The 230686-nt window shown below is 36.1% G+C and carries 236 protein-coding genes, 8 tRNA genes and 1 other RNA gene (2 of these 245 cut by a window edge); 65 read left to right on the top strand and 180 right to left on the bottom strand.

The features are described 5' to 3' along the window. The 12 genes from ACMAYX_RS12580 to ACMAYX_RS12635 all read right to left on the bottom strand — a co-directional run. On the bottom strand, positions 1 to 58 hold the start of the coding sequence (locus ACMAYX_RS12580; protein WP_392990557.1) for a radical SAM protein. It extends 872 nt beyond the left edge of the window; only the first 58 of its 930 coding nucleotides appear in the window; it begins with the start codon at positions 56 to 58; its stop codon lies beyond the left edge, outside the window. After that, positions 48 to 986: a radical SAM protein gene (locus tag ACMAYX_RS12585; protein WP_412463064.1), complete on the bottom strand. Its 939-nt coding sequence runs from the start codon at positions 984 to 986 to the stop codon at positions 48 to 50. The genes ACMAYX_RS12580 and ACMAYX_RS12585 overlap by 11 nt, the downstream gene beginning before the upstream one ends. After that, positions 986 to 1927, bottom strand: coding sequence for a radical SAM protein (locus ACMAYX_RS12590; protein ID WP_412470010.1), 942 nt, complete (start codon positions 1925 to 1927; stop codon positions 986 to 988). Before ACMAYX_RS12590 ends, ACMAYX_RS12585 begins: the two co-directional genes overlap by 1 nt. 7 nt (positions 1928 to 1934) lie before the next feature. Further along, on the bottom strand, positions 1935 to 2966 hold the full coding sequence (locus tag ACMAYX_RS12595) for a radical SAM protein (RefSeq protein WP_392990551.1): 1032 nt from the start codon (positions 2964 to 2966) through the stop codon (positions 1935 to 1937). Continuing rightward, the gene (locus tag ACMAYX_RS12600; RefSeq protein ID WP_412472023.1) at positions 2956 to 3876 is read right to left on the bottom strand and encodes a hypothetical protein; all 921 of its coding nucleotides are present in this window, start codon (positions 3874 to 3876) and stop codon (positions 2956 to 2958) included. The genes ACMAYX_RS12595 and ACMAYX_RS12600 overlap by 11 nt, the downstream gene beginning before the upstream one ends. A gap of 1 nt (position 3877) precedes the next feature. After that, on the bottom strand, positions 3878 to 4567 hold the full coding sequence (locus ACMAYX_RS12605) for a hypothetical protein (protein ID WP_103218765.1): 690 nt from the start codon (positions 4565 to 4567) through the stop codon (positions 3878 to 3880). Positions 4568 to 4664: 97 nt separating this feature from the next. Continuing rightward, a complete protein-coding gene (locus ACMAYX_RS12610; protein ID WP_103218764.1) occupies positions 4665 to 5273 on the bottom strand; it encodes a hypothetical protein in 609 nt (202 codons plus the stop codon). 18 nt (positions 5274 to 5291) lie between these two features. Continuing rightward, a complete protein-coding gene (locus ACMAYX_RS12615) occupies positions 5292 to 5855 on the bottom strand; it encodes a hypothetical protein (protein ID WP_103218763.1) in 564 nt (187 codons plus the stop codon). Further along, positions 5845 to 7065, bottom strand: coding sequence for a radical SAM protein (locus ACMAYX_RS12620; protein ID WP_103218762.1), 1221 nt, complete (start codon positions 7063 to 7065; stop codon positions 5845 to 5847). Before ACMAYX_RS12620 ends, ACMAYX_RS12615 begins: the two co-directional genes overlap by 11 nt. After that, positions 7065 to 7280, bottom strand: a complete 216-nt coding sequence (locus ACMAYX_RS12625) for a hypothetical protein (RefSeq protein ID WP_103218761.1) — start codon at positions 7278 to 7280, stop codon at positions 7065 to 7067. Before ACMAYX_RS12625 ends, ACMAYX_RS12620 begins: the two co-directional genes overlap by 1 nt. Continuing rightward, entirely contained in the window at positions 7270 to 8274 is a 1005-nt protein-coding gene (locus ACMAYX_RS12630) for a radical SAM protein (protein ID WP_103218760.1), read from the bottom strand. Before ACMAYX_RS12630 ends, ACMAYX_RS12625 begins: the two co-directional genes overlap by 11 nt. A gap of 13 nt (positions 8275 to 8287) precedes the next feature. Continuing rightward, a complete protein-coding gene (locus ACMAYX_RS12635; RefSeq protein WP_103218759.1) occupies positions 8288 to 8947 on the bottom strand; it encodes a hypothetical protein in 660 nt (219 codons plus the stop codon). A gap of 60 nt (positions 8948 to 9007) precedes the next feature. Between ACMAYX_RS12635 and ACMAYX_RS12640 the strand changes: the two genes are divergently transcribed. Next, complete coding sequence (locus ACMAYX_RS12640; RefSeq protein WP_146037897.1) at positions 9008 to 9382, top strand: hypothetical protein; 375 nt, start codon at positions 9008 to 9010, stop codon at positions 9380 to 9382. Here ACMAYX_RS12640 and ACMAYX_RS12645 read toward each other — a convergent pair. The 3 genes from ACMAYX_RS12645 to aroC form a co-directional block, all read right to left on the bottom strand. Next, positions 9348 to 10067 (bottom strand): hypothetical protein, encoded by a 720-nt coding sequence (locus ACMAYX_RS12645; RefSeq protein WP_412472024.1) that lies wholly within the window; start codon positions 10065 to 10067, stop codon positions 9348 to 9350. The two genes, ACMAYX_RS12640 and ACMAYX_RS12645, sit on opposite strands and share 35 nt — an antisense overlap. A 164-nt stretch (positions 10068 to 10231) precedes the next feature. After that, a complete protein-coding gene (locus tag ACMAYX_RS12650; protein WP_412472025.1) occupies positions 10232 to 12418 on the bottom strand; it encodes a hypothetical protein in 2187 nt (728 codons plus the stop codon). 1 nt (position 12419) lies between these two features. Then, complete coding sequence (gene aroC, locus ACMAYX_RS12655) at positions 12420 to 13412, bottom strand: chorismate synthase (RefSeq protein WP_103218755.1); 993 nt, start codon at positions 13410 to 13412, stop codon at positions 12420 to 12422. 83 nt (positions 13413 to 13495) lie between these two features. On the opposite strand from aroC, the gene ACMAYX_RS12660 reads away from it, so the two are divergent. Beyond that, positions 13496 to 14209: a zinc ribbon domain-containing protein gene (locus ACMAYX_RS12660; protein ID WP_412472026.1), complete on the top strand. Its 714-nt coding sequence runs from the start codon at positions 13496 to 13498 to the stop codon at positions 14207 to 14209. A gap of 4 nt (positions 14210 to 14213) precedes the next feature. Here the strand turns inward: ACMAYX_RS12660 and ACMAYX_RS12665 are convergent, their stop codons facing one another. Continuing rightward, complete coding sequence (locus tag ACMAYX_RS12665) at positions 14214 to 15602, bottom strand: TolC family protein (protein ID WP_158246923.1); 1389 nt, start codon at positions 15600 to 15602, stop codon at positions 14214 to 14216. 134 nt (positions 15603 to 15736) lie between these two features. Here ACMAYX_RS12665 and rnpB point away from each other — a divergent pair. Both rnpB and ACMAYX_RS12675 read left to right on the top strand, forming a co-directional pair. Beyond that, positions 15737 to 16099: RNase P RNA component class A (gene rnpB / locus ACMAYX_RS12670), an RNA gene on the top strand. A 58-nt stretch (positions 16100 to 16157) separates the two neighbouring features. Further along, complete coding sequence (locus ACMAYX_RS12675) at positions 16158 to 18176, top strand: S9 family peptidase (RefSeq protein WP_412470973.1); 2019 nt, start codon at positions 16158 to 16160, stop codon at positions 18174 to 18176. Here the strand turns inward: ACMAYX_RS12675 and ACMAYX_RS12680 are convergent. From ACMAYX_RS12680 to ACMAYX_RS12695, 4 genes are read right to left on the bottom strand one after another with little or no spacing between them, the layout of a single operon-like run. Then, on the bottom strand, positions 18168 to 18596 hold the full coding sequence (locus tag ACMAYX_RS12680; RefSeq protein WP_412472027.1) for a hypothetical protein: 429 nt from the start codon (positions 18594 to 18596) through the stop codon (positions 18168 to 18170). The genes ACMAYX_RS12675 and ACMAYX_RS12680 overlap by 9 nt on opposite strands. Next, the gene (locus ACMAYX_RS12685; protein WP_412470975.1) at positions 18596 to 19621 is read right to left on the bottom strand and encodes a hypothetical protein; all 1026 of its coding nucleotides are present in this window, start codon (positions 19619 to 19621) and stop codon (positions 18596 to 18598) included. The genes ACMAYX_RS12680 and ACMAYX_RS12685 overlap by 1 nt, the downstream gene beginning before the upstream one ends. A 21-nt stretch (positions 19622 to 19642) precedes the next feature. After that, entirely contained in the window at positions 19643 to 20413 is a 771-nt protein-coding gene (locus ACMAYX_RS12690) for a hypothetical protein (protein ID WP_412472028.1), read from the bottom strand. Then, on the bottom strand, positions 20413 to 21039 hold the full coding sequence (locus ACMAYX_RS12695; RefSeq protein ID WP_103218748.1) for a helix-turn-helix domain-containing protein: 627 nt from the start codon (positions 21037 to 21039) through the stop codon (positions 20413 to 20415). Before ACMAYX_RS12695 ends, ACMAYX_RS12690 begins: the two co-directional genes overlap by 1 nt. Before the next feature lie 221 nt (positions 21040 to 21260). On the opposite strand from ACMAYX_RS12695, the gene ACMAYX_RS12700 reads away from it, so the two are divergent. Continuing rightward, positions 21261 to 21788, top strand: a complete 528-nt coding sequence (locus ACMAYX_RS12700; RefSeq protein ID WP_158246922.1) for a pentapeptide repeat-containing protein — start codon at positions 21261 to 21263, stop codon at positions 21786 to 21788. Positions 21789 to 21971: 183 nt separating this feature from the next. On the opposite strand, the gene nadB is transcribed toward ACMAYX_RS12700, so the two are convergent. Further along, complete coding sequence (gene nadB, locus ACMAYX_RS12705; protein ID WP_103218746.1) at positions 21972 to 23537, bottom strand: L-aspartate oxidase; 1566 nt, start codon at positions 23535 to 23537, stop codon at positions 21972 to 21974. 4 nt (positions 23538 to 23541) lie between these two features. Next, the gene (nadC, locus tag ACMAYX_RS12710) at positions 23542 to 24390 is read right to left on the bottom strand and encodes a carboxylating nicotinate-nucleotide diphosphorylase (RefSeq protein WP_158246921.1); all 849 of its coding nucleotides are present in this window, start codon (positions 24388 to 24390) and stop codon (positions 23542 to 23544) included. Positions 24391 to 24501: 111 nt separating this feature from the next. Between nadC and ACMAYX_RS12715 the strand changes: the two genes are divergently transcribed. Then, on the top strand, positions 24502 to 25461 hold the full coding sequence (locus ACMAYX_RS12715; protein ID WP_412472029.1) for a ComEC/Rec2 family competence protein: 960 nt from the start codon (positions 24502 to 24504) through the stop codon (positions 25459 to 25461). Here the strand turns inward: ACMAYX_RS12715 and ung are convergent. The 4 genes from ung to ACMAYX_RS12735 form a co-directional block, all read right to left on the bottom strand. Further along, positions 25396 to 26067: a uracil-DNA glycosylase gene (gene ung / locus ACMAYX_RS12720; protein ID WP_412463071.1), complete on the bottom strand. Its 672-nt coding sequence runs from the start codon at positions 26065 to 26067 to the stop codon at positions 25396 to 25398. The two genes, ACMAYX_RS12715 and ung, sit on opposite strands and share 66 nt — an antisense overlap. A gap of 17 nt (positions 26068 to 26084) precedes the next feature. Next, on the bottom strand, positions 26085 to 28262 hold the full coding sequence (locus tag ACMAYX_RS12725) for a thiamine pyrophosphate-dependent enzyme (protein ID WP_103218742.1): 2178 nt from the start codon (positions 28260 to 28262) through the stop codon (positions 26085 to 26087). Positions 28263 to 28378: 116 nt separating this feature from the next. Continuing rightward, positions 28379 to 29470 carry a hypothetical protein gene (locus ACMAYX_RS12730; protein WP_103218741.1) on the bottom strand — a complete coding sequence of 364 codons (1092 nt, stop codon included), beginning with the start codon at positions 29468 to 29470 and terminating at the stop codon, positions 28379 to 28381. Positions 29471 to 29582: 112 nt separating this feature from the next. Next, positions 29583 to 30689, bottom strand: coding sequence for a Glu/Leu/Phe/Val dehydrogenase dimerization domain-containing protein (locus ACMAYX_RS12735; RefSeq protein WP_021265862.1), 1107 nt, complete (start codon positions 30687 to 30689; stop codon positions 29583 to 29585). A 117-nt stretch (positions 30690 to 30806) separates the two neighbouring features. On the opposite strand from ACMAYX_RS12735, the gene ACMAYX_RS12740 reads away from it, so the two are divergent. Continuing rightward, positions 30807 to 31115: a 2Fe-2S iron-sulfur cluster-binding protein gene (locus ACMAYX_RS12740; protein ID WP_103218740.1), complete on the top strand. Its 309-nt coding sequence runs from the start codon at positions 30807 to 30809 to the stop codon at positions 31113 to 31115. On the opposite strand, the gene ACMAYX_RS12745 is transcribed toward ACMAYX_RS12740, so the two are convergent. From ACMAYX_RS12745 to ACMAYX_RS12770, 6 genes are all read right to left on the bottom strand, one after another. Next, positions 31093 to 31833, bottom strand: a complete 741-nt coding sequence (locus tag ACMAYX_RS12745) for a hypothetical protein (RefSeq protein WP_412472030.1) — start codon at positions 31831 to 31833, stop codon at positions 31093 to 31095. The genes ACMAYX_RS12740 and ACMAYX_RS12745 overlap by 23 nt on opposite strands. A gap of 182 nt (positions 31834 to 32015) precedes the next feature. Then, entirely contained in the window at positions 32016 to 33017 is a 1002-nt protein-coding gene (locus tag ACMAYX_RS12750; RefSeq protein WP_412470021.1) for an NAD(P)/FAD-dependent oxidoreductase, read from the bottom strand. Between the two features lie 102 nt (positions 33018 to 33119). Further along, positions 33120 to 34466 (bottom strand): hemolysin family protein, encoded by a 1347-nt coding sequence (locus ACMAYX_RS12755; RefSeq protein ID WP_103218737.1) that lies wholly within the window; start codon positions 34464 to 34466, stop codon positions 33120 to 33122. A gap of 207 nt (positions 34467 to 34673) precedes the next feature. Continuing rightward, positions 34674 to 35153, bottom strand: a complete 480-nt coding sequence (locus ACMAYX_RS12760; RefSeq protein ID WP_103218736.1) for a hypothetical protein — start codon at positions 35151 to 35153, stop codon at positions 34674 to 34676. Further along, on the bottom strand, positions 35150 to 35926 hold the full coding sequence (locus ACMAYX_RS12765; protein ID WP_103218735.1) for a hypothetical protein: 777 nt from the start codon (positions 35924 to 35926) through the stop codon (positions 35150 to 35152). The genes ACMAYX_RS12760 and ACMAYX_RS12765 overlap by 4 nt, the downstream gene beginning before the upstream one ends. Next, positions 35919 to 36332, bottom strand: coding sequence for an NUDIX domain-containing protein (locus ACMAYX_RS12770; RefSeq protein WP_103218734.1), 414 nt, complete (start codon positions 36330 to 36332; stop codon positions 35919 to 35921). The genes ACMAYX_RS12765 and ACMAYX_RS12770 overlap by 8 nt, the downstream gene beginning before the upstream one ends. An 81-nt stretch (positions 36333 to 36413) precedes the next feature. Between ACMAYX_RS12770 and ACMAYX_RS12775 the strand changes: the two genes are divergently transcribed. Then, on the top strand, positions 36414 to 37415 hold the full coding sequence (locus ACMAYX_RS12775; RefSeq protein ID WP_412463074.1) for a tRNA dihydrouridine synthase: 1002 nt from the start codon (positions 36414 to 36416) through the stop codon (positions 37413 to 37415). Here the strand turns inward: ACMAYX_RS12775 and ACMAYX_RS12780 are convergent. From ACMAYX_RS12780 to ftsY, 5 genes are all read right to left on the bottom strand, one after another. Beyond that, the gene (locus tag ACMAYX_RS12780; RefSeq protein WP_146037893.1) at positions 37333 to 37797 is read right to left on the bottom strand and encodes a hypothetical protein; all 465 of its coding nucleotides are present in this window, start codon (positions 37795 to 37797) and stop codon (positions 37333 to 37335) included. The two genes, ACMAYX_RS12775 and ACMAYX_RS12780, sit on opposite strands and share 83 nt — an antisense overlap. 72 nt (positions 37798 to 37869) lie before the next feature. Continuing rightward, the gene (gene rny, locus ACMAYX_RS12785) at positions 37870 to 39423 is read right to left on the bottom strand and encodes a ribonuclease Y (protein WP_368667189.1); all 1554 of its coding nucleotides are present in this window, start codon (positions 39421 to 39423) and stop codon (positions 37870 to 37872) included. Positions 39424 to 39438: 15 nt separating this feature from the next. Then, entirely contained in the window at positions 39439 to 40044 is a 606-nt protein-coding gene (locus ACMAYX_RS12790) for a 5-formyltetrahydrofolate cyclo-ligase (RefSeq protein WP_146037892.1), read from the bottom strand. Beyond that, positions 40016 to 40321 (bottom strand): cell division protein ZapA, encoded by a 306-nt coding sequence (gene zapA, locus ACMAYX_RS12795; protein WP_103218729.1) that lies wholly within the window; start codon positions 40319 to 40321, stop codon positions 40016 to 40018. The genes ACMAYX_RS12790 and zapA overlap by 29 nt, the downstream gene beginning before the upstream one ends. 42 nt (positions 40322 to 40363) lie before the next feature. Beyond that, complete coding sequence (gene ftsY / locus ACMAYX_RS12800) at positions 40364 to 41584, bottom strand: signal recognition particle-docking protein FtsY (protein ID WP_412472031.1); 1221 nt, start codon at positions 41582 to 41584, stop codon at positions 40364 to 40366. A gap of 76 nt (positions 41585 to 41660) precedes the next feature. Between ftsY and epmA the strand changes: the two genes are divergently transcribed. Then, positions 41661 to 42629: an EF-P lysine aminoacylase EpmA gene (epmA, locus tag ACMAYX_RS12805; RefSeq protein ID WP_392990509.1), complete on the top strand. Its 969-nt coding sequence runs from the start codon at positions 41661 to 41663 to the stop codon at positions 42627 to 42629. Here the strand turns inward: epmA and ACMAYX_RS12810 are convergent, their stop codons facing one another. Continuing rightward, on the bottom strand, positions 42630 to 43406 hold the full coding sequence (locus ACMAYX_RS12810) for a hypothetical protein (RefSeq protein ID WP_412472032.1): 777 nt from the start codon (positions 43404 to 43406) through the stop codon (positions 42630 to 42632). Between the two features lie 206 nt (positions 43407 to 43612). Here ACMAYX_RS12810 and ACMAYX_RS12815 point away from each other — a divergent pair, with 206 nt between their 5' ends. Continuing rightward, entirely contained in the window at positions 43613 to 47404 is a 3792-nt protein-coding gene (locus tag ACMAYX_RS12815; RefSeq protein ID WP_412470028.1) for a hypothetical protein, read from the top strand. A 4-nt stretch (positions 47405 to 47408) separates the two neighbouring features. Here ACMAYX_RS12815 and rimO read toward each other — a convergent pair whose 3' ends face one another. Further along, positions 47409 to 48794 (bottom strand): 30S ribosomal protein S12 methylthiotransferase RimO, encoded by a 1386-nt coding sequence (rimO, locus tag ACMAYX_RS12820; RefSeq protein WP_158246919.1) that lies wholly within the window; start codon positions 48792 to 48794, stop codon positions 47409 to 47411. A 143-nt stretch (positions 48795 to 48937) separates the two neighbouring features. On the opposite strand from rimO, the gene ACMAYX_RS12825 reads away from it, so the two are divergent. Next, the gene (locus ACMAYX_RS12825) at positions 48938 to 50893 is read left to right on the top strand and encodes a lytic transglycosylase domain-containing protein (RefSeq protein ID WP_103218723.1); all 1956 of its coding nucleotides are present in this window, start codon (positions 48938 to 48940) and stop codon (positions 50891 to 50893) included. On the opposite strand, the gene ACMAYX_RS12830 is transcribed toward ACMAYX_RS12825, so the two are convergent. Together ACMAYX_RS12830 and smc are read right to left on the bottom strand one after the other, a co-directional pair. After that, positions 50874 to 51467, bottom strand: coding sequence for a LolA family protein (locus ACMAYX_RS12830; protein ID WP_412470030.1), 594 nt, complete (start codon positions 51465 to 51467; stop codon positions 50874 to 50876). The genes ACMAYX_RS12825 and ACMAYX_RS12830 overlap by 20 nt on opposite strands. Beyond that, a complete protein-coding gene (smc, locus tag ACMAYX_RS12835; protein WP_412472033.1) occupies positions 51467 to 55150 on the bottom strand; it encodes a chromosome segregation protein SMC in 3684 nt (1227 codons plus the stop codon). Before smc ends, ACMAYX_RS12830 begins: the two co-directional genes overlap by 1 nt. A gap of 229 nt (positions 55151 to 55379) precedes the next feature. Here smc and ACMAYX_RS12840 point away from each other — a divergent pair, with 229 nt between their 5' ends. Beyond that, positions 55380 to 56513 (top strand): HD-GYP domain-containing protein, encoded by a 1134-nt coding sequence (locus ACMAYX_RS12840; RefSeq protein WP_392990502.1) that lies wholly within the window; start codon positions 55380 to 55382, stop codon positions 56511 to 56513. A 34-nt stretch (positions 56514 to 56547) separates the two neighbouring features. Here the strand turns inward: ACMAYX_RS12840 and ACMAYX_RS12845 are convergent, their stop codons facing one another. Further along, a complete protein-coding gene (locus ACMAYX_RS12845; protein ID WP_103218719.1) occupies positions 56548 to 57141 on the bottom strand; it encodes a LysE family translocator in 594 nt (197 codons plus the stop codon). Between the two features lie 74 nt (positions 57142 to 57215). Here ACMAYX_RS12845 and ACMAYX_RS12850 point away from each other — a divergent pair, with 74 nt between their 5' ends. Continuing rightward, a complete protein-coding gene (locus ACMAYX_RS12850) occupies positions 57216 to 57668 on the top strand; it encodes an Lrp/AsnC family transcriptional regulator (RefSeq protein WP_392990498.1) in 453 nt (150 codons plus the stop codon). 16 nt (positions 57669 to 57684) lie between these two features. On the opposite strand, the gene ACMAYX_RS12855 is transcribed toward ACMAYX_RS12850, so the two are convergent. The 3 genes from ACMAYX_RS12855 to rph form a co-directional block, all read right to left on the bottom strand. Further along, positions 57685 to 57761: transfer RNA gene (locus ACMAYX_RS12855), tRNA-Pro, on the bottom strand. A 70-nt stretch (positions 57762 to 57831) separates the two neighbouring features. Beyond that, complete coding sequence (rdgB, locus tag ACMAYX_RS12860; protein ID WP_412472034.1) at positions 57832 to 58407, bottom strand: RdgB/HAM1 family non-canonical purine NTP pyrophosphatase; 576 nt, start codon at positions 58405 to 58407, stop codon at positions 57832 to 57834. After that, on the bottom strand, positions 58407 to 59114 hold the full coding sequence (gene rph, locus ACMAYX_RS12865) for a ribonuclease PH (RefSeq protein WP_103219299.1): 708 nt from the start codon (positions 59112 to 59114) through the stop codon (positions 58407 to 58409). Before rph ends, rdgB begins: the two co-directional genes overlap by 1 nt. Positions 59115 to 59158: 44 nt before the next feature. Between rph and ACMAYX_RS12870 the strand changes: the two genes are divergently transcribed. Next, on the top strand, positions 59159 to 59827 hold the full coding sequence (locus ACMAYX_RS12870; RefSeq protein WP_412463080.1) for a biotin--[acetyl-CoA-carboxylase] ligase: 669 nt from the start codon (positions 59159 to 59161) through the stop codon (positions 59825 to 59827). On the opposite strand, the gene ACMAYX_RS12875 is transcribed toward ACMAYX_RS12870, so the two are convergent. The 19 genes from ACMAYX_RS12875 to ACMAYX_RS12965 form a co-directional block, all read right to left on the bottom strand. Further along, positions 59828 to 61060, bottom strand: a complete 1233-nt coding sequence (locus ACMAYX_RS12875) for a response regulator (RefSeq protein ID WP_412470032.1) — start codon at positions 61058 to 61060, stop codon at positions 59828 to 59830. Positions 61061 to 61133: 73 nt separating this feature from the next. Then, entirely contained in the window at positions 61134 to 61877 is a 744-nt protein-coding gene (locus tag ACMAYX_RS12880; RefSeq protein ID WP_103219296.1) for a PP2C family protein-serine/threonine phosphatase, read from the bottom strand. Continuing rightward, positions 61874 to 64117, bottom strand: coding sequence for an FHA domain-containing protein (locus ACMAYX_RS12885; protein WP_412472035.1), 2244 nt, complete (start codon positions 64115 to 64117; stop codon positions 61874 to 61876). Before ACMAYX_RS12885 ends, ACMAYX_RS12880 begins: the two co-directional genes overlap by 4 nt. After that, entirely contained in the window at positions 64098 to 65102 is a 1005-nt protein-coding gene (locus ACMAYX_RS12890; protein WP_103219294.1) for an FHA domain-containing protein, read from the bottom strand. Before ACMAYX_RS12890 ends, ACMAYX_RS12885 begins: the two co-directional genes overlap by 20 nt. A 6-nt stretch (positions 65103 to 65108) precedes the next feature. Then, positions 65109 to 66680, bottom strand: coding sequence for an FHA domain-containing protein (locus ACMAYX_RS12895; RefSeq protein ID WP_103219293.1), 1572 nt, complete (start codon positions 66678 to 66680; stop codon positions 65109 to 65111). Continuing rightward, a complete protein-coding gene (locus ACMAYX_RS12900; protein ID WP_103219292.1) occupies positions 66668 to 67006 on the bottom strand; it encodes a DUF192 domain-containing protein in 339 nt (112 codons plus the stop codon). Before ACMAYX_RS12900 ends, ACMAYX_RS12895 begins: the two co-directional genes overlap by 13 nt. After that, positions 67006 to 68190, bottom strand: a complete 1185-nt coding sequence (locus tag ACMAYX_RS12905) for a type II secretion system F family protein (RefSeq protein ID WP_158246955.1) — start codon at positions 68188 to 68190, stop codon at positions 67006 to 67008. The genes ACMAYX_RS12900 and ACMAYX_RS12905 overlap by 1 nt, the downstream gene beginning before the upstream one ends. 97 nt (positions 68191 to 68287) lie before the next feature. Further along, a complete protein-coding gene (gene nagZ, locus ACMAYX_RS12910) occupies positions 68288 to 69349 on the bottom strand; it encodes a beta-N-acetylhexosaminidase (protein ID WP_103219290.1) in 1062 nt (353 codons plus the stop codon). Continuing rightward, a complete protein-coding gene (locus ACMAYX_RS12915; RefSeq protein WP_103219289.1) occupies positions 69350 to 70177 on the bottom strand; it encodes an ABC transporter permease in 828 nt (275 codons plus the stop codon). Then, complete coding sequence (locus ACMAYX_RS12920) at positions 70177 to 71073, bottom strand: ABC transporter permease (RefSeq protein ID WP_103219288.1); 897 nt, start codon at positions 71071 to 71073, stop codon at positions 70177 to 70179. Before ACMAYX_RS12920 ends, ACMAYX_RS12915 begins: the two co-directional genes overlap by 1 nt. Beyond that, complete coding sequence (locus ACMAYX_RS12925) at positions 71070 to 71825, bottom strand: hypothetical protein (RefSeq protein WP_103219287.1); 756 nt, start codon at positions 71823 to 71825, stop codon at positions 71070 to 71072. Before ACMAYX_RS12925 ends, ACMAYX_RS12920 begins: the two co-directional genes overlap by 4 nt. Before the next feature lie 3 nt (positions 71826 to 71828). Continuing rightward, entirely contained in the window at positions 71829 to 72620 is a 792-nt protein-coding gene (locus ACMAYX_RS12930; RefSeq protein ID WP_103219286.1) for a hypothetical protein, read from the bottom strand. 19 nt (positions 72621 to 72639) lie between these two features. Then, the gene (locus tag ACMAYX_RS12935) at positions 72640 to 73680 is read right to left on the bottom strand and encodes a rod shape-determining protein (RefSeq protein ID WP_021266421.1); all 1041 of its coding nucleotides are present in this window, start codon (positions 73678 to 73680) and stop codon (positions 72640 to 72642) included. 21 nt (positions 73681 to 73701) lie between these two features. Further along, positions 73702 to 74781, bottom strand: a complete 1080-nt coding sequence (locus ACMAYX_RS12940; RefSeq protein WP_412472036.1) for an AMP nucleosidase — start codon at positions 74779 to 74781, stop codon at positions 73702 to 73704. A 318-nt stretch (positions 74782 to 75099) separates the two neighbouring features. Next, positions 75100 to 77103, bottom strand: coding sequence for a penicillin-binding protein activator (locus ACMAYX_RS12945; protein WP_103219284.1), 2004 nt, complete (start codon positions 77101 to 77103; stop codon positions 75100 to 75102). A 127-nt stretch (positions 77104 to 77230) separates the two neighbouring features. Continuing rightward, positions 77231 to 78376, bottom strand: a complete 1146-nt coding sequence (gene dnaJ / locus ACMAYX_RS12950) for a molecular chaperone DnaJ (protein WP_412472037.1) — start codon at positions 78374 to 78376, stop codon at positions 77231 to 77233. A 63-nt stretch (positions 78377 to 78439) separates the two neighbouring features. Next, a complete protein-coding gene (gene dnaK, locus ACMAYX_RS12955) occupies positions 78440 to 80356 on the bottom strand; it encodes a molecular chaperone DnaK (RefSeq protein WP_103219282.1) in 1917 nt (638 codons plus the stop codon). Between the two features lie 19 nt (positions 80357 to 80375). Then, the gene (grpE, locus tag ACMAYX_RS12960) at positions 80376 to 80933 is read right to left on the bottom strand and encodes a nucleotide exchange factor GrpE (protein ID WP_103219281.1); all 558 of its coding nucleotides are present in this window, start codon (positions 80931 to 80933) and stop codon (positions 80376 to 80378) included. 107 nt (positions 80934 to 81040) lie between these two features. Next, positions 81041 to 82141, bottom strand: coding sequence for a coproporphyrinogen-III oxidase family protein (locus tag ACMAYX_RS12965; protein ID WP_412472038.1), 1101 nt, complete (start codon positions 82139 to 82141; stop codon positions 81041 to 81043). A 60-nt stretch (positions 82142 to 82201) separates the two neighbouring features. Here ACMAYX_RS12965 and ACMAYX_RS12970 point away from each other — a divergent pair, with 60 nt between their 5' ends. Next, the gene (locus ACMAYX_RS12970; RefSeq protein WP_103219279.1) at positions 82202 to 84787 is read left to right on the top strand and encodes a M16 family metallopeptidase; all 2586 of its coding nucleotides are present in this window, start codon (positions 82202 to 82204) and stop codon (positions 84785 to 84787) included. On the opposite strand, the gene ACMAYX_RS12975 is transcribed toward ACMAYX_RS12970, so the two are convergent. Continuing rightward, positions 84771 to 85169: a hypothetical protein gene (locus tag ACMAYX_RS12975; protein WP_158246954.1), complete on the bottom strand. Its 399-nt coding sequence runs from the start codon at positions 85167 to 85169 to the stop codon at positions 84771 to 84773. The two genes, ACMAYX_RS12970 and ACMAYX_RS12975, sit on opposite strands and share 17 nt — an antisense overlap. Before the next feature lie 223 nt (positions 85170 to 85392). Here ACMAYX_RS12975 and ACMAYX_RS12980 point away from each other — a divergent pair, with 223 nt between their 5' ends. Genes ACMAYX_RS12980 through meaB form a run of 3 tightly spaced genes read left to right on the top strand, consistent with a single transcriptional unit; the run spans position 85393 to position 89138 of the window. After that, a complete protein-coding gene (locus ACMAYX_RS12980) occupies positions 85393 to 86040 on the top strand; it encodes an HAD family hydrolase (protein WP_103219277.1) in 648 nt (215 codons plus the stop codon). Beyond that, positions 86041 to 88179, top strand: coding sequence for a methylmalonyl-CoA mutase (gene scpA, locus ACMAYX_RS12985; RefSeq protein ID WP_103219276.1), 2139 nt, complete (start codon positions 86041 to 86043; stop codon positions 88177 to 88179). Continuing rightward, complete coding sequence (meaB, locus tag ACMAYX_RS12990) at positions 88179 to 89138, top strand: methylmalonyl Co-A mutase-associated GTPase MeaB (RefSeq protein WP_412472039.1); 960 nt, start codon at positions 88179 to 88181, stop codon at positions 89136 to 89138. Before scpA ends, meaB begins: the two co-directional genes overlap by 1 nt. On the opposite strand, the gene ACMAYX_RS12995 is transcribed toward meaB, so the two are convergent. The 52 genes from ACMAYX_RS12995 to ACMAYX_RS13250 form a co-directional block, all read right to left on the bottom strand. Further along, positions 89124 to 89426 (bottom strand): hypothetical protein, encoded by a 303-nt coding sequence (locus tag ACMAYX_RS12995; protein ID WP_412470986.1) that lies wholly within the window; start codon positions 89424 to 89426, stop codon positions 89124 to 89126. The two genes, meaB and ACMAYX_RS12995, sit on opposite strands and share 15 nt — an antisense overlap. Positions 89427 to 89434: 8 nt before the next feature. Continuing rightward, complete coding sequence (locus ACMAYX_RS13000) at positions 89435 to 90874, bottom strand: hypothetical protein (RefSeq protein WP_412470037.1); 1440 nt, start codon at positions 90872 to 90874, stop codon at positions 89435 to 89437. A gap of 108 nt (positions 90875 to 90982) precedes the next feature. Further along, positions 90983 to 91606 carry an L-threonylcarbamoyladenylate synthase gene (locus tag ACMAYX_RS13005; protein ID WP_103219272.1) on the bottom strand — a complete coding sequence of 208 codons (624 nt, stop codon included), beginning with the start codon at positions 91604 to 91606 and terminating at the stop codon, positions 90983 to 90985. A gap of 3 nt (positions 91607 to 91609) precedes the next feature. Beyond that, entirely contained in the window at positions 91610 to 92551 is a 942-nt protein-coding gene (gene hflC / locus ACMAYX_RS13010) for a protease modulator HflC (RefSeq protein ID WP_392990469.1), read from the bottom strand. Beyond that, on the bottom strand, positions 92548 to 93540 hold the full coding sequence (gene hflK / locus ACMAYX_RS13015) for an FtsH protease activity modulator HflK (RefSeq protein ID WP_103219270.1): 993 nt from the start codon (positions 93538 to 93540) through the stop codon (positions 92548 to 92550). Before hflK ends, hflC begins: the two co-directional genes overlap by 4 nt. 21 nt (positions 93541 to 93561) lie before the next feature. After that, positions 93562 to 94068: an acetyl-CoA carboxylase biotin carboxyl carrier protein subunit gene (locus ACMAYX_RS13020; protein WP_412472040.1), complete on the bottom strand. Its 507-nt coding sequence runs from the start codon at positions 94066 to 94068 to the stop codon at positions 93562 to 93564. A gap of 1 nt (position 94069) precedes the next feature. Continuing rightward, on the bottom strand, positions 94070 to 95521 hold the full coding sequence (locus ACMAYX_RS13025) for an acetyl/propionyl/methylcrotonyl-CoA carboxylase subunit alpha (protein WP_103219269.1): 1452 nt from the start codon (positions 95519 to 95521) through the stop codon (positions 94070 to 94072). Then, positions 95518 to 97092, bottom strand: a complete 1575-nt coding sequence (locus ACMAYX_RS13030) for an acyl-CoA carboxylase subunit beta (RefSeq protein WP_392990464.1) — start codon at positions 97090 to 97092, stop codon at positions 95518 to 95520. The genes ACMAYX_RS13025 and ACMAYX_RS13030 overlap by 4 nt, the downstream gene beginning before the upstream one ends. A gap of 198 nt (positions 97093 to 97290) precedes the next feature. Next, a complete protein-coding gene (locus ACMAYX_RS13035; protein ID WP_103219267.1) occupies positions 97291 to 98862 on the bottom strand; it encodes a sigma-54 interaction domain-containing protein in 1572 nt (523 codons plus the stop codon). A gap of 138 nt (positions 98863 to 99000) precedes the next feature. Further along, entirely contained in the window at positions 99001 to 99558 is a 558-nt protein-coding gene (locus tag ACMAYX_RS13040; protein WP_103219266.1) for a TlpA family protein disulfide reductase, read from the bottom strand. Between the two features lie 81 nt (positions 99559 to 99639). After that, positions 99640 to 99996, bottom strand: coding sequence for a 50S ribosomal protein L17 (rplQ, locus tag ACMAYX_RS13045; RefSeq protein ID WP_021266273.1), 357 nt, complete (start codon positions 99994 to 99996; stop codon positions 99640 to 99642). Between the two features lie 26 nt (positions 99997 to 100022). Then, entirely contained in the window at positions 100023 to 101033 is a 1011-nt protein-coding gene (locus ACMAYX_RS13050) for a DNA-directed RNA polymerase subunit alpha (protein ID WP_103219265.1), read from the bottom strand. Between the two features lie 29 nt (positions 101034 to 101062). After that, positions 101063 to 101449, bottom strand: a complete 387-nt coding sequence (rpsK, locus tag ACMAYX_RS13055; protein ID WP_021266246.1) for a 30S ribosomal protein S11 — start codon at positions 101447 to 101449, stop codon at positions 101063 to 101065. Between the two features lie 16 nt (positions 101450 to 101465). Then, the gene (gene rpsM / locus ACMAYX_RS13060) at positions 101466 to 101849 is read right to left on the bottom strand and encodes a 30S ribosomal protein S13 (protein ID WP_103219264.1); all 384 of its coding nucleotides are present in this window, start codon (positions 101847 to 101849) and stop codon (positions 101466 to 101468) included. A gap of 21 nt (positions 101850 to 101870) precedes the next feature. Further along, positions 101871 to 101984, bottom strand: a complete 114-nt coding sequence (gene rpmJ / locus ACMAYX_RS13065) for a 50S ribosomal protein L36 (protein WP_021266475.1) — start codon at positions 101982 to 101984, stop codon at positions 101871 to 101873. Positions 101985 to 102005: 21 nt separating this feature from the next. Next, positions 102006 to 102230 carry a translation initiation factor IF-1 gene (infA, locus tag ACMAYX_RS13070; RefSeq protein ID WP_021266177.1) on the bottom strand — a complete coding sequence of 75 codons (225 nt, stop codon included), beginning with the start codon at positions 102228 to 102230 and terminating at the stop codon, positions 102006 to 102008. Between the two features lie 75 nt (positions 102231 to 102305). Then, complete coding sequence (locus tag ACMAYX_RS13075) at positions 102306 to 102941, bottom strand: adenylate kinase (RefSeq protein ID WP_103219263.1); 636 nt, start codon at positions 102939 to 102941, stop codon at positions 102306 to 102308. A gap of 3 nt (positions 102942 to 102944) precedes the next feature. Continuing rightward, positions 102945 to 104258: a preprotein translocase subunit SecY gene (gene secY, locus ACMAYX_RS13080; RefSeq protein WP_412472280.1), complete on the bottom strand. Its 1314-nt coding sequence runs from the start codon at positions 104256 to 104258 to the stop codon at positions 102945 to 102947. A 16-nt stretch (positions 104259 to 104274) separates the two neighbouring features. Then, a complete protein-coding gene (gene rplO / locus ACMAYX_RS13085; RefSeq protein WP_103219261.1) occupies positions 104275 to 104730 on the bottom strand; it encodes a 50S ribosomal protein L15 in 456 nt (151 codons plus the stop codon). A 27-nt stretch (positions 104731 to 104757) separates the two neighbouring features. Then, on the bottom strand, positions 104758 to 104940 hold the full coding sequence (rpmD, locus tag ACMAYX_RS13090) for a 50S ribosomal protein L30 (RefSeq protein WP_103219260.1): 183 nt from the start codon (positions 104938 to 104940) through the stop codon (positions 104758 to 104760). An 11-nt stretch (positions 104941 to 104951) separates the two neighbouring features. Further along, positions 104952 to 105440 carry a 30S ribosomal protein S5 gene (rpsE, locus tag ACMAYX_RS13095; protein ID WP_233189739.1) on the bottom strand — a complete coding sequence of 163 codons (489 nt, stop codon included), beginning with the start codon at positions 105438 to 105440 and terminating at the stop codon, positions 104952 to 104954. 111 nt (positions 105441 to 105551) lie between these two features. Next, on the bottom strand, positions 105552 to 105929 hold the full coding sequence (gene rplR, locus ACMAYX_RS13100; RefSeq protein ID WP_146037929.1) for a 50S ribosomal protein L18: 378 nt from the start codon (positions 105927 to 105929) through the stop codon (positions 105552 to 105554). Positions 105930 to 105983: 54 nt separating this feature from the next. Beyond that, entirely contained in the window at positions 105984 to 106520 is a 537-nt protein-coding gene (gene rplF, locus ACMAYX_RS13105; RefSeq protein ID WP_103219258.1) for a 50S ribosomal protein L6, read from the bottom strand. A gap of 13 nt (positions 106521 to 106533) precedes the next feature. After that, positions 106534 to 106914 (bottom strand): 30S ribosomal protein S8, encoded by a 381-nt coding sequence (gene rpsH, locus ACMAYX_RS13110; RefSeq protein ID WP_040313878.1) that lies wholly within the window; start codon positions 106912 to 106914, stop codon positions 106534 to 106536. 22 nt (positions 106915 to 106936) lie between these two features. After that, entirely contained in the window at positions 106937 to 107242 is a 306-nt protein-coding gene (gene rpsN / locus ACMAYX_RS13115) for a 30S ribosomal protein S14 (RefSeq protein WP_103219257.1), read from the bottom strand. A 14-nt stretch (positions 107243 to 107256) separates the two neighbouring features. After that, positions 107257 to 107796 (bottom strand): 50S ribosomal protein L5, encoded by a 540-nt coding sequence (rplE, locus tag ACMAYX_RS13120; RefSeq protein WP_103219256.1) that lies wholly within the window; start codon positions 107794 to 107796, stop codon positions 107257 to 107259. A gap of 14 nt (positions 107797 to 107810) precedes the next feature. Further along, positions 107811 to 108122: a 50S ribosomal protein L24 gene (gene rplX, locus ACMAYX_RS13125; protein ID WP_103219255.1), complete on the bottom strand. Its 312-nt coding sequence runs from the start codon at positions 108120 to 108122 to the stop codon at positions 107811 to 107813. A 21-nt stretch (positions 108123 to 108143) separates the two neighbouring features. Next, positions 108144 to 108512 carry a 50S ribosomal protein L14 gene (rplN, locus tag ACMAYX_RS13130; RefSeq protein WP_103219254.1) on the bottom strand — a complete coding sequence of 123 codons (369 nt, stop codon included), beginning with the start codon at positions 108510 to 108512 and terminating at the stop codon, positions 108144 to 108146. 30 nt (positions 108513 to 108542) lie between these two features. Then, positions 108543 to 108791 carry a 30S ribosomal protein S17 gene (gene rpsQ, locus ACMAYX_RS13135; protein WP_021266428.1) on the bottom strand — a complete coding sequence of 83 codons (249 nt, stop codon included), beginning with the start codon at positions 108789 to 108791 and terminating at the stop codon, positions 108543 to 108545. A 2-nt stretch (positions 108792 to 108793) separates the two neighbouring features. After that, positions 108794 to 108991 carry a 50S ribosomal protein L29 gene (gene rpmC, locus ACMAYX_RS13140; protein WP_103219253.1) on the bottom strand — a complete coding sequence of 66 codons (198 nt, stop codon included), beginning with the start codon at positions 108989 to 108991 and terminating at the stop codon, positions 108794 to 108796. 17 nt (positions 108992 to 109008) lie between these two features. Beyond that, complete coding sequence (gene rplP, locus ACMAYX_RS13145) at positions 109009 to 109428, bottom strand: 50S ribosomal protein L16 (RefSeq protein WP_021266311.1); 420 nt, start codon at positions 109426 to 109428, stop codon at positions 109009 to 109011. Between the two features lie 39 nt (positions 109429 to 109467). Next, positions 109468 to 110097, bottom strand: coding sequence for a 30S ribosomal protein S3 (gene rpsC / locus ACMAYX_RS13150; RefSeq protein ID WP_021265986.1), 630 nt, complete (start codon positions 110095 to 110097; stop codon positions 109468 to 109470). 8 nt (positions 110098 to 110105) lie between these two features. Beyond that, positions 110106 to 110441 carry a 50S ribosomal protein L22 gene (gene rplV / locus ACMAYX_RS13155; protein ID WP_103219252.1) on the bottom strand — a complete coding sequence of 112 codons (336 nt, stop codon included), beginning with the start codon at positions 110439 to 110441 and terminating at the stop codon, positions 110106 to 110108. Positions 110442 to 110471: 30 nt separating this feature from the next. Beyond that, positions 110472 to 110756: a 30S ribosomal protein S19 gene (gene rpsS / locus ACMAYX_RS13160; RefSeq protein ID WP_021266332.1), complete on the bottom strand. Its 285-nt coding sequence runs from the start codon at positions 110754 to 110756 to the stop codon at positions 110472 to 110474. A gap of 12 nt (positions 110757 to 110768) precedes the next feature. Then, positions 110769 to 111593 carry a 50S ribosomal protein L2 gene (gene rplB, locus ACMAYX_RS13165; protein ID WP_103219251.1) on the bottom strand — a complete coding sequence of 275 codons (825 nt, stop codon included), beginning with the start codon at positions 111591 to 111593 and terminating at the stop codon, positions 110769 to 110771. Between the two features lie 19 nt (positions 111594 to 111612). Then, positions 111613 to 111903, bottom strand: a complete 291-nt coding sequence (gene rplW, locus ACMAYX_RS13170) for a 50S ribosomal protein L23 (RefSeq protein WP_103219250.1) — start codon at positions 111901 to 111903, stop codon at positions 111613 to 111615. A gap of 3 nt (positions 111904 to 111906) precedes the next feature. Further along, the gene (gene rplD / locus ACMAYX_RS13175; protein ID WP_103219249.1) at positions 111907 to 112524 is read right to left on the bottom strand and encodes a 50S ribosomal protein L4; all 618 of its coding nucleotides are present in this window, start codon (positions 112522 to 112524) and stop codon (positions 111907 to 111909) included. A gap of 22 nt (positions 112525 to 112546) precedes the next feature. Continuing rightward, the gene (rplC, locus tag ACMAYX_RS13180) at positions 112547 to 113221 is read right to left on the bottom strand and encodes a 50S ribosomal protein L3 (RefSeq protein WP_021265983.1); all 675 of its coding nucleotides are present in this window, start codon (positions 113219 to 113221) and stop codon (positions 112547 to 112549) included. Positions 113222 to 113293: 72 nt separating this feature from the next. Continuing rightward, positions 113294 to 113602 carry a 30S ribosomal protein S10 gene (rpsJ, locus tag ACMAYX_RS13185; protein ID WP_021265868.1) on the bottom strand — a complete coding sequence of 103 codons (309 nt, stop codon included), beginning with the start codon at positions 113600 to 113602 and terminating at the stop codon, positions 113294 to 113296. A 166-nt stretch (positions 113603 to 113768) separates the two neighbouring features. Further along, the gene (gene tuf / locus ACMAYX_RS13190) at positions 113769 to 114959 is read right to left on the bottom strand and encodes an elongation factor Tu (protein ID WP_393022178.1); all 1191 of its coding nucleotides are present in this window, start codon (positions 114957 to 114959) and stop codon (positions 113769 to 113771) included. 52 nt (positions 114960 to 115011) lie between these two features. Then, positions 115012 to 117087 carry an elongation factor G gene (gene fusA, locus ACMAYX_RS13195; protein WP_412472042.1) on the bottom strand — a complete coding sequence of 692 codons (2076 nt, stop codon included), beginning with the start codon at positions 117085 to 117087 and terminating at the stop codon, positions 115012 to 115014. Between the two features lie 163 nt (positions 117088 to 117250). After that, the gene (gene rpsG, locus ACMAYX_RS13200) at positions 117251 to 117721 is read right to left on the bottom strand and encodes a 30S ribosomal protein S7 (RefSeq protein ID WP_103219304.1); all 471 of its coding nucleotides are present in this window, start codon (positions 117719 to 117721) and stop codon (positions 117251 to 117253) included. 91 nt (positions 117722 to 117812) lie between these two features. Further along, positions 117813 to 118187, bottom strand: coding sequence for a 30S ribosomal protein S12 (gene rpsL / locus ACMAYX_RS13205; protein ID WP_021266546.1), 375 nt, complete (start codon positions 118185 to 118187; stop codon positions 117813 to 117815). Between the two features lie 108 nt (positions 118188 to 118295). Further along, on the bottom strand, positions 118296 to 122414 hold the full coding sequence (gene rpoC, locus ACMAYX_RS13210) for a DNA-directed RNA polymerase subunit beta' (protein WP_412472043.1): 4119 nt from the start codon (positions 122412 to 122414) through the stop codon (positions 118296 to 118298). A gap of 46 nt (positions 122415 to 122460) precedes the next feature. Then, positions 122461 to 126588: a DNA-directed RNA polymerase subunit beta gene (gene rpoB, locus ACMAYX_RS13215; protein ID WP_103219306.1), complete on the bottom strand. Its 4128-nt coding sequence runs from the start codon at positions 126586 to 126588 to the stop codon at positions 122461 to 122463. 162 nt (positions 126589 to 126750) lie between these two features. Then, on the bottom strand, positions 126751 to 127119 hold the full coding sequence (gene rplL, locus ACMAYX_RS13220) for a 50S ribosomal protein L7/L12 (protein WP_103219307.1): 369 nt from the start codon (positions 127117 to 127119) through the stop codon (positions 126751 to 126753). A 50-nt stretch (positions 127120 to 127169) separates the two neighbouring features. After that, positions 127170 to 127700 carry a 50S ribosomal protein L10 gene (gene rplJ, locus ACMAYX_RS13225; RefSeq protein WP_103219308.1) on the bottom strand — a complete coding sequence of 177 codons (531 nt, stop codon included), beginning with the start codon at positions 127698 to 127700 and terminating at the stop codon, positions 127170 to 127172. A 95-nt stretch (positions 127701 to 127795) separates the two neighbouring features. Beyond that, the gene (gene rplA / locus ACMAYX_RS13230) at positions 127796 to 128503 is read right to left on the bottom strand and encodes a 50S ribosomal protein L1 (protein ID WP_103219309.1); all 708 of its coding nucleotides are present in this window, start codon (positions 128501 to 128503) and stop codon (positions 127796 to 127798) included. A gap of 11 nt (positions 128504 to 128514) precedes the next feature. Continuing rightward, the gene (rplK, locus tag ACMAYX_RS13235) at positions 128515 to 128940 is read right to left on the bottom strand and encodes a 50S ribosomal protein L11 (protein WP_103219310.1); all 426 of its coding nucleotides are present in this window, start codon (positions 128938 to 128940) and stop codon (positions 128515 to 128517) included. Between the two features lie 37 nt (positions 128941 to 128977). Continuing rightward, on the bottom strand, positions 128978 to 129547 hold the full coding sequence (gene nusG / locus ACMAYX_RS13240) for a transcription termination/antitermination protein NusG (protein WP_368667192.1): 570 nt from the start codon (positions 129545 to 129547) through the stop codon (positions 128978 to 128980). A gap of 77 nt (positions 129548 to 129624) precedes the next feature. Continuing rightward, positions 129625 to 130011, bottom strand: coding sequence for a preprotein translocase subunit SecE (gene secE / locus ACMAYX_RS13245; RefSeq protein WP_103219312.1), 387 nt, complete (start codon positions 130009 to 130011; stop codon positions 129625 to 129627). A gap of 129 nt (positions 130012 to 130140) precedes the next feature. After that, positions 130141 to 130216: transfer RNA gene (locus ACMAYX_RS13250), tRNA-Trp, on the bottom strand. Positions 130217 to 130367: 151 nt separating this feature from the next. On the opposite strand from ACMAYX_RS13250, the gene ACMAYX_RS13255 reads away from it, so the two are divergent. After that, positions 130368 to 130898: a M35 family metallo-endopeptidase gene (locus ACMAYX_RS13255; RefSeq protein ID WP_412472044.1), complete on the top strand. Its 531-nt coding sequence runs from the start codon at positions 130368 to 130370 to the stop codon at positions 130896 to 130898. Positions 130899 to 130973: 75 nt separating this feature from the next. Here ACMAYX_RS13255 and tuf (ACMAYX_RS13260) read toward each other — a convergent pair whose 3' ends face one another. The 8 genes from tuf (ACMAYX_RS13260) to lpxC all read right to left on the bottom strand — a co-directional run bounded on the left by tuf (ACMAYX_RS13260) (position 130974) and on the right by lpxC (position 136433). Further along, positions 130974 to 132164 carry an elongation factor Tu gene (gene tuf, locus ACMAYX_RS13260; RefSeq protein ID WP_412477733.1) on the bottom strand — a complete coding sequence of 397 codons (1191 nt, stop codon included), beginning with the start codon at positions 132162 to 132164 and terminating at the stop codon, positions 130974 to 130976. A gap of 245 nt (positions 132165 to 132409) precedes the next feature. Then, a tRNA-Thr gene (locus tag ACMAYX_RS13265) sits at positions 132410 to 132484 on the bottom strand. Positions 132485 to 132564: 80 nt separating this feature from the next. Next, positions 132565 to 132640 (bottom strand) — tRNA-Gly (locus ACMAYX_RS13270). Between the two features lie 57 nt (positions 132641 to 132697). After that, positions 132698 to 132783: transfer RNA gene (locus ACMAYX_RS13275), tRNA-Tyr, on the bottom strand. Positions 132784 to 132801: 18 nt separating this feature from the next. Next, a tRNA-Thr gene (locus ACMAYX_RS13280) sits at positions 132802 to 132878 on the bottom strand. 64 nt (positions 132879 to 132942) lie between these two features. Continuing rightward, positions 132943 to 133704, bottom strand: coding sequence for a TrmH family RNA methyltransferase (locus ACMAYX_RS13285; RefSeq protein WP_392994142.1), 762 nt, complete (start codon positions 133702 to 133704; stop codon positions 132943 to 132945). After that, positions 133704 to 135422 carry a proline--tRNA ligase gene (locus ACMAYX_RS13290; protein WP_412472045.1) on the bottom strand — a complete coding sequence of 573 codons (1719 nt, stop codon included), beginning with the start codon at positions 135420 to 135422 and terminating at the stop codon, positions 133704 to 133706. Before ACMAYX_RS13290 ends, ACMAYX_RS13285 begins: the two co-directional genes overlap by 1 nt. A gap of 93 nt (positions 135423 to 135515) precedes the next feature. Beyond that, positions 135516 to 136433 (bottom strand): UDP-3-O-acyl-N-acetylglucosamine deacetylase, encoded by a 918-nt coding sequence (lpxC, locus tag ACMAYX_RS13295; RefSeq protein ID WP_103218704.1) that lies wholly within the window; start codon positions 136431 to 136433, stop codon positions 135516 to 135518. Positions 136434 to 136658: 225 nt separating this feature from the next. Between lpxC and ACMAYX_RS13300 the strand changes: the two genes are divergently transcribed. Beyond that, a complete protein-coding gene (locus ACMAYX_RS13300; protein ID WP_412472046.1) occupies positions 136659 to 137081 on the top strand; it encodes a hotdog fold thioesterase in 423 nt (140 codons plus the stop codon). A gap of 4 nt (positions 137082 to 137085) precedes the next feature. On the opposite strand, the gene ACMAYX_RS13305 is transcribed toward ACMAYX_RS13300, so the two are convergent. The 6 genes from ACMAYX_RS13305 to ACMAYX_RS13330 are packed head-to-tail and all read right to left on the bottom strand — an operon-like array spanning position 137086 to position 141447. Next, positions 137086 to 138309 carry an amidohydrolase family protein gene (locus ACMAYX_RS13305; protein WP_412463476.1) on the bottom strand — a complete coding sequence of 408 codons (1224 nt, stop codon included), beginning with the start codon at positions 138307 to 138309 and terminating at the stop codon, positions 137086 to 137088. After that, positions 138309 to 139058, bottom strand: a complete 750-nt coding sequence (locus ACMAYX_RS13310; RefSeq protein WP_412463477.1) for a hypothetical protein — start codon at positions 139056 to 139058, stop codon at positions 138309 to 138311. Before ACMAYX_RS13310 ends, ACMAYX_RS13305 begins: the two co-directional genes overlap by 1 nt. Then, entirely contained in the window at positions 139048 to 140040 is a 993-nt protein-coding gene (ruvB, locus tag ACMAYX_RS13315; protein ID WP_103218700.1) for a Holliday junction branch migration DNA helicase RuvB, read from the bottom strand. Before ruvB ends, ACMAYX_RS13310 begins: the two co-directional genes overlap by 11 nt. After that, the gene (gene ruvA / locus ACMAYX_RS13320) at positions 140041 to 140694 is read right to left on the bottom strand and encodes a Holliday junction branch migration protein RuvA (protein WP_412472047.1); all 654 of its coding nucleotides are present in this window, start codon (positions 140692 to 140694) and stop codon (positions 140041 to 140043) included. Positions 140695 to 140699: 5 nt separating this feature from the next. Continuing rightward, positions 140700 to 141245 carry a crossover junction endodeoxyribonuclease RuvC gene (gene ruvC / locus ACMAYX_RS13325; RefSeq protein WP_392994133.1) on the bottom strand — a complete coding sequence of 182 codons (546 nt, stop codon included), beginning with the start codon at positions 141243 to 141245 and terminating at the stop codon, positions 140700 to 140702. 28 nt (positions 141246 to 141273) lie between these two features. After that, positions 141274 to 141447, bottom strand: coding sequence for a hypothetical protein (locus ACMAYX_RS13330; RefSeq protein WP_021267658.1), 174 nt, complete (start codon positions 141445 to 141447; stop codon positions 141274 to 141276). Positions 141448 to 141510: 63 nt separating this feature from the next. Between ACMAYX_RS13330 and ACMAYX_RS13335 the strand changes: the two genes are divergently transcribed. The 4 genes from ACMAYX_RS13335 (at position 141511) to ACMAYX_RS13350 (ending at position 144322) form a co-directional block, all read left to right on the top strand. Beyond that, positions 141511 to 142374 (top strand): bifunctional 5,10-methylenetetrahydrofolate dehydrogenase/5,10-methenyltetrahydrofolate cyclohydrolase, encoded by an 864-nt coding sequence (locus ACMAYX_RS13335; protein WP_412470989.1) that lies wholly within the window; start codon positions 141511 to 141513, stop codon positions 142372 to 142374. A gap of 16 nt (positions 142375 to 142390) precedes the next feature. Beyond that, on the top strand, positions 142391 to 143461 hold the full coding sequence (gene gcvT / locus ACMAYX_RS13340; RefSeq protein WP_412472048.1) for a glycine cleavage system aminomethyltransferase GcvT: 1071 nt from the start codon (positions 142391 to 142393) through the stop codon (positions 143459 to 143461). Beyond that, positions 143461 to 143841 (top strand): glycine cleavage system protein GcvH, encoded by a 381-nt coding sequence (gcvH, locus tag ACMAYX_RS13345; RefSeq protein WP_103218695.1) that lies wholly within the window; start codon positions 143461 to 143463, stop codon positions 143839 to 143841. Before gcvT ends, gcvH begins: the two co-directional genes overlap by 1 nt. Before the next feature lie 187 nt (positions 143842 to 144028). Beyond that, a complete protein-coding gene (locus tag ACMAYX_RS13350) occupies positions 144029 to 144322 on the top strand; it encodes a hypothetical protein (protein ID WP_021267699.1) in 294 nt (97 codons plus the stop codon). Between the two features lie 3 nt (positions 144323 to 144325). Here the strand turns inward: ACMAYX_RS13350 and ACMAYX_RS13355 are convergent, their stop codons facing one another. From ACMAYX_RS13355 to xseB, 4 genes are all read right to left on the bottom strand, one after another. After that, a complete protein-coding gene (locus ACMAYX_RS13355; RefSeq protein ID WP_103218694.1) occupies positions 144326 to 145216 on the bottom strand; it encodes an energy transducer TonB in 891 nt (296 codons plus the stop codon). Positions 145217 to 145288: 72 nt separating this feature from the next. Then, the gene (locus ACMAYX_RS13360) at positions 145289 to 148030 is read right to left on the bottom strand and encodes a penicillin-binding protein 1A (RefSeq protein ID WP_103218693.1); all 2742 of its coding nucleotides are present in this window, start codon (positions 148028 to 148030) and stop codon (positions 145289 to 145291) included. Beyond that, the gene (locus ACMAYX_RS13365) at positions 148027 to 148806 is read right to left on the bottom strand and encodes a hypothetical protein (protein ID WP_103218692.1); all 780 of its coding nucleotides are present in this window, start codon (positions 148804 to 148806) and stop codon (positions 148027 to 148029) included. Before ACMAYX_RS13365 ends, ACMAYX_RS13360 begins: the two co-directional genes overlap by 4 nt. Beyond that, the gene (xseB, locus tag ACMAYX_RS13370; RefSeq protein ID WP_199177562.1) at positions 148799 to 149008 is read right to left on the bottom strand and encodes an exodeoxyribonuclease VII small subunit; all 210 of its coding nucleotides are present in this window, start codon (positions 149006 to 149008) and stop codon (positions 148799 to 148801) included. The genes ACMAYX_RS13365 and xseB overlap by 8 nt, the downstream gene beginning before the upstream one ends. A 182-nt stretch (positions 149009 to 149190) precedes the next feature. Between xseB and flgF the strand changes: the two genes are divergently transcribed. The 12 genes from flgF to fliW all read left to right on the top strand — a co-directional run bounded on the left by flgF (position 149191) and on the right by fliW (position 158357). Next, positions 149191 to 149976 (top strand): flagellar basal-body rod protein FlgF, encoded by a 786-nt coding sequence (gene flgF, locus ACMAYX_RS13375; RefSeq protein ID WP_103218691.1) that lies wholly within the window; start codon positions 149191 to 149193, stop codon positions 149974 to 149976. 6 nt (positions 149977 to 149982) lie between these two features. Beyond that, a complete protein-coding gene (flgG, locus tag ACMAYX_RS13380) occupies positions 149983 to 150828 on the top strand; it encodes a flagellar basal-body rod protein FlgG (protein WP_233189729.1) in 846 nt (281 codons plus the stop codon). A gap of 17 nt (positions 150829 to 150845) precedes the next feature. Next, positions 150846 to 151688, top strand: coding sequence for a flagellar basal body P-ring formation chaperone FlgA (gene flgA, locus ACMAYX_RS13385; protein WP_103218690.1), 843 nt, complete (start codon positions 150846 to 150848; stop codon positions 151686 to 151688). After that, entirely contained in the window at positions 151685 to 152434 is a 750-nt protein-coding gene (locus ACMAYX_RS13390; RefSeq protein ID WP_412470519.1) for a flagellar basal body L-ring protein FlgH, read from the top strand. Before flgA ends, ACMAYX_RS13390 begins: the two co-directional genes overlap by 4 nt. 3 nt (positions 152435 to 152437) lie before the next feature. Further along, positions 152438 to 153442: a flagellar basal body P-ring protein FlgI gene (locus ACMAYX_RS13395; protein WP_103218688.1), complete on the top strand. Its 1005-nt coding sequence runs from the start codon at positions 152438 to 152440 to the stop codon at positions 153440 to 153442. Positions 153443 to 153571: 129 nt separating this feature from the next. Next, positions 153572 to 154015 carry a hypothetical protein gene (locus tag ACMAYX_RS13400; RefSeq protein WP_103218687.1) on the top strand — a complete coding sequence of 148 codons (444 nt, stop codon included), beginning with the start codon at positions 153572 to 153574 and terminating at the stop codon, positions 154013 to 154015. Then, the gene (gene flgM / locus ACMAYX_RS13405; protein ID WP_103218686.1) at positions 154008 to 154340 is read left to right on the top strand and encodes a flagellar biosynthesis anti-sigma factor FlgM; all 333 of its coding nucleotides are present in this window, start codon (positions 154008 to 154010) and stop codon (positions 154338 to 154340) included. Before ACMAYX_RS13400 ends, flgM begins: the two co-directional genes overlap by 8 nt. Beyond that, on the top strand, positions 154340 to 154843 hold the full coding sequence (locus ACMAYX_RS13410; RefSeq protein WP_103218685.1) for a flagellar protein FlgN: 504 nt from the start codon (positions 154340 to 154342) through the stop codon (positions 154841 to 154843). Before flgM ends, ACMAYX_RS13410 begins: the two co-directional genes overlap by 1 nt. 11 nt (positions 154844 to 154854) lie before the next feature. After that, a complete protein-coding gene (flgK, locus tag ACMAYX_RS13415; RefSeq protein ID WP_158246917.1) occupies positions 154855 to 156321 on the top strand; it encodes a flagellar hook-associated protein FlgK in 1467 nt (488 codons plus the stop codon). A 16-nt stretch (positions 156322 to 156337) separates the two neighbouring features. Then, positions 156338 to 157375: a flagellar hook-associated protein FlgL gene (gene flgL / locus ACMAYX_RS13420; protein ID WP_103218683.1), complete on the top strand. Its 1038-nt coding sequence runs from the start codon at positions 156338 to 156340 to the stop codon at positions 157373 to 157375. Between the two features lie 116 nt (positions 157376 to 157491). Further along, positions 157492 to 157725, top strand: a complete 234-nt coding sequence (gene csrA, locus ACMAYX_RS13425) for a carbon storage regulator CsrA (protein WP_021267493.1) — start codon at positions 157492 to 157494, stop codon at positions 157723 to 157725. A 77-nt stretch (positions 157726 to 157802) separates the two neighbouring features. Further along, a complete protein-coding gene (gene fliW / locus ACMAYX_RS13430) occupies positions 157803 to 158357 on the top strand; it encodes a flagellar assembly protein FliW (protein WP_103218682.1) in 555 nt (184 codons plus the stop codon). 79 nt (positions 158358 to 158436) lie between these two features. Here fliW and ACMAYX_RS13435 read toward each other — a convergent pair whose 3' ends face one another. The 5 genes from ACMAYX_RS13435 to ACMAYX_RS13455 are packed head-to-tail and all read right to left on the bottom strand — an operon-like array spanning position 158437 to position 162250. Continuing rightward, positions 158437 to 159168: a tetratricopeptide repeat protein gene (locus tag ACMAYX_RS13435; RefSeq protein ID WP_103218681.1), complete on the bottom strand. Its 732-nt coding sequence runs from the start codon at positions 159166 to 159168 to the stop codon at positions 158437 to 158439. Positions 159169 to 159180: 12 nt separating this feature from the next. Further along, complete coding sequence (gene bamD, locus ACMAYX_RS13440) at positions 159181 to 159918, bottom strand: outer membrane protein assembly factor BamD (protein ID WP_103218680.1); 738 nt, start codon at positions 159916 to 159918, stop codon at positions 159181 to 159183. Positions 159919 to 159969: 51 nt separating this feature from the next. After that, entirely contained in the window at positions 159970 to 161001 is a 1032-nt protein-coding gene (locus tag ACMAYX_RS13445; RefSeq protein WP_103218679.1) for an AI-2E family transporter, read from the bottom strand. Further along, on the bottom strand, positions 160994 to 161593 hold the full coding sequence (locus ACMAYX_RS13450) for a cyclic nucleotide-binding domain-containing protein (RefSeq protein WP_103218678.1): 600 nt from the start codon (positions 161591 to 161593) through the stop codon (positions 160994 to 160996). Before ACMAYX_RS13450 ends, ACMAYX_RS13445 begins: the two co-directional genes overlap by 8 nt. Positions 161594 to 161602: 9 nt before the next feature. Beyond that, positions 161603 to 162250 carry a tetratricopeptide repeat protein gene (locus ACMAYX_RS13455; protein WP_103218677.1) on the bottom strand — a complete coding sequence of 216 codons (648 nt, stop codon included), beginning with the start codon at positions 162248 to 162250 and terminating at the stop codon, positions 161603 to 161605. Between the two features lie 72 nt (positions 162251 to 162322). On the opposite strand from ACMAYX_RS13455, the gene ACMAYX_RS13460 reads away from it, so the two are divergent. From ACMAYX_RS13460 to ACMAYX_RS13470, 3 genes are read left to right on the top strand one after another with little or no spacing between them, the layout of a single operon-like run. Continuing rightward, entirely contained in the window at positions 162323 to 163690 is a 1368-nt protein-coding gene (locus tag ACMAYX_RS13460; RefSeq protein ID WP_103218676.1) for an aminotransferase class III-fold pyridoxal phosphate-dependent enzyme, read from the top strand. Positions 163691 to 163709: 19 nt separating this feature from the next. After that, positions 163710 to 164711: an arginine N-succinyltransferase gene (locus ACMAYX_RS13465; protein WP_412472049.1), complete on the top strand. Its 1002-nt coding sequence runs from the start codon at positions 163710 to 163712 to the stop codon at positions 164709 to 164711. An 8-nt stretch (positions 164712 to 164719) separates the two neighbouring features. Beyond that, a complete protein-coding gene (locus ACMAYX_RS13470) occupies positions 164720 to 166231 on the top strand; it encodes an aldehyde dehydrogenase family protein (RefSeq protein WP_412470518.1) in 1512 nt (503 codons plus the stop codon). On the opposite strand, the gene ACMAYX_RS13475 is transcribed toward ACMAYX_RS13470, so the two are convergent. Further along, positions 166228 to 166746 carry a hypothetical protein gene (locus ACMAYX_RS13475; protein WP_412470517.1) on the bottom strand — a complete coding sequence of 173 codons (519 nt, stop codon included), beginning with the start codon at positions 166744 to 166746 and terminating at the stop codon, positions 166228 to 166230. The two genes, ACMAYX_RS13470 and ACMAYX_RS13475, sit on opposite strands and share 4 nt — an antisense overlap. Before the next feature lie 179 nt (positions 166747 to 166925). Between ACMAYX_RS13475 and ACMAYX_RS13480 the strand changes: the two genes are divergently transcribed. Beyond that, positions 166926 to 167000 (top strand) — tRNA-Asn (locus ACMAYX_RS13480). 120 nt (positions 167001 to 167120) lie between these two features. Then, the gene (locus tag ACMAYX_RS13485; RefSeq protein WP_412472050.1) at positions 167121 to 168425 is read left to right on the top strand and encodes an aKG-HExxH-type peptide beta-hydroxylase; all 1305 of its coding nucleotides are present in this window, start codon (positions 167121 to 167123) and stop codon (positions 168423 to 168425) included. Here the strand turns inward: ACMAYX_RS13485 and ACMAYX_RS13490 are convergent, their stop codons facing one another. Both ACMAYX_RS13490 and ACMAYX_RS13495 read right to left on the bottom strand, forming a co-directional pair. Beyond that, entirely contained in the window at positions 168426 to 169934 is a 1509-nt protein-coding gene (locus ACMAYX_RS13490) for a CDC27 family protein (RefSeq protein WP_412472051.1), read from the bottom strand. 3 nt (positions 169935 to 169937) lie between these two features. Then, positions 169938 to 170273: a HesB/IscA family protein gene (locus ACMAYX_RS13495; RefSeq protein ID WP_412472052.1), complete on the bottom strand. Its 336-nt coding sequence runs from the start codon at positions 170271 to 170273 to the stop codon at positions 169938 to 169940. Between the two features lie 87 nt (positions 170274 to 170360). On the opposite strand from ACMAYX_RS13495, the gene ACMAYX_RS13500 reads away from it, so the two are divergent. Next, on the top strand, positions 170361 to 170915 hold the full coding sequence (locus ACMAYX_RS13500; RefSeq protein ID WP_392994097.1) for an FHA domain-containing protein: 555 nt from the start codon (positions 170361 to 170363) through the stop codon (positions 170913 to 170915). Positions 170916 to 170921: 6 nt separating this feature from the next. On the opposite strand, the gene ACMAYX_RS13505 is transcribed toward ACMAYX_RS13500, so the two are convergent. Further along, positions 170922 to 171476 (bottom strand): cob(I)yrinic acid a,c-diamide adenosyltransferase, encoded by a 555-nt coding sequence (locus ACMAYX_RS13505; RefSeq protein ID WP_103218668.1) that lies wholly within the window; start codon positions 171474 to 171476, stop codon positions 170922 to 170924. Further along, positions 171476 to 174625 carry a fused isobutyryl-CoA mutase/GTPase IcmF gene (gene icmF / locus ACMAYX_RS13510; RefSeq protein ID WP_412470996.1) on the bottom strand — a complete coding sequence of 1050 codons (3150 nt, stop codon included), beginning with the start codon at positions 174623 to 174625 and terminating at the stop codon, positions 171476 to 171478. The genes ACMAYX_RS13505 and icmF overlap by 1 nt, the downstream gene beginning before the upstream one ends. 171 nt (positions 174626 to 174796) lie before the next feature. On the opposite strand from icmF, the gene ACMAYX_RS13515 reads away from it, so the two are divergent. Continuing rightward, on the top strand, positions 174797 to 175237 hold the full coding sequence (locus tag ACMAYX_RS13515; protein WP_103218667.1) for an indolepyruvate ferredoxin oxidoreductase subunit alpha: 441 nt from the start codon (positions 174797 to 174799) through the stop codon (positions 175235 to 175237). Positions 175238 to 175239: 2 nt separating this feature from the next. Here the strand turns inward: ACMAYX_RS13515 and lspA are convergent, their stop codons facing one another. From lspA to ACMAYX_RS13535, 4 genes are read right to left on the bottom strand one after another with little or no spacing between them, the layout of a single operon-like run. Further along, on the bottom strand, positions 175240 to 175740 hold the full coding sequence (lspA, locus tag ACMAYX_RS13520) for a signal peptidase II (RefSeq protein ID WP_103218666.1): 501 nt from the start codon (positions 175738 to 175740) through the stop codon (positions 175240 to 175242). After that, on the bottom strand, positions 175737 to 177239 hold the full coding sequence (locus ACMAYX_RS13525; RefSeq protein ID WP_103218665.1) for a sigma-54-dependent transcriptional regulator: 1503 nt from the start codon (positions 177237 to 177239) through the stop codon (positions 175737 to 175739). Before ACMAYX_RS13525 ends, lspA begins: the two co-directional genes overlap by 4 nt. An 11-nt stretch (positions 177240 to 177250) precedes the next feature. Beyond that, on the bottom strand, positions 177251 to 179128 hold the full coding sequence (locus ACMAYX_RS13530) for an ATP-binding protein (RefSeq protein WP_103218664.1): 1878 nt from the start codon (positions 179126 to 179128) through the stop codon (positions 177251 to 177253). Then, the gene (locus ACMAYX_RS13535) at positions 179125 to 179883 is read right to left on the bottom strand and encodes a hypothetical protein (protein ID WP_412472053.1); all 759 of its coding nucleotides are present in this window, start codon (positions 179881 to 179883) and stop codon (positions 179125 to 179127) included. The genes ACMAYX_RS13530 and ACMAYX_RS13535 overlap by 4 nt, the downstream gene beginning before the upstream one ends. Positions 179884 to 180091: 208 nt before the next feature. Between ACMAYX_RS13535 and ACMAYX_RS13540 the strand changes: the two genes are divergently transcribed. Next, a complete protein-coding gene (locus ACMAYX_RS13540) occupies positions 180092 to 180925 on the top strand; it encodes a TIM barrel protein (RefSeq protein ID WP_103218662.1) in 834 nt (277 codons plus the stop codon). 14 nt (positions 180926 to 180939) lie between these two features. Here ACMAYX_RS13540 and ACMAYX_RS13545 read toward each other — a convergent pair whose 3' ends face one another. The 3 genes from ACMAYX_RS13545 to ACMAYX_RS13555 are packed head-to-tail and all read right to left on the bottom strand — an operon-like array spanning position 180940 to position 182427. Then, the gene (locus tag ACMAYX_RS13545) at positions 180940 to 181284 is read right to left on the bottom strand and encodes a hypothetical protein (RefSeq protein WP_103218661.1); all 345 of its coding nucleotides are present in this window, start codon (positions 181282 to 181284) and stop codon (positions 180940 to 180942) included. Between the two features lie 30 nt (positions 181285 to 181314). Next, entirely contained in the window at positions 181315 to 181752 is a 438-nt protein-coding gene (locus ACMAYX_RS13550) for a hypothetical protein (RefSeq protein WP_103218660.1), read from the bottom strand. Positions 181753 to 181770: 18 nt separating this feature from the next. Next, on the bottom strand, positions 181771 to 182427 hold the full coding sequence (locus tag ACMAYX_RS13555; RefSeq protein ID WP_146037888.1) for a hypothetical protein: 657 nt from the start codon (positions 182425 to 182427) through the stop codon (positions 181771 to 181773). An 86-nt stretch (positions 182428 to 182513) separates the two neighbouring features. Here ACMAYX_RS13555 and ACMAYX_RS13560 point away from each other — a divergent pair, with 86 nt between their 5' ends. Beyond that, complete coding sequence (locus ACMAYX_RS13560; RefSeq protein WP_103218658.1) at positions 182514 to 182702, top strand: DUF362 domain-containing protein; 189 nt, start codon at positions 182514 to 182516, stop codon at positions 182700 to 182702. Here ACMAYX_RS13560 and ACMAYX_RS13565 read toward each other — a convergent pair. The 4 genes from ACMAYX_RS13565 to ACMAYX_RS13580 all read right to left on the bottom strand — a co-directional run bounded on the left by ACMAYX_RS13565 (position 182690) and on the right by ACMAYX_RS13580 (position 185946). Further along, complete coding sequence (locus ACMAYX_RS13565; RefSeq protein WP_412470511.1) at positions 182690 to 183517, bottom strand: sugar phosphate nucleotidyltransferase; 828 nt, start codon at positions 183515 to 183517, stop codon at positions 182690 to 182692. The genes ACMAYX_RS13560 and ACMAYX_RS13565 overlap by 13 nt on opposite strands. Continuing rightward, positions 183510 to 184451 (bottom strand): phosphotransferase, encoded by a 942-nt coding sequence (locus ACMAYX_RS13570; protein WP_103218656.1) that lies wholly within the window; start codon positions 184449 to 184451, stop codon positions 183510 to 183512. Before ACMAYX_RS13570 ends, ACMAYX_RS13565 begins: the two co-directional genes overlap by 8 nt. A 12-nt stretch (positions 184452 to 184463) precedes the next feature. Then, complete coding sequence (locus ACMAYX_RS13575; RefSeq protein WP_103218655.1) at positions 184464 to 185216, bottom strand: hypothetical protein; 753 nt, start codon at positions 185214 to 185216, stop codon at positions 184464 to 184466. A gap of 70 nt (positions 185217 to 185286) precedes the next feature. Next, positions 185287 to 185946 (bottom strand): LysM peptidoglycan-binding domain-containing protein, encoded by a 660-nt coding sequence (locus ACMAYX_RS13580; protein WP_103218654.1) that lies wholly within the window; start codon positions 185944 to 185946, stop codon positions 185287 to 185289. Positions 185947 to 186066: 120 nt separating this feature from the next. Here ACMAYX_RS13580 and ACMAYX_RS13585 point away from each other — a divergent pair, with 120 nt between their 5' ends. The 6 genes from ACMAYX_RS13585 to ACMAYX_RS13610 all read left to right on the top strand — a co-directional run bounded on the left by ACMAYX_RS13585 (position 186067) and on the right by ACMAYX_RS13610 (position 190680). After that, complete coding sequence (locus tag ACMAYX_RS13585) at positions 186067 to 187014, top strand: hypothetical protein (protein WP_146037887.1); 948 nt, start codon at positions 186067 to 186069, stop codon at positions 187012 to 187014. Then, positions 187004 to 187201 carry a hypothetical protein gene (locus tag ACMAYX_RS13590; RefSeq protein WP_158246916.1) on the top strand — a complete coding sequence of 66 codons (198 nt, stop codon included), beginning with the start codon at positions 187004 to 187006 and terminating at the stop codon, positions 187199 to 187201. Before ACMAYX_RS13585 ends, ACMAYX_RS13590 begins: the two co-directional genes overlap by 11 nt. Next, positions 187201 to 187668 carry a 2-amino-4-hydroxy-6-hydroxymethyldihydropteridine diphosphokinase gene (folK, locus tag ACMAYX_RS13595; RefSeq protein WP_103218651.1) on the top strand — a complete coding sequence of 156 codons (468 nt, stop codon included), beginning with the start codon at positions 187201 to 187203 and terminating at the stop codon, positions 187666 to 187668. The genes ACMAYX_RS13590 and folK overlap by 1 nt, the downstream gene beginning before the upstream one ends. Positions 187669 to 187779: 111 nt before the next feature. Then, positions 187780 to 188922: an acyl-CoA dehydrogenase family protein gene (locus ACMAYX_RS13600; protein ID WP_368667188.1), complete on the top strand. Its 1143-nt coding sequence runs from the start codon at positions 187780 to 187782 to the stop codon at positions 188920 to 188922. Between the two features lie 2 nt (positions 188923 to 188924). Continuing rightward, positions 188925 to 189713: an electron transfer flavoprotein subunit beta/FixA family protein gene (locus ACMAYX_RS13605; RefSeq protein WP_103218649.1), complete on the top strand. Its 789-nt coding sequence runs from the start codon at positions 188925 to 188927 to the stop codon at positions 189711 to 189713. Positions 189714 to 189726: 13 nt separating this feature from the next. Next, positions 189727 to 190680, top strand: a complete 954-nt coding sequence (locus ACMAYX_RS13610; protein WP_103218648.1) for an electron transfer flavoprotein subunit alpha/FixB family protein — start codon at positions 189727 to 189729, stop codon at positions 190678 to 190680. A gap of 374 nt (positions 190681 to 191054) precedes the next feature. Here ACMAYX_RS13610 and ACMAYX_RS13615 read toward each other — a convergent pair whose 3' ends face one another. From ACMAYX_RS13615 to ACMAYX_RS13630, 4 genes are all read right to left on the bottom strand, one after another. Continuing rightward, on the bottom strand, positions 191055 to 192209 hold the full coding sequence (locus ACMAYX_RS13615) for a hypothetical protein (protein WP_103218647.1): 1155 nt from the start codon (positions 192207 to 192209) through the stop codon (positions 191055 to 191057). A 204-nt stretch (positions 192210 to 192413) separates the two neighbouring features. Continuing rightward, positions 192414 to 192605, bottom strand: coding sequence for a hypothetical protein (locus ACMAYX_RS13620; RefSeq protein WP_021267727.1), 192 nt, complete (start codon positions 192603 to 192605; stop codon positions 192414 to 192416). 9 nt (positions 192606 to 192614) lie between these two features. Next, positions 192615 to 193148: a hypothetical protein gene (locus tag ACMAYX_RS13625; protein WP_103218646.1), complete on the bottom strand. Its 534-nt coding sequence runs from the start codon at positions 193146 to 193148 to the stop codon at positions 192615 to 192617. A 3-nt stretch (positions 193149 to 193151) separates the two neighbouring features. Then, positions 193152 to 194297 (bottom strand): Mrp/NBP35 family ATP-binding protein, encoded by a 1146-nt coding sequence (locus ACMAYX_RS13630; RefSeq protein WP_412472054.1) that lies wholly within the window; start codon positions 194295 to 194297, stop codon positions 193152 to 193154. A gap of 149 nt (positions 194298 to 194446) precedes the next feature. Here ACMAYX_RS13630 and ACMAYX_RS13635 point away from each other — a divergent pair, with 149 nt between their 5' ends. Both ACMAYX_RS13635 and ACMAYX_RS13640 read left to right on the top strand, forming a co-directional pair. Further along, positions 194447 to 195010 (top strand): hypothetical protein, encoded by a 564-nt coding sequence (locus tag ACMAYX_RS13635; protein ID WP_103218644.1) that lies wholly within the window; start codon positions 194447 to 194449, stop codon positions 195008 to 195010. After that, positions 194994 to 197051, top strand: a complete 2058-nt coding sequence (locus tag ACMAYX_RS13640; protein WP_412472055.1) for a transglycosylase SLT domain-containing protein — start codon at positions 194994 to 194996, stop codon at positions 197049 to 197051. Before ACMAYX_RS13635 ends, ACMAYX_RS13640 begins: the two co-directional genes overlap by 17 nt. 175 nt (positions 197052 to 197226) lie before the next feature. On the opposite strand, the gene ychF is transcribed toward ACMAYX_RS13640, so the two are convergent. From ychF to ACMAYX_RS13665, 5 genes are all read right to left on the bottom strand, one after another. Next, positions 197227 to 198336, bottom strand: a complete 1110-nt coding sequence (ychF, locus tag ACMAYX_RS13645; RefSeq protein WP_103218642.1) for a redox-regulated ATPase YchF — start codon at positions 198334 to 198336, stop codon at positions 197227 to 197229. A gap of 16 nt (positions 198337 to 198352) precedes the next feature. After that, positions 198353 to 198934 carry an aminoacyl-tRNA hydrolase gene (pth, locus tag ACMAYX_RS13650; protein WP_392994059.1) on the bottom strand — a complete coding sequence of 194 codons (582 nt, stop codon included), beginning with the start codon at positions 198932 to 198934 and terminating at the stop codon, positions 198353 to 198355. A gap of 11 nt (positions 198935 to 198945) precedes the next feature. Continuing rightward, a complete protein-coding gene (locus tag ACMAYX_RS13655; protein ID WP_368667187.1) occupies positions 198946 to 199893 on the bottom strand; it encodes a ribose-phosphate diphosphokinase in 948 nt (315 codons plus the stop codon). 29 nt (positions 199894 to 199922) lie between these two features. Continuing rightward, positions 199923 to 199998 (bottom strand) — tRNA-Gln (locus ACMAYX_RS13660). A gap of 71 nt (positions 199999 to 200069) precedes the next feature. Continuing rightward, on the bottom strand, positions 200070 to 201872 hold the full coding sequence (locus ACMAYX_RS13665; RefSeq protein WP_103218639.1) for a transglycosylase domain-containing protein: 1803 nt from the start codon (positions 201870 to 201872) through the stop codon (positions 200070 to 200072). A gap of 127 nt (positions 201873 to 201999) precedes the next feature. On the opposite strand from ACMAYX_RS13665, the gene ACMAYX_RS13670 reads away from it, so the two are divergent. Further along, positions 202000 to 203460 (top strand): hypothetical protein, encoded by a 1461-nt coding sequence (locus ACMAYX_RS13670; protein WP_412472056.1) that lies wholly within the window; start codon positions 202000 to 202002, stop codon positions 203458 to 203460. Between the two features lie 35 nt (positions 203461 to 203495). Here ACMAYX_RS13670 and ACMAYX_RS13675 read toward each other — a convergent pair whose 3' ends face one another. Then, positions 203496 to 205481 (bottom strand): hypothetical protein, encoded by a 1986-nt coding sequence (locus ACMAYX_RS13675; protein WP_103218637.1) that lies wholly within the window; start codon positions 205479 to 205481, stop codon positions 203496 to 203498. A gap of 96 nt (positions 205482 to 205577) precedes the next feature. Continuing rightward, on the bottom strand, positions 205578 to 206603 hold the full coding sequence (locus tag ACMAYX_RS13680) for a hypothetical protein (protein WP_103218636.1): 1026 nt from the start codon (positions 206601 to 206603) through the stop codon (positions 205578 to 205580). A 140-nt stretch (positions 206604 to 206743) separates the two neighbouring features. Between ACMAYX_RS13680 and ACMAYX_RS13685 the strand changes: the two genes are divergently transcribed. The 8 genes from ACMAYX_RS13685 to hutI are packed head-to-tail and all read left to right on the top strand — an operon-like array spanning position 206744 to position 214492. Next, the gene (locus tag ACMAYX_RS13685; protein WP_103218635.1) at positions 206744 to 207622 is read left to right on the top strand and encodes a hypothetical protein; all 879 of its coding nucleotides are present in this window, start codon (positions 206744 to 206746) and stop codon (positions 207620 to 207622) included. 10 nt (positions 207623 to 207632) lie between these two features. Beyond that, the gene (locus ACMAYX_RS13690; RefSeq protein WP_412472057.1) at positions 207633 to 208340 is read left to right on the top strand and encodes a hypothetical protein; all 708 of its coding nucleotides are present in this window, start codon (positions 207633 to 207635) and stop codon (positions 208338 to 208340) included. Further along, positions 208337 to 209443 carry an LptF/LptG family permease gene (locus ACMAYX_RS13695; protein ID WP_103218633.1) on the top strand — a complete coding sequence of 369 codons (1107 nt, stop codon included), beginning with the start codon at positions 208337 to 208339 and terminating at the stop codon, positions 209441 to 209443. The genes ACMAYX_RS13690 and ACMAYX_RS13695 overlap by 4 nt, the downstream gene beginning before the upstream one ends. A 55-nt stretch (positions 209444 to 209498) precedes the next feature. Next, a complete protein-coding gene (def, locus tag ACMAYX_RS13700; RefSeq protein WP_103218632.1) occupies positions 209499 to 210089 on the top strand; it encodes a peptide deformylase in 591 nt (196 codons plus the stop codon). Then, positions 210089 to 211033 carry a methionyl-tRNA formyltransferase gene (gene fmt / locus ACMAYX_RS13705; RefSeq protein ID WP_158246915.1) on the top strand — a complete coding sequence of 315 codons (945 nt, stop codon included), beginning with the start codon at positions 210089 to 210091 and terminating at the stop codon, positions 211031 to 211033. Before def ends, fmt begins: the two co-directional genes overlap by 1 nt. Before the next feature lie 23 nt (positions 211034 to 211056). Then, on the top strand, positions 211057 to 211710 hold the full coding sequence (gene rpe, locus ACMAYX_RS13710) for a ribulose-phosphate 3-epimerase (protein ID WP_103218630.1): 654 nt from the start codon (positions 211057 to 211059) through the stop codon (positions 211708 to 211710). Positions 211711 to 211727: 17 nt separating this feature from the next. Further along, positions 211728 to 213266 carry a histidine ammonia-lyase gene (gene hutH / locus ACMAYX_RS13715; RefSeq protein ID WP_103218629.1) on the top strand — a complete coding sequence of 513 codons (1539 nt, stop codon included), beginning with the start codon at positions 211728 to 211730 and terminating at the stop codon, positions 213264 to 213266. Further along, positions 213266 to 214492, top strand: coding sequence for an imidazolonepropionase (gene hutI, locus ACMAYX_RS13720; RefSeq protein ID WP_412472058.1), 1227 nt, complete (start codon positions 213266 to 213268; stop codon positions 214490 to 214492). Before hutH ends, hutI begins: the two co-directional genes overlap by 1 nt. Here hutI and ACMAYX_RS13725 read toward each other — a convergent pair. Further along, a complete protein-coding gene (locus tag ACMAYX_RS13725) occupies positions 214485 to 215048 on the bottom strand; it encodes a TlpA family protein disulfide reductase (protein WP_103218627.1) in 564 nt (187 codons plus the stop codon). The genes hutI and ACMAYX_RS13725 overlap by 8 nt on opposite strands. Before the next feature lie 53 nt (positions 215049 to 215101). Here ACMAYX_RS13725 and ACMAYX_RS13730 point away from each other — a divergent pair, with 53 nt between their 5' ends. Continuing rightward, positions 215102 to 215320, top strand: a complete 219-nt coding sequence (locus ACMAYX_RS13730; protein ID WP_103218626.1) for a hypothetical protein — start codon at positions 215102 to 215104, stop codon at positions 215318 to 215320. Between the two features lie 38 nt (positions 215321 to 215358). After that, on the top strand, positions 215359 to 216837 hold the full coding sequence (glpK, locus tag ACMAYX_RS13735) for a glycerol kinase GlpK (RefSeq protein ID WP_412472059.1): 1479 nt from the start codon (positions 215359 to 215361) through the stop codon (positions 216835 to 216837). A gap of 11 nt (positions 216838 to 216848) precedes the next feature. Here the strand turns inward: glpK and radA are convergent, their stop codons facing one another. Genes radA through ACMAYX_RS13755 form a run of 4 tightly spaced genes read right to left on the bottom strand, consistent with a single transcriptional unit; the run spans position 216849 to position 221900 of the window. After that, positions 216849 to 218219, bottom strand: coding sequence for a DNA repair protein RadA (gene radA, locus ACMAYX_RS13740; protein WP_103218624.1), 1371 nt, complete (start codon positions 218217 to 218219; stop codon positions 216849 to 216851). Next, the gene (ligA, locus tag ACMAYX_RS13745; protein WP_412470999.1) at positions 218219 to 220096 is read right to left on the bottom strand and encodes an NAD-dependent DNA ligase LigA; all 1878 of its coding nucleotides are present in this window, start codon (positions 220094 to 220096) and stop codon (positions 218219 to 218221) included. The genes radA and ligA overlap by 1 nt, the downstream gene beginning before the upstream one ends. Before the next feature lie 30 nt (positions 220097 to 220126). Continuing rightward, positions 220127 to 221614: a hypothetical protein gene (locus ACMAYX_RS13750; protein WP_103218622.1), complete on the bottom strand. Its 1488-nt coding sequence runs from the start codon at positions 221612 to 221614 to the stop codon at positions 220127 to 220129. After that, a complete protein-coding gene (locus ACMAYX_RS13755; RefSeq protein ID WP_146037886.1) occupies positions 221586 to 221900 on the bottom strand; it encodes a hypothetical protein in 315 nt (104 codons plus the stop codon). Before ACMAYX_RS13755 ends, ACMAYX_RS13750 begins: the two co-directional genes overlap by 29 nt. A gap of 78 nt (positions 221901 to 221978) precedes the next feature. Between ACMAYX_RS13755 and ACMAYX_RS13760 the strand changes: the two genes are divergently transcribed. After that, positions 221979 to 223157, top strand: a complete 1179-nt coding sequence (locus tag ACMAYX_RS13760; RefSeq protein WP_103218621.1) for a patatin-like phospholipase family protein — start codon at positions 221979 to 221981, stop codon at positions 223155 to 223157. Positions 223158 to 223220: 63 nt separating this feature from the next. Here the strand turns inward: ACMAYX_RS13760 and ACMAYX_RS13765 are convergent, their stop codons facing one another. The 8 genes from ACMAYX_RS13765 to ACMAYX_RS13800 all read right to left on the bottom strand — a co-directional run. Continuing rightward, positions 223221 to 223724, bottom strand: coding sequence for an outer membrane beta-barrel protein (locus ACMAYX_RS13765; RefSeq protein ID WP_412470503.1), 504 nt, complete (start codon positions 223722 to 223724; stop codon positions 223221 to 223223). A gap of 41 nt (positions 223725 to 223765) precedes the next feature. Beyond that, on the bottom strand, positions 223766 to 225322 hold the full coding sequence (locus ACMAYX_RS13770) for a hypothetical protein (protein WP_103218619.1): 1557 nt from the start codon (positions 225320 to 225322) through the stop codon (positions 223766 to 223768). A gap of 99 nt (positions 225323 to 225421) precedes the next feature. Then, positions 225422 to 225832, bottom strand: coding sequence for an ATP synthase F1 subunit epsilon (atpC, locus tag ACMAYX_RS13775; protein WP_158246914.1), 411 nt, complete (start codon positions 225830 to 225832; stop codon positions 225422 to 225424). A gap of 52 nt (positions 225833 to 225884) precedes the next feature. Further along, complete coding sequence (gene atpD, locus ACMAYX_RS13780) at positions 225885 to 227303, bottom strand: F0F1 ATP synthase subunit beta (RefSeq protein WP_103218617.1); 1419 nt, start codon at positions 227301 to 227303, stop codon at positions 225885 to 225887. Between the two features lie 10 nt (positions 227304 to 227313). Next, positions 227314 to 228186 (bottom strand): ATP synthase F1 subunit gamma, encoded by an 873-nt coding sequence (gene atpG / locus ACMAYX_RS13785; protein ID WP_103218616.1) that lies wholly within the window; start codon positions 228184 to 228186, stop codon positions 227314 to 227316. Between the two features lie 17 nt (positions 228187 to 228203). Then, complete coding sequence (gene atpA / locus ACMAYX_RS13790) at positions 228204 to 229712, bottom strand: F0F1 ATP synthase subunit alpha (RefSeq protein WP_103218615.1); 1509 nt, start codon at positions 229710 to 229712, stop codon at positions 228204 to 228206. Positions 229713 to 229737: 25 nt separating this feature from the next. Further along, positions 229738 to 230277 carry an ATP synthase F1 subunit delta gene (atpH, locus tag ACMAYX_RS13795; RefSeq protein ID WP_103218614.1) on the bottom strand — a complete coding sequence of 180 codons (540 nt, stop codon included), beginning with the start codon at positions 230275 to 230277 and terminating at the stop codon, positions 229738 to 229740. A gap of 16 nt (positions 230278 to 230293) precedes the next feature. Further along, on the bottom strand, positions 230294 to 230686 hold the 3' portion of the coding sequence (locus tag ACMAYX_RS13800) for an ATP synthase F0 subunit B (RefSeq protein WP_103218613.1). The gene runs 135 nt beyond the window's last position; the window shows 393 of its 528 coding nt (coding positions 136–528); the start codon falls outside the window, past its right edge; its stop codon occupies positions 230294 to 230296.

Raw genomic sequence — 230686 nt, forward strand, 5'->3', positions numbered from 1 at the left:
CTGTGAGATCAATTTCAATTCTCTCACTACGAATAAGGGCATCATTACTAGCAGACAAAGTCTAACTCCATTACATCAATTAATTTTTGAATTCTTCTTTCACATTTAAAACAGTCTTTAAATTTAAAGCTTAATACTTCACCATAATCAAATACTTCTCCAGAAAAATGTCCTGGTCCCTCATATTCAGCATGGCCATAACAAGGTGATATTTGTCCAAATTGATCAATATAAATTTTACGATCTCTAAGACTCATGCATTTTATTTCAATATCCTCACTCTCACCTGGTGATGGTTTTATATTAAATAAAGCATCAATCGCTCTTTTTCTTTCATCTTCAGGACGTATTAAATCCTTATCAAAGGATTTTACATACTCATTAAATGTTCGCTGTCCTTCAGTGTCGACATTAAAAGTTTTACTAAAGCGGGCAATTATGTTCTTCATCGCCTCGCTTTCATAATCTTCACGATTATATTTGAACATAATATGCTGTATATGATCGATCCCTTCTTTATTTGTCGAAATAAATCCTTGATGATTATCCAAGATATCTTGAAGTTTACTACCTACACGATATTTTTCGTGTAGCTCTTGTGTTGAGCCACAAATAGTAAAATAAATGCGATCATTTGATGATAGTATCTCTCCTAGTTCGGCCCACCATTTAGGATTATGAGTACTACCATTTGTAAATAGTTCGATAGCAACACCACGTTCGACTAAGTATCGACAAATATCTTTAACTTCAGGATGAAGTGTTGGCTCAGATATATTTCCGGCCATGTAAAAAACTTCAAGATTAGTGAAGGTATCTAATTGTTCTTTTATTTGCTCATAGCTTCGTACATTACGTTTTAATAAATGACCCGCATGTGCGTAGTTTCTTGTACACAGAGGACAGCGTAGATTACAAGTACCCGTTAGATCCATTTCAAGCTCTAAGATTTCACTACGATGTAATGTCGTCTGTTTACAGCTCATTACCCCATCCTCTCTAAACCTATATCTTCTAGCATTTTTGTCGTCATGGCTTCACACTCATAGCAGAAGTCATATTTAAATTGATTAATTTTTGAATAATCTAAATTAAATTTCTCACCAACATTATAGATACGATAGAGAAAGCATGGAAAGATTTCACCCCATTGATCAATGGCCACAAATTTCTCTTCAAGACTTTTACAACGCATCTGACATTTAATTTCACCAGATTTATTTCGTTCGTAACGTCTCTTAGCATGACGAGAAATTAGGTTATAACTTTTTGCCAAATCTGCAGTTAATGCAATGTCATTTTTTTCATCTTTAATGAAACCAAATCTTTCATTGTATGGAAGAGTATTAATATTATACTCACGACTAAAGCGAGAGCGAATCTCTTTCATCGCATCACTTTCAAAATCTTTAGCATTATATTCAAACATGATATGCTGTAGATAATCGATATCGTACTTACATCCTTCTTTAAAAGCTGCATGATTGTCTAACACTTGTTGAAGATTAGAACGAACACGATATTTTTCATGTAGTTCTTGAGTTGATCCACAAATTGTAAAGAATACGTGATCTCTAGGACTCATCATCGAACCAAGCTTTCGCCACCAATCTGTCGTATGTAGAGAAGCATTCGAATAAAGCTCGACTTCAATTTCACGACCAATTAAATATTCCATTATCGTGAAGAATTCTTTATGGAGTGTTGGCTCAGAAATCATTCCGGCCATACAGCACATCTTAATATTTGGGTATTCATCAAGTTGAGCAATAATCTCACTTGCTGGTCTTTCATTATATTTAACTAAATGCTTAGCATTTGAATAACTTCGTGAACAAAGTGGACAGTCGAGATTACATGTTCCTGTCAACTCGAGTTCTATTTCAAGAATATCTTCTTTTGCTAATGAATTTGGTAATTTTTCCATAACTTACCTACTTATAGTCACACTCTGGATAATGGCCACGACGATAATGTTGTACATCATCAATTTTATCACCATCAACAGGATAGACCTTTTGTACATTTGAAATTTTCTTTTCTACGCCATCACATACAAAGAAGTACATACAATTAAAACACTCCTTACCTTTTGTGTACGTGTGCTTTCTCTTTTGAGCGGCAACTTCGAAATATTCTTTTGTATCGAGAACCTTCTCTTCAATTTTCTCCACATCGTAAGCATAAATATTCCAGTCATTACGATCATAAATATGCTGATAAACACCAACGACATATTTCTCATACCCCTGCATAAAACAAAATGGGATATAGCGGACATTAATTTGAATACTATTGTTGAGACTATCAATGGCCTTTTTAATATATTTACTTAGATGTTCATAACTTTGTGACTCAAGTCGATCAGCATCTTCCCAATAATTAAGAGGAAGGAAGTTTAATTGATAAGGCATGATCTTATTGATTAATTCGACATATTCATTGAGTAGTTCTGCATTCTTATCAGTTACAGTACAGTTTATACGAACCCTAATGCCTATTTCTTGGCAATTTGAAATGGCCTTTAGCATTTTTCGAAAGGCACCCTTTCTTCCAACAATTGAATCATGATTTTCTTCATTAACTCCGTGAAGACTAAAAAGTAATTCCGTTAACCCATGTTCTTGCGATTTTTTACAGAATTCTAAGTTTGCAAACTTCGCACCATTAGTAAGTGCTGAAATATTTGTAAAACCTACTTCCTTGCAATAGTCGAGAATAGCAAACCAATCACGGTGGACTGAACTTTCTCCACCACTAAGATCAATTTCTCGCATTCCACAGTTATAGATCTTTTGTGCTCTTTTTTTAATAGTTTCTAATGGAGTCACTTTATCGAGATCATCAAGATAATAGCAAAAGTAACATTCATAATTACAGAATGTTCCCGTATCGAGCTTCGCTCTTTTATTGAATTTATCATTTATTAGCTTCAATCCTGAGTGGCTAAAAATATTATAATCCAATATGTGCTCCCAAGATTTCTAGTATGGGATCTCCCTCTTTTAAGAATATCGATTCAAAGTCATTGTCGATATCCCACTTTCTCCAGTAGAGGCCTTTATCTTCATCCCAGTAGTCTATATTATAATACACAACCTCTTTTTCAAAAAATTTACATTCTGCAATCATGCGAGGACTGCAATCAAACTTACGTGGGACGGGCGTATAGATATATCTATCAAACTTTTCAAATAAGTCTGGAATTGGCATTTCCGGGAAGTCAAAACGCTCAGAAAGGCCTTCTAAACGTCCTTCAGGTCGATTTTCCCTATTAGTTAAGCATATGAAATCACCATCAAATTGCTCAAGGAGCTCCAAGTACATCTGATCCGGAATATTTCGACAATTTTTTGTGCCATACAACAAGTTACAACGATTTGATTTTGTAGGCTTTTTAAGACGATCAAAATTGATACGTTTTTTGTAATCAATAGCATTCTTACAATCACGATAAATACGGGCATCTTGTAAGATATAAACATTATCTTTATCGTTATCTTGAAGTTCTTTATCACCACAGGCGAAGTGAAATATCTTCTGTGCAAGAATATGTTTTCCCATAAGTGATTTAGCACCACCATCAGTAAAGAGAATATTATTAGCGTGTACTAAATTAGGACGATTAACAAATATTGTATCTTTTTCAAGTTGCAACAGCTCTTCATTTGAAATGATGTATTTACCAACAACAGAATCTCTAAATGTAGGCCAATCAATATCTTCACAAAGAAGAATTCCAACTCGCATATAATCTTTCAAAAAAAGATAGTAATCAATAACCTCGTATGTATGTCCACATAGGCCATGATTATTTGCACTCCAGCTATATGTTAACCAGAGATCATAATTTTCTTTATCTAATCTAAGAATCATATTAATCCAAAAAGTCTTGAATTAACTTATCTTCATCCGTTAAGTGATAAGCTTCAAATCCATTTAATAAGATATCATTATATCGCATATTTACGGAGTCTTGAATAACACTCTTAAAGATTTCGACCTTCTTCTTATAATAAAGGCTTTCGGGAACAAGACGATTATTTGTATCAACTTTACCAGATTGGTAATACAACATTGTATCAAATTTCTCGTGTAAATTTTCGTGATGCTTATTAGCGATTTTATAAATTAGTTTTCGATCCCTGTAGAGCTCAGGTATCACAACATTCGTATAGTCTAGAGATGGCGTATTAACAAAGACATAGTTATCAACTGTATTAAGATCTTTATAATTTCCAAACGAGAATTTTAAAAGTTCTTGCTCATCAAAATTTTGATATTCATAGAATCCGTAATACTTGACCTTTTTCATCCCATAACGTCGCATTTCATGGCCTTCATTTGAAAAAACCACCAGGTCACATGGAATTGTTTCTCCAAGAAGTTTAAGCGTATGAATATCAAGAATCATACAACGCTTAGGCTTTAATTTAAAAATATCATAAACACTATTAGTAACGAGAAAGTCAGAAATATATTCATCCGGAAAATGGTATCTTTCTTTGAAAACACTAATCCAGTTGATTCTTTCTTCTTGGGTGCAGTTATAGAGGACAAATTTCACATCACTGCTTCGAGCTCTTGAGAATAAGAAATACTCGAAGCAGTAAAATAATGTTCCATTTACTTTACGGTGATCTTTTTGCGAATAGAGAATAATTCTAGAAGAATGTTGAATAATAATCCTCTAAGAACTTATTTGTAAGCTCGTCGATTTTATCAGTACACTCTTCTTCGTTAACGATTTTTCTAAAGTGATCAAATTTCTTATTAAGAGCACTGATTCTTTCAATCTGATCGCGCATATTCAGGTAATCTTCTAATTTTTGAATAAGTTCTTCATTACCTGTTTCTAAGATTTCTAAATATTTTGACTCGCGGTTTTCAGCAGTAATAAAGTAGCCCTTATCGCAAAGCTCATTATTTAAACACATATAGCTATAAAAAGTATAACCACTTACAGAAGCAAGATCCTGCGTTACGACCATACGGGCCTTTTTAATTGCGGACTCTCTTGCAAAATTATAATCGTTAGCATCACCTTCGATAATTTTGATTTCATGAGGCATTACTTCATTAAATTCAATTGGCTTTGCAATTCTTACTTCATAGCCTTCTTCTAAGGCCCTTTTGATAAGAGAAGCAGATACTGCTGAAAGATTTAATAACTTCTCATGTCTTTCAATAGGATCAAGGGTATGAGGATAAACATTCGTTACATACCAGTGTGATCCACGATCCTCTACAGAAGCTACATCATATAACATCATAATTAATTCCTTTTAAATCTAATAGTGACATCCACAATTATTGTGACATGAACATACAGCATTACAATTACAATCAGAGTTACAAATACAATCTGCTCTAATTGTATTATAGTAATTCAATAATTCTTGTACATGTGATCTAACAACTTTTTGTCCATACTTATTCCATGTTCTCGCTCCCGATGAACCACCAGCAGTAGGATCATCCGCGGTACGAGGTCTATTATCGGCCGGAGAAACACCTGTTGGTGCTGGCGTATAACTTACAGTTGAATCATTATTAGGAGAAAGGTCATTAATCTCGTTATTCATTGATGCTGATGCGGCATTTGTAATTCTAACACCAACACCAAGTGACGCCGAAGGAGTTCCTGGATTATAAAAAGGGTGTACACGATATCGTGCTAACTCCGCAGCTATATTATTTCTTAAGTTAGTTATATGACTACTTAAAACTTTATTACCCGTCGCAACTCCAGTACTTAGGGTTACACCTCTATTTGACGTACAAACACCTCGGTGCCCTGAACAAGTAGCTGTTCCTGTATTGTGAAAGGTACAGTGTCCACCACTACATGCCATTTGTGACCTCCTTTTCAATATACTCTTCTGTAGTCATTACACCAACAGAGTATATATGCTTCTGTACAGCTCGATCAATCTCACCAAAAGTTTTAAAGAAACCACATAATTCGTTAACCCAATTATCAGTCCATTTTTCAAAGAAGTCTGTTTTTTCACTCTTCTCGTGACTTGCCACAGGACAAATCATACAAGTAGTTGCAACACAATCCTGACAATCTTTGTGAATCTTCTTAAGTGGTTCTTCAAATTTTTGCGTATATGCACTTATTTTTTCAACAAATGCATCATCATTGATATCGCTATAAGCTAACTCTTCTTTATGTTTTGAATAAATCGCTCCGTGACAAGCATAGAGATTTCCACGTTGATCAATAGCGGCCATATTATAACCTGCAGAACAATGCTTGCGGTTATCTTCACCACCAAACCAAGAACATAGGTAGCGACCATTTTCTTTATAGAACTCGATTTCTCTTTTTGCAATTTTTAAAAACTCTGCCCTAAAAACCTTGATGGCATCTTTTTTCTCATCAAGAGAAAATTTTGTAATATAGTCAATCGTTGGAGAATAACTAATATTAATATCTTTTGATACCTTCCAAAGAAGCTTTTGAATGTCATGATAATCTTCCCAACATGAATAAAGATTCTCCATACTATCAATAGGAAGAGTTGCCTTCATACTTACATTAATCCCAAGATTAGCAAGCTCATAAAGGTTATTAATAACATGATTACTCGAAGGCTTTTTATTCTTCATTAAACGATAGCTGTCATTAACGGCACGGCCATCATAGGAAACCTGTACATGAAGTTTGCTTGTATCTACATTTTCAATAATCTTTCTCATATTGTGAATATTGAAAGCATTAGTATAAAGGTGAAAGTCAACATTATCGTGGTCACGATAATTGTTCATCAACTCAATAATGAAATTAGGGTTAAGAGTTGGCTCTCCACCCCAAAGAGATATGTTTAAACCATCATATTTTTCTTGGAACCAATTTTTATCCGCAAGGATACTATCAATTCTTTTAAAGATAACAGGAAGCTCATTATCAAGACGAGCCTTATCGACTTTTTCACCTTCGAAACAATAAGTACAATTTAAGTCACAAAGTGCCGACGTTGTAATTTCTAAAGTAAAGAAATTCTTTGCATATCTTTTTTTAGCTTTTGCTGGATTTTCAAAATTATAAGCGACCATTATTCTATCTCCACGTTAAGGATTTCATCTAGAATTCCGTCCAACTTTTCATCTGATACTTTCTCAACTTCTGGCTTTATCATTGAAAGAATTTCATCTGCTTCGAGCATTAGCCTTTCACCATATTCTGGTGAAATTGGCATCAAATGTTTACCCGCTTCAAATAAATGTTCAGCCGCCAAAAACATACTGCGATTTAGAGCTTTAAGATTCATACACTTCTCTTTTCAAGATTCTAGTAAAATATTCATTAGACCTAATTTCAGAAATCATGCGTTGTATTTCCTTATAAAAATGGCGATACATTATGCAAATATTTTCAATAGGTCCTTCGTTCTTAATGTTCTCATATAAACAACCTTTTCTACAGAATTTTTTTACACTACAGCTCTCACAAGCGGCCATATTCTTATATTCTGGGATTTTTAAATAAAGGTCGTCATCTTTGAAGCGATTACAGGCAATTAGCTTATCTTCTGAAAAAGATAAATGAGTGTCTCCTGCTCCGCAATAATCAATCGTTATATCTTTGGCCGTATAGCGAAGAATGTGTCTTAAGTAAGTGAGAATTATTTGTGGCATCTCGACATCATCAACATTTTCAATATACCAATCAACAAGCTCACTAAATCCTTTGTTTACATCATTTGCACTCTCATAGGTCCAAACATCAACATCTCTAATGAGAGTAAGATCAGGATTTAGATTTAAAACTTTTTTGATAAAGAGATGATTCTCAAGAAGATTACTATTTCCTGCATAAATCATGGTGTGACAGCTTAAATCATTAAGTTGTTTAATAAGCGGAAGCTTCTTTTCATATAAGTAACTTGTTGCGCGATTATCATGCTGTTTACGATTGATATCTTGCCATAGTCCATCATATGAAAGAGAAACTCGAATGTTATTTTCATTTAAAAAATCGACTTTCTCTTGATCTAATAGCAGACCGTTCGTTGGCATATAGAATTGAATATTATCTTCATTTTTTAATTCTTCAGTTACTCGAACAATCTTATCCCAATGAAGAAGAGGTTCGCCACCGTAGAAATCAACCTGAATTAACTCATCAGGATTTTCAGCGCGAACCTTCTTATATGATTCAAAAAATAAATCTGTATTGATTGATTTCTTGGAAAGCTTATCAACATTGCAGTAACTACAACTTAAGTTACAAGCTTCCGAAAAAGCAATTGATAAGACTATCATAGTAGACCTTTTATTACTTAACTTTTACCCAATGACGGCCATCAACTTGAATCTCAATATTACCATCACCGAATGTATCTTTGTGTTCTTTTTTCTTATAAATAGCAACTAATCTTTCAGGATAATCACGTTTCTCTTCAAGAGACATTTCCGTTAAGTTTCCATTTTCATCATTTGTTAATGGTGTTCCACACGGGTACTCATCGTCAACATAAGCAAGAACCCAACCTCCAATGGCTATAGGGACTTCAAGACCTGCATTACCTTTTCCAACACCAAAACCAAAAGTATCTGACGCAATACCAATAACACTTAATTGGCATCTTTCAGAGCATATACGTGCACCTTCAATAGTATCGTAATAACACTTTCCAGGGATTAATTCATCATTAAGAAGCTGATAATCTGCAACATCATTCCAAACAGCATTCCATACTCTGGCACCTCTTACATCACCTGTTGCTGTAATAGAGCCACCATTTGTGATATTTCCACCTGCATTAATATTTGAACCTACACTTAAGTTACGAGCAGCACGAATATCCAATCTTGCAACTAGGTGATTATAAGCAACAAAACTTCCACCTGAATAGTAAAGGTCAGGTCCTGTTACACTAGCTGTCGAAAATGTCGCCGTATTAAAATTTGTTAACGTACCATTTCTTAAAGTCATAACCGTATCCTCTAATAAATAATTTTCTATATTTTTATAAATCTATTATATAATAGTATCATGAAACGAAGAAATTTTATTTTATCTACAATTTTCTCGCTATTTACCTACAAATCAATTGTACACGCATTTTCGCGTTCCAAAGTAATTGACTCAGGTAACATCCTAATTTCCAATGATTTTGGAACATGTGTAACTTTAAAATCGGGAATGAATTATAAACTTCCTGAGAATCCAACGAGCGTAAAATCTTGTATTCACTTTAAGGTCGTTAAAAGTAAATTATCACAAACGCCAACAGTAAGTAGTAATAAACATATGATTGCCAATAATACGGGCCAATTTGTTATTGATAAGAATGTAGATCTTGATAAGTCACGTTTTTTTACACTTCAGTATATTAACGAGAAGATTGGCTGGATTCTTTTTTCTTAGGAAAGCAAAAAATTAAGCCTAGAAGAATTATATTTGATACAAACTCAATCTTCATAACTGCAACAGTCAGTAAATGAAAGGTAATTATTAACAGCGCCCAAATGTATAAAGCCGACTTTTTCTTAAAGTATAAGATTAGACCACTCAGTTCTAAGAAAACGATAAGTAATCCAAAAATAAAGAATATAAACGTTGGTACTTGATCTAAAACTGGCCAGCTATAACCAATACTAGAATTATAATTATATATAATTTTATGTAAGCCATTTAAATGAAGATAGCCTTGTCCTTCGGAAAAGAAACTTGTGAGAGAATAAAAAACCTTCCAAAACCCAGACATAAAATATACTAGAACAGTTAGAAGTTTAGATAAATTTAGAACATCATAACTTGGATCTTTATTATTATTTTCAAAAATCAGAATTATCGAAATATAAAGCCATAAGAATAAATCGTGGTCGATATCAGCACCATTTGTCATTCCTATTATTAAAAAGAGTAATATTGAATAGAGAATACGAAAATATTTTCGACAACAATCACTTATGGCCCCAAATGTAGAGATAGTCCATAAGCATAAAATTGGAAAAAGAAAACTTACTGGAAGAAATGAAGATATCCAATTTGTTTGTTTTTGAGATGGAAAACTCTCATATAAAAACATGCTGATAATTGAAAATGTCATTAAGTAGAATATCTGAGAGAAACTACTAATCATTTAATTAGTCCTCGACACACTAAAGAGATTCCAACTAAAAAATGGATAAATATTTCCACGATAACCAAATATTTCGCAAATGATTGAAATCGAAATAAAGGCCGAAACAATTATGACTTCAATCTTTTTCACTAGGCGATTACCTCAAAGAAATCAGGAAACGACTTCTCGACACAATCCTTATTTTCAAGATTTCCACCGCCGTTAACCAATTGGTAGAGGTAAGAAACCATAACCATACGATGATCACGAGGTGGTACAATATCAACAATTCGTCCATCTGGCTTGGTACCTATAATCTCTAGAAAATCTTCTGCTTCATTATAGTGATGTTCGATATCGTAAAGTTCCATTAAGTCCATTACAGCACTTAAGCGATCTGATTCTTTATGAATTAAGACTTCAACACTTCTAATAATTGTTGCTCCATTAGCATATGAAGCAAGGAAACATAATGTCGGTATAAGATCCGGACAATCACGACAATCGATCTCAAATCCATTTAGATTATCCATTCCATTAAAGAGTAAACCATTTGATGTGAAGTCAAATTGACCTCCAAGCTCCTCAAGTAAACCAATAAACTTACTATCTGCTTGAAAACGGTCGATACCTTTACAATTTTCAACGAGCACAGGGCCTGTTAAACACCCATAAGCTAATGGATAACCAAGAGAACTAAAGTCCACAGGAACTTCAAAGACTTGCTCACCATTTTTAAATCGTTCAATTAAATTTAGAGTCATGTCCCAATATGGGCGACTCGTTGTTAAGTTAACTGGCTCAACATCAATATCACGTGGAGATAAGGCCATAGCAAGACCTGTAGCAAACTGCGTTGATCGACTACAGTCAACTTCATAGACTCCTCTAGAAATACTTATTGGACCTTGGATTTGAAACCATGTTTTTTCATCACGTGTTACAACTGCATCAAGATCATCTAAGACACTTACTAATTCATCCATGGGTCTTTCAAACATTTTTTCACTTGGAATAAGGCTATACTTATTTTTTCCAAGTGCAAGAAGTGGAATAATAAAACGATTTGTCGTTCCACCATCACCGGAGTAAAGTTCGACCACATCTTCCGTCTCGATCTCACACTCTGGAAATGATCCACGAATAATAATTCCATCTTCTGCTTTTTCAATTGTAAGGCCAATACTTTCTAGGCAGCTTAGCATATTAACAACGTCTGTTGATTCAGGCATGTTAATGAGTTGAATGTCTTGTGGATATATTGCTGCAAGCACAAGAGCTCTATTGGCAAAAGATTTTGATGAAGGTACTTTTATTTTCTTTATATAACTCTTAGATGAGCCTGCACCATTTGCATAGGCCAATAGGTGTTGTCTAATATCATCTAAAGATACCGTTTGAATTGACGGAGAGCCAATACCATTTGGTAGAATCACTTCAATTGTATTACGACTTATTATCTTTTTATCTTTTGCGATGAATTCCATCATTTCATCAACTGGAAGTGAATCCTCCCAAGGACACATCAAGGCATCCAGCCCAAAAATACTTGAGAATTGATTTAAGAATTGGCTTTCTTCATCTCTGTGAAAAATATTAAAAATTAACTTAAGGCCCCAATAAACGGCTACACCATGCGGAAGTTCATAAACCTTTTCAATTGCATGACCTAGAGTGTGACCTAAGTTTAATACTTTTCTTATTCCACCTTCTTTGAAATCTTGCTCAACAATTTCTTGCTTATACTTTGCACAACGAAGTGTGATTTCATCAAAGCTTGCTTCATTATTAATCAAATTAAAAACTTGCTCATCAAGAAAGTAGTATTTTGCCAATTCTCCCAGACCCGAAATAAAGTCGTCTTCCGCAAGTGTTTCCAAAAATTTTGCACAGATATAAACTTTCTCTGGAAGATGGAAAGCACCAATTAGGTTTTTTCCGTATTTTGAATTAACTGCAACTTTTCCACCGATACTTGCATCAATCATTGATAGAAGTGTCGTTGGAATAACACTCCACTTAATTCCACGAAGCAATAATGAAGCAACTAGGCCCGCAAAATCAGAACATGCGCCACCGCCAATAGCAACTAGATGAGCTCCACGATGTACACCCTTTTCAATAAAGAACTCACATGCCCTTTCTACTTCAGAGATATTCTTGCAATCTTCACCAGCAGGTGCAATATAGATTTCAATCCCCTCTCGAACATCGATGAGATCAAGATAAAGACTATTAATATTAGAATCGAGCACAACGAGAATTCGATCAGAGTCAATCTCATTTAGGATTTTATTAACATCATTAATTTCATCAAATAACTTTATTTCTGACAAATTATACCTCGTACGCCTTCTGTCTTAAAAAATGATCGGCCAATACTACCCTAACCATTGACTCTACGACAACAACAGCTCTTGGTAGAATACAAGGATCATGACGTCCCTCTTTAGCATTTGCTCCAACAGTCGATGTTGGCTTGAAAGTTAAATCAAGATTGATCATTTCACCATTACTGATTCCGCCCTCGATTCCACCAAAGTTAGCACTATTAGAGCTTACTTCTTGTCCACTCATATCTGCCATCTTAGAACCTGCACCAAAAGAGAATGCGACACAAGCTCCAATTGAAAGAACAGCTTTTGCAAGATCAGCTTTTAATTTATCAAAAGCTGGCTCACCTAGACCTACTGGACAATTTTCAATATTTACTGAAATTCGACCACCAATTGAGTCTCCTTTCGCCTTTAAATCTATTAAGTACTTTTCAATTTCAGCATCTTTTGATGGATCACCAAAGTTATATGTTCCAAGATTCTGTGGAAAACTCTTAATTATATTTTCACATTCAAAAGGGCCTAATTTTGAAATAAAAGTATTAACCTTAACTTGAGGTAAAACTAGGCTCGCAAAATACCCTGCAACAACACGGGCAACAGTTTCGCGTCCACTACTACGTCCTCCACCGCGGTGATCGCGAATACCATACTTTAAATCGTAAGTGCGATCAGCATGACCTGGGCGGTAGTTATCCTTTAATTTTTCGTAATCTTTACTTCTTTGATTTGTATTGCGAATAATAACGGCGATTGGAGTCCCTAAAGTTTTTCCCTCAAACACTCCAGAAAGAACTTCCGCTTGATCAGGCTCTTTTCTTGCAGTCACACCCTTTGAGCGTCCTGGTGCCCTCTTATCTAACATTTTTTGTAGATCTTCTAAATTAAAATCAAGTCCACTTGGAACACCATCTAAAACGACTCCAAGGGCCGGGCCATGTGACTCACCAAACGTGGTCATAGAAAACATTTTTCCGAATATACTTCCGCGCATTACAACTCCTGTTTCCCTATTATCGCCTCAAATAAACAAATATTCCAATCGCGACTGCTAGGTAAATATGTTATTAATTACAAATGGAAAACTTAAAATATCTAAAAGATGTCATGGATTTAGAAAAAGTCATTGAGGGCCTAGAGTCCGCGACAGACGAAGAGTTGAAAAGAATTGATTTTTTAAATAAACAACTAGACAACAAAACAGAGTTAAATGATCAACTTAGTGTGCAACTTACTGAAACAAAAGCAAGTTTAAGTTCTCTTGAGAAAGAACTCTTTGATACAGACAAGAAGCTAGATCAGGCAAAACAGAATTTAAGTTCTGTTACTAGCTCTCAACAAGAAGAGGCCATCCAAAAAACTATATCTTCCCTAGAAGTAGATTCAAATCAAAAGCAAGATACTATTTTAGAGCTACTTGAGAAAATTGAGGAAATTGAAACTGAAATTTCTAATACACAAGAGTTTATTAAAGGTGTTAACGAGACCATTTCAGAAATTAACGAAGAAGTTACACAAATAAAATTAAGTAATGACTCTAAAGTAAATGATCTCAATAAACAAATCGATGGCCTCCTAGACGAGGTAGGTATTCGTGCAAAAGACCTATACCTAAAAGCAAAAGTTAAAAATCATCACAGTGCTGCGACATTTCTTCAGGGAAATAGCTGTGGAAGTTGTCGCTTAACTTATTCTGCAGCTGAATGTAGTGAGTTTAATAGTGGAAAAGATTTAATTCTATGCCGAGGGTGTGGAAGATTGATTCTCCCTAGCACCCTGCGAACATTATAATTTTTTATTGAAAGTAATTACCAAGCTTTCCATAGATATCAAGTAAGCTAAAATATAACTTTTGGCGACGGCTGATATACTCAACAAATTTATTCTCTGTACTAATAAGTCTTTCTTCAGCTGAGATGACATTATCAAAGTCAGCACGCCCTCTTGAATAGAGCTTATTATACTCCTTAACTGATAGAGTCGCTAACTTGTGTCTCTTTAGAACTAAATCAATTGTCTTATCAATAAGACGAATCGTATTTTTAAGAGCTTCTAGCTGATTCTTTGTTCGAATTTTAGCTAGTCTATGTTGATACTCTGTATTTAGCTTATTAATTTTCGCTTCTTTTAAATTATTCTTTTCAACAGTCATACCAAGTGGGATCACAATCTGTAGACCAACTTCGGTAGCGTCATTATCAGAACCAAATGTACCATCACTAAATACATTCCCACTACCTGCTACAGTATAACTATTTGTCTTATATGCACCACTAAGCTCGATTGTTGGAAATACTGAGTTATCGTACTTTTCAATTGCACTTTCCAAAGCCTCTAGCTTCTTATTCAATGCTTGAATTGTCAGGTTAGAATCAATCTCTCCATCAGTAATTGGCTCCATTTTGATTTTTTCGATTTTATATAAATCTATATCTCTAAATGAATGGGCCCTCTCTAGTTTACTTTCTAATGACTTCTTGTAAGTTTCAAGTTGTGACTCAAGCTCTGCATGTTCCTCTCCAACAGAGTTCACAGAAGCTTGTGCAGAATAAAGATCTACTCTTTCCTTAAGTCCATCTCTAACTTGCTTTTGAACAAACTTAAGTCTCTTTTCAGCACGTTTCATCGCTTCATCTTTAAGCTGAATTAAAGTCTTTGTTTTCTTATAGTCATAATATGTTTCAATTAAGCCAAGAACATTTTGAGAAACTTCGGCATCGAATGCATACTTAGAAGAATAAACATTTTTTTCGGCAATTTTGATATCAGCATCGTCATTACGTCCAAAGAAGTTCTTTCCTAGATCCTGAGTATATGAAACTTCTTGGTTATAACCTTCATATTCAGTCCCACCACTAAAATCAATATAAGATCCAGTAATAGAAAACTTTCCCCCCCAAACATTTTCTTTCGATAGTTCAACTCCAGAGTTGAATGCTTTGTATGTGTTAACAAGATTTGGATTATTCGGGTTTGATATCAGTCCAACATCATCATGTTGAGCAAGAACACCTAAAGTCCATGGCCTCTTATCACCAGACTCAAGTTCTAGAGTAAGTTTTGAGAGTTCAAAGTTATAGCTAGCTTCTTTTACTTCTGTTGAATCTTTTAAATATTCACGTACATAATTTTTTAGATTTGCACTTGCTGAAAATGACACAAGAGCCAATAAAATATATTTCATCCATTCTCCAAGGCGATTGGCTATATAACTTATACGAATATAATTAAAAAAAGTTTTACCATACTCCCTTAGTCCATGACCAGAGGTGTAACAAGACTTTGACATTTGATGTGACATAGGGCATAAATTCGCAAAGAGTTAAGGAGACTATCGCTGGTTTATTATGCTTCGGTGTAATAGACGGGAGGAAAGTCCGGGCACCATATGGCAGCTTAGCGGGTAACGCCCGTCGGTCGTGAGACTAGGACAAGTGCAACAGAAAGGAAGTACAGGGGTTTGAACTCGATTGGGGTAGCTTCGGCCGGCCAATCAGTGAGAGATTCGTCTCACCTGCTGTAGTGAAAACAGGTAAACTCTAGGCGGTGCAAGCTTGAATAGGTCGACTCATGGGGTAGCCAGCCCTTGTTGACGGGTTAAGCGCTCGAGCCAGTGGGTAACTACTGGCCTAGACGAATGATAGTCCAATACAGGACCCGGCTTATACCTTAACTCTTTATGGGAGTGTATTGCTAACGCAATTCACTCCCTTCCTTACATTTCAAACACGGAGGCAGAATGAATTATCCTCAACCCAAAAAAATCCCACACGAAACAAAAATTCACGATCAGGTTTTAACTGACGACTACTTCTGGATGAGAAATCGCGAAGAAGATAGTGACGTTATGAAATTTCTCAATGAAGAAAATGAACTCTTCAAAAACTATCTTAGTGACTCTGAAGAACTTAAGAATACAATTTTTGAAGAATTAAAATCTCGTGAACTTCAAACATATGAAACATGCCCATACCCACATGATGAGTATGAGTATTTTGAAAGATATGAAGAAGGGAAAGATTACCCAATTCACTTTCGTCGCCACATTGGCACAGATGAAAGACAAGTCTGTCTCGATGAAAATGAATTAGCTAAGGGACGTGACTTCCTTGATGTTGGTGCATTTGAAATTTCTCCATGCCATCGCTACTTAATCTACACGATTGATGACAATGGTGATGAGCTATACGATCTATATATTAAAGACTTATCAACAAATGAAATCATTAAAGAAGGTCCTAAGAAAATTAATAGCGGCCCTGTGTGGTTTAACGATTCAAAGCACTACGCCTATATTGAAATGGATGAAAATATGCGTCCATTTAAAGTTCACGTTACTGATATAAATAATTCATTTGATAAAGTTATTTATACTGAAGAGTCTGGTGAATACTTCCTTACTGTTGAAGAAACAATGGATCACAGGTTCTTACTAATCAATGCGGGTGGATCTTCAAATAATTCAATCTCATATTTGAAAGCTGATGCGAGTGATCTAAACCCTATTGAAATCTTCCCTAAAGAAGACAAGATTGAATATACAGTTGAAGCAGATGGGAACGATTTCTTAGTTCTAACAAATAAGTTTAGCGAAAACTTCTCAGTTCTAAGAACTCCAATTACAAACCCTGATTACGCGACTGCTTCCGTTGAAGTTGAAGGAAGTCCTGAGAGATATCTTACAAATATTAATGTATTTAAAGATTTCAAAGTTGTAAGCTTTCGCGAAAAAGGACTAAATCACTTTCTTGTTATCAATGGAGATGAAAGAAGAGAAATTACTTTTCCAGAAGATGCTTATCATGCAGGCGGTGGTAATAACGCAAATTTTGATACAAATGTATATCGTTACAACTACAGCTCACCAACGACTCCGAGTACCACTTTTGACTACAATGTAGAAACAGGTGAATCAACGCATATTCATCAAGTTGAAGTTCCTGGCTTTGATCATGAAAATTATGTTGTCGAGAGAAAATTTATCCCTTCTCACGATGGAGTCCTCGTTCCAATGACAATCATTAGAGCAAAGACAACTAAGATTGGTGATCCTAACAAGTGTCTTCTTTACGGATATGGATCATATTCAATTTCAATTCATCCATGGTTTAACCGCAATAATATCTCACTCCTTGATCGTGGCTTCGTTTACGCTATTGGGCATATTCGTGGGAGTTCTACAATGGGACGTGCATGGTATGAGAATGGAAAATTTCTAAAGAAGCAAAACACATTTAAAGATTTTTACTCTTGTGTAAAGTATCTGATTAACGAGGGATATACTGCAAAAGGTAAAATCGGAATTATGGGGGGAAGTGCTGGCGGAATGCTTGTTGGTGCAACAATTAACCTCGACACAGAAAACCTCATTGGTGCAGCTTGCGCAGATGTTCCATTTGTCGACGTTCTAAACACAATGCTTGATGATAGTCTTCCCCTAACTCAGCTTGAGTATGAAGAGTGGGGAAATCCAAATGATAAGGAATACTTTGATTATATCAAGTCATATTGTCCGTATTCAAATGTACAAAATAGAGACTACCCAGCAGTACTTGCAATTGCTGGCCTAAATGACCCTCGCGTTACTTATTGGGAACCAATGAAGTGGACTTATAAACTACGTGATAACGCAACAGATTCGCGAGTTAAGCTTCTTTGGACAAATATGGATGCGGGACATGCCGGTGCTTCAGGTAGGTTTGAATCTTTCAAAGAATTTGCCGATATTTACACTTTCTTCATTAAAGAATTAGAATAATTTTTTAAGGTCTTGGGGAGAAATCCCCAGGACTTTTGTCATCTTGGTCTTCTTAATTTCTTTTGACCAAATAAATCCAAGAATTTCATCTCCATCTAAAATTAACTTCAACTCCCCTTCTCCAAGTCCAGGTCGAGTACACACTTCATTTGAATGAGGCTGTTTTGAATAATCATAAACTCTGATCCAACCATCAGTTAGAATTTCTCTAATAATTGCAATGTGACCAGTATCACCACTAAATGGAATGGTATTCTTTCGCCAAAGAATCAAGTCACCAACAGCTAGTTCACTTAGGCGATGTTTTACAAAAGACTTGTCTTCAACAGAATCAAAGAACTCATAAACTCGTTCATATGGAATCTTTATTCCATCCGCAAGAAGAATTTCTTTAATGGCCGTGAAACAATTTACTTTCATTACAGCTTAGCAAGGGCCTTCGTTGTTGCCGTCGAAATATTTAACTTCTCATTTAGCTTATACTTTCTAAATGATCCGGAATAACTCTTCTTAAATTCGGCATGAGAAATTTCAAGAATATAATTAGTAATCTTATACTTTGTAATGGCCGTTTTATACTTCTTTAACTTCTTATAGGATAACTTTGAATCAAGCTCTGGATATTGCTTAAGTTTCTTATCTTCACTATTTAGAATAAAAGTCGGACATTCAATTTGACCAGAAAGCCACTCATCATCGGCCTTACGATATCCAAGAATAGAGTCATTTTCTTTGACAATTATTCTTAGTAAATCAAGCTCATAAGTTTTAGCAATCTTCTTCACAGGAATCTCAGGATATTCAAGTGCATCTTTTGAATTACCAGCAACACAATCTTTATGAACAGGACAACCAACACAATTTGCACTTCTTGCCTGACAATAGATTCGACCAAGATCCATTAGGGCCTCGTTGATTTCACGTCCCTTGCACTTTGCAATTTCAGGAAATTCTCCATCTTCAAATTTTTTCTTAATTAACTTTTGAAGCTTTGGCCCTTTGGCACCTTTTAATCCATAGATACGGCTAACAACTCTTTCAATATTTGCATCAATTGAAAGTGCGCTCTTATTTTGTCCAATACTTAAAATAGCATTGGCCGTGTACTCTCCAATTCCAGTAATAGAGATCAGGTCTTCGTACTTTGTTGGAATTTTACCATTGAAGTTTTCAACGATATCAATTGCGGCCTTTCTAAGGTTTCGAGCACGTCGATAGTAGCCAAGACCTTTCCAAGCAACGCAAATTTCTTCCTCAGTTGAAGAAGCAAGTGTTTCAATATCTGGATAAATTGAAAGGAATCTATCAAAGTGATTTTGAACTGTACCTACAGTTGTTTGTTGCAACATTATTTCAGAGACAAGTGTCTTGTACACAGTTCTATTTCTTCGCCAAGGAAGCTCTGTATAAGTATCTTTCGACCATTTAAGAAGTTTTTTAAACATGATTATTTGTAGCGATTTCTACTATTTTTGACAAGATGCTTTTAAAGTATCGGCCAATTTCAATAGATCTTCTGGATAAAAACCCTTACTTCCGACACCATGGATCGTCGCACCAATATTACTAAGGAAGTCCATTAACTCTCCTTTGGCTTCATCAATATCAGTCAGAACAAAAAGATACTTTGCATCTGAGTTCTTTACCCAACGAATAATTTTTTGTGTGTTATTGCCACCTTTCGTTTGGCAAAGATAGAGGTCATTTTTAATTTCTCTAATTGATGAGTCAAAAGCCTTGATTGTGACAGGACAGCCATAAGTTAAACGGCTTACAAAACTTCTGCGGTAACAAGTGTCTCCAGATTTAGACCAATCTGAATTACGAAGTGACGCACTTGTATCGATCCAAACCTCATACTTAGGTACTTTCTTCTTTTCAACTTTCTTGGCCTTTCCACAGAAAATATCGAAATATGCACCTGTACATCTAATCATATCGGAATCTATCGTATTCTCGACAGCAACATCTTTATCAGGTGTGCCATACTCTTGATCAACATAGTCTTTGCCTGACTTACCAACCATGTAACCTGTTTGCGGATCAAAGCATCCGTCACCCATCTCTATACAGTGATCGTCATTTTGGGCAATTTTACGTGAGATATTTTTGAATAGAATTTGTTCTAAAAGTGTTTGTTTAGGAGCCGCTGATAAAAAGACAAATTCCACCGTTTGCGGAAGTGCTACTACCGCAGATGAAAATATGAATGCAAGGAGTGTCTTTTTAAAATGCATTAAGCAATCATTCCCCTTTGTCTAAAATATCTAAATAAGTCATTTCCAAGATCGACAATTAAATCTCTAGCGTCGATATCAAGACTTAAAAAATCAGCAACGTAAGCTTTTTGCCTTGGTGTTAATTGGGCCATACGCTCTTTTAACAATTCTTCATTACTCGTATCTGTAACAAATGGCATCGTTCTCGTTTTACCACCAATCTTCATTGTTGGATTAGCATTGATTTGAGCATTGCCAGTTGTTCCACTTTTAATTGTGTCAACGAGGGCCTCTTCAAATCCACCACCGGCTGGTTTCTGTTGAGGTTGCGCTTGTTGTTGTGTAGGCTGCTCTTTCTTTTCATCACCTTTATAGAATTTAACTAATCTTATAAAGTGATCCGTAAAGTGCTCTTCGACAAAATCGATCATTTCATGAAGAGGAATATCCAATTCGGCCGTAATTTTAGCGACTACCTGAGGATTAATCTCAGTTGTCTTCATCGAAAGAAAGCGAGAAACAGTAGAAACACCAAGACCAGTTGATTCAGCGAGATCTTTTTGTGTCATCGGCCCTCTAACCTGCATGTACTTCCTAATAATTCCTAAATAATCGTCTAATTTCTCTTTGTTAAATTCAGACATATACTTCTCCTTGCATATTGAAACACCTGCAACTAGCTGATATTTCGTTCAGGTGCAATTGCGGCCTGAAATTTTATGCCTCAAAAGTCCCTAATATCATTATCGGTTTTAATTTTTATTTCTTGATGCAATTTTATTGCTTGACGCAACTAGTCAAGAATGGTTATTATTGCAGTGTGGATGAACTAATCCACAAATTAAGCAAGGCTTGGGGGGATCACATGGCCACTTTAACAAACTTCATTATGACTGAGACATTATCTGACTTCACAAATGGACAGTATGAAGTAATTGAAAAAGAGCTAGTTAGATCAAGTGATTTAAGTAACTTAACCATATCTGGTTCTCTCTTCTCTCAAACCACTTTCATCGCTGTAAACTTCAAGTCTTGCATTTTCTTTGGCTCGAAGATGAAAGAGTGTAAATTTATCAACTGTTCGTTTGAAAATTGCAGCTTCGAATTTTCACATATTGAAGCTTGCAATTTTGATGGATGCAAGATCGTTGGGAATACATGGAAGTATTCCACTTTAAAGAATTCAATCATTGAAGATTGTGAACTGGATCTTGAAGTATATAAGGTTATCAAAGATGGTGACCAGAATAAAATTGATATTTACGAGGAAACTCAAGATATCGAAGAAATTAAGGAAGAAGTTGAAGAAGTTCTAAGTTTTGAAGCAGCATTGATTGCTTCACCTAACCAATGGGGAACTAGCTTACTAAACTTTATTAAATCTGCAGCTTAAATTTGAAACACCTGGCAATCGTGTTTACGTCACCAGTCTCAAGGATAATACGGCCAGATACAAATCTTTATTAGAGACGATATATCATACCTAGTCTTCTTCTACTGGATGTAGATAAGCAGGAAATCTCGCAACTGATACTTGCTCTCGGGCCAGCTCTCTCAAGGGTGTTGGCCTTCTTTTTTACATTTTACGATAGAAACAACCAATCGATTCTTTATTTCTCATGGACGACTTAACTATCATCGTTGAAACTTCAATAGCATTTCTTAAACCAATTAAGCTGTCATCAAGTTTACAGCTTCGATAGAAGCGAGAAACTTCATCATTGATTTCATTAAACATTGCTAGTGCTCGTTTAAGACGATTTGTTGTTCTTGAAAGACCAACATAGTTCCACATTGTAAGCTTTAGAGTCATCCAGTCTTGCTGAACAAGGGCCTTATCAATTGAAGCGTACTCTTCTTGCCAATTCTTAATTTGCAGATGCGAATAAAGAGTTTCCTCTCCAATATTTTCTGAAATATCAATAGCCGCAAGATAACCCCAAGTTAAACCTTCAAGAAGTGAAGTTGAAGCAAGTCGGTTTGCGCCATGAAGTCCTGAACAAGACACTTCACCTACAGCGTAGAGATTCTTAATTGAGGTTTGTCCCTTCATATCAATCTTAACACCACCACAAGTATAGTGAGCAGCAGGAACAACAGGAATAGGCTCCTTTGTCATGTCCACACCGTGTTCTAGACAGTGCTTGTAGATCGTTGGAAAGCGCTCTTTAATCCACTCTCCATCTTTATGTGAAATATCGAGATAAACACACTCGTGTCTCGTCTCAATAGTTTCTTCCATTATTGAACGAGCAACAACATCACGTGGAGCAAGTTCCATCTCTGGATGGTATTTGCCCATAAATCTTTCACCATTACAGTTAACAAGAACTCCACCTTCTCCGCGCACAGCTTCTGAAACTAAGAAGCGTCCATGTGAAGATGAATCATAGAATGTTGTTGGATGAAATTGAATAAATTCCATATCAATAATATCTGCACCAGCTCTCTTTGCCATTGCAATCCCATCACCACGACTTGCTCCAGAGTTTGAATGATGAAGATAAAGTGCACCGACTCCACCTGTGGCCAGAACTGTCTTCTTTGCCATGGCCTTAACAACATTACCCTTTTCTTGATTTAATAGATAAGCACCAAGAATTTTTCTTTCCTCATAACGCTGAGAAATTGAAATACCATGATGGGAAGCTGTAATTAAATCAATTGCAGTATGTGCTTCTAAGAAGTGTACTGTTGGATAGCGTTTTTGATCTTTTAGTAAATTTAAAAGACTAATTTGAATTTCCTTACCAGTGTAATCACCACGATAAAGAATTCTCTCAATTGAGTGGGCGGCTTCTTTTGTATATTTTAATGAGTTATTCTCATCTCTTTCAAAATTAGCATTTGCTTTCTCTAATAAGAGTTCATCAATCGCTAACTTTCCAAAATTTCTTAATGTTTCAATCGCTTGCGGATTAGAAGTATTAGAAGATGCTACTTGAATATCTTTTCCTAGAGCATCATCACTTGCATTTGGATAAATGATTCCGCCTTGTGCCCAGTATGTATTCGATACCTGAGGATCCTTTGCACGAGTCACAATTCCTACTTTTAAATTACTCTCTGCAAGCTTTGCAGCAGTAGCAAGACCTGCAATTCCACAACCTAAAATAAGAACATCGAAGTCGTAACTATTCACTTCTCTAACCTCTCGCGTACTTTAGCGATAAATCCACAGCAGGAGCATCGTAAGTAAGAGCGCCTATACTGATAGCGTCGACACCTTTTATCAGATAGCTTTCTAATGTATTTAAACGAACACCACCAGAAACTTCAAAAGTAACACCTTCTGGCTTCTCTTTTACAGCTTCTTTAATCTCTTCAGGAGAGAAGTTATCAAGCATGATATGTCTTACACCTTCACCTAGTGCAATCTGTAGTTCATTAAGATCATGAATCTCAACTTCGATTGGCGTATAAAATGAGTTCTTAGATTTGAAGAAATCAATCGCCTCTTTTACACCACCAAAGAATGACTTGTGATTATCTTTAACCATCCACATATCACTTTGACCGAAGCGGTGGTTATATCCTCCACCAGTTACTACTGCGTACTTCTCAAGTGCACGGTATCCAGGAAGAGTCTTTCTTGTATCGAGAATTCTTACGCCACTATCATGTGCAAGAGTTGTAAATTTATTTGTGTATGTTGCAATTGAAGATGCTCTTTGAATTAAGTTAAGAGCAATTCGCTCTCCTGTTAGAGCAATTGAGAAAGGAAGTTTAAATTCAATTTCGGCCATTTCATCCTTTGTGAATTTTTGACCTTCAAACTTTTTAAAGTTTTCATAATTTAAATTAGCACCTAGGTAGTTAAAGGCTTCAATAAAATAAGGCAGGCCACAAAGAACCATATCATCCTTAATCTTTAACTTACATTGAACTTCATCATTTGGAAGTGATTGAATATAGTTCAGGTTACGACTTAGATCATCCTCTTTGAAATAGATCTCTATCGAATCTTGTAGTGCTTTATTTACTAATAAATTCATTTCTTTCTTACTCCGTTTAGATGTTTTTTCTACCATTTTCAAATGAGAAAAAAAACTCCCGAAACCCCCAAAAATCCTGATAATTGCTCAATTTTGACTTATATAGCTGCAATGCGTTTCAATATTATCTTTCTCTTTGCATTTCTACTCATTAATCCACTTTTCTCAAAAGATGACAACAAGCAATATAATCGTCCCCCAAAAATAAAGCTTCCAATTAAAACGAAGGCAGCTTTTCACAAAAAGTCTGAGTTTTACTTCTACCGTTCAGTTTTAACAGGACAAAAATGGGGACTAGATAAAGAATTCAGAAGAAAGCTATCTCACCTAAATTTGCTTCATCTCATGACTCCCTCAGGACTCCACTTAAGCTCCCTCTTTCTCATTTTCTATCTACTAAGAAGAAAGTATCCAAAGGTATCCAATTTTATTGAACTTGTCCTATGCTTAGGATTCTACTTCTTTCTTCCAGGTTATTATTCATTCAGACGAGTGGCACTAATTCGAAGCTTCTTTATTTTAAATAAGATGAGAGAAACAAACTATTCTAAGTTACAAATTTTTATCTTCTTTCTTGTAACGGATTTCTTTTTTGGAACTTATCGATTCTCTCCACTATCATTTTACTTAAGTACACTATTTCTTGCTCTCATCTTTTCAATTAAAGAGTTTCGTCTTTATAAAATGTATCTACTCTTCTTTTTGGCCCAACTTTTTATAGCTCATAAATTTACGGGTATAATCTATCCAGCAACAATCGTTCTCTCACCGTTACTAACAAGTATTTTCACACTCATTTATCCTATTCTCTTTCTTAATTTATTCTTTATTGATTATTTTAATTACGCACAATGGTTCATTTCAGCATATACGGGATTAATAGAGATAAGTTACGATTTAGCGCAAGCACTAGGCTTTATTCATGTAAATTTTCTCATTTTAATTGGAGTAATTATTTACTCTCAAAGAACAAAGAAGCATGCCTTAGCACTAGTAACAATTGGCCTAATTGCGAACTTCCCAAGAGATAGTCTCGCGATTCTTTTGAGCGAGATAGGCATTGGCCTGTGAAAAAGGCTTAGAGCCAAAGAAACCACGATATGAAGATAATGGTGATGGATGAACTGTCTTAATTACTAAGTGTTTTGATTCATCAATATTCTTTCCCTTCTTTTGAGCAGGAGAGCCCCACAGAATAAAGACAACATTTTCACAGTGATCATTTACGACTTCAATAATCTTTGCTGTAAACTTCTCCCAACCTTTCTTTTGGTGAGAGCCTGCTTGTGCCTTACGGACACTAAGACAATTGTTAAGAAGTAGAACTCCTTCTTTTGCCCAGTCTTCTAGAAAGCCATGCTGGGGAATTTCAATTCCTAGATCTTCATTTAATTCTTTATAGATATTTCTAAGAGAAGGTGGAATTTTAACTCCCTTCTTTACAGAAAAGCTTAGCCCGTGGGCCTGTCCTTCACCGTGATATGGGTCTTGCCCAAGAATCACAACTTTTACCTTATCGAGTGGAGTAAGATTGAGAGCTGCAAAGAATTCATCCTGGGAAGGATAAACGTCACCCTCTTCTGAATCTAAGAATTCAGCGAGCTCTACCATATAATCTTTTTGGAATTCGTTTTCTAAGTGAGAAAGCCAGCTCTTATCATTTAAATAATTAATCATAAGAGCTGGCCTCGGTATTAGTAATTTAAAAGTTTGTTAAGTTGTTCGTATACGTCTGCAACTTGTGGAAGAATGAAATCCTCTGAAGTTGGGCAGTATGCAACGTGAGAGTCTTTTGCAGCAACACGAAGGATTGGAGCATCAAGGGCCTCAAAACATTCTTCGTTAACACATGCAGCGATCTCACCAGCAAAACCAGAAGTCTTAGTTTCTTCGTGACAAATAAGAAGACGATTTGTTTTCTCAAGTGACTTCTTAATTGCATCCATATCAAATGGAGCAAGAGTTCTAAGGTCGATAACTTCAACAGTCTTACCTGTTTCTGCTTCGATTTTCTTAGCAGCATCAATTGATTTTTGAACAAGAGCTCCCCAAGCGACTACAGTTGCATCAGCACCTTGTTTTGCGATACGAGCTTTTCCAAATGGAATCATATACTCTTCACCTGGATCTGCAGTACGGTTATAACCTTGGTAGTAAAGGTGCTTGTGCTCTAGGAACATAACAGGATCATCTGATCTAATTGCAGTTCTTAAAAGCCCAGCTGCGTCCGCCGCATTTGAAGGGAAGACAACTCTAATACCTGGAACGTGAGTGAATAAAGACTCTCCACACTGAGAGTGATAAATCGATCCACCCCTTAGGTATCCACCGATTGGAACACGTACAACCATTGGACACTTGAAGTCTCCACCTGAACGGTAGCGAGTCGTCGCCATCTCGTTCTTAAGTTGCATATATGCAGTCCAGATATAGTCAAAGAATTGAATCTCAACAACTGGCTTAAGTCCTCTCATCGCCATACCGATTGCACGACCGATGATATTTGCCTCAGCTAGTGGTGAGTTAAACACTTGTCCTTCTAAAGATGCTCTTTGAACACCTGAAGAAACTTTAAAAACACCACCCTTACCTTTTAGGTCTGGGTTATTTAGTCTTTCAAGATCAGAGAAGTCTGCAACGTCTTCACCAAACATTCTTAGTAATGGGTTCTTAGAGAACTCAGAACGTAGAACAGCATTGATAGCTGACGCCATTGGAACATCATCTTTTCCTTCAAAAGTACCTTGAGTTTCAAAGTCTGAAGAAGTTGGATCAATATCGTGTGAGTATAAGTGATCAAGTGAAGTTTCTGGCGCTGGCCATTCAGTATCAACTGCTTCTTTCATTGCACGTCTAACTTCTAGAGAAACTTCTTCAAGAAGATCATTAACTTCTTTCTCAGTCATCACACCAAGTGCGATAAGAGTTTTTGGATATGAGTTAAATACATCAACTTGTTTTTCCTGCGCTAACTCGTCTTTCGTACGATACATTGATTGATCATCAGAAAGAGAGTGAGAGTATGGACGAGTTACATGAGAATGAAGAAGAACTGGCCCCTTCCCTTCTCTAATATGTTTAGCTGCTTTTTCAGCTGCTTTGTATGATTCAATTGGACAATTACCATCACATTCAATGATTTTTAAACCTGGGAATTCATCAAGTGCTTTTGAAATTGATCCACCTGGTGTTTGCATTGAAGTAATTGTTGAAATGGCATAACCATTATCTTCAACGTGGAAAAGAACTGGAAGCTTATTAGCACAAGCAGTTGTAAGTCCTTCCCAGAACTCACCTTGAGCAATTGTTCCATCACCACATGAAGTATAAACAACTTCAGCATCTTCAACTAAGAATTTTGAAGTATCAAATTTGTGTTTTTCTTTTAGGTCCTTAAGTGCAAGTCCTGCTTCAGCAACACCACATGCTTGAAGGAACTGAGTTCCAGTACATGAAGACTTTTGAACGATATTTAGTTTTACGTTACCCCAGTGAGCAGGCATCTGACGCCCGTGAGTTGCCGTGTCTCCGATATTTCCGTTAGCTTGGCAAAGCATTTCATATGGAGTTACACCAAGACCAGTACAAAGTGCTCTATCACGGTAGTATGGGATAAACCAGTCATGCGCAGGCTTTAGAACTTTTGCAAGAGCAGATAAAACACCTTCGTGTCCTGCACCAGAAATTTGAAAGAACGCAGTAGACTGCTTCTTCATTGTGATCTCTGCATCGTCTAGTTTTCTTGAAACGAAAACGTTACGAAGCATCCAAATAAGATCTTCTTTCGAAAGATTGTATTTTTTAATAATCTCTTTTTTCTTATCTAAGTTGGTAGAACCCACATTTGATCCTTTTGCAGTTTTATCAAGCATTTAACGCCCCTTTTTAAGTGGAGCTAGATTACCAATTTTAGTGCAAAAGGTGCACATGCTGTGCATTAAATTTTAAAATAATATTTGACGGATTTCAGCTATTTAGAGGTATTTGGCTAGAAGCCACTAGAAATTCCTAGAACATATCGACGATCGACCTTACCTCTGAAGTCAGAATCTGTTGTATCAACAGCATAAGTTGAGAGATCGAACTCCATTTTCTTAGTGCGAATACCAATTCCACCAGAACCGAAGCCATCGCCGTAGCCCATTCTCAAGAAGAAGATACGACGTAGATCAAACTCAAGACCAAGCCCAAGCTTTCTTTTGAAGTCCACTGTATCATGAGCATTTAAAAAATCTTTATAATCTACTTCTAAGTGAACGCGTACAGTTCTACCAAGTTGTGGCGTAATAGAAAGCCCAAGGTCATAACTTTGTTTAACTTTATCAGGGGCTCCAGCACCATTCATTTTTTTAAAACTATCACCTGTTGTATTGTGGCTAACAACAGCAAGCGTAGGGATAAAGGCCGTTGGAAGAGTTATTCTCATTCCAGTTGTTAGATATAGCATTCTTCCGCGATTATAATCATCATCCGCCAATGCTAGTGGAGTATTTGGATCCGATTGTCCAACAGCTTCTTTACGAAATAAATAAGTAGCAGAAGCACCAAATTTAAAAATTCCTCCAAAGAGAGAAAAGTTAAAAGCTGCATACGGACCAGTATCTGTTCTTTGGGCGTATTCAAATTGGTCACCAACCTGATCACCGATAAATGTTCTTTGCTGAACTGAATACATATAACCAATCGTGAAATATCTAGTCGCAAAATTTGGCATCATTTGAAAACGGCTGTGAGCAACTGTTCCCTTGTTTTGATTAAGTAATTTTCTAGCACCTTCAAGTGATAGGGCCTCAAATAAATCACCAGCATTACCAGTTACATCTCCACCAAAAAGCGTTTCCATCCAACCTTTATTCGTCTCAAATTGGAAGTTAGAAAGATGGAAATGACGGCCTCGATAAGTACCTAGTCCGGCAGGGTTATAGAATGCCGCTGAAGCATCATCGACTTTACCAATAAAGGCATTTCCCATGGCAAGTGCACGGGAAGACGTAATGAGTTCTGGAAAAACTGCATCCTCAAACTGTATTGCAAAAATACTTGAGTGAATTAATAGGCAAAATAAAATCAACTTCTTCACAGGCTAATTTTACCTTAAGAAGCGACTGATTTTAACTCGTGGCACAAAGTGCCTCTAGACATAAAAAAGGCCCGTAAAAACGGGCCCTTATATCGTAAAATCTTGATTGAGATTAACGCTTTTTTCTACCTGGGAATCTATGTCCAACGTGACCTAGGAATTTCCCTTGGATATTCTTGATTGATTCAATTCTAGACTCAGCAAGGATATCTGTCGCTTGGTAAACTGGAATATCTTGTTCTTCAGAAATATTGAAAACTTCTAGAGTTGTATCATAGATTGAATCAACCATTCTGATTGCTTTATCTTCTGACCAACCTTCAAATTCGATTGAAACGTTCATAACACCACCAGCATTGATTAGATAATCTGGAGCGTATAGAACACCTCTTTCCTTAAGAATTTTACCGTGACGGTTTTCTGCAAGTTGGTTATTTGCAGCACCAGCTACGATTTTACACTGTAGACGATCGATTGTGTCATCGTTGATTGTTGCACCAAGTGCACATGGAGCATAGATATCCATTTTAACGTCATAGATTTCATCGATCCCAACAACTTTTGCATTTGGAACTTTTTCCTTGAAAAGCTCAAGGTTCTTTTCATTGATATCACATACGTAAACTTCTGCACCTTCATTGTATAGGTACTCACCAAGGTAGCGTCCAACAGAACCTGCACCTTGAAGTGCTACTACTTTACCTTTTGGTGAACGGTTTCCATAAACTTTCATACATGCTGCTTCAATACCTCTGAAAACACCACGTGCTGTCCATGGAGATGGGTTACCTGAACCACCGTGGATTTCAGCAACACCAGCTACGTTATTAGTTTCAGTAAATACGTGCTCAATATCATCAACACTAATATTTACGTCTTCTGCAGTAATATAACGACCGTTTAATGACTCCATAAAACGTCCGTAAGAACGGAATAGAGCTTCTGACTTATCTTTTTCTGGATCACCGATGATAACAGCTTTACCACCACCAAGGTTTAATCCAGCAACAGCATTCTTATATGTCATACCTCTCGAAAGTCTTAGAACATCGTTAAGTGCTTCTTCTTCTGATTCATATGGCCACATTCTTGTTCCACCTAAAGCTGGTCCAAGTACAGTGTTGTGAATCGCTACGATTGCCTTAAGGTTACAACTTGGATCACTAAAAAAGATAACTTCTTCGTGTCCGTCTTTGTATAATCTCTCAAAACTAGGCATTGTTTTTTCTCCTTAGAAAGTTTGCAATAATTACCTGAATTTACGCAGGAATTAATGATGCTAAAATAGTGCTATTAGAGCTGAAAAGAACAATAAACTTTCAAGGATGAAAACTGTATGCACAGAGTGTCACTAATTGGAAATGATGAGCAAGTAACTGAATTTACAATCGAAGAAGGTCAGACAATTTTTGACGCAATACAGGATCAAGGTCTCACTCTACCCCATGGATGTCTAAGTGGGTCATGCGGCTCATGTCGTATTCAAATTATCGAAGGTAGTTGCAATCTACAAAAGCCAGGAATTATCGAAGAAAATACAATTGAGGCCATCGCTCCCGAGCACACTGAAGTTGCAGAAGGTAATATCCGTCTAGCTTGTCGTGCAAAAGTCACAGGTGATATTAAAATTTCGATTCTAAAATAAGTTGAAGAATTGCACGAAAGTGTTGCTTGCGATCAAATCTCCAAGATTCATTTTCACCTTTTAGAAAGTCCATATTTTTTTGATCTAGCACTGTTGTTAAGTGATCCACGTCGTTAATGATTACATGGCGATAAGGTTTTAGTAATGAAGATCTTAAATCAACCATTCCATCGTTGCGCCCAACTCTTTCAAAAATAAAGTTACGACTAATCTCTAGTGATGTCTCTCTTCCTTCTTGCTCGTTGATGAATGTAATAAATTGAAGAAGGTTAATATTTTCAAGTGCCGCTTCAATTTTAGCAGCATTGGCCTGCATATAATCAGAACGAATTTTTGTTCCAACTGATTCCATTCCGCTAACATCACCACCAAGCAGCGCAAATAGCCACCCCATAACAGTTTTCTTAAACGAGCTCTGAATAAAATAATCCGCTAAGACCGAACCATGATAAGGCGATTGCATTGAAACCCAACCAATAACTCTTTTAGAAACCTGCGGATTATTAATAAGTACATCCAAGAACTCGAGTCCACCTTTAGAATGACTGACGACGAGTATTGGTCCATTTATCTTATCAATCTCACTTTTTATAAATTTTGAATTCTTACTAACTGGATCTTCTGATTCAACGACTATTCTTTTGAATTTTACTTTATGTTCTTTTAATAGATCCATATAGTCGCGAAAGTAATCACCTGTGAAATACGAAAGATTCACGATCTGACCTGAACCCTCTATTGCTGATTGCGAGAGAATTCCAGGAAGGAAAACAACAGTTAGATTTGAAAGATTCTTTAGTTCGGCTTCTGTTAAGCCTTGTTTTGATTGATAAAGACTTCGGTATTGAGTTGTCTTATTTTGTGCCCTGACTACTACTGTAGTCAGGACAATTAATATAATTAAGCTAAACCTTGTGAAGTTAATAACGCTGCCCTTTTCTTTCTTCTGATTTTGGCGTTGATATCATCAAGTGAGTCAACGGCCATATCCCAAGCTGTGTAGATTTGCTTCTTACGGTTGGCCCTTAAATCACCTGCAACATAAAAGTTTTCAATATTTGTTTCACCTTTATCATTAGCTAGAACATAGCCTCTACCGTCAATTTCAGCACCAATAGCTTTGGCAAGTTCATTATAAACGATTGTTCCAAGCGAAACAAAAGAAAAGGCAGACTCTAGCGTTCTTCCGCTAGCAAACTTATAACCCTCGATTATTCCGCTCTTGCGATCACCAAGAATATCAACAATGGCTTCAGTGAACACTTCAATCTTATAGGCTTTGATTAATTTTTGAGTCTCTTCATCAAATTGTGGAGTCTCACCATTTGTTAAGATCGACATTGAAGGCGTGTTGTAGCGTTCTTTAAGCATCACTGCAACCCAGGCTGCACCAGAAGTGTGACCAATAATTGAAGTATGCTTGTCATAAACATGGTGGCCATCACAACGCAGGCAATAGTCAACAGTTTGAGCGTTTGCAAAAGGTAGAATTGGTTTGATGCTATCATTAAAATGAGGCTGCACATCCATAATTCCAGTACAAAGCACAACATACTCTGCTTGATACTTTTCACCTGCACTATCGATTAACTCAAAACTTCCGTCACTTAACTTTGTTACTTCAGTAACACCCTTTCCCTTAACGAAAGTCAGATTATCTTTAAATTCAGATTGTTCAATCCACTCAAGAGTTTCTTTGTTAGGCTCTTCAATACCTTTTTTATATTTATGAGTACCAGGCATATTTTCAACTTTATATACCCATTTCTCACGAGAACGTTTCTTATCCTTAGGTGTTCCAGGAAAAAGAACAACTGAATCATTATTTAAAACACCGCGTAGAGTGGCCATCATTCCGGCCGCGCCACCACCGATTACTGCAATTTGATATTTATTAGACATAACTACTCCATGACTAGTTCATATTTAGTATAGTCTATCAGAAAGAGGGAATCTAATAGATTCCCTCTATGTAAGCTTTAGCTAAATTTATTTTAATTTGGATTATTTAACAGGAATTTCTAACAGATCGTCAGTATTCTCAGTGGCCTCTTTGGCCTCTTTCTTAGAGAAGAAGTGCTTCTCCCCATCAACATCTTTAATCTTAACTTGCTTGATTTCATAGTCAAAGACTTCAGTTAATTCAAAGCTATAGCCTTCCCAGATAATAATCTGACCTGCTTCAGGAAAGTTATTTCCAAGCATATCAAGTAAAAAGCCAGCAAGAGTCGAATAATTATCATTAAGTGGTATCTTAATATCGTAATCGTGATCAAGATCTCTTAGATTAGTTGCACCATCGATATCAACACCTTCAATAAGATCACTCTCTTGATAGTCCTTTGTAATTTCATCAATATCATCATCGTGTTCATCTTGAATCTCGCCAAGAATCTCCTCGATAATATCCTCTAGTGTAATGATACCAACAATTAAACCGTTCTCATCTTTTACCAGGGCCATGTGAACTTTCTTACGGTTCATATGATCGAAAACCGCTTGAATTTTCATGTGCTCATAAACAAAGAATGGGTCTCTTAAGTGGTTAACTAGAGTAAAGTTGTCACGCTCAGACCTCTTTAAAAAAGCAAGCTCTTTGACGTGAAGGAAACCTTCTATATTATCAATCTCACCATCAACAACTGGATAACGTGAGTGAATTGATTCTTCAATTTCACTAATTACATCTTTATATGAGCTATTAACTTGAATACTCTTGATTTCCTTACGAGGAATCATAATGTCTTTTACTTTAATCTTTGGAAATTCAAGGATTGAGTTAAAAAGATCAATTTGCTTATGATCAATCGTATTTTCTTTCTCTGCTTTTTGAATCATAAACTCAAGGTCATCCTTCGTTACAATTCTACCTGTTAGCTGAGCATTCTCACCAAGAACAGTGTGGATAAGCCAAACCATAATTTTAATAACAGGATAAAGTAGATAATAGAAAATTTGTAGAACACGGATAACAAAAAGAGATAAGCTTTCAGCGTGCGTTCGTGCAAATGTCTTTGGAATAATTTCACCAAAAATTAGAATGACAAAAGTTGTCGCCCCGACTGCAATACCAATGGCATCATCCGCAAATAAACGAGTGGCAAGAACTGTCGTTAATGATGAGGCAAAAATATTGACGACGTTATTTCCAACGAGAATTGTCGTTAGAATCTCACTTGGGCGATCAATCATAAATGCAATTGCTCTTCCCTTTGCACCACCTTCTTGAATAAGCTGGCTAGCACGATCGTGAGGAATCGAAAGTAGGACCGCTTCTGAACCAGAAAAGAAACCTGAGCCAATAAAGCAGATTATTAATAGGACAATCTCAAGGCTGCTTACATCAGTCATTGCCTTGTCCTTGTTTAGTAAATTTCGTTGAGATTTTTTTTAAGAAGTAACAACAATAAAGCGGAGGTTCTATAAGGAGTTTCCTTGTTACGGGTAGGAATCTATATTGAGCTACCCCTTCGTTTAGATATAAATATTTTATCAGTAATTCTGATATGATTCAATACATCATAAACCAACAAATTTCAAGGATTTGAGCCACAAACCCTAGTGATGATCGAGTTGTTCGCCCTTGAAGTCATGATCCGAGTAAACAATACGATCATTCATTTCATGGTTAAAATCATATATCTCATTGATATTACTGACCTTCCTGAAGATTGTATGACACTTATAACAAATAACAACAGGAGGAAGTCTCTTAAATAGTGCAAAATCAAATACATATAAAATAATAAAAGGTGCCACAGAATATGGGGCATATTGAGTTGTTGCCACATATAAAGTCGCTAAGGCAGCAATTACAAAGAGCATTACCCCAATTTTTCGATTAAAGTCTTTTTGTTTGTAAAAATCCTTTCTTTCGCAACATGGGCAATCCTTAAGAATACCCTGTTCGTGCTCCTCATTCATCTTCACAGGAGCTTTGGTATGACAAATTTGACACTCAACTTCTGTCACCTCTTTATTAGGGTGAAAAGAAACAGCTGAACCACATTCTTCACAAGTTAAAGTAATTTCCATCATAGTAGTAACCCATATGTATAAAATAAATAAATCGCAATCATTTCACCAATAAAGACAAAGATTGTCATGGCATAGAAAATCCCTGTCGCACTTTGAATACTTCGCATACTAACAAGCTTCCACCCAAAGACGCTCATTCCAAAAATAACCAAGTATCCCCAAACATCACGCATGATAACCATTAGCCAATTGAAAGCATAGCCGCCACCAAGTTCAGTTCCAGTAACTAAGTAAGGCCCAAGTTTAGTATGCTCAAATCCAGACCAAACAAGCTTAACAGCAAGTAGTACCCACATAGCGAGGGTAGCCTTTTTAAGAGGAACTTCCGAAAGCTTTGGTGTAACAAGATACCAGTGACCTAAGATCATGGCATAAGTAATAGCACCAAGATAGTAAACAGAAGAGCCAATATATAGGTAATTCACTAAGTTCTTATCTTGAAAAAGGTAGAGAGCGTAAAAGCCAATTAAAGTTGGGATCGCATATAAAATCCAAAGAGCAGTATTCTTCTCATCATAGTGATTATGCAACTGATGATGAAAAAGGATGCATATTGTACTGATATAAAGAAGGATTGCTTCTAAGTCTGTAGCACTATTTCCAGTTACAATATGAGCAATGGCCGCAAAGAATAAACTCACAAGACAAGTCGTTGATAAAAGCTTTTGAAAGCCTCCACCTGTCATTTTAGAATTTGCTACTGGTGCGAAAGTAAAAACTCCAAAGCCCAGGGCCAAGAAGAAGTACTTTGCCATTTCAAATGTATTACTCATTCAAATTACTCTCTCGTATAAAATGCTCAACTAAGCGCATGATAATGATTTTATTTGCTGCTGGAATATTAAGGTTTTCTACAACATTTTGAGCGTTTTCAAAAGGTATCTTTTGACTGATCAGACTCATTTCTTTTGTATATTCAGTAACATAGACATATAAGAAAACACTTCGGTCTGAATATTCATGTTTGAGCTGAGTGAAGAGATTAATTTTATTTAATCCAAAACCAACTTCTTCCATAAACTCACGACGAGCGGCTTCTTCAACACTCTCGCTAGACTCGACCTTTCCCCCTGGGAATTCAATCATGCCATCGAGTGGGCCATCTTCTTTTCTAACTTGTCCCCAAAGAACAAGCCCATCACTTTCAAGTGAATATGGGATTACAATTGCGATTTCCATAAATAAACTTTTACCCTAAAAATTTTGAAATGTTAAAAAAGCAACGTAGCTTTTTGCGCCTTTATTGTTTATAAACCAAGGGTGAGTACATTACCCTTTAAACAAAATTCAATCATATTCGCTCCGATGGAAGGTGTGACGGATGGCCCATATCGTGAGGTCATTCAAAGAATATTTGGCGACTGGGATTATTACTATACTGATTTTTATCGAATACCATCTGTTGGTAATGTTCACGCAAAAACATTAATCAAACACTTTGGTGAGCCTTATCTACAAAAAAAGGCCCATACTAATCAAACGGCTTACCAATTTCTCACTTCTGAAATTGCACAAACTGAGCAGGCCATCTCACTTATCAGCGAATTGAACTATCACCATATCGATTTGAATCTTGGCTGTCCTTCAAAAAAGGTGAATTCAAATAAAGGTGGTGCCTATCTTTTGTCTGACCTCAAGGCCCTTGAAAAAATTATTAAGCAAATTAGAGAAGGTTTTAAAAATACTTTTACAGTTAAAATTAGAATTGGATATCGCGATGATAGTCTCTATCTTGATCTCTTAAAACTTTTTGAAGATTGTGGCGTTGATGGAATCACAATTCATGCTCGTACAAGAGACCAGCTTTATAAAGGCGTAGCAGACTGGAGCTATATCGAAAAGGCCGTCAAAGTTTCCAATCTTCCCATCATTGCCAATGGAGATATTTGGACTATTGAAGATATCAATCGAATCTTCGATCAATGTAATCCATATGCTGTCATGTGTGGTCGAAGCGCACTTAAGACACCATGGCTTGCTTCAATCTATAAAGAGTATCAAGGCAATTTAGATTTCATCAGTGACGAATTTCTATTAAAGGTACGCGCTCAAAATCTAGACCTCTACTTTTATGAGTTAGAAAAAGAATATCGAAAGTATGGTTTTGTCGATTCAACTATTCTTAAAAGATTTAAGGCATTTTGCCGCTATCTATTTGATGACTATGAAAATTTTGAAACTATTCGTGGCCGTTTTCTTCGTGCTCAGAACATTCATGAGTTTCGTGCTCATCTAGATCAATTTGTGGCGAGTTATTCTTAATAAAGAAATAAAATGTGATTTCAAAAAGAAGCACACCAACGACGTAAACAATTCGCGCTTGAGTTGAAATCCCAACAAGACCAACTAGCAAGAAAAATAAGAAACCTGGTAGATGTCTAAGGACGACATTCCCCCAAGTGTTATCAGGAATACGGTCTTCTAAGATCGTATAAAAGTTCATAACCGCATTGGCAAAGTTGAAGCGACTTGTACGTCCTTCAAAGTATTCGTCACGGTTTGGATGGCAGTAAAGACCTGCAAATGAAATGGCCGTAAAGAAACATATATATTCTTCAGTTGAAAAACTAAAAATAGCGGATGCAATAAAGAAAATTATCAATGCCGGAAGAAAATATAAATAATAACGAATCCCAATTTTCATCTCATCTCCAGAAGTTCCAAAAAAGAAAGGCACCATATCGGTGCCTTACTTATATTATAAATGGAAGTTATTTTACTTAGCAACTCCAACTGCTTTTGTCTCACGAACAACTGTAATTTTAATTGTTCCAGGGTAAGACATTTGCTCCTCGATTTGCTTAGCAATATTACGAGATAGCATAACAGTTTCCTCATCCGTAACCTTGTCATTTTCAACAAAGACACGAACTTCACGTCCACCTGAGATTGCGTAAGACTTGCTAACACCTTCAAAAGAATTAACAATTTCTTCAATATCAGTAAGACGAGATACATAAGACTCAGTAAGTGCTTTACGAGCACCTGGTCTTGCTCCAGAAATCGCATCTGCTGCTGCTACAATGTGAGCAAGAATTGATTCTGGTTTTTCGTCATCGTGGTGAGCACGGATTGCGTGAACAACGTCCGCAGACTCTCCATACTTTCTAGCGAAGTCAGCACCGATAACAGCATGTGAACCTTCAGCAGATGCATCAAGTACTTTACCGATATCGTGTAGTAGACCTGCACGGCGAGCTTGTTTAATATTCAGCCCCATCTCAGCTGCCATTGAACCACAGATAAACGCTGCTTCAATTGCATGCTGGTATTGGTTTTGAGTATATGAAGTTCTAAAGTTTAGAGCACCAACAAGCTTAAGGATTTCAGGGTGGATACCATGAACACCAATCTCCATTTGTGCTTTTTCACCTAGAGAAAGAAGCTTCTTCTCAAATTCAGCTTTTGATTTATCGTGGAATTCTTCAATCTTTGCAGGGTGAATACGACCGTCAGCAATTAGCTTCTCAATTGTATCTTTAGCAATCTCACGTCTAACAACGTTGAATGAAGAGATAACAACAATTTCAGGAGTATCATCGATAATTAAGTCAACACCACAGATTTGCTCAAATGCACGGATGTTACGACCTTCACGACCAATTAGTCGACCTTTAACATCATCAGATGGTAGGTCTACAGTTGAGATCGTCTTTTCACCAACGTGCTCACCTGCGTATCTTTGAATTGCAATTCCAACAATTCTCTTCGCACGAGTTTCAGCTTCTTCTTTAGCTTCTTCTTCCATACGAGTGATCATTTTAGAAAAATCTACTTGAGCTTCTTCTTTCATCGTATCAAGTAGTTCATCTTTTGCTTGCTCTTTTGTCATAGCAGCAACTTCAGATAATTTAGTTGCATACTCTTCTTGGCGAACAACAAATTTTTCTTTTTCTTTAAGAGCATCAAGCTCTTTTTCTTTTACGTCTTCTTCACGCTTCTCGACTTTCTTAGTCTTCTCATCAAGTTCATCCATTTTCGATTCAAGCTTTGCTTGTCTCTTATTTAGATCTTTTTCCTGATCGTTAAGTTCGCGCTTCACACGCTCGGCATACTTGTCAGCTTCCTTCTTTTCTTCTTGAGCTGCCTCTTTTGCCTCTTTTCTTGCTTTATAGCTAATGTCTTTTGCCTGTGCCTTGGCCTTTTCAATTATTTCGTCACCCTTCGCTTCTCTTTCAAGCACTTCTTTTTTAGCTTGAAGATTACGGATAACAAAACCAACTGCTAGTCCAACGACAAGGAAAAGAAGTGAAGCTAAGATTAAATCCATACTCATTTCTCTCTCCTATTTATTAACTTTAATCACTTCCCGATCAGTTACGATAAAATCCATTGCTTGATCATGTTCCTCAAAGACAACTTCATCACTTAACTGTTGATTAAAGCAAACTCCTATTTTTATAACTTTCTTCTTATCAATATTAATCAATCTATTAAGGTAAATGTCGTAATAACCTTTACCTCTTCCCAAACGATGGCCTTCATTATCAAAGGCAACCCCTGGAACTAAAATAACTTCAGGAAAAATTATTGAATCACTATCTCTAGGAACTCTAAATTCTTTTCCAAAAGCTTGAACTATTTCAAGTTCATTTATTGGTGTATTTCGAAAACACATCTGTGTTGATTCTTCACCAAACGAAGGGAAACTAAGTATTGCTTTCGCCTTCAAATTTAAACAATTAACTTCACCAGGAATTGGAAAGAAAACCCCTAGGTGCTTAGGATTTAAGTTTTCGGATTTTAAAAGAGAATCGATATTGGAACAGATTTTCTCAGACAGCTGTCTTTGATCATCTAAGCTTAAATTAGCTAATATTTCTAATACCTTTTTTCGAAGCTGTTTCTTTTCAAGACTCATCTTAATGAGTTTTTGGAAGTGCTTCTTCAATCAACTTTAGTGCATTATCAGAAAGAGACTTAACTTCGTTAATCTCACTTCTGTATTCCCTTTCTAAGGATAGCTTTTCTTTTGCCAACTCAAGTGCAACTAGAGCTGCTAGTTGTGAGTTAGAAATTGAAGGCGCCTTTTGGCGAATATTGCTTGCGATTGATTCAACATACTCAACAATTTCAGTTGCTGAAACAACCTCATCTTCATTAGACTCTTTGAGTCTAAAGTTATGACCTAAAATTTGATATTCTTTTACTTCCGTACTTATATCCATAGTTATTTAATTGTAGTCCTACAAAGGATTTCAGTCAATCAATCAATTACCTACTAGTGCGTCAAGATACTCATCTAAATTAAACACACTCAGGTCTTCGACATTTTCTCCAACACCAATATAGGTAATTGGAATTTGTAGACTATCAACAATGGAAATTGCACTTCCGGCTTTTGATGAACCATCACATTTCGTAAATACCAGACCAGTTAAATCAAGTGCCTTATGAAATTCCTCTGCTTGGCGAATTGCGTTTTGACCAGTGATCGCATCAATTACTAAGAGAGTATGGTGTGGCGCATCTGCCATTAGCTTCTTTAGAACATTCTTACTCTTTGTTAACTCTTCCATCAGGTTACCTGCAGTATGAAGACGTCCCGCAGTATCAAGAATACAGTAATCAGCTTTTTCATTAATCGCTGTTTGCAGTGCATCGTATCCAACACCGCTTGGGTTGGCCCCTTCTTTTGCACGAATCATTGTCGCACCTGCTCTCTCACACCAAACTTGAAGCTGATCAACAGCTGCTGCTCTGAATGTATCGCATGCACCAACAACAACTTTTGCACCCTGCTGAGTAAGTTTTGTTGCTAATTTTCCAATTGTTGTAGTTTTACCTGCACCGTTTACACCTACGATCATAATAACCTTAGGCATTCCCGTTGCATTTCCTTTAAATTCAAAAAGATCACCTTCGTTTCTTGATTGAACGTCGGCCATTTTATTCTTTAAGAATTCTTTAATATATATTTTAAATTGAGCTTCATCGAAGTCAGCGCTCTTTGCTTTCTCTTCAAGAGATTCGATCAGCTCACTTGTTGCCTTTGGCCCAAGATCTGCACCATAAAGAAGTTCTTCAACCTCCTCAAGCGCGTCTTCATCGAGACCACCAGCACCAAATAGACTTCCAATTTTTCCCCAAACACCATTACGTGAACTACTTAAACCCTTTGTTAGTCTTTCTTTCCAAGACTTCTCAGGAACAGGAGTTGGTGCTGGTTGCGCCTTCGCTACCTCTTCAGCAACAGCAACTTCTTCGACCGCTTCAACTTCTTTAGTTTCAGAAGTAATCTCTTCTTTGACCTCTCGATCTGGAAGCTTTGATTGTGCCTTTGGCTTAAGAAGATAGAAAATACCAGTAAATCCACTGATACCTAGTGCTGAACATAGCGCGATAAATGCATACGCCATTTCAATAGTTATCGTCATATTTAGCTGGGCCTGATCTGCCCAAGACTGTAAAAGAGCAACGAGTTGCAACATAATATATTCTCCATTTTGTGTGTTTAAGAGATATGATATGTAAGCATAAAAATCAATATTTAAGGCGTAAATTGGCATGAAAATGACAAATAAGATCAAACTATTTCATCTACAACAAGCAATTCGAAACTTTTTCAATAAAGATGGTTTTATGGATGTGCTAACGCCGCCAATTGTTGAAAATCCAGGAATGGAAGTTCATATTCATCCCTTTGCAATTCACTCTGTGCATCAAAATAAAACTCATGACCTCTTTCTACATACTTCTCCAGAATTTCATATGAAGGAGCTACTTCAAGAGGGCCTAGAAAAAGTTTTTACAATGAGCTACTGCTTTCGTGATGAGCCAAATAGCTCAACTCACAGAAAACAATTCATTATGCTCGAATGGTATCGTGCCAATGAGAATTATAAAAAAATCATGGAAGATACAATAGACCTATATCGATTTTGCCACGACTACCTAAAGTCTAAAGGTGTTAGAGTTATCGAGTTAAATGACAAGATAAAGAAAGCAACTGTTCAAGAAATATTTTTAGAAGTTCTTAACATTGATATTTTAGAACTTATGGATCGCGATGAACTTTATCATTTAATTGATAAGAAATTTTCAAAAATTAGCTTATCAGGAAATAAAGATGATTACGCATGGGACGACCTCTTTTTTCTCCTTATGTATAATTATATTGAGCCTGAAATGGAAAAGTATGAATTTCTTATGCTCTATGAATTTCCTGCTCCACTTAGAGCACTCTCTACCATTAAAGAGGATGACTCAAGAGTATGTGAAAGATTTGAAGTTTACTGTCGTGGAATAGAGATTTGCAATTGCTTCAATGAGCTTACTGACTTAAATGAGCAAACTTTACGTTTTGAGAAAGATGCAGCATTAAAACAGGATCTTTATAAATACAATCTTCCTTGGCCTAAGAGATTTTTAAAGCAATTAGAAAACGGTTTACCAAGAAGTGCTGGCATAGCACTAGGAGTAGAGCGCCTTCTAATGTCCTTAACAGGAATGGAAGAAGACGCATTCTTTGATTAACTATTGTTTCTTTTGAAGTCGATTAAATAATAAGTGAGTCTTTAAGATAAATTCTGATTTTACAACATCAGGAGTCATCTTCATGGCCCAACGGTAGTGAACACCACTTTCCTTTGCCGAGCGTAACTTACTATTCCACATTGGAAATTCATTTGCTAACTCAGCAGAATAAACAGCATACCAGCGTGCAAACTCATCTTGCGAACGGGCCAATAATGCATCTTGTACCTCAATTGCATTTTCAACCAAGATTCTTTTCACTGAGTAAATATTTAAAGGATCAAGTTTTTTAATATCTAAATCCTTATTCAAATATTTTTTAAATATTGTAACTGTAATTTCCTTAGCAACTCTTGAAGTTTGTTGGTTATAATTTTCTAAGCGTTGGTAGTATTGCGATAGCACAAGTGAGCGATAAACTCCTTCTCGAGTTCCCCCCTGCTCTAGAGTTGCATACCATTTTGATAACTCATCTCTATTTGCATCAAGTTCGCGCGTGGCCTTAATTAACTCATTAATAAATGATAAGTTATATTGAGACATCTGCTCTTTAGTGAAAGGTGATTTGTATTCTTTTTTAGAGTAAACACTTAGATCTTTAGCATCCTTTTTAACAATAGGAATCTCAGGAAGTTCGACTTCATCTCTTTCCCCCCAAATTTTATCGGCCAACGATGTCGATATATTCTTTTCTACAAATGGCCTTAAATCTTGCAAGAATGTTATCTGTGCAAAAGCAGAAGTTGAAATTAAACAAATTAGAATGAATCTCTTCACAAGTCTCCCCTGAAAATTCGAGTATTTATCAATATAAACACCATTATAATGGCGCTTCGAATTTTTAGGAAGTTAGCAAATTTTAGCCAACAAAATTTGTCAATTTTGTGTCTAGGTTCTAGGCAATTAATACCTCTAACTTCCGATAAACACTGACTAAATGAATTTTGGTAAAGATTGTTTAAGAATCATTCGATAATGAAGTTATGAAAACGTTAAAAGGTAAACCGTCTCTACATTTAATATTAATCCTTCTGCTCATCGCAACTTCATGTGTGCCTGATAGCTTAACGAAGTTCAAGGAAGATGGCGCAAGCAGTGATGATGCATCAAGTGCAGTTGGAGAGGTTGTTGATCCTCCAAGTGACTTTATCGACGAGGGCGGTAATGAGATTGATGGAAGTAAGATTACTGACCCGACTTCCGTTTTCTACAACAATGCAAGCAACTACATTTTTATCACTGGTGACTCTAGCTTAGCTAATTCAACGGCCGGTAAGAATATTGTTACATTTATAATTCCAGATGGTGAATTTGGAGATTACAATATTATCGACAATGATGGTTTTTTTACTTTATCAAATGCATCTAAGAATAACTTCCTAGATCCAATCACAAATCCTGGTTTTAATTTTGGTTCAGATATCACTACTACATATGCAGCGCACTTTACGACAAGTAATCAAAGTGGTCTGATCAAGCTAACAAATAGTTCAGTTTCTCCTGTTAGAAGTTTTACACTAGCACCAATTAATTTTAATTTTTATAGCCCTTCTACAGAATCGGCTCAAACATTAACAACAACATCTCAACCGAGAGTTTCAATTCAAGCACCAATTCCTGATAGGCTTACTTTTGAAACACAGCAGTCTTTCAATTGTACAGGTGCGGGAATCGGAACAACTCCTCCAGCAACCCCAACAATTGGTGACGTGTATCTAAGCGCAGGAACATGCTACTATAATTACGATGGAACAAATACAAACACTGTTGCATTTCCTTTTGTAGGACCTGTTTTTGTGGGATTTCAGCTAGATGATAATAGCGGATTCCTTACAAATGGTTTAACAAGTGAGACATTTACAACTGAAAATGGTGCAACAGGAACAATCACTTACAAGGATAGTAGTAACAATATTTACGGTACACTTACTTCAGGTACTCTATATACTGGCGACTTAATTGATAATGCTTTTCCATTTTCAAATAGAGAAGGAACAATTCAAAAAGTTAAATACTTTTTCCAACCAAATTCAAATATCAACTTAAAGTTGATTAATGATACATCAGAAGCTGTCGCAGAACATATCAGTTATAACAACAGTACTGATATTTCAATTACACCAGACTTACCTTCTACATTAAGGCTCGTAAAAAATGTAGACAGTCCACTATTTGGATACATTATTGATACATCTGGTGTAGGAGATCATAACTATCAATCTCCTATTGAATATACAATTACCGTTAAAAATGACATTTCAACAAGAACGTTCAAGCTTGATCTTGGTATTATTAATCCTCCAGAGGATTTATCGTACTCACAACTTGTTGCGTTCAAAGTAAAAAATCTTGTTCAGACGACTTCAAATTTTACTGAAGGACAAGAAATTTCTGCAGCAACACTTCCACCACTAAGCAATGGTGCAAAAGGTATCATTAAAAGAATTCTTGATATTGATGGGAACGAAAAATACCTAATTGTTCAAGTTATCAGTGGTGAATTTGTAAAGGATATCTCAGTTGATAATTATAAAAACTTCCTAGATGAAGAAGCAGTAATTCAAACAACTCCAGTGTCTCTTACACATATTATGAGTCTTAACTCAACTGCTGCATTTACACCAACTTACTTAGAAACAAGACCAGCTCTATGTATGAGATTTCCATCTGCACCGACAGACAGGTTTGCACGCGCAGTTGTAACAGGAAATCCAACAGATGCTGGACTAGCAAATATCATCTTTGTTAACCAAACGAAGAATGTTAACGACACTAATTCTAGTGAAGATTTTATTGCATCTAATAATGCACTTGAAGATTGTGGTAATGCTACGGCATACATCCTAAATGAAATTTGGACCCCTGTAATGAGAGCTACATTTACTGATGTATCTTCTCTTGTTAGTGGAATGGATATACTGACAAATACAGGACGAGCGAACCTTGTTGCTTCACAAATTAATAGTAGTGACAATACTGCTTTATTACAAAGTACAAATGGAGTGCCAATTACGATGACACTTCCAGGAGAATCATTCTCATCGGTTAGACCGTATAGTGCAAACGGAGCGACAATCAGTGATTTTCAAACTCTAACGACATTTGAATTACATCGTGGCGTTGATTCAGTAATCAAGTCAACTCTTCCAAAAGGAGAAGACATTGCATATAGTGTAAGCCCAGAACTTCCTCCAGGTTTAACATTAGATGAAGAGACAGGTGATATTATCGGTATTCCTGAAATTGCAGCCTCATCTAAGACGTATACTGTAACTGCTCAAAATATTCTTGGAAGCTTCTCAGCATCATTTGATCTATTGATCGAAGATTACTTTGAAGTAAATGTTGAAGTAGAAAATACTCCGAAGTTCTTCACTCACAAAGATGGTGAAGATAACTTCTTTAATAAGTGTCGAGTAAAGAAAAGAGATATCATCAGCAACCCAAGGGCCTTAGCATCTGATATTGAGGATGTAATCGATATTGATTGTTATGTTGATATTGGTGAAAATAACCTTTACTTTAGAGAGCTTAAGCTACAAGCAAATGTTGGCCCAGGTATTTGTCATAGTATTCGCTATAAGCCATTTTTCTTTTACAAGAAAAGACCAATGATGACACGCAGTTCAAATTCAGACATTGCATACAGTGCAGCTGCTCGCTATATCGTACAAGTTGTAACTGGTACTTCAACAGATGCTGTGGGAGTAGCTCCAGCCGATAATACTGCGACAGATGGGTTAGGAGGTGCAACTCCAGCAAATAGTTATTATGCAGATGGAATTTATGTCAACGGTGTTCTATTCGGTGGTCAACTTGATGATCTATGTTCAGGTAAATACCATGATCTAAATTGTGACAATGGTTCTTTTGAATATGCCGAGCTTGTTTATACATATACAGAAGCAAACGCAGACACTGGAGATCCAGCTTACTATAGAAATACTGTCGAGGTTTTAGAACATCAATGTGAGGGAAATGCATACTTATGTAGAAAGGGTGCAATTGAAGACGTCTTCACAACAGATGAGCTTGAAGATGGTTTTCAGTCGCTTGTTATAGAGGCATTTAGTGGTGCAAATTATGAGAGTATCTTAAAAACTCCACAAAAAAGAGGTGCGAGATCAAACCGTTCAATTGCTTCATTTGCACATGAAAACTCTTGTTATAATTCAATTAATAATACTGAATATTACTCAGAGGGTATAAAGCTTCACGCGGAAAGTGTAAGCCTTTCAGATGATCCAAACCAGATAGTTGATCCATTTATGGGGGCACAGCCTTACTATACATTCTCTTGTCTTGATGAATTCTCAGTTACTCAAGCGAGAATAAACTTACACATTAGAGATTGGGATAATAACTATGAGATGAACAATCTTGATAAGGTTACTATTGCGAGCATGGATGAAGGGACAAACCTAGATGTTTTTGATGAACCTCTTAACGAATTTAGTGATTGGGATGATTACACAAACTCAACAAATTATTCTGCCTGTACAGATGCGACAGCACCGACTTTAGGAAACTCATATACTGCTATTACAACAGGGAGTGGGACAGTTGGGTCACTATACTTTTACACAGTATCATCAAGTGATTTCTACTCAGGTATGAACGTTATTATTGGTGGACAAACTTATATAGTTAAAAGAGTTTACTCAAATGCAGTTCAGCTTACACGTCCGCTACATGCATCTTTTGGTGCAGGAACGGCAATTACTGGACGTCAGCTAATACCGTTCCCTTACAATGACTGGGAAGAAGAACCTTAGTAATCTAAATTACACGTCCAACTAAATCAAAATCTAATACATCGGTGATCTCAACTTTAACGAGGTCACCGATTTTTAAATCTCTCTCATTTAAGTCATTGATAATAACCTTACCATCGATATCAGGTGCCTGACCAAAATGGCGACCAACAATTAGAAGATCAGTATCTTCGTGAGTTCCTTCAACAAGAACTTCAACAGTTTCACCTAGGAATTCTTGATTTAATTCTCTAGCGATTTCTTTTTGAACTTCATAAAGACGATCAAAACGATCATCAATTACTTCTTGCGAATTTTTATCTTTTAAACGGTAAGCAGGTGTTCCTTCTTCATCTGAGTATCTAAAGATACCAAGGTGGTTGAAACGTGCTTGCTTGATACCTTCAAGTAATTTTTCAAAGTCCTCTTCAGATTCACCAGGGAATCCAACGATGATTGAAGTTCTAAGAACAATTCCAGGGATTCTTTCACGAAGCTTAGTGATACGCTCCATGATTTTCTCACCAGTAATCTTTCTATTCATACGCTTAAGTACATAATCTGAGAAATGTTGAACCGGCATATCAAGGTATTTACATACTTTCGAAGAAGTTGCCATTTTTTCAATAACTTCATCAGTAAGTTCATCTGGGTAAAAGTAGAATAAACGCACCCAATCTACTCCATCAACAGTCTCAAGACCTGATAGAAGTTCGAATAGATTATTTTCATCACTCAGATCGACTCCATAATCAGAAAGATCTTGAGAAATAAGATTTAGCTCTCTAACACCAGTTGAAGACAATTGCTTTGCTTCCTCAACAAGAGATTCAACAGTACGAGATCTTAGACGTCCACGAAGAGTTGGAATAATACAGAAAGTACAATTTCTATTACAACCTTCAGAGATCTTTAACCATGCCGTATAGAACGGAGAAGTATTAAGTCTTGGATCAAATTCAGTATGAATAAATCTAGGAACTTCAACAAATGACTTCTTCTCTAATTTATTATTTTCAAGAGCAGTTAAAAGTGGAACGATTTTATTGTATTCACCAGTTCCAATGAACATATCAACTTCAGGCAAGCTCTTTTCAAGTTCATCTGAATATCTCTGGGCCATACAACCAGAAACAACCAGTGCCTTACAATTACCAACTTCCTCATCTTTATAGTCTGCAAGATCAAGAATCATCTCAATAGATTCTTGCTTAGCTGCTTCAATGAATGAGCATGTATTTACAACAATAACCTCAGAATCTTGAGGCTCTGTTACAACTTTAAAACCATTTAGTCCCATATGCCCGAGCATAACCTGTGCATCAACGAGGTTCTTTGAACACCCTAGTGAAGTAAAATAAACCGTGCGGTCATTAAATTTTTGGTTAACTTGAGATGAAATCTCAGACATATAATTCTCCATGTATAGCTAAAGTAGCTACTTATAGTGTTAAACCGACGTTTTTTCAATGCCTTATGTAATTTTTTTAGGAACAGAAATGCCTGTTTTCACATACTTGAAGGAAGTTACTTAAAGGCCTATCCTAGTAGTTAATGAGATTTACCTTACTAACTATATTTATTTTGGCCTTGTCTTGTACGAATTTATCAAGACCTCCTAAAACGAAACCACAAGATGGTGCTCTAACAAACTTACTTTCTAAAATTAGTAAGAATAATTCTGTTAGTTGTAACGAGTACCAAAAATTCTTGCATACACAATTTCCATTGTCCCCATGGTTAAGGGCCAATTATCACAAGAATTGTACTAAGAGCATTCAAGAATTAAGTGAAGAGTATAAAAATACTGAAGCGTATCCGTATTGGGCAAGAGAAGAACTAATTGATGCAATTATTTCAAAAACTTACTACACAGATGTCTATGCTAGTGCTGTCTTAAATAAGGTGGATTACCTCAATACTAAAGGTGAAGTTGAAAGGCTCTTACTTGATGCCATGAAGAAATTCGAAGATGGTAGTCAACAACAAGAACGAATCTATCAAAAATTAATTGATGTCTCTCCTCGCTTCATAAAAGAGCCGGAGCGAGAAAATTATTTAGATGTAGCCAAAAGCTTTGAACAAGATCGACAGTTTGTTAAGGCCCGTGAATATTACAAAAAAATAATTCGCGACAAAGATACTGTAAAAGAAGAAAAAGTTGAAGCTTGGTTTAGACTTGCAAACTCATATAAAAGGGAAAGAAAAAACGATAGTTTTAGAGACAATATTAGAAGCCTAGTTCTTTACCTTCAAAAAAACAGAGAAAGCCAAGAGCTAAAAGAAAAACATGCTGAATACACTATTAGGCTTGCTCGAATCTATTGGACAGAAGACAAATTACAAAGGGCGGTAAGAGTTCTAAGGAACCTCCTTCTCTTTAAGGAAGTCCCAACGGAGTATGTCGTTACAACTTACTACACGATTGGTGGTATTTTTGAGGATCTTAGAAAGTATGATCGCTCCATAAAATTCTATAAGAAGGCTTATGCTGCTGTTGAAGGAAAGCATGAACACCTTGAAAGTATTGTGTGGAATGTTGCCTGGACAAACTACAAGGCGGGCAACTATGAAGAAATGATTCAATGGTTTGATCGTTTTGAAGAAAAAAATGATGAGCCAAACTACCGATTTCTTTATTGGAAATTTGTTGGCCTAAAGAAGCTTAACCGCTTCGATGAAGCACAAAAACTTTTACTTAGAATTCAAAAAGAAGATCAATTTGGATACTATGGCCAAATTGCTCACATGAATCACACAAAACTTAAGCATATTGATTACAGAGAAAAGTTTGACATCTCGATTGATGAGCTTGCTTGGGCCGTTTATCTTGGTAATACTGACCTTGCGAAAAAAATTATTGATAGTAATGATAAGGTTAGCTTTAGTGACCTTTACGCTGCAAAATACTACAATATTATGATCTTTAAATTCTTCAGAGAAGATTCTAAGACGCAAGAAAAAATCTTAAAAGAAGATCCACAATTTGCCTTTCCTCTAGCGTTTAAAAAAGAGTTTCTTGAAAATAATAGATCTAAAACAGTAACGACACCACTCCTGATGAGCATCGCTCGTCAAGAGTCTGCTTTTAATCAGTATGCGCGCTCACCTGCCGATGCTTTTGGACTACTTCAATTAATTCCAGAGCAAGGAAAGAGACTTTCTCGTCGCTACAAAATCCCATATGAAGGATATGAAGACTTATATAATCCTAATATTAATATTACTTTTTCAAGTCTCTTGTTAAATGAGCTTATGAAGAGAAGGGATAATAACTTTATCGACTTTGTTGCGAGCTATAATGCTGGAGGTACTCCTATTAAAAGATGGAGAAGTCGAATCATCCTTCCGGACTTAGAGTTTATTGAAGAAATTCCGTATAAAGAAACGAGAAAGTACGTAAAGTTAGTCGCACGAAACTACTTGATCTACTCTCGTCTTCTGAGTAATGAACCATTAACGCTAAAAGAAAATTTCTTTCGTGGTGGCTTTATTGATATGACACATTAGCATTCTTTGGAACGTTAAGGATGAAGTGCTTTGCTTGAAAGCTTTCGTTCTTAACGTTGCTAAGCTCAAGCTTAACAACTTTTCCATCAGCATAATTAATGTCAATTGAAGTAATATTAGAGAACTCTTTTTTCCCTTTCTTAAAAGTCAGCTTTGTTTCGACAACGCCTGTCGACTTAACTGAAGTCTCAGAAAAAACAAGTACACTATAATTATCACCGTCTTTAACTTTATAATTCTTATTTGATTTAAGGCCATTCTTTAGTAAATCAAAGAAGTTTGAAAGACCCTTATCACTACCCTTGTGAATAATAATTTCTGCTGGATCACCAGGCATGAAACCATCTCGTCTAATCCAAGTCGTTTTCTCATTTGTCACATAGACAAGAGCATCTGAACCCTTTTGTTCAAGCCTAAGCTTACCAGGGTATTCATAATCAAATCTTCCTGTTGACTCTTTTGGAGTACCAGTAAGCTGATTTTTTACAATTTGCTTATATTGAGTAGAAAAAGACCTTGGGACAAATCCCAAGGCCATATTTGAAATCATTAAAATAGGTAGTAGCTTTTTCATTACTGTAATTGTACCGAAACTGCCTTTGAAACACCAGGCTCCTGCATTGTTACACCATAAAGTGTATCATTTAGCTCCATTGTTTTCTTATTGTGTGTAATAAGAATGAACTGTGATTCAGCACTCATTTCACGAAGAAGTTCATTAAAACGACCAACGTTTGCATCATCAAGTGGAGCATCAACCTCATCCAGTAGACAGAAAGGAGATGGCTTAACTAGGAAGATCGAGAAGATTAGAGAAACCGCAGTCATGGCCTTTTCACCACCAGACATTAGGTTAATATTCTGCATTTTCTTTCCTGGTGGCTTAGCAATAATATCAACACCACATTCAGCATCATCAATATCACCAACGATTTCTAGACGTGCTTCCCCTCCACCAAAGATAATTGGGAATACTTTTCTAAATCTCGTATCAACTTCTTCAAAAGCGATTTTAAATCTTTCTTTCGATTTTTCATCGATATGATCAATTGCATTTTGAAGGTCTTCAAGAGACTTTCTAAGTTCAACTTCTTGAACTTTTAAGAAGTCATAACGAAGTTTTTGTCTATCGTAGTCTTCAATTGCTTGCCAGTTGATTTCACCTAGGCGACCAAATTCAGACTTGTAGTTCTTAAGTTTAAATCCTTGATCTTTAAGATCTTGGCCATACTTACGAACAAATTCATATGATTCTTTTTCAATTTCTTTTGGACCATTTTCTGTTTCCATAAAGTACATTGTTGAAACATCATTAAGTTTTTCAAAATCAGTTTCAGTATACTCAAGGTAGCGTCCAAGAGATTCGCGTAGATCAACACGGTATTTTTCGAAGATATTACGAACATTCTCTTCTTCTTCATTAAGACATCTTTCAAGGCGTACTTCTTTTTCAGCAACCTCTTTATCGGCCTTATTGATATTTTTAGAAAGTTCTTTAACCTGATCTTCTCTTTCTTGCATTGCAAGTAGAAGTTCAGAGAACTCATCTTTCATAATACTAAGAACTTCATCTTTACTTGCAAGGATATCGGCTTTTTCGTTATTTGAAATTTCAAGTTCTTCGATTTCAACCTGCATATTTTCAAGCTCACCCTCTAGCTTAGTGATAAGCTCAGAGTTTGATTCTTTACGAAGGTTTTGTTTTTCGATTTGCTTTTCAATATCTTCTGATTGAGAACGTAGCGAATTCACACGTTGCTCAAAAGTTTTTGCTTCAACTTGCTTAGAAACATAAACCTCACGGTCTGCTTCATAAACTTCATTCATTTCATTATAACTATCGCGAAGGTCTTGAACTCTTTCACTAATATCAGCAATTGCCTCTTCAACCTCAGACTTATCTTTATTAAAAGATTCTTCTTTTTCTAGAATAGCTAGTCTTAGCTTTGAAGTTTCATCTTTACGATTCTTTAGAATTTCAAGTCTCGTGTTACCAGATTCCATAGATGCTAGCTTAGACTCAAGAGCTGAGTTTTTAGCAGCGAAATCGGCACGAGCTTCACTTAGTGTAAGACGAGCATTCTCTAGCTCATCTACTTTATTTCTTAGTAATTCATTTGAATCTGTAACGGCTTCTTCAAGGTTTGCAACTTTTCCATTAAGACTTACTAATTCGTTTTCAAGTGCTTCAATTGTGTTATTTCTTTCAATTGCACTTTGCCCTTGTTCACCAGATCCTTTTACATGAAGAACTGTTGCATTTTGGCGATTACGTACTTGAATATTTCCACTGATATCAGAGATTCCACCAAAAGAGATTGAACTCTCTAGTGAAACAACTTTATCAAGATCAAGGCTTTCAACAATAAATAGGCTTGATAAATATGGAGTTAGTTTAGCTTTATATTCTTCTGGAAGTTCAATGATATCACTTAGAGTCGTTAATTCTACCCCAAGCTTTACTTGAATTCTTTCACGTGCCTCAGCAGAAATTACATCTGCAGACTTATCTGCAAGTAAGATCTCAAGTGCATTCTCATCATTTTCAGTTACCCAATTTTTAAGAAGTGAAAGATCACTCTCAGAAGTAACTAGAGACTCTAAGAACTCTCCAAGAAGTGCTGTTACGGCCTTAGTGTACTTATCGTCACATTTAATAATATTACCAAGTACAGTATATTTATCAGAATCTACTTCACTTAAAAATTTAGAAACACCCTCTTTAGCTCCTTCAAGTGAAGAGCGAATTTCTTTTAATGAAGATAGTCTTGATTGCTTAGTAATTTGTTCTTTTGTTAAATTCTTAAGTTCTGTTTCAAGATCACGATCTTTTTGCGTCAGCTCGTTTACCGTTTCCTTAAGTGTAACTTCTGATTCAGTTAACTCTTCCACTAAATTCTTAGCGGCCATAACATCATCTCTTTCCTTTGCAAGTTCACTTGAAACACCTGAGTATTGTTTTTCAATTGCTTCAATTTCAGTCGCAAGGTCTTGAAGAGTTGCAGCATATTCTTCAAGTTTTGAATTATTTTGGAAAGCTTGTTGATCCATTTTAACAAGCTCTTCTTTCTTAATTGATAGCTCTTCTTCAAGCTCACTAATTTGCGCTTGTCTATCTTCTAGCTCAGACTTTAAAGCTTCAAGCTTCTCGCTTGCTGCTTCATAATCGTAATCTTCTTTTGAAGAAGTGATAACATCGTTGATTTCAGTTTCAATTTCTTCTTTTTTAAGAAGTCTTTCTTCGATCTCTTGAGCTAGTTCATCAATCTCTTTTTGTCTTTGCTCTAGTTGCTCTTCTTTATCAGTTAAAGACTTACAAAGTGCATTCAGTCTTTCTTCAGCAGCAGCTAATTTATTTGAAACTTCATTTCTTTCTTTTTGAGACTCATCAATTCTTGCAGTCTTCTCTTCTCTTTCAAAACGCTCTTCTTCAAGAGAGATCTCAAGAGAATCTTTTTTCATGCTCCAAGCTTCAAGATTTGCTTTCTTCTCAAGAAGCTCATTACCTCCATCGCGAAGCTCACGAAGATCTTCGAATACTTTATGTGCAACAACAGAGATTTCAGTACGTTTAATTTTATCCTTAAGCGTACGCGCTCTTTCAGCTTTTTCAGCTTGTTTTTGAAGAGACTTTAGGTTCTTTTCAATTTCAATTGTTAGATCGTTTAGACGGTTAAGGTTTTGCTCAGTTGCCTCAATTTTTCTCATTGATTCTTTCTTACGAACTTTAAATTTCGTAATACCGGCAACCTCTTCAATCATTGTACGACGCTCAACAGGTTTTGCTTGTACAAGTCTATTGATTTCCCCTTGGGCAATAATTGAGTATGACTTTGCACCAGCACCTGTATCCATAAATACTTCTTGGATATCTTTCAAACGAGCCGGCTCACCGTTGATACGATATTCAGTATCACCGTTTCTATAAAGCTTTCTTGTTAATTGAATCTCTGAAGGATTTGCAACTTTCCCACCGATGTGGATATGCTTTCCATGAGTATTCTCAAGGACAAGTGTTGCCTCGGCCCATGCAGCAGGATTATATTTTGAAGAACCAGCAAAAATAAGGTCCTTCATTGAATTCCCTCTTAGGTGTTTAGCTGATTGCTCACCCATAATCCAAAATAAGGCGTCAACAATATTCGATTTACCACATCCGTTTGGCCCAACGATCCCTGTAATACCATCGTCAAAGTTAATAATTGTACGATCTTTAAAGGATTTAAAGCCCTGGATAATTAGTCTTTTCAGTTGCACTTTGATTCACTCCGTCAATTTATCTCTATAATGTGTGTTGTGTAGGCCTTAATGTACCATTTCAAGCACCTAATCGTACACTTTTAAAATTTCAGTTCCGCTAAATAAGAAATGCAATTTCAGTAACTTAGACAAAGCAAATCCTAACAAGAACTAACACAATATTTTTACTTGTACGTATTTCGTACTAGGACTTTATCTGAACGGAGATTATGCCGATAAAAGTGCAATGGATAGCAACTCAAAAACAGTTTATTTTACGATCGACTTTCACCTCGTTGTTCGAGAAAAGCCGCTTCTATACAATATCTACATCAACTCTTCTACGATCAAAGGCAAGGATCACTATGTTAAAATAGTGCGGCCTGGAGAAGTTCTCACCGATGATGATGTAGAAGGTTTTAAAAAGTATCAAAGGATACATGTTCTTGAATCTGAGCGTGGGCTCTACCTTCAGTCTCTAGCAGAAGATGAGAACATAGAATCGATTGATAAGGTTTCCGTTATCAAAGATTCAGCCGTGAAGCACCTTGATGATATTTTCAATCCTGGGAAAGAATTCAATACAGAAATTCTTGGTGAAGCACTCGATGGTTGTCATGATTCAATGAAGGCCATGGTCGATGTTATCAAAGACTATGATATTAATAGCCTAAAAAAACTAATTGGTGATTTATCATTCCATGATTTTTACACTTACGACCATTCTATTAATGTAAGTATGTACAGTGTTTTAATTTATAAACAATTAAAACCTAAGGCAAGTGAAGCTGATCTCGTTGCGATTGGACTTGGTGGCCTTTTACATGATCTAGGCAAAACAAAAATTTCGACAGAAATATTAAATAAAACAGGCAATCTTACTGATGAAGAATTTGCACAAATTAAAAAGCATCCTGAGCTTGGTGTTGAACTATTTAGAGAAGCAAACCCTGAGTTTCCTGGACTTAAAAAAGAGTCTATTGAAAAAGTAATTATTGAACATCATGAGAATATTGATGGCTCTGGTTACCCAAAAGGAATCAAGGGAGAAGATCATCATATCTTCTCAAAAGTCGTTTCTATCGCCGATTTCTTTGATGCCATCACGACGAAACGATCTTATTCACAGGCACTTCCAATAGAAGATGCTCTAGAAATTATGAAACGAACTGTTGGGAAAAAAATTGATTCAGAAATATTTGATTTCTTCGTTAAGAAAGTTTCTAAGGTCATCCTAACAGGAAAGACAATGATCGAACTACCGGTCGATTTTAATACAGAGATTGCACACGCAGAGCTTCCAATTCAAAAAGTTCAGCCTAAAAAACTTGGTGAGAATTTTACGAAAGCAGATGATAACCCAAATAAAATAACAAAATAAAAAGTAGAGGAAGTTCTTCCTCTACTTTTCTATATTACTTCAAAACTAAAACTGGAAATAAAGAACCAAAAAGTAGCACGGCCAAAATAATATTAAAAATGGCAAGGCGATACCCTTTCTCAAGAAAAGACTTAAGCTTTAAACCTGCAAAGACCCAAACAGAAATTGCCGGAATATCAACAAGACTATAAGCAAGAATAACTGCAACAACACCTAATGTATTACCATTTGTATAAATGGCAACAGCTGAAAGTGCCATTGTCCAAGCCTTTGGATTAATCCACTGAAACATCGCCGCTTCAATGAACGACATTGGTTTTTTAATCTGTGCTTCTTCCTTTGCAAAAGTACTAAATGCAATTTTAAATGCAAGTAATGCTAAATAAGTACCACATGCCATCTGCATAATTTTTTGAATGCCTGGATAAGTTTTAAAAATATCCGAAACTCCAAAACCAATTACTGCAATCATGAAGATAAAACCAAAGTAAACCCCAAGCATATGAGGGACGGTTCTCTTAAAACCATGATTGGCGCCAGAGGCCATTAGAAGAATATTATTTGGTCCCGGCGTTATGGCGGAAACAAAGGCAAAAGCTAAAAGTGCGTATAGATTTGTCGTGCTCATGTGGCACAGTTTACTCGATTTTAAGAATAAATTTATTGCAAAGAATCATACATTTGAGAGATAATTTGCAACATATGAAGAAAATAGACACTATTGACGAAAGAATATTGCAAGAATTAGAAAATGACGGAAGAATCAGTAATTCTGATTTAGCCTCCATCGTAGGACTTTCACCTTCTGCATGTCTTAGAAGAGTACAAGAGTTAGAGAAATCTAAGGTCATCACTGGCTACCGCGCGCGAATCAATCGAGCAAAATTAGGAACAAGATTTACTGCTTATATTACAGTTGGATTATCTGTTCACACAAAGAAGTCACAAAAAGATTTTGAAATGGCGATTGCTGAATCACCCGAAGTAATCGAGTGTCACAACGTTACGGGAAGCTTTGAATACATTCTAAGAATTGAAACGACTGATCTTGTTTCATATAAAACATTTCACACAGAAGTTCTTGGAACACTTCCACAGGTAAATTCAATATCAACATACGTAGTGCTTGAGTCACCGAAAGATAAAAGAAAATAGAAAGGGATTTTTAAAATGGTCGGAGTAGCAGGATTTGAACCTGCGACCCCTTGCTCCCAAAGCAAGTGCGCTACCAAACTGCGCTATACTCCGACATTGAAATTTTGGGTAGGCTATTTATAAGTGATCTGAACCTTTTTGGCAACCCAGAAATTAAACCTTTTTAAAGTTCTTGAAAAAACTTTATAGCGGAACCAACGGCCTTGGCCCTATGGGAGTTCTCGTTTTTCCACTCTTCTAATTGCGCTACAGTCTGATCTGGAAAGGCTTTTGGGCAAAATATAGGATCGTAACCAAAGCCTCCTTCTCCAATGTAACTATCTGAAATCTCACCTTCCATTCTCCCCTCAAAAAAATATATTTCCTCTGGTGATAAATAAAAGCATAAGACACAAGTAAAGTAAGCATTTCGATTCTGCTCACCATTTAACTTATCTAATAATAGCTCGGCCCTTTGGCGATCTGTTAAACCTTCACCACCAAAACGCGCAGAGTATATTCCTAACTCTTGAGGAAGTGCTTCAACAGTAATTCCTGAATCATCTGCGACGACAGGAGTTTTAAACTCTTCAAAATAAGCTTGAGCTTTCTTAAGAGCATTCTCTTGAAAAGTATTTCCATCTTCTACAACATCTAATTTTGCAGAAGCTGCATTAATTGAAATATTCGTCTCTTTGAATAAAACTGCAAATTCTTCGGCTTTATGAGCATTTCCAGTAGCTAGAATAAATTTTTTCATTACTTTCCTAGTGCTTCTTTTTGTTTTGAGAAAACAACCTTAAGAGATTCAGCAGCACAATCCATTAGCGCATCCATTTGCTCTCTTGAGAATGCTTGCCCTTCAGCAGTTCCCTGTACTTCAATAAATTTTCCAGACTCAGTCATAACAATATTCATATCTGTATCACAGCTCGAATCCTCTTCATAATTTAAGTCAGCAATGATTTTACCTTCGCCGTTAATTCCACAACTAATTGCTGCAAGAGGCTCTATAATTGGGTTCTCAGAAAGCTCACCACTTGCGATTAAACTTTGAATAGCAAGTTCAAGTGCAATAAAACTCCCAGAGATTGAAGTCGTTCTTGTTCCACCGTCTGCAACCATAACGTCACAATCAAGAGTAATCATACGCTCACCTAATTTTTTAAGATCGATAATTGCTCTTAAGCTTCGGCCAATTAAGCGCTGAATTTCTTGAGTACGGCCACCAATTTTTGAACGCTCTCTTCTTGATCTTGTGTGAGTAGAGCTTGGAAGCATTGAATATTCTGCTGTCACCCAACCTTTTCCACTACCTTTCATCCAACCAGGAACGCTTGATTCTATCGAAGCAGTGATATGAACCTTTGTATTACCAAATTCTGCAAGAACTGATCCTGCTGCATACGGGTTGATATTAATAGAAAATTTAACTTCTCTTGGAGTAGAACGTTCGATAAGTGACATATTGAATACCTCTGAATTTATTAGTATTGTTCGATAATAACATAATGAGAAAATCTATGAAACACCTACATTTTAAAGAAATTCCATCGACTCAAACAATTGCCATTGAAGAGGCACGTAATTATGACCAATTACTTATTAGTGCAACTGTACAAACTGAGGCAAGGGGCCGAAGACATAATAAGTGGGAAGATTTACAAGATAGTCTTTGTTTCTCTTGTAAATTAGAGGCAGGCCAAAAGCCAACTCTACTGGCTTTAGAAGTAGCAGTTATACTTAGTAATTATTTTAAAGAGCACAAACTCCTCCTTAAGTGGCCCAACGATATCTTTAATGAGAATAGTCAAAAAATTATGGGGATCTTAGTTAATAAAGATGATGATAACTATATCGTCGGAATAGGTATTAACTATGGAGGTGTTCCACATGAGACATATGGTGTGCTTAAAGAAGGTACGAAATTAAGTGAGAATGATTTTGAAAGTATTCCGCTAGATATTTACAACTACTTACTAGGCAATCGTCTTACAGAAGAAGAAATTATAAAACAGTGGAATGACAGATGTTATCACCTAAATAAAGAAGTCGAAATCATCGACGAAGATTCTATTATAAAAGGTATTTTCAGAGGAATTGGAAACTTTGGAGAGGCCCTTATTGAGACTCAGGATAAAATAGAGAAAGCCTATACAGGCTCTCTCGTTATTAAATAATTATTCTGAAATTGATGTTAGAACTTGCTTACTGATATTTTTAAGCTCTTTCTTAATTAAGTTCTCGGCCAGATCAGGAACGATTTCCCAAATAATCTTTTCAATATTTTGCTCACAGTACTCGCGTGCAAATTTTTCAATAATTGGTGCAACTTCATTCTTTAGTTCGGCCTTAAGCTCTTCAATATTTACAGCCGGGGCCGTAGTAGCTGGAGCTGTAGAAGTTGCAGTATTAATCGATGCTGTCGTTGATGTACCAAATGAAAAGTCATCATTCATTTGAGTTACTGAAGAAAGATTTATCTCATGCTCATCTTCTTCTGGAGAAGAGAACATTTCACTAGACTCCTCATCAGCGTCCCATAAGTTCTCATCAGAAATCTCTTCAAAGTCATCTGAAAAGTCAGATTCAAAACCACTTTGCTCTGATTCAGTAAACACAGGCTCTACTTCTTCACTTTCTGAGTCCTCAAAATTTTCTTCTATTTCTTCTTCTTGACTAGGAAGCTCAAAGTCATCACCCAGCTCTTCATCAAGATTTCCAAAGTAGTTACTAACATCGAGTATTGTCGAGCTAGGTTGCTCTTCTTTTGGAGGTAAATTTTCTATAACAGGAGGTAGAGTATCAAATTCTTTTGTTACATCACTTCCCTTTAAATTAGTAGGATCAAATCCCCAACCATCCAATTCTGACTCAAGATTATTATCTGAATCATCGTCATCAGTGAATGAATCGTGTTGACTCAAATCAAATTCTTGAGTCTTATCTTCTTCAGTTTGGGCAATTGAGCTATCAACATCCCAACCAGAGAAATTATCATCTTCAAGCTCATCTTGATTATCATCTGAAAAATCTTGTGTCGTATCTGTTGTTGAAACTTCACTTTCAATCAATTCATTACAAAGTGAAATAAATTTCTCTGTTTCAAATGGCTTAACAACTTTGTCAGAATATCCGCTACTACGTAGCTTATTTTCATCAACGATATCAAATGTTCCTAGCATCGCCAGAACTGGAGTTGTAGGGAACTTCTTACGCGTTTCTTCACCTAATTTATATCCATCATCTGAAAGACCAAAGTCTAATAAGATTAGATCAAAATCGTCATTTTTAGAAAATAATTCAGACTCATCAAGAGCTGAAACAATTTCAAAATCTTGATTTGCGAATGTAATACTAATTACTTTTTGGATTGTCTGACTGTCGTCAGCAACTAATACCTTTTTACTCATATAAAACCTCAATATATTGTTACGCAAAAAATCCAGCTAAGCAAGAGACAGTTTTAATGATTACGGTATGTTTCTATACGATTGAATAGATAATAGCTGACTGATTATCTAGATTACCTCGACGATTTGCACCGTCAAAAAGATTATCAATCTGAATAACTTCATCTTGAGTTGATTCTTGAATAATTCTTTTAATATCATGAAGGCTTAAACTTCCGTAGACACCATCACTTAAGACAATAATACGATCATTTGGTTCTACGTTTAACTCCCAAATTTTAGGGGATAAGTCTTCATAAAGGCCCAAAGCAACGAGAGGAAATGTACTTTTTTGGTGCGAGTTATCAGAAATTGAAATCTGTTTAACACAATCAGGTGTATTAATTAGAGATAAATCCCCATCTCGGTACATAAGAACCAGGCAATTACCACATGAAACGATTGATAAAATATTTTCAGAAAGCATCGTTAAAGCAGCAGAAACCCCACCTTTATCATTAAGAGGTTTACTCTTGTTGATATTCAGTAAGTTTTTATGGGCAATAAACATCGCATTCACTAGAGCATTAGTTTCTAGTACATACTGAGGTGAATAAAAGTAAGGCATTGTAGCATTCGGATCTCCAGACAACTTTGAGAAATAAAGATCAATTGACTGCTTAGCACTTTCTAGATTTCTATCAGAAATTCCAGAACCTCCAAATCCATCAAATATACCAAAAATTTTCTGTTTAAGATTAATAAAGGTATTATCCTCATTTAGATTAAGATATGGCCCTTGATGTGTTCTAGCAAAGAAGCTTTGAATTTCTCTCATAGATTTTTTAGCCTTTCACTCGCTTTAATATAATATTCATTATCCATAGGTGAGATTTGTTGCACCTCTTGAAACTTTTCTCGGGCATCCTCAAATGAACCTAACGATTCAGAGATTAAACCTTGACGATATACCTTACGGGCTCTTCTCGTTAACGTATCATTGATATCATCGAGTTCACTTTGCGCATCTAATTCATTAGGATTATAGCGTAAGACTTCCTTAAAAACTTCATAAGATGCCTTAAGATCTTCTGCTTCTTTAAGTGAACGGGCCTTACCCAAAAGTGGGCCAGTTATATTCTTAAGATTCTGACGTGATTTTTTAAGCATATCAATTGCTTTCTTCATTAGATCTTCATCCATTGATTTTTCACTAATGAATAACTCTAAAGCTCCAATTGCCTTATACCATTCTTCTTGAAGAAATAAAGTTTCACCTGGTTTAAGAGCATCTACCATACGCTGGCGTTCAGCTTTCTTCTGCGCTTCTTCAAGTTCTTTTCGATTTTTTTCCTTAATATAGGAATCCAGTTCTAACTCAAGGTTAGCAACATCATAATTATTAGGATCAAGTTCTTTAATCTGTTGAAATAGTCCACGAGACAAAGTGACATTACGCTCTTTTACCGCTTCTGTAGCTTTATCAAGAAGCGTCTTAACTTTTGCCTGAATTAATTTTCTCTTTTCTTCTGCACGTCTTTCAAGCTCTGCTTTTTCGAGCTCAGCATATTTATCCTTAGCCAACTGATAGAAAGTTTGGGCTTGTTTATAATCTTTTGTGATCATAAATAACCTTTCAAACTCAGTAATTGCTTCCGCAACATTACCCTCATTAGCATAACGTGTTGCTAACTGATATAAAGCTTCTGCTTTTTCTTGTTGCTCTTTTGTTAGCTTTTTATCAACCGAGGTAACAACCTGTTTCTTTTTTTGTTCCTTAGCCTGCTTATCTTTAGCCGTTGGTTTTGGTTTCTCGCCACTATCTGGAAATAAAAACATATAAAGACCCAATAATACAACAGTATAGATTAGGACTTTCTTACGCTTTTCAGGGTCATTAAGAATTCTCTTAATAATAGATTTTTCTTCACTAGCTGAAGGAGCATCAGATAATTCAAGGCCATCAAAATCTTCGTCATCATCAGAAACTTCAACAATTTCCTCAACTTCAATTACCTGGTTATCTTCTACAGGCATCAGCATATCTTGCTGACTCTTTATAAAGTCACTAGCGATCTTAACTGTAAAAGTAGTTGAGCCAATAATAAATTCATCACCATTTGTGATCTCTTTTTGGTTTATTCGCTTACCATTTAAAATCGTGCCATTGGCCGATTGTAAATCTTCTAATACACAAGTGATCTTATTCTTTTTAATTACCGCATGTACTGAGGAGACTTCAGGATCAGATAAGACAATCTGACATTTACTTGGATCACGACCAATATATGTTTCAGGCAGGTCTAAATTAAAATGATCATAAGGAACATCTTCACCAAATAACTCTAGAACAAAATTTGCAAAGCCAGAGAATACTTGAGTTTTATCCCCAATATCATCGTCTAGTGTATCAATGTCGTAAGATTCATCACCATAGTTGTCATCATAACCATCATCATAATTTTCTTCATAGTTTTCATCGAAGCCTTCTGAGAATCCTTCTTCCTGCTGTCCAAATTCTTCAAAACCACCTTCTTGTGAATCAAGAAGTTCTTCAGCATTAAACTCATTCTCGTTATCAGATGATCCCTCTTCAGTAGGTGCATCAAAAGCTTGAGTTTCTTCTTCAAATTCAGATCCACCATCTATGATAGATGTTTCTTCTTCAATATCATCTTGTTCAGCGGCTTCAAAATCATCTTCAGGTAACTCTGGCTCAACGTTAACGATTTCTTCAACAGGATCATCACCAACTGGACTTTCAACTTCTAGACTTTCAAAAAGAACTTTAAATTCATTACAAACGAGGTAATAGCCACTCGATACTGGTATTTCCTCTAAAAACATTGGAGCGTTATTAACAAGAACAGTGTCATATGTTGATAACTTATTTAAAGTCCAACTGACACCATTAAAATTAAGGCTTGCTAATCGCCTTGAAATTTGTGGATCATCTAAGTGAACATGAGCTTCATCAGATCGACCAATAAGAAAGCTAGAGCTCTGCCCCATGATCACCTGATCATTAATCTCAATACGATTAAGAATTGTTCCATTTTTAGAAACAGTAATTATCACTCTTTTTCATCCCTAATTTTTCGGCCATATCTTCAACGTTCTTTTTAGCTTCGATAAAGCGCTCATCTGTCTTGTATTCAATTAAAAGTTTATAAATTGAGCAATATGTACCTAAAGCTCTATTATATTTTAAAGAATCTTTATTCTTTGTTGCTTGATTGAACATATCTTTAATTTTTTCATCAAGTCTCTGTTTTGCAATATTTAAGTGATAAGCAGCGTTACCATCATTTGGATCAAGTGTTAGAGCTAGATTAAATTCCTGCATTGCTCTAAAGTAGTTTCCTTCACGTGCTTCTCGTCTACCACGGTGAATATAAGCTTCAACTTTCTCACGAGTTTCAAGATCTTCAACATATTTACGGCCAGTATTACTATTTGAGGAATCAATAATTGAACTTCCTTCTTTTTTTACTGTTGCCTTCTTTGTTTTTGTATCACCACCATCCATAAAAAAGAACAAGCCCATAACTGCTACTGCAATATAGATAAGTTTCTTTCTCTTTTCCTCAGGTGTTGCAGGACCTTTCTTTTTCTTAGCTTTGGCTTTCTTCTTTACCTCTTCCTCTTCTTCCTCATCTTCATCATCTTCGTCTTCTTCAGGGTCCTCATATTCCACGAGGGCCTTCTCCTCTTTTACTTCGATGAATGAGTACTTAAAAACTGTAGAGCCAACAATAATCTTATCACCAGACTTAAGTTTATGTTGAGTCACTTTCAAGTCATTTACCATGACACCATTTTGAGACTTAAGATCGGTAAGAGTATATTCATTATTAACACGAGTTAATTCAATGTGTTCTCTTGAAGCTTGAGTATCAAGAATTTGAATATCATTAGAACTTAGACGACCAAGAACTACTCGATTACCGTTTAAGTAATAACAAATACCTTTATTCTTACCAGTCATACAAATAATACGATGGTACTGCCCAGATGATTCTGGGGAAGATAAATTCTTTGTCATTCTAATTGCGGCAACCATTTATACTTAGTCCTCTTTAATTAGTGTAACATAGAACGCCTTTGCAAAATTATCTCGCCCTATTAAACTCGTAACAAAAATATTATAGAAATGCCCAGAAAGCTCATATTCACCTTTCTGAGACGTTCCTCCATTATCCGCAGAGGCATCACATAACTCAATTATTGTCGCTGCGAATCCCTTTTCACGTGCCACATCTAAGAGGCTCATCCCTTCAGAAGAGCTACCTCTAATCGCCGTGATATCTTCTGCTAGCGTATTAATATGAGAAAGATTCTTTTGTGAATCTAGAACAAGGACAGCTCCCTGTGCCCCTTGCATAAATTCATATAAGCTTGAAACATAGGACTCATCACTTTCCATTTCATCAAAACTCATATCATCGTCAGTTTTCTGCAGCTCTCTAATTCTTTGAATCATGGAATTTATAGATGAACGTAATGGATCAATCTCAGACCATAAATATTCACTATCAACACTTTTTCGATTTCCTCTTAAGGCCTCTTCAATCTGAAACTTCATTTCATCTAGATGTCTAATCGTCATATAATAAACAATGGCAAAGAAGATGATTGAAGCAATAAATGACGTAATTAGTGCCTCTAGGTAAGCAACCCTACTTTTAGATGCCTCATCCGCAATTGATGCTGGTTTAAAACGAATGGCGATTACACCAACAACATCAAGGTTACCTGTCTTAACATTTGTTGCCTTAATCTTTTGACCGATTCCAATTTCACCGTTTGACAATCGACTTACCATTGGAAGGTCACTAGAGTTCTTCATTGTCTTTTCGGCCCACTCTCTTACTTGAACAGAGAAAGGATCATCAATGTACATATTTAGCTTTGTTAGCGGTCTAACAATTCGTCCGTCAATATCAAATAGATCATAAGAAACAACACCGTTATTTCCTTGTTCCATAAACTTTGTATCAACACGATCAAGATCTTTTCTAGCTAATGCACCTCTATTTTGTCTTTTAATTTCATCCGCATAATGTGCACCACGCTTAGCAACTTCTAAAAGAAGTAGACTCTGAGACGTTTTCATTACTGGAAAAATAGTTAGAGTTACCGTCACAACAACGAAGATAGAAAGTAAGATACCAGTAAGAACACGCCATTCATATTCTTCATTAATTCCATGAATTAGTGGCATTAATCGATATTTAAAAAGCCAGATGATCTTTCCAAAGATATTCTCTGGCATTTCACCACCAGTGATATATGTTGGTTCATCATCTTCTTCAACAGTTTCAATTCTTTTTTTAATAATCTTCTTTTTCTCTTTTACAAAAACGACTTGAAGAATTGAATCAGGAAGAGCTATCTTGTCTCCATTTTTAACAGTGGCCCTTTTGACTGCTTTACCATTAACAAATGTACCATTTGAACTTCCAAGATCTTTAACAAAAGCTACATCTTGAGTAACAGTAACGGATAAGTGCTTCTTTGAAACACCATTTACAGGAAAGTGAACGCTACAATCCTCTGAGCGCCCTAGGGTATTTTCCCCTTCCTCTAAAATATATTCCTGTCCACGCAGTTTACCTGCAACAACAACTAATTTATACATAACTCTAGAGTATCCCCTTCCTTAATCTCTTGAGGCAATTGTCCATCTGCCAACTCTAGTACACGACTTGCACTAAAAACAATTTGCGTATGTCTCCATGGTTTAAGTCCACGGTATATTTTCTTAATTTCATTCTTACTATTAAAGAAGACAACATCGATTTTATAATTCATAAAACAGGTATGAATTGCATTTGTTCCATAAAAAATCATGCCATCAAAGCCATCCATGCTCTGAGAAAACATCAGCCCCTTTAGTTTCTTATAAAAAGAATCTGCAACAATGGCCTGCTTACATATTTCAATACCATTACAAGAAATCTTCATTAATTCCCTCCAACTAGCTCAACAACGAGTGGAGCAAAGATCATAAGAAGAACTGAAGGTACAATAAAGGCCATCATTGGAAAAAGAATCTTTGTTGCAGCAGTTGCACCTTCTTTTTCAATCTGCGCTGATTTCTTTTGTCTAATCTCAATTGAGAGTGCTTTTAGAATTGGTCCAATTGAAGCACCAACAGAGTCTGCAGCAATTAGAGTTGCACAAAATGACGAAATCTGAATTAAGTCCACTCGCCATGCCATATTTCTTAGAGCTTCCGCACGACTGGCCCCAATTTTAATTTCTTTAAGAAGAATTTCAAATTCTTGTGTAAGTGGACCAGGTTTAGCTTTATCTACAACCTTAGTCATCGCAGCAATAAAGTCTAGTCCCGCTTCAACAGATAGTGCTAGCATATCAACAGAAAAAGGCATTCCGTTGATAATATCTTTTTGGCGTTGTTCAATTTTTCCTTTAATCCAAATGTCCGGATATAAGAATCCAACAATTGCCATTACAGGAATAAGAGAAAGTTTCCAGTCTGCTTCAGTAAATTCTCTGACAGCTAAGAACATAATTGGGAAACCAATAATAAGAAATAACTTAAATGCGAAGAAATCCTCAGGAGTCATATCTTCAGTTAAACCAGCACTTGCTAGCTTTCTTTTATACTTCTCTTTAATCTTCTTCTTATTTTTCATAGAAGAAACAATTGGTGAAATATAGCGTTTAAAAAATGGTCTCGAATATTGAAGAATAAAGCCGTGCTTTTTTACATTCTCAGCTTTCTTAGAACCACCTTCTTCTAATTTTTGCGCAGCTTGGAAAGATTCATTATCTTGAAACATCATCTGCGTGACAATGTAAACAGCAATACCAATAAGAATAATTCCGGCCCACATTAGAAGCTGTGAACTTTCAAATAACTCCGCACCTTTTCGATAATCACAAGCGTTCTGCTCACCATTTTGACAGGCACTAATAATTAGCTTCTTACCTTCGGCAGGATAGTTAATTCCATCTTGCTTAAAGCTTTTATCAGTAAATGTTTGGTAAAGAAGTCCTTGCTCAAAACAACTCGATTGATTTCCTTTTTTACAAGAGACATCAAGTAAATTTGCATGATCGCGCTTTGAATAATTTCCGTAGCTCTGCGCATTTGCATCGAATGCAACGAGCAACGTAAACATATAAAACAATAAGGAAGTTATGAGACCTTTAGTCATAACATAAGAATATCAAAAATAATTGATTTCAAGCAGTTAGAGGCAATATTGGCCCTATGTGCTAACCTTGATTAACCTGCTCAACAATAGATAAATTCTCACGAGTACCAACCTTACCAGCAACATCTGGAATATAAGTAGGTGAGTAATTTGATAGGTATTTTTTCTTAAGCTCTAAGACACGTTCATATTTTTGAGAGATATCAACTTTATCAATATCACCAGCTTCAAAAGCTTGCTTCACATATGTATAGGCTTCGCGACAAGCTTCAAAAGAACGATATTCCACTACATCTGCTCCAGCTGTTAGAGCTTTAAGAGCTGCTTCGCCGATTGTAATTTCATCTGAAATGGCCTTCATTTCCATATCATCAGTTATGATAACTTTTTTAAAGCGAAGTTCCTCACGGATTAGTTCATATGCTTTTTTTGAAAATGTACAAATATTTTCCGGATCAATTGCGTCGACTTTTAAGTGGGCCATCATAACAAAGTCCACTCTTGCCTTTACTGCTTTTACAAATGGAATAAATTCACTTTCTCTCAGTTCTTCTAGCGACTTATTAACAACAGGTAATTTAAAGTGCGAATCCTCTAAAGTATCACCATGGCCCGGGAAGTGCTTAGCGCATGACATAATCCCACTTGTTTGCTGACCGCGAATTATGGCCGAAACAAACTTAGTGACTTCGTCGGCGTTATCACCAAATGAGCGATCACCAATAACAGTATTTTTTGGATTCGTGAAAATATCACAAACTGGACCCAGATTAAGATTAACACCACAACTTAGTAACTCATTAGACATTAGCTGAGAGATTTCAAAACATAATTTTGGTGAATCTGTTCTTGCAACATCTAGCATTGGTGGAATTACAGTGAAGCCTTCACGAAATCTCTGTACTCTTCCACCCTCGTGGTCTGTTGCGATAAAGAGTGGATAATTATCTCTTAATGATTGAATATTATTAATTAATTCTGCCAATTGAGCTGGTGACTCATAGTTTTGTTTAAAAAGAATAACTCCACCAATATTTTCTTTTTGAATGAAATTTTCTTCCTCAGTCGTTAACTGTGTACCACTTATACCAGTAATAAATAATTGACCTAATATATTATTCATCTATTTGCCTTTACCTTTAAGTTTTGGATCTAAGTAATCTCTAAGGCCATCGCCAAAAAGATTTAACGAAATAATTAAACCAGTCATTAGTAAGCTCGTCACGATAACAACATGAGGTGCTTCTAATAAAACTAACTTCGCCATAGCAAGGATTGCTCCCCACGAGTATTCACTTGCCCCTAATCCAAGGAATCCTAAACTAGCTTCACTAATTATAACTCCACTTATTCCAAGAACAAAGTGAATGGAAATAACTGGCACAATACTTGGTAAAATTGACTTATAAAATAAACGAAATTCACTTACACCAATTGCTCTAGCACTTTCTACATATCCTAAATTTAAAACACGCATTGTCTCACCGCGAGCAATACGAGCGTAACCAGGCCATGAAGTAAAAATTAAACAAAGTACCAATCCTGTAAATGATTGCCCAGAAAAAGACATAACAAGAATGGCGAGTAAAATACTAGGAAAAATAAAAATTAAATTAGTAAACATATCCATTATTTCGGACACAAACTTTATTTTTATCGCAGAAAGATATCCAATAATTATACCGATTAAACATGCACTTGAACTAATAAGTAATGAAATACCTACTGTATAGATAAGACCGACACTTAGTACTTTAAATAAACTTCTACCATTAATATCAGTACCTAAAAAATAGTCATGTGAAAAAGGCTTAAATAATTCATGAGATATAATACTTGATGGAGTATAATCAAATCCATTCATTAGTAGCCACAAGACTGCCCACATAATATAAATTGATAGAATAAAGCCACCGAAGATCATTTCATTATTTATTTTCTTCTTTCTCATTAACCTATCCTTGGATCAATCTTTTCATTTAAGTAATCAACTAATACATAAACGAGCATATAGATAACTGTAGAGTATGCAATAATTCCCTGAACAAGTGGATAGTCACGATTATTTATTGCTTCAAATAAAAGAGAGCCTAAACCTGGAATATCAAAAATAGTTTCTGTAATAACCGTACCAGCAAGAACAACGGATAACTGAATCGCAACTACATTCAAAATCGTTGGCATACAAATTTTCACAAGACGATAGACTATTGCTGAATTAGATAAGCCTTTAGCATTTAAAACTAAGACCCATAGTTGTGACTCTTCTTCAAGATACTTATTCCTCATAACCCTTACAATTACAGATGACAGCGGTAATACTAAAGTTGTAACTGGAATAATCATATGCTTTATAGAAGTCCATTGCGAAACTGGGAATATACCGAGTTTGATAGAAAAAACTAAAACCAGTAGTGGCGCAAGTGAGAAGATTGGAAATGAAAGTAGAGTTAGTGTGACAACTCGAATTGCGGTATCAGGTAATTGAGATTTTTTTATCGCAGAGATAACTCCTATGCCAATTCCGATAGGAGTTGATATTAATATCGATACTAGTGCCAAAATAACTGTTGGAGGCAAGTTATCTTTTATTAATTTCACAACAGGATCTTTCTTAAAGAATGATTTACCTAAATCTAAAGTAATAATACCTTTTGCAAAATCAACGTATTGCTCAACTAAACCTTTATCTAAGCCAAGCTCAGCACGGTATTTTTGAATTTCTTCTACTTTTGCTTCAGGACCAAGAAGTCTTTCGACTGGATCCCCCGGAGTTAATCTCAACGCGAAGAAAATTGTCGTGATAGCAAAGAATAATGTCAAAAATGACTTTAAGAATAATTTCATTTTACCAACTCTTTTGATAGACCTTGAGATGCCCAGTAGTGACCAACAACATCTAAACTCTTATTTAATATATATACTTGTTCTTGTCCGCCAGCTGATAAAAGAAAACGATAGTTTCCATTCTTATCGAAATCATCAAAACTCAATCTTGCTTCAGATAAAATCTCTTTTGGTATATTTAAATATTGTTCTTGGAAATATGGAAAGCTTTCCCAAAGAATATGAAAATTCATGTCTCCATTCTTTTTATCAATGGCCTTCTTAATAAAGCCCGAAACCTTTGCACACTCAACAATAGATGCATAGAAACATATGGCCTTAACATTTTTAGGAACATCATACTCACGCTGTCCAAGCCACTTATATTCAGGAGAATTCAGATTATAAAAAATCTTTCTACTTTTTAAATCAATCTGACCACTCACGGTGTAAATATCATTATTCAAGAAAAAAGTGGATTCGTATTTAATTGGAACTAAAAAGAATACATCCTTAGCAATCTTCTTTTGCTTAGAGATTACAATTGTCTTTTCATAAACCTTGGATTTATTTACAGGTGAAATGATTTGAGTTTTTCGTACATATTCACGATTTTTATTGAATCCTGACATTGTATCAACAAGATATTCACCACTGACTTCCAATTGCTTATACTGATTAGCACTGGCCGATAGCTGATCATTAATATCTTCTTTCAGTATACTACATGAAGTAATTAAAAATAAAAAAAGCACACCAAGAGGTCGCAACATAAACTACTCCTCTATTTGTTGATTAATATACTTATTAAATTCCTCATCAAGTGAAGTTAAAATTATAGATTTATCATCAAGCTCTTTTAAGTATGAATCTAAATCTCCATTACTTTCAAACTTAATCCCAATTTTCTTCATCGGAATATTATCAAGTCTGAAATTTACATAATCAATATCGTAAACTTTTTGAATATTTGAAATATCATATGAGTTTTTCTCTAAAACTAGAGTTCCCATTGAAAACTTTTTGTTAGAGAAATTTTTAAAGTCTTGTAGAGACATTACAAAAGAAGCACCATTACTTGAGATATCAATTAATTTTGCACCTCTTAGCTCTGGAAAATCATTCATCGAATAAGAAAAGTCTTTAATGAATGAGTCCTCTTTATTTTTAGATTTATTGAATTGAAGTACATTATCTGCAGACGGTGTATCTTCTTCGACTGCATCAAAATATAGATATGAAGATGTCATATATGAGACATTAAATCTCATATCCCCTCTTCTTTCACTTCGATATACTTTCCCTTCGATTTTTAGATTACCACCTTCAATGACACCTTTAAAAAAGTAGCTCATATAACGAAGGCTAAAGTTCGCCATCACGACTCCATCAAGAGCGTGATTATCATCTACAATAAGAGTATCTTCTTCAATCGCAAAAATCTCAACAGAAGCTACCTGCTGTGAGTTAGTCCAAATTTTTAATTTACTCTTTGTGGCAATGAGCTCCCTGATTTTCAGTTTTATATCAGAGAGCTCTAATTCGATAAAAAGATTTTGAGAATTCAATTGTAAACCTATTTTCGACTTATGATAGAGTCGCTACTTGTTTTAAAAGATCGATTGACTCTAGTGCCTTACCACATCCACGAACAACACATGTTAATGGATCTTCAGCAAGAGCAACTGGAAGACCAGTTCTTTCTTTAATTAAAACATCTAGGTTTGCAAGAAGAGAACCACCACCAGCTAGAATGATTCCGTTATCAACGATATCGGCAGCTAGTTCTGGAGGAGTTTTTTCTAATGAAGTCTTAATTGCTTCAACTACTTCAGCGATAGGATCAGAAAGTGCATCTCTGATTTCGTCAGAAGTAACTTCGATAATTTTAGGAGCACCAGCAACTAGGTCACGGCCCTTAACTTCATATGTTCTTACTTCATCATCAAATGGGTATGCATTACCAATCGACATTTTGATTTGTTCTGCAGTTCTTTCACCAATTAATAATGAGTATTTTTTCTTGATGTAAGAAGCAATTGCTTCATCAAACTTATCACCTGCAACTCTTTCAGATTGAGAGTAAACGATACCACCAAGTGAAATGACTGCAACTTCAGTTGTCCCACCACCAATATCAACAATCATATTTCCTGAAGGTTCAGTAATTGGAAGTCCTGCACCAATTGCAGCGGCCATTGGCTCTTCAATTAAGTAAACTTCACGAGCACCTGCTTGTTCAGCAGATTCCTTTACTGCACGTTTTTCAACTTGAGTAATACCGAAAGGAATACAAATAATGATTCTTGGCTTTACTAGCTTTGAACCTGATAGTGATTTTTGGATGAAGTACTTAAGCATGGCACCAGTTACTTCAAAGTCTGCGATTACTCCATCTCTCATAGGACGAATCGCTTGGATAGACCCTGGTGTACGACCAAGCATTTGCTTAGCTTCCGCACCAACAGCTAGAACCTTTGATCCAGTACCCTTATATCCTTGGTGTACCGCAACTACAGATGGTTCATTCACGATGATCCCTCTGTCCTTAGCGTATACAAGAATATTCGCTGTACCTAAATCGATCGCGAGATCGTTTGAGAAGAAATTAAAAAATTGCTTTAACATTTCATATTCCTTTATAAAATTTTACCAATGATAGTGTCTGATATTCTCACCACGCTCAGCAATGTCTGCCATAGCTTCAATCCCTAATTCGATGTGAATATCTGTATATTTCTTGAAGACAGACTTTGCAGACTTCTTCGTTTTAATACCATCCTTAGTCATTGGACAATCAGAGATTAAAAGTAATGCTCCGATATTTACCTTACTCACAAAGCAAGAAACAAAAAGTGCCGCTGTTTCCATTTCAACTGCAAGTACCCTTTGTTCGATTAAGCGCTCTTTAAAACGATCATCAAATTCCCAGAATCGGTAATCTGTAGAGTGGATCGTTCCAGTACGGTAATCATGCCCATGCTCTAATAATATTTGAGAAACAAATTTTTGTACTTTAAATGTTGGAAGGGCAGGAACTTCCCTAGGAAGAAAGTGCTCAGTAACACCTTCTGCTCTAATTGAAGCGATAGGAAGAACGAAGTCACCCACTTTTAACGATGGATGAACAGCACCTGCAAGTCCTAAGAATAGTACTGCTTTAGGATGAATTACTGAAATTAGCTCACCGATAAGCGCGGCCATGGCAGCACCAACACCAAACTCAATAATCGTTACTTTTGCTTTCTTAGAACTTGAAGCTTTAAAAGCTGAACCTTGAGTATAAACATGGTCATCTAATAATGCGTTGAATCTCTCAACATAGTAATGGAAGTTAGTAAGAATAATTTGTTGTTGGAAGTCCCTAAAGTCGTGACCCGTGTAGCGCTCAATCATATCAATTGCAATCTTGCGCTTATCTTCATTCCAGTGAATACGGCGTGCTCTTAAAGCAGCCTTTTTCATTTCAAGGTTAGCACCTAGCTCTGGAGATTTAGATTTATTATTTAGTGAAAGTTCATCAACAAATGCAGTTGATAAGCTTGCATGAGAAGCCGAGCTTGTCTTACGTAAAGGATTTTTCTTTGTCGCTTTCTTTGCAACTTTCTTCACTGACTGCTTTGCAGCTTTCTTGCTGGCCTTCTTTTTAGTTACTTTTTTTGTAGTTTTTTTCGTCGTTTTGCTCGCAGCTTTCTTCTTAGCTGCTACTTTTTTCTTTGCAGCGCACATTCCATTATACCTTTTGATTAGCAATCCGTTTGCTTATATATGTAAAATGTACCATTTAGCTCATTTTATTGACAACCATTAATAACAGATTAAACACCGCGCATACCTATAAATATGACTTGGCCCTTGTCAAATTCGATATTTTTTTCTAGTATAACGAGACTATTTTCTAACACTACGCAAAAGGAAAGATTATGGGTGCAGGTAGAAAGAAAACTATTGCTAAAATGAGTAAGAGAAAAGCTCAACTTAAGAAAAAAGCAAGAATTTTACGCAGAATCAACGCTGCTAAGAAGTAATATAACTGGCGCTTAAGCGTCAGTTACTTACTTCCTCTTCAACTGATTTTTCATTCGGTTTTTCACTAGTCAAATTCACTTTATTTAAGCGACCACGGTATAAGCTCATGAGATTCATGTCCTTCATCCACACGTCGTCTTCTAATCTCCAAGAACCAGTAATACCAGCAACTTTCTTAGCATCAACTAACGTTTTCTCCAGTTCATCGCGGCTTGTAAAATCACCTAACGATAGAACATTCGCTGCTAGTGCCATACCTTCAAAACCAAGAATTTCAACAACACCTGGACGTTGGCCATAGCGTGACTGATAACTTGATACAAATCCAGAATCACCTTTTGGTACTTCTGAGTCGACAAAGAATAGTTTTCCAAGCTTAGAAGTTTCTCTAGAGATTCTTCTAGAGCGCCAATTAGGTCCACCAACTAAAGTTACATTAAACGCATCATAGTAATTAAATGACGGGATTAACTGTAGAGCATCATTTGGTGCCGCTGGAAGTAGAACCCAATCGAAGTCCACAATTGGACCAAGTGTTTGTACTCGTCTAATTGATGTATTGCCTTCTAATTTATGAACAGACTTTAGAAGTTCAAACTCCTCTTGTCTTTCACGTGTAAAGTATAGACCAAGAATTTTTGCTACTGTTGATCTGTGGTCAGTCTGATTAGTATCAAATGATTGAATACTAACAATTTCAGCACCTGCTTTTTCGGCCATCTTCCATGCCGAATCAACATATGAATAACCAGTATCTGTATTTGGATAAATGATAGATACTTTGTTACCAAATTTTGATAAGTACTTTTCAGAGAATAATAAAGAAACTTGTGATTCTACAGAACCAGGAACTTCAATTAGAAGGTGGCCTTTATCATCTTTACTCGCATAGATTTGAGAAAGAGAAATAAAGAATGCACCATACTTTCTCGCAGCTTCATATTCTGCTTTAGCTTCATCTTTTAAAAGTCCACCGATAATAATTGAAGAGTTCTCTCTTTCAATCATCTCACGAACCTTTTCCTTACCTACAATTGCACTTCCCATACTATCAAAGATTTTAATTTGAATAGGTTGAAAATTTGGTTTCTTAGCATTCTGTTCGTTATACTTTCTAACAGCGTGATCGATACCTGCTAGTGCTCTTTTACCAAATTTACTTTTATCTCCAGTAAGAGGAAGAACAACACCAATTGAGCGAAGGTTAATTTTGCTATATTTCTTAAGGTTTTCAAAACGTGCCATTACAAGAGCAATGACTTCAGGAAACATATTGTAGTTAGACTTAACCCAGTCTCCAACTTCTTGTGCCTTTCCCTTATTTCCTTGATTGATAAGTTGCTCAATTTCTAAATAAGAAAGATAAGCACAAACAAAATCTTTTCCTTGTTTAAAGTCCTGAACTAAACGCACTCGCTCAGCTTGATCCACGATGAAGTATTGTGTAACAAGTTGACCATAGAATTTTTTCTCTTTTAATTCATCCACAGTATTGGCACCAGAATTTAGCCAAAGTAGAGAATCGAGTGCTACTGCTTGAAAATCAAGCTCCTTTGAAACGCGATAACGTAATTTATGAAAATTTTCTAAATCACGATTAAGAAGCCATCTTGAGTCAGTCCCATCAAGAGTTTTGAATGTATTTTCTAGATCTCCTAATTTATAGTAACTGCTTGCTAGATTTAACTTAATTTGAGCATTAAGTTGCCCATCTTCTCCTGAACTATTTAAAGCAAGATTAAATTGAAATATAGCTTGTTCATAGTTTTGATTTGAATAATTAATTACACCAATCAGATTTGTTTTTGTTGCAAGTTCCGCCGGCCTTAACTTTGCATCTTGAATTGCATTAAGTTGTCCTAGCGCTAATTCCTTATTCCCATCAACGAAACTCTTCTTTGCAACATCAAAATCTTTTAAAAACTTTTCTGTATAAAGATGTGAAGTGTCTCGGTTGATCATTTGGATACCACCGCAACTCACAAGTAGTGTGATTAAAATTAGAGAAATATACTTAAACATAGTCGACCTTTTTTAATTTTGTATGGTCTATTTTATTTGAAATATAGATAGATGAAAACAGGAGAAATATTAGGATTTTATAAACATGGGAGACTAATTCACTCAGTCTCCCCTGTATATATTAGAATTAGCTAAATAATTCTTTAACTTTATCGATGAAACCAGTACTCATTGGATGACACTGCTTACCTTCTAGCTTAGCAAGTTGCTCAAGTAATTCCTTGTGCTCTTTCGAAAGCTTAGTTGGTGTCTCAACATGTACAGTAAGAATTGCATCTCCTTGGCCATAACCACCAAGTTTTTGAATTCCCTTACCTTTTAGTCGCATCTTCTTACCAGATTGAGTTCCAGCAGGAAGATCAACAACAACTTTTCCATCAAGTGTTGGTACTTCAACTTCAGCACCTAAAGCTGCTTGAGAGAAGCTGATTGGTACAGTGTAGTGAACATTAAAACCTTCACGTTTAAAGATTTCATGTTCTTTTACATCAACAACTATATAAAGATCACCATTTGGTCCACCTTGAGCACCAGCATCACCTTCCCCAGAAAGCTTTAGACGCTGACCATGGTCGATACCAGCAGGGATTGTAACCTCTAGTTCAACTTTCTTCTTCTTACGTCCTTGTCCGTGACAAGTTCCACAAGGATCTTTGATCATTGTTCCAGAACCCTGACATTTTGGACAAGTCGAAGCAACAGTGAAGAATCCTTGTTGACGACGAACTTCACCTGCCCCGTGACACATATCACATGTAGTCGGTTCAGATCCTGCTTTTGCACCTGAGCCTGAACAAGTTTCACAAGTAGTTTCTTTATTGATAAAGACTTTCTTTTTGGCGCCAAATGCTGCTTCCTCGAATGTCACACTTACCGTCATTTGAAGGTCATTTCCAGGAATTCCAGAACGACGTCTTCCACCACGACGGCCGCGTCCTCCGCCACCCATCATGTCACCGAAAATATCACCAAAGATATCTCCTAGATCGCCAAAGTCACCGAATCCACCTTGGAAACCACCACCGCCAAAGCCACCAGCTTGACCGTTTACCCCAGCATGTCCAAATTGGTCATAACGCTGACGTTTTCCATCATCTAGTAAAACCTCTGCAGCTTCAGAAGCTTCTTTAAATTTTGCTTCCGCTTCTTTGTTATCAGGGTTGCGGTCAGGGTGATATTTCATGGCCATCTTACGATAAGCTTTTTTAATTTCAGCCTTATCAGCACCTTTTGCTACGCCTAGAATATCGTAATAATCTCTTTTATCACTCATATTTAAAATTCTCTATTAACGAACAAAGGGAGCACAGGGCTCCCTTCAATTCTATATTTCTAATTAAACTTCTTTAAAGTCAGCATCAACAACATCGTCGTCTTGCTTGTTCGCACCAGCGTTTGCTCCTGCATCACCTTCTGGTCCAGCTTGCTGTGCACCAGCTTCAGCACCTGGCTGTTGATACATTTGTTGAGCAATTGCATGAGAAGCATTAGTTAGAGCTTCCTGAGCTGCTTTTAACTCATCAAGATTCTCAGACTGAAGCTTGCCTTTAGCTTCATTAATTGCTGCTTCTAACTTAGACTTATCGTCTTCAGAGATTTTATCAGCACTGTCTTTGATCATTTTTTCACAGCTTAAGATAAGTGCATCTAGATTGTTTCTTGTATCAACGATCTCACGTGCTTTCTTATCAGCTTCTTTATTAGCTTCAGCTTCTTGTACCATTCTTTCAATTTCTTCATCTGAAAGACCTGAACCAGCAGTAATCTTAATCTCTTGAGATTTACCAGTAGCTTTGTCTACAGCAGAAACGTGAACAATACCGTTAGCATCAATATCAAAAGTAACTTCGATCTGTGGAACACCTCTTGGAGCTGGTGCAATTCCACTTAGGTCAAAACGTCCTAGTGACTTATTATCTTTAGCAAATTCACGCTCACCTTGGCATACGTGAATTGTAACAGCTGGTTGGTTGTCTACAGCAGTTGAGAAAGTTTGTGACTTCTTCGAAGGAATAGTCGTGTTCTTCTCAATAAGTGGAGTCATTACACCACCCAGAGTCTCAATCCCTAGAGTTAGTGGAGTTACGTCTAGTAGTAGTACGTCTTTTACGTCACCAGCTAGTACACCACCTTGGATAGCAGCACCTGCAGCTACAACTTCATCAGGGTTAACACCTTTTGAAGCTTCTTTACCAAAGATTTCTTTTACTCTTTCTTGAACAGCTGGAATACGAGTCGAACCACCAACAAGGATTACCTCATCAATTTCACTCTTCTCAAGACCAGAGTCTTCAAGACAAGTTAAACATGGCTTAGCAAGAGCAGTTAAGTGGTCAGCAATTAAAGCCTCAAACTTAGCTCTTGATAAGTTTACGTTTAAGTGTTTTGGACCAGAAGCATCTGCAGTGATAAATGGAAGGTTAACATCTGTTGAGTTAACGTTCGATAGCTCATGCTTAGCTTTTTCAGCAGCTTCTTTTAATCTTTGAAGTGCCATTTGGTCTTTTCTTAAATCAATTCCGTCTGACTTTAAAAATTCATCAGCTAGAAAGTTAATGATATTTTCATCAAAGTTTTCACCACCAAGGAATGTATCACCATTAGTTGCTTTTACTTCGAATACACCGTCTGAAGTAATCTCTAGAATTGAGATATCGAAAGTACCACCACCAAGGTCAAATACTGCAATGTTTTTATCTTGCTTAGATTCTAGTCCGTAAGCAAGTGCTGCAGCAGTTGGCTCGTTGATAATTCTTTTTACTTCAAGCCCAGCAATTTTACCTGCATCTTTAGTTGCTTGTCTTTGAGAGTCGTTAAAATATGCTGGAACTGTAATTACAGCTTCAGTCACTGTCTCACCTAAGTAATCTTCCGCCGCTTTCTTAAGCTTTTGAAGAACCTTCGCAGAAATTTCTTGAGGAGACATTGCTTTACCGTCTACTTTTACCCATGCATCACCATTATCATTTGCATAAATTTCAAATGGAGCTACGTCAGCGAATGACTTTGCTTCTGGAGTATCAAATTTACGACCAATAAGTCTTTTGATCCCGTAAAGTGTCTTTGAAGGGTTAGTTACAGCTTGTCTTTTTGCAACTTGGCCAACCAGAGTTTCACCGTTGTTTGCAAAACCAATAACAGATGGAGTTGTATTGTGTCCTTCTGCGTTTGCTACGATTTTGTATTTTCCGTTCTCAAGAACAGAAACACATGAGTTAGTTGTACCTAAGTCGATTCCAATAATTTTTCCCATTATAATCTCCTTTATATAATTAGTTTTTTGCTACTACTACTTTTGCTGCTCTAATCACTCTACCATTTAGTGAGTAACCATTTTGATATGTTTGTACGATCTCTTGATCTTCTTTTCCTTCTGCTGGCATTTGTGCCATTGCTTCGTGAAAGTGTGGATCGAAAATCTTACCTTCTGTTTCAATTTTTTCTAAACCATTCGTCTTAAGTGTTTCAAGGAACTGGTTTTTAACCATATCTACACCTGTGTAAATATTTTTAACCTTTTCATCTTCGTCACTTGAAATCGCTTGAAGGGTTCTTTCTAGGTTATCAACAACATCTAAAAGACCCATCATTACTTTCTCAGTTCCAAATTTAATTTGATCCTGTAGTTGTTTCTCGTGGCGTCTTTTTAGATTTTCCATCTCAGCCGCTACGTAATAAAATTTATCCTTAAATTCCATTAGCTCTTTCATTTCTTCAGAAACTTCATTTTCAGTTTCAATTTCTTCAACTTGAGAAGCTTCCTGAGTTTCTTCATTAGTCTCAGGTCCTAATTCTTTTTCATTTTCTTCATTAACGTGAGTTTCAGACATTACAACTACCTCTTTAAATTTATCTCTAACCTAAAGATGGTAGCCTTTGGCCCAGTGTCAACGTTGAGCAATAATTTTTTTTCGAATTGTTTTATAAGTACCTGAAACTACTTAGAAATTTGAAAGATTTCATCTATTATTGTATCTAAGATAAGAAAGCCGCGGGACGTTAAATAAAAGTGATCACGTCCGGCCATCGCTAATCCACGTGATTTCAAAGATTGAACCAGCTCGCTCAAGTCACCCCAATAAGAATCTTTAATCGGAAATCCAACGCTAGATCGAAGATTCATATAGAGTCTCTCAATTTGAAACTCATCTTCACTTAAATTTTCTTCAACGACATCGGCACCCTTGGTCTTCCACTTGTAGCGATAGCGATTGTTTTTAAGATAACCAGTGGCAGAAGGGCCTATTGCTGCAACGGACTCCATTCTCCAGTAATTAAGATTATGAATTGAAGCCTTGTTCTCTTTAGCAAAATTTGAAACTTCATAGTGCTTGAAACCATTTATAGCAAGGAAGTTAGCAACTTTAATATATTCATCACTTATCCACTCTTCATCCGGTAACTCATCGTAGTGCTTATAATGTTTTGGAACAGTTAGGATATAAAGACTAATATGACTCGGATTATAAGTAAGAATCTCAGTTAGCTCAGCAATAATATCACGATTATACTTCTGAGAAAAAGGTAGACCAATCATAAAGTCTACAGAGAAATTATAATTACCTTTATTAAAATACTTTAATGTTTCATGGACATCATCAATATTGTGGACGCGATCAATGATCTTAAGAAAATTTGGGTTTAATGATTGGACACCTAAAGAGTAGCGATTCGCTCCGATACTTCTCCAACTACTTAATGTCTCTTCAGTCCAGGCCCCTGGATTTACTTCAAGAGTAAACTCACAATCCTCTTTCAAAGAAATATTATTGTCTCTTAACCAATCCCTTAAGAAATATGCACCTCGGCTGCCCCATAAACTCGGTGTTCCTCCACCAATATAAAGAGTCTCTAGCTCCTTAAGAGTGGCCCTATGACTATCTAGAATAGTACTGTGCTTTGCAGACATATCTGCAAAGAGCCTTTCGAAATCATCGAGCTGTCCGTCGTTTTCTTTAATTGACTTAAAAAAGTCACAATAGTTACAAAGATGACGACAGAACGGGAAATGGATATATAACGACTTTATTTCTTCCATATTATTTTTTTGTAACCCAGACTATAATTAACAAATACCTAAAATTAAAAGGCAATGTAAATGAAATATGAAATAGAAAAGTTAAATAATGGTTTGGAAGTCATTTTTGTTGATGTTCCAGGAAATACAAGTGCATCTGTACAGATATGGTTCAGAGCAGGCTCAACTCTAGAAGATGAGTCTAACTTTGGAATTGCACACTTTCTTGAGCACATGTTTTTTAAAGGAACACAAAAAAGACCAGGGGCCAAGATTGCTCACGATGTAGAGTCATTTGGAGGCGAAGTAAACGCATTCACTTCTTTTGATTACACTTGCTATTATATAAATTCACCAATCGCCTACTTTAATACATCAATTGATATCATTATGGATATGGTATCTAACCCAATGTTTAAACAAGAAGATCTAGTGCCTGAAAGAGAAGTGGTTTTTGAAGAATATCGTAGAAGCCAAGACAACCCAGGCCAATACTCATTTCAAAGAATTCAAGAAATGTCTTTTAACGGTGGTTACGCTCACCCGATCCTTGGAAATGAAAAAACAATTAAAAACTTCACTCGTAATCAGTTAATTGATTTTAGAAACAATCACTATAATAATGCTAACGCATTCTTAGTTGTTGCAGGTGACTTAAAAGAAAAAAAGAAATACATAAAGACAATTGAAGGTTATGAACTACCAAAAGGTAAACGATCTGAAAGACCTTCATTTTCTCTTCACAAAAAATCAACGATTGAGATTCATAAAAAAGACGTACGTATGTGCCAATTAACAATGGCCATCGAATGTCCACCGATGAAATCAGACAGTGCAGCAGGTGAAGACCTCGCCTACAATGCTCTAGGTTATGGAGAGACGTCACCTCTTTATAAAAATCTTGTTTTAAATAATACGATAGCAAATAATTGTACATCTTCTTCAATGTTCTTTGCTGACGGTGGTATTCACTTTTTAAGAATCAACTTCCCAAAAGAGAATTATCAAAAAGTCATGCATGAGCTAGAAAAAACGATAACAGAAGCGACTACTGTTGGACTTAAAGAAAATGATATTAAAAAGATCAAAAACCAATATGTAGCAGCTAAAATCTATGAAAAAGAATCTCTTGAATCTTATGCTTTTTCTCTAGGTAGTAGTTACGCTGGAGCAAAGGATCTTGAGATCGAGCAAGAATTTATCAACAAGATTAAAAAAACTAGTCTGAAAGAAGTAAATAAGAAGTACTCTGATATTTTTGGACGCTCACTTCATCTAAGTCTTCAAATTCCAAATGAATTAAAGCCGCAAGAGTTCAAACCAAAACTTGTGGAGTTTAAGAATAAAATTGCGAAACTTAAAAAGAATACGAAAGAGCAAGCCATTAAGGCCACTAAGTCTAAGCATGATCCAGCAACTCAAATTGTTGAAATCAAGCCAGGGATTAAACTTCTTTATCGTTATAATGCAATTACACCTACGTTTGTCATGCATGCTTACCTCAAAGGTGGCCTAGTTGATGAAACAATAAAGACAAACGGATTATACAGCCTAATGAGTTCACAACTTACAAAAGGCTATAAAGGTCTAAGCTACGAAAAGCTAAAATTAGATCTTGATAATAAATCAACGATGTTTAACAGCTTCTCTGGAAAGAATGCATACGGAATGACGATGCATGGTCAAAGTGAATACTTTTCAGACCTATCTAAGCACTTTTTCAAGTCACTAATTCACCCTACTTTTCAAGCAAAGTTTATTGCGCATGAAAAGAAGTTAATCTTTAGAACTATTGAAGCCAATAAAGCGGACCCGACAAGGCACTGCTTTAATGAAGCTACTAACTTATTATTTAAAGGACATTCATATGCCCTTTCAACTATTGGAACAGAAAAATCTGTTAAAGCGCTAAAGAAAGAAGATCTAGCGAAAGTTCATGAGAAAAACTTAAGAACAAAAGAAATGCTTATCACTTTTTGTGGTGATCTTTCTTTAGATGAAGTTAAAGAGAAAGTTGAATTTTACTTTAAAGATTTAAAACCTAGAAAAGATAAGAAGAAAGAAGCAAAAAAAGTTGTTCCTATTAAAACAGTTGAAACACATATCGATTTTGATCGCGAACAAACACAAATTCTAATTGCTACTCAAACAAAGAAACTTACGGCCAAAGAAAATGTTGTTTTCAAAATGTTAACAACTCATTTATCTGGTCAATCTTCTGAGTTATTTGTTGATGTTAGAGATCGCAAAGGATTATGTTACGTTGCTCAACCGATTCATATGAATGCTCTAGAAGCAGGATATTGGGGAATTTACATGGCAAGTGGCCATGATAAAACAGTTGAAGCAATTAACGCTATCAATGCTATTTTATCTAAGTTACAAAAAGAAGGTCTCTCTAAATCTGATTTTGATCGCATTAAAATGATGATTGATGGTCAAAATCAACTTAACCTTCAAGTAAATGACGACTATGCAAATGTTTACTCTGTTCCTGCATTACATGGCCTTGGTGTTGATTACTTCTATAAATCAAATGAAGAAATTAGAAATTTTAAATATGAAGATTTCCAAAAAATTATCAAAAAAGTATTAAAACAAAATTGGATCACAATTACAGTTGGGAAATCACTTAATAATGGTATCCCAACTACGATACATCCTTAGTAAAGAGTAGATACTGCTCTTCATTTAAGTTGCAATCGCTTTGCAGTAAACTCATCAGATTAATGATGTCATAAAACTGCGAAGCGAGATTCTTAAAGAAGCCACTAGAATCATAGAATGTATGTTGATAGTGATCTAGTTTTTGATATGCAGTCTTACCAACCTCACAATAGTAGCCCAAATCAATAATTTTCTCGTTAACCGAATTTGAGAAATAACCACATAAAAATAAAGCTGTGTCAGCGATATCTCTTAATTCTCTTTTCTTTTCTCGCTCATTAAGATGTTCAGCTTGAAGTAGTTTCAACCCAAGAGTTTTCTCTCTTAATCTTCCATCTTTCTGCTCTTCAAAATAGTGCTGGGAAAGACCAAACTTATCCATAACTAATGATGAATAGAAAATAGATAGTTGCGGTAAAGGGTTTTGCCTTCTTAGGTTTATGCGATGCAGTTCATCATAGAAATATGCCTGCAGTGAAGGTTCAAGAGAAATGTTGGTCGTATGCTTTTTCACAATCTCCTCCGTATCTATAAATTATAACTTAATCTCATGACGCAAAACAACAACGAAACAAATTCCTAGGTTTTTATGGTATAAAGTTGGAATGAATATGATCGGAAAAAAGCTCAGTGATTTCAGTATTTTAGACGAAGCTGTTATTGAAGAGATCTTGGCCATTGCAAAAACAAGACCTTATATCTTCTTTGATATGGATGGAACAATATTAAATAGTGAGCCTCTTCACTACGAAGTCGTAAAATCTTTATGCCAAGGAAAGAAAATTCCATCAATGGAGGAAACTTATGGCATGTCCGATGGTGAAGTTTTTCCAATGATCCAAGAGGCATTAGGCCTAAACCACTTAGACGAATATTTGACTAAAAAAAATGAAGCCTTAGTTAAGCTTATTGGCCAGTCTGATGCAAATAATATAAGACATAGAAATATTCATTCACTGCTTAAACGCTTAAAAGACAGTGATATCCGACTTGCACTAGTAACAGCAAGTCAATACGAAGTAACTCATCCAATTTTAAAACATTGTGAACTAGACTGTTACTTTGAAAAAATAATTACAGAAAGAGAAGTAGATAAAACGAAGCCTGATCCTGCACCATATCTATTGGCACAGGATTTTTTTAAAGCTCAAACACACGAATGTCTAATTTTTGAAGACTCACCTACTGGAATTGAAGCCGCTCAAAGAGCAGGTATTGATCACGTAGTTGTAAAGTGGTTTGAAGGAGAATAAATGCCAAATAATTCAAAAGATAATTTAAACACTTGGAAAGAATTAGCTGACAAAGAGACAAGAGGTAAAGGCCCTAAGGTTACTCAAACTCCAGAGGGGATTGAACTTAAATCTCTTTATACAAAAGCTGATCTAGAAAATAATAACCTCGTTGATACAATGCCAGGAATGGATCCGTTTATCAGAGGTCCAAGAGCTACGATGTATACAGGACGTCCATGGACGATTCGCCAGTATGCTGGATTTTCTACAGCAAAAGAATCAAATGATTTTTATAAGAAGGCACTAGCGGCAGGTGGACAAGGTGTTTCAGTTGCATTCGATCTTGCTACTCACAGAGGTTACGATTCAGACCATCCTCGTGTAAAAGGTGATGTTGGTAAAGCAGGTGTTGCAATCGATACAGTTGAAGATATGAAAGTACTCTTTGATGGAATCCCGTTAGATAAAGTATCTGTTTCGATGACAATGAATGGTGCTGTATTACCTGTTCTAGCTGGATATATTGTTGCAGCAAAAGAGCAAGGTGTATCTCTTGATCAACTTTCAGGAACAATTCAAAATGATATCTTAAAAGAGTTCATGGTAAGAAATACTTATATATTCCCTCCAGCTCCTTCAATGAAAGTTATCGCAGATATTTTTGAATACACTTCAACTAATATGCCGAAGTTTAACTCAATCTCGATTTCTGGTTACCATATTCAAGAAGCAGGTGCAGATGCTGCCTTAGAGCTAGCTTACACTCTTGCAGATGGAAAAGAGTATATCGACACTGCAATTAAAGCAGGTATGCAGATTGATCAATTCGCGCCAAGACTCTCATTCTTCTTTGGTATTGGAATGAACTTTTACATGGAAATTGCAAAGCTTCGCGCGGCAAGACTTCTATGGTCTGAAATTGTTGAAAGATATGAGCCGAAAAATATTAAATCGAAAATGTTACGTACCCACTGCCAGACTTCTGGTTGGTCATTAACGGAACAGGATCCATATAACAATATTATTCGTACTACAATTGAAGCAATGGCAGCGGTATTCGGTGGTACACAATCTCTTCACACGAACTCTTTTGATGAAGCGATTGCACTTCCAACTGAATTCTCTGCTCGTATTGCTAGAAATACTCAAATCATCCTTCAGGAAGAGACAGGAATTACAAACACTGTTGATCCATGGGGTGGTTCATACATGATGGAAACTCTGACGAAAGAGATTGCAGACAAAGCTCGAAGCTTAATCAAAGAAATTGAGGAAGCTGGTGGCATGGCAAAAGCAATTGAGACAGGTCTTCCAAAACTTAAAATTGAAGAAGCCGCGGCACTTAAGCAAGCACGTATTGATCGCGGTGAAGATGTAATCGTAGGTGTAAACAAGTATAAGCCAACAAAAGAAGATCACGTTGAAGTTCTTGAAATCGATAACGTTCAAGTTCTTAATGAACAAATCAAAAGACTTGAAGAAATTCGTGAATCACGTGATGAAGCGAAAGTTAGTGAATGTATGGCAAAGCTTGAATATTACGCTAAAACTGGAAACGGCAATGGTTTAGAACTTGCTGTTGAGGCAATGGAAGCGCGTTGTAGTGTTGGTGAAATCACTTATGCACTAGAGAAGGAATGGGGACGCTACAATGCAAATACAAAAACTGTTTCAGGTGTTTATGGTAAATCATTTGAAAGCGATGAGGAATGGATGAGCATTAAAAACGAAATTGACCAATTTGAAAGAGACTTTGGACGTCGTCCGAGAATTCTCGTTGCAAAGATGGGGCAAGATGGACATGACCGTGGAGCCAAAGTTGTAGCAACAGCATATGCAGATGTTGGTTTTGACGTTGACCTTTCTCCGCTTTTCTCAACTCCGGAAGAAGTTGCGAAGCAAGCTGTAGAAAACGATGTTCACGTCGTTGGTGCATCTTCACTTGCAGCGGGACACAAAACATTAATTCCAGAACTAATTGCTGAGCTTAAAAAACTTGATGCAGAAGATATCATCGTTGTTGCAGGTGGAGTAATTCCTAGAAAAGACTATGACTTCCTTTATGAAGCTGGTGTTAAGGGAATCTATGGACCAGGAACAACAATTGCTGAAGCCGCAAAAGATGTAATTACAAAAATCAAAGAGGCACAAAAGTAATGCAAATTGATATCCAGAAATTAAAAAGTGGAAATATTAGATCACTTTCTAAATTCATCACTTTAATCGAAAGTAAGAAAGCTGAGCATCAAAAAGAAGCTCAGGAGCTCTTAAACGAAATTCTTCCTCTAACTGGAAAATCAATTCGTATCGGTATTTCTGGAACGCCTGGGGTTGGTAAATCTACATTTATTGAATCCCTGGGACTTCTCTTAATTAACAAGGGACTAAAAGTCGCAGTCTTAGCAATTGATCCAAGTTCTCCACTAAGTGGTGGAAGTTTACTTGGTGACAAAACTCGAATGGAGAAACTCGCCCAAGAGAAAAACGCTTTCATTCGCCCTACACCATCATCAGGTAATCTTGGTGGTGTCGCACTAAAGACTAGAGAGGTCATGCTTGCATGTGAAGCTGCTGGCTATGATGTTGTTCTAATCGAAACTGTTGGTGTTGGTCAGTCGGAATACGATGTTGCAAATATTGTGGACTTATTCACAGTACTTCTGCTACCAGGTGGAGGCGATGAACTTCAAGGAATTAAAAAAGGAATTATTGAATTAAGTGACAATATTGTCATCAACAAAGCAGATGGCGATAACAAGCAAAAAGCTCACGATACAATGGTTCAGTATAAGTCTGCCCTTGGAGTAATCAAAACAGATCGAAAGATTGGTGCCAATGTTATGATGGCATCGGCCCTAGAGAATAAAGGAGTAACTGAGTATTGGGACTTGATTGAAAAGATTTATCAGGAGAATCAGGAAAAAATTCAACTAAAACGTAAAAGACAAAATCAAGATTGGCTTAAGAAACTATTTAATGAACTACTTGAGAACAGAGTTAGAGCTAATCCATCACTTCAATCTGAATGGACTAAGCTCAACGACAATATCTTAAATGAAGTTGAAACACCTCTAAGTGCTGCAAATAAATTAATTCATATTTTATTTAATAATTGAACACTTCATTTTCTTCGTTACACTTTTAGGGCCAACAAGTTTTAACTCTCCTTCCTTACCCTTTAAAATGAATCGAAAACCAAGATAACCTTCAGCCTTAAGCACACCAGTATAGTTTGCCCCAGATTGCTTTACTGAAACATCATAAGTAGATTCTAAAGTTTTAATGACGGCCTTATTTTCATGAACACTAAAAGAATGGCCTTCACCCTGGCAGCTTATATTTGTCGAATTTGCAAAAGCAAAAGATGTAATAAGAGAAATAATAAACAATTTAACTAACTTCATTCAATCTCCTAGATCGAAATATAGAACTTACCATCTTCAAAAGTAACATTACTTCCAACAATAGCATTCTTAATAATTTTTTCAATTAACCAGATCCATTTAACCTTGATGAAGCCAAACGGAACAACTACATCTGTTACATCCATAATAATTTGAGATTCTTTTTCATTAAATGAAACACTTGCCGTCAGATCAACATCAAAATTCTTCTTAAGAAGAACATTCTTATATGCATGGGCCTTAACCTTAGCGACACCATTAGTAATTTTAATTGAAATATCTGAAAGGTTAGATTTATCTAAGCTTAGATTTGCCAGTGGCCTATAAGAATCAATTTCCAAGTTCTTATATCGACTCGAAACTGTTTGTCTTGAGATCACACGTCCACGAGGATCTGTAATTGTTTTAATATCTTCATTTGTTTTTAACTTAGCAATGTCTATAGATCCATCAATTAAACATTCTTTGATCATTGAAGGAATATCTAATAAGTCAGATTGAATAAGCTTTTGGCATTTAACGTTCAGATCCTTAACTGTTACTGATTTTTTAGAATCAATAAATTGAAAAATATCTGAATGAAAGTTAAGCCTCTCATTTTTCACATTTAACGTATCAATATCAAAATAAAATTTTGTTTTCTCTTTAGAGTTTGAAACTAAGATCTTTGGAACATTTAAGGCCGCAGTATTTTCACAACCACTCATAAGAGAGTCCGAATCGATCTCAATCAGATCCTCATCCTTCTCACACTTGAGATCTACAGATTTTGCCTGAACATCATATTGTTTATAGTCCATAACAAGTAAAGGTGAAGCAATTTGTAAGAATCTCGCAGCTTGTAACTGCATTGTTCCAATGTCTCCTCTTGCTGTAAATATAGCACCATCTTGTAATTTCTTTTTTAAAGCAAAGTTAACAGGTTCTTTGTACGATTTAGGAGTAATATTAAGCTCGGTCATACAACCCTTAACAATTCCATCTCCACTTGCCATATCATAATCTGGATCATTCGTTGTACAGAAAACAAAAAAGTTATTTGCCTCGAGCTCTAAACCTTCTCTATCCATAAAGAAACTTGAACCATTTATATTAAAGTAAGTAGCATTAATGGCAGTTTCAGCATTATTCATTTTTAATTTATCGAGGGTATTTAAAAAAGTATTTCCACTCATATCAAATTGAGCAGTCATCGAACCATTATCAAGCTTCAATTGATTATTCTTAAAATAAACTTCAGCACTTGATTTATTCTTATCTCGATCAGAAATATTAAAAGAAAGAGTGTCACGCGAGATTATTGCACTTTCATATTCCATGTAGCCCATTCGACCAAATATATCATCCTGCTTAGAAACATTAAGGTCATGAACTTTAACTTCAATAAAGCTATTAGCAATTGCCAGAAATGGTGTAAGTGATAAAAGGATTAATTTCTTCTTTAACATAGAACTGAATATAGAAGAAAAAGATGCCAAGATACTGAAAGTTGAAAAAATTCAGTACCTTGTCTATTTAATAAACATTAGAATTCATAGCCTAAACAACTGGAATTACTACAAAATCCCAGCGCCTTGCCTAATCACATCGGCTTCACCATTAGTGAAGTCAACAATAGTTGATGAGCCTACAAATTCGTGTTCACCTGGATCGACAATCAAAGTAACAACACCTGCAAGCGACTCTTCAATCATATAAGAATAGAGTTCACCATAAGAAGATAGGGCCGGAGTAAATTTATCTAAATCAATATTACTTGATAAGACCGGTTCACCATGGATTTCTAGTAAGCGACTAATCAATGTCGAAGGTACAAATCTAATTCCCACTTCATGATCAGTTTTATTTGCGGCCACAGCCTTAGTAATCTTCTTATTGGCATTAAAAATAAATGTATAGTGACCTGGGATAATTCTCTTTATATAGCGAAATACACCATCATCAATATTAGCAACATCAGAGGCCATTGAAATCGAATCACATAGAAGAGAGAAAGCCTTTAGCTTTGGAGCATTCTTATACTTGTAGATTCTCTCAATCCCCTTCTTGCTAAAGGGAGAAGCAATTACAACCCAACTAGTATCAGTCGGTAAGCACACAAGCTCTCCATTATTAAGAGCTTGTGAAACTTTTTGTAATACGCGATCATCTGGATTTTCTGCAATTACATATTCAATCAATGCTTACCTCAAGTATTTTAAGAATTCATTATCGTTAGAGATTATAAACTTAGTTTTACCTTTAATCGATGTTTTATATGCTTCTAGAGAACGTACGAACTCAAAAAAGCTTGGGTCCTGAGAAAATGTCTTAGCATAGACTGCAGAAGCCTTTGCTTCAGCACGGCCCTTAATCAATTGAGACTTCTTATAACCTTCTGATTGAATTGTTTGTAAATCTTTTACCAAACGTCCTTCAATCTTGGCCTTTTCACCTTCACCAATTGATCTGATCTTCTGTGCAATTCTTTGACGTTCAGAGATCATTCTTTCGTAAACTTTACGCTCAACTGATTTCTCGTATGAAATACGTCTTAATTGTACATCAATTAATTGAATACCAAATTGTTCTAACTCTCCATCGGCTTTGCTTACGATTAATTGAGATAATTTTTCTCTACCAACGCTTACATCTTCAATGTCACCAGTTATTTCTTCTTCAATTTCGTTAACATCTACTTTAGTAGCATTTAACTTTTCAATAATTGCATTTGAATTACGTACGGCCTCAACAAGATCGTGAGATGAAATCACATTTCTCGTCGCAGAGTCTAAAATTGTATCGATTCTCTTTTTAGCACCTTCAGTATTTCGAACGGTCTGAATAAACTTAAGTGCATCAATTATTTTAAATCTCGCAGTTGTATCTACTTTAATAAATTTCTTATCCTTTGTAGGGATTTGATTTGGAAAACCATCCCAACTAAGAATTCTCTTATCAACGAAACGTACATCTTGAACGAAAGGCTTTTTAAAATGAAGGCCAGCATCAGTAATTGGATTACCAACAGGTTTACCAAATTCAGTGATAATTGCTTGTCTTCCTTCACTTACGATAAAGAGTGACTGTTTTCCTAAAACTAAACCTATAAATAGAATAACAATTAGAATTAATGCTTTATTCATTTCTTAGCTCCTTGGTCATAAATAGGAAGTAATCCCTTAACCTTTGGATCAATAATTGTAAGATTGTCGTACTTCTTATAAAGCCCTTCCATTGCTTCAATATAAAGACGCTTCTTTGTAATCTTAGGGGCACGACGATACTCTTTTAGGATTTCTTGAAACTTTGCAACATCCCCTTCTGCACGGTTTACAAGAGCAGCTGCATAACCTTCAGCTTCAGATACCATTTTCTCCGCCTTACCACGTGCCTCTGGAATAACTTTGTTATAAGCACCTTCTGCTTCGTTAATGGCCTTTTCTTGTTCTTGCTTTGCTTCGTTAACTTCGTTAAATGAAGCTTTAACGACTTGTGGAGGATTAACATCCTGAAGCTTTACAGAGATGATTGAAACACCCATGTCATACTTATCAATTACTTCTTGCATAAGTAGCTTAGCATCAGCTTCAATTTCTACTTTACCAACAGTTAAGACATCAGTAACTGATCTATCCCCAACAACTCTTCTCATAATTGATTCTGAGATATCGCGGATATTTCTTACTGGCTCACTTGTTTGAAAGATAAACTTGAAAGGGTCACGGACTTGGTATTGAACGGCCCACTCAACAGAGGCAACATTTAAGTCACCTGTAAGCATAAGTGACTCGTGATCAAAGTTATCACCAGAATAAGAAGAACGTCGTGATCTCGAACTCTTTGTTCTAAATCCAAACTCTTCTTGAAGAACAGTTTTAACTTTAACCTTAATTACTTCATCAACCCCAAATGGAATCTTAAAATGAAGGCCTGGAGTATTAGTATTAATATACTTACCCAGACGAATTACGACGGCCTCTTCATCAGGCTCGACAGTGTAAAAAGATGTGTATCCGAAAATAACTAAAACAATGAATATAAAAAAGGGCCCAAGTAACTTGAGCCCCTTATCTAAATCTTGTTTCATTTTTTCGAAGTCATTTCTTGGTGCTTGTCCATTATTAAAAGACATTTGCTCTCCTTGACTTGCGTCCTATGCTTCTACTTCTAACATGAGGACGTTTTCTTCTAAGGCGTCCCCTTCCTTAACGTGAATTGCTTTAACAACACCATCGATACCACTCTTAATTTCGTTTTCCATTTTCATGGCCTCAAGAATGATTAGTGTTTCACCAGCAGCAACTATCTGACCAACTTCAACATTGATCTTAACAACTTTACCTGGCATTTTAGTAAGAAGTTCACCAGCGTCAGCTCCACCTAAACCAGAAGGCTTGTAACCTCTGAATAGTGAGTAAACTTTATCAACGTTAACAACTCTTGATGGAAGATCCTGTCTCGGGATCTTTTTCCAAGTTTTCTTATCTTTTGAGATAAAGTATTGGCCACAAAGCTTTCTTAACCACATTGTTTCATGAAGACTTCTTTCTCCATCTTTTAATGTAGAAAAATCAAACTCAACTAAGCTGTGATCGTGAACTTTAGTTCTTGTTAAATCAACAATTACTTCTTCATTATCATTAATTAAATATGTTCTCATCTTAGATACCCATCCTACGTGCTTCAGAACCAGCGATGATCGTATAAAGCTTAATATGATCTAGGTCTGTCTTCACGTTATTCTGAGGTGCTACTTCACCAATGTAAGCTGTTGAGTAGTGACCATCAACAAAGTTCTTCTCAGTCATAATTTCTTTTAGAAGAGGAAGATTTGTTTTAAGTCCTTCAATGAATAATCCATCAAGAGCTGCATTCATTTTTCTAACAGCAACGTCACGAACAATTCCTTTACAAACAAGCTTTCCAACCATTGGATCGAAGTCTGGAGTTACTTCTAACCCTTTATATAGACAGTGATCAAAACGAGTTCCTTGTGGGAAGTTTGTCTCAAATCCTGTTACAAGTCCTGGCGCAGGAAGCATTGTAATTGGATCTTCTGCACAGATACGACATTCAATCGCATGTCCTGATCTTCTAATAAATTCTTGAGAAGGAATACCTAACTCATCACCAAAAGCTGCTTGGATCATACATACGATAAGATCCATTCCAGTAATTTCCTCAGTAATCGGGTGCTCTACCTGAATACGAGTATTCATTTCTAGGAAATAGAATTGCTTATCTTCACCCATGATGAATTCAACTGTACCAGCAGAATCATAATCGACAGCTTTTGCAAGCTTTACAGCTGTTTCACAAACGCTTTGACGTAACTGCTCATCATTTCCAATAAATGGAGACGGTGCTTCTTCAATAATTTTTTGGTGTCTTCTTTGAACTGAACACTCTCTTTCAAAGAAGTGGAAAGTATTACCTTTCTTATCTGCAAGAATCTGAACTTCAATGTGACGAGGATTAACAATTAGTTTTTCAACTAATAGATCCCCATTATTGAAAGCTGCCATCGACTCACGTCCAACAGCTTCAAATTGAGCACGAACTTCTGTTTCGTCTTTACAGGCACGCATACCACGTCCACCACCACCGGCAACAGCTTTAAGAAGAACTGGGTAACCAATTCTATTTGCAATTTCAACTGCTTCATCAACAGTTGGAACAGCGTGATCTGTACCAGGAACAGTAGGAACACCAGCATCATTCGCTAGCTTCTTAGATGTTGCCTTGTCACCCATAACTCTGATGGCCTCAACGTGTGGACCAATAAAAGTAATACCTGCATCTGAAAGAGCATTTGCAAAATCTCTATTCTCAGAAAGGAAACCATAACCTGGGTGTACACCATCAGCATTAACTTCCTTTGCAAGAGCAACTAGCTTCTCAACATTAAGGTATGTCTCAGCATTTGTTTTACCTTGTAGGTAAACCCATTCGTCACAAAATTGTAAGTGAGTTCCTTGAGGTTCGTTATCAGTATAAATACCAATTGCAGTATGCCCAAGCTCACGACAAGCTTTTGCAACACGTGAAGCAATCTCTCCACGGTTAGCAATTAATACTCTTCTTTCCATGTTCTTTGGCTGTCTGATCATCATAATTGAATATTCCCGTGTTTACGTTTTGGACGGTCAACGTTCTTATCTTTTAGAACAACTAGATATTCATATAAACGCTTTCTTGTTTCTTCTGGAAGAATTACTGCGTCGATATATCCTCTTTCAGCTGCAACGTATGGGTTAGCAAAGTTATTCTCATAGTTAGCAACTAGCTCAGCTTTCTTCTGATCAAAAGCTTCACCTTCAAGACCTTGAAGTTCTTTTCTAAATACAATATTTACTGCACCTTCAGCACCCATAACTGCAATTTCTCCAGTTGGGTAGGCAAGGTTTACGTCTGAACGAATGTGCTTAGATGCCATAACGTCATAAGCTCCACCGTAAGACTTTCTTGTAATAAGAGTGATTAATGGAACAGTCGCTTCTGCGTACGCATATAGAAGCTTAGAACCGTGCTTAATGATCCCACCGTACTCTTGTACTGTACCTGGTAAAAAACCTGGAACGTCTACAAGTGAAACAATTGGAATATCGAAAGCATCACAGAATCTAATGAAACGAGCTGCTTTACAAGAAGAATCGATATCTAGAACACCAGCTAGTACTTCTGGTTGATTTGCTACGATACCAATTTTAATTCCACCAATTGATGCGAAACCAACGATGATATTTCTTGCATAATCTTTATGTACTTCTAAGAAGTGTCCATCATCAACAATATCAAGAATTACTTCTTTCATATCATATGGCTTCTTAGGATTACCTGGAACTACTTCTTTTAGTTTAGAGTTATCTCTATAAACAGGATCTGAAGTATACTTAGGCGCTTGCTTCTTGAAATTAGAAGCAGGGATATAGCTCATTAGCTCTCTTACTCTTTCAAATGTCTCGTCTTCGTCTTTACACTTAAACTGACATACACCTGATTTTTCTGAGTGTGCTGTTGCACCACCAAGGTCTTCTTTTGTTACTTCTTCGTGAGTTACAGTCTTGATAACATCTGGACCTGTAACAAACATATAAGATGACTTATCAACCATGAAGATAAAGTCAGTTACAGCTGGAGAATAAACTGCTCCACCTGCTGAAGGTCCCATGATTAATGAAATTTGAGGAATTACACCAGAAGCCTTTACGTTTCTGTAGAAAATTTCCGCGTATCCACCAAGTGCATCAACACCTTCTTGAATACGAGCTCCACCTGAATCTTGAATACCAATAACTGGAATTCTGTTATCAAGAGCGAAGTCCATGATCTTACAGATCTTTCTTGCGTGAGCTTCACCAAGTGCTCCACCCCAACAAGTAAAGTCTTGAGAATAAACAGCAATCTTCTGTCCGTTAATCTCTGCAATACCTGTAACTACACCATCTCCGTAAAACTTCTTCTTTTCCATTCCGAAGTTTACACAACGATGTGTAACAAATTTATCAAACTCAATGAAAGTACCCGGATCAACAAGTCTTTCAATTCTTTCTCTTGCAGTATACTTACCTTGCTCGTGTTGCTTTGCGATTCTCGCTTCACCACCACCAAGCTCGGCCTGCATTCTTCTGTCGATTAAAAGAGCTCTTTTTTGCTCTAATATATTTTCGCTGGTTGTTGACATACATCCCCTCCACCATTTTCTCTTTCGAGATTCTATGTAATTAAATTATCCGAGCATATTACACCCTTAAAAGACAATTTGCCCAATCACATTGCGTTATTTTCGAGGGGTTAAATCATTGAAATTATAGAAATATAAATAAAAAGGCCCTCGGAGAGGGCCTAAAAGTGTCTATCTTTTTATTTTGATGTGTTTTATCTATTCATTACCTGCTTTCGCACGCTTATCTAGCCCATACTTATCAACTTTCATAATAAGGCTGGCCCTAGACATCCCAAGCTCTTTTGCAAGCTTAGACTTATTAAAATTACATCTCTTAAGTCCTTCACGAATCATAATAATTTCTAATTCTTGAAGAGCATCTTTTAGCTTACCTGCGGTGTTTACACCTCTAGTTGACTCAACAGGAGCAGCACCATGATCAAGAAGTTGTGGACTTAGATTATCTGGAGTAATCGATTTTTCGTCTCCAGCAAGTACAACTAATCTTTCAACTTCATTTTCAAGCTGACGTACGTTACCTGGCCATGGGTAATCTAGCATCTTCTCCATACACTTCTTAGAGTATGACTTCATCGGCATTCCCGACTCATCACACTTCTTCTTAAGAAAGTGCTCCATTAGTACTGGGATATCTTCTTTCCTATCCCTTAATGGAGGAAGGTTTACGTTAAGAACGTTAATTCTATAATAAAGGTCTTCTCTGAACTCACCTTTGGCCATCATTGTTTTAAGATCTTTGTTTGTTGCTGCAATAATACGAACATCAGTTCTTCTAGGTGAATCAGCACCAACAGGCAGGTACGTTCCTTCTTGAAGAACTCGAAGTAACTTTACCTGCATAGACAGTGAAGTATCCCCAATCTCATCAAGAAATAGTGTTCCACCATTTGCTAATTCGAAAAGACCTGATTTTTCTTTATGAGCACCTGTAAATGATCCTTTTACGTGACCAAATAATTCTGAATCTAGAAGGTTTTCGTTGAATGCAGAACAGTTAACAGCTAAGAACTGGGCATCCTTACGAGGAGAAGCAAAGTGTACGGCCTTAGCAACTAGTTCCTTACCTGTACCATTTTCACCTTGAATAAGAACAGATGATTCACTTGTTGAGATTCTCTCTAATAGTGAATAAATCTTCTGCATTTGTTTCGATTTACCAATCATATTATGGTAGCGAAATTTTTCACCAAGCTCTGAGTTAAGCATATGAATTCTTTCTTCACGCTTAGAAATCTCATAGTGAAATGTAGAAATTTCACCAGCGACTAGCTCAACTAATTCTTTTAAATATTCAATTTCTCTCGGGAATAATCTTCTTGTTTCATTAACACATTCTTGTGCTGCCTCTGGAGATGCACCATGCTCAATTAGTGCTGCCACAAGCTCTTTTTCTTCAGTTTCAGTGAATGTACTTTTTAGAAATGGGAAAGCGAAAACCGTACCATGATACTCACCTTCAATTTCAATTTTTGTTCCCATCATCTTTACACCTGGAAAATAAGAGTCAAAGATCATGACAACTTCACCAGACTGACTTAATTCATCACTAAATCTTTCAACATCAGCAGTAACAAAATCATAACCATGTGGAAGGGACATTTGCGTCTCAAAGAAAAGATTCTTAAAGTTATAGTCCTTATCTGTATGCGAACTTCTAATCTTAAAATGAGTATCAGCATAGAAAACCTCTACACCAAACCACTTATGAATTACTTCTTCGAGCTTAGAAATAACATGAAGTCCTTTTAGTTCATTCCAGTTGATCATTTTTATTCTCCGATGTTTAATTCTTTGGCACAAAAAACGATTGGCCAAAGCAAAGTCTGTAAAACTTTTCGGCAGAATTTAATAAAACTTAACTATGAATGATAAAAAAATAGACGAATTTAAAGAAATATTATTAATTTACTTCACGCCTAAGTAACTAAGAACACGAACAAAATATGAATCCATTTTCCAATCTTGCGGACCTTTAAACATAATTCTGTGCTCAAGTTTTGAATCGAAGACGAAAGTCTCCGGTACCTTAACAACACCTAATTTACTCATAGAAATTCCTGCTTGATCATGAATAACTATTGAATTAGACGGTAAGTCATTGAATCTTTTAAGAAATTTTTTAATTTTCATATCGTCATCTTTAACGGCCATGAAAACAACTTTTACATTTTTTTCTTCTAATTTGCGTGCAAAATCTACAAATTCCGGAAATTCAGCTTCGCAAGGAGCACACCAAGTTCCCCAAAAATGAACTACTAAACCATTTGAATTACGTGCTAAATCCTGTAGCTCAACCTCAGAATTATCAGCAAAATTATCCAGTTTCACACTTGGAAGTGACTTAAGAATATAGTCTCGACTCTTATCTACATAAGAATCAATTTTACCTTTATGGTAAATAGAATATCCCAGTGTGATAGCAACAATAATAAAAATAATAGAAACTTTAGAAGATGTAGTCATATATTTTAGAAAAAAGTTTTAAATAAAAAAACCCATCATACGTTAATATGATGGGTCTATCTAACTCATTCGAATTAAAAATTAATCAACAAATGCGATGTATGCCATTTTAGAGTTATCTCCAACTCTATTCTCAGAAAGTCTCATGATTCTAGTGTAACCACCATTTCTCTCTTTGAATTTTGGCCCAAGCTCAGTAAATAGCTTGTTTACAGCATTCTTATCATTAAGTTTTTTGAATGCAAGTCTTCTGTTAGCAACAGTATCATTTTTTGAAAGAGTTACTAATTTCTCAACTACTGGCTTGATTGCTTTAGCTCTTGTAAGAGTAGTTTTAATCATACCGTGGTCGATAACTTCAGAAGCAAGGTTTTTAACCATTGCAACTCTGTGTGAAGGACTTACACCTAGTTTATACTTATGTTTTTGATGTCTCATATCTCTACCTCAACTTATAACAACTTTTATTCTTCTTTTAGATCTTGCATGATGCTATCAACTTTCATACCTAGACCTAGTCCCATTTGAGAAAGTACTTCTTTAATCTCATTTAGTGACTTACGCCCAAAGTTCTTAGTTCTTAGCATCTCACCTTCAGTCTTAGAAACTAGCTCATAGATATACTTAATATCTGCGTTCTGCAAGCAGTTTGCAGATCTTACAGACAGCTCAAGCTCAGAAACTGGCTTTAATAGAGCTGCATTAGCAGTATTTTGTTGCTTCTTAGGCTTAGTTTCCATTCTTGTGATTTCTTCTTCATCTTCGAAGCTTAGGAATACAGCAAGTTGGTCTCTTAGGATCTTCGCTGAATAAGCTACTGCATCCGAAGGTTCAACACCTGCGTTAGTCCAAACTTCTAGAGTAAGCTTATCAAAATCTGTTCTCTTACCAACACGTGAGTTTGTAACTGTATAGTTAACACGTGCAACTGGTGAGAAAAGAGAATCAAGATAAATCCAACCGATTGGAAGATCAAAAGATTCTTTATTATCTAGAGCTGTTACGTATCCTTTTCCTCTTGCAACAAGTAGTTCCATCTTAATAGATCCACCAGTTGAAAGGTTACAGATTGCGTGCTCTGGATTTAAAATTTCAACATTTGCAGACTCAGAAATGTCACCAGCAGTAACGATACCCTCTACCGATTTCTCAAGAGTAAGAGTTACCTGCTCTTTATCTTTAATCTTAAAGTGAACTTCTTTAAGGTTAAGAATAATCTCAGAAACTTCTTCTTTTACGTTGTTGATTGTACCAAACTCATGCTCAACACCATCAATTCTGATTGCAACAATAGCTGCACCCTGAAGTGAAGAAAGTAGTACACGACGTAAAGAGTTTCCAAGAGTTTGTCCATAACCTCTTTCTAGTGGCTTAGCAACGAACTTACCATAAGTATTAGTTAGCTTATCGTTATCCATTTCCAAAGCTACTGGTCTTATCATTCCTGTCCAATTTTTTGCTGTAAATGTGTCCACAGACAACTCCTTAATATAAATCTATAAAATTATACTCTTCTTCTTTTCGGTGCACGACATCCATTGTGTGGAATTGGTGACCTGTCAGCAACAGAAGTGATTTTAAGGCCTGCAGCGATAAATGCTCTTACAGCATTTTCTCTACCTGCACCCGGACCTTTAACTCTTACTTCAACAGTAGATAGTCCGTGCTCCATAGCCTTTTTAGCTGCTTCCATAGAAGCCATCTGTGCCGCGAATGGAGTCGATTTCTTAGACCCTCTGAATCCTAATTGACCAGCAGAAGCCCATGAAATAGCGTTACCGTTCATATCTGTGAACGTAACGATTGTATTATTGAAAGAGCATTGAATGTGAGCAATACCTCTCGAAATATTCTTTTTAACTTTTTTCTTTGAAGCTGTTTTCTTAACCATCATTAACTCCTAACAATTACTTCATTGACTTAATAGACTTCTTACCTGCGATTGCAACAGCTGGCCCCTTACGAGTACGAGCATTTGTAGAAGTTCTTTGACCTCTTACAGGAAGACCTTTTCTATGTCTGATCCCTCTGTAACAACCTAAGTCTTTTAGTCGTTTAATGTTAAGACCAACTTCTCTACGTAAGTCACCTTCAACAGTGTACTCACTTTCAAGAAGAAGTCTGATTTCGTTTGCTTCTTCTTCAGTTAGTTCGTTTGAATTTTTGTTTGAATCGATGTTTGTTTTTTCTAATACTTCCTGAGCCACTTTCGGTCCTACACCGTAAATTGACTGAAGGGCAATTTTCATTACCTTATTTCTAGGAATATCAACACCAAGAATTCTCGCCATAGCTACACTCCTTTCCTATGATTAACCTTGTCTTTGTTTGTGCTTAGGTTGCTTACATACAACTCTAAGTACGCCTCTTCTTTTAATAACTTTACAATCTTTGCACATCGGCTTTACAGATGCTCTAACTTTCATAACAACCTCGTAAATTCTACACTAGCGTTTTTTACTTCTATATGTAATTCGGCCCTTCGTTAAGTCATACTTGCTAATCTCAACAAGTACCTTATCTCCAGGTAAAATCTTTATAAAGTGCATTCTCATCTTTCCACTAATGTGGGCAATAACAGAATGTCCATTCGGTAATTTAACCTTAAATTTAGTGTTAGGAAGAAGTTCAGTAACTTCACCTTCAACTTCAATCGTTTCCTGATTACTCATATAATACAAAACCTAAAGTAATTGCTTATATATGACTCAGGGCCATATTGCAAGACGAATTACTTATATAATAAATTATTTAACAATTTTTTTAATTTCTTCAAAAATCTCATCAAGCCCTTTTGTAGCGTCTACTCTAACAAGGCGTCCCTGAGACTCATAGTACTCAAGAACTGGCTCGATGTTGTCAGTAAAAACCTTCATTCTAGTCCTTACTGTATCCTCGTTATCATCTTTACGATGCACAAGGTCCTCTCCAGAAACATCACACTTACCTTCAACTTTTGGTGGCTTTGTTTTTAGATTGTAAATCTCACCACTAACAGGAGCTACACGTCTATTAACAATCCTCTCCACTAAAGTATCTAGTGCAATGTCAAAGTAAATTGCTTTAGATTGTACTCCACCAAGTAGAGCGCTATCTAAATCCTTTGCTTGAACAAGGTTTCTTGGATAACCATCAAAAATATATGTTGATTTCTCAACAGCACAATTAGCCTTTAGAAGATCTAATACTAATTCGTCACTTACTAATTCGCCTGAATCCATGACCGCTTTAATTTTACGACCAAGGTCAGACTCTTTAGCAACTTCTGCTCTTAATAAATCGCCAGTAGAAACATGTGTGTACCCAAGCTCTGAAACTATATTCTTAGCTTGAGTACCTTTTCCTGATCCAGGAGCTCCAATTAAAATTAGTTGTGGTGCCATGGATTAGAACCTTCTATTGTTACCGTTATATTTACCTTTAGATTTGTATGACATCTCATACTTATCAGCAAACATAAACGATTGAACATTCATCATAACTCTAACTGATACAGATACTAAGATTAGCATTGATGTACCACCAAATCTTGTCTGAGCCCCTGTGATTAGTGAAGGAACAATACAAACAAAGATTAAGAATAGAGCGCCAAAAAATGATAAACGATTTAATAACGTGTCTAAATATTCTTTTGTTTTATCACCTGGTCTAATACCTGGGATAAAAGCATTATTCTTTTGTAACATTTCTGAAATCTTCTTCGTTTTGAATTGGATTGGTGCATAGAAATAAGTCATATACACAATCAGAGTTGCAAAAAGAATATTAAATAAAATTTGCCCTGGTGCCAAACTTTGTTGAATTGTATCAAAGTATGGTTTGAACACACTGTCTGCAGGGATAAAAGTAGCAAAAGTTGCAGGCGCTGCTAGCAGAGAAGAAGCTAAGATCGGAGGCATAACTCCACCTGTATCAACTCTCATCGGAAGTGTCTGATTTCCACCATACACTCTATTATTAACAACACGCTTAGCATATTGAACCGGAACGGCTCTGAAAGCCCTTTCGATGAATGCAACAACAAAGAATGCAACGACAATTACGGCCACGAAAGTAAGTAGTTCTAGTCCACCCATTTCACCGTTTCTAAATAGTGTAATCTTTTGAATAACTTCAGAAGGTAGCTCAACTGCAATACCTGCGAAGATAATAAGAGAAACACCATTTTCTAAACCAAATTCTGTAATACGCTCACCAAGCCAAAGTAAGAACATTGTTCCTGCAGCCAGAGTGATCATTGTTACAATTCTGAAAAGCATACCTGGTTCAGGGATAACTCTAGCACCGCCAGGAGAAACAAATGTCTCGAACACAGCAGCCATTGAGTAACCTTGTATGCAACAGAGAATTACTGTTGCATACCTAGTCCACTTTTGAATTTTTTTGTTACCTTCTGAGTCTTCTTGTAGCTCTTGGATTTGAGGTATAACCTCACCTAAAAGAGAAAAGATGATTGAAGTAGTAATATACGGCATAATCCCCAGTGCTAAAACTGAGAAACGCTTGAAGGCACCACCACTAAAAGTGTTGATAAGGTCAAAAAGACTTCCCCCACCAGCTTCCGCAAAATAAGAAGAGATCGCCTGCGCATCAACTCCTGGTACAGGAATTTGCGCAACCAATCTATATACTACTAATAATAAAAAAGTAAAAAAGACTTTTTTCTTAAGCTCTTCAAGTTTTCCTTGAGCGTTTGACATCAGACGATCCTTTTATCTATTTTGTTGCTATTTTTCCGCCAGCTTTCTCGATTGCTTCTTGAGCACCTTTAGAAAACTTTTCAATATTAACAAAATTTAACGATTTTGAAAGCTCTCCGTTAGCAAGAATTTTCACTGGACGTCTTTTATCTGCACCCTTAAGGATACCTTTCTCAATTAGAGCTTCTTTTGTAACGTCTCCGCCATCAAATTTAGCTTCTAATGTAGCAAGAGATACCTCAGCATACTCAGTTTTAAATGGTGCGTTAGAGAAACCTCTTTTTGGTAGACGCATGTAAAGTGGCATTGCTCCACCTTCGAAACCAGTTCTTACACCGCCACCAGCACGAGCCTTTTGACCCTTGTGCCCTTTACCAGCTTGAGTACCTTGACCTGAACCTTGTCCACGACCAATTCTCTTAATGTTTTTATGTGCACCTTTTGGACTTTTTAAGTTATTTAAAGTTAACATATTTACCTCTTAATCAACTAATACCGCTTATTCTTGAATGTCTAAAAGGTGAATTACCTTCTTGATCATCCCTCTAACAGCAGAAGTGTTTTCTAAAGTTCTTGAAGTTCCAGTTTTTCTTAGACCTAGGCCTCTTACTGTAGCTTTCTGCTTTTCAGTACATTTAATAGTACTTTTCTTTAATGTTACTGTAATTGTTTTCGCTGTCATATCAACCTCAATTAACCTTTAATTCTTAAGCCTTTAGCTTCTTTACCACGTGCCTTAGCTACTTCTTCTACAGATCTTAATTGTTTAAGAGCGTCAAAAGTTGCCTTAACGATATTATGTGGGTTGTTACCTCTTAAAGACTTCGTTAGAACGTCTTTAACACCAGCAAGTTCAAGGATTGAACGACATGCACCAGCAGCCTTAACCCCTGTACCTTCTGCAGCAGGTTTGAATAGAATCTTACCAGCATCAAATTCACCTAGTACTGAGTGAGGAATAGTTCCTGCATCTACTGGTACTGAAATCATGCTTTTTTGTGCAGCTTGAGTAGCTTTTCTGATTGCTTCAGGAACTTCCTTAGCTTTACCAAGACCGTAACCTACGCGACCATTTTTATCACCAACGATCATTAGAGCACTGAAAGAAAATCTTCTACCACCCTTCATAACCTTTGCAACTCTATTTACAGCAACAACTCTTTCTTCAAGTTCAACGTCCATTGAGCTAGCTTGACGCTTTTTCGCTGGAGCTTTTTTAGAAGCTTGTCTTTTCTTTGGTTCTGCTTTTACTGTTTTTTCAACGCTTTTATTTTCTTCAGTCATCACTTACTCCTAAATTTGAATTCCATTTTCTCTAGCAGCTTCAACAACAGCCTTGATTACACCGTGGTATCTAAGTCCGTTTCTGTCGAATACAGCAGTTGAAATATTGTTAGACTTTAGGTTTTCAGCAAGTTTTGCACCAACAAGCGTTGCACCAGCAATATTGCTTTTTCCTTCAACAGCATTTTTACCATAAGTTTGAACACTGAAAAGTGTCTTGTTAGCAACATCGTCAATTACTTGTACTGTGATGTGCTTGTTTGTACGGTTAACTGATAGACGTGGTCTCTCAGATGTTCCGTTTACTTTCTTACGGATAGCAAGTTTTCTTCTAATTTTTCTAGCTGTACTTGCTTTACCAGCTTTACCATAAGGCTTTCTAATCATTTTAAACTCCTCACCCTAGGCCCTCACTGCGGGCCATTCTCAGGCTACTTTTTATTACTTACCGCCAGATTTACCAGCTTTTCTTACGATTGTTTCTTCAGCGTATTTAACACCTTTACCTTTATATGGCTCTGGTGGTCTGAATGAACGGATCTTTGCAGCAGCAAATCCAACTAGTTCTTTGTTACTACCAGTTAGTTCGATTTCTTTACCAGCAACTTTCGCTGCTACACCTTCTGGAAGAACATATTCAATTGGATGTGAGTATCCAAGGTTAAGAGTTAATGTATCACCACTAACAGCTGCCTTATAACCAACACCGTTGAATTCTAGCTTTCTAACAAATCCATCAGTAACACCAGTTACCATGTTGAAAACGATTTGTCTTGCTGTACCCCACATTGCACGAGACTTTTTAGACTCATCAACAGGAGTTACTTTAATTTCATTACCTTCTTGTGCAAAAGTCACTCTATCATTAAAAGTGTACTCTAGCTCACCTTTAGGTCCTTTAACTGATACATTTGTACCATTTATTGTAACCTGAACTTTCTCAGGAACTACTACCGGGTTTTTTCCTACACGTGACATTACTCGCTCCCTACTACCAAATATTACAGATTACTTCACCACCAACTTTAGTCGCTCTCGCTTCTCTATCAGAAATAATTCCTTTAGAAGTTGATAGGATTGAAGTACCTAGACCACTAATAACTCTAGAGATGTCCTTGTAACCACGATACTGTCTAAGACCTGGTTTAGAAACTCTCTCAAGACCTACGATAGCGTCGTCTTTAAGTAATACTTTGATTCTAATATCTGATTGGCTCTTTGCAATAATTTTGAATGAACGAATATAACCTTCGTCTTTCATAACTTTACAAACACCTGCTTTCATTTTCGAAGCTGGAAATTCCACTCTATCGTGTCCAGCATTAATTGCATTTCTAATTCTTGTTAACATATCTGCAATAGGATCAGTCATCATAATTTCGTCTCCTCAACCATTACCAGCTTGACTTAGTTACACCAGGGATCATTCCTCTAAGTGCTAACTCTCTAAATTGAATTCTTGATAGTTTGAACTTTCTATAGAAAGCACGTGGACGACCAGTTAATTCACATCTATTTCTTACTCTAATTGCAGCTGAATTTCTTGGTAGTTTCTGTAGCTTGATCATCGCTTCGAATCTTTCTTCGTCAGAAAGATTTTCATTGATAATAGCAGCTTTAAGTTCTTTTCTTAAAGTACCGTATTTTTCAGCAAGCTTAGCTCTTTTTTTGTTACTTTCAATTTTCGCTTTTCTAGCCATTACATTATCCTCAATTACTTGTTAAAAGGCATACCAAAAAGGTTTAGAAGCTCTCTACCTTCTTCGTTGTTTCCAGCAGTAGTTACGATTGAGATTCCTAGACCTCTTACTTTATCAATTTGATCGTAAGAAATTTCTGGGAAAATAATCTGCTCTTTTAAACCTAAAGTGTAGTTACCTTTTCCATCAAAACCTTTAGAAGAAACACCTCTAAAGTCACGAACTCTTGGAAGAGTGATGTTAACAAGTCTATCAAGGAATTCGTACATTCTATCACCACGAAGAGTAACGTTTGCACCTAAGGCCATACCTTCTCTGATTTTGAAACCAGCAACTGATTTTCTAGCCTTAGCTACAACTGGCTTTTGACCAGTAATAGTACCAAGATCGTTAACAATCGACTGAACAACTTTAGAGTTAGTTACTGCGTCTCTTGTACAACAGTTAACTACTATCTTTTCTAGCTTAGGAATTTGGTTAACATTCTTATAACCAAACTTCTCAGTCATTTTATTTTTAATTTCGTCATTATATAGTTTTCTGAATCTGCTCATTTTTGCCTCTATCCTTAACTCAGTACTGATCCACAAGACACAGCGACTCTAACCTTCTTACCATCTTTTTCTTCAATTTTTACTCTAGTAGCCTTATTTGTTTTTGGGCTAACTACAGCAACATTTGAGATGTGAAGTGGTGCTTCAATGTCTACGATACCACCAGCTGGGTTCTCTTGAGTTGGTTTAATTGCTTTCTTTACTAGATTAACACCACCAACATAAACAACTTTGGTCTTGAAGTTGATTTTCTTAACTTCACCAGTTTTGCCTCTGTCTTTACCTGTTAAAACTACAACATTATCATTAACTTTTAGCTTTTGCATAACTTCCTCACTGAACCTTGATTAAAGAACTTCTGGCGCTAAAGAACAGATCTTCGTAAAGCTCTTGTTTCTTAACTCTCTCGCAACAGGACCAAAAATACGTGTCCCTACTGGTTCATTGTTATTATTTAGTATTACAACGCTGTTCTTATCAAATCTGATGTATGAACCGTCTTCTCTTCTAATTGGGTACTTAGTTCTAACGATAACCGCTTTCTTAACATCACCCTTTTTAATTTTTCCACCTGGTAGTGCTTGCTGAACTGCTACAACAATAATGTCACCAAGATTTGCGTTCATTCTTTTTGAACCACCAAGAACCTTGATACACTTTACTTCTTTAGCTCCAGAGTTATCAGCAACTTCTAACTTAGTTTGCATTTGGATCATTACTAACTCCTAAAATAGGCTTATTAAGCCCTACTTATTTACCTTTAACAGTTCCCACTTTTTGAGTTTTGAATAAGGTTTACTTTCAATAATTGTTACATTGTCACCTAGATTCGCTTCTAAACTTACGTTATGAGCGTGGTACTTTTTAGTTTTTGTAACGAATTTGCTGTAAACAGGGTGCTTGAAACGTCTAGCAACATTCACAACAACTGTATTTTCATTCTTTACAGAAACAACTACACCATCTAGCTTTCTCTTAAACGTATTTGTACTCATGGTTACTCACCTTTAGCATTTTTTGCTGTTAATAATTTAGCAATATTCTTTTTTGCAAGTTTTAGCTCATGAGGTTTTTCGATACCACTTGTCGTTTTAGACATGTTGATATCAAAAATCGCTCTTCTCATTTCAGCTACTTTTGCATCAATTTCTTTACCGCTTAAACCGCTTATATCTTTGTATTCTAACTTTTGCATAACTTCCTCTTAACGATTTAAAGTTCCTGCTGCTCTCTAGAAATAATTCTAGTCTTTACAGGTAGTTTATACATTGCAAGCTTAAGTGCTTGTTTACTTAGCTCAGGATCGATGTGCTTGATTTCAAACATTACTCTTCCTGGTTTTACAACTGCAACCCAAGAATCTGGAGAACCTTTACCTTTCCCCATACGAACTTCAGCTGGCTTCTTAGTAAGGACCTTATCTGGGAAGATCTTGATCCAAACGTTACCACCTCTTTTGATCTTTCTTGTCATTGCAATACGGGCAGCTTCAATTTGACGGTTAGTTATATACCCACATGATAGGGCTTGTATAGCAAATTCACCGAACGTGATAGTATTTCCACGGTTCGCCTTACCCTTCATTCTTCCTTTCTGCTGCTTACGCCACTTTACTTTCTTTGGACTTAACATATTTACCTCAATAAAATAAATTCACTAACGAATTTCCTACTACTTATAGATCTCACCTTTGTAAACCCAAACTTTTACACCGATAACACCGTATGTAGTGTGAGCTTCAGCAGTATTGTAATCAATGTCTGCTCTAAGAGTATGTAGTGGAACTTTTCTTTCTGTATAACCTTCAGCTCTTGCCATCTCAGCTCCGCCAAGACGTCCTGCTGTTCTAACACGGATACCTTTTACACCAGCTCTGAATGCTGACTGCATAACTTTCTTCATTGCTCTTCTGAAAGCTACACGTTTTTCAAGCTGACCTGCAATGTTTTCCGCGATTAACTTAGCTTCCGCATCTGGTCTCTTAACTTCTGCAATATTGAAGATTAGTGTACCTTTAGTAAGTTTCTTAAGGTCGTTTCTAATTTTCTCAATTCCTGCACCTTTTTTACCAATAGCAACACCTGGCTTAGCTGTATAAACAGTTACCTTAACCTGGTTTGAAGTTCTTGATAATTCGATATTAGCTACAGAAGCATTTTTCATGTTTTTTTCAATGTAGTTTCTAATCGCTAGATCTTCGTGAAGTGTTTCACCGTATTCTCTATCGTTAGCAAACCAGTTTGAATGCCATGACTTAATATAACCTAATCTAAAACCGTATGGATGTACTTTTTGTCCCATAATTTATCCTATGCTTCTTTTAGTTCAACTGTTATGTGACTAGTTCTTTTTCTAATTCTGAACGCACGACCTTGAGCTCTTGGCTGAATACGCTTTAAAGTTGGACCTTCGTCCGCTTTAATTGTACCGATAACTAGGTTATCTAGATCATACTTCTCAGAATCAGCTGCGATAGCTAATCCACTATTAATTAATTTTGTTAAAACAAGTGCAATTTCTTTCTTCTCTTGGAAGCGTAAGATTTTTAGCGCTTCAGAAGCTTTCTTCTTTCTAATTAGATCGCAAACCTGTCTTACTTTTCTTGGTGCGATACCAACTCTACTGTTTCTAACTGTAATGGCCATCTGACCTCTCCTTATTCAACTCTAACTTTACTATCTCTTCTTAGCTTTCTTATCTGCACCGTGACCGAAGTATGTTCTAGTTAGTGCAAATTCACCTAATTTATGTCCAATCATGTTATCTGTTACATAAACCGGTATGAATTTTTTTCCGTTGTGAACGGCAAAAGTAAGTCCGATGAACTCAGGAACAATAGTTGATCTTCTAGACCAAGTCTTGATCACTTTGTTACCTTTGTTACCTTCTTCTTGCATTTGTAGAGCTTTTTTCATTAAGCTAATATCAACAAATGGACCTTTTTTTAATGAACGGGCCATATTAATCTCCTACTACTTTCTTCTCTTAACGATGAACTTATCAGTTCTCTTATTAGTTCTAGTCTTGTAACCCTTAGTTGGTGTTCCCCATGGTGATACTGGATGACGTCCACCTGAAGTTCTACCTTCACCACCACCGTGTGGGTGATCAACTGGGTTCATAGCAACACCACGTACAGTTGGTCTGAAACCAAGCTTTCTCTTACGTCCAGCTTTACCAATGTTACGTTTTTCATGATCAAGATTACCAACTTGACCGATTGTTGCTACACAATCAACTTCAACTTTTCTAAGCTCACCTGATGGCATTCTAAGAAGAGCAAAACGACCTTCTTTAGCCATAATTTGAACGTAAGAACCAGCAGAACGTGCTAGCTGACCACCAGCTCCTGGGTACATTTCTACGTTGTGTACAAGAGTACCAACTGGAATGTCCTTAAGCTTCTTAGCATTTCCTACTTTAATATCTGCATCTGCAGAAGCGATTACCTTATCACCAACTTTTAGACCAAGTGGAGCTAGGATGTAGCTTTTTTCACCGTCTAAGTAAGCGATAAGTGCAATATTACAAGTTCTGTTCGGATCGTAAGAGATCGCTTGAACAGTTGCAGGGATATCTGTTTTATTTCTTTTGAAATCAATAATTCTGTATCTTCTCTTAACTCCACCACCTCTGTGTCTAACAGTGATACGTCCAGAGTTATTTCTACCTGCAAAATTTTTCTTAACAGCTGTAAGGCCTTTAACTGGCTTTACACCTTTTGTTAACTCATCACTATTTACGACTTGCATCTTTCTTAGTGAAGGAGTTGTTGGTTTAAATCTTTTAATACCCATAATTTCCTCAGCTAACTAGTTAAACACCTTTAAAAAATTCAATCTTTTGACCTTCCGCTAATTGAACGAAAGCCTTCTTGAATTTACTAGTCTTTTTTACACCTTTACCAGCTCTTTTAACTTTACCTGGAGTGATGTTTGTCTTTACATTTAAAACTTTCACATCATATAGAGCTTCAACAGCATTCTTGATTTGATGCTTGTTTGCTTTAAGATCAACTACAAAACCAAAACGGTTCTGGCTGTCTGTAGCAACAGAAGTCTTTTCAGTGATAAGTGGTTTCTTTAATACATTTTCTAACGTCGCCATAATCTACACCAACTTATTTAATAGGGTTTCTAATGCACTCTTTTCGATAACTAGGTTTTCAAATTTTACTGCTTCGTATACAGAGAAACCTTCTACAGCCATCCCTTTACCCCACTGTAAGTTCTTCACTGCTCTAAGAGCTGGTGAGTTTTTATCAGCAGTTACTACTAAAGCAGGAAGTAAACCCTTACCGTTTAATAGAGTGTACATTTCTTTAGTTTTACCAGTTGATTCAATTGTATCTACTACTGTCAACTTTCCAGCTTGGAGTTTGTCAGCAAGTACAGATTGAATTGCAACCTTTGCCATTTTCTTGTTAACTTTTTGAACATAGCTTCTTGGGCTTGGACCGTGAACAGTTCCACCGCCTACCATAAGAGACGATCTAATTGAACCTTGTCTAGCTCTACCTGTACCTTTTTGCTTGAATGGTTTTGCACCACCACCGCTAACATCTGAACGACCTTTAACACAAGCATTACCTTGTCTTCTTCCCGCTAGAGTAGCTTTAACAACCTGGTGAACAGCCGCTACATTAATATCTTCAGCAGTTAAGCTTACTGGAGCAGTAAGTGTTCCTGCATTTTCAAATTTCGAATTTAATACTGTTACATCACTCATAACTTCTTACCTCAGCCTACAATTACTTCTTAAGTGCTTTTGCAATTCTTACAAAACCATTTTTAGAACCAGGTACTGATCCCTTAAGTAGCATGTATCCTTTATCTTGATTAACTTCAACAACCTTGATGTTTTGGATTGTTTTTGTGTCACAACCCATGTGACCAGGCATTCTTTTGTTCTTCCAAACCTTACCAGGAGTCGCTCTGTTACCGATCGAACCACCACGTCTGTGAAACTTAGAACCGTGAGTAGCAGGTCCACCTTTGAAGTTGTGACGCTTCATTTGACCTTGGAACCCTTTACCTTTTGATGTACCTGTTACATCAACATATGTAGAAGCTTCAAATGACTCTAGAGATAGATCTTTACCTAAGTTAGCAGCATCTACGCCTTCTGTTCTAACTTCTGCAAATTTTACAAAGTTATTTTCAACATTAGCAGCTTTAAGGTGACCTTGAGTTGGCTTGTTTACAAGCTTTTCTCTTTTTTCGTAGTAACCTACTTGGTAAGCCTCGTAACCATCTTTGTCTAAAGTTTTAACTTGTGTAACTTTGTTAGGAATTAACTTGATAACTGTAACTGGAACGTGATTCCCAGCTTCATCAAAGATTCTTGTCATACCAGCTTTAACACCATAGATAGTATTAAGCGATACAGTAGCAGTAGTCTCAACTGCTTGAGTTTCTTCTGTCATTTTGCCTCCACAGCATCACTCTTCTCCAAGAGATGCATGCATGGTTAATAATAAAAATTTTTTTCGTTTATACTAGTACTTGATCTCTACGTCAACACCAGCTGATAGATCTAACTTCATTAGGCTATCAACAGTTTGTTGAGTTGGATCAACGATATCAATTAGTCTCTTGTGCGTTCTCATTTCGAATTGCTCACGAGATTTTTTATCTTTGTGAGGTCCTCTAAGAACTGTAAACTTGTTAATTTCTGTTGGTAATGGGATTGGACCCGCTACTCTTGCGCCTGTCTCTTTAGCTGTTTGTACGATCTCATCAACTGAGCTATCTAGAAGCTTGTGATCATATGCGCGTAATTTAATTCTTAACTTAGAAGCTTTCATACTCATCCTATTATCAATTTTAAAAGTTGAACCTGACTTTTACTGTTTTTTTGGGCCTATTGTCAAATTATTTTTACGCTAGGCCATATATTTTTTACGCGTCAATTCAAAATATTGAGCATAAAAAAGGGGTGATTTAAAAATCACCCCAATATTTAACTAAAAATTAGTCTAGAATTTCAGATACTGTACCAGCACCGATTGTTCTACCACCCTCACGGATTGCGAACTTAAGACCTTTTTCCATCGCGATTGGAGTAATTAGCTCTACTGCGAAAGAAGTGTTGTCACCTGGCATAACCATTTCAACACCGTCTGCAAGTGTAATATCACCTGTTACGTCTGTTGTTCTGAAGTAGAACTGTGGTCTATAACCTTTGAAGATTGGAGTGTGACGTCCACCTTCATCTTTTGAAAGGATATATACTTCACAGTTAAATTTCGCGTGTGGCTTTACTGAACCTGGCTTGATTAGACACTGACCACGCTCTACTTCTTCACGCTTAACACCACGTAGAAGAAGACCAACGTTATCACCTGCTCTACCTTCGTCAAGAAGCTTTCTGAACATCTCAACACCAGTTACAGTTGTTTTAGTTGTTTCTTTAATACCAACGATTTCGATTTCTTCGTTAACTTTGATAATCCCTCTTTCAACACGTCCTGTACAAACTGTACCACGTCCTGAAATTGAGAATACGTCTTCTACTGGCATTAGGAAGTCAAGGTCTGTTGCTCTAGCTGGAGTTGGGATGTACTCATCAACTTGTGCCATAAGCTCTAGAACTTTATCTTTACCAATTGCATCGTCTCTCATTTCAAGAGCTGCAAGTGCAGAACCAGCTACGATAGGAATATCGTCACCTGGGAAGTCGTATGAAGATAAAAGTTCTCTTACTTCCATCTCTACTAGCTCAAGTAGTTCTTCGTCGTCTACTTGGTCTACTTTATTTAAGAATACTACGATCGCTGGTACACCTACCTGACGTGCAAGAAGGATGTGCTCTCTAGTTTGTGGCATTGGCCCATCAGCCGCTGAACATACTAGGATCGCTCCGTCCATTTGTGCTGCACCTGTAATCATGTTCTTTACATAGTCAGCGTGACCTGGACAGTCTACGTGTGCGTAGTGTCTGTTAGCTGTTTCGTATTCAATGTGTGAAGTATTGATTGTAATACCTCTAGCTTTTTCTTCTGGTGCTGAATCGATTTCGTCGAATTTTCTTACGGCACCACCAAGTGCGTTAGCTAATGTGATTGAAATTGCCGCTGTAAGAGTTGTCTTACCGTGGTCAACGTGCCCGATCGTACCAATGTTTACGTGGGGCTTACTTCTGTCAAAAGATTCTTTTGCCATCTTTTACTCCTGCGTTATTACTTAGTTTAGTAGTTAAAAAATCTAAAGTGTTTTAGATGTATATTCCTCGTTTTTCAAGTATTTCTTTGGCCATATTCATAGGAATCTCTTCATATCTATCAAAATTCATCGTGAAGCTAGCACGACCCTGAGATTTTGAACGTATATCTGTTGAGTATCCAAACATTTCCGATAGCGGAACTTCTGCATCGATAACTTCTTTATCTTGCTTTACACCCATCGAATGGATCTTTCCGCGTTTCATATTAATGTCTGAAATAATATCACCTGTGTAATCAGAAGGTGTTACGATTTCAAGACTCATTTTAGGCTCTAGTAATGATAGGCCAGCTTTTCGGCATGCAGCTCTAAAAGCATTAGAAGCAGCAATAGCATAAGCTACTTCTGAACCTTCATCATCATTAAATTCAGCGGCAACAAGTTTCGCTTTAATATTAATAAATGGATAACCCGCAAGAGCACCACCCATAGATGTATCCTTAATACTCTTTTCAATAGCATCAATAAATTCTTGTGGTAAATCTCTTTTAGTTAATTCAGTTTCAAATAAGACACCAGCTTGCGAATCAGCTTGCTCAACTTCAATAACAGCGTTTCCAAATACCATTTTACCAGCTTGTTCGCGGTGAAATGTATCTGATTCTTTAGCTGTTGACGTGATACTTTCACGATATGAAACTTGAGGATCACCAACACGGATACCTACTTTGAACTCTCTTTCTAAACGATCACAAATAATTTCAAGGTGAAGTTCACCCATACCAAAAATTAGAAGTTGACCTGTTTCTTTATTATGTTGAAAAGAGAATGATGGATCTTCTAGCTTAAGTTGACCTAGGGAACTCATTAGCTTCTTTTCATCATTTGCTGTTTTTGGCTCAATCGCTACTGAAATAACCGATTCTGGAAAATCCATTAGATCATAAATTATAGTACGATTTTCGGCACAAAGTGTTTCACCAGTAACAGTTTCCTTTAAACCAGAAATTGCAATGATATCTCCGGCCTTAGCTTCTTGTAATTCAGTTCTTTTGTCAGCATGCATTTGAAGAATTTTATTAACTCTCTCACGCTTACCCTTATGTGGATTATAAACCTGTGCACCAGACTTAATTGTTCCTGAATAAATTCTGAAAAATGTTAAAGATCCAACAAACGGGTCCGTTGCAATCTTGAAAGCAATTCCAGAAAATGCTTCTTCAGTATCAGGTTTTCTAATTTCTTCTTTATCGTGATTCTTACCGTTAACACCTTTGACTTCCCCACGATCAACTGGAGAAGGAAGGTATGCGCAAACCGCATCTAGTAGAGGCTGAACACCTTTGTTCTTGAAAGCTGACCCACAAAGAACAGCAACGAACTCGTGATTAATAACAGCTTCTCTAATTGCTGTAACAATTCTTTCTTCAGTAATTTCTTCACCCGAAAGATAGTCTTCAGCAAGCTGATCATCATAATCGGCTAATGTTTCAATAAGCTCTTCACGTGCTAACTGAGCATCATCTTCAAGCTCAGAAGGAATCTCTTCGATTTGCACAGTTGAACCTAGGTCTTCGTCCTTAAAAAGCACGGCCTTCATTGCAACTAAATCAACAACACCTCTAAATGTATCCTCTGCACCAATTGGTAATTGAATAGCAGCCGCTGTTTTTCCAAGTTTTTCTCTGATCTCATCAAGACACATTTGAAAGTTTGCCCCAACGCGATCCATTTTATTAACAAAAGCAATTCGAGGAACCTTATACTTATCAGCTTGGCCCCATACAGTCTCAGATTGAGGCTCTACACCAGCTACAGCGTCGAATACACCAACTGCACCATCTAAAACTCTAAGAGCTCTCTCAACCTCAATTGTGAAGTCTACGTGACCTGGTGTATCGATGATATTGATATTAGTTTTGTTCCAAGTACAAGTCGTCGCAGCAGAAGTAATAGTAATCCCACGTTCCTGCTCTTGAACCATCCAGTCCATAGTAGCAGCACCATCATGAACCTCACCAATCTTGTGGCTTTTTCCCGTGTAGTAGAGAATACGTTCAGTTGTCGTCGTTTTACCCGCATCAATATGCGCCATAATTCCGATATTACGAATATTTTCTAAACTCATACAAAGTCCTTAAAAATTTAATTTTTGCAGACATATAATTAACATAAATATGGAATTTTAGATAGGAATAAAACTTTGGAGAATAAATGGTTTTAGAAATAAAAAGGCTCCCATTAGGGAGCCTTCTATTAGTTTATTATGGACTTTATTGCTTATTTTCGAACTACCACTTAAGGTGAGCAAAAGCTTTGTTAGCTTCTGCCATTTTGTAAGTGTCTTCACGCTTCTTAACAGCGCCACCTCTACCTTGAGAAGCATCGATGATTTCATCAGATAGTTTCTCAACCATAGTTCTACCACCACGTGATCTAGCATAGTCTCTCAACCATCTTAGAGCTAGTGATTGTCTTCTGTTATTTCTAACTTCAACTGGAATTTGGTAAGTTGCACCACCAATACGACGAGACTTAACCTCTACCGCTGGCTTAATGTTAGAAAGGGCTTTCTTAAATACCTTTAACGGCTCTTCACCAGTTTTTGATTCAACTCTTTGAAGTGCACCATAAAAGATTTTTTCAGCAACAGATTTTTTTCCGTCTTTCATAAGTGCGTTTACACACTTAGCAACTACAACGTCTTGAAAGATCGGATCTGGAAGTACTTCTCTCGTCTGTGCTCTATGTTTTCTACTCATATTTTTTCTCCTTCACCGGAAACAGTTAAAACTGATCGATTACTCACCTCATGCCATGTTGCAATCGGTGTCACAATTAGTTAACTAAAAATTATTTCTTTGGTCTCTTACAACCGTACTTAGATCTTCTCTGTCCTCTTTTATCAACACCTTGGCAGTCTAGTGTACCTCTAATAGTGTGATAACGAACCCCTGGAAGGTCTTTTACTCTACCACCACGAATCATAACGATCGAGTGCTCTTGTAGATTGTGTCCTTCACCACCAATGTATGAAGTAACTTCAAATCCACTTGTTAGTTTTACCCTACAAACCTTTCTCATAGCTGAGTTTGGTTTCTTAGGAGTAGTTGTATATACTCTTGTACATACACCGCGTCTTTGAGGACACGCTTTTAAGGCAGGTGACTTAGTTTTTTCAACTTTATCAGTTCTACCTTTTCTAATTAATTGGTTAATCGTAGGCATTTCCGCTCCTTAACTACAACAATATTTCCACAATAAAAATAGGCTTTTAAGCCCATAATAAACTATAGAGGGATGGTGTAACACACCACCCCTCAATTAAGCAAGTTTTTATAGCATAAGTGTAGAAGTTTCTTCTAGAGAATCATCTTCTTCAACAAATGCTTCGTAATCACGGTACTTCGAGATACCAGAACCAGCTGGAATCAGGCGACCCATAAGTACGTTCTCCTTAAGACCACGTAATAAATCCTTTTTACCTTCAAGCGATGCTTGAGTTAAGATCTTAGTTGTCTCTTGGAAAGATGCAGCTGATAAGAATGAATCAGTAGAAAGAGCTGCTTTAGTAATACCAAGTAGAACTGGTCTTGCTTGAGCTGGCTCATATCCATCAGCAACTAGTTGCTCATTTGTTTCAAGTAATTCTGCTTTAGTTACAGAGTCACCAACAACAAATGTAGAGTCACCTGGATCAGTTACTTCAACTTTTTTAAGCATTTGAGAAACGATTACCTCAATGTGCTTATCATCGATATCTACACCTTGTAGACGGTATACAGCTTGAATCTCATCAACGATGTATCCTGCAAGTTCTTTAATACCAAGTACTCTTAGGATATCGTGTGGGTTAGCTGGACCATCCATAATAGCTTCACCTGAACGGATATAGTCACCTTCGTTTACAGTTACATAGCGTCCCTTAGGAATTGTGTAAACTACTGGATCAGATCCATCTTCAGGTCTAATAAGAATTCTTCTAGAACCTCTTACTTCAGCACCAAACTCGATTGTACCAGTTACGTCAGCAATCTGAGATGCTTGAGCAGGTTTTCTAGCTTCGAAAAGCTCAGCTACTCTTGGAAGACCCCCAGTAATATCTTTTGTTTTCGTCGTTTCACGAGAAACTTTAGATACTACGCTACCAACTTCAACTTCATCACCTTCAGTTACAGTTAGAGTTGCACCAACTTGTAGACGGTAAGAAGCTTGTCTGTTTGTTCCAGGAACAATAATTGGGTTTCCATCAGCATCAAGAATCGTAATTCTTGGTTGAAGTGAAGGATCCTTAGTTTCTGTTACAGTTCTTTGAGTTAGACCTGTTACTGCATCTGTTTGCTCAGCAAGAGTTGCACCAACTACTAAGTCTTCAAACTTAACAAAACCAGCTACTTCTGTAAGAAGTGGAATCGAGAACGGGTCCCATTCAATCAGAGTATCCCCTACGTTTACTTCACTACCTTCAGAGAAGTGTAGCTTTGAACCGTAGATTGCTGGATATTTTTCTTTTTCAACACCACGAGCATCCTTAATGATAAGCTCACCAGTCTTGTTCATAACAAGAAGACCAGTTGGTGTTTCAACAGTTACAACATTGTTGTATACAACTTTACCAGATGTACGAACAGTTGTTTTATTTACTTGTGCACCAGCTGTTGCTGTACCACCAACGTGGAATGTACGCATTGTAAGCTGTGTACCAGGTTCACCAATTGACTGAGCAGCGATAACACCAACAGCTTCACCAACTGAAACCATTGTACCTCTTGCAAGGTCGCGTCCGAAACAAGCCGCACAGAAACCATGTCTTTCGTTACAAGTAAGAACAGATCTAACCTTGATTTGGTCAACTTCTTTCTCTTCTAGTAACACAAGGTCTTTTTCTGTAAGTAGGTGACCTGTTGGAAGAACTTCATTACCTTCTGCAGAGATAACTGGAGCTGCTGTTACACGGCCCATTGCTCTAGAAGCAACGTGCTCAACAACTTCACCAGACTCAATACGAGAAGTTAGTGTAATACCATCAGTTGTTCCACAATCTTCAGCTCTAATGATACCGTCTTGAGCAACATCTACTAGACGTCTCGTTAGGTAACCAGAGTTTGCTGTCTTCAGGGCAGTATCGGCTAGACCTTTACGAGCACCGTGTGTAGACGTGAAGTATTGTAGTGCCGATAGACCTTCACGGAAGTTTGAAGTAATTGGCGTTTCAATAATCTCACCAGATGGCTTGGCCATTAGACCCCTCATCGCAGCAAGCTGTCTCATCTGCTGTGCAGAACCCCTTGCTCCTGAGTTTGCCATCATATAAAGAGCGTTGAATGAAGGAGCGTAAATTGGCTCTTCACCTTCTTTATCTGAAGTAAATTCATCAGTAGAAATTTTCTCAAGCATAACCTTAACAAGTTTCTCTGTAGTTTGTGACCAAACGTCAACAACCTTGTTATATCTCTCACCATTAGTGATCGAACCTTCGTTATACTCTTCTGTAATTCCGTGAACTTCATCATGAGCTTCTTTAAGAATTCCTTCTTTTTCAGAAGGGATTTCCATATCAACAACGTTAATAGAAATACCAGCTTTTGTAGCATTGCTATAACCAAGTTGCATAAGACCATCAGCAAGTAGAACAGTATCTTTTTCAGATCCTCTTCTGTAAGCAAGGTCAAGAAGCTTAACTAGTTCTTTCTTACCAAGAATGATGTTTACGTCTTCGAAGTTTAGACATGAAGGAACGATATCGAATACGAATGTACGTCCAACAGTAGTCTCATGTACTTCACCACCAATACGTACTTTAATTGGTGCTTGTAGGTGTAGGTTACCTGAGTGGTAAGCAAACTGAGCTTCTTCTTTAGAAGAGAAAGTTTTCCCGTATCCACGAGCATATGGTCTAACACGAGTCATGTAGTAAAGACCAAGTACGATATCCTGAGATGGAGTAATAATTGGTGAACCATCTTTTGGAGAAAGAATATTATTTGTCGACATTGCAAGAACACGACACTCAATTTGAGCTTCAAGTGATAGAGGAACGTGAACGGCCATCTGGTCACCGTCGAAGTCAGCGTTGAATGCAGTACAAACAAGAGGGTGAAGACGGATAGCCTTACCTTCAATAAGTACAGGTTCGAAACCTTGGATACCAAGTCTGTGAAGAGTTGGTGCACGGTTAAGAAGTACTGGGTGTTCTTGTACAACTTCTTCAAGGATATTCCATACTTCTTCTTTTTGTTGCTCAACCATACGCTTAGCAACTTTAATAGTAGTACAGTGTCCTTTTTCAATTAGCTTGTTGTAGATAAACGGCTTGAAAAGTTCAAGTGCCATAAGCTTAGGAAGACCACACTGGTGAAGTCTTAAGCTTGGACCAACAACGATTACAGAACGTCCTGAGTAGTCAACACGCTTACCAAGTAGGTTTTGACGGAAACGTCCTTGCTTACCTTTTAACATATCAGAAAGTGATCTTAGTGGACGCTTGTTAGCACCAGTAAATACTTTACCACGACGACCATTATCAAATAGAGCATCTACTGCTTCTTGAAGCATTCTCTTTTCGTTTCTGATGATGATTTCAGGAGCATTAAGTTCTTTAAGTCTTCTAAGACGGTTGTTTCTGTTAATAACACGTCTGTATAGATCGTTAAGATCTGAAGTTGCAAAACGTCCTGCTTCAAGTGGAACAAGAGGTCTTAAGTCTGGTGGAAGGATAGGAATAACATCCATCATGAACCACTCAGGCTTGTTTTCAGACTTCATAAGAGATTCAACAACTCTTAATCTTTTAACAAACTTAGTTCTTGCCATCTCTGTAGTTGCGTTAGCAAGACCACGTCTTAGGTTTTTATTTTCAAGATCGATATCAAGCTTAGAAAGTAGCTCTTGAACAATTTCTCCACCCATACCAGCTTCGAAATCAATACCTTGATCTTTAAGTTCATAATATTGTTGCTCAGAAATTACGCGACCTACATCTAGACCACCTTCAACACCATCAGTTGCTGAAGCAGTTACGATATATGCTTCATAATATAGAACTTTTTCAAGTTCTTTAAGAGAAAGGTTAAGAAGAGCTGCCATTCTTGATGGAAGTGAACGTAGGAACCAAATGTGAGCAACTGGAGTTGCTAGTTCAATGTGTCCACATCTTTCACGACGTACTTTTGAAAGTGTAACTTCAACACCACACTTCTCACATACAACACCTCTGTGCTTCATTCTCTTGTACTTACCACAGATACATTCGTAATCTTTTACTGGTCCGAAAATCTTTGCACAGAATAAACCGTCTCTTTCTGGCTTATAAGTTCTATAGTTAATAGTTTCTGGTTTTTTTACTTCACCAAATGACCACTCTCTGATTGTATCAGGAGAAGCAAGCTTGATAGATACACCTTCAACGCTTACTGGATCTTTTGGCTTATCAAAAAAGTTTAAAAGGTCTTTCATTTTTTTATGCCCTCTTAATATACGGCAGGACTAAGCCTGCCATAAATTAACGAATAGATTCTTCAATTCTGTCTTCTTCAAGTTTAACGTCTAGACAAAGTGCTTGAAGCTCTCTGATTAGAACGTTGAACGATTCAGGAAGACCTGGTTCTAGTACTTGCTCACCTTTAACGATTGACTCATACATTCTTGTTCTACCGATAACGTCATCTGACTTAACAGTTAAGAACTCTTGAAGAGTATAAGCTGCACCGTATGCTTCAAGTGCCCAAACTTCCATTTCCCCAAGTCTCTGACCACCGAACTGAGCCTTACCACCAAGTGGCTGCTGAGTTACAAGTGAGTAAGGACCTGTAGAACGTGCGTGAAGTTTTTCGTCTACAAGGTGGTGTAGCTTAAGCATGTACATAACACCAACAGTAACGTCCTCTGCGAAAGCATCACCAGTCTTACCATCAAATAGAGTTGTTTTACCATTTGACTCAAGATCAGCTAACTCAAGCATTTCTCTGATATCTGCTTCTGAAGCACCATCAAATACTTTAGTAGAGAAACGAACACCGCTTGTAAGTTTCTTAGCAAGGGCCATAACAACATCATCTGCTGCAGACTTTAACCAAGCTTCAACTTCTGGCGTCTTATAAATTTTGTAAATGAAATCCTTAATCTCGTGAACTTTCATTTGCTCTTCAAGCATAACCTTGATTTTTTCACCAAGACCACGTCCGGCCCATCCAAGGTGAAGCTCAAGAAGCTGTCCGATGTTCATACGAGAAGGTACCCCTAGTGGGTTAAGTACGATTTCAACAGGTGTACCATCAGCAAGATAAGGCATATCTTCACGTGGAACTACGTTAGAAATAACACCTTTGTTACCGTGACGACCGGCCATCTTATCACCTGGCTGAAGCTTACGCTTAATCGCAACGTATACAGTAATCTTTTTGATTACACCTGGTGGAAGTTCATCACCTCTATGAAGTTTTGCAATCTCATCAGTTGTCTTAGCTCTAACTCTGTTGATCTTGTTTCTAACATCTGCGAAATACTCAGATAGTTTTTCTTCAAGCTCAGCTTGTAGTGGTAAGTAACCAATTAGCTCAAATGGAATTGATGCAAGAATTTCACCTGTAATCTCTGTTCCTTTAGAAAGTAGTTCAGCTGAACCATCTTCAGAAACAAGTACATCAGTAACTTTTGCACCTTTAAGCATATCTGCAATCTTAAGAATTGCTGAAGTTTGGATTGCCTTAATCTCAATTCTTTCATCTCTTCTTAGAAGAGTTGTCTCTTGCTCGATAATATCCTTAGATCTTGAACAAAGCTCAACACCTTCACGAGTATAAACTCTAGCATCAATTACTGTACCGTAAACAGATGAAGGAACTCTTAGTGAAGTATCTTTTACGTCACCAGCTTTATCACCGAAGATAGCTTTAAGAAGTTTTTCTTCTGGAGAAAGTTGAGTTTCACCTTTTGGTGTAATTTTACCAACTAGAATGTCTCCTGGCTTAATGATAGCACCAACTCTAACGATACCAGCTTCATCAAGATCTTTTAAAGACTCTTCTGAAACGTTTGGAATATCGCGAGTGATTTCTTCTTTACCAAGTTTAGTATCACGAGCTTCAACTTCGAATGCTTCGATGTGAATTGAAGTAAACACGTCTTTTGCAAGAAGGTCTTCAGAAATCAGGATCGAGTCTTCGTAGTTATAACCACCCCATGGCATGAATGCTACAAGTGGGTTTTGCCCTAGTGCTAGGTCACCGTTATCAGTACCAGGTCCGTCAGCAAGAACGTCACCTTTCTTAACGATATCACCTTCTTTTACAAGAGCTTTTTGGTTATTACATGTGTTCTGGTTAGTTCTTTGATATTTTACTAGTTTGTAAATATCTACACCAGACTCACCGTCTTTGAAGCTATCTCTTTGAATAACAATTCTGTTTGAATCAACAAAGATAACTCTTCCGTTGTCGTTTGCTACAAGAACTGCACCAGAATCTCTAGCTACAATTCTTTCAGTACCAGTACCAACGATAGGAGCTTCAGTTTTAACAACAGGCACGGCCTGTCTCATCATGTTCGATCCCATTAGGGCACGGTTGGCATCATCGTGCTCAAGGAAAGGAATTAGTGATGTTGCAACTGAGATCATCTGAGTTGGAGAAACGTCCATCAGGTTAACTTCTGATGCATCAACAAGTGTGAATTCACCAGAAGCACGTGCTGCAACTTGAGCACCAACTAGCTGACCTTCTTTAATGTTATTAGCATCGATCTGAGCGATAACTTTACCTTCCTCTTGGAAAGCAGTGAAATACTCTACATCACCAATCTTTTGGTCTTCACCAATAGTTAGGTATGGAGTTTCAATGAAACCGTATTCAGATACTTTTGCAAATGTTGCAAGAGAAGTAATTAGACCAATGTTTGGTCCTTCAGGAGTCTCAACCGGACACATTCTTCCGTAGTGAGTTACGTGAACGTCACGAACTTCGAAAGATGCTCTTTCTCTCGTTAGACCACCTGGCCCAAGAGCTGAAAGACGACGCTTGTGAGTTACTTCTGAAAGTGGGTTCGTTTGATCCATAAACTGTGAAAGTTGTGATGAACCAAAGAATTCCTTAACGGCAGCAGCAACTGGCTTTTGGTTAACAAGATCGTATGGCATCATTGTATCAATTTCTTGAATTGCCATTCTTTCTTTAACCGCTCTTTCCATACGAACTAGACCAACTCTAAATTGGTTTTCAAGTAGTTCACCTACAGGTCTAACACGTCTGTTACCTAAGTGGTCGATATCATCAACACGTCCCTTACCGTTGTTAAGTTCAACAAGGTACTGGATAGTTGTAATAATATCTTCTTTAGTTAAAACAGTGTTCTCAACAGGAACATCAGTCTTAAACTTATAATTGATTTTCATACGACCAACACGAGATAGGTCATATCTTTCTTCATCAAAGAAAAGTCCTTGGAAAAGAACTTCAGCAGCTTCAACCGCTGGAGGTTCACCTGGTCTTAATCTTTCGAAGATTTTTAGAAGTGCATCTTCTTTAGCATCTGTTTTATCTAGAAGAAGAGTGTTTCTGATCTGATCACCAAAGTTGATCATATCAATGTAAAGACATTCTACTTCAGATACACCAGCAGCAATTAGTTCCTGAATCTTTGCTTCAGAAAGCGCTTCGTTAGCAAGACAGATTACTTCACCAGTAGTTTCATTGAAGATATCTTTAGCTGCAACTTTACCTACAACTTCTTCAAGCTGAGCAGGAATTTCAGTTACACCAGCATCCGCTAATCTCTTAATAGATGCTTTAGAGAATTTCTTCCCTTTTCTAACAATTGCTTTACCTGTTTTTGGATCAAGAACATCATTTGTTGCACGAGTTCCAGTCATTAGAGATAGGTCTAATGATCTTACAAACTCACCATTCTTAGCAAACTTGATTGTTTCAATATTATAGAACATATCAAGAATTTCTTCAGTACTGAAACCAAGCGCTTTAAGAACTACAGTTGCATGTAATTTTCTTTTTCTATCAATTCTAGCAAATAGAATATTCTTATGATCGAATTCGAAGTCTAGCCAAGAACCTCTGTGAGGAATAATTCTTGCAGAGTAAAGAAGCTTACCACTTGAGTGCTTCTTCCCACCGTCGTGTTCAAAAACGATACCAGGAGATCTGTGAAGCTGAGAAACAATAACTCTCTCAGTTCCGTTATATACAAAAGAACCAGTCTCTGCCATCAGAGGAATGTTTCCTAAGTAAACTTCCTGTTCTTTAATTGAAGAAACAGTTCTTTGTTCATTACCATCTTTGTCAACAGCTACATCATAGAATACTAGACGAACAACTACCTTAAGTGGCGCTTCATATGAAAGGCCTCTTTGACGACACTCTTTTACAGTGTACTTAGGTTGTTCTAGTGAGTAGCTTACGAACTCTAACGATACAGTTTTGTTAAAGTCGTGGATTGGAAATACAGAGTTGAATACAGCCTGTAATCCCATTTCTTCTCTTTGAGAAGGAGGTACGTCCTTTTGAAGGAAATCATCATAGGACTTCTTTTGTAGAAGCATGAGTGGAGGCGTCTCTAACACAGATGGTGTTGAGGCAAAGTTCTTACGAAACCACTCGTTTGGTCTAAAAACCTCAGTCATTATGGTTCTCCCGGGTTTTAATTGTTTTAACGTGCACGTATATTTTTTAGTTACTTAATAACTTTTTTTTTCGGTTTTTACAAACGCAAAAAAGGTGTGAAGATCGCTAAATCTCCACACCTGTATTTTTTAATTTTTTATGCAATGAGCAAGGGGCTTAAATTACTTAAGCTCAACCTTTGCACCAGCAGCTTCAAGTTTTTTCTTGATTTCTTCTGCTTCTTCTTTAGATACTGCTTCTTTAACAGTCTTTGGAGCACCTTCAACCATTTCTTTTGCTTCCTTAAGACCTAGACCAGTGATTCCTCTAACTTCTTTAATAACGTTGATTTTCTTAGCACCTGCGTCAGCAAGAACAACGTCAAATTCAGTTTTTTCTTCAGCAGCAGCACCACCAGCAGCAGCACCAGCAACAGCTACAGGAGCAGCTGATACACCAAATTTTTCTTCAAGTTCTTTAACTAGCTCAGCTACTTCAAGAACAGTCATGTTTGAGATTTTTTCAATTAATTGATCATTTGTAATAGACATATATAACTCCTAAAAATTTAAAATAACTTTAACTCTAACTTTGTTAATTACTATTCTGCAGATTCTTCAGCTGCAACTGGCGCAGCTTCAACGCCTGCTTCTTTTTGCTCTTTAATTGCATTAAGAACTCTAGCAAATGCTGAGATCGGTGCATTAAATGTCGCAAGAAGAGTACCAAGCATCTCATCACGAGATGGTAGGTCTGCAATTGCATTTACTTCTGCTGGTGTTAGTGCTTTACCATCAAGTAAACCACCTCTAAGCTCTACTAGTTCAAACGCTTTTCCACATTCTTTTAGTGCCTTAGCAACAGCTGGTGCTTCTTCAAATGCGAAAGCAACAGCTTGCGTACCTTTAAGACCAGAAAGTAATCCTTCTGCATCTGTTCCGGCCGCTGCCTTAGAAAAAAGTGTGTTACGAGTAACAACTAGCGATCCACCCGCTTCGCGGATAGATTTTCTTAGAGCTGTGGCGTCATTAGATGGTAGTCCAATAACGTTTGTTAGAAAGATAGCGTTGGCATCAGTGATCTTCTTTTTTAGACCATCGATGATAACGTCTTTCTCTGCTCTAGTTAACATCGTTTACCTCCTAAACTACTGGAGGGAGATTTCATGCAGGCTTTATGTAGCTTCAAACTTAATCAGCAGCTACACCGACAATCATCAACCCCTTATTATTTTGCTGCGATAGTTGCAGCTTCTAAAGTATCAATTTTAAGACCTGGCCCCATAGTCGTACTTAAAGTAAGTGACTTAAGGTAAGTACCTTTTGCAGAAACAGGCTTAGCTTTAATAATTGCTGTAATCATTGTGTCAATGTTCTTTCTTAAATCTTCATTTGTGAAAGATGACTTACCGATTGGAACGTGAATAATACCGTTCTTCTCAGTTCTATATTCAACCTTACCAGCTTTTTGCTCTTTAACTGCGTTTTCAACATTAGGAGTAACTGTTCCTAATTTTGGGTTAGGCATTAGACCTCTAGGTCCTAGGATTCTAGCAACACGTCCAAGTTTACCCATCATATCTGGAGATGCGATAACTCTATCAAAGTCAAGCCATCCACCTGCGATCTTAGCAACGATATCGTCACCACCAACGTAATCTGCACCAGCTGCTTCAGCTTTAGCTACGTTGTCACCAGATGTAATAACACAAATCTTTACTGTTTTACCTGTACCAGCTGGAAGTGCTAGTGCACCTCTGATCATTTGGTCTGCGTGTCTTGGGTCAACACCAAGTCTGAACGCTAGATCTACAGTTTCATCAAAGTTTGCGAACTTAACTTCTTTAGCAAGGTTAATTGCTTCATCGATAGTGTAAGTCTTAGTTGTATCTACTTTTGCAAGTGCTTCTGTATATTTTTTCGATTTCTTAGCCATTGTAACACCTCTTAGTAATCTAGTTTGATACCAGCTGAACGACATGAACCTTCGATGATTCTTTCCGCTGCTTCCTGAGTAGCTGCTGTTAAGTCTGGTCTTTTCGCTTCAACAATTTCTTCAATAATTTTCTTAGATACTGTTGTTACAACTTCTGTTCCTGGCTTCTGTGCCCCTCTCTTAAGCTTTAGCTTATCTTTAAGAAGGTATGAAGCTGGAGGTGTCTTAGTAATGAAAGAAAAAGAACGATCTGAGTATACTGTAATGATTGTTGGAAGCATTACACCTGCATCTTTCTGAGTCTTTGCATTGAAAGCCTTACAAAATTCCATAATGTTTACACCTTTTTGACCTAGTGCCGGTCCAACTGGTGGTGATGGGTTTGCTTTCCCACCTGGAATTTGTAGCTTAATGAAACCTGTGATTTTCTTAGCCATAAATTTCTCCTGCGAACTTTTGTTCTACCAACTATTATTAATTTTTTTCAACCTGAGAAGCATCTAATTCTACCGGTGTTGGTCGACCAAAGATAGAAACGTTTACTTTCAGTTTTCCATTTTCATTTACAGATTCAATCGTACCGATGAATGAAGCGAAAGGTCCTTCAATAACCTTAACTTCTTCTCCTTCTGAGAAGTCCACAGTAGTACGTGACTTTTTGAAGCCACCAGTAGATTTACCTGTCATATATGCAGCCTCTTCATCTGATAAAGGCGCTGGTTTGTCAACAGTACCGCCAACAAAACCTGTAATTTTATCTGTATCTTTTACTAGGTGCCAAGTGTTCTCATTCATAAGCATTTGAATTAAGACGTAACCTGGGAAAAGCTTCTTTGTGATAGTTCTTTTTCTTCCACCCGCATGAGAAGTAACTTTTTCTTCAGGAACTACAATTTCACCAAATGAATCAGTTAGCTTATAGTTAACAATTCTTTCACGAAGAGTTTTTTGAACTTTGTTTTCTTGACCAGTAAGAGTCTTTGCAATGTACCAACGAAAATTAGGATTAACTGTAGCTTCACCTTCAGACGATTCTACGGCCATTTCTTCGTTAGTTAGTTCTTTTTCTGTTTCGTTGTTATCAACCATTTCTATCTCACTTAATCAATTAAAGGTATAAATTAAAGAATAATGTCTAGTAGCTGTCTAAATGTATAGTCTACTAATACAAAAATTCCACTTACAATGCTTAGTGCGATTACTAAACCAATTGTTGTCTTTAAAACGTCATCTTTGTTAGGCCAAACAACTTTTACAAGTTCAGCATAAACATCCTCAAGCATAGTAGAAGCATTCTTGTTTTTAGCAATTACTAGGAAGACAATCAGACCTACAACAATTCCTGCAACTTGTACCGTAATAGGAAAGTTTGGAACCTTTGCTTCAAGATCGAACCACTCACTTAATTGTTCGAGGAATCTAATAGTAATAAAACCACAAATCGCACTTACGGCAGCAACAAATGCATTAATCCATTTTTTGCTGTCTTCACTCTTAATGAGGGACATCTCAAATCCTTTTTTACCTAAATTAAACGTATAAGTACCAGATTATATCCCTTAATTAACATGGTTTGGCAAGAGCTAACGCAAAAATAGGATAAATTTGCAGTCAAAATAAATAATATTTGGAAAAAGTGGCGGGCGCATGAGGACTCGAACCTCAAACCTACTGATTTGGAATCAGCCGCTCTACCATTGGAGCTATACACCCGTTTGACTTGGAAACATAAATTACCGAAAAAGGCCTACCTCGTCAATCTCTTATTACTATAAATATTTCCATAATCTTGAATACGGTTCAATCTGAGGGTAGTGTAGCGAATCGCCAACGCGACATTTATTTATTTTGGAGAGAAAACAACATGAAGTATTTAGTACTATTAATGCTTACACTAAACATCAATGCGGCCATCTTTGTATCAGATTCATGTTCTGATGATCAGAGAGACATGCTTATCAAAGATACTCAGAAATCTCGTGCAGACATGAAAAGCATCATTAAGGATCTTAGAGAGTACAAAAAACAGAACCCGTACATGAGCAAGAATGTTGAAAAGAAAATCAACAAGGCCATCGTAGTAATGAAATGTTCACTGGCAAGAACTTACTGGACTAAACATAAATGTGTTGAGCCATATGGTGGCGCAATCGCTTATACATATGCTGTTATCGGTAAAACTGTATATATCACACCAAGCTACTGGGAATATGATATTGAAGGCCGTCAAGGGATTGTACTTCACGAACTAACTCACAAGTGTGGAACTGGAGATGCTGATTACTTTTGGACACGTAAACCAAAAGATACTAATGGTACACCTTGGTCTGATATTGCTGATACATATAGATATTGGCAACAAAATGGAACTTGTATTCCAGAGATCGATTGTTAAAAAGATAAATTAAAATTTAGGCATAAAAAAAGGGGAGCATAGCTCCCCTTCCTTATATCTTGAATATATCAAATATTAGTCAAGAATTTCAGATACTGTACCAGCACCGATTGTTCTACCACCCTCACGGATTGCGAACTTAAGACCTTTTTCCATCGCGATTGGAGTAATTAGCTCTACTGCGAAAGAAGTGTTGTCACCTGGCATAACCATTTCAACACCGTCTGCAAGTGTAATATCACCTGTTACGTCTGTTGTTCTGAAGTAGAACTGTGGTCTATAACCTTTGAAGATTGGAGTGTGACGTCCACCTTCATCTTTTGAAAGGATATATACTTCACAGTTAAATTTCGCGTGTGGCTTTACTGAACCTGGCTTGATTAGACACTGACCACGCTCTACTTCTTCACGCTTAACACCACGTAGAAGAAGACCAACGTTATCACCTGCTCTACCTTCGTCAAGAAGCTTTCTGAACATCTCAACACCAGTTACAGTTGTTTTAGTTGTTTCTTTAATACCAACGATTTCGATTTCTTCGTTAACTTTGATAATCCCTCTTTCAACACGTCCTGTACAAACTGTACCACGTCCTGAAATTGAGAATACGTCTTCTACTGGCATTAGGAAGTCAAGGTCTGTTGCTCTAGCTGGAGTTGGGATGTACTCATCAACTCGTGCCATAAGCTCTAGAACTTTATCTTTACCAATTGCATCGTCTCTCATTTCAAGAGCTGCAAGTGCAGAACCAGCTACGATAGGAATATCGTCACCTGGGAAGTCGTATGAAGATAAAAGTTCTCTTACTTCCATCTCTACTAGCTCAAGTAGTTCTTCGTCGTCTACTTGGTCTACTTTATTTAAGAATACTACGATCGCTGGTACACCTACCTGACGTGCAAGAAGGATGTGCTCTCTAGTTTGTGGCATTGGCCCATCAGCCGCTGAACATACTAGGATCGCTCCGTCCATTTGTGCTGCACCTGTAATCATGTTCTTTACATAGTCAGCGTGACCTGGACAGTCTACGTGTGCGTAGTGTCTGTTAGCTGTTTCGTATTCAATGTGTGAAGTATTGATTGTAATACCTCTAGCTTTTTCTTCTGGTGCTGAATCGATTTCGTCGAATTTTCTTACGGCACCACCAAGTGCGTTAGCTAATGTGATTGAAATTGCCGCTGTAAGAGTTGTCTTACCGTGGTCAACGTGCCCGATCGTACCAATGTTTACGTGGGGCTTACTTCTGTCAAAAGATTCTTTTGCCATGACTTAAGTCTCCTTAAAAAAGTTAAACAAAACATTATGTTTGTCTTAATAACTATATACCTAAAAGCTAATTTGAGTTGTAAGTATCGACTATATTCATCTTAGATTCAACATAAAAAAAATGCCATCCAAGCTAAAATCTAACCCACAAATTACATAATGCCATTTTGATAACATAAAAAACTTGAATTGCCAGTAAAATCTATACTTAAGGGCACAAAAAAGTTTATTAATAGAAAACAAAATGGAGCTCACGACGGGATTTGAACCCGTGACCTCTTCCTTACCAAGGAAGTACTCTACCCCTGAGCCACGCGAGCAAAAAAATAAGATTAGTGTATTTTAATAATGAGTTTGGATTTTTGGCAAAAAAAAAGATCCTCTAGGAGGATCTTTTTAATGGAGCGGGCGACAAGGTTCGAACTTGCGACATTCAGCTTGGAAGGCTGACACTCTACCAACTGAGTTACGCCCGCATAAGATTTAATTTTTATAACCTTTCAAAAACAATCTGTAAAGATTTATTTTTAAAATGGTGGCGAGAGATGGATTCGAACCATCGAAGGGATACCCCGACAGATTTACAGTCTGTTGCCTTTGGCCACTCGGCAACCTCGCCACAACCGCTGTAAAAAAATGGAGCTGGCAATAGGACTCGAACCTACGACCTGCGGTTTACAAAACCGCTGCTCTAGCCAACTGAGCTATGCCAGCAAACATTCTTGCGATGGAAATAAGTTATAAAGTAGAATTAAAAACCTGGCAAGCTTTTTTTAACTTATTTTTTAGAAAAAACTTTTTCCATTGCAATTGCCGCAGCAACCGATACATTCAGAGACTCAATTTTGCCCATTGGCTCTAAACGGATTTTCTTTTCCAGTAGACGAACTGTTGCATGTGACAGTCCTCTATCTTCTGCCCCAAGTACAAGGCACTTAATTCCATTAATTTCACCAAGCTCATTATCATCAGTATGCTCTGTAAGCCCTATAGGAGTTACATTACGCTTAATTAGTGCAGATAAAAACTTAGGTAAAGAATTGCATTTAACGATGTCAATATACTCAAGAGCACCAGAAGCAATACGGGCCATCGAAGGTCCAATATTGAAATTATTTTTTACTGCAAAAACAATATGAGTAACATTGTAAAACGCTGCTGTACGCATGATTGCACCAGCGTTGTGGACATCTGTTACTCCATCTAGACATAAGATTTTAACTTCTTCACCATTATCAATTGAATCAAATAATGGCTTTGTTTCTAAAATTTCTTTTTGACTTGTTAACAAGAAAACACCTGACGGAACTCTTGAGTATTGAAATTCCTGTTCAGTATAAAGTTCCTTAGCAAGCTCTTGAACTTTGTGAGAAGAAACTAATTTAACTTTGATTCCATCAAGTTCTTGTTTCTTAATCCCACCCATTTTGTATAGCTTATCAATTCCCTCTTCACAGGCAACAAGCTCAATTGTTTTACGTTTAGGATTACGAATTGCATGTACAATCGAATGTACTCCTACAATGATATCTTGTTCCATTACAGGTCCTTTAAAAGCTCATTAACTTTCGAAATAAGTTGGTCTTGAGCTACTTTTATTTTTTCACCAGTACGTCTAACTCTGATTTCTAGAAGGCCATCTTCTTTGTGATCTCTTTCTCCAAGTACAACTTGAAGAGGTAACCCTAGAAGATCTGCATCCTTAAACTTGAATCCAGGTCCAGCCTTTCTATCATCATAAATAACTTCTAACCCTGCTGATACAAGCTCTTTATGAAGTTCATCAGCTTTGGCTTTGTATTCATCAGACTTAGTAATTGCAACGAAAGATAAATTATAAGGAGCAATTGCTGCTGGCCAAATGATTCCATTTTCATCATGGTTTTGCTCAATCGCTGCTGCAACTAAACGAGTTACACCAATACCGTAACAACCCATTAAAGGTGTCGCAGCTTTTCCATTTTGATCGAGAATAGTTACCCCCATTCCCTTCGTATACTTGTCACCAAGTTGGAAAATGTGCCCTACTTCAATTCCTCTTTTAAGCTCAACTTGGTGTTTTCCATCAAGAGTATAATCACCAGAACAGGCAAGTCTAAGATCAGCAATCTTAATATCTTTAAGCTGCTCATTTGCGACAAAATTCTCTAAGTGCATATCAACTTTATTTGCACCTACGATGTAAGCCGCGTCTAAATCGATCTGTGCATCAAATACAATTTCTAAGTTATCGATCCCAACTGGACCAATGAAACCTTTCTCAAGACCTAATGTCTTTAGTTCATTATCAGTAGCAGCGATTAAGTCACGACCTGGATAAACTTTTTCTAGTTTTAGTTCGTTTAACTCATCATCACCTAATAGAAGTGCTAGTACAAAAATTTCATCTTCTTCATTCTTTGCTTTATAAACTAGAGACTTAATTGAATAAAATTCTTTCTTTCCTAAGAAATCACAAACGTCTTTTATCGTTGCTTTACCAGGTGTTGCAACTTCGGCCATATCACCTGTTCTAGCTGCACTTTCGACTTTTCTTAAAGTTTTTGCCGTTTCAATATTTGCTGCATATCCTGCTTCATTTGAATAAATAATTGCATCTTCACCTGCATCTGCGATCACTTGAAACTCGTGTGTTTTCGCTTCACCATCGGCCATGGCCCCACCATCTGCAACAACAGCGGAGAATTCAAGACCTAAACGATTGAAGACATTTTCGTATGCTCGATAAAGGTTGTCATAGACTTCATCAAGACACTCTTTTGTCGCATGAAATGAATATGCATCCTTCATGATAAATTCGCGTCCACGCATCAGTCCAAAGCGAGGTCTTATCTCATCACGAAATTTTGTATTTATCTGATATACCGTTAAAGGTAGATCTTTGTATGATTTGATTGTTTTTCTAAAAACATCAGTGATGGCCTCTTCATTTGTCGGCGAAATACAAAGATCACGATCTGCCTTATCCTTAAACTTAAGCATCTCGCCACCCATCTTGTCCCAGCGCCCAGTTTCTTGCCAAAGCTCTCCTGGAGTTACAACAGACATTAGCATTTCATAACATCCGGCCTTATCCATTTCTTCGCGAACAATTTGTTCTACTTTGCGAATTGAACGATAACCCATTGGTAGATAATTATATAGTCCAGCTGCTGACTTATGAATTAAACCTGCTCTCATCATTAGCTGGTGTGATGCAATTGTTGCATCCGCTGGCACTTCTTTATAAGTTTGCCAAAATCCCTTTGATAGAATCATAGTATTCTCTCTCTTTTATAACGCGTGAAAATCCATACCATTGTACACGCTGTAATTCACACAATAAATGTTAAATATTTTTATATCGACTGATTAAAATGACGGCGCAAGGGCCATGGGCAGATCAAAAGCTTGAACTGCTTCTTTCTCAAGTGATGTTGCCGATACAATTTCATATGCATCAGGTGTCTCAAGAAGCTTGCGGCAAAGAACATTGTGAACGTGGTGTCCAGACATGTAAGTTGTGATTTTTCCAGCAATTTCATAACCTAGAAGGCTGATATCACCTACAGTATCAAGAATCTTATGTCTTACGAATTCATCATCAAAACGTAATCCATCTGGATTCATAACTTTAAAATCATCTAGAACAATTGCATTATCAAGAGATCCACCCTTAATTAGGCCTTTTCTCTTTAACATATCAACATCTCTTAATAGACCAAACGTACGCGCTCGACCAATTTCAGCGATGTAATTCTCGCAAGTAAATTCAAATACTTTACGTTGAGTTTTAATAATAGGGTGCTTAAAAACGATAGTAGAATCGATCACTAGTTTTTCACAAGGTTCAATTCTCGCCCATTTTTCGCCAACTTTTACTTCTACTGCTTTAGTAACTACTAGAAATTTCTTAGTTTTATGAAGTTGTTGGATTCCGGTCTCTTTAATAACATAAAGAAATGAAGCGCCTGAACCGTCCATAATTGGAACCTCTGGCCCATCAATTTCAATATAACAATTATTAATTCCGAAACCATAAAGAACAGATAGAAGGTGTTCAACAGTATGAACTGCACCTGGACCTGAGCCAATTGCTGTATTGTTCTCAGTAGCTCCTACAGTATCTGCAGTAGCCTTTAGCACTTGTGAATCTTTAATGTCAGTTCTCTTAAACTGGATACCAGAATCTGCTTCTGAAGGATGTAGAGTCATTGTCACCTTCTTTCCAGAATGGATCCCAATTCCTGTAATCATCACTTTTTTCGCTATAGTTCTTTGGTTTAACATTAAAAATCACCTAATTTTAAGTACTTTCTGTAATTTTAAACTGAGCAGCAATATATAGCAAGTATCGTCATACATGAGCAAAATATTACTGAATTTCCTGTCCTAGAGGCTTTTGTAACAAAATTTAACCAACCCTTCCACTCTTTTAATAATAACCGTAAAATAAATGCAGATGTTAAAACAACGTTAATTTAAATTCATGAATACGTTAAAGAAGGTTTATTGATGGAAAATTTATTTAATAATCTCGATCTAAATGAGGTGAATAAGTTCAATGCTGGCTGCTGTGTTGAGCACCTTGATATAAAAATTACTGAAGCAGGAAACGACTACTTAGTTGCGACGATGCCTGTAGATGAAAGAACAAGACAGCCATACGGCGTTCTTCATGGAGGAGCAAGTTGTGTCCTTGCGGAATCAGTTGGATCAATCGCTTCAAATATTATTTTAGATTCTTCAAAATTCTATGCTGCTGGTTTGGAGATAAATGCAAATCATGTGCGTCCAGTTCAATCAGGAATTGTTACTGCAAAAGCAACGTCCATCCATCTTGGAAAATCGACACACATCTGGGATATCCGCATCACAGACGAGAAAGACAAATTAGTTTGTATCTCTCGCCTGACGATGGCAGTTATTAAGAAATAAATTTTTATTTTTTAAGAAGTCGAGCTGGCATCTCAAAGGCTTCGTTAGTGAGTTTCTCACCAGTCTTTGGGTGCCTAACAGTTCTCAGTGCTACGAAGTGAAAAAGAAGTGGATTGATTGAGTAGATCTCATTTAAGATCTCTCTTTCTTCCTCTGTAATAAATCCTTTCTCTACAAGATCAGTCGTACGGTAAATCCAGTTAATTGCAGGAAGAGGATAATCTGATCCATACATTACACGTGAGTGAAATTGTTTATTTTCAATCATTTCAATTAGAGGCTCACTAAGTCTTTCATAAATGATAAGTGCCGATAGGTCTGTGAAGAGGTTTTTCTCATATTTCTTTTCTTTGAAAAGTCTCCAAAATAAATCAGAACACTCTGCTTGTACTCCACCATTATCTAGATCCTCACATTTTCCACGTGAAGCGGCGTGAGAGATAATTACATCAACACCAAGATCAAGTGCATGACGTAGGCGAAGTGGATTTCCTAACTCTTGAAACTTATCACCCTCTACAGCTTTCTCTTCACCGGCATGTGTAATAAGAGTCATATTATATTTCTTAAGCGCTTTATAAAATGGAATAACTTTTTTATTTGCAGGATCGATACCCATTGCATTTGGTAGCCATTTTACAAACTTCACACCTCGAGCGGCCCATTTTTCTAACTCTTGAATTGCATCTTTACGGTAAGGATGTACTGAAGCAACCATTTTAAAATTCACAGGATGTTCTTGTGATAACTTCCAAATATATTCATTAGGCACATGAAATTCTGAATGCGTAAGATCTTTTGTACCATCTAACTTATAATGATAATCAAAAGCAAGTGCATAGGCTGGAATAAAGTGTGGCTGGTAAGTCATCAGTTCAACGAGACGGGCCACATATTGCTCATCTGCTTGCGACTTATCATCAACTCCAGAAGCGGAAATATAAACATTAAAACGATTGTATTTTGATAAGTGATTATACCAATCTTGCATATCTGGGTTTACCCAAATACCACTTCCACTATTCCCAAGACCCACGATATGTAAGTGAGTATCTCTTAATTTCTTTAGATCAATTCCATCGTAAGACTTTTCAACAAAGTCTTTTACATGTTTAGGAAGTTTTTCATATTCATTTGGTTTGTAATCAAAATCGCCACCAAGTTTCCCATAGAGGAGAGAACACGATGACAATAGCATTGCGAGAGTAATAAATAATAAATTTTTCATTAAAATAACCTTAGACCTTTTTTATAGTCGTATTTAACTTGTAGAAGCACACTGAAGTGATCATGATCATCACGGTCGTGATTTACCCCTAAGATAGTATCGTAAGTCCACTTATCTTTTTTAAACTGATTTAACATTCCAACATAAGCAGTATCTTGCTTACTTTTTTCTGACCAAGAACGAAAGTGAAGAACTCCAAATGTATATGTATCGCTATACTGGTAAGCGATGATATTTCTCATAACATTCACAATATCATTCGTATCTATTTCCATTGAATGAAGAGCATTTACAACAAGTCCTGAGTAGCCGCTGTACTTAAAAAATTCTCTCTGATAATCGTTTATTGTGACAAACTTTTTATAAGCTAGAACATTTTCTATTCTTAAATACGAACGTGTACCGTCTGCATCACATATCTGTGTTTCACAATCAAAAGTTGAAAGCTCCTTCGATGAACGCCAAACTTGTTCAGTTCCGGCAGTGAATCCTAAAATTGAAACTGGAAAAAAATCGATACGGCCACCAACGGAATTGATCGAACCACTTGTATTGAAATAAGCAGACTCACGAATGAAGCCATAAATTTGTTCGTTATATCGCCACATCTCCTGACTGACTCCAGCATCAACTCTTGCCGCTGCTCCTAGGATATAAGAACGATACCCAGCTGATGCGGATAAATCATATGTTGCTTGAATGTTAAACGTAATAAGACATAAACACAGAAATAAAAACTTATTCTTCATTAATCAACTCTTTTGCAATTTGTGAGATCTCACGACCTCTTGGCGTACGTATTAAAAAACCTTCTTTTAAAAGAAAGGGTTCATAAACATCTTCAATCGTAGAGCGGTCTTCAGCAAGAGTTGCACAAAGTGCTTCTATACCTACAGGACCTCCCCCATAATACTGTTGAATAACAGAAAGGATGCGTCTATCCATACGATCCAACCCGTGTTCATCAATTTCCATCATTTCTAGAGATTTTTTCACATCATTAATATTAACGTGAGAAGAATCACGAACAATAGCGAAGTCACGCACGCGACGAAGAACACGATTAGCGATTCTTGGAGTACCTCGAGCACATCTTGCCATTAAGTGCTCTGCATCTTCGTCTATTTGAATTCCGATTTTCTTAGCGTTATTAGAAATAATTTTTGCTAGTTCATCAGCTTTATAAAAATCAAAATGAAAATGTGCCATAAAACGATCACGAAGAGGATTTGACAATAACCCTGATCTTGTCGTGGCCCCAATTAATGTAAATGGAGCAATTTCAATTTGCATAGTTCTTGCAGCGGCACCATCACCAATAACAATATCGAGGCGATAATCTTCCATTGCTGAATAAAGAATTTCTTCAACAGAAATATGCATGCGATGAATTTCATCGATAAAAAGAACATCACGAGGCTCTAAATTTGTAAGAATCGCCGCAAGATCACCCTTCTTCTCAATGGCCGGTCCCGATATAACATGAAGCTGGCTTCCGAGCGCATTAGCAATAATCATGGCAAGAGATGTCTTTCCTAGTCCAGGAGGACCTGAAAGTAGTGCATGGTCCATAGACTGTTTTCTTTTAACAGCGGAAGTAACCATCACATCAATATTTTGTACGATTTTTTTCTGACCTATATATTCAGAAAAATCTTTCGGCCTTAAAACAATTTCTTTTCTTGTTTCTTCTTCATCAAGTGTTGGATCAAAAAAACGTCCTTCAGACATTTACACCTCTTTTAAAACAAGGTGAACTAATTGTTCGGCCCTTGTAATTTGGTTTTCATCTAAAATTCTTTTTGCAAGTGGCATCACCTTATCTTCAGTAAAACCAAGCTCCTTACATGCCATGATCGCATCATTCATTAAAGCCGAATCATGAGTAACAACTTCGGCGACACTTTCTTCAAATAATTCAAGATTAAGTGGAGCTTGTGAAGTCGATTGTGTTGACTGAGTGGCAGAAGCTGATGCCTTAGAATACATTTTTATTTTTTGTGCTTTTCCACTTAGATCAAGAATAATTTGTGAAGCCGCTTTTGCACCTACACCAGGAGCCTTCTGTAGTGTCTTCTTATTATCAAAAGTAATAGCATCAATGATGTTATCCACACCAATACTTGTCACAAGAGCAAATGCCCCTTTAGGACCAACGCCCTTTACACTTAGAAGTAATTCAAATGTTTTCTTCTCTCTTAAAGATCGAAAACCAAAGAGTTCCTCACTTGCCTCTTTCACAATATGTGAAATGAAGATTGCAGCAACAGAGCCCTCTGGAAGGACATGTTGAAAATAAATTTGGTGACCTACTCCGGAAGGAGTAAAAAGAATTAATTCGTTTCCATCACTGAAAACAACTTCGCCTTGTAATAGACCAATCATATAACCTACTTAGAAAATACTTCTTTTAATGTACGTGCTTTTGTACGAGTATGAGACGATTTTCCCTTTATTTTTGCCCTTTGTCCACGATTCAACGCGTGACAAAGCGCTATAGCAAGGGCATCCGACTCATCATGGGATTTGAAATCTAACTTACCAAAAATCATATTTAGTGATCGATCAACACTTTCTTTTGAAGCAAGACCATGTCCTGTAACACTAGATTTTATTAAGTTTGGTGAATACTCTGTGATCTTACCTTGGTACTTATCAGACAAACCTGCAATTAGCGCACCTCTTGCCTGAGCAAGCTTTGATAATGCGGGAATACTTTTTACATAAATTAGGGCCTCTACTGAAATTTCATCTGGCTTATACATAGAGACAATATCTTTAATAGAAGAAGAAATCGTTGCTAAACGATCAAGAAACTCCGGTATCTTATCAAATTTTAAAACACCCGAATCGACATATTTAAATTTTCGACCTTCAACTTCGATAACCGCCCATCCAGTGGTACGAGATCCCGGGTCAATTCCTAGAATATACATAGATTTAGTATAAACGAAAAATTCGAATTTACGAGCGATCTACGCCTTTTATCATGTGGCCAATATAAAAAACTGCAGATCCACCAATAAATTGATAGAGCTCAAGCATTTCATAGTCACCTTTTTGTAAACCTACAAAAAGACAAAGCCCAACTGACGCGAAACCGATTAATTGTAATGCAAGTCCTAACCAAAAAAACATATCAATTGAATACGACTTAATTCTGAAATTGCCAATACCAAGCTATAAAGATAATATGTGATAATGCAAAATGAGACAAAATTACTATATGCGCAACCCGTCATAGAAAGGCAGGTTGAACTTCTTAAAGAAGAGTGTGGCTCCCTAAAAAGTTTGGGTACGACACCTTGTTTAAAAGTAATTCTTGTAGGTAATAATCCAGCAAGCGTTATTTATACAAATAGTAAGAAGAAGTTTGCAGAAAAAATTGGTGCAAGTTGCGAAATCGTTAATCTAGAAGATTCGATTAGTGAGGAAGAATTCCTCAAAATCGTAAACCAATTTAATAAAGATCCATCAGTTCACGGGATCCTTATACAACTTCCACTACCAAAATCGCTCTCTCAAGTAGATACAACAGACCTTGTTGTTCCTCATAAAGATGTTGATGGTTTTCACTACGAAAATGTTGCTAAGCTTTACCGTGGGCAACTTGGTGAAACATCAATGATTCCTTGTACGCCAAAAGGTATTGTTACAATGGCCAAGTACTACGGAATTGATTTTACAGGAAAGAATGTTGTCATCGTTGGAAGAAGTCTTATCGTTGGGAAACCACTTTCACTTCTCCTAACAAATTTAAATGCAACTGTTACACTTGCACACTCTAAAACTCAAAACTTAAAAGAGCTAACTCAATCAGCCGATATTATTGTGACAGCAATTGGTTCACCAAAGCTCTTTACTAAAGAATATTTCAGAAATGATCAGACACAAGTTGTCTTCGATGTCGGTATTAATCGAAGTATTGATGGCAAACTTTGCGGTGACTGCGACTTCGACAATATAAAAGATCAACTTGCGGCAATTACTCCAGTTCCAAAAGGAATTGGCCCAATGACAATCTTCAGTGTCTCTCAAAATTTAATTAGCGCAGCTAAAAAATAAAAACCTAAGGAAATTTATGAAACAAACATCACTTACACAGGCGCATCGCGACCTTAAGGCAAAAATGGCAGACTTTGCAGGTTATGAAATGCCTATTCAGTACGCTGGAGTAAAAGCAGAAGTTGAAGCGGTAAGAAGCAACATCGGTGTTTTCGATGTTTCACATATGGGTGAATTCTTTGTAACTGGTCCAGATGCTGTAGCCTTCGTTGACTATGTTATCACTAACGATTTTACTAATGCGGAAACAGGAAAAGCTGTTTACTCGCCACTATGCCGTGAGAATGGAACAGTAATTGATGACCTTATTGCATATAAACTTGAAGAACAAAAAGTTTTAATTTGTGTAAATGCGGCCAATATTGAAAAAGATTGGAATTGGATATCTTCGAAAACAGAAGGTTTTGATATTGAACTAACGAATCAGTCTGATGACTATTCTCTTCTTGCGATTCAAGGTCCTAAAACTGAAGAAGTACTTTCTAAACTAGGTTTTGACTCAGTAACAAGCGCTGCTTATTACTCAGCATACGAAAGTGCTTGGAATGATGCTCCGGTTATCATGGCAAGAACTGGCTATACAGGTGAAGATGGATTTGAAGTTTTTGGTTCACATGAAACAATACAGAAACTATGGTCGGATCTTTTAAGTGCACAAGTTACACCTTGTGGCCTAGCATCACGTGATGTTCTTAGACTTGAAGTTTGTTATCCACTATATGGCCATGAGCTCAATGACGAATTAACTCCACTCGATGCTGCTCTAAAGTGGACTGTTAAACTAAATAAAGAAAAATTTATTGGAAAAGAAGCACTGTTAGAAGCCGCTGCAAACTATAGACTAGTTAAACTTTCTATTGATAAAGGTATTCCAAGAGAAGGTTACGAGATTCTAAATGACCAAGATCAAGTTATCGGTAAAGTAACAAGTGGTACGATGTCAGTAACTAACTCTCAAGGGATTTGCCTAGGGCTAGTTAAGCGTGATTTATTTCCTGAAAATAAGAAATTTAGAATACAAATTCGAAAGAATGTAATAGATTCAAACTATCATACAAAACCATTTGTTACCGGAGGGCACAAATAATGACTAATATTCCAACTGATCTTAAATATACAAAAGAGCACGAATGGGCAAAGATTGAAGGTGATATCGTAACTGTAGGTATTACAGATTTCGCTCAAAACTCTTTAGGTGATATTGTTTTTGTTGAGCTACCAGAAGTAGGTCAAGAGTTCTCAAAAGACGACACTTTTGGTGTTGTTGAATCAATTAAATCGGCAAGTGATCTTTATATTCCGGTTTCAGGTGTTATCACTGAAATCAATGAAGAACTACCAGATTCACCAGATAATTTAAACTCTGAACCATATGAATCTTGGATGATAAAAGTTAAAATTACAGATCAAGAAGAGCTTTCTGAGTTACTTTCTAACGAAGAATACGAAAGCCTTTGTCAAGAATAAACAAAATAAAATCTATTTCAAATTCTTACATATGCCCTCGAAATGAGGGCATTTTTTTATTTCAGTAACTTACAAATTTATATCTTAAAAATATTTTCAATTGACCAACTTTTTCCTTTACGAAGTCCTACGAAGGCTTCATACTCGCAATCTCCAATGTTCATCATTAAATAGAGACAGGTATTAAATGCATAATCAAGAATCTATTCAGCTAATCAATACTGCAATCATCAAGGGTAAAGAGAAAAAGATCGATACTACTTATGAGGATAGATTAAACCAAGCTTGTAATTCGTCTGCTATTGCTGCAATCTCAAATGCCATTCAACAACTAGCAGAGACAGATCGTATCTCATACGATCAAGCCGCTATTAAAATCGTTGAAACGATAAAAGAATTAGATCAGGTTTGGACTGACTACGTTCTCATGGAAGGTATTAACAACATTAAGAAGATGCTTAAAGGAAATACAAAGCACTAAGACTTAGTTCTTTGTAACTGCAAAACCCCAATCAATATTTGCGTGACCATTTTTAACTAAACCAGATGGTGGGTTAGGAAATGGCCCGGCTTTATTGAAAGCTTCTACAGCGGCGTCATCTAATTCTTTAACTCCAGAAGTACCATTTACAATAACGTTAATAATCTTACCGTCATTATCTAAAACAACACGTACATTTGTGAGAAATTTTTCACCAGCTGGTCCACGACGATTTTGACGATATAAGGACTCCATCTTTTCTCGCAGAGTAGCGCCCCAATGTTGCTCTAACTGTTGCTTAATTCTGAAGTAGAAACCGTAGTATTTATATTCAACTGTATTTAGTTTAGTAAAATCACCTAATTTAACATCTTCAAGGTGATCATTTGAACTAGCAATACCTCTGTGGTTCTTGCTACCTGTCTTAGTACCTTTAACTAGGTTTTGATCCTTTTGGAGGGGAGAATTTTGTGCGACTGCAAAGTCTTCAAAACTGATTCGACCAGATTTTGACTTTGTCATTTTACGTTGCTCTTTCTTCTTTGTCTTTGAACCCTGTTTCTTTTGATCAATTTTTGAGTTACCGACACCACCGATGTTAAATGCAGCAACTTCCTTCGCCTTCGTTTCACGATCGACTTTATTATTTGTTTCACTCAAGTATTTTGCATCATCTGCGAGTTCTTGATTTGTCTTGGCCGCTGTCACGATCTGACGAGGCTTATCTCTATTAAGTCTTAGACGGATTCGCTCAGGTTCTTTTTCTTCTTGTGGTTTAGTTAATGACAAAGAAATTGAAGTTAGCTTTGAAGGCATCAAAGAGATATGTACAACTAGCGATAGAGCTATTGCTAGATATATATATGTCTTGTGATTTTTATGAACTAATTCCAAAGTGTCTCCGAGAAACTAAGTATTCTTTAGCCTTCTCGGAGAAAATATCGAAAAATTTACTACATATTTTGATTAATTGTTAAAGAAGTCGTCATCTTCAAGAATTGCACCTGTTTCTTGACTATTTTCCTCTTTTTTAAAGAAGTTATTCTTAGAATTAGAGCCAGGTTCAGTTCCTTCAACAAAACTTTCCAAAAACTTTGATCCAGAGCCATTTGCTAACTCACCTGTCTTCTTATCGATCGAAACATTCACAATTCCTGGAGGCATTTGGAAGTCTCTTTCACCGTAGATCTGAATAGAACGTTGCATATATGATTTCCAAATTGGCATCGAAGCTCTTGTTCCTGTTTCCGGCCATCCCATAGTTTGGTTATCATCCATCCCCGTCCAAACACCTGTTACGATATTTTGAGAAAATCCTAAGAACCAAGCGTCCACATAACTACTTGTTGTACCTGTTTTACCACCTAAGAATTGACTTACACTTAGAGCGCCTCGTCCTGTACCATTATGAACAACACCCTTTAAAAGGTTAGTCATAATAAATGCTAATCTTGGATCGTATACCTGTTCTTCATCTAAATTTAATAAATACGGATTGACTGCTTCTTTTTCAAACTCATTATGAGAATCACCTTCTTTCTCACGTACATTTTCAGTTTGATTTAGATTCTTTGACTCTTTAGCTAATTTTTCTAGCTCAAGTTTTGACTGAGTCGCAAAGTCATCTTGGAAGTAATACTCTTTTCCATTTCTATCTGTAATTGAAATAATTGATTTCGGCAGAACCTTCTTTCCTCCATTAGGGAAGATAGAGTATGCACGAATCATTTCTAGTAACGTTACACCAAAAGAACCAAGAGAAATCGACATATCATTTGGCATATCTGCATGAAAATTGATTCGATCTAGATAGTTAAAAATCTTATCCATTCCAAGATCAAGAGCAATCTTAATTGTTGGAATATTTCGACTGTATTCAAGTGATTCTCTAAAAGTCATTGGACCTTTAAATTTACCATCATAATTTCTTGGTTTCCAATTAAGGGCCTGATTAGCTCCTCCAAGTGCTTCTGGAGTATCAAGAATGATTGTATTGGGTTGATAACCATTTTCTAAAGCAGCGGCAAACAGAAGCGGTTTAAAGGCAGAACCAGGTTGACGCTTAGATTGTAGTGCACGGTTAAATTCACTTTTATCGAAATCAACACCACCAACCATTGAAATCACTTCACCAGTAAATGGGTTCAAACTCATTAAAGCTGCTTGAACTTTAGGTTCTTGCTCAAGCGTACACTCTAAATACATTTGCTCTTCTAATGTTTTGTAATCTTTTAGCTTTTTATAAGTATTGGCATATTGTGAATAGACATGTTCTGAAAACTTCGTGCTGAAATCTTTAATCTTTACATGAATAATATCCCCTTTCTTTAAAATATCATTAGGGTTCTTTATATATGGGAAATACTTACGTGCATCCGTATATTTTCTTTCGTGTGCCCAACGAAATGATTCATAAGGGATTACTCCAGTAATACCACCTACAGAAATAATAATATTTCTCATACGGCCATCAAGACGAAGCACTACTGCTTTATACAACTTATCCTTTTCAAGTTGACCTAATAACTGATCATCAGCATTATAACCAGGATAGAATCTCGAAGAGTAGAGCTTTGACATATGCTCTTGTGTGAACTCCTTAAGTACTGCGAGTTCATCTTCTTTTAATTGCAGTTCATATTCCCTTTCATTATTTTCAGAAAGTGTAAAATAATTAGACTTATCTTTGTAAAGCTCAACTCGAAACTCTTCAATATACTTATCAAGTTCTTCTAGTTCGATATGACCGATTGGTCCTTGGAAACCTTGGCGTTTATCAATTTCTTCTGCACCGATCTTGATATTTTCTTCAGCAGTCTTTTGAAGGTCGTAATTAAGAGTTGTCTGAACAGTGAAGCCTTCAGTTAAAAACTTCTCTTCTCCAACAATATCAATTGCCTGTCTACGTACCCAGTCAGTGAAATATCCCGCAAGGAATGGACTATTCTTTCTAAGCTGATACTTGATTTTTTCTTTTAGGGCAGCTTGATATTCTTCTTTAGTAATTTTCTTATTCGCAAACATACGGCCAAGAACATATGCCTGTCTCGTTTTTGCATGTTGTGGATTACGATAAGGAGAATACTTACCAGGAGCAACAAGTAGTCCTGCAATTAGTGCTGACTCAGCAACGGTTGCTTCATTTAATTCCTTATTAAAGTAGCCACGAAATGCAGACTTTACACCATAGTATCCACCACCAAGATAAACTTGGTTTAGATAAAGAAATAAAATCTCTTCCTTATTAAATCTCTTTTCAATTTTTTGAGCTAAAAGAAAGTCTTTAATCTTTCTTGTAATTGATCTTTCTGATGAAAGTAAAAGTGACTTAGCTACCTGTTGCGTAATTGTTGAACCACCCTGAACAACACGCCCCGCTTTCAAGTTAGCGACTAGAGCCCTTAGTACTCCAAAGTAATCAACACCATCATGATTGTAGAAATTTGAATCTTCCGCAGATAAGAAGGAATCAACAATTCGTGGAGGTATCTCATTAAACTCAACGACTTCTCTATTCTCTTTTCCAATGTCATATAAAACAACACCATCTTTTGAAAGAATTTTCGATTTGATTGGTGGATTATAATCTGCAAGACTACTAATTTTTGGTAACGTAAAAGAAAAGTATACTAGTATTGAAAAAACAAATAATCCTCCAAATAAAACCAAGAAGGACATTAATACTAATAATCTTTTTAAATGTTTCATAAATTCTCTTTTATAATTTCACACTTCTTCATTAAGCTAAAATTTTGCTTAGGCATATTGATTTGAATCATTTTACCATTTATCTGATTTTTCGAAACCGATAAGTTTTTCTCATATGAAAACACGAACACTCTCTGGGCAATTAAACGAGCGATATCTTCATTTGTTATTTCAATTTGAGCGGCCAGTATTTTCTTATTATTTTCAATATTATTTTTTAAGCCTTCGACAATATTACCCTTCGTCATAAAAGTGATATTACCGTTCACTCCTACTGTTGTTAAGTAGTAGGCGATACTAGACTTCTTTATTGTCCTAGCATCTAGCTCTAAATTTTCTACAATTTCTTGTGCATTCGTACGTTCTTTCAATCTAAAGAACTTCCACTTAACAAGTTCAGGCTTCTTTGTTTGAGCTAACATTGCTGCTATTGCCGAAGAACTACCAATACCAGCAACAAAATTAATTTTCACATCATTTTTAAGCAGGCATGAAACATAGTCCATAACATCAGTATCAAAATCTGAACTTGCACCAATAATGATTCCTACTGTATTGATTTTTTCAGAAGTTTGTAACGCTTGTGTATTTGGATTGACCTGACCAGGCCCATACTCAGTATAAGATGACTGCTCATCGACAGAAGGAATTATATTTGTTTCCTCTGCATCGACTGAGATTGTGACCACTCTTTGTTCTTCTTCAGGTTGTTTTTGGCAAGTATTACTTAAGAAGACAAAAACAAAAAATATAAGAATGAAATTTAGCTTATTCAATTTCTTTTTCTTCTAACTTATCTGTTAATTCTAGAACTTTCTTTTCAACTTTTTCTAAGTAGCCCTTACTATCAGTATATAGCTTAACCCCTTCTTCAAAGTTTTTTAAACTATCGTCTAGAGTAAGTTCTCCCGACTCAAGTCCGTGAACTAGTTCTTCTAATCTCTTTAAATTTTGTTCAATATCAATTTTCTTGGCCATATCTCACCGTGTCATAAATTCAACATTAATAATTCCAATGTGAACTAATATTCCCATACTTTGCATATTCTTTAAATAAAAAGGTGTGATAATCACTACTTACATCATGGGTCATTTTTACCTATGTAGGTAATTTGGCACCCCGATTGGTATAGTTAAAGAAGAATTTGCCAGGAGGGCAGATGAAAGAATTATGGGTACCGCTATCCGGTGCAATCGCACAACAACAGAAAGTTGATACAATTGCCAATAATGTTGCAAACGCAAACACGCCTGGATTTAAAAAAGATCAACTCGCTTTCAAAGAATACTTAACAGCACTAGATAAAGGTGTTGAAGATATTGATTTACCTAATAAGGAATGGGCCCCTGAAGACTTCTATCGAAGCTATGGAGCAGAGCATGCCATGGTTAAGGTAGATGGATCATTCACAAATTTTACGCAAGGTACATTATCTCCTACTAGCAATCCGTTAGATATTGGACTTCGTGGAAATGGATTTCTCGCCATTGAAACACCTAAAGGTGTGCGCTACACAAGGCGCGGAACTCTTTCTCTACGTCAAGATGGTGTTATCACAACACAGCAAGGCTATCCTGTTTTAAACAGAGAAGATAACCAACCAATATCAGTTCCACCTGGAACGAGAAATATTACATTTGCTCTAGATGGTGCAGTCTACGCTAATAACAATCAAGTTGGTTCACTAAATATTGCTGAATTCAATGATATGCATGCACTAAGAAAAGAAGGCAATTCACTTTATATCAATAATAATGAAGGTAATCTGAAAGAACAGATTAATACATCAGTCCACCAAGGCTTTATTGAACAATCAAATGTAAATGCCGTGTCTGAGATGTCTGAGCTAATTAAAGCTCACCGTCATTTTGAATCAATACAAAAAGCAATTAAAACTTATGATCAAATTAGCTCTAAGTCAGTTAATGAAATGATCAAATTTTGAGGTAGTATGAAAAATATTGTTCTTTTTATTACATTCTTACTCATGGCCCGTTATTCATTTGGAATGATGAAGGCCCTTAATATTGCAGCAACAGGGATGGCCACTCAGGAGATGCACGTTAATACAATCTCTAACAACGTCGCTAACTTAAATACAATTGGGTACAAGAAGCAAAGAGCTGAATCTGAAGATCTTATGTATGAAACAATTACAGAAGCTGGATCACGTTCGGATGCAAACTCAAATTACACAGTAGGTGTACAAGTAGGTTCAGGATCAAAAATTAGTGGTGTCCGAAAAGTATTTTCGGCCGGTGCACCAAAAATCACAAACAACCCATTTGATCTAATGATCAATGGTGATGGTTTCTTTGGAATCATTAAACCAAATGGACAAATTGTTTATACAAGAGATGGTGCATTCAATGTAAATGCACAAGGACAACTTGTTTCTAAACAGGGTTACCAAGTATTTCCAGGAATTACATTTCCACCAGGTGTAGCATCTGTGAGTATCGGAAACGATGGAAACGTTGAAGCATACTTCAATGGTCAAGTTGAACCACAAGTTGTTGGTCAAATTCCAGTATTCACATTTGTAAATAACCCAGGCCTACACAATGATGGTGGGAACTTCTATCGTCAAACAACAGCAAGTGGACAACCAATTCAAGGAATTGCAGGAACAAATAATGCAGGTTCAATGCAACAAGGTGCACTTGAAATGGCAAATGTTAGTCTTATGAATGAAATGACAGATCTTATCAAGGCCCAAAGGGCATATGAAATGAACTCAAAAGTAATGGGAGTAGCAGACCAAATGCTACAAACAGTAAACAATATTACAAGATAATAGGAAGTTGAGAGAGAGTGTTTAAACTAATTCTTCTAACATTTATAACAAGCTTTTCTTATGCGAACTCTTGCGAGATTTCTCTGGCACAAAAGAATTATCGTGTCGAAAACTCTGAGATCCCATATGAATCACAAAATTGTAACCGTTCTCAACTAGAGATCTTAAACGAAATGCTTATCTCTGCACGTGGAAACTTCTATTTGAATCACAGCAGAGACCTAAAGCAGAATGACATAAATCTACTGACAAAAGATTCCGTCATTATCGATTTGGAAGATATTGTAAAAACTCAGTTTACAATTCAAGACGATTGGAAAGTTAATTTCAAATCACGATCTCCTATTAAAACGCTTCAAACAGATAACCTTACAACAATTGAGCTCATGTGCAATGAGTGTAACAAACTTGGTCATAATAAACTTAAAGTATCTGTTGATGGCGTAGCTAAGTGGTTTGAAATAATTGTTCAAAAGCCTATTAAAGCTATTGTTGCAAAAAATGAAATTGGTCTTAACTTTAAATCAATCAACACAAATAATGTTGAAGAGAAGACTATTTATACAACTGATGAAAAAGCTGTATTCAAAAACTTAGAAGAGATAGCATTTTATAAATCTAATAAAATTATCTCTCCGGGTGAAACAATTAATAAGAGAGACTTATCCCCTATTAACCTAGTCTCTTTTGGCGTTCCAGTGAAAGTCATACTTAACACCAATGGTATCAAACTGACAGGACAAGCTCTTCCAATGTCAACAGGCAAGCTACAAGATTTTATCAAAGTGAAAAACATAAAAACAAATAAAGTATTCACAGCGAAAGTAATTGGACTCAATGAAGTGAAGGTAGATTTATGAGAAAAATTTTATTTTTAACATTAGCACTATTAACAACATCTTGTGCTAACTACATTAACAAAATGTACAACGAGCTTGACGGGGTTAACCAAAGAGAGCTTGAACAAAAAAGAGCAAATGTTGATAATACATTTGACCAATATCGAAACTCTTACCCTGACAGAAGAAAGACTTCTTCAAATACGCCAAATATGACACCTCAGGTACAAAGAAAGTACAGCAACAATCAAATAGCAGCACAACCAAAAAGAGTAACCGCTAATAGCTTCCATGATCAAGGAAACACCGGTAGCCTTTGGGCCGGAAACGGAAATGAGAACTATCTATTTACTAAAAACAAGTGGAAGAGAAATGGTGATATTATTTTAGTAAATGTGCAAACTCGTCTTAAAAATGACATCACGATGGAACTTAAAAGAGCTTTCCCTCCAGTACCTTCTCTTGGTGGACAAACTCCAGAAAGTACAACACAGGCTACAACACCAGGTCAGGCCCAAGCTAACACAACTGCTGAAGAGGGCGAAGACATGAGTGCATCTAACAAAGTTCACGACAAAATCTCAGGAGTAATTGTCGAAGAGATTAGCCGTGACCACTTACTTGTTCGCGGTCAAAAAAATGTTTTATTTAAAAATCGTAAACACCTTGTTGAGTTACAAGCATTAATATCGCGTAAAGATATTAATGAAGACGACACAATTGATTCAACAAAATTCTTAGAAAGCTCTGTAACGGTATTGAGGTAATTGATGTTTAAAAAGTTAATCTTTGGTCTTATTCTTCTATCTTTTGGAACACATATTGAAGCCAAAATGAGCCGTTTAAAAGATCTTGTCGATGTTAAAGGCGTAAGAAACAATCCGATCGTTGGCTACGGTTTAGTCGTAGGATTAAATGGAACTGGTGATGGTGGTGGTGAAGTAACTAATACATCTCTAAAGCGTATGTTCCAAAAGCTTGGACTTAACCCACAAAATGAAATTAGTTCAAAGAATGTAGCTGCCGTAATTGTTACAGCTGAACTTCCGTCTTTTAGTAGAGTTGGTCAAAAAATGGATGTTAAAGTTTCATCTATTGGTGATGCTTCTTCATTAGCAGGTGGAACACTTCTTATCACTCCTCTTAAAGGTGGTGATGGAAACGTATATGCTGTAGCAAATGGATCAATTTCAATTGGTGGTTTAGAAAACGGTAAAAAATTTGCTACGACAGGACTTATTCCTCAAGGAGCAATTGTTGAGCGCGAGCTACAATTAGATTTTGATAAGAAGAAATCACTGCGATTAGCACTGAAAAGTCCAGACTTCACAACAGCTGCTAGAATTGAAAAAACAATTAATCAAGAGCTAGGTGGAAAATATGCCATAGCAAAGGACTCAAATACTGTTGATATTATTGTACCAATACAGTACCAAAGAAAAATTGTACAACTTCTAGCAATCATCGAAAACTTTAAAGTTCATACGGATCGCATTGCGAAGATTATCATCAATGAGAGAACAGGTACAATTGTAGCTGGTGGAGATATTGCAGTTAAAGCTGTTGCAATTTCTCATGGTGGTTTAAATATTCAAGTAAATGACAAAAAGAAAGATACGAGTGAAGGAAATGTACGACTAGTTGACAAGACTACTACACTAAATGATCTCGTTAAAAGCTTGAATGCATTGGGGGCCACACCTGAAGATCTGATTTCGATTTTTCAAGCACTTAAGAGAAACGGTGCCCTAGTTGGAGAAATTGAGCTAATTTAACTTTCAATGTCAAATAGCATTTTTTACCATTTTTTTAGGCTAGGTATAAAAAAACTAAAAAAAATGTTAAAATATTAATGATAATGGGCTTTTCAAGGATTGAGCGGCCAGAAACTCAGGATGAGTATTATGAATGAAATCAAAATTCATAGACCACAAATTCAAAACAGAAATGCACAAAATTCTGTTCGTCCTGTAAATTCTGAAAACTATATTCCTGAAGAGATCAAAGGTGCTGCCCAAGGGCTTGAAGCACAATTTAACGAGTTAATGGTTAAAGAAATGACTAAGTCACTTAACAGTGGCGTACAAAGTACAGCAGGTAATTTCTATAACGGTCTAATTACAAGTGAACGTGCTAAAGCACTTGTTAAAGAAGACAGCCAAATACAGAAGATGATTTTGAATGAGATTTATCCAAAGCATATGAGGAATGAACAAAATTATCAGAATTATTTGGACAATAAAAATAAGTATGCACAGAACCAAATTCGCATTGAAGAGGGACCAACTCAACCTTCTCAAGGAATAGCAATGAAGCAGGCAAAACAAATTGGAGTAAAGTATGAGTAGTGTAACAAATACGAGATCAAGTTTCTTTCCAAATGCTAAGACTACGGCCGATAGATCGCAAGAGATCCAAAAGCAAGCTCCAGTTCAAAGAAATACGATCGCTCAAAAAGCTTACATCGATAACCAAACAAGAAATGATGCCAGAGTTTCTATTCCAGATGCTGTAAAAGACTTTGCTCACATCAAGAAAGCTGTTGATGCAGCTCCCGAGATTGATAACTCTGCAAAAATTGCTGCACTTAAAGCGCAAATCCAAGGTGGTAACTACAAAATGGATTACGACAAAATGGCAGACAAAATTCTTGGGGAAGAGTTCGGAGTATAATGAAAACGCAACTAGCTACATATTACTTTCAAATCACAGATATCTGGAAGTCACAGTGTGAACTTCACTACAAGCTATTTGACTTAACTTGTGATGAATACGCTCTCCTACTTGATAGCAAGATAGATGAACTAGAAGAAAAGGTTGCTGAAAAGTCAGGAATCATTTCAAAAATAGAAGTAAATGAAAAAGCAAGAAATCAAATTCTTGCAAATATTCAAAGGGATTATAAAGAATTAAAAATTAATTCGATTACAGATCTAATTGATTTTTTCTCAAAGTTTGAAGCTGAAAAAGAAGGAAAACATCTTTTTCGATTCAATGGTCTTTTGGTTGATATCATTGAAAAAATTCAAACTCAAAACAAGAAGAACCAATTATTTATTAACAAAGCGCTAAACTCTCTTCGCGAGATTAGAGAAAGTGCAATGGGTACTAAGACAGTATCTACATATAATGCCAAGGGTATCACTCAGCAAAGATCGCTTGAGCGAAATCCTTAATTGGAGCTTATTTGTCTACACGTCTGTTAAACATTGCGAATACAGGACTTAACGCCTCTAAAAAATCACTAGAGGTGACGTCGCATAATATTTCCAATGCAAATACAGAAGGCTACTCTCGTCAACGTGTTCACCAACAATCAAATATGCCACTGATCAAAGATGGTTTAATTACTGGTAGTGGTACAAGAATTAAAAGTATTAATCGTGTTCACGATAAATTCGTTGAAAGAAAATTACGAGATAGTCAAAGTAGTGAATCGTACTACAATAACAGAGCTGAACAAATGAGTCGCGTTGAAGATATCTTTAACGAAATTGATAATGAAGGATTAAATCAAATCCTTAACAATTTCTTCAACTCTTTTCGTGATCTTGCGAATCAACCAGAAAACGAAACAGTACGTTCCGTTGTACGTGACAAAGCTCAACTAATCGTAAAAGACTTTAGAAGAATTGCAGAGACTCTAGATGAAATCTCTAAGAGTATTGATGATAAAATTGCAATCTCTGTTAAGGATGCAAATCAACATATTGATTCGATTGCACTTCTAAACAGAAAAATTAGAGAACTTGAAGCAACGGGTGATGAAACTGGAGATCTTCGAGATCAGCGAGATGTATCTGTAAAAGAACTATCGAAAATTATTAAAATTCATACTTATCAAGATGAGCGTGGAAATTATAACGTACAATCTCCAGGGGTTGGTACACTTGTTACTGCTGCCCAAGCACAAAAACTTGGAACATATGTATTTGGTAAAGATGAATCAACAAATGGCCAAGATGGTTCAATGGAAATATTCTGGGAAAGCCGCTCAGGTCAACAGATCACAGAAAAGTTCCAAGGTGGATCTCTAGGTGCAGTTATTAAAGTTCGTAATAACGACATCAAGCAATTAAAAGAAAAACTAGATCAGACAGCTTATGATTTCATGAATTATGTTAATGCTATCCATAGAAGAGGATATGTGAATCGTGAAATTCAAACAGATGCTAATGGAAACCCAGCTGCAATGGATAATAAAGGTCCAACAACTGGTAATAATTTTTTCTCTACACCAATGAAAATAGAAGGTGCTGCACTTAACATTGATTTAAGTGATGCTATTAAATCAGATATATCTAATATCGCAACGGCACTATCACCAAATAGCCCCGGGGATAACCGTGTTGCCATTGCAATTTCTAAGCTACAACACGAAAGATTAATGGCCGGTGGAACAGCAACATTAGAAGAAGATTATCTTAAAACTGTTGGTAGTGTCGGACTTGAAACTGGTAAGGCAAAACTCGATGCTGAACAATCTGAGGGACTTCTTGCACAAGCTAATTCTATTCGCGAAAGAATTAGTGGTGTTTCAATCGATGAAGAAGCGGCAAATATGATTAAGTACCAGCACGCGTACGAAGCTGCTGCTAAAGTAATGAAAACTGCAAATGAAATGTTTGATACTGTTTTATCAATTAAGCAGTAATTAGGATTATTGAAAAATGACTAGAGTGTCAGAAAATTCAACGACTCTTTCAATTAGGCATACGCTTAACAAGCACAAGTCTAAGATGGAAGACCTGCAAATGAAGGGAACGACTCTTAAGAGTATGCGTAAACCTTCAGATAATCCTGCAGCAAATATTGAAGCACTTCAAATCTCAAGTGTTACTAAAGATAATTCTCAATTTAAGCGAAATGCAGACTTTGCACTTCTTCAATTAAATATCACAGAGAAAGCTCTCGAAAACTTAACAGATATTCTTGGAAAGGCTAAAGAGATTGCAATTGCACAGTCTTCAGATATTTATAATGAAGATGTGAGAAATAATGTTGCAAACGAAGTTCACCAACTTCGAAACCTTGCCCTATCGATTGCTAACAAACGAGTAGGACAGCGCTATATTTTCTCTGGCTTTAAAACTCTCGATACTCCATTTAATGAAAATGGTGAGTACAAGGGAGATAATGGTCATATCACTCTTGAGGTGGGTAAAGACTTCTTCGTTCAGGTTAACCTGCACGGCAAGGAAGTTTTTATGGCCGAATCAGAAACAGATTCACAAGTTAAGCATCCTCTGGAGAAATTTCCCGAGATGGCAGATTCACGAGAAAAAAGTAAAAATCGTGAAATTATGTCCGATGAAAATAACCGAGAGATTGCATCAGCACCAATCAGTGAAGATGCTGGAAAATATAAAGAATCGGCCAATATTTTTGGACTACTCGATTCTCTAGCTATCTCTCTAGAAAATAATGACCCTGATCAAATTCAAAATCTTTTAGAAAAATTTGATACAGCGGTAACACGTCTCGTTACATTGCGAACACGTGTAGGTTCAGTTGCAAGTTCAGTTATGGCCAACGTGAACTCGATTGAAGCAAATAATATCGACAATATGGAAAGAAAGAGCAAGCTCGTCGATGCAGATGTAACTGAGTTATTCTCAGACATTACGCGTCAACAAGAGATCTTAAAAACAGCGTACAAAACTTCCGAGGGGCTCTTAAACAAGAACCTATTGGACTTTCTACGCTAACACGCTGCTGCTACTTTTTTTTTATTTAGTTGATTTTTTACTTGATTTTTAAAGTTATGAATAATATATGAACCATTACCTGATGAATCAGGACGGTTCAAAATTGAGGATGTGAAATGCTGGTTTTAACAAGGAAGCTAGGGGAAAGTATAGCGATCGACGATCATATTAAGATTGTCGTTGTGCAAATTAAAGGCAAACAAGTTCGTCTTGGTATAAAGGCCCCAAAAGAAACGAAAATTCACCGCGAAGAAGTCTATAAAGCTATCCAGGAACAAAATTACGAAGCTTCCCAAGCTGGCCCAGAAAGTCTGAGTGACTTAACGGATGCGTTGCGCAACAAGAAATAAATTCCGCTTGCTCTTTTGCCCCTACGGCTGCTAAAATCTGTTATCAAGTTCTTTAACTTGAATTCGGAGGAACGACAGTGAAAGTAAGCACAACACGATTTGGGGAATTAGAAGTAAACAATAAAGATATCATCAAGTTCGAAGAAGGTATTCTTGGTTTTGAAAACCTTAAGGATTTCTTTGTTGTTGATCCAGGCGATCAAACTCTAATCCTATGGCTACAATCAACTGATGACGGTGCAACAGCATTCCCAATCATTGAGCCAAAAATTTTTAAAGATGATTATTCAATAAGCCTACTACCGGCTGAGCTAAATAGCCTAAAACTAGAAAACCTTTCTAATGCAAGCGTTTATACAATCCTAACGATTCCTACGGATGTAACTCAAATGTCTGCAAACCTTAAGGCACCAATCATTATTAACAATGATTCACATAAAGCTCGTCAAATTGTTCTTCAAGACAACAAGCTTGAAGTTAAATTTGAAATGTACAATGCATTAAAAAAGTCGATCATGAATTTCCACTCTGATGATTCAGTTCGTACAAATGTAAGTGTTGCTACTGAGCCAACTGTTGTTGAGCAATCTTCTTCAACAGAAACTTCAGTTGATCACTCAGCAGAAGCTTAATTCAATTTCCCAAAAAGAAATCATATAAAAGAAAAGCACCAGTAATGGTGCTTTTTTTATTTTTAAATTTTAGATAATTTTAAAGAGTTGTTTCAGTTGCGTTCTTTGCAAAGTTTAAATACATTTGCGCTTCGCTATTAAGAGGATCAACAGAGATTACCTTTTCCCATTCACTTGTCGCACTTAGGATATCCCCTTTACCATAGTGTAGAACACCTAGAGCAATTCTACCTGGAAGATAGTCAGGTCTTTCATTCTTTAGATTTGATAGCTCTTCAAAAGATTTATTAACGAAGCCTTTCTTCGCATAAACCTTGGCCATCTTTACTCTAGCTTCTAAATTTGAAGGATCGAGCTTAAGAACCTTTCCATATTCAAATAATGCTTCATCGTAGCGATTATAAGTTAAATATAGATCAGCAAGTTCATAGTGCTTAATAGCAAATTTCCTATCGATATGATTATCGTTAAGTTCAGCACTCTTCGAGTTTACTTTAACTTTCTGAGAAGCAATCTGAAAAATCTTACTCGCCTCTTCATATTGACCAATATCATTGTAGAGAACTGATAAACTTACTGCTGCATCTGTATGATCCGGTCTTACTTCTAAAACCTTTTTAAAAGCTTTAATTGCTTTTGATATCTCACCTGTTAAGTGAAAAATATTAGCGATATTAAAAAGTGCATCAGCATCTTTAGCATCAATTTCTAAAAGCTCGTTATAGATTGAAATCGCTTTATTATATTCACGATTTTCAAAAGCGACTTTTGCCTTCTTTGATAATTTTTCTTGTTCAAAAGATTTCATCATGGTGAAAGTCCCCTATTCTAAACACTTTTTAACATCTTTCTTTAAATTAGAAAGATCTTTGTCTTTGTATAAGTAGCGATAATTTTTAAAAACTAATTCACATAGGTCTGGTCTAATACCTTTTAGACCAATAGTGACAAGGCGATCACTCGCAAGTCTTTTCACTTCATCATCGTTAAACTGTGCAAGTAATTGTTCATAACGGAAAGAAGCCGATTGCCAGTCTTTAGTTTTGTAATAAAAATTAGCAATATATAATTCTTTGTCCTTAATCATTTTATAACATTCATCAATCTTTTCTCTGGCATCTTTTAGATATTCGGATTGTGGATATAGGCTTCTTAATTCATTGAAGTACTTAATTGCTTGTTTCGCTGGAGTTAGGTCACGATCAAAAGTTGATGGCTTTTGCTTATAATATGCTTCGGCAATTTTGAAAGTCACATAATCCATTTTAGGGTGCTTAGGATGGAAATCCTTAAACAATAAGTAAGCGGCTGCAGCTTCTTCATAATTTTCTTGTTTATAAAGAATATCTGCCTGCATAAGTTCTGCAGAAGTTGCATAGTAACTATATGGGTATTGAGATTTGATTTTATTAAGTTTTTCTAGCGCCATGATATAGCGTTCAGATTTTACTAATCTCTCTGCTTCTTTGTAGAGAACCTCTGCTTCAGTACTTCCTTGCGGACGATTAACTGCGCATGATGTCATCAGTAGAATAAATATGATTGAAATGAGTTTGTGCACATTGCCCCCTATAGAGGCAATTCTAGCACTTTCTAGCAAGGCCCGTCAAAGCTAATAACGCTCTTCGTATACGTCCTTAAGCATCTGATTTATAAGTAATTTTACTGCTGCCGCAAGAGGTATTGAAATGATCATTCCTGTGATCCCTAATAACTGTGAACCAAGGATAACACTAACAACAACAAGTACTGGGTGTAGGTCTACAATCTTCGATACTAGAAGTGGAAATACAATCGCAATATCAATAACGTTAGCGACTAAATAAAGGATAAGGGCTCCACCAAAGTGAGTTCCCATTCCATATTCAGCTGCGATGAAAATAAATGCAGGAATAGCACCAAATACTGGCCCTAAATAAGGAATAATATTTGTTACCGCAGCCAGTAAGCCGAATAAAAGAGAAAATCTAATATCGAGAAAAAATAAGCCCGTAAAAATTATTATTCCAAGAATACTGGCCTCAATTACTTTTGCTAAAATATAATCACCAATCTGGCGATTAAATTGAAACGATAGGTGATAAAGTTTTTCAAAGTACTTGTTTGGCAGAAGCCTTGTTATACGCTCTCTAAAATTTCTCATATCCTTCAATGTGAAAAATAAAAATAAAGGAACGATGAAAATCAACTCTAAAGCCGAGCCTAGATACTTTGGTACAAGTAGAACAAAAGCACTGAATTCATCTTTTATAAAATTCATTGATTGAAGAAGATATCCACTACTTAAGTGGTAGCCTGTTCGCTCCGCTACAAATGCCTGTAGTTGCGAATAGAGTGACTTAAGAAAGCTTTCTACTTTTGGAATATATACTTCTAGATTATTAACTTCGCTAACCATTAAAGGTGTTACCTTTACAATTGGATAGATTGTTAAAAAAAGAAGTAAAATAACAACAAGTGCTGACGATGCAGTTCGATTAATTCCAAACCTTTCAAAAAACAACAGAAGTGGATTTAGAATTAAGGTAAGTACATAACAAACTAAAAGTGGCGTTGCGACTCGCGGAAATACAAAGAAAAGTATCATCGAAGAGATGACAAATAATCCAAAAATAATGGCCCTTAGGCGATCATTACTAGTCATTCTTAGCGATCTCTTCTTTTAAATTAACAACTTCATCTTTAAGATGAGAATTTTCAACTTTAAGTTTTCTAATCTCACGGGCCAGGATATGAAGCTTCTTAACAACAAGCTCACTCATTGCTTGTAAAAATTTTGAAGACAATGCAGGTCTCTCAGAAATCATTAATTGAACATCAGGTTTAAAAATTCCTAATAGCTCTAATGGTTCTACCGCAGTGGCCGTAACAGATCTCTTATGGCCATCTTCAAGTAGGCCAATCTCACCCATGTAATCTTTACGATCAAGATTCGTTACATGAAATTTCTTTCCGTTTCTCTCAGTTGACAGCTCAACTCGCCCTGAAACAATAATATAAAAACCTATACCGAAGTCTCCTTCCTTGAAGATAACTTCACCCTTTTCATATGTTCTTCTGTGAAAATATTTGGCCAACTGGAATAATTCAAACTCCCCTAAACTTCTTAGGATAACAGTATCTCTTAATAAGTAAGGTATCGTTACCTTGTTACTTTTGATGAGAGGATTGATTGACCACAAAAACTTAATGAGATTAATATCGATGCGATCTTCTTTTGAATACTTTTCAGTCATATCCAGCCTTTAATAGAATTCAATATTTTCAGCTTTCACCCAGCCCTTAGCTTCGCTCGGCCAATAGATAAAAAACCAACTGTCATTTTTCTTTGAAGTGATGACTCTAAGTCCTTCCTTTGCAATTTGATTATGTTCAAATATTGAAGATGGCCCTTCATAGACATCAGTGTTCTTCATTACAATGGCATTTTTATAACTACCTTTCAAATACACATTGTTAAAAATTATTGGAGTTAAAGCGATAAGAAAGCAGATAAAAATAATGGCCTTATGCAGCTTTGTCTTAAGATTCATTATTAAAGTAACAATCAAAAGAACCAACGATAAACTTACAAAATAAGTGCCAGGAATATCCATTGCTTTAGCAATGAAGTTACTATCCTGACTCACGAGGTCATATTGCGATTTAATATAATTGATATTATTAGTGACTAGTTTGTCTTGTTGACCTAGTTGATATGATTTTTCCAAGTTTAAACGGGCCGCGCCAATATCTTCCAACTTGAGATATGCAGTGCCCAAATTATAGAAATATTGTGCGTCGACAAATAAATCTTTGTTCTTAATCAACAAATTCTTATAGCCCTCATAATCTTTATTTTTATAAAGGTCTTCTAATTCTTTTAGTGGATTTCCTGTGCTAGTATCTGACATAAACTTATTATCTAATTGGCTTGTAGCGTTTGCAAGTGAGTGATAATTCTACCACATAAAAAGAGGTTGGATATGGAATACGGCGTAAGAAATAACGAAATAAATGATCAGTTTGATAAACTATTTTCTTCAATTCTTAAAGAACAAAAAAACTTCATGGAAGTTCGTGGACCAGAAGAAGGTAAAAAGCACTTAGTTGAAGATACTTTAAAAATATATAATCAAGAAAGAGGGAAAGGTATTTACTTTAATTACGTTTCATCTGGACGTGGACATGGCCCTTTCTCAGAACTTATTGATGGATCAGTTAAATATGATTTAATTGGTGGAATTGGACCGAATCTTCTTGGTCACTCTCACCCTATTTATATTAAAGCTCACCTAGAAGCAGCTCTTGGTGACACGGTAATGTGTGGAAACCTACAACCATATCCACAGGCCATTGAGTTAACAAGTAATCTACTTAAAGCTGTAGAAGGTAGTAAGTTAAAGCATTTTTGGTTTACTGGTTCTGGAAGTTTTGCAAACGATCTTGCTCTTAAACTAGTTTGGCAAAAGAAAGACCCTGCTTACAGAGTAATTGCTTTTACTAAAGCATTTGCAGGACGTTCTGTAGCAACACAAGATATCACTCATAATGCTAGTTACCGCCAAGGTATGCCAAAATCTCTTGATGTTGATCATGTTCCACACTTTGATCAAAACAACCCGGAAGAATCATTAAAAAATACTTTAGCTGCACTTGAAGAAGTAACAACAAAATACCCAAATCAACACTGTGCACTTATGTTAGAGATTATTCAGGGTGAAGGTGGATTTATCTTCGGTCCTAAAGAATATTATGAAGAGATTTTTAAATGGGCCAAAAAGAAAGGTATTTATATTTGGGTCGACGAAGTTCAAACTTTTGGGCGTACTCACGAGCTATTTGCTTTCCAAACAATGGGACTAGATCAATATGTTGATATTGTTTCTGTTGGTAAGGCCCTACAAGTATGTGGAGTACTTTTCAGTGAAGAACTAAACCCTAAACCAGGATTAATTGCTGGAACGTTTAACGGATCGGTTTCAGCGCTTTCAACTGGAAGTCGATTGATTAAATATTTAACTGAAGGAAATTTCTACGGTGAAAATGGAAGAATTAAAGAGCTTGAACATAAATTCATTTCTAAGCTTACTCACCTAATGAAAAATTCGTGCCAAGATAAAATTACTTATGTTGGTGGTATTGGAACAATGATCGCATTTGAAGTTGGTGACTCATCAACTGAAACAGTATCAAACTTCGTTAAAAAATTATTTGATAACGGAATAATTGCATTTATGGCAGGAAAAGAGCCGACTAGAGTTCGTTTACTACTGCCTCTAGCAATGACTGATGAACATATTGATGACATTATTACAATTATTGAATCAACCATACTTGAACAAATTAAATAGAAATAAATAGGAAGACTAGATGTTTAAGATTAGACCCGTAAGAGCAGATGACTTAGAAGACTTGTATGACCTTTCAGGTCTCTACACATTTATTAACCTTCCCCCAGACAAAGAAATTATCAGTTCAAAGATTGATAGTTCACTAAGATCTTTCAAACAAAAAAGCGATAATCTTTCTAAAGATCATTATATTTTTGTTCTGGAAGATCTTGAATCACAACGTGTAATTGGATGTTCTATGATTCACGCAAGACACGGTGATGAAGAAGAGCCACACTTCTACTTAAAAGTGGGACAAGAAAATAAGTTTTCAGAATCAATCAATACTGGCTTTATTCACGGTACCTTAAAGCTTGGATATGATACAGATGGGCCGACTGAAATTGGAGGCTTAATCCTAGATCCAACTTATCGTGGAAATCCTTTTAAACTAGGTAAAGTTCTTTCTTTCTGTCGCTTTCTTTATATGGGTCTTAATAGAGATCGATTTAAAGAAACAATACATTCGGAACTAATGCCACCGTTTGACGCTGACGGGAAGTCACCTCTTTGGGAAGCGATTGGAAGACGCTTTCTAAACATGGAGTATCATGACGCTGATGTTCTTAGTAGAAAGAACAAAGAGTTTATTCTAAGCCTATTTCCTTCTGGAACAATCTACGAAACACTCTTACCTATTGAAGCAAGAGATGCTGTAGGTAAAGTTGGTGCAGACACTGAACCTGTTAAAAGAATGCTTGAATCAATAGGATTTAAATACACTCATGAAGTTGATCCATTCGATGGTGGCCCTCACTATCGTTGTCAACTCAATGACATCAAACCAGTAAAGACAATTCAACAAGCGCAAATCAAGAAAGGTAAAACAAGTTCACCTAAATTTTACTTAGTCCTTTTGGACAATGAAGAATTTGAAGTTGTTTGTCTAAAAGGTAGTTTAAATAATGATATACTAACTGTAGAAGAACCATCTTCATTTGGATTAGATGATGGTGCAGTTAAAACAATAATGGCGATCTAGGAGAAGAAATGTTTCAACTAAAAGGATCTTTTTATAATAACGAATTTGTTAAGTTTGATGACTCGGCAAATTTGAGAAATGACAGAACTATTTCACGTGAATGTCCAAGTGATACAACGAAAACACTTTGGAGCTTAAACGTAAATTATGCACATATTGATGAGCTTATCGATTCTGCTCACAAAGGATTTCAAACTTGGAGAAATACTTCAATTGAAGAAAGAATTGAAGCTCTAAGAAGATATCAGGAAGTTCTTAAAACGAAACAAGAACAAATTGCGACAGCAATTGCACTTGAAGTAGGTAAGCCACTCTGGGAAGCAAGAACTGAAGCTGCTGCTCTAATTGCAAAAGTAGATGTTACGATATCAGCATCTCTTCCTAGAATCGAAACTAAAAATATGGAAGGAATTGCACCTGGTACAAATGCACATATTTACTTCAAGCCAGTTGGACCAAGCTTCATCATCGGTCCTTTTAACTTTCCATGTCACTTAGCAAACGGACAAATTACAGCAAACTTAATCTCTGGTAACTCAATTATTTTTAAGCCAAGTGAGAAGACATGCTACTCAGCACAATTAATGTTTGAGTGTCTTGCTGAAGCGAAGTTTCCAATGGGTGTCGTAAACCTTGTACAAGGTGACGGAGAAGTAGCCAGAAGAATTATCAAAGATAAAAGAATTAAGGGTATCTTCTTTACTGGTTCAAAAGAAGTTGGTCAAAAGATTCTTGAAACAACTCATACTGATCTTTCTAAATTAGTGTCACTTGAGCTAGGTGGAAAAAATACATCTATTATCGATGAAACAGCTGACCTTGATTATGCTATTGAAGAGCTACTTACAGGATCATACTTAACAGCTGGACAGCGTTGTACTTCAACTGGACTAGTTGCAATTCATGATTCAATCAAAGATGAATTCATCTCTCGCTTTCATGATCTAGCAAAGAGAATTATTGTCGACCACCCAATTGACCACAAGATTGAACCATTTATGGGCCCTCTAATCGATCAAGCTTCACTAGATCAGTATCTACTATTTATGGGCATGGCAAAAAGAGAAGGCTTACAAGAAGTAATGCGTGGAAAGCAATTAGAGAGAGAAACTCCAGGTTACTATGTTTCTCCGTCAATACACTATGCTGATAAGTTAATTCCAAAGAGTCACTTCCTTGCAAATGAGATCTTTGGTCCTAACGTTACATTTGTTGGTTATAGTGATTTTGATGAAGCGATTAATATTGCAAACTCAACAGAGTATGGACTGGCCGCTTCAGTATTCACGAAAGATCATGCACGTTTTAAACACGCTGTTAATAATATTGATGCTGGTTTAGTAAACCTTAATCGCGCAACAGTTGGAGCACACTCTAAACTTCCATTTGGTGGTGTAAAAAACTCTGGGAACTATCGTCCAGCAGCAGTTGCTACTGTTGATCACTGTGTATACCAACTTGCTACACTCGAGATTGATTCTCCAAGTGCAAGCGGGAATATTAAAGGCCTAGCTGATTAATAATGTTTCTTATTAACGAGGACGCCTGTCGAAGAATTCTTTGACAGGTCTCTTCGGTTCTTTCTTTCTTGCTCAAGATCGACTACCGAATTCTTTGCATATAAATCTAAAACTTCACGACTCTTTAATCTCGTATATACGGCCTTAAATTTCTCTTTCTGATCAAGAATAAAAGTACTCGTTTCAACAGGCTTAGCACCAGGATGCACTTTTCCTGCTTCAAATTTAACCTTAGTCACAAATTGATTAATAAACTGATCAACACGAGGACCAGTAACAATCTCTTCATCAGCTTGAATTGAATGGGTATCAGAAGCTTCAAAGCGCTCAGGAAAGGGAATAACCTTAGCAAGGCCATGTGGTGAATAAGAAATTTTATCACCGCGATTATGACCTAGTAATAAATCCGTAAGTGCATCTTTTGCAGACGCATCACCAAGAGTCGTTAAATCAGAGACCTCCTCTGGTGTTAACACTCTTAATAAATTACGAATAAGGTTATTTTGAGTCATCATAGTCGTTATTTTACCTCAATATCTGAGTATGCTTGTCGGTTTTTGAAAAAAAAAATTTAGTAATTTTAATTGAGACCCAATAAATTCAAGTACTTACTAAAAACTAAATATTTTTCCCATAAAAGAAAATATTTACAATTTGAAAAAACGAGTTTATAAAATTAACTACTTAAGATTGCTGGGATGTGGCGCAGCGGTAGCGCAGTAGACTGTTAATCTATTGGTCGCGAGTTCGAATCTCGCCATCCCAGCCATTCTTTTGTATCCGCTTTAAATCCCCCAAATATTCATATTAAACGAATTAACATCATAAGAATTTATCTTATCTTGATATAGTGTTATATCTGTAATGAATTTTTACTTACGGATTTCTTATGAACAGTTTTAATCATTTCATTGAAAACAACAATGCCTTTAAAGAATCATACCTAGAAGGTTTAGCACTATATCGTGAAGATGCTTCTGCGAACGAAGATGAAAATGAGCTTCTCTCACAAAGGTTTCAAAGCTTTTATAAAGAGGCCATCTTTTCGGATAAGCTTAATGACTACTCCAACCTTAATTTCTATTGGTTCAATCTAATAGAGGCACTTATTGAGATCATTTCTTATCATAGCGAATTTGAAGTTGGTGGTGAATTCGAAATGAGTGAATCTGAAGATGCAATTTTTAACTTCTGGCATGACAGTAACTTGGCCAAAGTTTTTTTAAATTCATTAAATGATTCAAAAGACCTGTTAGCTGAGTCCAAAAAACTAGTAACAATTTTAGAAGAGAATATTATTGCTTTCTTCAAGATTCACATTGATGAGAATATTGACAGCGAATTAACTTATTTGAATGTACCTGAACTCGGTGATGATAATTTATCAGCTTATCAAAATGGTCAAAGAATTATTTTTGATAATTTAGAAGATAAGGTTTTGGCAAAGCTGAATAGCTCATCACAAAAGAAGCCAGCAATTATTTCTAAAATAGATGATTTAAATATAATTTTCTATTCCGAATTAGAAGAAACAGCTCAGGAGATGACGATAAAAATTGAAAAAGCTTATCGTCGCCTTCAAAAATACACACCAGAACTTTTTGAAGTATTCAAAGAGTTTACACAAAACATTATTCCAATTCGAGAAAAAGGAATAGTTAGCTACTCAATGCAAACTCTTCCTGGATACTCGTCAATTAACACATATGATCGCGATGATATGGACCTAATGGATGATCTACTTCATGAAAATGGTCACCACGTTTTAAACAGCTACCTTAATCAAGAGGAGCTTTTAGAAGAGCTTGAAGAGAAAATATACTACAGTCCATGGAGACGCGCCCTAAGGCCTATTAGGGGCATTTATCACGCTTATATGACGTTTTATTGGGCCCTTGAACTATTCTCATCACTTTCACGACTTGAAGAACATGATTTCTCTAATGCTGAGTTTAGCAAGATTCAAGAACGTGCTATTGAAGAATACTATATGCTTCAATTCTGTGAACTAGATCTAGAGAAAGCCTACAGAGAAGAGATCATCTCTCCTGAAGGATATGAAGTATATTTACAATTCAAATCAATGGTTAATTCTCACAGGGATCATATATTTGCTCTAGAGAAGAGCTTAAATTCTAGTGCTGTAGAAGAACTTAAAAATGAACTTCTAACAGCACGAAATGAATATTATTAATTATAATTTTGAAATTTTTGATTTTAGTGCCTGCATCTCATTTGCGGGCATTAACTCACCTTGAGAAGTTGCTATTGGCATCCCCTTCTCAATAACACTTAAACAATCATCATATTTTTTTTGTTTAAATAAAATCTTTGATTTAAGAAGATACGCAACTGAGTACTTAGGATTTTCATTTAAGACAATCTCAATATGCCCCATGGCCTTATCAAACTTATCATTACTAAAATGAATATCGGCTAGGCCATAGTTGGCAACGACATCATTTTCGTCAATGGCCAAAACTTTATTAAACATATCAAAACGTCGAGCTCTGTCTTCTTTTTCCGCACGCTCACGCTCTTCTTGTTCTTTTTTAAATTTAGCCTCATCACCAAATCGCTTGAATGAAGCAACTGTCGCAAGAGACTTCTCTTCTTCAGCTTCTTCAATCTTACCTAACTTCATCAGATAGAGAGACTTGTTTGTGTGGGCCATAACAGAATTTTCATCAACTTTTAGGAGTTGATCCATTACATCAATGGCCTTCTGATGATCACCACTATTACCTAAAATAACGCCCTTCGATTCATAGGCATCAGCATAATGGGGATTGAAGCTTATTACCATATCAAGTAATTCGATAGCTTTTTCGACTTCTTTCTTATGGTATAGACTTACCGCCTTATTAAAAAACACTTCACTTAAACCATCCGCAGATAAATTCTCTATCGGATATGTTTTGATCTTCATGTTAGAATCGATATCAAGATCATTGATTAAGAAATCACGAGGTGCTTTAACACTATAAAAGAACATACCTTGCTCTTCATATGAACTAAGAATTTTTAACTTTTTTCCTTCTGCACTTAACTCATCACCCTCAAGTTTGATTCTTGATTCAACTAAAACAGGAAAGCGAGCAGCTCCACGACGAGATTCTATTTTAGCAGCAGTTTCCTGTCCTAAAAAACAACCTTTCTTATAGCTTACAGCGTACTCATTCAATCTCGTTTCATTCACGAGATCCTTTTGAGTAATATTTAAGTTAAAAGTTGGCCAAGCTGATAATGTAATAAGCTTATCTAATATTTCTTTAGAAATAGTTGATTCAACTGCCTTATCAGTTAAACCAATAAAAGCCTGTCCATCAAATATAGTTATTGGGACAAAGTCGTCTTTCTTATGTGTTGAAATAGTTGCGACTTTGTTTACTTCTTTAATTTCGATGTCTTCCATAATGATGAACTTCTCAAGCTCTTCTATCGTGGCCTGAGCAAGATCATTATTAACAACAAGGTAGTATCTATCTGCATTATTAATTAAGTAGAAAAAAGAATAAACTCGACCTGTACGATCTAAGCGACAGGCCAGAGAGGCCCTATTTACAACTTCATTTAAGTCAACAGTTAACTGACGCTGAAGATAGTCCTTCGTCTCGTTACCAATAAATGCATAGACCTTATGATCTTCAAAAGAAAATTGATTATCATAAAAAAAGAAATTACTTAAAACTTGAGCGGTCATTAACTAAACACTAAAGCTTTCACCACAACCACAAGTATTCTTTGCATTTGGGTTTTCAAAAACAAAACCTTTACCATTAAGGCCGTCTTTAAAATCTAAAGTAATACCACTTAAGTAGATCGATGACTTTGGATCCACGAGAATCCTTACACCATCTAGTTCAATAATATTGTCTGATTCTTTAGGAGCATCAAAATCAATATTATAAGAAAGACCTGAACAACCTCCACCAATAACTCCAAGGCGTAAGCCGAAGTCTTGAGTCGATCGATCCTCACTTTTGAAAATATTTTTTATTTGCGCAACTGCTTTTGGCGTCACATTTAATAACTCGTTCATATAAACCTCTAATATTACGTAGGTAATAATGACCAATAACTGAATTATATCACATTGATGATATACTTTATATAGGAGCAAGAAACAATGTCTATCTCATTGATTATTAAGAGCGGTGAAAATAAAGCAAAGGTTCTTATTAAACCTAAATTAAGCTTTGGACGCTCTAAGTCGTCTGTTGATATTTCAATCGATGACTCTAAAATTTCATCAAAACATCTAGAAATTACTTATCAAAATAAGGAAATAATTGTTAAGGATCTAGGATCGACAAACGGTACCTATATTAACAATAAAAAATTAATAGATGAGCAGCGTCTCTATATTTATGAAACGGTACGTATTGGGAATTGCATCATCTGTATTGATCTAAACGACTTAACTGATATTGAGTATAAATTTCTAACAAAGCCAGTAGACGCTAATGAGATCTCTCATGATAGTACTCAAACATCTACTGTGCTATCTGATCAAACCGGATTTTTGGCCCTAAACCAATTATCACTTGAAAAACAGAAGTTAAGGGCCGAAATTAATAAGAAACAGCCTATTCAAAAAATTAGAAAGAAAGTCGCAAAAAAGAAAAAACCTGAGCCAGAAGACAAAACTGTCATGACTAAGATTTTAAAATTCTTTAAGTAAACCTTCTTAATCTTTTTTTGGTACCCAAGGAATATCTTGAATATTTTCATGCTTGTTTAAAAATCTAGCAACGATAAAGAAATAATCCGATAGTCGATTTAGATACTCTAAATCTATTGGATCTACATCCCCAAGCTCCACGGCTTCTCTTTCAACTTGGCGTGTTTTTGTGCGACAAATATGAACGTTAGAGGCAGCAACGCTTCCACCAGGAAGTATGAAATATTTTAAAGGATCTACTACAGAATCAAAATAATCGATTTCTCCTTCTAAATGAAGGATGTCTTCAATACTTAATTTCGGTAATTTAAAATTATCTCGGTCCTCTCTAAGCGTTGCGAAGTTAGAACCGAGAACAAAAAGATTTTCTTGAATTGATTTAAAAGTATTTTTTACTCTCGAAACATCGATGTAACAGAGCGATAGACCTACATAGCTATTAAGCTCATCAAGATTTCCATAAAGATTTATACGAGCACTTGCTTTAGATACTCGTTGACCACCAACAAGACTAGTCTCACCTTTATCACCTGTACGAGTGTAGATCTTCGACTTCTTCATTACATATTCCTTCTGTACTTCCCACCAATTTCATAAAGAAGATTAGTGATTTGTCCAAGAGAACAATAATTAACTGTTTCAATAAGTTCAGCAAAAATATTTCCACCAGATAAAGCAACTGCTCTTAGTTTATTTAGTGCTTCATCAGATTTATCAGCATTTCTAGATTTGAAATCATTTAAACGTGAAATCTGACCTTTCTTTTCTTCGTCGCTACAACGTGAAAGTTCAATTTCTTGGTTTAACTGCTCATCAATATTGTCTGCAATATAAGTATTAACACCAATGATTGGAAGTTCTCCAGTATCTTTTAGTGTCTCATAGTATAGAGACTCTTCTTGAATTTTTGATCTTTGATACATACTTTCCATTGCACCAAGAACACCACCCTTATCAGAAATTCTCTCAAATTCTGCTAAGATAGCTTCTTCAACAAGATCGGCTAACTCTTCAATTACGTAAGCTCCCTGCATAGGGTTGTCAGATTTATTTAAACCAAACTCGCGGTTAATAATCATCTGAATTGCCATTGCACGTCTTACAGACTCTTCAGTTGGTGTCGTAATCGCTTCATCATAAGCATTTGTATGTAGAGAGTTACAATTATCAGAAAGTGCAAGGTAAGCTTGTAGAGTCGTTCTAATATCATTGAAATCAATTTCTTGAGCGTGTAAAGAACGCCCTGAAGTTTGAATGTGATATTTAAATTTTTGAGACTTGTCATTTGCACCATATTTATCGCGCATTGTGATCGCCCAAATCTTTCTAGCAACACGTCCGATCACTGAGTATTCAGGATCAAGACCATTAGAGAAGAAGAAAGATAAGTTTTGAGAGAACTCATCAATATTTAATCCACGAGCTAAGTAGTACTCAACAAAAGTGAAACCGTTAGCAAGAGTGAAAGCAACTTGAGTAATTGGGTTCGCACCAGCTTCTGCAATATGGTATCCCGAAATTGAAACCGTATAGTAATTTTTAATTTTCTGCTGACAGAAATACTCTTGAACATCTCCCATCATCTTAAGTGCAAACTCAAGAGAGAAGATACATGTGTTCTGTGCCTGATCTTCTTTTAGGATATCTGCTTGTACAGTACCTCTAATTTGTTGAAGAATTGCTAGGCGTTTTTCATTATCGTAATAATCCTCACCTTTTAACTTTTGTCTTAAAGCAGTGTTTAAGTAGAAAGCTAACATAATTGGTGCAGGGCCATTAATTGTCATTGATACAGATGTATATGGATCAGATAGATCAAAGCCATCAAATAGTAATTCCATATCTTCAACTGTCGCAATCGAAACTCCGGCTTCACCAATTTTACCAAAGATATCTGGACGAAGATCTGGATCTTCTCCGTAAAGAGTTACAGAGTCAAAAGCAGTTGAAAGACGTTTCGCTTTGTCATCTTTTGAAAGATAGTGAAAACGCTTATTCGTTCTCGCTGGGCCACCTTCTCCTGCAAACATTCTCTTTGGATCTTCATCAGTACGCTTAAATGGAAAAATCCCTGCGCCGAATGGAAAGAAGCCTGGCATATTTACATCTCTAATGAAACGGTACTGATCAACTTTAGAAGAGAATCTTGGAGTTCCTACTTTTTGAATTTCTAATCCAGAAAGTGAAGTATATTTAGTTGCAACTTTAAACTCTCGATCACGTACGTGATAAGTGAAAGTTCCGTCTTGGTATTGCTTTAAAACTGATTGAAATTGTTCAATCTCTTTTTCAACATCTTCACCAAGCTCTGCTTTAAGCTCAGCAAGCTTTGCATCAACTTCGTTACTTGGAACAATTTTACTTGTGATCTCAAGTGCTTCGATGTCACGAAGTTTTTCCATTCTAATTTCAGTTTCGTTATTATAGTCACGAGAAGCCTTAGCGATCTCTCTTAGGTATAATGATCTCTCTGCAGGAATAATTCTCGTCTTATCATTACTTGCACGATTTGCGATGATTCCTTCTAGAGGTGCTTGGTCAAAGTCAAATGTTTGAGCAATGGCCTGAAATAAAGCATTTACACCAACATCATTAAACTTAGATGCCATTGTTCCAAAAATTGGAAGCTCTTCATCCGTCGGAGAACCTGGATGACCAGCAAACAGTTGATGATTGCGGCGATATTGCTTTCTAATATCTCTCATTGAATCTTCTGAACGAGGCTTTTCAAACTTGTTTAGAACTACAAAGTCAGCCTGTTCAAGCATCTCAATTTTTTCAAGTTGAGTTGCAGCACCATACTCAGGAGTCATTACATATACACACTTATCTGAGATCTTTGTAATCTCATCAGAAGCCTGACCAATACCTGAAGTTTCAACGATAATTAAATCGAAATCTTGTTCCTTTAAAAAGTTAACAGTCTTTTTAATTTGAGGAGAAAGCTCTGTACCAGAGTCACGTGTTGCCAGTGATCTAATATAGAAGTTTTCAAAATTAGCAGAACCAAGTCTAATACGGTCACCTAAAAGAGCACCTTGAGTTTTCTTCTTAGTTGGGTCAACTGAAATAAGTGCAACTTTCTTTTCTGGATAAAAGCGGTGAAATCTTAAAAGTGTTTCATCAATTAAAGATGACTTACCAGCACCACCTGTCCCTGTGATACCAAGAACTGGAATATTTTTATTTGAAGAAGGAATTTCAATATCGGCCCCATCTTCAATAGCAGTAATTACTTTTGCTAATTGAGTCTTTGGTAGATCCTTTGCTTTTGCATCAAGAGTGAAGCCATCAAGTGTTGAGTGAGTAGCTCTCTCGATCATATCGTCAATAATTCCCTCAAGACCTAATTTCATCCCGTCTTCAGGAGAATAGATTCTTGTGATACCTTTCTCGTGCAGGGCCTTAATTTCTTTTGGAGTGATTACACCACCACCGCCGCCAAAAATACGAACGTTAGTTGCCCCAGCTTCATCTAAAAGCTCACGTACATAAGCAAAGTATTCATTATGCCCACCTTGATAAGAACTCAAGGCAACAGCATTTGCGTCTTCGTGTAAAACAGCATCAACAACCTCTTGTGCAGAACGGTTGTGTCCAAGGTGAATAACTTCCACACCTTTTGACTGAAGAAGCCTTCTCATAATATTTATTGATACATCATGGCCATCAAATAAACTGGCCGCTGTGACAAATCTTAATTTTCTCACTCTAAACCTCTGAAATCACGTCAGGTAAAAACAATTATTTACCCAAGCTTTTTATCATTCAATATTGCTAAAGGACTATACCTAATGTATTTTAATCAGGCAAAAATCCCTTTTATGATGCGTTGAAATACGTTAAAATACTGCTAATTAACTTAGTATTAGGAATTGCTAATGAGCGAAGATGTTAAATTTTTAGTGGAGAATCCTTACCACTCGGCACGCTTTAAGCCAGCGAGAAAAGGTAAGAAGGGCCCTAAGCTACTAGCTGTTGTTCACCAGTCAGGATGTACAGGATGTGAAATCTGTATCCAAGGTTGTCCAGTAGACTCAATTGAACTAGTACCTGGTCCAAATCCAAATAACCCACAATTCAATCAAACAGTTGAAATCGACCTAGCTAGATGTATTGGTTGTCAAAACTGCTCTCAAGACTGTCCTTGGGAAACGATTACAATGTATGAGCACAATGATGCTTTTGCAATTTGGGGACGTGAAACTCTTAAGTCAGAACTCTATGTTTCAGAAGAGTCTCTTAACGAGCTACACAGCGAATTTGGAATTACAAAAGAAAAACCAAGTGAAGAAACAAATACAGAAGAAGAGAGTGCTTAAGCCTAGGCTTTAGCACTCTTTTTATTTCCACGAACTTCAGTTAAAAAATAATCAACAATATATATACCTGCTGCTACAGATATTGAAGCATCTGCCACGTTGAAAGCAGCAAAGTGCCATCCCTTATAATAGAAATCAAACATATCGACGACGTAATCTAATGAGATACGATCAATAAGATTTCCAACAGCTCCAGCGAAGATCATTGAATAAGCTAAACAAAGCATATAACTTTTCTTTCTTGAGTCCCAGATTAAATAGACAAACCAAAGACATGCAATTACCGGCAGGATTTTAAAAAGAATCATTCTAACTACGTCAGGAAACTCACTCCCCATTCCAAAAGCTACACCAGGATTCTTCACATAAGTAAGATTAAAGAAGCCAGGAATAACTGTTAATGTTTCCCCAAGCTTAAAACTAGATTGAATTGCTCCCTTAGAAAATTGATCCAAGAAAAGAATTCCAACAATAAGTAATGTCATTTGCCAAATTCGATTCATTTATAAAATTCCTTAGGGTTAATCTCGTACTTTTCAATCTTTCTAAGAAGTGTCTTCTTAGGAATATTTGCTTTCAATGCTGTTTGATTAATCTTTCCATTATTAATTTTTAAAGCCTGGATGATAAATTCTTTTTCAAAAATATCTTTAGCTTGTGAAAAATTAAGCCTTAGCTCACCGTCAACTTCATTAGTTGCAAAAACAAATTGATAACCTTGTGCACTTGCAATTAATTGTTCATCTTGTCCTGCATCTGTAAGAACAGAGTCCTTAATTTCATCGTAATCAATAATAGCTTGAGATTCTTCGACAAGATTTTCAACTGTAACTGATTTTCTTATCTTATCTGGTAAAGAGCTGGCTTTGATAATATCACCACTTTCAATAATGAAAGCATGCTCGATAACATTTCTAAGCTCACGAATATTACCTGGCCAATCATGACCTTGCATAATCTTCATTGCTTCTTCATCAAGTCCACTAATTTCTAGATTATGAACATTATTAAAATACTTAACGTAGTATTCAACAAGATGAGGAATATCTGAGTTTCTCTCTCTTAACGGAGGAAGATATACTGGAAGAACATTTAAACGGTAGAATAAGTCTTCTCTAAATGTTCCTTCTTCAATCATCTTTTCAAATGGTTTGTGTGAAGCTGCAATTACACGAACATCAGCTTTAATCTCTCTATTTGAACCGACAGGAGTGAAGGTACCTTCTTGAAGAACGCGAAGTAGTTTAACTTGCATCGTTGGTGAAACATCACCGATCTCATCTAAGAAAAGAGTTCCACCATCAGCAAATTGAAACTTACCGATTTTTCTTTCGTTAGCACCAGTAAACGCACCTTTTTCGTGACCAAATAATTCTGACTCTATTAAGTTTTCAGGAATAGCTGCCAAGTTAATCGTTACAAATTTTTCATCTTTTCTTGGACCATTATAGTGAATTGCACGAGCAACAAGCTCTTTACCTGTACCAGACTCACCTCGAATTAAAACCGGAGTGTTTACTTGCGCAAGCTTTCCAATAACATTGAAAACCTTCTGCATAACATCTGATTCACCAACAAATTTATTTTTTGTATCACCAAGTGATAAAACTGGAGCCGAGAAACCAACTGTTTCAACAAGTGATCTTGCTTTAAGGGCACGCTTAATCAATGAAACAAGATTGTCTGAGCTGATCGGCTTTTCAAGGTAATTATAAGCGCCTTCTTTTACGACCTTTACCGCATCAGTAACATTTGAATACGCAGTTAAGATAATAACAATTACTGAAGGATCATGTTTCTTAATCTCTGTTAACGCTTCAATACCATCCATTTCAGGCATGTTCACGTCCATAACAACTAGATCATACTTAGTCTTATAAACAGCACTTAACGCCTCTTTCCCGTTGTCGGCAACATCAACTGCAAAGTGATGAAATTCCAACGCCTCTCTTACTGAGGTTTGTAAAACTTTATCATCATCGACAACTAAAACCTTATGCATATGCACTCCATTTATTTATTCAAAAATTTAATTAGAAAACTTGTTCCTTCTCCAAGTGATGAAGTTACAGAAATCTCACCACCATGAAGTTCTACGAAATATTTTACCAGATAAAGACCTAGACCGCTCCCCTTAATAATATGGGACGCATCATTTTTAACCCGATAAAACTTCTCAAATATATTATCGACGTCGTCTTGGCCCATACCAACACCATTGTCTGAAATTTCAATATAGACCCAAGTATCATCGTCCCAAGTCTTTATATTAATTGTCTTACCTTCACCAGCGTATTTAATCGAGTTTTCAACAATATTAGAAACAATACGATTAACGAGACTAACATCAATCTCAATTGGAAATAGTGGTCCGAGCTCTGTCTCAATTGACATCTCTTTTGAACGCGCCAGGTACATTAAGCTATTTACGCAATCTTCAATAATTTTATTAACATCCTTACTTTGTAGATTAAGAGAGATATTTCGAGACTCAACTTTTGTAAGGTCTAAAATTGAAGTGATAAAATTATTAAGTTCTTTTGTTGAATCAATAATAGTTTTTAGTCCATCGTGCATGTAGGTTTCACCACCACGATTTCTTTGCAGCATATTATCAGCAACACCTGCAATTTTGGCTACCGGTGTCTTCAGGTCATGACTCATTAACGAAATAAAGTTTTGCTTTAAGTTTTCAACTCTCTTAAGTAGCTTTGTTTCTTCTTGAATCTTATAACGACGTTGATACTCACCAATCGCCCTAAATGGTACCCAAATATAGTAAACGACAAACACTGTTAATAAGATATGCGTAATATAAAGCCAAAGTCCAAAGAGTAAAAAGATTAAATATGAAAAGAGAACTGTTCCAACAATAATCCCAAACGTAATAAGAAGTCCTTTAGCTGGCTGAATTCTAGATATAACAATTGAAAGAATGACACCAATTAACATCGAAAGAATTTTAGTCACCCAAAGAGGTATTGAATAAATTAATTGATTCTCCATTAATGCTTTTGTCATATTGGCATGGATTTCTAATTTCGAAGTTCTCTTCTGATCTTTATCAAATGGAGTCTTTGCATAATGTCTCAAATTCGAAATATAGGCAGGGCCAATTAAAACAACTTTTCCATTAAAGTAGCCACTTGGAATATTTCCAACAACAACTCTGTGAACAGGTAGTTTTTCTAAGTGCTCTAGTGTTCGTAATGGATAACGAAATAAGCTGAAGCTAGCATCAGCTTCTGGCATATAGTAAGCACTCTTAAGCTTATTTAAAACAAGTGGTTCTTCATTATTAATTATTCGCCATTCATTAGCAGTCCAAAAATCAAGAGTCTCTTCACCTGAAATATTGAGAACCATTCTTCTAACGACATCATCTTTAGCAAAGAGCTTACTATCAATATTCACAACTGCTGGAGAATATCCTAAGTCTCTTAATTCTTGTGGAGGAAGACGCTCTCCCCAAGAATCTAATTCTGTCCCATAACGATAAAGTCCACCTTGCTTCATATAATCTTTAATTTCATCATGAAGCAATTGAAGAGACGCTGCCTCTCTTTCATTTAATGGAGCAGAGAGATCTCCAAAGAAATTTATAATTGCTGGTTTATCCTTTAAGACTTTCCTAAAAAGCTTTAGATAAGTTGTATAGGTATAAGGATAACTCTCGCCAAGAAACTCATCACTCTCTTCATCAATCTTAATGAGAACGATATTATCATCGTGAACTAGAGTCATATCTAACTTTAGTCTTAAATCATAAAAGATTGCTTCAATAGATTGAAACTTATACTGAAATAAAACAGACAAGAAGACGACTGTAAAAAGCGCTGGGTAATATTTTGTAAAATCTAATTCTCTGAAGTACTTAAAAAAGTTCTTCATAGTAACTCACTTTGATGAAATCGCTCATCCATAGCATCTGGAGTACGTAGAATTGACCACATTGTTGTTGAAGCGACATTAAAATGCACAACATTAATCATCGCATTCTCAAGGTAAATTACCTTCTGAGCAACTCCTCTCATATCGACACTCTCATTCTTTTTAAAGTGATATTCTTTAAAACTATTTGAAAGGCGATTAAATAATCTTCGAGGTACGACAAACATATAACGGAAAACGGCTTCAGCTCTTGCCAACTTGAACACCCAATTAAAAATCGTACGCCAAAACAAAAGAACCACTAAGATGTGAGTTAGTATCTTTGCATTAATTGTCTCATTGAAACTAAGTTCAGCCTCAAGGTACTTATCCATTTCAGATGGCGATAAATTCTTTATGATAGCTAAGTTAATGATCACATAACCAGAACCAAGCAAGCTTCCCATCATAAAGAAAGGAGCATTTTTACTCTCAAAAAACTTCAATCTTCCCTTATTGCCTCTAAAGTGAAGTCCATTTATTTTATTAAAAATGGCCACATGTTCTTTGTTATCTAATCTTATTGGGTTTAGCTTAGACAGCACAATGGAAGGTATGATGTAAGTAAACGAAATTACATAGATTAATGTCGCCAATGCTACCGAACTCGAAATGTGGAGATTTGTACTGAAGACAATGAATCCACCGGCCAGGAAAAATACCTGAATAAAGACGATAAAAAGACTTAATAAATATGAAATTAATACACTAAACAAAATTTTGTCCCTATTTTTTTTACAAGATATTCTCTAATTATAGACCCAAATCCAAAATACGGCTATAAGTCATCTGAATCACAGATAGACAAAAGCAGATATATATGAAGCGATTGATATATAATTTCGCAGCGCACCTATTGTGGATTCCGTAATTGTGATACACAAGGCATTAACGTTTTAAATATAAGCAGAAGGGGTATTTTGAATGCATACTAAGCTACTTTTTGGTACAGCAGGTGTTCCTAATTCTACAGTTAAAAAGAACAATCCAGTAGAAGGTGTTAAAAGAATTCACGAACTTGGACTTGATTGTATGCAACTCGAGTTTGCACACGGCGTAAGAATGAAGGAAGAAGTTTCTTCAAATCTAAGAAAAGTATCATATGAGCTAGGCGTTCCATTAACTTCTCACGGCCCATACTATATCAACCTAAATGCTAGAGAGCAGGATAAAATTGATTCTTCTGTTGAAAGAATCATCCAAACAGCTAAGATTTCTGACCTTTGTGGTGCAGAATCAATGACTTTCCACGCAGCTTTCTACATGAAAGATTCTCCATATGATGTTTTCGACCTAGTTGAAAAGTCGATGAATGTAATCGAAGAAAGATTAAGCAGACTTGATATTGAGATTGAGCTTCGTCCAGAGCTTACAGGAAAGACTTCACAGTTTGGTTCTTTAGAAGAGCTTATCAGCCTAACTAAGAACGTAGACTCTTGTCGCCCATGTATGGACTTCTCTCACTTATATGCACGTACTAACCAGTACAACTCTGAAGAAGAGTTTGATGAAGTAATCAATAAACTTAAAGAAGAACTTGGTGAAGATTCAGTTAAAAATATGCACATCCATATTTCAGGTATTAGCACTAACTCTAAAGGTGATCTTAAACACCTTAACCTAGAGAAATCTGACTTTAACTGGAAAGATCTTCTAAAGTCTCTTAAGAAGAATGGTTGTGGTGGATACATGATCTGTAACTCACCAAACCTAGAAGACGATGCATTAATGCTTAAAAATTACTACAATTCACTATAAAAAAAAAGCGGCTTTTAAGCCGCTTTTTTTATCTCTTCAAAATCTTTAGTTTCGATATAAATATTTTCATCCATCATATAAACAACTAAGTCATCATGTGTTTGAAGAACTTCTTTTAGGCCATCATTAAGGGCTTTATCATAAAGTTTAAGTTCAAGAAAACTGCTTATTTTCAAGTCATTAATAAATGAAAGTCCTTGTGGAAAATCTATGAAAGTACCACCGATCCAGAGACGATAAGACTTTATTTCTGAAATATAATTTAGTTGATGAGCATTAGAGTTGGCACTTTCAGTTAAGTTGAAAGTTTCACCAACCAGTTTATCGAAAGAAAGATCTAATATTTTGCTACTTTTCACGACTTACTTATCGGTAAGTTCGAAGATATCTTAACGAGCGTCTGTTTCTTTAAACTCGTAAAAAGACTTCACATCACTGATATCTGAAATCAACCACTTATCATCCTTCTTAATAATAAGAGCAATCTTCTTAACAGAGATCGAAACATCTTGTTTTGTCTTACCATCCGTGGCCTCATCATCATAGGCCACTGAATAAGTGATTGAACACTCATCCCCCGAGCAGTTCTTATAGACAATCGAAAGTCTAGATTTCTTGAAATTAGACATTTCATTGAGCTTTTTCGCGTCCTCAGTTAGTGCCTGAGTATATTCTTCAAGTAATGTACCAGTAAGGTAATCTTTAAGCTCATCAACTTTAATTTCATCATTCAGTCTTTTCTCGATAAATGCAGTTAGCACTCCTTCAGGAGACTTATTTGAGTTACATGAAATAAAAAGTAATGCAATGATTAGATACTTAAACATTTAGAGTTCCTTCCTAGATTATAATGAAACAATTCCTCTTCGTTTCAGAATATTATAAAGTGTAATCCAGTTGTAATTATTATTTTCTGACTTTGATAATAATTTTAATCCATAGCCGTTAGGGTAAACGAGCTCAACACAAAAGTTATCAACAAATTTTCTACCTTCATATTCTAACTCAAATTCTAACTTTTCACCCTTAGATATTTTTTCACTTGTGTAGATTACAATTCCTTTATCATCACAGTTAGAAATTTTAACAGGTAAACAAGAGCCTGACGAAAGATATACATTTCCTTCAAGAGAACAAAAGCCGTCGAAATTAAAATTTTCTTTTGTAAAAATTGGTTTGAAGATTGCTTGTCCAAGCTCTTCCTTCAAAAGAAGAATCATATTATATGAAACTAATAAAAAGATTACCGCCATCAAAAGTATAATCTTGTCGTACTCCACTAGGAATAATGAAAATACCTTATAAAAGATATTTAAAACAAAGACCGACAGAACCACTACAGTAAGTTCTCCCATGTAGAGAATCTTAAAAATTAAAAATATAGCTAAGGCAGTTGTAATTTTATAGGTCGTAACAATTCCGATAAAACGATTCAAGTCAATTGCTGAAACATCTGCATCAAGTGAATAACACGTATGTAGGAAAAACAGCGAAAATACCACAAACAGAATATTTAGCAATTTGAATGTCAGAGTGTCAGAATTGTGCACTTATTACCTTAAATTTTAAAATTTGTTATAATTAATATATGGATTATTATCTCGAAATTTCTTCACGTTGTATAGAGTGTGATAACTGCAGGCTTATCTGTCCAGAAAAGGCAATTTTTATGGATAAAGGTAAGTACACAATAGAACCTTGGGCCTGTACGTTGTGTAACGCATGTATACTTGTTTGCCCTGTCGACTGTATAAAAGAAGTTACTCAGAAAGAATAATCTTTTTCCTTATAAGTAATAATTCTCGAATCGAAATCAAATCGAACACCAAGCCAATCCATTATCGATGTCGATCTAAAATCAGTTCCTTCAAGTTCCTCGATAGAGGCAACAAATTTTTTAACCACAGCTGGAAGCTTTTCAAGGTCTGAAATTACATCAATATACTTGTCCAGTGTACCCAAGTCGAGAAACACTGGGTTTTTAGGAAGGCTCATATGGACTGTTTTATTATTATAGTCCGCTACCGTTTTGAAGAAAGATGATTCACCTTCAACCAGTGGAATCTTTCTTAAATCTAATATACCAACACCTGAGTAAGTTAAATAATTACTATCAGCATCATGAGGTGAAATACTTGTAAGCTTTCCATCAATAACTTTAGTCTCGTTGTAAGAAGCATCTTTATCAACTTCAATTGCATATAAGTGAGCAATCGCATTAGCAGATAACATTCGTTCAACATCATTTTGAATCTGCTCAAAATCAAAAAAATAAAATTGATCAGAATTAATAATGAATATAACCTCATCATCAATATGCTTCTTCAAATTATGAATACAGCCACCGCTACCTAAGATATCTGGTTCATGTAGTAAGACAACATCCTTATCTTTTGCCCAAACTAGCATTTCGTCATGACAATGGTGAGAATTTATATAGATATTATTACAACCTAACATTTTTGCATAAGCTACTTGTAAATCCAGCAGACGTAGATTGAAAAATGGCCATAAAGGTTTAGGTATTATTTTTCCTAGATTTCCCATGCGTGTGCCAAAACCAGCACTAGCAATAAAGCAAGTTTTAATCATTCAAACCTCGCTCTAAAATTTTTGCGAAATCATTAAACTTTTCAATTGTACTCGTTTTACAAGTATTAATGAGCTTCTCTAAGTTTACAGGGATGAATTGTAGGTAATTATCTTTCTTTTTATCGATATTTAAATAGGCGAAACTTCCAAGGGCCTTAAAAGTTCTTTGAATTTGCACAATATGATAATCATTTTTGTACTTATTATAAAAGTCATTATCATAACTTAATAATAACTTCTCTTTCTCGGCGTCAGAGAAATTAATATAACAGTCGTCCACAAGTGAAACTAAATCATACATTTTTGGGCCAACCCTCATGTCTTGATAGTCAATATGGAATAGAACACCATCCTTAACATAAAGATTATTTGAGTGATAATCGCGATGACAAACAACTTCCTTATGAGATTCATAATAGTTAATGATGTATTCTCTCACTTCTTTAAGAAGTAAACTTTCATCATTATTTAGTTCAACTCCTAAATGTTGCTGTAGAAAATAATTGCATGCTAAATCAAATTCGAAACCAATTTTTTCACGATCAAAGTCTCTTCCCATGCAAAACTCAAGTGGCATATTTTGATATTTTTTAATATCGCCTACAGCTTCTACATGCTTAGAAAGTCCTGAAGAAAGATAAAAATCTTTTAACGAAATACTTCCAATATCTTCTAGAATAAGGATTGAAAACTCTGGATCGTAGAATAGAATCTTAGGTGTTTTAATATCACTTAAAATATTATTTGTGACAGTGTTGAAGTCACAACTTTGTTGGCCATTTGAAATCTCAACACACACTACATATGTATTATTCTCGTGATTTAAACGATAGTACTCACGGCTAGAAGCATCACCTGACAATTTCTGCAGTTTACTATCTTCAGTATAATAACCAACATTTTCTAACTTATTTACAATTGATTCTTTATTCATCCTATTTACTCTTTAGATACTTTCTTTGAAATAATAGAATAGACGAGATGAGTTTTTTTCAAAAATTAAATTCTCATCCTCTCCACTATTAACCATATAATTTTTAAGTAAAAATTCTTCTTTCGAAAGCTCATGTGAGTGTACACCTTGCACACTAAAACTAATCGATTGACGGTTTAGAGTCTGGAGCCAAAGAAGTCGTGCCTCTGGATCGTATCCAGATTTGATCAATACTTCGTAGACCAAATTATTTAAGTCTCTTTTAGCATTCAAGTCTAAATTATTAATACGAATCATATCATCGATAGTGTAAGAATTTAGTGGAATCAGTTTTTTCTTCTCATAGATGCCAATTTTACTTCTTATCAATTCTCCTAAGAGAACGGCCACGAAAATATTCTCACTATTCATATAATTTTTAAGTAAACCACGAGACATAAAAACGTTATTTTTTGGAAGGGAGAAGTAGAAATTCCTATTGTCATCAACAATATAAAAATTGATACCAAAATCGTCTTTTTGAAAGAGCCCTTGATTATTTAAATAAAGTTCTTTTGCAATTGTATTCAAGTAACGTAATGATCTTCTATTTGGCTTTCTTACCTTATTATTTTTGATGAAAAGTTCTGCTATTCCTTCAAGGTGCGTCAGATAATCTTGAGATGTAAACGTATCCTGATAGTTGTATGGATAATCATTATCTTTTTTATAAAGATAAGTACAAGACGTGAAACTAAATAGTGTTAGTAGAATTAAAATTTTCATCTTCTATTAGGTAAAAAATAAAAAAGCTCTCGTTATGAGAGCTTTATATAATTAATCTATTATACATGAATTACATAGACTCGGAAGCAACATCTCTTTCCTCAGGAACATAATAAAGTGTAAAACCTGCAAAGATTAGATTTGGATCTTTAATCATATCTCTATTATTATCCCAGATTGATCTCCACTTGGCCGGTGTTCCATACTTATCTTGAGAAATAACACCAAGTGTTTCTCCTCTTCTAATTAAGTGAGGTAGTCCAACTGGATTCCAATTAAATTGTCCACTTTGATATTTGATTTTATCTCCTGCTTGAAGACCATCTGCTAAAGCTTCTTGATTCATCGCTTGGATATCACGCCACTTTCTATAGTCACCATATAGCTTAAAAGCAATCCACATTAGTGTTTCACCTTTTTGAACTTCATAGTAATCAGATGCAGTTACAATAACATCTTTTTCTAAAGCTACATTTTCTTCAAGAAGAATTTCATCTGTTGGTGATGGTGCTTCACTTCCAAGAACAGCAACTGATTCATCGGTCGGTTGCATTGTTGCTTCTTCTAGTTGATTTAGATCTTCATTCGCATCAACAACGAAGTCAGAATCATCAATTGAAATCTCTTCAGATTGTTCAGCCGCTGCTACTTCCCCTTCTTTCTTTTCATTGTTTGAACATGAAGTGAAAGTTAGTGCCGAAACTAATAATAATAAGAATATCTTCTTCATGGTATATTACCCCTTTTAAATAGTAACAATTATATGTAATTCCCTTCGGTTACTTTTAAATAGATATTTAAATTTTAACCGCCTAGACTAATTTCTTCATGCGATGTACAATTTTTCCGTATGAAGAATATAATGATCCTATTCTTACTATTTTTATCAACTACTGCTCTTTCTCAAAGTGCGGTTAATGATTTCTCAAATGCAGCTAATTTTGAACTAGCTAATGAAAAGCTATTGAAAATTTCTGGAACCAAAAGAATTATTCTTGTCAGTAATAGTCAAGATAGCTTCGCAAAAGGTGACTACATTACTATCTTAATAAATAAGGTACCTGTTGCACGTGGAGTTGTTCCGAAACAAGAAGAGAATCAAGCAGCTGTTAAAGTCACAAAAGTGTACGATGAAGAATTATTTAAAAATTTCTTTGTAAACCAAGATGTTCAAATCTTACGTGGCGATGACTCAGCTTACGGTAAGCCCGCTGACAATCAAGATGATCAATTTAAAATCACTGATTCAGAATCTCTTTATGATGATACGACATTACTAGAGGAAGACTTGTATGGTGATGAAAGTCAACAAACAGGTGTCATTAAAAATGATAATATCGCCTCTGTTGGTATCGGTCTTGTGGATGGATTTAACACTGCCGGAAAGCAAGATACAAATACTCAATATAATGCCGCATGGTCTTTTCAAGTTGAAAAAAATATTTGGATCGAAGGCTTTATTGGTCGTCATCTTATTCGTGCTTTCCCTGCAGATGATATAGATACAGCAGTAAATCAGTATATCTTCAGAGCAAAGTACTCATTTGAAGGTCCTTTATACACAGTATTTATGCCATATGTTGGATATAAATTTGCAACTGCTGATAGTCCTGGTGCTGGTGACGTTTCTAAAGTTGGTTCAGACCAAGCCCAAAGAGAACTTGACCTCGTTGCAAGTGTTGAACAAGATGAGTTTGTTTTTGGTGCAACAGGATTTAAAAGATTAGTACCTGGATGGTTTTTAAGGGTTGATATTGGAACAGATGTAATGGGAGTAGGTCTTGCACTTGAGTTCTAAGTTTTTATTATTTTTTACTACTTTTGCACTAACTTCTTGTGGTGTAAAAACTGCTCCCAAGCCAAAGAATGATAACTTTCCTTCATTCATTGAGCAAAATAAAAAAGTACTAAGACCTAAGTCACAGCTTAAATCTAAAAGCTCAGATGAAGATTCAAAAAAAGAATCTAAAAAGTCTTCGAACTAATGAAAATAATCTTCAGTCTCGGCTCAAATTTAAATAATAAAGAAGAGATTCTTCTTAGCGCAACTAAAGAAATCGAATTGGCCCTAGATGCCAAATCATTTATTAGTAGGATTTTCGAAACCCCACCATACGGGCCACAAGATCAGCCAAATTTTTATAATATTGCTCTTGAAATTGAGACATCCCAAAACATAGAGCCAGAAGCTCTTTTGCACATAGCAAAAGAAATTGAAAATAAACTTGGTCGCAAACGACGCTATCACTGGGGCCCTAGAGAGATTGATATCGATATTATTTTTATTGATAAATTAAAATATGAATCAAAGAACTTAATTATACCCCATAAAGAATTTAGAAATAGAAGCTTTGTGCTCGAGCCCTTGAAGGATTTACCGAGCTATAGCGAATACAAATCATATTTTGAAATTGCTGAATTGAAGCATAATGATGCAACACCACTCAAATAGTACCAAGGTGTTTTATTACACTATCTTAAGCCTTTATTACCTATTTACTAAATACTGAAAAACTATCTATAATAATGTCACATTATCTTTAGAACAATAGGTTCCATCATGATCAACTTTGAATTAACTTCCGAGCAAAAAGAAATTCGTGAACTTGCAATGAAATTTGCAAAAAATGAGATGATGCCTAAAGCTGGCGAATATGATGAAAAGGCACAGATGCCTTTGGACATTCTTCGCAAAGCTTGGGAGCTTGGTTTAGTTAATACTTGTATTCCAGCTGAATATGGTGGTGCAGGTTTTTCTACTATTGATTCAATGATCATTACTGAAGCTCTTGCCTATGGCTGTCTAGGAATGAATACCGCAATCATGGCAAATGATCTTGCACTTCTACCAATTGTTATTGGTGGGAATGAAGAACAAAAAAAGAGATTTTTAACTCCTTTTACTGAAGATTATAAAATTGCAGCTTTCTGCTTAACAGAACCAGGCTATGGATCAGATGCAGCGGGTATCAAAACAACTATAAAAGAAAGTGGAGATCACTACTTATTAAATGGAAATAAGATGTGGATCACAAATGCAGGATATGCAGATCTTTTTGTTGTCTATGCAACAACTGATACAACACTTAAGCACAAAGGTATTACGGCACTTGTTATTGATGGAAAGTCCGAGGGAATTGAGCTTGGTGAAAAAGAAAATAAAATGGGACATCGTTGTTCTGATACTAGAGCAGTGACTTTTACAAACGTAAAAGTTCCAAAAGAGAATATTTTAGGTGGTCTTGGTCAAGGTTGGCCAATTGCAATGGCAACATTAAATCACTCTAGACCTATGGTTGCGAGTTCCGCAGTAGGTGGAGCTCAATGTGCTATGGATCATGCGGTTAAGTATGCTGGGGAGAGAGTACAATTTGGTGTTCCACTATCTCGTCATCAGGCCATTCAAATGATGATCGCCGACATGGGAATTGAAATTGAAGCAGCTCGACTACTTGTTCAAAAGGCTGCGTGGTCAATTGATAATGGAAAACCAAATCCAGAACTTTCATCATACTCAAAAGCTAAAGCCGCTGATATGTTTATGAAAGTAGCAACTGATGCTGTACAAGTATTTGGTGGCTACGGTTATAGTAAAGAATATCCAGTTGAAAAAATAATGAGAGACGCCAAACTCATTCAAATATATGAAGGCACTTCACAAATACAAAGATTAGTTATTGCTAAAGAAATTTTTACAAGGAGCTAAAATTGAACATTTTTGTATGTATTAAACAAGTTCCAGACACGGAAACTAAAATTACTCCAAATGGTGATGGATCTTATATCGAAACAAGTTCTATCAAGTGGATCATGAATCCATATGATGAATTTGCAGTAGAGCAAGCTCTATTAACTAAAGCTGCAAACAGTGGTTCTACTGTTACTGTAGTAAGAGTTGGTGGTGTTAAAGACACTGAAGCTCTAAGAACTGCCCTAGCAATGGGTGCTGACGATGCAATCCTAGTTGAAGCTGATGACAACTTAGATTCATATATGACAGCTAAAGCACTTAAAGGTGCTATTGAAAAATCTGGAAAAACTCCAGATGTTATCTTCACTGGAAAACAAGCAATTGATGACGACTGTCTTCAAGTTCCACAACTTCTAGCTCAAATGCTAGGAATGCCTTCAGTAACTGTTGTAGACGGTTGTGAAGAAGCAGGTGGTTCATATACTCTTAAAAGAGAAGTTGAAGGTGGAGCACTAGAAGTTTACGAAGTAACTGCTCCAGTATTAATTGCGGCCAACAAAGGTCTAAACAGCCCACGTTATGCTTCTCTTCCAGGGATTATGAAAGCTAAGAGAAAGCCTCTTGCTCAACATTCACTTTCAGATGTAGGTGTATCTGCTGACGATCGTCGTGTTAAGTATTCTGGTTTCCAACTTCCACCAGAAAAACCAGCTGGGAAGAAGTTTGATGCAATGGACGAAGCTGCTCAAGCAGGTGTTGTAGCTGAAGTTGTTAAGCTTTTAAGAGAAGAAGCTAAAGTTATCTAAGGAGATTATTAAAATGGCAAAGATATTAGTATTTTCTGAAACAAGTGGTGAAACAGTTAAGTCTGTTACATTTGAAATCTTAGGAAAACTTGCTGGTCACACTGTTGACGTAGCAATCGTTGGTGACATGGGTGCTAATGCAACTGCAGATCTTGCAAAGTATGGTGCTGCTAATGTTCACAACCTAAAAGGTGCAAACCTAGATAAGTATTCTCCAGAAGGATACGCTAATGCACTTAAAGAATTTATCGGTTCAAACTACGATTACGTATTTGCTGGTGCAACTTCTCTAGCAAAAGACCTTATGCCAAGACTAGCTGGTATGTTTGATGCAGGTATGGCATCAGAAGTTACAAATTTTGTAATGGAAGGTGACAACTTTGCAGGAACAAGACCACTATTTGCTGGTAAAGTTCTAGCTAAAGTAGAACTAGACGGACCTAAGCCAGGTTTCGTAACTGTAAGACCTAACGCTCTTGGTATGCCAGAAGCTCCAACTGCTGGTGCAGGTGCTGCAAATGAAGTTGCTGCTAACGCTGGTGACATCAAAGCTGCAATCAAAGAAATCGTTAAGGGTGCTTCTGAGAAGCTAGACCTGACAGAAGCAAATGTCATCGTATCTGGTGGTCGTGCTATGAAATCTGCAGAAAACTTCAAGATCCTTGAAGAACTAGCAGAAGTTCTTGGTGCAACAGTTGGTGCTTCACGTGCTGCTGTAGACTCAGGATATGCTCCACACGCAATGCAAGTTGGTCAAACTGGTAAAACAGTTGCTCCATCTCTTTACATCGCTTGTGGTATTTCAGGTGCTATTCAGCACTTAGCTGGGATGAGAACATCTAAGGTTATCGTTGCAATCAACACTGACCCAGATGCGCCAATCTTTACTAAAGCTGACTACGGAATTGTTGGAGATCTTTTCCAAATCGTTCCAATTCTTAAAGAAGAACTTAAAAAAGTTCTTTAAGCATCCGCAGCATTGTTTGCCCAAAGGCAAACTATTGGCTGCGGTGCTAGGCCTCAGTGCAATGAAATGAATTACATATTCAACAAGCCGGGTTCAAGCCCGGCTTTGTTGTCTCTAGGCCTATGGGAAAGTTTGTGCAATAATCAATCTACTCCCTGCGGTGCTAGCTCCCCATGCAAGGAGCACATTCTGATCGAGAGCGAGGGTTCAGTCTGCTTCGGCTCCTGCCTCTAGCAGACATACAGGTCATCGTAACCATAAAGCCCGAGCGGTTCGTCTCAGGAGCAAAAAAACTTCGCATATATAATACATAAAAAAGGCCCTCAATTTTGAGGGCCTTTGTTTTTCTTCTCTTCTCTCTTTATATTTATGGATTAGAATCCGTAACCTTGTCTGTCTAATTCTTCTTGTCTTTCGTATTCAAGTTCTTTTTGCTCTTCAAATCTTTCAGCTGGATCGTCTACAAGAACTTCTTCTTCGTATCTTTCTTCTTCAACTTCTTCCACATTTTGTTTTTCATTATTTTCAGCGCTAACATTACCTTGAGCTAAGTTAATATCGTTTTCAAATGACCCTTCTTCTGTCAGAGATCTTTCAAAACGTGACTCTTCTTTTGCTCTTTCCATGCTTTCGAATTCAGCATTTACTCTTTCTAGCTCATCGTAAGTTACAAAGTTAATTAACCCACCAGCATATGGACCAGTTGTAAATCTTAGACGGTATCCATTTTCACCATTTCTAGCAAATACTCCGTGTGAAAGTTGTCCCTGAAGTTCAACTTCAAATGCACTTCCATCTTTAAGTTTAATATCACCAAGTACTTCATTAATATCTTTATCGAATACGTTGAAGTAAAGACCTTGAACACCATTTGGTCCAACTGTAACACTTCCTTCAATCTTATCTTCACCACGAATTAGCTCGTTATTTAATTGAGGAAGAACTACTCTTTCGATAATAAATTCTTTTCTCTCATTTTCATTAATCATTGCTGCTTCTTCTAAAGCTTCATCAACAATAACATCTTGAGTAGCTACTTCATTATTTGCTTCTAAAACTCTTCTTGCTTCAATTAATTCAAATCCATCTTCATAAGCTCTAAAGATTGAGATATTTTTATTATTCTCGTGTAGGAAAGAAACATCAAAAGTGTACTCATTATTATCGTTAAGTTGAACTAGACCAGTTCCAATTAACTTCATATCAACTACTCTTTTAGAGTTTGCTTTCTTCTCATTAAAAATTTCATTTCCTTCGTGATTCTCTACTCTTACAATTTCCCATTTACCGTCGATAATTTGTGCATACTCTGCAACAGGTAAGTATTGTACAGATACTTTTTCACGATCAGATGAAGCTACGATACGATCAACGCTCTCATCAACTCTCTTTTCAAAAGAAATATCTTTCTGTTGCATAAATGAGTTATCAGTTACTGAAATCCCTTGATAGATACCACCGAATACAAGGAATGATCCTGATAGTACTGATGCGATAATGAATTTCTTGTAAATAGCTGTTGCTTTCATACAGTGCTCCTAAAACCTATATGCATATATAGAAGCAACACTCATGCCAAATTGAACAAATACGTATATTTGCTAACTTACTGAAAACGCGTTCGTATTTAATGGAATTTATTGAATTGTTTAGGTATTAGACTGTTAAACTTTTAACACTGTAGAAAAAGTAAACACACCCCAGGGGTGTGCCTACTCTAATATGAATAAGAATTAATCAACTTGGAAAGTCTTCTTCTCATAGTCACTATGAGAAGCTCTAAAGCGCTTTAGAGCGACTACAATAAGCTCTTCAAGCTCAATCCCAGTATTCTGAGACATTAACTCAAAAGAGGTAACAACGTTTTCTTCGATCATAACTTTAAGCTCTTTAAGGTTGCCTTGGTTATGCGTTTGATCTTTCATTTAAAACTCCTACTTTACGACCTTCAAGGCGCCCATTTTTCTTAGATTTACTAATGCTTGGGTGACTTCAAAATCAAATAATTCGCAATTGCTATAAATATCTTTAACCTTGCTGTATTCAGCTATAGTTTTTAATAGTAAAAATTCATTTGCACCAGTCTTTTTTCCATTTTTTATGAACACAGGATTGATCAAAATGTGAATATTTTCTGGTGGACGAAGGGACTTAGCCTTTAAATGCTGAGAATAAGCATTTTCAATATTCGACTTTAACTCACTAAATTTTAGTTTGAATTCGTAGTCACTCTCAGAAACAACTTCTGGCTCGGCCACAAGAGTGAACTCCTCGATATGATCCATTTCAAAAATTACTAACGAGTATAAGGCCTTAAGGCCTGTCTTCTTAGAAAACTGGGCCGCAACAACAATTCCCTCGCTAATATATATAACGCCTAGGAACTGACGATCGGCCCTTTTAAGAATATTGATTCTGCCTGTGAAATTAAAAGAGCATTGCTCCTCTATTTTCTGTATGATGGACATTTTCTACCTTTTGAAAATTTTTGAGAAAAAACCTTTCCCCTCACCATCATTATTTTCTATTTCAATGATCTTTTTTGCAATACCGGAATATGCTTTCCATACTGGTCTACTTTCGTATGAATTATTAGACATGTAAGGCACACCATTATCGCAAGATTCACGTAAAGCAATTTCAATAGGGATTTCACCTAAGAATGGATAACCAAGCTCATTTGCGATATCAGCTCCACCCTTTTCACCGAAAATATAGTATTTCTTCCCAGGCATATCATCTGGTGCGAAGTAGCTCATATTTTCAATAAGACCTAAAACAGGAATATTGACCTGTTCAAACATATTGAAGCCTTTTCTAGAATCAAGTAGAGCAACATCCTGTGGTGTTGATACACCAACAATCCCACTTAGATTTAAAGTTTGAGCAATTGATAACTGAACATCACCAGTTCCTGGAGGCAGATCTAATACTAGGTAATCAAGCTCACCCCAATCAACATCAAAAAGAAATTGATTTAGAACCCCTCCAAGCATAGGCCCACGCCAGATTACAGCGTCTTTTTCTTCAATGAATAAACCGAAGCTAATGAATTTAATTCCATGTGCTTCTATAGGGGCAATTTTCTTATCATCAGTTGCAAGAGGCTTCGCATCTCTTTGACCCAGAAGCATCGGAATAGATGGCCCATAAATATCGGCATCTAGTAGACCTACTTTCTTTCCTTGGTTTTTAAGAGATAGAGCTAAGTTTACAGAAACTGTACTTTTCCCAACACCACCCTTTCCAGATGAAACAGCGATAATCTTCTTCACGCCCGGAATATCACGTTTTTGAGGTGCAGCCTTAGCGTGACCGACTTCTAACTTCGCACCTTGTTGTTGAGGCTTTTGCTGTTGCTGAGCTGGCATTTCTTGGGTAGAAATAGTTTTAATGAAGAGGTCATCTTCACTAACAATAGCTGAAAGAGAATTAACAATTGAATCCTCAATATCTCGTTTTTGTGCAGGAGTAATGCCATCACGATTATAAACAATCGTAAGCTTCTTATCTTCGATTGCAATATCCTTGAAACGATTCTCATCTAATAGGGATTTTCCAGTGTTTGGGTTATTAACCTCAACTAATTTACTTTTAACTATTTCAATATTTAGCATACTAATTCTCTCAGTTTTTTATCGTTTTATGCGTGAATTCTATTAAATATTGGGCACTTATTCAATGAGTAAAGCAAATTTTTGCCCTACAACAAAATTCATAAGATGTTATAATTACTAAAGAAACTAAATTAAAGTTTGGAGAAATTGTGTCTAAGCCATATAAGCGTTCCATAATCATAGTCGACTCTAAATTTCAGCTGAGATTCAGTGCATTAATTTGTATTGTAATTCTAGTACTAAGTGCATTCTATCCACTTGTTATTTACCAAGTGCTAACTAATATTTCAGAAAAATTTCCACAATCTGCTGAGCATATTGCAACAATGAAGAGTGATCTTTTAAACTTTCTCATTTTATGCCAAGCATTTTTTGGGATCCTCATCTTTGTAGTTTGTATTTTCTTTACTCACAAAGTTGCAGGCCCACTTTATAAATTAAAACAATATCTTGCTGGACTAAGACACACAGGGTTTGAAAGAAAGCTTTCATTTAGAGAAGGTGATTACTTTCAAGATGTCGCAGATGAAGTTAATTTAACAGTTGAGTACTTCCAAACTCATTTTAAGGAAGACACTGTTTATATTGATGAAATCTGTAACTATTTAAAGAACCTACAACAAGTTGTACCTGACGATAAAAAATTAATCTTAAGTGATGTAGTCACTAAGTTAAAAAGTATGGAAGGTCGTTTCAATGAGTTTATTGGGTAAGAAGTTTATTCTTTTATCGTTAACGGCAAGCTTGTCATTTACAAGCTTTGCTAAAGATTCTCGTTCTCTTAAAGACAAAGAGCTTACAGCTGCACGTCACATCTCAGAAATTGAACGCATTTTAAAAAGAAAGAAATTACCTAATCATAAAATCAATAATGCAATTAAGGCCATTAAAGATGGTGGTATCTTTAAAAATTATCTCACTCACTTGGAGTTTTTAAGTGATCTAAAAACATCACTAAAAAAAGATAAGTATTTTTCATGTAATATTAAAAGTCACAGAACAAATCGCGTTGAGGATGAATTTGTTTCAAATATTAGAAATTACTGTTTTCACACTGTTAATTATTTAATTAACGATAAGTATTACAATGATATTATTGCTGATGATGAAAACTTCTCTAAGGCCATTCAATATCTTGCAACATCTCGAAACTCACTTTTCATTAGTAAACTAGAAGAAGTTGATAAAGAATCTAAAATTTATCAACATATTAAAAAACAGCTTATCGAAATAACTTTGATCAATGGGCTAAAGATTGATTCTAAGCTTTATTCACATATAGATTTTGATAAAGATATCACTCTTTTATTCCAAAATAATCTACATAGAATTAAGAAGAACAAATTAACCATTACGAACGAATTTATAAAACAATATCGCCAATTAAAAAATCTAGTAAAAAATAATGAGAAAAAGAAAGCAAATATCAATGAACAACTTTCAAAGTTTTTAACTTTTGAAAAGGCCAATGAAGACTATATTTATAAAAAGTCTTCATGGAAACGTGTTCGCTATATTGGAAAACTCCTTTTAAATAATGATGATATTGCCAATGCCAATCGTTACTTTGCTCGCTCATATGAGATTAGTTATGATGATGAATCAAAAAATGAATCACTCTTCCTTCTACTTTGGAATTCAATAAAAAATGAAAACTATAAGGAAAGTATCGTAACAGTACAAAACTATAAATTAATAGATGAGTTTTCCAATCTATACACTAAGACAAAATTTTGGATTGCTTATAGTTATATGAAAGATGGGAATGAATCCCTTGCAAAACACTTATTCAAATTAATGATTAATGGAAACCCATTAAGCTTCTATTCAATTATTGCCCAGGACTATCTTCCTGAGTTTGATAAGAGTTATGTTAAATCACTTTATTTCCATAAGAATACAGTTAATCTTCCCAAACTAGAATTAGCGGACTTCACCCAGGCCAAACAAAGAAATATTAAGGAATCAAATATTTGGCATGAGTTAAAATTTGTCGGAAAGGTTGATAAATTAATTTATGAATTTATCCGTTTCAATCCTGAAACTGATATTATCAATAGGGCCAAGTTAGACTCTCTTCCATTAGAAGAACAACGTGTGGCTATATTTAATTACTTTCTTCATCATTTCAAAGAAAGTGGTGATTTTTTATCGAGTTTCAAACTCGTCTCAAGGACAATTGACTTAAATCTCATAAGGCCTTCAAAAATTGATATTACGACTCTCTTTCCGGTTCTACATCTTGATAAGATTAAAGATGTAAATGCTGAAATTGACCCGCTTCTAGTTTTATCGATTATCAGACAAGAAAGCGCATTCAATCCAAACGCACGTTCAGCAGTAGGCGCACTAGGACTAATGCAACTTATGCCAGCTACGGCAAGACAGATGACTAATTTTAGAAAAACAGACGAGATCTTAATTCCACATAGAAATATCGATGCTGGTGTACGCTACTTCAAATCTCTACTTAATAAGTTTGATGGAAATATAATCTATGCATTATCTTCATATAATGCAGGTCCACACAAGGTAACAAAGTGGGCAAAGAATCTTATGGATGTAGAAGATCCTATTTTTCAAATTGAACAAATTCCATATAAAGAAACGAGACTGTACGTGAAGCTAATCTATCGTAATTTCTTCTTCTATAATTTAATGAAGGATAATTATATTTTAGAAAAAAGTGTGGCATCGACATTTAATGCCTTTCCTAAGAAGGAAGCGAAACGAGAAATATCATCTCAATTATAGAAATAAAAAAGGCTTCCTTTTGGAAGCCTTTTTTGTAAATTATTCTCAAATAAGTTTGCGCTGAGGAAACATAAATGAGCTAAAGCTCATTTAGTTTAGTACAGTCATCATTACAAGCGACTGCGCTAGCACCGCAGCCAATAGATTGCCTTTGGGCAATCAATGCTGCGGATGCTTAAACATTAAAACGGAAATGAATAATATCACCGTCTTTTACGATGTACTCTTTACCTTCCATACGAAGCTTTCCAGCTTCCTTAACCTTCGCCTCTGATCCATTAGCAATTAAGTCATCATAGTGATAAATCTCTGCCTTAATGAATCCTCTTTCAAAGTCTGAGTGAATTACACCTGCAGCTTCAGGAGCTTTAGCTCCTTCTTTGAAAGTCCAAGCACGAACTTCTTTAACACCGGCCGTAAAATATGTACGAAGACCAAGCATATTATATGCTTCATGAGTAAGCGTTTCTAAACCAGAAATTTCAATTCCAGCAGCTTCCATAAAGTCTTTCTTATCTGCTTCATCTTCTAGTGCCGCAATTTCAGACTCTAGCTTTCCACAAATCTTAATTGCACGAGAACCTTCTTTCTGTGCAAATTCTTTTACTGCTTTTACATAGTCATTATCTTCATCAACACTCTCTTCATCTACGTTACATAGATAAAGAGTTGGCTTAAGAGTAATTAGGTTAAGATCACGAGTTAACTCGATATCTTCCTTATCCATCTCAAGAGTACGTGCAGCAAAACCTTGCTCTAAATGAGCAGTAAGTTTTTCTAGAACAGGTACAAGCATCTTTGCTTTTGATGCAATTTCTTTATTTTGGTTTTTCATTAACTTAGGAAGGTTTGCTTGCTTTCTTTGAACAACTTCAAGGTCAGCTAGAGCAAGTTCCATATTAATTGTTTCAATATCATCAACTGGATTAACTTCACCGTGAACGTGGATAACATTAGTGTCATCAAAACAACGTACAACGTGAACAATTGCATTTACTTGACGAATATTTCCAAGGAATTGGTTACCAAGACCTTCACCTTTTGAAGCACCCTTTACAAGACCTGCAATATCAACAAATTCAACAATAGTTGGAATAACTTTTTGTGGCCCAATGATTTCCGCAATTTTTTGCATACGAATATCACCAACGTTTACAATCCCAATATTTGGTTCGATTGTACAAAATGGAAAGTTAGCTGCTTCAGCTGGAGCCGAAGTTAGAGCCTGAAAAATCGTTGATTTACCAACGTTTGGAAGTCCTACAATCCCACAATTTAGGGCCATTATTTTCTCCTGATATCTATTTACTTAAATCTAGTAATTGTTTCTTTTTATATCTTTGAATCGCTGTTTTAAAGCCACTTTTTACATAACATTCAACGGCTTTTGAAGCTTTTTCTAAGTAATCGTCAATAAAGTCAGCCTCCGAACCAAAATAGCGGCCCAAAACCCAATCAGATACACTTCCATGTTGTGGACGTCCAATCCCCATACGTAAGCGCTTAAAATTGTTATGACCTAATTGTCCTGCAATTGACTTAAGACCATTGTGACCCGCAAGGCCACCACCATCTTTAAAGGCAATAGTTCCCCACGGTAAATCTAATTCATCGTGAATAACTAAAATATTTTCTGGTTCGATTTTGAAGTATTGAGCAAAAGGAATAACACTCTCACCACTTAGATTCATATAAGTTTGAGGCATTAACACGTAGAACTTATCTTCATCCGTTTCAAACGAAGACCAAATTCCTTTAAATTTCTCTTTAAAAGGCAAGTCCTTGATTGGCTTGATAAAATTCATTACGTCCCAGCCAATATTATGTCTGGTACCTTTATATTCTGAACCTGGATTTCCAAGTCCAACAATTAAATAATTCATAGGTTACCCGTTTATAAAAATAATGAACTAACTGAGTCGTTATTAAACGTGCGATGAATCGACTTGGCCAATATTTCAGCGGCCGAGACAGAAATTATTTTTCCACTCTCACGCGCCTCTTTACTCAGAGGAATTGTATTTGTCACAAGAACCTTATTTAAAGATTCTGCTTTATTGATGCGCTCAATAGCAGGCCCAGAAAATACAGGGTGCGTAGCACATGCCACAACACTTCTTGCACCATTATCTTTTAGAGCATTACAAGCTTCGATAAGTGTTCCTGCAGTATCAATCATATCATCTAAGATGATACAGTCCTTACCGTTTACATCACCCACAATATTCATGGCCTTTGCAACGTTCTTTCCCGTACGACGCTTATCGATCATAGCGATATCGCACTTACACTTTTTAGCGTAATGGCGAGCACGCTCAACTCCACCAGCATCTGGTGAAACGAAGATCGTATTTTCTGTCACAAGTTCTCTTTTAATATGACTAAGAAGAACAGGAGAAGCAAAAATATTATCGAATGGAATATTAAAGAAACCTTGAACCTGTCCAGAGTGAAGGTCCATTGTAATAACACGACTAGCGCCTGCAACTGTAATAAGATCGGCAACCAGCTTTGCTGAAATAGGAGTTCTCGGCGATGCCTTTCTATCCTGACGACAGTATCCGTAATGAGGAATAACTGCTGTAATCGAAGACGCTGACGCTCTCTTAAGAGCATCGATCATAATCAGAAGCTCCATTAAATTATCATTTACCGGCGCACATGTTGATTGAATAATGAAGACATCAGCACCACGAACGTTTTGTTCGATTTCACAAAATGTTTCACCATTGGCAAATTTAATAACTTGGGGGTCAACTAACGGAACATCTAAGATTTTCGAGATATCGGAAGAAAGCTTTGGATTTGACGTGCCTGATACGAGAACGATCCTTTTCATGATCTTATTCCTTTCTCTGATCCGTGAGAAAATGGCTGGGGTAGAAGGACTCGAACCTTCGAATGGCAGAATCAAAATCTGCTGACTTAGCCACTTGTCGATACCCCAGCAATGTAGATTTGTATGTAATATATAAGCTAGTTTCTTATTTTTGACAAGAAATTTTTAAATTTGCCTACTTATTCGCATGCCAAAGACGCAATTCGTTGGCCTGAATACAGAATAATCTCCTGATAAAGTCTGAAAGCTGTCGTACTTCCGTATAATCTTAAACCTTTCTTATTTGTACGAACACCTTCATAACCGACCCAGATCGTAAAAAGATCATGTCCATCATAACCGACAAAGAGATTATCAAAACCATTATTTGATGTTCCTGTTTTCCCGAAGAAATGTTGTTGCTTAAGCGCTGGTTTTACCATTCTTCTAATTGTCGTTTGATTTGGATCTGCAAGAGACTCGTACACTCCGGCCCCTACTCGACATTGCGCAAGCATAAAGTCTTCATATAATTGATAGAGCTCATCAACTGATAATTCAATGGCACCAAGAAGCTGGGCAGGATATTGGGCCAACGGTGTTTTAAGATGTTTAATCTTATCCTTCAATATAACTTCAACTTTTTCAAAACCAATATCATGGGCCAGTCTAACAACTGGATTGTTTAAGGACTCTTGTAAAGCTTGAGAAATAGGGTACTCACTCGCAGAAGGTGTATGAGATTCCGAGGGTGTCCACTTTCCACTAACAAGATCTAAAGTTATCGGCTCCGTTGAAACTAAATCATCTATTTTATGGCCCTGCTCAAGGTATATTTGAAACAGGATTGGCTTTAGTGTTGAACCTACACCATGACGTTCCTCTTTGAAGGCCTTATCAACATTTCTTTCAAATTTAGAATAGTAGAAACTTTTATGCTTTGGATTTCCAAAAGCAATTTTAACCGCCAAGTTCTCTTCGATCCCTTTCAGATCTCTTAAAAGATTTTTAGAAGCTAAGACTGTTTTAAAAAATCGAAATTCACTAAGCATTGGATCTTTATTAACTCGAGTCGATGTCAAATATATCGCTTCATAAAATGAGTCATCTTGAAAAACAGATAATTGTTTTTTCCAATTTTCCCACTTCTCATCAGACCACTGATAATCTGTGTTTTGATCAAAAAGATCTAAGCTTTGTAATTTATTAAAAATAAAATCAGCACGCCCTCTAAGACGATCTGTACGATAGATAGGATGATAATAACTTGGCCCTTTTAACATTGAGACCAATATAGCTGATTCATAAGGATCTAACTCAGAAATAGGTTTATTAAAATATAAAACAGCTGCTGTGTTCACACCTTTTATTCTAATTCCACCAAGACTTCCCCAATACACTTCGTTGAAATAAGCTTCTAGAATTGCTGACTTATCGAATTTAAAATCAATATAAACGGCCAGGATAGCTTCTTTAATCTTTCTGCTAAATGACTTCTCATTTGTAAAATAGATATTCTTTACTAGTTGTTGTGTCAGTGTTGATCCACCTTGTACAAGAGCACCAGCTTTAATATCTGCAATTATCGCACGAATGATAGAAATATAATCAATACCTATGTGATCAAGAAAACGAAAATCTTCAATACCAATAAGACCTTTAGATAAGATAATAGGAATATTATAAAAGTTAATTTTATATTGAAGACAGCGGTTGTAATTACAATCATTACTTCTAATAGAATTTAACTCGAAGCTTTCTTTCACACTTAGAATTGACCTCTTTTCATCGTCAAACTTCTCAAAAAAGACAGAGTTAAATCTCTCATCACGTGAATTGGCCTTAAAAAATAAGAAGTCACGTTTCTTAACAAAACTTCCCTCTTCAAAAAGAATGGTTTTCGAATTCGTATCAGGTGTTTTAGGAGTAATAATTCGAGTTAAGTCTGCGTCATTGATTGTATTTATGGAATAAATGACACACAAGCCAAATAATCCAACCATCAAGAATAATAATATCTTTATTCGTTTATTAAGCACCTTTGAATACACCTATTTTTTTGACGTTATATAAAGTCATCTTATATTATTTCAGTACAATTTTGTTAAATTATAAAAGGAATAACAACTTATGTTAAACAACTTAAATAAGGCCGCAATTCTTGCCACTTTAGCTACTTCTACTCTGGCACTACCAATTGACTGGCATGGTGAACTACAAACAGACCTACATTCTTTAGGTGATTATAATCGTTCAGTTCAGCAAGGTGCTGGACCACTTGATAATGGTGACCAAGCATTTGATATGACAGATGCTGATCCTGACTCATCAAACTTTCAAACTTATATTTTTAAGCTTCAGCCAACAATCATTGTAAATGACTCAACAACGATTAATGCTGAACTAACTTCAGGTTATGGATACGGTGGAAATTTTGGTGATTCTTCAAATGATGGAAGAACAAAGACTCAAGATCCATTAAACTCATATGCAAATGCTCGCTACTCTTTCAATACAGTAACAAGTAATCCTGTGAACCTAACTCAGGCCAATGCAGTATTTTATTCTGATACAGCAACTTATACAGTAGGTCGCCAAAAGTTTAACTGGGGTATGGGTGCAATTTATAATGATGGAAATGCTCCAGGATCAAGATTTGCTTCAATGAGAGATGGGATTACAATTGATTTCAAGATCGGTAACTTTAAGTTCTCTCCTTACTACTCAAAAATCAAAGCAAATAACCTTACAAAAACTGGTCGTGTAAAAGAGATGGGGATTTCATTACTTTATGAAAACCTAGACAAGGAATTCACTTTCGGAGCTCTTTACAACAAGAACACTTCTGGAGCTGCATCTGGAATTGAAACTGATGTAGATGGTGATACATCTCTAACTGATCTTGGTGCAACTAGTGTAACAATGATCGACCTTTACCTTAAGAAGACTTTCGGCAAATACACTGTTGAAGCAGAAATTCCATTAATGACTGGTGATATGGGTGAAATCTACCCTGGTGTTACAGATACTGAAGTTGATGCAAAAGCATTCCTACTTAATAACACTTATAAGTTAAACACAAATCACTCATTTCATCTTGATTTTGGTATGGTTTCAGGTTCAGATGCAGATAACCAAACTTATGGAGCAATGTATCTTAACCCTAACTTTCAAATTGCAAATATCATGTTTCGCTATAACTTAGCGGCCATTGCAAATACTGATCTAAACGTATTTAATTCGGGTATTGCAAATACTTCTTATGCAAAATTTGCTCACAGATATGATTCAGGAACTTGGTCTTGGACTAACTCTGTTGTTTGGGCAAAAGCCGATAAAGTTGCTGAAGCTGGTTCAGATGCAATTAACCATGAGAAGAACAAGAGATTTACTGCGGCAGCAGATCAAGCAGATGATCTAGGATTTGAAATTGATTCAAACTTCTCTTACAAGTGGAATACTTCAGTAACACTAAATGCAAACCTAGGTTATTTCTTCGTTGGCGACTACTACGCATTCTCAAATACTGCGACTCCTAACGAAACAAATGATACTTACCTAATTTATCTTGGTGCAGATATTAAGTTTTAAGAAATAAAAAAGGCTTCCGATTGGAAGCCTTTTTTTTATCGATATGGATTAGTCCATGTTGAACTGCTAGGTGTTCTTTGTTGTGGTTGCATTAAGTTAAAATTATTATTCCAACCATTATTATTGTTAAAGTTTCCACCAGCGGCCCCATTGAAATCAAAATTCAATCCAGGAATACCAGAAGAATAAGAAGTGTCAGCTCCTGTCCATAAATCAAACGGACTACTCGCTGTTGCTCCTGCTAATTGGTTTTGCATAGCATTTAACTTGTAATTACTATAAAGACCATTAAAGCGACTTAGTATGCTTTTCTGCTCATTATAGGCAGCTCCGTATTTTGCATTATAAGATTGGTTATAATCTTGATAAGAGTTTTGCTTCCATGAACTATACTGGTTATAGATGTATGGAAGATAAGTACTTCTAACAGTCATACAATCTTCGTAGCTACCACCTGATGTACAATAACTACTAGCAAGATCTTGAGCATACTGTTGGATGTAATCATCATAAGCATTTAGCTTAGTCATATAATTTTGACGATCTTTAGAAGCTCTTTGTTGAATACCTTTAAGAATTTGCTGACGTCTCTTAATTGGAGAATTGTCACCGGCCCTGATTAGAGCTTCGTCACCCCAATCAGCAAGCGTACCTTGCTTAAGACGAGCAATACTTCTCTCACTATTATTTTCAGCTTCTTCAACATTTCTTTTATTAGTCCCTTCAAGTTTTACATGTGAAAACTCTTGAGCAAGAATAATTCCAGATAAAATCTTTCTACCTGAAGTTTGCATATTGCCTTCACGAAGTGCTTCAACAACTTTCTTATATTCAGCACCATTTTCATTTTGACGATTAAACTTAGCAATAACGTCATTAATCTTTTCAATTGATTCATTAATTTGATCTTTACGTCTTTCATCTGCCTCGCTATCACCTAGCTCTGCATATTCTTCCATTAAGTGCTTTAATTCTTCTTTCATAGCTGGAAGTAATTCTTTAGAAAACTTATTCATGTGATTTGCGTATTCCTGAAGAAGCTTCTTTCTCGCTTCTTTGCTTACACCAAACTTATCACCTTCTTTAACATCTTCAACAGAAGGAGAAATATCACTTTCAATTTGCTCCATTCTTGAAACCATTTGTTCAACTTCTTCATTGATAAGTTGATGTTGAATACCAGAAAGAATTCTAGTTAGATCATCATAGTTTCCACCTGAGTCACTTCTAAGCTTCTTAAGACTTTTCGAAATATCAGTAAGATTTTTTCCGTTACAAGCAGCAATAGCCTCTTCACGAAGTTCATATTCATTAGTTTTATTTGCCATTACTTTTTGTTCAGCAGGCTTTGCATAATCCATACAATTGAATGACGGATCACTAAAAGATGTATGTTGCGCAACATTTGCTAATCCAAACGGCATATCATTTTTATAATCGAAATCTTTATTCGTAGAGGCGATAACTAATTCAGAATTTCTATTAGTATCAATATCAGGAAGATCTGTATCAAGTGTTACAGGTGATGCAAGATAACCTTTTTCTCTTAGTTTATCGACAGTATAAAATGAAGAGTCTCCACCAGCTAAGTGGGCCATACATTTTTCATATTCTTTTTCGATTGATTGAGTACCAGCAGGATATTGGCTAGAATCAATTTTCACATTGAACTTCAAGTAAACATTATTATCAACAGGGTTTGTAATAGCTTGCGCACTTATGTCTTTAATACACGCTGAAACTCTAGTTGGTAGATTTACCAATATTTTTCCATTTGCAATTGTATAACTTGGAGTATCTCCTAAAAGGAGTGTTTTCATAAACCCATATGAAACCGCATCATCTCTACGACATTCAATCGTTGTTGACTGACTCGATGATGAAACTGTAACTGTTCCGGCCGTTGATTGATTTGTACTACGAGTTCCACTTGAACCCATTCCTGAAAATACTACCTTGGCCTGTGTAGAAGCCAGAGCTAGTGTACAAATTAAAAACTTTAATTGATTTGCCTTTTTCATATATTACCCTACTTAAAGTATCGCTTAAGTCATATCGGATAATTTTATAAATACTTAAAGGCTATTAGTTACTTGTCTGTAATTACAAATACTTAACTAGAATAATAAATTAATATTTTCCTGAATTTCTTGTCCCTCGATATTAACTTGAGTACCTTGTCTTTGTTGATTTCGCTCAAGATACTTTACGTATTCACGATTTCGATCGGCAATCGTCTTATTTGTCGAGTTTAGAAGATAGTATGTTGGTATTTCTATTTCGTAACGGTAATCAGATGTCGTAACTTCAATGTACTTTGGTAAAGTATACTGACCATTGTAAGTAACAAAACTTTTTGGAACAATTGAATAACTTCCATTATCTGTATTTAGATCTAAATAAATTAATTGATGGTTTTCATTTTTAAACTCACCTTTGATATTATCAAGCTGAATTGCCCAAACAAATTCTCTATTGCGTTTAACAAGTTTTAAATTATTACTTCCCTTATATAAAGAAGAGTTCATGATACTTTTTAACTGTGCTTGTTTTTGATCATTATCAGACTCAAGTGGTGACACAGGGGCTTCGCCAACAGACTCTTCATACTCTTTGGCTTTTTTCTCATAGTCTTTCTTTTTAACAAGAAACGTTTTGTAATCTTCAATTAAAGAAGCCTTTTCCTTATTAATCAAATCAGAGTTAGATTTATAACTTGGCTCTATTGCCTTAAAAACTTTATTAAAACCAAATGAACTATTGAATGTGTAGCTAAGGATTGAACTTTGAAGAATATCTTTTGTCGTGTCTTTACCAAACAGACTATCAAGATTTTCATATGCAGTTACATTAGAAACCCCCGATACTTGATAAGAAGAATCATCATATCTAATAACTAAAGATTTCTTATAATCTTTTTCGTTTTCTGCAGTAATAAACATGTATTTAAAATAATTCGTAACCACATTTTCACTCGTTGCAAATTCTTCATCTGCTGCGACTCGTTTTACAACAACGTGAGCAACAACTAGTTCTTTATCTAATTCCTTATTTGAAGAGTTTCTCATTAATCCTTCTAAAGATGGAATTGCTGCGAAAACATTTAAACTTAATACAGTTGCCAATATAGTTATTACTTTCATAAATCTCCTAAATTACCACCTTATAATACCAAAAAATATTCTCGTCGTAACAACTAAAACATTGAGTATTTTAGTCAATCACTAATAAATGACGAATTTCGAAAATATGATTATAATTAGACTATAAATAAGGATATTACATGACTAAAATACTTTCATTAATTGTAACTTTATTAGTAATTCAATTTAATACATCTGCAAAAATAATGGACTATAAAACAACACGATTAAAGTCCACAGGTGGAGCTGGTGTTGCTTCTTTATTAATGGATGAAGCTACAGTATTAAATCCTGCACCAATAGCCTTTTTCAATATGTCTTCATTATATCTTGAACAAACAAAAGCAGATAATACCGATATGAACGACTCCCCTCTAGGAGACTCAACTAATTACGCAGTTATTGCTTCTGATAGTTCAAAAGCTCTAAAGGGCTCAATCTCTTATGTAAAAGCAAAGAGTGGAGATGAAAACTATAAACAACTCTCGACTTCTTTCGCCTCTACTATCGGTCGAAAGTCTGCACTAGGTTTCACATACCAGGATATGAAACGTGAAGATGTATATCTAGGAGTGAAGGAAAAGATTGAGTATCAACAATTAAATATTGGTGTTTTCCACGCTATTACACAAAACTTTTCACTTGGACTTGTAGCAATGGATCCATTTGAAAAATCTCCAAATAACACGAAAGCAGTGCTTGGTATGCAATACCAGTTTCAACAATACATCTCACTTATGCTTGATGCTGGTGCAAACTATAATGAGGAGATCTCAGAGCATTCTCTTTGGCGCGCGGCAATTCAATTCAAAGTACTTAGTGACTTTTACTTACGTGCAGGAATGTATGACGATAAAATTGCAATGGAGTCTGGATCAGGTTTTGGCTTAAGCTGGATTCAACCAAAACTTACACTAAATTTCGCGATTAGAAATATTAGTTTAGAAGATTCAATTGAGCTAAAACAAGTAGCACAAGACATCAAAGAAACATCTTTTTCCGTATCATATCGCTTCTAGGGGTAAAATAATGGCAACAAAGAAGCCCCAAAACAAACCTAAAGATGGTGATGAAGAGCTTAATGAAGGTGTTAAGAATGCTTATACTGAGCGTTTGAAAACTTTAAAACAAGCTCTCGACTTTGTTGCAAAAAATGATATTCCACACAGTGTAGAGAAATTTAATCATTATCTTGGGATTTTAGCAGCATATAATCGAACAACTGAAAGGCATCTAACTCCAAAGATGTTTGATCCTCAAAAGGATATTTCTGAACTACTTTTGATAAGCCAAGCTTATTGGAATCTTGCTAAGTCATATGATAAAAGCCCGAAACTTCGCGGTGAATCTCTTCGATGTCTACAGCAATTTATTGCATTTTCTATTGGATACAAATATCAACATGCAAATGCTCAAATCGTTAGGAAATTTTTAAGATCAGGACAGGCCCATAATAAGAAGGCCTTTCAGCAGGCATATGATAAGATTAATGTACGTTCAAAAAATTGTTATTTAGCTACTCATGCATATCCACATAATGAAGATCTACTTGATACACTTAGAGGATTGAAGCCAGGATTAGCAAGTTATAAACTTGGACAAGTCTTCATTAATCGTTACTATGAAGTATCACCACATATAGTTAGCTTATTTCAAAAGAATAAAACTTTAGATTTCACTTTTAATAAGTTATTAATTAAACCTCTAATTTATTTAATTTATAAAATCGTAAAATGAGCGTAGTAAGAAACTTAATTACAAGAGAATGGCTAAAATTTTTTGCTGCTTCGGCAGTTGTTCTTCTCCTATTGCTTTCTTTGGGAAATTTAATTACTGGATTTTTACGCGAAAATATTACAGCTAAAGAAGTACTACTAAGTTATTTCATCCAACTTCCTAGTTTTCTCATAAAGGTAATTCCAATTTCATGTCTGATAGGAAGTTTATTTTCAATCAATAAACTAAAAAGTAGAAATGAACTGGTTGCAATTTTTGCTGGTGGATACTCTCGTCAGAATTACTTGAAAGATATACTGCTAACATCGATCTATATTGCAATTTTTCAATTTATTCTAAGTGCTTACATTAGTCCTTATATTAACTCGAGAAGATTTAGTATCTTAGACAGTCCAGATGAAAAATTTAGAGTTTTCAAAAAGAAAGGACTTTCATCATCAACAATTAAATCAGGAAAGATTTGGTACAAGTCACCTAAATACTACTTTGCATTTTCAAGCTTTGATAAGAAAACCAATACTTTAAACGAGGTAACGATTTATCACTATAGTGAAAATCGTGAACTTACGAAAATTGATACTTATAAAATGTTAAGTTATGACTCTCGAACTGAGAGATGGTGGCCAACAAATGGAACTAGTTTTGACGAGCTTGAAACGCCATCATTTCCAAAAATTGGAATCGAAGAATTACCAATCACCTTGAATGAAAGTATTGAAGAGTTCGCTAAAATTGAAGCAGATATCTCAACACTCACATTTTTAAGACTTTATGATTATATTTCTCAGCTAAATAATAATGGAATCAATGTAAACGAATATCTTGTTATGTTCTACATGCATATTTCGGAAGGACTAATTTGCATTATCTTTGCCTTAATTGCGGCCACGAGTATATTCAATCCAAATAGACGTAATAGTTCGTTTGGTCGAAGCGTTGCATTTATTTTTGCGTTCACAATTATGTATTGGCTAGTTCAATCATATTTTATTGAGCTAGGTAAAAACTTGAAAATTAGTCCGTTCTTAGCAACATTCTCTGTTCCCTTTATATTCACCTTAGTCATCGGACTTATCTTCTTTAAAAACAGACGTTTAACGTAAATGAAAAATAGAGGAAAGCTGGACTTGTGCGCCGCACACATGTTATAAGAATTCCATGAATAAATCAGAAGAATTTTTAAAAGATTACACTCTAGAAGGTGAAAAACTAGAGATTTATACTTACCCTGCGCCTGTTCTTAAGAAGGTGGCATCTCCAGTTGAAAAGTTTGACGACGAGCTAAAGAAGCTTTGTAAGGATATGCTTTTTACAATGTACCATGCCCCTGGAATTGGTTTAGCTGCACCACAAATTGGTGTTTCAGATCGCATCTTTGTCATGGATATTGATTTTCATAGCAAAGAAATTACTCGTGCTGATGGTACAAAAGATCAAGAATTATCAAACTTCAATCCGAGAATTTTTATCAATCCTAAAATTGAAAAACTTCAGGGTGAAATTCTTTATGAAGAAGGATGCCTTTCAGTTCCTGGGATTTATGAAGAAGTAAAACGTTCAGAACAAATTCGAGTAACTTATCAAGATATCGAAGGTAATGAGCAAGTGCTAGAAGTTGATGGACTGCTATCAGTATGTATTCAACACGAAAATGATCACCTCGATGGAATTGTTTTTCTTGAAAGGCTTTCAACTCTTAAAAGAAACTTCTTAACGAAGAGATATATGAAAAGGGTTAAGGGTAGATAGTGAAAAAACTTAAGGCAGTTTTCTTTGGTACACCAGACTTCTCATGCCCAAGTTTAGAACTTCTGGCCAATCATCCACAAATTGATCTGAAACTTGTCATTAGTATGCCAGATAGACCTGCAGGAAGAGGACAAAAACTTCAATCCCCTCCTGTTATTACTTATTGCAAAGAAAATAGAATCAATTTCTATCAAACAGAAAATATAAACAAGGATGAAGAGCTTCTTAAACTTTTAGATGAAGTTGATGCAGACTTTTATCTCGTATTAGCTTTTGCCCAATTCCTTGGATCAAAAGTTTTAAATAAACCTAAAATTGGTTGTTTCAATATCCACACTTCTCTCCTACCAAAATATAGAGGAGCAGCTCCTATTCAATACGCGCTTTTAAACGGTGATACTGAAACAGGTGTTTCAATTCAAAGAATGGTTAAGAAAATGGATGCGGGCGATATTGTCAAAGAATCAAAAATCAATATTGCTTTTGAAGAGACTGGTGGACAACTTTATACTCGTCTAAAGTTTGCAGCATCATTAACACTTAACGACTTCATCGTAGATATGTTAGATGACAAAGTGACTTCATATGAGCAAGATGAAGCAAAAGTAAGCTTTGCACCTACTCTAAAAAAAGAAGACGGCCATATTAAATTTAATGAATGTGACTTTAATACAATTCACAATCAAGTAAGAGCACTTAAACCTTGGCCAGGTACTTACTGCTTCTTGAATGAAAAACGTCTAAAAGTCATTGAAATTTCTAAATATGATAATTTGGGACTTCAAGCTGGTGAAGTTAAAGTTGCAGACAACAAGATCTTAGTTGGATGTAAAGACGCAACAATCAGACTAGATGTAATTCAACTTGAAGGTAAGAAAGCATGCCGTGATACAGATGCTGTCAACGGACTTACTAACAAATACGATAGTTTCAAAATTTCTTAACGATATTTGCTAAGGAGATTTAGATGCAAACAATCATCTCACCAAGCATTTTAGCAGCTGATTTTACAAACCTAATATCTGATATCTCAGTAATAGAAGATGTTAAGGATCTTTGGCTGCATTTAGATGTAATGGATGGTCACTTTGTACCAAATTTAACATTTGGAATTCCAGTGATTAAACAAATTAAGAAAATTACAAATATCCCGCTCGATGTACATTTAATGGTAACAAATCCAGCTTTTCATTTTGAAGCGTTAAAAGATTCAGGCATTGAGAATATAACTTATCACTACGAAATCGAATGTGATCATTTTGAAATGATCAAAAAATATCGCGATAACTACAAGAGTATTGGTCTTTCCCTAAAACCAGCAACAGATATTGAGTCAATACCTTTAGAACTGCTGAAGGAAATTGATTTATTACTTGTTATGTCAGTAGAGCCAGGATTTGGTGGCCAAAGCTTTATGCCAAACTCACTTGATAAAATTGCGTACCTTAAAAGAATGAAAGAAGAACATAACCTGAAATTACAAATCCAAGTCGATGGTGGAATCAACCAAGACACTGCAAAGCTTTGTCTTGATAAAGGTGCCCACAACCTCGTTGCTGGATCATATATTTTTGGCAAAGAAAAAAACCAATATCAAACACAAATAGAATCATTAAGATAAGAGACAGGAATAAAAAGATGAAAGAAATTATTATTGATGGACACAGCTTAAGCGTAGACGATATTTACGAAGTATCATTTGCAAAAAAAGATACTGTTAAAGTTAAACTAAGTGATATAGCTCGTGAAAATATGGTTAAGTCAAAAGCCTACGTACAAAATATTGTCGATAAAGCAAAGCCTGTTTATGGAATTAACACTGGTTTTGGTGCTTTATCAGATAAGTATATTGAAAAGGAAGACCTAGCTCAACTTCAAGTAAACTTAATTCGCTCACACTGTACTGGTGTAGGAAAACCTTTTTCAAAAGAAATCACAAAAGCAATCATGCTTCTTAGAGCAAATTGTCTTGCATCAGGTTTTTCTGGTGTCTCAATTGAAGCTGTCGATATGTTAATCGCATTTTTAAATAATGACATTATTCCAGTTGTTCCAGAAAAAGGTTCAGTTGGTGCATCAGGTGACCTTGCTCCATTATCACATATTGCACTTGCATTAATTGGAGAAGGAGAAGTTATATACGGTGGCAAAGAAGTTCGCTCAGACTTTGCTATTAGAGATATTGGGAAAGAGCCTGTAGTTCTTGGACCAAAAGATGGCCTTGCTCTTATAAATGGTACAGCTGTTATGGCGGCACTTGGTGCGCTAGCAATTAAGAAAACTGAAAACCTTGTTCGTATTGCTGATATTTGTGCAGCAACAACTCTTGATGGTGTTCGTGGAACACTTAGAGCATATGACCATAAAATTCATGGTTTAAAACCACACCCAGGTCAGCTTGCAAGTGCCATTAACGTAAATAATATTATCGCTGGAAGTGAAATTCTAGATTCACACGTTGATTGTGGAAAAGTTCAAGATCCATATTCTCTAAGATGTGTACCTCAGGTCCACGGTGCTTCTAGACAAACTCTTTCTCATGCAAAAGAAGTTTTAGGAATTGAACTTAATGCTGTTACAGATAATCCACTTATCTTTCTAGGTGAAGATGAAGTTATTTCAGGTGGAAACTTTCATGGTGAAGCAATCGCAATGGCCATGGATTATCTAGCAATTGGTGTAGCAGAACTTTGTAATATCAGTGAAAGACGTGTTGAGAAAATGATGAACCCAACTTTCTCTGATCTACCAGCTTTCTTAACTCCTGAATCAGGACTTAATAGTGGGTTAATGATTGCTCACGTTACAGCAGCAGCATTAACATCAGAAAATAAATACCTATGTCATCCTGCAAGTGTGGACTCTGTTCCAACTTCAACAGATAAAGAAGATCATGTTTCAATGGGTGTAACTTCAGGACGTAAGCTTCATGAAGTTATTGAGAATGCTACGAAATGTTTAGCAATTGAACTACTTTGTAACTCGCAAGCTATTGAATTTCATCGCCCTCTTAAATCTTCACCTGCAATTGAAGAGTTAATTTCACATATCAGAAAGTCTGTTGATAAAATTGTAGAAGATAGAGTTTTCTATCGCGATATCAATAATATCGAAGCTCTTATTGCAAATGGTGAATTACTACGTGCAGTTGAGAAGCATACAGGAAAATTACAATAATGATCATCTACAAGAATATTAACGAAATCCTAACTCTTGAAGCGGCCCAAAAAAAAGACGGCCGCAATCTTCTTGCTGAAGATATCTCAATACTTCAGCATGGTGCAATTGTATTTGAAGAAGATGAAATCGTATGGGTTGGAGATAGCGAAAATATTCCTGTAGAGTATCTAAAGAAAGCGAAGACAGTAAAAGACCTTGAAGGTTATGTTGTTACTCCCGAGTTAGTCGATTCACATACTCATTTAATTTTTGGTGGTAATCGTGCCAATGAATACCAAATGAGACTTAATGGTGCTGACTACGAAGAAATTGCTAAGGCCGGTGGTGGTATTGTTGCGACTTCAAATGGGACAAATAATACAAGTGATGAGCAACTTCTTGATAGTTGTCGAGAAAGAATCAAACGAATCGCTAGTTACGGTGTAGGTACAATTGAAGTAAAATCTGGTTATTCACTTTCATTTGAAGGTGAATTAAGAATGACTAAGTTAATTGCAAAACTAAAAGAAGAATTTGCACCTGATATACAAATCTTTAATACATTCATGCCTGCACATGCTCTTCCTAAGAGTTACGATTCAACACAAAAATACATGGATGAAATCGTAATTCCTTTACTTCATGAAGTAGCACCTCTTAATATTATTGATTGTGTTGATATCTTTCATGAGCAAGGCTATTTCGATTCTGAAGATGTGAAAAAACTTGCACTTGTTGCACAAGAGTACGGAATACCATTAAAGACTCATGCCGATGAATTTAATGATAATAAAGGGGCCATACTTGCTTGCGAACTAGGTGCTCTGAGTACGGATCACCTTCTATGTACAACCGAAGATGGAATTAAAAAGTTAGCTGAATCAAAAACAGTTGCAACAGTACTTCCTGGAACAGGAATTTTCTTAGGAAAACCTAAAGCTGATGCAAAGCAATTAGCAGATGGTGGGTGTAAGTTGGCAATTGCATCTGATTATAATCCAGGATCTTGCCATTGCGATAACCTACTACTATTAGCTTCAATTTGTGCACCAATGTACAAAATTAACATGACTCAAATGTGGGCCGGAATTACTTTAAATGCTGCTGCTGCAGTTGGAAAGTATGATCAAGGTGCAATCATAAAAAGATTTAAGCCTCGTTTTAGTATATTTAAAACAAATACGATTTCTGAAATTACTTATAATTGGGGACGAAATCTAGCGGTAGATAAGAATTCTATTTAAGCCATTCGCGAATTTTTTCTTTGAATTCTTCCGAATTGAAGTCTTTAGAACCCTTTGCAACTTCAACGACACGGCCATCTTTGTAAACAATAGAAACAGGGATGGCAGAGACCATAAATGCATCTGTTAACTTACCTTGACCATCTTTTACAACATCAAAGTTAACTTTATACTTTTTAACGACATCTTTAATTTTCTTAAGCTGCTTTTGACCTTCGTCTGAATTAATTGCAATGATCTTTAGCTTAGGGTCTTTGATCTCAGAACGTAGGCTAACTAAACTTGGAAATTCTTCAAGACATGGAGTACACCAACTTGCCCAAAAGTTCAGGATAACAACACCTTTAGAAAGTTCTTCTTTCTTAAAAGTTTTGCCTTCAGTTGATTTTAGATCTGGTCGAACGAGCATCGATTCATAATGTTGAATCTTTTTAACATCCACACCTGCAACTTTAGCAGTCGTAAAACTGTCATCAGTTACAAATAACGATCCTAAAACCAGTACACAAGCTACCAGAATGATCTTATATGGAAATTTTTTTCTTTGTATACTCAACTCTTAACCCCAGTTAGAATGGTATTATACACTTAATTAGGTAAGATTGCACTATGCAAAAAACACAAGACAAAGAGCTAGAGAAAAATATTCTTAATCAAGCTGGGCAAACCTTTGTCGAGTTCATCTTTTTACTTGTTATCTTAATCGGTCTATCGGTTTCACTTCTAAAGGGTAGTAACTCATTTTTAGCAAAACAATGGGAAATTGCTGTTAACAGCATCGTGCGTAATTACCCAGGCCACAACCCCGGTGTAAAATTAACTGAATAGCTTTTTACTATTATTTAACTCTTTATACTGGAGTAAAAATGTATATTTTATCATTAGACCAAGGTACTACTGGTACCACTGCTACTATTATCGACGCCAAAACTTTCAAATTTGTTGATAAAGAAAATCAAGAATTTAAACAGTACTTTCCTAACACTGGTTGGGTTGAACACGATCTTGATGAAATCTGGAAGAGCGTTAAGAGTACAGTTCAAACTGTTCTTAAAAGAAATAATATTGATCCAAATAACATTGCTTCTATTGGAATTACAAATCAACGTGAAACAACATGTGCATTCAATCGAAAAGGTGAAGCACTTGCAAAGGCCATTGTCTGGCAAGATCGTCGTACCGCAGATTTTTGCGATTCTATGAAGACACACGAAGACAGTTTTAGGAAAATCACTGGCCTGCCTCTCGACCCATATTTTTCTGGAACTAAGATTCATTGGTTATTAAATAATAATCAGTACGTAAAAGAAGCACATAAGAATCACGACCTTCGTTTTGGGACTATTGATACTTTCTTACTTTACCGTTTAACTAATGGTGACTCATTTAAAACAGATGTATCTAACGCTTCTAGAACTCTTCTGATGTCTTTAGATACATGTGACTGGGATACTAACCTTTGTGAAATTTTAGGCGTTGCTAAAAATGACTTACCAGAAATATGTGAATCAATATGTGATTTTGGAACAACAAAAGGTTTAGATTTTCTGCCAGATGGTATTTCAATAAATGGAATATTAGGTGATCAACAAGCTGCTTTATTTGGACAAGCATGTTTCACAAAAGGAACAGGAAAATGTACATATGGTACAGGTGCCTTCATGCTAGTTAACACTGGGGAAGAAAAGAAGTACTCTGAACATGGCCTATTAACTACTGTTGCCTATAAGTATCAAGGTAAGACATATTACGCTCTTGAAGGTTCATGTTATATAGCTGGAGCCTGTGTACAATGGTTACGTGACAATCTCCAAATTATCGATAATGCAGCTCAGACAGAAGATAAGGCGAATGCAGTCAAAGACTTAAATCAAATCAGAGATCTCATTCTTCTTCCATTTTTCACAGGAATTGGATCTCCATACTGGAAACCACATGCAAAAGCTGCATTAGTTGGAATGACTCGTGCAACTGACACTAACGATATCTGTCGAGCGGCCCTTGAAGGAATCGCTTTAAGTATCAATGATCTTATCAAAGCAATGAAAAGCGACATGGGTAGTAACCTCGAAGAATTTAAGGTTGATGGCGGTGCCGTAGCAAATAATCTTCTAATGCAAATCCAAGCCGATATTTCAGGAGTAAATGTTACAAGACCAAAAGTTATTGAAACAACTTCTTACGGAGCGGCCCTCGCGGCTGCAATTGGTGCAGGTCTTATGACAATCGATGATGTTAGTAAACAATGGGAAAAAGAATCATTCTTCGAATCTTCTTCAGCTAACAGCGAATACTTCGACTACAAGAAGAAACTTTGGGATAAATATATTCAAATTAATTTTTAAAATACTAGGGGCTAGTCCCCTAGTACTTTAAATATATCTGTAACTTTTCTTACGGGAATAATTTTCAATTTTGATTTTTGAGCAAAGTCTTTTGCTACTTTCGGTGAAGCAACCAACGTTTTATAATTAAGTTGTTCCATTTCTTTAATTCGCATTTCCATATGAGGAACAGTCCTAACTTCACCAGTAAGACCAACCTCCCCTAAAAAGACAGTATCTTTTGGAATTGGTTTTGATTTATAAGAACTTAGTAATGCTGCGATAATACTTAAGTCTGACTCACGTGTTGTAAGCTTCATGCTACCAACAACATTCACATAGATATCATTCATTCCCATTGGAATATTTGCATATTTTTCAATAATTGCAACCATCATTGCTACTCGATTATTATCTAGTCCCTGTGTCGTACGACGGCCACTACCAAATTTATTTTCTGCAACTAAGGCTTGAACTTCTACAAATAAAGGTCTTGTTCCTTCTTTGATACAAGTTAAACTTTTTCCAAAACTATCCTCTAGATCATCATCCAAGAAAAACTGTGATGGATTTTTTACTTCATTAAGCCCATCTTCTTGCATTTCAAAAATACCTACTTCATTTGTATTTCCAAAACGATTCTTGATTGCTCTAAGCATTCTATAATGACCAAATTGATCACCTTCAAAATAGATAACAGTATCCACCATATGCTCAAGAATCTTTGGCCCCGCAATAGCACCGTCTTTAGTAATATGACCTACGATAAAACAAGTAATCCCTGTAGCTTTGACGTGATTCATTAATTCATATGTAACTTCTCGAATTTGTGAAACAGTACCTGGAGGCGATTGTAGCTCACTAGAAGTAGTCGTTTGGATTGAATCAAGAACCATAAAACGTGGTTTAATTTTTTTAATTTGATTTAAAATATTTTGCCAGTTTGTTTCATTATAAATATAAAACGAATCATTTTTAAGGCCCATGCGTTTAGCACGTCCAGCAACCTGTCCTTCACTTTCTTCACCACTCACATAAAGAAAGCTCTGATCACTTTGTTGTCCTGAAAGCTTAGATAACATTTCAGTCAGTAAAGTCGATTTCCCAATACCAGGCTCTCCTCCAATGAGAATAAGTGATCCTGGAACAAGTCCTCCACCGACAACTCTATCAAATTCACCAATACCAGTACTAACTCGATTATAAGTTTCAACTTCAATTTCTTTGAGTTTCTTTGGTGCTGTTTCACCTACGGCCTTTACTTTTATACTCTCTTGTACTGGAGTAAATGTTTCTTCGACAAAACTATTCCACTCACCACAGTCAGTACAACGACCCATCCACTTTGCAGTTTGAAATCCACAATTCGAACATTCAAAAACTTTTTTACTTTTCTTGGCCATTAGCTAATCATTCCCATTACTTCATCTTCAGTTTTAATTGAAATACCTAAATCTAATGCCTTCTTATACTTAGAAGATTTAGCTTCTGTTTCATTTGTAAGAAGAATATCTGTATTCTTACTAACTGAACCAACTGGTGTACCACCAGCTGCTTTAATATCTTTTTCGATATCGCTACGTTTACGTGATAGAGAACCAGTAATACAAATTTTTAAACCAGCCAATCCTGTACCAACTTCTTCTTCAATTACTTCAAATGTGAAACCTAATTCTTGCAAATTATTAATTAAATCTCTCTTCTCTTGTAGTGAGTTTACAAAAGTTGTTGCAGATTTTTCTGCAAACCCTTCTAAAGTTGCAAGTTCATCTGCATTCATATTTAAAAGTTTTTCAATTGAATCAAACCCACCATGTACAACTTTTTCACACTTATTATAGGCTCCGCCAGTAATACCGAGAGCTGATATAAATGTAATCAAATCAGCTTTCTTTGATCCTTCAATACTTGTTAGAAGTTTAGTTGCTAACTTATCTTTTACTTTATCCAAAGTTAAAAGTTGATCCATCTCTAACTTATAGAGATCTTCGATTGTCATAACTAATTTCTTACGAATCATCTCTTCAAGACGCTTTGAGCTTAAATCATCGATTCCAATTTTTTGAATAAAATTTAAGATCGCTTCTTTTACTTGAGCGGGACATGCAGGATTCTTACAAAACAAGCGAATATCTTCGATAATTACTTTTGACTCACAACTAGGACAACATTCTGGAATAGTGAAATCATTTTCAGATTCTTCGATAGTTTGTAAAAACTTTGGAATTACCTCTCCACTCCTAATAATTTCAATTTTATCTCCGGCCTTTAAATTATGTTGTTTTACCATTCCATAATTATGTAATGTCACACGGGATATAACTGCTCCACTAATTGAAACAGGTTCAACTTCACCAACAGGTGTTAAGATTCCATTTCTAGAAACTTGCCACGTTATCGATTTAAGAATTGTTTGTACTGTTTCCCCTTCAAATTTAAATGCCATTTTATAGCGAGGGTGATGAGCAGTTTCTCCAAGTTCATCATGAAGTTTAATTTCATTATATACAAAGACCAGTCCATCAATAAGATATTCACCATTGGCCATGAAATCTTTTGCGTCTTCAATTGCAGACTCGTAATCTTTCTTTGTATGCATAAGTGTATATTCTAGAATATCGAAATCTTCTTTTTTAAGAGTCTCGTACTTTTGACTTTCTTTATCGAAATCTATGCCGATTAAATCAAATGCTTTAAAATTTATAAAAGAACAAAGACTAATATTTTCTTTACGTCCAACAAGCCCAGCTACGATATTGCGTTGAGAAGATGGCCTTTCTAATCCCTGAGCAACCATCGTTTCAGAAAGGTGAAAAAATGATTCTTCATCACAATACATCTCACCTCTAATTTCTATTCTTTCTTTAATAGAGATGGATCCAGGAACACCCTTCATCCATTGAACTTTTTGAGTGATATTCTCACCATAAGTTCCATCACCTCTAGTCTTTGCTAAAACTAGATGACCATCTTCATAGATAAGCGAACAAGAAACACCATCAACCTTATAGATTCCTAAAACTTCGTATTCCTTTGCCCAAGAAATAAGTTCTTCCATCTTATAAGTCTTACCAAGTGATAACATTTTCTTATCATGTTTCACTTTATCAAGTGACGTTATAGTTGAGCCTACTAAATTAAGTACAGAGTTCTCAGGATCAAGTTCTCTTAACTCATCTTCTAATTTGTCATATTCACTATCAGAAATTTCTGGTTTACCAGCATAGTATAATGCCTTATGGATCTTTATTTGATCTGCTAATTCTTTTATACGCTTCATTTTATTCTCGTCTAATTTTAGAAAGTCTTTTTAGAACGCAAACTTCACTCCGCCCTTTAAGGCCGTGTTTTTAACAGTTACTTTCGTACCATCGCTTGCAAATTCAGCTTTATCACTTAGGTAGTCAATTCCACCATAGAGATTAATATTTGGTCCGTACTTATACTCGACACCTGCAGCTACGTGAAAGTTACTCGTATCTTTTGCACTACCAAAGATCGAAACATCTTCTTCGTATCCAGGATCAAGCATGAAGTCGAATTGAAAATATACACGTACACCGCGAATAAGAGGCATACTTGCTCTTGCACCAACTAATAGGCCACTAAAATTAATTTCTGTGAAACCATCTGCAACTTGATTATCAAAACCATGAGTATATGATCCATAACCAAAAAAGACATCGACTTGTGGCCCATAGAAAAAGCCCATCGGAAGGTATTTATATCCAAATAGAAGTCTAAAACGAGAAGAATCCATTGAATTAGAATCTGAAACAAGATTTCCAGCATCCTTAGAATACTTTCCAAAACCTTTTTCTAACTCTAAGCCCACCCAGTAATTTCTCGTTACCCAAAGTTCACCGTCAAAGGCAATTGCAAAGTCCACACCATTAATTGATTTTGTACCATTTGAAATTGATGAGTTATTATTTGAGCCTGTCCCAATTTTTAGAGCAAGACCAAATTCCCCTAATCTTCCAAAAGAAGAAGTACGATCATTTCCTTCGACTGGATCATACTTTAAGTCTCTTTTTTCAGAATCTTTTGTATTCTTAGAAATTAATACCCAATCTTCAGCTTGAATTAAGCTTTTATCTTCATAACGTAAAACTTTTACTTGTGATAAAGATTCACCTACGTGAATAATTCTTCCAGTTGCTATTGTTTTCGTTTCCCAATCAACAACCTCTTGTAAAAGAGGGTGCTTGCGACGACGCATTGGACGAACAACTTTTACTTCATAATCAGTAAAAATTCCTGCATCTTTACCGAGATCAATTGAAAATTGCTGACCTAAAACACCTAAGACTCGGGCATCATATGGGATTTGTTTTTCATATTGATCAAGCCAATTATTTGCAGTTTGTGCAATTAGTCCTGGATCATCACTATTAAGCTCAATCTTTTCATTGAAGTAGATATCTTTTCCATTGGCCCCAAAGATTTGCATATTTACTGCAACACCTTTTGGAAGACTTTCTATTTTAACCTTGATTAATGAACCTGCATTTGTTTTTTCAGAAACAAGTTTTAAAACCTTTGGGTTCTCTAAAGCTGCATCAAGATTTTTTTTATAATTTGATAAGATATTTATAATTTCAGAGTTGTATTGGTAGTAACACCAACGAGAAGATTTCAAATAACCTTCTATTTTAGCAAAGACTTCATAACCAAGAGCGCCACCGACAGAATCTCTAACAGGTAGGATCATACAACGACGAGCACTTGGAGCAGCTAAAGTATCAACTGCTAAAATAAGAAGTAAACTAGTTATAAGTAATTTGATTGTTTTCATTGAGACGACCTTCGTAGAGATCTACGAGCATTTTATATTCATTATTTTCTTGCTTGGTTTTAATTAATTCTTTTTTAAGAAGTTCATGTTCTTCTTGTAAACGCTTTAGGTATACGATGGCGTTCGATGCACTTAGTGAATCGTTATATTCCCACTCGTTCATTTGAATCAGATATTTACCCTGATCAAATTTCCAAATTAATTTATCTCTTTTTATGTAGCGACGAATTGTTGATATTGAGATTCCCTTCAACAATGAATAGTCATTTATGTCCATCCAAATCATTTCTTAATTTTAACCAACTTGACGTGCTTTGCCAAAAATTATCAATACATAAATTCGTATTTCGAGTATAATTTTTTTATGAACAGAGTTGATATAGAAAACTTCAGGAATAAAAAGACTGCCTTAGTTCTCTCTGGCGGTGTCGTAAAGGCTGCCGCATGGCACCTTGGAGTAAGCTGGGCCCTTCACGATCTTGGTTTCACATTTAAGCACAATCATTCGGATGTAAATCCAGATTACGAAATATCAACATATGTTGGCTCAAGTGCAGGTGCTCTAATTAGTCTCTTCTTAGCCTCGGGTCACTCACCACTTGAAGTTATTGAAGCTTTTATTCAAAAAAACAAAACAGGTTTGAAACCAATTACATATAAGGACATGCTCTCTTTAAAGAGACCTAGTCTAAAGCCTCACCATCCGAATCTCTACGATCCATTGGATGGCTTTCCACTTGTTATCAAAAGTCTTTTGAAACCAATCATGACAGTCTCAGGACTATTTTCCACAACAGGACTGCACGACTACATAATTGAAAACGTAATAAAATCGAACAATTTCGATGACTATGATGCGGATCTTTTTATCATTGCAACACAATTAGATAATTCGCGAAAGACAATATTTTCTCGCTATAATTACCCTAATCCTAGCCATGATCCGACGGCACACTACTATACTGATATACCAATTGCTGAGGCTGCAACTGCTTCAATGAGTGTACCGCCATTCTATACGCCTTATCCAATTCATAACACTGTTACAGATACGACAGATTTCTATATTGATGGTGAAATTCGTGAAACACTTTCAACTCACGTTGCCGTTGATAATAGTTGTGAATATATCATTTCAAGCTGGACCCATACGCCTTATCACTATCAAGATGAAATTGGCTCCCTTGCTAACTATGGCCTTCCTGCCATTTGTACGCAGGCTATTTACTTAATGATTCAAAAGAAAATTGTTGATTCAAGAGCAAGACGTATAGCCGCACAGGATATTATTGATACTGTAAATCAGTATATGCTCAATGAAAAATTTAGTAATGAACAACGTCGTCATATAACATCAATTATTGAGCGAAAACTAAACTTTAATCCTGATGTAAAACTCATCGATATCTTTCCTAAGCATGATGACTACAACCTCTTCTTCGCTGATATCTTCAGCTTAAATCCAAAGAAGATGACTAAGATGCTTGAAGCTGGCTACAAGCGAACGATGGAAATATTTAATAATAAAGAATACGAATCTTAAAAATTCAATGAAATAAAAGAAGGCCCACTAATGTGGGCCTTCATATTTAAAATCTTTTATTAATTAAAGATCAAGTGGTAGTGAAACACCAACTAAGATTTCTTTTGTATCAAAGTCTGGGAAACCACCAGCACCATCATAGCTCAATGCACGGTACTCTAAGTTAAGTGAAACAAATGGAAGCATTGTAAAACCAACACCAACAGCAACTCCCGAACCATCAAAAGTTACAGCTCCAGCATCAATTTCAGATGATAGGTAATAACTTGCATATCCTCTAAGTAGGATAGGAAGATCAACAGCTACGAATAGTCCAAAGTTTGTTGTATCAAAATCAGTGTCACCTGTATTATCTTCAGCCGTATATGAACCCATATTGTAATCAAGTCCAAAACTTACCAGCATAGGAAGTGAATAACCTAGGCGGCCACCAATATTTGTACCAGTCGTATCATCACCATCAGTATCACCTAGAATATTATACGCTAGGTACGGCTCAACATAAATTCCAGCTTGCGCTTGGAAACCAGCAATCATAATCATCATTGCAACTAAAATCTTTTTCATACAATCTCCTCATAAGATAAATCTAGTAATATTCTCTCAAACTAGATATTTTCAATAATATATAAACCTTCAGTACAGAAACTTTGCGTGTATTGAATACTTCCTTCCCCAGAATCTATTTTCGTATTCAAAATTCCATAATCATGAGAAATAATAAAAACCTTCTCCGTTAAGCCTGTAATTTCAGCACTAACTGTTCCATCTTTATCCATATAATAAAAATCATATGATCCTGATGGACTTATCGAAGAAATATAAGCTTCAAAACTAACGAGTGGCTTATTCAAATTAACTTGAATAACACAAGCTCCATTATCCGCCCGGTTTTGAAATAGCTCCTTCAAATAATCGATATATTCAATAGAAGGTATCACCACCTTCTTAATGTCATTAAAGCCAACAAAGACCGAAGTTTCTTTGCCAACTTCAATATAGTGTTTAAAACTAGCGTCCCGCAATGGGGTAAGAATTTTATAGCGATTTAGTCCTACCTTAGAAGCAGTGATCTCACGATTAAAATAACGAATATCGCTATCGTTCAAGTTCATTGATTGTAAGGTCTTGGCCGCCAAATTTTCTTCATAAACAGAAAAATTAATGGCCTTTGCATCTAATAAATATGGCGCTTCGTAAGTAATTTCATCTTGAACAAGATGAATAATTTTTTGCGCAACTTTGCCTTTGAAATCCATATACTTAATTAAGTGATTACCCAATTCAACATCAAGATAGAGTTCATAAACAAATGAATCCCCAGGATCAACTTCTTTGAAATTTCGATCAAGATATACTTTTTTCTTAAAGGATCCCATAAAGGTGGAAGTATCTATTTTATCACCTAAATCAACTAGAATATGTGCACCACTATGCTCTTTTACTTTGTTTCTCTCTAAGATCTTACGTAGATAATCAGAATTGATTACAGGGATATCGAAGGTCGTTTCGCTTCGAGCGCTAAGTTCAAAATTTGTTCTAATTATATCTCTGGCAGCAATAGAGCCCCTAAATGTAGAAAAACTATCGTCACTAGATATCGGAATTAGAACTTCTCCAGTTCCAGAATCAGTAAATAATTCATTTAAATTATATGTAGGTACTAAATCAAAATCTGTAAGATTATTTTTCGAAATACCCTTCTCGCCAAACTCACGCAACTTAACTTTAAAATTAGAAACCGCTTTCTTTTTACGAGCAGCTGACTGAATAAAGCTTGAGAAATCAATTACAGGCTTATAATTCTTTGGCCCTAAAGCCTGTTTAGATACACCTTTAACTATTGGTGCTTTAAACTGTGGAGTTTTTGCAGTTGCATCTTTCTTAGCGTCTTGAGCACCATAGGAAAAAAAGACGAGATCATCACTCTCTTTAATATTGCCACTTACCTTAGCGCCTTTTTGTACTCCTGAGCTTGCTAATACAATCTCATCTGTTTCCACCTCACCCTGATAAGCAATAGGAGGAACAAATTTTTTGTGAAGTTCAAATGTTTCTCTAAGGTCAAATTTCTTTGGCTTAAGAGTAACTATATCTCCGCCTGTTAATGCATAAGCATTAGCTACTAATAAAGAAATAAAGATACAAATAAACCTAATAATCATTAGCTCTATTTTCGCATCATTAGGTTATTTAGAACTTAGGTGGCAGATTTTGCCGAGTGAAGTAGAAAAAGAAAGGCCCTGTTTCCAGGGCCTAATCTATTATTTCGAAATTTGCTTAACTAGTTGTAACCTAAGTTGCGCTCTATCAAGCTTACGACGGAATTTAACTAGATCTTCATCAGTTAAAGTACCTTTCAGCTTCTCACGAGCGTAAATTAGTGCATTTGTAGCTCTTTCCTCATCAATTTGACAATCTTCTTCAGAAGTCATTGATAGGATAGTAATTTGGTCGTTTAAAACCTTTACGATACCGTTAGTAACAGTGAAAAATCTTTCCGAATCATCACCATGTACAGCAACGCTACCAGTAGCTAGCTTCTCAACAATGTGAGTGTGACCTGCAAGAACTTCGATTTCACCCTTTAGAGTAGGAACGAAAACAGAGTCTGCTGGTACGTTCTTCGCAACAACTGAGCTAGGCGTTAGAATATTTACAACAAAGTTACTCATCATTTAATCCTTTGCGTAGTTCCATGGGTTACCCCATGGAACTTGCTACTTATTAAGCATCCTTCTTAAGTTGTTCCCACTTTTCATATACCATGTTTAGGTTACCAACAAGGTAGAAAGCTTGCTCAGGAACTTCATCACACTCACCAGCTAGGATAGCTTTGAATGCTTTGATCGTATCGTTGATATCAACGAATTGACCTGGGATACCTGTAAACTGCTCAGCAACGAAGAATGGTTGAGAAAGGAATTTCTCAATCTTTCTTGCACGACCAACTAGAATTTTATCTTCTTCAGAAAGTTCGTCCATACCAAGAATCGCGATGATATCTTGAAGCTCTTTATATCTTTGAAGGATCTGTTGAACTGAACGAGCAGTATCATAGTGATCGTCACCAAGGATAGCTGGAGATAGAATTGTTGAAGATGATGTTAGTGGGTCTACCGCTGGGTAGATACCTTTTTCAGCAATTGAACGTGAAAGTTCAGTAGTCGCATCTAAGTGAGCGAATGTAGTTGCTGGAGCCGGGTCAGTATAGTCATCGGCAGGTACGTATACAGCTTGGATAGAAGTAATCGAACCATCTTTAGTTGAAGTAATACGCTCCTGCATAGCACCCATCTCAGTACCAAGAGTTGGTTGGTAACCTACGGCAGATGGAATACGTCCAAGTAGTGCAGATACCTCTGAACCAGCTTGAGTAAAACGGAAGATATTATCAACGAAGAATAGTACGTCTTGTTTTTCTTCATCACGGAAGTATTCCGCTAGAGAAAGACCAGTAAGAGCAACACGAGCACGTGCACCTGGTGGCTCGTTCATCTGACCGTATACCAGTGCAGTTTTATCGATAACCCCAGACTCTTTCATTTCTTCGTAAAGGTCGTTTCCTTCACGAGTTCTTTCACCAACACCAGCGAATACAGAGAAACCACCGTGTTGAGTAGCAATGTTGTTGATAAGTTCCATAATAAGAACTGTTTTACCAACACCAGCACCACCGAATAGACCAATCTTTCCACCTTTTAAGTATGGAGCAAGAAGGTCAATAACTTTAATACCAGTAAAGAATGGCTCAAGTTTTGTTGATTGATTTTCAAATGATGGAGCTTCTCTGTGGATTGAGTAAGATTTTTTATTACCTAATTCACCAGCTTCATCAATCGCTTCACCAACTACGTTGATGATACGACCAAGACATTCACGACCTACAGGTGCTTGAATTGGAGCACCAGTGTCAGATACAACTAAACCTCTTGATAGACCTTCAGTTTGGTCCATAGCGATCGTTCTAACAACGTTATCACCTAGGTGAGTTGCAACTTCAAGAACAAGGTTATTTTCTTTGTCGTTGATTGTTGAGTTTGTAACTAAAAGGGCGTTATAGATTTCCGGTAAATTTCCATCAGCAAATTCAACGTCTACAACAGGACCCATAACTTGACGAATAACACCTTTTGCTTGTGACATTCTACGCTCCTTAACCATTGAGGGACTCAGCACCAGATACAACTTCAATAAGTTCAGTTGTAATCGCCGCTTGTCTCAATTTATTCATTTTAATAGTTAGTGTTCTAATTGCATCTTTACAGTTTCCAACGGCACTATCCATTGCTGACATACGTGATCCATGCTCTGCTGCTGTAGCATCTAATACTGCAGTCCACATTGCACTCGTGTACGCCTCTGGGATTAGGCCATCTAAAATACTTTCCGCACCAGGGTTGTATCTGAAATCAAACGGATACTTTTCCTTTAGCTCATCTCTTTCAGATGAATCAAGAGTCATTGGAAGTACTTGTTTAACTGTTGGCTCGATTTGAATTGCAGAATGGAAAATGTTGTAAGCAACACTTACCTTTCCTACTTCACCAGTTGCAAAAAGTTCTGAAAGCTTATTAGCAATCGTTTGAACTTCATGAAATTGTGGTTCAGTTCTTTCAAAACCGTATGATTCACCAGCGTTAACAAGTTTCACAACAAGTTCTTTTACCTTAGTACCAATAAAGTGCACTTCAAGGTTGTTTGTATCTTCATGGTTTGCAATATAAGCCTTAACAGCTTTTGCAAGACCAGAGTTATAACCACCACAAAGACCTTTATTTGAAGAGATTACAAGAAGTACTTCTTTCTTAGATTCGTTATTATTTAAGAAAGAGTGATTGTAACCTTCTACTAAAGCAGAAATTGTTTTAATTGAATCTTCTAATTCATTTGCATAAGGACGCGCATTCAGAATAGCATTCTGAGCCTTGTTTAGCTTTGCAGCTGAAACAAGTTTCATAGCTTCCGTAATCTTTAAAGTACCCTTAGTACTTTTGATTTTCTTTTTAAGATCCTTAATATTTGCCATTATGGCTCCTCAATTAATTAGTAGTTCTTACTTGCAATAAATTCTTTAATTGCAGTTGCTAATTTACCATCATTCTCACCAGAGATTTGTTTCTCTGATCTTAGTGAACTCATAAGATCTGAGTGAGAAGTATTTAGGTGATCTAGAAGATCTTTTTCAGCATCTCTTACTCTATCAACAGGTACTGAATCGAACATACCTTTTGTACCAGCGTATACAGATACAGTTTGATCGATAACATCAAATGGAGAATATTGTGCTTGCTTAAGTAGCTCAACAAGTCTCTCACCTTTTGAAAGTTGTTTTTGAGTAGCTTCGTCTAGATCTGAACCGAAAGCCGCGAAAGCTTGAAGTTCACGGTACTGAGCAAGATCAAGTCTTAATGTACCAGCAACTTTTTTCATTGCTTTAATCTGAGCAGAACCACCAACACGTGATACCGAAATACCAACGTTAACAGCTGGACGGATACCTGAGTTGAAAAGGTCACCTTCTAGGAAGATCTGACCATCTGTAATCGAGATTACGTTTGTTGGAATATATGCAGAAACGTCACCTTCTTGAGTTTCAATAACTGGAAGTGCAGTTAGTGAACCAGCTCCTAGGTCATCAGATAGTTTCGCCGCACGCTCAAGTAGTCTTGAGTGACAGTAGAAAACGTCCCCTGGGAATGCTTCACGTCCTGGTGGACGTCTAAGAAGTAGTGAAAGCTGACGATATGCTTGTGCTTGCTTTGTTAAATCATCATAAACGATTAGTGCGTGCTTACCGCTATCTCTGTAGTACTCACCCATTGTACAACCAGTATATGGTGCTAGGTACTGAAGAGGTGCAGAGTTAGAAGCAGTAGCAGATACGATGATTGTATAATCAAGAGCACCAGCTTCTTTTAGTTTTTGTTGTACTTGACGTACTGTTGAGTTCTTTTGACCAATAGCTACGTAGATACATACAACATCTTTACCTTTTTGGTTGATGATTGTATCGATTGCAACAGCAGTTTTACCTGTCTTTCTGTCACCAATGATAAGCTCACGTTGACCACGTCCGATTGGGATCATAGCGTCGATAGCTTTAATACCTGTTTGAAGTGGCTCATGTACAGATTTTCTACCTAGAATACCTGGAGCTTTAATTTCAACACGTCTTGAGTGTTCAGAAACGATTTCACCTTGTCCGTCGATTGGATTACCAATAGCATCAACAACACGACCTAAAAGAGCGTCACCTACTGGTACTTCAACGATCTTTTGAGTTCTTTTAACTGTTGAACCTTCTGTGATTTTTGGATCATCACCAAGAATAGCAACACCAACGTTGTTAGTTTCTAGGTTTAGAACCATACCTTTTGTACCTGTAGCAAATTCTACAAGCTCTCCGGCCATTACGTTTTTAAGACCGAAAACTCTAGCAACACCATCACCAACAGTAAGAACTGTACCTACTTCGTCTACTTGAAGTTTAGTTTCGAAGTTAGCAATTCTGTCTTTGATAATGCTCGTAATTTCTTCTGGATTCATTGACATCATTTACCTCTACAATAATTGGCCATTAGCCATTTATAATTGATTCTTTTAAAGTATTAAGTTGTTTATCTACAGATGCATCGATTTGATAGTCTTCAACTGTCACACGAACACCTGCTGTAATTTTTTCGTTTTTTGTATAAGTTAACTCAGGCTCTGATCCAAGTTGTGACTTAATAAAAGATTTAATCTTATTAAGTGACTCTGTATCAATTGAATCTGCATTACCTTCAATTGTTCCTCTCATGAAACCTCTTTCATGATCATCCATAACGATTACTTCTTTAAAGATGAGTGGAAGAATTCCAATTCTCTTTTCTTGAAGTAGGAAATTAATAAATGATTTTACAACTTGAGAAAGCCCTAACTTTGTTAATACGTCACTTATAACAGAAGCTTTTTCCTCAACAGTAAATACATCTAAAAACATTACGTTTTCTAGATCATTACTTGCATTGATTACTTCTGTAAGAGCAGTAAGCTCTTGTGCTGTATTAATATTAGACTCTTTACCTAGGCTGAAAATCGCTTTTGCATACGCTTTGGCTACATTCTTTTCTTTCATCTTACTAACCCTAGAACTATAGTCTTGAAATTAAATTGCTTGTTGCTTTATTTGATAATGAACTATCCGAATGAATTTTAGTTTTCGTTTTAGAAATAACTTCATCTAATAGCGATTCATTAAGTTGTTTAAGCATCATCTTCTTTTCAGATTCTAACTTGTGTGCAGAATCTACTTCCATTTTTTCCATTGATGCTTTGATTTCTTGAACATAAGTTTCTTCGAACTTTTCACCATCTTTTTTCGCATTAGTGATGATTTGTTCTTTCTCACCTTCGATATTATCTAGCTTAGCTTTTGAAGCTGATAATACTTTTTCTGCTTTTGCATCTTTTTCAGCTGCATACTCAACAAGATCCTTAATAGAATCTGCTTTTTCTACAAATGAATTTTTCATGAATGGAATAAT

The sequence above is a fragment of the Halobacteriovorax sp. RT-2-3 genome, assembly GCF_047085075.1.
Classification (GTDB): Bacteria; Bdellovibrionota; Bacteriovoracia; order Bacteriovoracales; family Bacteriovoracaceae; genus Halobacteriovorax_A.

Coding starts and splice junctions, on each gene's coding strand:
- ACMAYX_RS12585 (WP_412463064.1), bottom strand. CDS start 986: ATGAGCTGTAAACAGACGACATTACATCGTAGTGAAATCTTAGAGCTT.
- ACMAYX_RS12590 (WP_412470010.1), bottom strand. CDS start 1,927: ATGGAAAAATTACCAAATTCATTAGCAAAAGAAGATATTCTTGAAATA.
- ACMAYX_RS12600 (WP_412472023.1), bottom strand. CDS start 3,876: ATGATTCTTAGATTAGATAAAGAAAATTATGATCTCTGGTTAACATAT.
- ACMAYX_RS12610 (WP_103218764.1), bottom strand. CDS start 5,273: ATGATGTTATATGATGTAGCTTCTGTAGAGGATCGTGGATCACACTGG.
- ACMAYX_RS12615 (WP_103218763.1), bottom strand. CDS start 5,855: ATGGCATGTAGTGGTGGACACTGTACCTTTCACAATACAGGAACAGCT.
- ACMAYX_RS12620 (WP_103218762.1), bottom strand. CDS start 7,065: ATGGTCGCTTATAATTTTGAAAATCCAGCAAAAGCTAAAAAAAGATAT.
- ACMAYX_RS12625 (WP_103218761.1), bottom strand. CDS start 7,280: ATGAATCTTAAAGCTCTAAATCGCAGTATGTTTTTGGCGGCTGAACAT.
- ACMAYX_RS12630 (WP_103218760.1), bottom strand. CDS start 8,274: ATGATAGTCTTATCAATTGCTTTTTCGGAAGCTTGTAACTTAAGTTGT.
- ACMAYX_RS12635 (WP_103218759.1), bottom strand. CDS start 8,947: ATGACTTTAAGAAATGGTACGTTAACAAATTTTAATACGGCGACATTT.
- ACMAYX_RS12640 (WP_146037897.1), top strand. CDS start 9,008: ATGAAACGAAGAAATTTTATTTTATCTACAATTTTCTCGCTATTTACC.
- ACMAYX_RS12645 (WP_412472024.1), bottom strand. CDS start 10,067: ATGACATTTTCAATTATCAGCATGTTTTTATATGAGAGTTTTCCATCT.
- aroC (WP_103218755.1), bottom strand. CDS start 13,412: ATGCGCGGAAGTATATTCGGAAAAATGTTTTCTATGACCACGTTTGGT.
- ACMAYX_RS12660 (WP_412472026.1), top strand. CDS start 13,496: ATGGAAAACTTAAAATATCTAAAAGATGTCATGGATTTAGAAAAAGTC.
- ACMAYX_RS12665 (WP_158246923.1), bottom strand. CDS start 15,602: ATGAAATATATTTTATTGGCTCTTGTGTCATTTTCAGCAAGTGCAAAT.
- ACMAYX_RS12675 (WP_412470973.1), top strand. CDS start 16,158: ATGAATTATCCTCAACCCAAAAAAATCCCACACGAAACAAAAATTCAC.
- ACMAYX_RS12680 (WP_412472027.1), bottom strand. CDS start 18,596: ATGAAAGTAAATTGTTTCACGGCCATTAAAGAAATTCTTCTTGCGGAT.
- ACMAYX_RS12685 (WP_412470975.1), bottom strand. CDS start 19,621: ATGTTTAAAAAACTTCTTAAATGGTCGAAAGATACTTATACAGAGCTT.
- ACMAYX_RS12690 (WP_412472028.1), bottom strand. CDS start 20,413: ATGCATTTTAAAAAGACACTCCTTGCATTCATATTTTCATCTGCGGTA.
- ACMAYX_RS12695 (WP_103218748.1), bottom strand. CDS start 21,039: ATGTCTGAATTTAACAAAGAGAAATTAGACGATTATTTAGGAATTATT.
- ACMAYX_RS12700 (WP_158246922.1), top strand. CDS start 21,261: ATGGCCACTTTAACAAACTTCATTATGACTGAGACATTATCTGACTTC.
- nadC (WP_158246921.1), bottom strand. CDS start 24,390: ATGAATTTATTAGTAAATAAAGCACTACAAGATTCGATAGAGATCTAT.
- ACMAYX_RS12715 (WP_412472029.1), top strand. CDS start 24,502: ATGCGTTTCAATATTATCTTTCTCTTTGCATTTCTACTCATTAATCCA.
- ung (WP_412463071.1), bottom strand. CDS start 26,067: ATGATTAATTATTTAAATGATAAGAGCTGGCTTTCTCACTTAGAAAAC.
- ACMAYX_RS12725 (WP_103218742.1), bottom strand. CDS start 28,262: ATGCTTGATAAAACTGCAAAAGGATCAAATGTGGGTTCTACCAACTTA.
- ACMAYX_RS12735 (WP_021265862.1), bottom strand. CDS start 30,689: ATGCCTAGTTTTGAGAGATTATACAAAGACGGACACGAAGAAGTTATC.
- ACMAYX_RS12740 (WP_103218740.1), top strand. CDS start 30,807: ATGCACAGAGTGTCACTAATTGGAAATGATGAGCAAGTAACTGAATTT.
- ACMAYX_RS12750 (WP_412470021.1), bottom strand. CDS start 33,017: ATGTCTAATAAATATCAAATTGCAGTAATCGGTGGTGGCGCGGCCGGA.
- ACMAYX_RS12755 (WP_103218737.1), bottom strand. CDS start 34,466: ATGACTGATGTAAGCAGCCTTGAGATTGTCCTATTAATAATCTGCTTT.
- ACMAYX_RS12760 (WP_103218736.1), bottom strand. CDS start 35,153: ATGATGGAAATTACTTTAACTTGTGAAGAATGTGGTTCAGCTGTTTCT.
- ACMAYX_RS12765 (WP_103218735.1), bottom strand. CDS start 35,926: ATGAGTAATACATTTGAAATGGCAAAGTACTTCTTCTTGGCCCTGGGC.
- ACMAYX_RS12770 (WP_103218734.1), bottom strand. CDS start 36,332: ATGGAAATCGCAATTGTAATCCCATATTCACTTGAAAGTGATGGGCTT.
- ACMAYX_RS12780 (WP_146037893.1), bottom strand. CDS start 37,797: ATGAAAATTGGGATTCGTTATTATTTATATTTTCTTCCGGCATTGATA.
- rny (WP_368667189.1), bottom strand. CDS start 39,423: ATGGATTTAATCTTAGCTTCACTTCTTTTCCTTGTCGTTGGACTAGCA.
- zapA (WP_103218729.1), bottom strand. CDS start 40,321: ATGGATATAAGTACGGAAGTAAAAGAATATCAAATTTTAGGTCATAAC.
- ftsY (WP_412472031.1), bottom strand. CDS start 41,584: ATGTTGCAACTCGTTGCTCTTTTACAGTCTTGGGCAGATCAGGCCCAG.
- epmA (WP_392990509.1), top strand. CDS start 41,661: ATGAAAATGACAAATAAGATCAAACTATTTCATCTACAACAAGCAATT.
- ACMAYX_RS12815 (WP_412470028.1), top strand. CDS start 43,613: ATGAAAACGTTAAAAGGTAAACCGTCTCTACATTTAATATTAATCCTT.
- rimO (WP_158246919.1), bottom strand. CDS start 48,794: ATGTCTGAGATTTCATCTCAAGTTAACCAAAAATTTAATGACCGCACG.
- ACMAYX_RS12825 (WP_103218723.1), top strand. CDS start 48,938: ATGAGATTTACCTTACTAACTATATTTATTTTGGCCTTGTCTTGTACG.
- ACMAYX_RS12830 (WP_412470030.1), bottom strand. CDS start 51,467: ATGAAAAAGCTACTACCTATTTTAATGATTTCAAATATGGCCTTGGGA.
- ACMAYX_RS12840 (WP_392990502.1), top strand. CDS start 55,380: ATGGATAGCAACTCAAAAACAGTTTATTTTACGATCGACTTTCACCTC.
- ACMAYX_RS12845 (WP_103218719.1), bottom strand. CDS start 57,141: ATGAGCACGACAAATCTATACGCACTTTTAGCTTTTGCCTTTGTTTCC.
- ACMAYX_RS12850 (WP_392990498.1), top strand. CDS start 57,216: ATGAAGAAAATAGACACTATTGACGAAAGAATATTGCAAGAATTAGAA.
- rdgB (WP_412472034.1), bottom strand. CDS start 58,407: ATGAAAAAATTTATTCTAGCTACTGGAAATGCTCATAAAGCCGAAGAA.
- rph (WP_103219299.1), bottom strand. CDS start 59,114: ATGTCACTTATCGAACGTTCTACTCCAAGAGAAGTTAAATTTTCTATT.
- ACMAYX_RS12870 (WP_412463080.1), top strand. CDS start 59,159: ATGAGAAAATCTATGAAACACCTACATTTTAAAGAAATTCCATCGACT.
- ACMAYX_RS12875 (WP_412470032.1), bottom strand. CDS start 61,060: ATGAGTAAAAAGGTATTAGTTGCTGACGACAGTCAGACAATCCAAAAA.
- ACMAYX_RS12880 (WP_103219296.1), bottom strand. CDS start 61,877: ATGAGAGAAATTCAAAGCTTCTTTGCTAGAACACATCAAGGGCCATAT.
- ACMAYX_RS12890 (WP_103219294.1), bottom strand. CDS start 65,102: ATGGTTGCCGCAATTAGAATGACAAAGAATTTATCTTCCCCAGAATCA.
- ACMAYX_RS12895 (WP_103219293.1), bottom strand. CDS start 66,680: ATGTATAAATTAGTTGTTGTTGCAGGTAAACTGCGTGGACAGGAATAT.
- ACMAYX_RS12900 (WP_103219292.1), bottom strand. CDS start 67,006: ATGAAGATTTCTTGTAATGGTATTGAAATATGTAAGCAGGCCATTGTT.
- ACMAYX_RS12905 (WP_158246955.1), bottom strand. CDS start 68,190: ATGTTTACGTTGCTCGTTGCATTCGATGCAAATGCGCAGAGCTACGGA.
- nagZ (WP_103219290.1), bottom strand. CDS start 69,349: ATGAATAATATATTAGGTCAATTATTTATTACTGGTATAAGTGGTACA.
- ACMAYX_RS12915 (WP_103219289.1), bottom strand. CDS start 70,177: ATGAGAAAGAAGAAAATAAATAATGAAATGATCTTCGGTGGCTTTATT.
- ACMAYX_RS12920 (WP_103219288.1), bottom strand. CDS start 71,073: ATGAAATTATTCTTAAAGTCATTTTTGACATTATTCTTTGCTATCACG.
- ACMAYX_RS12925 (WP_103219287.1), bottom strand. CDS start 71,825: ATGTTGCGACCTCTTGGTGTGCTTTTTTTATTTTTAATTACTTCATGT.
- ACMAYX_RS12935 (WP_021266421.1), bottom strand. CDS start 73,680: ATGTTAAAGCAATTTTTTAATTTCTTCTCAAACGATCTCGCGATCGAT.
- ACMAYX_RS12940 (WP_412472036.1), bottom strand. CDS start 74,781: ATGTGCGCTGCAAAGAAAAAAGTAGCAGCTAAGAAGAAAGCTGCGAGC.
- ACMAYX_RS12945 (WP_103219284.1), bottom strand. CDS start 77,103: ATGTTTAAGTATATTTCTCTAATTTTAATCACACTACTTGTGAGTTGC.
- dnaJ (WP_412472037.1), bottom strand. CDS start 78,376: ATGAGTGATAAAAGAGATTATTACGATATTCTAGGCGTAGCAAAAGGT.
- dnaK (WP_103219282.1), bottom strand. CDS start 80,356: ATGGGAAAAATTATTGGAATCGACTTAGGTACAACTAACTCATGTGTT.
- grpE (WP_103219281.1), bottom strand. CDS start 80,933: ATGTCTGAAACTCACGTTAATGAAGAAAATGAAAAAGAATTAGGACCT.
- ACMAYX_RS12965 (WP_412472038.1), bottom strand. CDS start 82,141: ATGGAAGAAATAAAGTCGTTATATATCCATTTCCCGTTCTGTCGTCAT.
- ACMAYX_RS12970 (WP_103219279.1), top strand. CDS start 82,202: ATGAAATATGAAATAGAAAAGTTAAATAATGGTTTGGAAGTCATTTTT.
- ACMAYX_RS12975 (WP_158246954.1), bottom strand. CDS start 85,169: ATGGATAAGTTTGGTCTTTCCCAGCACTATTTTGAAGAGCAGAAAGAT.
- ACMAYX_RS12980 (WP_103219277.1), top strand. CDS start 85,393: ATGAATATGATCGGAAAAAAGCTCAGTGATTTCAGTATTTTAGACGAA.
- scpA (WP_103219276.1), top strand. CDS start 86,041: ATGCCAAATAATTCAAAAGATAATTTAAACACTTGGAAAGAATTAGCT.
- meaB (WP_412472039.1), top strand. CDS start 88,179: ATGCAAATTGATATCCAGAAATTAAAAAGTGGAAATATTAGATCACTT.
- ACMAYX_RS12995 (WP_412470986.1), bottom strand. CDS start 89,426: ATGAAGTTAGTTAAATTGTTTATTATTTCTCTTATTACATCTTTTGCT.
- ACMAYX_RS13000 (WP_412470037.1), bottom strand. CDS start 90,874: ATGTTAAAGAAGAAATTAATCCTTTTATCACTTACACCATTTCTGGCA.
- hflC (WP_392990469.1), bottom strand. CDS start 92,551: ATGAATAAAGCATTAATTCTAATTGTTATTCTATTTATAGGTTTAGTT.
- hflK (WP_103219270.1), bottom strand. CDS start 93,540: ATGTCTTTTAATAATGGACAAGCACCAAGAAATGACTTCGAAAAAATG.
- ACMAYX_RS13020 (WP_412472040.1), bottom strand. CDS start 94,068: ATGAGAACATATTTAATTAATGATAATGAAGAAGTAATTGTTGATTTA.
- ACMAYX_RS13025 (WP_103219269.1), bottom strand. CDS start 95,521: ATGATGATCAGACAGCCAAAGAACATGGAAAGAAGAGTATTAATTGCT.
- ACMAYX_RS13030 (WP_392990464.1), bottom strand. CDS start 97,092: ATGTCAACAACCAGCGAAAATATATTAGAGCAAAAAAGAGCTCTTTTA.
- ACMAYX_RS13035 (WP_103219267.1), bottom strand. CDS start 98,862: ATGATCAACTGGAATGAACTAAAAGGACTTCATGTTATTTCTAAGCTC.
- ACMAYX_RS13040 (WP_103219266.1), bottom strand. CDS start 99,558: ATGACTACATCTTCTAAAGTTTCTATTATTTTTATTATTGTTGCTATC.
- rplQ (WP_021266273.1), bottom strand. CDS start 99,996: ATGAGACATCAAAAACATAAGTATAAACTAGGTGTAAGTCCTTCACAC.
- rpsK (WP_021266246.1), bottom strand. CDS start 101,449: ATGGTTAAGAAAACAGCTTCAAAGAAAAAAGTTAAAAAGAATATTTCG.
- rpsM (WP_103219264.1), bottom strand. CDS start 101,849: ATGGCGAGAATTCTTGGTGTTGATATTCCTAGAAATAAGGTAATGAAA.
- rpmJ (WP_021266475.1), bottom strand. CDS start 101,984: ATGAAAGTTAGAGCATCTGTAAAGCCGATGTGCAAAGATTGTAAAGTT.
- infA (WP_021266177.1), bottom strand. CDS start 102,230: ATGAGTAATCAGGAAACGATTGAAGTTGAAGGTGAAGTTACTGAACTT.
- ACMAYX_RS13075 (WP_103219263.1), bottom strand. CDS start 102,941: ATGGCACCACAACTAATTTTAATTGGAGCTCCTGGATCAGGAAAAGGT.
- secY (WP_412472280.1), bottom strand. CDS start 104,258: ATGTCAAACGCTCAAGGAAAACTTGAAGAGCTTAAGAAAAAAGTCTTT.
- rplO (WP_103219261.1), bottom strand. CDS start 104,730: ATGTTAACTTTAAATAACTTAAAAAGTCCAAAAGGTGCACATAAAAAC.
- rpmD (WP_103219260.1), bottom strand. CDS start 104,940: ATGACAGCGAAAACAATTACAGTAACATTAAAGAAAAGTACTATTAAA.
- rpsE (WP_233189739.1), bottom strand. CDS start 105,440: ATGGACGTTGAACTTGAAGAAAGAGTTGTTGCTGTAAATAGAGTTGCA.
- rplR (WP_146037929.1), bottom strand. CDS start 105,929: ATGATTAGAAAGCCTTATGGTAAAGCTGGTAAAGCAAGTACAGCTAGA.
- rplF (WP_103219258.1), bottom strand. CDS start 106,520: ATGTCACGTGTAGGAAAAAACCCGGTAGTAGTTCCTGAGAAAGTTCAG.
- rpsH (WP_040313878.1), bottom strand. CDS start 106,914: ATGACTGATCCTATTGCAGATATGTTAACAAGAATTAGAAATGCAATT.
- rpsN (WP_103219257.1), bottom strand. CDS start 107,242: ATGGCTAGAAAAGCGAAAATTGAAAGTAACAAAAAAAGAGCTAAGCTT.
- rplE (WP_103219256.1), bottom strand. CDS start 107,796: ATGAGCAGATTCAGAAAACTATATAATGACGAAATTAAAAATAAAATG.
- rplX (WP_103219255.1), bottom strand. CDS start 108,122: ATGCAAAAGCTAAAAGTTAATGATAATGTTGTAGTTTTAACAGGTAAA.
- rplN (WP_103219254.1), bottom strand. CDS start 108,512: ATGATCCAAATGCAAACTAAGTTAGAAGTTGCTGATAACTCTGGAGCT.
- rpsQ (WP_021266428.1), bottom strand. CDS start 108,791: ATGAGTACAAATACGTTTAAGAGAAAGCTAGATGGTGTAGTTGTTTCT.
- rpmC (WP_103219253.1), bottom strand. CDS start 108,991: ATGCAAAAGTTAGAATACAAAGATATAAGCGGTTTAAGCGGTAAAGAA.
- rplP (WP_021266311.1), bottom strand. CDS start 109,428: ATGTTAAGTCCAAAGAAAGTAAAGTGGCGTAAGCAGCAGAAAGGAAGA.
- rpsC (WP_021265986.1), bottom strand. CDS start 110,097: ATGGGACAAAAAGTACATCCATACGGTTTTAGATTAGGTTATATTAAG.
- rplV (WP_103219252.1), bottom strand. CDS start 110,441: ATGGCCATTACAGTTAGAAACAGTAGAGTTGGTATCGCACCAAGAAAA.
- rpsS (WP_021266332.1), bottom strand. CDS start 110,756: ATGGCCCGTTCATTAAAAAAAGGTCCATTTGTTGATATTAGCTTAATG.
- rplB (WP_103219251.1), bottom strand. CDS start 111,593: ATGGGTATTAAAAGATTTAAACCAACAACTCCTTCACTAAGAAAGATG.
- rplW (WP_103219250.1), bottom strand. CDS start 111,903: ATGGCGACGTTAGAAAATGTATTAAAGAAACCACTTATCACTGAAAAG.
- rplD (WP_103219249.1), bottom strand. CDS start 112,524: ATGAGTGATGTAACAGTATTAAATTCGAAATTTGAAAATGCAGGAACA.
- rplC (WP_021265983.1), bottom strand. CDS start 113,221: ATGACAGAAGAAACTCAAGCAGTTGAGACTACTGCTACTGTATCGCTT.
- rpsJ (WP_021265868.1), bottom strand. CDS start 113,602: ATGAAAGCTTCTAAGTTAAGAATTAAATTACGCGCATATGATCACAAG.
- tuf (WP_393022178.1), bottom strand. CDS start 114,959: ATGGCAAAAGAATCTTTTGACAGAAGTAAGCCCCACGTAAACATTGGT.
- fusA (WP_412472042.1), bottom strand. CDS start 117,087: ATGAGTTTAGAAAATATTCGTAATATCGGAATTATGGCGCATATTGAT.
- rpsG (WP_103219304.1), bottom strand. CDS start 117,721: ATGAGTAGAAAACATAGAGCACAGACGAGAGAAGTACTTCCAGATCCG.
- rpsL (WP_021266546.1), bottom strand. CDS start 118,187: ATGCCTACGATTAACCAATTAATTAGAAAAGGTAGAACTGATAAAGTT.
- rpoC (WP_412472043.1), bottom strand. CDS start 122,414: ATGAAAGACCTTTTAAACTTTTTTGATAAGCCAAAAGATCCAGTAAGC.
- rpoB (WP_103219306.1), bottom strand. CDS start 126,588: ATGACTGAGGTTTTTAGACCAAACGAGTGGTTTCGTAAGAACTTTGCC.
- rplL (WP_103219307.1), bottom strand. CDS start 127,119: ATGTCTATTACAAATGATCAATTAATTGAAAAAATCTCAAACATGACT.
- rplJ (WP_103219308.1), bottom strand. CDS start 127,700: ATGTTAACTAGAGCAGAGAAAGACGTTATCATCGATGGTCTAAAAAAG.
- rplA (WP_103219309.1), bottom strand. CDS start 128,503: ATGGCTAAGAAATCGAAAAAATATACAGAAGCACTTGCAAAAGTAGAT.
- rplK (WP_103219310.1), bottom strand. CDS start 128,940: ATGGCTAAGAAAATCACAGGTTTCATTAAGCTACAAATTCCAGGTGGG.
- nusG (WP_368667192.1), bottom strand. CDS start 129,547: ATGGCCGTAGAATCGTCTGAAGGTGAAGCTACAGTTAATCCTAATTTT.
- secE (WP_103219312.1), bottom strand. CDS start 130,011: ATGTCCCTCATTAAGAGTGAAGACAGCAAAAAATGGATTAATGCATTT.
- ACMAYX_RS13255 (WP_412472044.1), top strand. CDS start 130,368: ATGAAGTATTTAGTACTATTAATGCTTACACTAAACATCAATGCGGCC.
- tuf (WP_412477733.1), bottom strand. CDS start 132,164: ATGGCAAAAGAATCTTTTGACAGAAGTAAGCCCCACGTAAACATTGGT.
- ACMAYX_RS13285 (WP_392994142.1), bottom strand. CDS start 133,704: ATGGAACAAGATATCATTGTAGGAGTACATTCGATTGTACATGCAATT.
- ACMAYX_RS13290 (WP_412472045.1), bottom strand. CDS start 135,422: ATGATTCTATCAAAGGGATTTTGGCAAACTTATAAAGAAGTGCCAGCG.
- lpxC (WP_103218704.1), bottom strand. CDS start 136,433: ATGTTAAACCAAAGAACTATAGCGAAAAAAGTGATGATTACAGGAATT.
- ACMAYX_RS13300 (WP_412472046.1), top strand. CDS start 136,659: ATGGAAAATTTATTTAATAATCTCGATCTAAATGAGGTGAATAAGTTC.
- ACMAYX_RS13305 (WP_412463476.1), bottom strand. CDS start 138,309: ATGAAAAATTTATTATTTATTACTCTCGCAATGCTATTGTCATCGTGT.
- ACMAYX_RS13310 (WP_412463477.1), bottom strand. CDS start 139,058: ATGAAGAATAAGTTTTTATTTCTGTGTTTATGTCTTATTACGTTTAAC.
- ruvB (WP_103218700.1), bottom strand. CDS start 140,040: ATGTCTGAAGGACGTTTTTTTGATCCAACACTTGATGAAGAAGAAACA.
- ruvA (WP_412472047.1), bottom strand. CDS start 140,694: ATGATTGGTCTATTACAAGGCGAAGTTGTTTTCAGTGATGGAAACGAA.
- ruvC (WP_392994133.1), bottom strand. CDS start 141,245: ATGTATATTCTAGGAATTGACCCGGGATCTCGTACCACTGGATGGGCG.
- ACMAYX_RS13330 (WP_021267658.1), bottom strand. CDS start 141,447: ATGTTTTTTTGGTTAGGACTTGCATTACAATTAATCGGTTTCGCGTCA.
- ACMAYX_RS13335 (WP_412470989.1), top strand. CDS start 141,511: ATGCAAAATGAGACAAAATTACTATATGCGCAACCCGTCATAGAAAGG.
- gcvT (WP_412472048.1), top strand. CDS start 142,391: ATGAAACAAACATCACTTACACAGGCGCATCGCGACCTTAAGGCAAAA.
- gcvH (WP_103218695.1), top strand. CDS start 143,461: ATGACTAATATTCCAACTGATCTTAAATATACAAAAGAGCACGAATGG.
- ACMAYX_RS13350 (WP_021267699.1), top strand. CDS start 144,029: ATGCATAATCAAGAATCTATTCAGCTAATCAATACTGCAATCATCAAG.
- ACMAYX_RS13360 (WP_103218693.1), bottom strand. CDS start 148,030: ATGAAACATTTAAAAAGATTATTAGTATTAATGTCCTTCTTGGTTTTA.
- xseB (WP_199177562.1), bottom strand. CDS start 149,008: ATGGCCAAGAAAATTGATATTGAACAAAATTTAAAGAGATTAGAAGAA.
- flgF (WP_103218691.1), top strand. CDS start 149,191: ATGAAAGAATTATGGGTACCGCTATCCGGTGCAATCGCACAACAACAG.
- flgG (WP_233189729.1), top strand. CDS start 149,983: ATGAAAAATATTGTTCTTTTTATTACATTCTTACTCATGGCCCGTTAT.
- ACMAYX_RS13390 (WP_412470519.1), top strand. CDS start 151,685: ATGAGAAAAATTTTATTTTTAACATTAGCACTATTAACAACATCTTGT.
- ACMAYX_RS13395 (WP_103218688.1), top strand. CDS start 152,438: ATGTTTAAAAAGTTAATCTTTGGTCTTATTCTTCTATCTTTTGGAACA.
- ACMAYX_RS13400 (WP_103218687.1), top strand. CDS start 153,572: ATGAATGAAATCAAAATTCATAGACCACAAATTCAAAACAGAAATGCA.
- flgM (WP_103218686.1), top strand. CDS start 154,008: ATGAGTAGTGTAACAAATACGAGATCAAGTTTCTTTCCAAATGCTAAG.
- ACMAYX_RS13410 (WP_103218685.1), top strand. CDS start 154,340: ATGAAAACGCAACTAGCTACATATTACTTTCAAATCACAGATATCTGG.
- flgL (WP_103218683.1), top strand. CDS start 156,338: ATGACTAGAGTGTCAGAAAATTCAACGACTCTTTCAATTAGGCATACG.
- csrA (WP_021267493.1), top strand. CDS start 157,492: ATGCTGGTTTTAACAAGGAAGCTAGGGGAAAGTATAGCGATCGACGAT.
- ACMAYX_RS13435 (WP_103218681.1), bottom strand. CDS start 159,168: ATGATGAAATCTTTTGAACAAGAAAAATTATCAAAGAAGGCAAAAGTC.
- ACMAYX_RS13445 (WP_103218679.1), bottom strand. CDS start 161,001: ATGACTAGTAATGATCGCCTAAGGGCCATTATTTTTGGATTATTTGTC.
- ACMAYX_RS13450 (WP_103218678.1), bottom strand. CDS start 161,593: ATGACTGAAAAGTATTCAAAAGAAGATCGCATCGATATTAATCTCATT.
- ACMAYX_RS13455 (WP_103218677.1), bottom strand. CDS start 162,250: ATGTCAGATACTAGCACAGGAAATCCACTAAAAGAATTAGAAGACCTT.
- ACMAYX_RS13460 (WP_103218676.1), top strand. CDS start 162,323: ATGGAATACGGCGTAAGAAATAACGAAATAAATGATCAGTTTGATAAA.
- ACMAYX_RS13465 (WP_412472049.1), top strand. CDS start 163,710: ATGTTTAAGATTAGACCCGTAAGAGCAGATGACTTAGAAGACTTGTAT.
- ACMAYX_RS13470 (WP_412470518.1), top strand. CDS start 164,720: ATGTTTCAACTAAAAGGATCTTTTTATAATAACGAATTTGTTAAGTTT.
- ACMAYX_RS13475 (WP_412470517.1), bottom strand. CDS start 166,746: ATGATGACTCAAAATAACCTTATTCGTAATTTATTAAGAGTGTTAACA.
- ACMAYX_RS13485 (WP_412472050.1), top strand. CDS start 167,121: ATGAACAGTTTTAATCATTTCATTGAAAACAACAATGCCTTTAAAGAA.
- ACMAYX_RS13490 (WP_412472051.1), bottom strand. CDS start 169,934: ATGACCGCTCAAGTTTTAAGTAATTTCTTTTTTTATGATAATCAATTT.
- ACMAYX_RS13495 (WP_412472052.1), bottom strand. CDS start 170,273: ATGAACGAGTTATTAAATGTGACGCCAAAAGCAGTTGCGCAAATAAAA.
- ACMAYX_RS13500 (WP_392994097.1), top strand. CDS start 170,361: ATGTCTATCTCATTGATTATTAAGAGCGGTGAAAATAAAGCAAAGGTT.
- ACMAYX_RS13505 (WP_103218668.1), bottom strand. CDS start 171,476: ATGAAGAAGTCGAAGATCTACACTCGTACAGGTGATAAAGGTGAGACT.
- ACMAYX_RS13515 (WP_103218667.1), top strand. CDS start 174,797: ATGAGCGAAGATGTTAAATTTTTAGTGGAGAATCCTTACCACTCGGCA.
- lspA (WP_103218666.1), bottom strand. CDS start 175,740: ATGAATCGAATTTGGCAAATGACATTACTTATTGTTGGAATTCTTTTC.
- ACMAYX_RS13525 (WP_103218665.1), bottom strand. CDS start 177,239: ATGCATAAGGTTTTAGTTGTCGATGATGATAAAGTTTTACAAACCTCA.
- ACMAYX_RS13530 (WP_103218664.1), bottom strand. CDS start 179,128: ATGAAGAACTTTTTTAAGTACTTCAGAGAATTAGATTTTACAAAATAT.
- ACMAYX_RS13540 (WP_103218662.1), top strand. CDS start 180,092: ATGCATACTAAGCTACTTTTTGGTACAGCAGGTGTTCCTAATTCTACA.
- ACMAYX_RS13550 (WP_103218660.1), bottom strand. CDS start 181,752: ATGTTTAAGTATCTAATCATTGCATTACTTTTTATTTCATGTAACTCA.
- ACMAYX_RS13560 (WP_103218658.1), top strand. CDS start 182,514: ATGGATTATTATCTCGAAATTTCTTCACGTTGTATAGAGTGTGATAAC.
- ACMAYX_RS13565 (WP_412470511.1), bottom strand. CDS start 183,517: ATGATTAAAACTTGCTTTATTGCTAGTGCTGGTTTTGGCACACGCATG.
- ACMAYX_RS13570 (WP_103218656.1), bottom strand. CDS start 184,451: ATGAATAAAGAATCAATTGTAAATAAGTTAGAAAATGTTGGTTATTAT.
- ACMAYX_RS13575 (WP_103218655.1), bottom strand. CDS start 185,216: ATGAAAATTTTAATTCTACTAACACTATTTAGTTTCACGTCTTGTACT.
- ACMAYX_RS13580 (WP_103218654.1), bottom strand. CDS start 185,946: ATGAAGAAGATATTCTTATTATTATTAGTTTCGGCACTAACTTTCACT.
- ACMAYX_RS13585 (WP_146037887.1), top strand. CDS start 186,067: ATGAAGAATATAATGATCCTATTCTTACTATTTTTATCAACTACTGCT.
- folK (WP_103218651.1), top strand. CDS start 187,201: ATGAAAATAATCTTCAGTCTCGGCTCAAATTTAAATAATAAAGAAGAG.
- ACMAYX_RS13610 (WP_103218648.1), top strand. CDS start 189,727: ATGGCAAAGATATTAGTATTTTCTGAAACAAGTGGTGAAACAGTTAAG.
- ACMAYX_RS13615 (WP_103218647.1), bottom strand. CDS start 192,209: ATGAAAGCAACAGCTATTTACAAGAAATTCATTATCGCATCAGTACTA.
- ACMAYX_RS13620 (WP_021267727.1), bottom strand. CDS start 192,605: ATGAAAGATCAAACGCATAACCAAGGCAACCTTAAAGAGCTTAAAGTT.
- ACMAYX_RS13625 (WP_103218646.1), bottom strand. CDS start 193,148: ATGTCCATCATACAGAAAATAGAGGAGCAATGCTCTTTTAATTTCACA.
- ACMAYX_RS13630 (WP_412472054.1), bottom strand. CDS start 194,297: ATGCTAAATATTGAAATAGTTAAAAGTAAATTAGTTGAGGTTAATAAC.
- ACMAYX_RS13640 (WP_412472055.1), top strand. CDS start 194,994: ATGAGTTTATTGGGTAAGAAGTTTATTCTTTTATCGTTAACGGCAAGC.
- ychF (WP_103218642.1), bottom strand. CDS start 198,336: ATGGCCCTAAATTGTGGGATTGTAGGACTTCCAAACGTTGGTAAATCA.
- pth (WP_392994059.1), bottom strand. CDS start 198,934: ATGAATTATTTAATTGTTGGACTTGGAAATCCAGGTTCAGAATATAAA.
- ACMAYX_RS13665 (WP_103218639.1), bottom strand. CDS start 201,872: ATGGTTGGATTATTTGGCTTGTGTGTCATTTATTCCATAAATACAATC.
- ACMAYX_RS13670 (WP_412472056.1), top strand. CDS start 202,000: ATGTTAAACAACTTAAATAAGGCCGCAATTCTTGCCACTTTAGCTACT.
- ACMAYX_RS13675 (WP_103218637.1), bottom strand. CDS start 205,481: ATGAAAAAGGCAAATCAATTAAAGTTTTTAATTTGTACACTAGCTCTG.
- ACMAYX_RS13680 (WP_103218636.1), bottom strand. CDS start 206,603: ATGAAAGTAATAACTATATTGGCAACTGTATTAAGTTTAAATGTTTTC.
- ACMAYX_RS13685 (WP_103218635.1), top strand. CDS start 206,744: ATGACTAAAATACTTTCATTAATTGTAACTTTATTAGTAATTCAATTT.
- ACMAYX_RS13690 (WP_412472057.1), top strand. CDS start 207,633: ATGGCAACAAAGAAGCCCCAAAACAAACCTAAAGATGGTGATGAAGAG.
- ACMAYX_RS13695 (WP_103218633.1), top strand. CDS start 208,337: ATGAGCGTAGTAAGAAACTTAATTACAAGAGAATGGCTAAAATTTTTT.
- def (WP_103218632.1), top strand. CDS start 209,499: ATGAATAAATCAGAAGAATTTTTAAAAGATTACACTCTAGAAGGTGAA.
- rpe (WP_103218630.1), top strand. CDS start 211,057: ATGCAAACAATCATCTCACCAAGCATTTTAGCAGCTGATTTTACAAAC.
- hutH (WP_103218629.1), top strand. CDS start 211,728: ATGAAAGAAATTATTATTGATGGACACAGCTTAAGCGTAGACGATATT.
- hutI (WP_412472058.1), top strand. CDS start 213,266: ATGATCATCTACAAGAATATTAACGAAATCCTAACTCTTGAAGCGGCC.
- ACMAYX_RS13730 (WP_103218626.1), top strand. CDS start 215,102: ATGCAAAAAACACAAGACAAAGAGCTAGAGAAAAATATTCTTAATCAA.
- glpK (WP_412472059.1), top strand. CDS start 215,359: ATGTATATTTTATCATTAGACCAAGGTACTACTGGTACCACTGCTACT.
- radA (WP_103218624.1), bottom strand. CDS start 218,219: ATGGCCAAGAAAAGTAAAAAAGTTTTTGAATGTTCGAATTGTGGATTT.
- ligA (WP_412470999.1), bottom strand. CDS start 220,096: ATGAAGCGTATAAAAGAATTAGCAGATCAAATAAAGATCCATAAGGCA.
- ACMAYX_RS13750 (WP_103218622.1), bottom strand. CDS start 221,614: ATGAAAACAATCAAATTACTTATAACTAGTTTACTTCTTATTTTAGCA.
- ACMAYX_RS13755 (WP_146037886.1), bottom strand. CDS start 221,900: ATGATTTGGATGGACATAAATGACTATTCATTGTTGAAGGGAATCTCA.
- ACMAYX_RS13760 (WP_103218621.1), top strand. CDS start 221,979: ATGAACAGAGTTGATATAGAAAACTTCAGGAATAAAAAGACTGCCTTA.
- ACMAYX_RS13765 (WP_412470503.1), bottom strand. CDS start 223,724: ATGAAAAAGATTTTAGTTGCAATGATGATTATGATTGCTGGTTTCCAA.
- ACMAYX_RS13770 (WP_103218619.1), bottom strand. CDS start 225,322: ATGATTATTAGGTTTATTTGTATCTTTATTTCTTTATTAGTAGCTAAT.
- atpC (WP_158246914.1), bottom strand. CDS start 225,832: ATGAGTAACTTTGTTGTAAATATTCTAACGCCTAGCTCAGTTGTTGCG.
- atpD (WP_103218617.1), bottom strand. CDS start 227,303: ATGTCACAAGCAAAAGGTGTTATTCGTCAAGTTATGGGTCCTGTTGTA.
- atpG (WP_103218616.1), bottom strand. CDS start 228,186: ATGGCAAATATTAAGGATCTTAAAAAGAAAATCAAAAGTACTAAGGGT.
- atpA (WP_103218615.1), bottom strand. CDS start 229,712: ATGTCAATGAATCCAGAAGAAATTACGAGCATTATCAAAGACAGAATT.
- atpH (WP_103218614.1), bottom strand. CDS start 230,277: ATGAAAGAAAAGAATGTAGCCAAAGCGTATGCAAAAGCGATTTTCAGC.